Consider the following 223,853-nt stretch of genomic DNA (forward strand, 5'->3'; position numbering starts at 1 on the left):
ATGGCTTCCTTGGCGCGCGGCGGATCCCAGAGATAGCCCTCGAAGAATGTGACCTTCGAGGCCGCGACCTTGTCCTCCTCGATGTCATCGGGGCCAAGCTCGACGCAGGCGCCCAGATAGGTGTTCATGGAGCGCTCGCCGTCCGGCGTGACGAAGATCATGGAACGCGCGGTCGGCGGCGTACCGGCAAGCGGCGCCGTGTCGAAGGCGACGCCCTGAGCGCGAATGTCGTGACGGTAGATGCCGCCCAGGTGATCGTCGGAGACCTTGCCGAAGAAGGCGGCGCTTCCGCCGAGGCTGGCAATGCCCGCCGCCGTGTTGCCGGCCGAGCCGCCGGAGGTTTCGACGGCCGGCCCCATGCGGTCGTAGAGCAGTTCGGCACGCTCGGCGTCGATGAGGTTCATCGCGCCCTTGATGATGCCGTTGTCGTGCAGGAAGTCATCTTCGGCACGCGCGATGATGTCGACAATGGCGTTGCCGATGCACAGGACGTCGAACTCGGACATGGATCCCCCGGAATTGGTGTTTCCGGGCGTTTAACCCGCATGGCCCCGGTTGAGAAGGGCGGGGCGAAGAAAAGCCGCATCTTGCGATTTTCCGAAGAGATCGCCATGTGACCGGCATGATCTACTCGTCCTTCATCCTGGCGCTGCGCTCGCTGACCGATCCGGGCATGCGCCAGACCCTGTGGAAGACGCTGGGACTGACCATCCTGGCACTGATCGGTGCATGGATCGCCATCACGCAGGGCGTCACCCATCTCGCCATTCCCTGGCTCTCCGACCTGCTGCAGCTCGACTACCAGCTGCCCGAATGGACGGGCTGGCTTTCCGTTTTCGCACTGTTCGCCGCCGGTACGGGGCTGGCCGTCGTGCTGGCCTTCCTGATCGGGCCGGTCAGCGCGCTTATCGCCGGCGTGTTCCTCGACGACGCCGCCGAAAGCGTGGAACGGCACTTCTACCCCGACGATCCGCCCGGAAAACCCATGCCGATCGCCGAGGGCATATGGCTGGCCGTGCGGTTCACCGGCGTCGTCATAGCCGGCAACCTGGTGGCGCTGGTCCTGCTGCTGGTGCCGGGGATCAACCTGATCGCCTTCTTCGTCGTCAACGGCTACCTCGTGGGGCGCGAATTCTTCGAGTTCGCCTCGCGGCGCTTCGGGCCCGAGGACTACGCACGCAAGCTGCGATCGAAACACGGCGGAACGATCTTCGTCGCCGGGCTGGTGATCGCCGCCTTCATGGCGGTACCGGTGCTCAACATACTGACCCCGCTGTTCGGCGCGGCGCTGATGGTGCACCTGCACAAGGCGATAGCCGTGCGCGAGGCTGCACGGGCAAGGGCGGCCTAGCCGATCACCTGCGGCGGAAGCTCGACCAGCGGCGCCGGCACGTCGCAGCTCTTGGCCTCGTACCTGCAGAGGTCGGCGATGACGCACGCCTCGCAATCGGGCTTGCGCGCCTTGCAGCAATAGCGGCCGTGCAGGATCAGCCAGTGATGCGCGTGGAACAGGTATTCTTCCGGGATCACCCGCATCAGGTTCTCCTCCACCTCGTCCGGCGTCCTGCCGGGCGCCAGGCCGATGCGATTGGCGATGCGGAAGATGTGGGTATCCACGGCGATGGTCGGGATACCGAAGGCCATGGACATGACCACGTTCGCGGTCTTGCGGCCGACGCCCGGCAGGGTGACGAGTTCCTCGCGGGTGCGCGGCACCTCGCCGCCGAACTCCTCGACCAGCCTGCGCGAGAGCGCGATGACATTCTTCGCCTTGTTGCGCCACAGGCCGATGGTGCGGATGTATTCCCCGACCTTCTCCTCGCCCAGCGCCAGCATCTTCTCCGGCGTGTCGGCAACCCGGAACAGCTCCCTGGTCGCCCTGTTGACGCCGGCATCGGTGGCCTGGGCCGACAGGACCACGGCGACAAGCAGGGTGAAGGCGTTGACATGGGCGAGTTCGCCCTTCGGCTCCGGCCGCTGCACCGAGAAGCGACGGAAGATCTCGCGCAGCTCGTCGGGCGTGTATTTCGAGCGGGCCAGGCGGCGCCGGCGCGGCCGCGACGCGGATTTCGCGGACGACGCTGCGGCGTTTTGGGGCTTTGGCTTTTTCATTCGTCCCCTATAATGGTCCCGTATGGAGCAGACAATGCATGAACACGGCGCCCCCCCGGACCATGCCGACAAGCCGCTTTTCAACGCGCTGCTGACGCCGCACCGCTCGCTCTCGAGGAACGGCTTCACCATATTGATGGTGCTGACTGGCGGCGTGCTGCTGGTCCAGGCGTTCTTCTTCCTCGTCACCGGTGCCTGGCCGATCGCGACCTTTCTCGGCGCCGACCTGCTGGCAATCTACATCGCCTTCCGGCTCAACTACCGCTCGGGCCGGGCGCGCGAGGAAGTGCGCGTCTCGCGCCGGGAACTGCTGATCCGCAAGGTCACGCCGGCCGGAAAGGCCACCGACCACCGCTACAACCCGTTCTGGGCGCGGTTCCTGGTGGACCGGCACGAGGAAATCGGCATCACCGCCATGCGGATCACCGGCGAGGGCCGCACCACGCCGGTCGGCGCCTTCCTCAATCCCGACGACCGGGAAAGTTTCGCCGACGCCTTCAGCAACGCGCTGGCAACGGCAAGGCGCTGACCCGCGGCGTCAAGAAACGGGTGGCGGGCCGTCCCGCTTCGTGGTGAAGTCCGGCGACCGGAAGGACCACGCCATGAACGCCATGACCCAGCCGCAAACCGTACTCACCGACGAGATCACCGCCGGCGCCGACTACGAGATCGTGCGCAAGGTGATCGAGACCATCTCCGAGAACTACCGCGACCAGCCCTCGCTCGAGGAACTGGCGGCCTCCGTCAACATGGAGCCGACGGCGCTGCAGAAGCTGTTCACCCGCTGGGCGGGGCTTTCGCCCAAGGCGTTCCTGCAGGCGGTGACACTGGACCATGCGCGCCGGCTCCTGGCCAGCGACATGCCGCTGCTGGACACCGCCTACGAGGTCGGCCTGTCCGGACCGGGCCGGCTGCACGACCTGTTCGTCACCCACGAGGCGATGTCGCCGGGCGAGTTCAAGGCGAAGGGGGCGGGGCTTGCCATGCGCTACGGCTTCCATGCCTGCCCGTTCGGGCTGGCGCTGGTCATGATCACCGATCGCGGACTGGCGGGACTGGCCTTCTGCGACCCCGGCGGGGAGCGCGAGGCGCTGGCCGACATGCAGTCGCGCTGGCCGAATGCGCGCTACGGCGAGGACGTGGCGGCCACGGCGCCCTATGCGGCGCGGATCTTCGATCCCGCCAACTGGCGGCCCGACCGGCCGCTCAAGGTCGTGTTGATCGGCACGGATTTCCAGGTCTCGGTGTGGAACGCGCTGCTGAAGATCCCGATGGGCAAGGCACTCGCCTATTCCGACATCGCGCGGAAGATCGGCAAGCCGGACGCGCCGCGCGCGGTCGGGGCGGCTGTCGGCGCCAACCCTGTCTCCTTCGTGGTGCCGTGCCACCGCGCCGTCGGCAAGTCGGGCGCGCTGACCGGCTATCACTGGGGCCTGACCCGAAAGCGCGCCATCCTCGGCTGGGAGGCCGGGCAGCTGGCGCAGGTCTAGCCGGGGCTGCGCATTTTCAGTTTGCCGTCCGGTGCGCTCAGTGCGCGCCGGACATGTCGCCGAGGACTTCCTTGGAGGCGACGGTGGAATCGGCATTCAGCCGGTAGACCATCGGCACGCCGGTGGCGAGATTGAGCCTGGTGATCTCGTCCGGCGTCAGGCGGTCGAGGATCATCACCAGCGCGCGCAGGGAGTTGCCGTGGGCGGCAACCAGAACCTTCTCGCCGCGCAGCACGCGGGGCAGGATCTCGGTCATGTAGTAGGGCCAGACGCGGGCGCCAGTGTCCTTCAGGCTCTCGCCCTCGTCGCCGGGCGGCGGAACGTCGTAGGAACGGCGCCAGATGTGAACCTGCTCCTCGCCCCATTTCGCCCGCGCATCGTCCTTGTTGAGCCCGGCAAGGTCTCCGTAATTTCGCTCGTTGAGCGCCTGGTCACGGATCGTCTCCAGATCCGGCTGGCCGATGCCCTCGAGGATGATCCGGCACGTCTTCTGCGCACGCTGGAGAACCGAGGTGAAGGCGATGTCGAAGCTGATGCCGTATTCCTTCAGCGCGGCGGCACCCTGCTCGGCCTCGCGGATGCCCTGCTCGGTGAGATCGGGGTCGCGCCAGCCGGTAAAGAGATTGAGCTTGTTCCACTCGCTCTGGCCGTGGCGGACGAGAACCATGGTTCCTGACATCGAAAACTCCCTCGTTCGGATATGTCGTGCTAGCCGGTCAGTCCCAGCACGTCGTGCATTGAATAAAGGCCGGGCGCGCGGCCCGTGGCCCAGAGCGCGGCCCTGACCGCGCCGCGGGCGAAGATCATCCGGTCCTCTGCATGGTGGGACAGCGTCACCCGCTCGCCGGGACCGGCAAGGATCACCGAATGGTCGCCGACGACGGAGCCGCCGCGCAGTGTGGCGAAACCGATCGTGCCCGGCTCGCGGGCGCCGGTATGGCCGTCGCGCACGCGCACCGAATGGTCCTCCAGGCCGATCTTGCGTCCGCGCGCGGCCGCCTCGCCGAGCAGCAGCGCCGTGCCCGATGGCGCGTCGACCTTGTGGCGGTGGTGCATCTCGAGAACCTCGATGTCCCAGTCGGCGGCCTCGAGCGCGCGGGCGGCCTGCTCGACCAGGACGGACAGCAGGATGACGCCCATGCTCATGTTGCCGGACTTGACGATGGCCGTCTTCCGCGCGGCAGCGGCGACGGCGGCCTCGTCGTCGGCGGACAGGCCGGTGGTGCCGATGACATGGGCGATGCCGGACGTCGCCGCGTATTCGGCCACGGCAACCGTTGCCGCCGGGGCGGTGAAGTCGAGAACGGCATCGGCATCGGCAAAGGCCGCTTCCATGGTGTCGGAGACGGAAATGCCGCTCGGCTCGAGGCCCGCCAGCGTGCCGCAATCCGCGCCGACATGGGGCGAGCCCTCGCGCTCCAGCGCGCCGGAAAGCTCCGCGCCCCCGGTCTCAGAGATGGCGCGGATCAGGTTGCGGCCCATGCGGCCACCGGCGCCGACAACGGCGATGCGTGTCTTTTCCATTTCCCTATCCCGTTTGCTTGGCTTGCGTTTCGCCCGGTCGCGGCGCCTCCAGAAGGTTCGGCGCGCTTTCGCCCTGAAGCCGGTAGAAACGCGCATATACGCCGTCCGGCTTGCCGATCAGGGATGCGTGGTTTCCCTCCTCGACCACCCGGCCGGCCTCCATGACGACGATCTTGTCGGCACCGACAACCGTGGAGAGGCGGTGGGCGATCACGATGGTCGTGCGGCCCCGCATCGCCTTGTCGAGCGCGTCCTGGACCAGCTTCTCAGACTCGTTGTCCAACGCGGAGGTGGCCTCGTCAAGAAGCAGGATCGGCGCGTTGCGCACGAAGGCACGGGCGATCGACAGACGCTGGCGCTGGCCGCCGGACAGCGTGACGCCGTTCTCGCCGACCGGGGTGTCGTAGCCCTGCGGCTGAGAAAGGATGAACTCCTCCGCGTTGGCGAGGCGGGCGGCCTCCTCGATCTCGGCGTCGGTGGCATCCTCGCGGCCGTAGCGGATGTTGTCGCGGATCGTGCCCTCGAAGAGATAGGGCTGCTGCGAGACATAGGCGATGGCACCGCGCAGCGACGCCATGGTCACGGAACCAATGTCCTGGCCGTCGATCGATATGGTGCCGGATTGCGGATCGTAGAAACGCTGCAGCAGGGCAATGACCGTGGATTTTCCTGCACCCGAGGCACCGACGATCGCCGTGGTCTTTCCGGCCTCGGCGACGAAGGACAGGTCGTGCAGGACGGGGCCGCCGGCCGGATAGGCGAAACCGACCCGGTCAAACACGATCCGGCCGTCGGAAACGGCCAGCGAAGCGGCTCCCGCCACATCCTCCTGCCTCACCTCCATGTCGATCAGCTCGTAGATCATGCGCGCATTGACCATGGCGCGCTCCATGTTGACCTGGAGGCGGGCAAGCCGCTTGGCCGGCTCGTAGGCGAGCATCAGCGCGGCAATGAAGGCGAGCGTCGAGCCGGGCGGCTCGTCGACGACAATGGCGCGGTAGCCGCCATAGGCGATGACACCTGCGATCACTATGCCGGCAAGGATGTCGGACATCGGCGTGACGCGCTCGGAAATCCCGGCCAGCCGGTCGGCGCGCTCGCGCGCCTGCTCGATCAGCCGGCCGACGCGGGCGGTCAGCTGCTCCTCCATGGTGAAGGCCTTGACCACGGTAATGCCCTGGGCGACCTCCTGCATGGAGCCGATGACATGGGCGTTGAGCAGCACCGTATCGCGCACGACGCCCCGAATGCGCCGCGACACGTAGGCCACCGCGAGCACCATGGGCGGGCCGATCAGCAAGGAAGCGAGGGAAAGCACCCAGTCCTGCGTCACCATCACGCCGACAAGGCCGACCAGCGACAGCAGGTCACGCGCAAGCGAGGTGACGGTCAGGTTGAGCACGTCGCGGATGGCGGTGATGTTCTGGTTGATGCGGGCGGCCAGTTCGCCGGAGCGGGAATCGGCAAAGAAGTCGACGCCGAGCGCCATCAGCTTGGCGAATACCCGCTTCTGGTAGCGGGCGACGATGTCGTTGCCGACACGCGCGAGGATGACCGCTTGCCCGTAAGTGGCAAGGCCGCGCACCAGAAAGGCGACGAGAACGGCCGCGCAGATCCAGACGATCAGATCCTCGCGGCGATTGTAGAAGATCTCGTTGATGACGTCGCGCAGGATCCACGCCGAAAAGGCGGTCGTGATGGCGACGAGAACGAGGCAGCCCGCGGCAACCGCATAGGCGCCGACATAGTCCCGGCCGTTTTCCGCGACGACACGGCGGAGAAGGGAAAAGACATTCCCCGCCATGTGCAACCTGTTGCCCTGGTCCCCGTTCAACGGCCTGTCCGTATCATCCTGCCTCGAAAATCGCGCGAGCTATACATGAGGCATGCGCGAAATGATACAGGGCAGATCGTCCTATCGCCCGGGGGCCTCCTGCGCGCGCCACCAGCGCCCGGTGGTATCGACGCCGAAACGGGCCGGCATGCGCGCATAGGCGGAAAGGCCCTCCAGCGGCGCCTGGTCGTGGGTGATGACATAGACCGGAATCTGCTCCAGCAGGTTGCGATGCGGCTCCTTGTTGTCGAAGGCGGCGCGGAAGCGGTTGTCGTCGAGGAGGCCCAGCACCTTCCTGGTGATGCCGCCGGTCAGGTAGATGCCGCCGCGCGCCATGAAGACCAGCGCCATGTCGCCCGACACGCGGGCGAGATAGTCGAAGAACAGTTGCACCGTCTCCACCGCCACCGTGTCGGAACCCTCGAAGGCCGCGGCGGTGATCTCCTCGGGCTTCGACAGGACGTCGGGCCGCCCGTCTGCCCGGGCGATGGCGCCGTAGAGATTGACAATACCGCGGCCGCACAAGACCTGCTCGCCCGACACGCGGCCGCCGATGGTCTCCAGATGCGGGAAGATGGCGTAGTCGCGCTCGGTGCGCGGGCCGAGATCGACGTGACCGCCCTCGCCTGCGACCGGAATCCAGGAATTGGCGCCGTGGACGATGCCGGCGACACCGAGCCCGGTGCCGGGGCCGATGACGACACGGTTGGCACTGTCGATGCGCTCGCCGCCGCCGACCTTCTGGAGATGCTCGTCATCGAGCGCAACCACCGCAAGCGCCTGCGCCTCGTAGTCGTTCATCACCAGCACGTCGGAAAAGCCCATCTCGGCGATCAGGCGCTTCGGACGAACCACCCAGTCGCAATTGGTCAGGTCGATCTCGTCGCCATCGGTCGGCCCGGCGACCGCGAGAACAGCCGACTGCGGAATGATCGAGGTCTTGTCGAGGACGACCTGCTGGATCGCCGCGTCGAGCGTCTCGTAATCGGCCGTCTTTATGGACGGAAACCGTTTCGGCTCCGCATTTGCATCGACGATAATGGCAAATCGCGCATTGGTGCCGCCGATATCGGCAATCAGGACCGGAAACGGCAAGCGCATTTCAGTTTCCGAACGGCCATTGGACATAACGCAGCTCTCCTTCCGGCATGGTGACGGGCGGAACGAACGCCCCCGCGCGGCCGCGCGCGACTGGCGTCAATCGACGCCGCCCGCTCCTTCACCCTGCCTGGTTAAATCGTTTGAACCCGATTAATCCAAAAGTCGAAGCGTTGGAAGGGCGAAATCGCGCCCGCATTGCTATTCCGGCCTCCTGGCCGGTACCGGAACGATCGGGGGCAGGCGCGAGGCCGCCACGCGCGGCGGCTCGACCGGCACGGCGGTGGAACGCGCCAGCCGCGGATCGTAACCGGAATCGAAGGTGACCAGCGACTCGTCGGCGGGCGCCGGCTCGCCCAGGACCCTCGCACAGGCGGCGGGCAGGTCGGCGAGCGTGACGACCCGGGGTTTCGCCGGTTTCGCACCCGGCTTCGGCTTTTTCGGTGCCCAGGGCTCGGAGGTGAACCACCAGTCCAGCGACTTGTCGCAGCCATTGCCGGAGCCGGTCGACTGCTGAGGCTTGCAGCCCGGCGATCCCTCCGGGCAGAACAGGCGGATGTGGAAATGATAGTGGTGGCCGTAATAGGGGCGAAGCTTGTTCATCCAGGGATCGTTGGCGCGCTCCTCGCCATAGGTATCGCACATCGCCTTCTTGATGCCGGGATGGATGAAGATGCGCTGGACCTCCGGATAGGAGGCGGCGCGCTTCAGCAGCCGCGCATGGGCGGGCGTCCACTTCCGCGGATCAACATGGAGCGAATCCTTCTTCAGCACGGAAACGGCCGACATGTTGGCGCGCTCGCTGACCGACAGGCGGCGATCCGGCATCGGGGTCAGCCAGACATCGGCATCAAGGCCGACCTGGTGTGAGGCATGCCCCGACAGCATCGGCCCGCCACGCGGCTGCGAGATGTCGCCCACCAGAAGGCCCGGCCAGCCGTCCTGGACGGCCTCGCGCGACAGGCGCTGCAAAAGCGCGATCATCTTCGGATGGCCCCAGCGGCGATTCCGCTCCAGCCGCATGGCCTGCCAGGTCGGTCCGTCGACCGGCATGGCGACAGCGCCCGAAATGCACCCCTTCGAGTAGAAGCCATGCGCCTGCGGCTCGGAGACCGACGGCAACGGAACGCGGCCGAACAGCTCCTTGGCCGCGGTCTGGGCATGGGCGGGCACGGCCAGCGCCGAAATCGCCGCGGCGGCGGCAAGTGTCAGTAAGCTTTTCAACTGCATCGGCATTCGCCTCATCGACTGGTCGGTGGATTCTAGCCCTGTTCGCCGCGCCAAGTCACGGGCGCACGCGATATAACACCAGCGGTTCGCCGACGGTCTGCCTCACCGGTTCCAGCCAGTCCGGCACGGCATCCGACCGCAGGGCGGCCTGCAGGCCACCGGGCGCGGCGCGCATGAAATCCGCCGCATCGGCTGCGCGCATGCAATCGGCCACGATCGTCACCCCCCCGGCGCGCAATATGCCGCGGGCCACGGCCGGCGGCGCCGTCATCGCCTCGATCAGCAAGAGATTGCCGGCGGTGTTGCGATGATAGGGACCGGCAACGGCGCGGTGATTCGTGTGCAGCAGGATCATTGCGCCGATATCCGTGGCACCGAGCACCACCCCCTCCGGCTCGGTGGCGAGCGGCGCGTAGAGATCGGCGGCATAGCAATAGTCGCGCGGCGAGACCGAGGCGGCCTGTTCATGCAATGTCGGCGTGCCGGAAAACAGGTTTGCCGCCTGCGCGCCGGCGATCCACCAGAGGAAGTTGAGCGACACTGCCCACGCGCCGGCAAGGCGCAGTGAATCGGTGGTGCCGCGTTTCTCCGGCATGGAGGCGCGCAGGCGACCGATCCAGAAGCCGAGCGGAAGGACGGCAAAGACCGCGGCGAAGACAAATCCGCGCTGCTGCCAGGCGGTGACCGCAAGCCCCATTGCCAGGAACGCCGCGAACACGACGGACTGGTGCCGCGGCAGCGGCCGGCCCGTCGCCGCCCCGACCAGCGCGACGACGAGAGCAACGCCAGCCATGCCGTAGAGGCCGGGTATGGCGAACGGATCCTCGCGCCAGAGATCGGCGAGCGAGCGCGTCTCGATCACGCCCTCCAGCCAGAATTCGCGCAGCCGCGGATCCAGCGAGGCAAGGGGGTTCGCGAGACAGTGCGGAAACAGAAGCACGACAACGGCCAAGAACGCCGCCGCCAGAAGCATGAGGGACAGCACGCGGCCGGACAGGCGTCGCGGAAGGGCGGTCGCGGCGACAAGGCCGAGACCACCGGCCAGCCCGGTCACGAGATGAAAGGAGGAGAAGCCGTCGCAGGCGTCGTCCGTCCAGCGGGCGGGCGCAACGGTGGCGAGGAAGACCGCGCCGGCGGTAAGGGCGACCGAAACACCGAAGGCGCGGGCCGCGCGCGGCGACACGGCTCCGGCGACATAGCCCAGCGAGACGACCGCGCCGGCCACCGCCACATAGGGAAGGACCTCCATGCCGATGGCCAGCATGAGAACGGCCACCAAGCCGGCCGCCGCATGGGCCGCCACCGGCCGGCTGCCAGGCAGGAGCAGGGCCAGCAGCCACAGCGCCAGCGCCGCCTGGATATTGTGATGGTCGAGCGAACCGGGCGCGAAGACGCCGACGGTCCACATGGCGACGGCGCCGACCACGGCGACGGGCAGGCGCAGGGCCTCGTTTGCGGTGCGCCCGCAGGCCGTCATAAGCGCCATGAGGGCGAGGAACTGCACCAGCGCAGGCCAGAGGACGCGGGCCAGCCATTCCCCGAACGCGGCGTCGCCGGCGATCCGCGTGCCAAGGAAGGCGATGGCGGCGATCGGCGCATCGACAAGGCGCGACCAGTGCATCGGCGTGCCACCGTCGAGGCCGAGCCGGTATTGCGTCAGGTCGAACCAGTCCTGCCCGGCAAGCAGGTCACGCACCTGGACAAGGCGGACGAGATCGTCGGAATTGGGAATGCCCGGTCCATCCATGGAGGGCAGGCCGATCGCCGTGACGAACAGCGTGCCGGCCATCGCAAGCAGGGCCGGATCGAGGCGGCGCAGGGGCTGGGCCGGGCGCATCCCGGTTTCACTCGGCTCTGAAAGGACGGTCATTTCGGGCAATCCGCGGCACTACTGGTCTCGCTAAACCTAAACTTAACCGGATCAAGAAAAGGTAAAGCACAGAAATCGCGAGGCCCGCCCCATGCCGACTGACACGACCCGAAACGCGCCCGACATCGCGGTCATCCTGCCTTGCTACAACGAGGGACTGACCATCGGCGACGTCGTCAGGCGATTCCGCGAGACGCTTCCGGGCGCGCGGATATACGTGTTCGACAACAACTCCAACGACAACACGGCGATCATGGCCCGGCTGGCAGGCGCCACGGTGGTGCGCGAGCGCCGGCAGGGCAAGGGCCACGTGGTGCGGCGCATGTTCGCCGACATCGACGCCGACATCTACATCATGGCCGACGGCGACGGCACCTATGCGCCCGAGGATGCGCCGCAACTGGTGACGACGCTGCTCAGCGAGCGCGTGGACATGGCCGTGGGCATCCGCTCCGGGGTGAAGGACGATGCGGGCCGCACGGGCCATGCCTTCGGCAACCGCGTCTTCAACGGCATCTATCGCTACCTGTTCGGCGCAGACTTTTCGGACATCCTGTCGGGATACCGCGCCTTCACGCGCCGGTTCGTGAAGAGCTTCCCCGCGATCTCGCACGGTTTCGAGATCGAGACGGAGATGTCGGTCCATGCCAGCCAGCTGAAACTGCCCGTGGCCGAGGTGGAACTCGACTATGGCCGCCGGCCCGAGGGATCGACCTCAAAGCTGTCGACCTTCCGCGACGGGCTGAAGATCCTGATGATGTTCGCGCGGCTGATGAAGGAAACCCAGCCGTTCCGCTTCTTCACCGTCATCGCGGGCATGCTGCTCGCGGCGAGCATCTTCTTCATGATTCCGCCAGTCTACGAGTACCTGACCACCGGGCTGGTCGACCGCGTACCGACCTGGGTCGGCGCGATCGGCATACTGATCCTGTCCCTGCTGACCTTCGTGACCGGGCTGATCCTGGATTCAGTGGCCGCCGGACGGGTCGAACAGATGCGCATGGCCTATCTCGCGCAACCGCCGCTGCGCGGCGAATCGCGCGCTTCGGGCACGCCGGCGACCGGTCGACGCGGCGCGCCGAAAGGTGTATCGACCGCGACCAAGACAAAACGGAAGAAGAAGGCCGAGTCGGCCGCCTGATGCCGGCTCCCCGGAAACGAAATGCGCGACATCGTATCAAAACACCGCATCCTGCGGCTGGCCAGCTTCGCCGTCGCGGGGGGCACCGGCTTCATCGTCGACGCCTCGGTGCTGACGCTGCTCATGAAGTTCACGCCGATGGGGCCGTTCTCGGCGCGCGTCTTCGCCATCGCCGCGGCGATGTTCACCACCTGGATGATCAACCGCAACATCACCTTCGGCAAGAGCGGCCGCCACGTGGTCAAGGAGGGCGCGCGCTACGGATTCGTGGCGCTGATGGGCGCCGGGCTCAACTACGCCATCTATTCCGGTCTCCTGCTGGCGGCACCCGGACTGTTCCCGCCGCTGGCGGCACTCGTCATAGCGGTCGCCGTCGTGACCGTGTTCTCCTATCTCGGCTACTCGCGCTTCGTCTTCAACCGCGCCTGACGGCCGCATGACGGGGGACTCCACGACGCGCCGTTCCATACCCATATGGATGGCATGACGATTCCGTTCCTGCATGGCGATCACATCATATTGCGACAGCACAGGGCGCTGAACGCGCTGCACACCTGGCTGCTGTCGGCCGGCAGCATGGCACTGCTCGCCGTCACCGCATGGACCATCGCCGGCGCGACAGGCATCCTCTACGCGGTGGCGATCGGCATCATGACGCTCGTCGCCGCACAGCGCATATCGCCGACGATGGTACTGCGCATGTACAAGGCCGAGCCGGTAACACCCTTCAACTTCCCGGAAGGCTACCGGCTGATCAACGAGCTGGCCGACAGGGCGGGCCTGCCGGCAACACCGAAACTGCATGTCGTGCCGTCGCGGATGCTGAACGCATTCGCGGTCGGCCGACGCGACGATTCCGCGATCGCCGTCACCGACGGGCTGCTGCGCAGCGTCACGCTGCGCGAGCTGGCCGGCGTGCTGGCGCACGAAACGACCCATATCGCCAACGAGGACATAAAGGTGATGGCGCTGGCGGACATGGTATCGCGCATGACCTCGACGCTCTCGACCGTCGGCATGCTGGCGATCCTGTTCAACCTGTCGGGCTTCTTCGGCCACATCCCCTGGCTCGGCGTCCTTGCCATGATCTTCGCGCCGACCATCGGCGGGCTGTTGCAGCTGGCGCTTTCGCGCACGCGCGAATTCGACGCCGACTACGGCGCGGCCCTGCTGACGGGCGACCCCGACGGGCTTGCCTCGGCGCTGATAAAGCTGGAACAGGCGCACGGCCGGCGATGGGAAGGCATGGTGCTGCCCGGCGGCCGCATTCCCGACCCCTCGATCCTGCGCACCCACCCGCCGACCGAGGAACGCATCGCACGGCTGATGGAACTGAAAAGCGCGCTGGGGCCGCAGACGGCGATGAGCCATGCGACGCCGGGCGCACGGCTTCCGCGCGGCCGGTCCCCTGTGCCGCAGATCAGGCTGTCGCGGCGCGAGCGGGATCTCTTCGACCACTGGCTCTCCCTGGCCGGGGAATTGCCGGAGCGCGAGCCGCTGACCGACGATTCGGGATGCAGCGGCCCGGCCTGCGCGGACGGGCTGAATCCGTGGGAACGGCACGGCAAGGGGCCGCGCATCCGCATCCGGCGCGGCGGCGTCTGGTGGTGACCGCCCGTCCGGCCACCCTTCCGCGCGACGCCGAGGGCTAGACGGCCTCCCAGGCGCCCGATTCGCCGGCGCGGAATACCGCGTCTATGAATTTCTGGTTGCGGATCGAATCCTCCAGCCGGAACAGCTCCGCCTTGCCGCCCGTCGCCTTGCGGGCAAAGGCCTCGACCTCGAGGCGATACTGGCGCACGCCCGGGAAACGCCAGACCTGCGCGCCGTCATGGCCGGCATTGTGCAGGGTGACGCGGTCGTGGTCGTAGAGCCCGGCATTGAAGGGCGCGGCGACCTCGATAAAGCCCTTGTCGCCGTGGAAGACCATGAACTGCCGCGCCGCCATCTGGGTGGAGCAGTAGAAGGCCAGCTCGAAACCGTCGAACCTCGCGCGCACATCGGCATAGATGTCGGTGCCGAACACGGGATCGCGCTCGACGGTGGCGGAAACGGAGAGCGGCTCCTTGCCGGTGGCAAAACGGGTCGTCACGGTCGGGTAGACGCCGATGTCGGGCAGGCCGCCGCCGCCCAGTTCCGGCCTGTTGCGCATGTTGTCGGGATCGACATTGTGGTAGGTGAAAGCGCCCTGCACCTGGCGCAGGCGGCCTATGGCACCGTCGGCGATCAATTCGCGCACCTTCAGCCATTGCGGGTGATAGGTGACCATGAAGGCCTCCGAAATGATGACGCCGGTGCGCTTTTCCACTTCGAGCAGCGGCTCGATATCCGCGGCGTTCAGCGCAAGCGGCTTCTCCACCAGAACGTGCTTGCCGGCCTCGGCCGCCTTCGCCGCCCACTCGACATGCTGCGAGGTCGGCAACGGAATGTAGACGCCGTCGACCGCGTCGGAGGCCAGCATGGCCTCGTAGCTGCCGAAGGCATGCGGTGCGCCGAAACGGTCCGCAAGGGCGCGGGCACGCGCCTCGTCGCGACTGGCGATTGCCGACAGCACACCGTTCCCGGCCTCGGCAATCGCCGGAATCACGTGGTCGCGACCGATCTTCGCCGTCGACATCACTCCCCATCGAAACATCGTTATCTCCTCGTGGTCGATCATCTAGGTTAACTCCCGGTCACTCCGGACACTCAAATTCCGCGCCGGAATCCCACCCAATCGAAATTTTCACCCCGCATCCTTGTCCCCGTCAGAAGTCTGTCGAGGGGCACGGCAATGAACCGCTTGCTGACACGTATCGCCGTCATGATGGCGGCATATTTCTTCATGGCGGCGTCCGGCGCGGCGCTGCCCGCAATTCACGCGGCGATGCAGGTCTTCCACATCCCCGCCGCACACGACCTTCCGCGCACGATGTTAGCGCATCCGCCGATCGCGTACGAGATGGAAGCCACCTGCCTGACGGCCGCCCTCTATCACGAGGCGCGCGGCGAACCCCGGGAGGGCCAGCTCGCCGTTGCACGGGTCATTCTCAACCGGATGCGCTCGAAAGCCTATCCGGATACGGTCTGCGGCGTCGTCTACCAGGGCGCGGAAAAACCGTTCCGCTGCCAGTTCTCCTTCGCCTGCGACAGGATTCCCGACTTTCCGCGCGAGGTCGCCTGCTTCCGTGAACTGCACGCCCTGGCGCGCGAAATACTGGAAAATGGCATGCCGGGACGGCTGCTGCCGGGCGATCCGCGCGAATGGCGCGAGGCCGAATTCCACGAGATCACGCATTATCATGCGACATATGTCAGCCCCTACTGGGCCGACAGGATCGGACGGGTCGGCCAGATCGGCCGCCATGTCTTCTATCGCAGCGAGCGGGTGGCGCGAAGCCTGTAGGGGCCGTCAGCCCCGCAGCACGCCGCCCGCCTGCTTCTCGACATTGGCAACGATCCGCGCCGTCAGCGCCTCGAGATCCTCGTCGGTAAGCGTGCGCTCGACCGGCTGGATGGACACCTCCAGCGCCACCGACTTCTTTCCCTCGCCGAGCGAAGCTCCCTCGAAGACGTCGAAGACGTTGACACCCGCGATCAGCTTCCTGTCGGCGCCGGCAACGGCACGGACGAGGGTCTGCGCGGCAACATCCCGGTCGACGACAAAGGCATAGTCGCGGCGCAGCATCTGGAAGGGCGAAAGCTCCAGCTTCGGCTTGGTGCGCGTCGGTTTCCTCTTCGGCTCGGGGATTGCGTCGATGAAGACCTCGAAGCCGCACAGCGCTCCGGACACGTCCAGCGCCTCGAGCGCCTTCGGATGGAACTCGCCGAAATGACCGAGCACGACCTTCGGCCCGAGCTTGATAACGCCGGAACGGCCCGGATGGTACCAGCCGGGCGCACCGGCCTCGACCTGCAGGTTGGCGACAGGGGCGCCGCAGGCCTCCAGAACGGCCAGCGCATCGGCCTTGGCGTCGAAGACACCGACGGGTTCACCGTTGCCCGCCCAGTGGCGGCCGCCGCCGGCAAGGCCGGCCGTGCCGCGGCGGATGCCGCCGGCAACGCGGCGCTGGTCTTCCGGCCGGTCGCCCTCATATGTCGCAGAGACCTCGAACAGGGCAACATCGCCAACGCCCTGGTCGGCATTGCGCTGCGCAGCGGCCAGCAGGCCCGGCAGCAGGGACGGACGCATGTCGCTCATGTCCGCGGCGATCGGGTTCGCAAGCGCAAGCTCCTTCTTCCCGCCGCCGAAGAGCTCGGCATGGGCTGCGGGGATGAAGGACCAGGTGACCGCCTCCATCATGCCGCGCACGGCCAGCGCGCGCTTGGCGAGGCGGGTGCGTATCTGCAGCGTCGTCAGGATCTTCCCGTTGACGGCGCCGTGGCCCGGCAGCGGCTGCGGGGCGATATTGTCCTCGCCGTGAATGCGCATGACCTCCTCGACCAGATCGGCCTTGCCCTCGACATCATGCTTGCGCCAGGACGGCACAGAGACATCGACCTCGACACCGGAGCCGGACACGCCGAAGCCGAGGCGCCCGAGAATTTCCGTCTGCTCGCCGGCCGGTACCTCTATGCCGACGAGGCGCTTGACCTCGGTGAAGGGGAAGCGGATCACCTTCGGTTCATAGGGCCGGTATCCGACGATCTCCGGCGCGGTCGGGGTGCCGCCGCACAGGTCGAGGACCAGCCGCGTCGCCAGCTCCATGCCGGAAACCATGAATTCGGGATCGACGCCGCGCTCGAACCGGTAGCGGGCATCGGTGATGATGCCGAGATCGCGACCGGTGCGCGCGATGTTCATCTCGTTCCACAGGGCCGACTCGATCAGCACGTCGGTCGTGTTCTCGTCGCAGCCCGATTCCTCGCCGCCCATGATGCCCGCGATGGACTCGACGCCGCGTTCGTCGGCGATGACGCACATCTCCGGTGTCAGCCCGTATTCGCGACCGTCGAGCGCCAACACCTTCTCGCCATCGCGCGCGCGGCGAACGACCAGGTTGCCGGCGACCTTTTTCGCGTCGAAGACGTGCAGCGGACGGCCGCGGTCGAAGGTGACATAGTTGGTGATGTCGACCAGCGCGTTGATCGGGCGAAGGCCGATGGCGATCAGGCGGCGCTGCATCCAGGCCGGCGACGGTCCATTCTTCACGCCCTTCACCAGACGCAGCGCGAAGCCGGGGCAAAGCTCCGGCTCCTCGATCGTCACCTTGACCGGACATTCGCCGGAGCCGGGAACCGGCTCGACGGCCGGCGTCTTCAGCCTGCCAAGGCCGGCGGCGGCAAGGTCGCGGGCGATGCCGGCAACGCCGGTGCAGTCCGCGCGGTCGGGAGTGAGCCCGATCTCGATTACCGGATCGTCGAGACCGGCATATTCCGCAAAGGGCGTGCCGACGGGCGCGTCTTCCGGCAGGTCGATGATGCCGGAATGCTCGTCGGACATCTGCAGCTCGCGCTCGGAGCACATCATGCCGTGGCTCTCGACGCCGCGGATCTTGCCGACGGACAGCGTGACGTCGATGCCCGGGACATAGGTGCCGGGCGCCGCGAAGGCGCCGACAAGGCCGGCACGCGCGTTCGGCGCGCCGCAGACGACCTGGACGGGCTTGCCGTCGCCGGTATCGACGCTCAGGACCTTGAGCCGGTCGGCATCCGGATGTTTCTCGGCGGTCAGGACCCTGGCGATGACAAAGGGCTTGTAGACCGACTTGTCATCGACGTCCTCGACCTCGAGGCCGATGGCGGTCAGCCGCTCGACGATCTCGTCGAGCGTGGCGTCCGTTTCCAGGTGATCCTTCAACCAGGAGAGGGTGAATTTCATGGCTCAGTGTTCCGTGTCATCGACTTCGAGGATCTCGACCAGGCGAAACCGCTCGCAAACAAGATTCATGTCCGGCGCAAAGCCCCCGGTGCGCTCGAAAAAGGCGCGATGGCCCTCACGCCATTCCTCCAGGGTGCCAAGGCCCTCGCCCTCGTCGCGGGCGAAGTCCTCGTCGATCTCGTCGAAACGGCGGAAGGTGACTTCCTCGGTCTCGATCACCGCGGCCGGACGGCCGCTTCCGTCCAGGATCACGTCACGTCGGCCGACCACGGGCAACGTCTCCCCGCCGGGGCCGAAATCGCTGGCGCGACCGCAGGTCGCCGTCTTCCGGCCGGCAAGCACCAGCGCCAGCAGCTCGTCCGCCATCTCCGGGCTGTCGCCGAAGGAGAAGGTGACCGAACCGGAGAGGTGATCCGGCAGCTTCGTCACGCGCTCAGCCCCCCGAACAGGGTCGGCATGTCGAGCGGACGGAAGCCGTAGTGGGACAGCCAGCGCACGTCGGCGTCGAAGAAGGCGCGCAGGTCCGGCATGCCATATTTCAGCATGGCCAGCCGGTCGATCCCGATGCCCCAGGCAAAGCCCTGGTACTCGTCGGGATCGAGCCCGCCGGAACGCAGCACGTTGGGATGCACCATGCCGCAGCCCAGGATCTCCATCCAGTCATTGCCCTCGCCGAAGCGGACCTCGCCGGGCCGAGAGCGGTCGCACTGGATGTCGACCTCCATGGACGGCTCGGTGAAGGGGAAGAAGGAGGGCCGGAAACGCATGTTGATGTGCTCGACCTCGAAGAAGGCCTTGCAGAACTCGGTCAGCACCCATTTCAGGTTGGCGACATTGGAATGGCGGTCGATCACCAGCCCCTCGACCTGATGGAACATCGGCGAGTGGGTGGCATCGGAGTCGCAACGATAGGTCTTGCCCGGAATGACGATGCGGATCGGCGGCTTCTGCGCCTCCATGGTGCGAATCTGCACCGGGGAAGTGTGGGTACGAAGAAGCTTGCGCTCGCCGTCACCGTTCTCGTTGAAGAAGAAGGTGTCGTGCATCTCGCGGGCCGGATGGCCCTCGGGGAAGTTGAGCGCCGTGAAATTGTAGTAGTCGGTCTCGATGTCCGGCCCCTCGGCGATCGAGAAGCCCATGTCGGCGAAGATGGCGACCAGCTCGTCCGTGACCTGGGTGATCGGGTGAATGCGGCCGGCCTCGGCAGGGGATGAACGCACGGGCAGGGTGACATCGACGGTTTCGGTGGCCAGCCTCGCCTCGATCGCCGCGTCGCGCAGCTCGGCCTTGCGGGCATTGATCGCCTGCGTGACGCGGTCACGCAGGCCGTTGAGTGCCGGCCCCATGACCTGGCGTTCCTCCGGCGTCATCCTGCCCAGCGTCTTCATCCTCTCGGACACGGAGCCCTTCTTGCCGATGGCCGCGACGCGTACCGCCTCTATGGCCGCCTCGTCCGCGGCGGCAGCGATATCCGCCATCAGGGCCTCTTCAAGACGTTCCAGTTCCTCAAGCATGTTGCATTTCCGGTTAGCGGTTGCGCGCACCTTCTAGCGGTGCGCCTCTGGATTTCAAAGAAAAACCCGCGCCTGGGCCAGCCAGCGCGGGTTTCTCCTGATTCAAGATCGGGAAGGCGCTGACTTAGCGGACAGCGCTTTCAAACGCGTTCGGCGTGGTGTCCTTGAGATAGGACAGCGCGTCCTTGGCCTGGGCAACCAGCTTGCCGAATGCCTCCGGCTGATGGATCGCCATGTCCGACAGGACCTTGCGGTCGAGCTCGATGCCGGCCTTGTTCAGACCGTCGATGAAACGGCCATAGGTCAGGCCGTGCTCGCGCACGGCGGCGTTGATGCGCTGGATCCACAGCGAGCGGAAATTGCGCTTGCGGACCTTTCGGTCGCGATAGGCATACTGCTTGGAACGATCCACCGCCTGCTTGGCGATGCGGATGGTGTTCTTGCGGCGGCCATAAAAGCCGCTGGCCTGCTTGAGGACTTTCTTGTGCTTGGCGTGGGACGTCACGCCGCGTTTCACACGTGCCATGAGTGTTCTCCTGGAATCGGGTCGTGACGGCTCAGTCGCCGTAGGGCATCATCTTCTTGACGATCTTCGCATCCTGATCGGCCAGCACCATGGTGCCGCGCGCATCGCGGATGAACTTGTTGGACCGCTTGATCATGCCGTGACGCTTGCCTGCGGCAGCGACCTTGACCTTGCCAGAGGCCGTGATCTTGAAGCGCTTCTTGACGGAAGCCTTCGTCTTCATCTTGGGCATTTTGCTCTCCATTTCTCGCGCAATCGCCGCCTCGCGGAGAACGGTCAAGTCCGCCTGCCGCATGATTTCATGCGAGGGGGCCGGCCCGTACGATGTGCGCTGTTCCTGCATTCGGAGCGGACACGGCATGCCCTGCCGGCCCGCTCGGGACGCGGCTCTATAGACTCGAAGCGGACCGATTGCAAGCTCCCCGGCAGCGCGGAAACGCTGCAGGGCCGCGCATGACGGGCGCGAAAACAAAAAGCGGGCCCGAAGCCCGCTTTTCTTCCCGAGAATCGACGGTGCCTAGCGCGGAGCCAGCACCATCATCATCTGACGGCCCTCGAGCTTCGGCTCGGCCTCGACCTTTGCGATCTCCTCCGTATCGGACTTGACCTTCTGCAGCAGCTCCATGCCCAGATACTGGTGCGCCATCTCGCGCCCGCGGAAGCGCAGTGTCACCTTGACCTTGTCGCCTTCCTCGAAGAACCGGCGCATCGCCTTCATCTTCACCTCGTAGTCGTGGGTGTCGATGTTGGGGCGCATCTTGATCTCCTTGATCTCGACGGTCTTCTGCCTCTTGCGGGCGGCAGCAGCCTTTTTCTGCTGCTCGTATTTCAGCTTACCCAGATCGAGGATCTTGGCCACGGGCGGCTTGGCATTGGGAACGATCAGGACAAGGTCCAGACCGGCTTCCTCTGCCATCCGAAGGGCTTCCTCCGTATCCGTCGGGCCAAGGTTCTGGCCTTCGGCATCGATAAGCTGGACTTGGGGCTCGCGAATGTCGCGATTGGCGGTAGGACCTGTTTTTTGAGCCGGGGGGGCTCGGAATGGACGGCGAATGGTCGTTGTCTCCTGTGTCGTTTCAGATTCGGCGGATGCCGGAAACCCGCGCACTGTCGGTATTCCGGGCGCGGAGTCAATAGCATGGTCCGGTAAAAAAATCACCATCGGCGCTGCCGAATCCCGCTGCGGGGCTTCACAAGGAGCCGCGACCCGCGCAAAACACCGGTACAAGCGAGAAACGGAACCGAAATGACGCAAGATCCGCAAACATTCACTGTCGGCAACGCGAAAATCGCCGTGCGGCACCGGCCGGGCGGAAATCCCGGGCTGGTCTGGCTCGGCGGATACCGCTCGGACATGCTGGGCACCAAGGCGGAAACCCTCGATACGCTCGCCGGAGAGCTCGGCCTGTCCTGCACCCGGCACGACTATTCGGGCCACGGCGAATCCGGCGGCGAGTTCACCGACGGCACGATCTCGAAATGGCTGGCGGAAAGCGTGGCCGTGTTCGAGCGGTACACGCGGGGGCCGCAGATACTCGTCGGCTCGTCCATGGGCGGATGGATCGCGCTGCGCATGGTGCAGGAACTGAACAGGGGCGGGCAGGACGACCGGATCGCCGGGCTGGTGCTGCTGGCACCGGCGCCTGACTTCACCCACGAACTGATGATGCCCGAGCTCACGGATGCCCAGAAGGCCGATCTCGAGAACAAGGGATATTTCGAGGAACCCAGCGAGTACTCGCCGGAACCGAACATCTTCACCAGGGCGCTGTTCGACGACGGCGAGAAGAACCGCGTGATGACCGGGCCGCTCGACACGCATTGCCCCGTGCACATCCTGCAGGGCATGGCCGATCCCGACGTGCCATGGACGCACGCCCAGAAACTCATGGAGTTCCTGCCGAAGGACGACGTAACGCTGACGCTGGTCAAGGACGGCGACCACCGGCTGTCGCGACCGCAAGACCTGGACCTGCTGAAACGCACGGTAACCGCCATGGCCGGGCGGATGAAGGAAGGCGCCTGAACGCGCACCTTACGCTACGGAACATCTCTCTTTTGCGTCCCCGGACGGCGGATTCCGAAAAAATTTTTGGACGCGTCGTGTGGAGAATTCTCCAGTGAGTCGCCTCCGGAAGCCCGGAAATCCGGGCTTTTCGGCTTGCAAAGGCAATTTGCCGCCACCACCTCCAACGAGGGCAGCGACAAGCGCCGTCCGAACCGGAAAGGGGTAGCGAATGACACACACAGCACTGATACGCCCGGCATGGACGCCGGCGACGATCGCACTGATGGTTCTGGGCTTCATGGTCTTCTGGCCGCTCGGCCTGGCAATGCTCGCCTACATCATCTGGGGCGACCGGCTCGACGAGTTCAAAAGGGAAGTCAACATGAAAACCGACGAGGTCTTCCGCGGTTGCAGCGGCATCGGCCGCAAGCGCGGCCACCGGCACCACCACAGCGCCCGGACCGGCAACGTGGCCTTCGACGAGTGGCGCGAGAAGGAGCTCGAGCGGCTGGCCGAGGAACGCCGCAGGCTCGAGGAAATGCGCGCCGAGTTCGACAGCTATGTGCACGAACTGCGCCGGGCCAAGGACCAGGAAGAGTTCGACCGTTTCATGCGCGAGCGCAAAAATGCCAAAAAGGACAGCCACAATGAAGCCGGACCGTCCGTGCCGAATGTCACGGACATCGACTGAGCGACGAGCCTAAATCCGGTCTGACCTCCAATCGACCTTCCAGGCTCCGCCCGCGGATCGCACGATCCGCGGGCCTTTTTCTTCTCCAACCGCTCGCGAGAATCGGTTAAACCGCGAACCATGTCCTTCGGCTTTTCACGCAGGCGGCCGACCACGCGGCCCGGAGCGGGTGTCCGCCACCTCACCCACGAGGTCGCGGGCCGAACGCTGCCGCTGCGCGTCGCCGAAAACCCGCGCGCGAAGCGGCTGACGCTGCGCATCAAGCCCGGCAACAAGGGGCTTGCCGTCACGACGCCGGTCGGCATCTCCATGCTGGAGGTGGAACGCTTCCTGCACCGCAACCGGGACTGGCTCGAGGAGCGGCTGGAAAAGATACCGGACCGGCCGCAGGTCCGTCCGGGCATCAAGATCCCGATCCGCGGCGTCAACCACGAGATCGTGCACGAACCCGGCCGCGGCGTGACGGAAGCGGTACGGGACGACAACGGCGCCCGGCTGGTGGTGCGCGGCGACCGTGTCCACCTGCCGCGCAAGGTGGCCGACTTCCTGAAGAAGGAGGCGAAGGCAGATATCGGCGCCCTGGTCGAGAAGCACACGGCAACGATCGGCAGGCGCGCGAAGGCGATCCGCTACAAGGACACGGTCAGCCGCTGGGGCTCGTGCTCGTCGGAGGGAAACCTGTCCTTCTCCTGGCGGATCATGATGGCACCGCGACCGGTGATCGACTACCTCGTCGCCCACGAGGTCGCGCACCTGGTGCACATGAACCACGGCAAGGAATTCTGGGCGCTTTGCGAGGACCTTTGCCCGGATACCGAGCGATGCAAGGCATGGCTCAAGAAGAACGGCTCGGCGCTACAGGCGATCCAGTTCTGACCTCCGGCGCTAATTGCTCGACTCTTCGCCGTACGGGCATTATCTCGTTTGCATGACCCTCGACATCAAAATCTGCGGCCTGAAGACGCCGGAAGCCATCGACGCCGCGCTTGACGGCGGGGCGACGCATGTGGGCTTCATCTTCTTCCTGAAAAGCCCGCGCAACGTGGACGTCGAAACCGCCGCGGCACTGGCACGACGCGCCCGCGCGGGCGGGGCGAAGACCGTCGCCGTGACAGTGGATGCCGACGACGCCTTCATCGAATCCATCGTCACGCTGGCAAAGCCCGACATGCTGCAACTGCATGGCGGCGAATCGCGGGATCGGGTGCGCGAAATCAGGGAACGGCACGGCCTGCCGGTGATGAAGGCGCTGGCCATACGCGAAGCGGCCGACCTCGCCAAATGCGTGCCCTACCTGGGCGTGGCGGACCGCTTCCTGTTCGACGCCCGCCCGCCGGACGGTTCCGACCTGCCGGGCGGCAACGGCGTCTCCTTCGACTGGCAACTGCTGGCCACGCTTGACGATGGCATCGATTACATGCTTTCCGGTGGCCTCGATCCCGAAAACGTGGCAGAAGCGCTGGCCGTGACGGGCGCGCGCGGGCTCGACGTGTCGTCAGGGGTCGAAAGCGCCCCCGGCGTAAAGGACATCAACAGGATCGCCGCCTTCCTGAAAGCGGCGCGGGCGGCCGACGCCCGAAACGGGAGCAGGACATGAACAAGCCGGCCGAACCCAATTCCTTTCGTACGGGCCCAGACGAGCAGGGCATGTTCGGCATCTTCGGCGGCCGCTTCGTCGCCGAGACGCTGATGCCGCTCATCCTCGACCTCCAGGAACACTGGGAGGAGGCGAAGAACGACCCCGAATTCCGCGCCGAGCTCGAGCATCTCAACACGCACTATACGGGCCGGCCGTCGCCGCTCTATTTCGCCGAACGGCTGACCGAGCATCTCGGCGGCGCGAAGATCTACTTCAAGCGCGACGAGCTGAACCACACCGGATCGCACAAGATCAACAACTGCCTCGGCCAGATCCTGCTGGCGCGACGGATGGGCAAGACACGCATCATCGCCGAGACGGGCGCTGGCCAGCACGGCGTGGCGTCGGCGACCGTGTCGGCGCGCTTCGGCTTTCCGTGCCATGTCTACATGGGCGCGACCGATGTCGAGCGGCAGGCGCCGAACGTGTTCCGCATGAAGCTGCTCGGCGCCGAGGTGACGCCGGTCAGTTCGGGCCACGGCACGCTTAAGGACGCGATGAACGAGGCGCTGCGCGACTGGGTGACCAATGTCGAGTCGACCTACTACCTGATCGGCACCGCGGCGGGTCCGCATCCCTATCCGGAGATGGTGCGCGAGTTCCAGTCTGTGATCGGCAGGGAGGCGAAGCAGCAACTGATGGAAGTCGAGGGCCGGCTCCCCGACATGATCGTCGCGGCCGTCGGCGGCGGATCCAACGCGATCGGCCTGTTCCACCCGTTCCTCGACGACAAGAACGTGCAGATCGTCGGCGTGGAAGCCGGCGGCAGGGGGCTGGAGGGAGACGAGCACTGCGCCTCGCTGACCGCCGGGTCGCCGGGCGTGCTGCACGGCAACCGCACCTACCTGCTGCAGGACGGCGACGGCCAGATCAAGGACGGCCACTCGATCTCGGCGGGCCTGGACTATCCGGGCATCGGGCCGGAACATTCCTGGCTGAAGGAGACCGGCCGCGTCGAATATGTGCCGATCATGGACACGGAAGCCCTGGAGGCATTCCAGCTGCTGACGCGCCTGGAAGGCATCATCCCCGCACTGGAACCCTCCCACGCACTGGCAGAGGTGATCAAGCGGGCGCCCGAGATGGGCAAGGACCAGATCATCGTGATGAACCTGTGCGGACGCGGCGACAAGGACGTGTTCACCGTCGGCAAGATACTCGGGCACGAGCTATGACCGCCTTCGAGATCTACCAATCGAAACAGAACCCGCTGCACTACGTGGCGATCGAGGAAGGCGACACGCGCGAGAACGCCGAGGGCGTGCGCCGCAGCCAGAACCTGAAATTCCTCACGCGCATTCCCGACGACGGCGAGCCGCGCATCGCCTTCGACCCGAAGGAAGCGGTCTCGCGCATCGCGAAACACGGTTTCTACGCCTTCACGGTGACAATCAGCATCCGGGAGTCCGCCGAAGGATGACGGTGACGATCTATCACAATCCGAAATGCGGCACGTCCCGCAACGTGCTGGCGATGATCCGCGAGAAGGGCATCGAGCCGGAGATCGTGGAATATCTGAAAACGCCGCCGGGCCGGGAAAGGCTGGTCGAGATCCTGCGGGCGACGGGCGAACCGGTGCGCGCGATCCTGCGCGAGAGGGGCACGCCCTATGCCGAACTCGGCCTCGACGATCCGAAATGGTCAGACGACGAACTGATCGACTTCATGGTCGAGTACCCGATCCTGATGAACCGGCCGATCGTGGTGACCGACAAGGGCGCGGCGCTATGCCGGCCGAAGGAAAAGGTGCTGGAGCTGCTTTAGGCCGCCCGCCAGAAGGAACGAATGCAATGACTGCACGCATGGATGCCCGTTTCGCCAAGCTGAGGGAGGAAAACCGGCCGGCGCTGGTGACCTTCGTGATGAGCGGCGATCCCGACTTCGAGACCTCGCTCGCCATCCTGAAACGGCTGCCCGCGGCAGGCGCCGACGTGGTCGAGCTCGGCATGCCGTTCTCCGACCCGATGGCCGACGGCCCGGCGATCCAGGCGGCGGGACTGCGGGCGCTGAAAGCCGGCCAGACACTGGAAAAGACGCTCGACATGGTACGGGCCTTCCGCGAGGAGGACACCGACACCCCGATCGTCCTGATGGGCTACTACAATCCGATATACGTCTACGGCGTCGACCGGTTTCTCGCCGACGCAAAGGCCGCGGGCGTTGACGGGCTGATCATCGTCGACCTGCCGCCGGAGATGGACGAGGAGCTGTGCCTGCCGGCACTCGCAGCCGACATTAACTTCATCCGCCTGGCGACGCCCACGACCGACGACAAGCGGCTTCCCAAGGTGCTCGCGAATACGTCGGGCTTCGTCTACTACGTGTCGATGACCGGGATCACCGGCGGCGCCATCGCGTCGACCTCCGCAGTGGCGGATGCAGTCAACCGCATCAAGCGGCACACCGACCTGCCGGTCTGCGTCGGCTTCGGCGTCAAGACCGCCGAACAGGCCAGGACGATCGGCCGCGATGCCGACGGCGTCGTCGTCGGAACGGCGATCGTGCAGGCGGTCGCCAACACGCTCGACAACGAAAACAGGGCGACGGGCGACACGGTGGAAGCCGTGGCGACGCTGGTCGGCGGACTTGCCGCCGGCGTGCGCGGCGCACGCCTTGAAGCCGCCAAATAGACTCGCCAGATTGACCTGACAGGAACATACGGGGTTCTTCCATGAACTGGATCACCAACTATGTCCGCCCGCGGCTGAACTCGATGCTCGGGCGCCGCGAAATGCCGGAAAACCTCTGGATCAAGTGTCCGGAGACCGGCGAGATGGTGTTTCACCGGGATCTCGAGGAAAACCAGTGGGTGATCCCGTCCTCGGGCTACCACATGAAGATCTCCGCCAAGGAGCGGCTGCGCCACTTCATGGACAGCGGCGTCTACGAGCTCATTCCCAACCCGGAAGTCCCCGTCGACCCGCTCAAGTTCCGCGACCAGAAGAAGTACACGGACCGGTTGCGCGAGAACAAGAACAAGACCGGGCTGGACGATTCCATCGTCAACGCGCTGGGCACGATCGAGGGCCTGCCGATCGTCGCCTGCCTGCACGATTTCAACTTCATGGGCGGCTCGCTCGGCATCGCCGCCGGCGAGGCGATCATCAAGGGTTTCGAGACGGCGATCGAGAAGAAGCGGCCGATGGTTCTGTTCGCCGCCTCCGGCGGCGCGCGCATGCAGGAAGGAATCCTGTCGCTGATGCAGCTGCCGCGGACCACCGTGGCCGTGGAAATGCTCAAGGAAGCAGGCCTTCCCTACATCGTCGTGCTGACCAATCCGACGACCGGCGGCGTGTCCGCGTCATACGCCATGCTGGGTGACATCCACATCGCGGAGCCCGGCGCGGTGATCGGCTTCGCCGGTGCGCGGGTGATCGAGCAGACAATCCGCGAGAAGCTGCCCGAGGGCTTCCAGCGCTCGGAATACCTGCTCGAACACGGCATGGTGGACATGGTTGTGCCGCGCCAGGAGTTGAAGCCGACGATCGCGCGGCTGCTGCGCATGCTGCTGAAACAGCCGGCCGCCACGCCCAAGCTGGCGCCGCCGAAGGAAGAGCCCCAACCCGCGAAGGCGGAGAACACGGAAGAGAAAGCCGAACCCGCGGCGGCCGAGGAAGCGGCGGACGCGGACCAGAAGAAATCCGAGAGCGCCTGATCGGACACTGACTTGACCAAACCGGCCCAACGCCGCCCCGGATCGCCCGCATCCGACAAGCGGGGCGATCTCGCCGAGCGCGAGATCGACGCCCTGATGCAACTGCATCCGAAAGGTTTCGACCTTTCGCTGGACCGCATTTCCGGGCTGCTGGAGAAACTCGGCAATCCGCAGGACCGCATGCCGCCGGTGATCCATGTCGCCGGCACCAACGGCAAGGGATCCTGCGCCGCCTATTGCCGCGCGCTGCTGGAAGCGGCGGGCAAGTCGGTCCACGTGCACACGTCGCCGCACCTCGTGCGCTGGCACGAGCGATTCCGCATCGGGCGGAAAGGCGAGGCCGGCCGCCTCGTCGAGGACGAGGCGCTGGCCGACGCCCTTCGCCGGGTGGCCGCTGCCAATGACGGCGCGCAGATCACGGTGTTCGAGATCCTTACCGCGGTGATGTTCGTGCTGTTCTCGGAACATCCCGCCGATGCGGCGATCGTCGAGGTCGGTCTCGGCGGCCGTTTCGACGCCACCAACGTGATCACCAGCCCCGCGGCCAGCGTCATCATGCCGATCGGACTGGATCACCAGGCCTATCTGGGCGACCGGATCGAGCTGATCGCGGCGGAAAAGGCCGGTATCATGAAACCGGGTGCGCCGGTGGTGATCGGCTACCAGGACAGCGACCTGGTGCGCGAAACTTTGCTCGAGACCGCGGAGCGGCTCGATTGCCCCGTTTCCGTATACGGCCAGGATTTCTATGCCTACGAGGAACACGGACGCATGGTGTTCCAGAGCGTGGCGGGACTGATGGACCTGCCTCTGCCCGGACTGCACGGTCGACACCAGCTGGCCAACGCGGCCACGGCGTTGGCGGCGGTCTCCGCCGCCGGCTACGAAATTTCCCAGGACGAGGCCGAAAGGGCAATGCAGACCGTGACCTGGCCGGCGCGCATGCAACGGCTGCCCGCCGGGCCGTTTTCGGCATTGCTGCCGGACGGCTCCGAACTGTGGCTCGACGGCGGGCACAATCCCCACGCGGCGGCAATGATCGCCGAGACGCTGGCCGGCATGCAGGATCGCGCGGAACGTCCGCTCTTCCTGATCGCCGGCATGATCAACACCAAGGACGCCACCGGCTATTTCCACGCCTTCGAGGGCATGGTGCGGCACGTCTTCACCGTGCCTGTAACCGACAGCGACGCCGGCGTCGATCCGGAAGAACTCGCAGCCGACGCGGTAGCCGCAGGGCTGTCCGCGCAGCCGATGAAGAGCGTGGAGGAAGTGCTTCGTCTGCTCGGCGAGGGCTGGAACCGGATGGAACCGCCGCCGCGGGTGCTGATCGGCGGATCGCTCTATCTCGCCGGCGAGGTGCTGCGCGAGAACGGAACCTTTCCGGAATGAAAAAGCCCGGCGCATGGCCGGGCTCGTGCATGTTCCCGAACCGGGAGCGTCAGCCGGTGGCGCTCTTGATCCAGTCCATCAGGCGGGCCTTGGGCGCCGCGCCGACCATCTGGTCCGCGATCTCGCCGTTCTTGAACATGAGCAGCATCGGAATCGAGCGGACACCGTACTGCACGGCCAGGTCCTGATTCTCGTCGACATTGACCTTGGCGATCTTGACCTTGCCGTCCATCTCTTCGGAGATCTCCTCCAGCGCCGGGGAAATCATCTTGCACGGTCCGCACCATTCGGCCCAGAAATCCACGACCACGGGCTCCGAAGCGCCGAGCACGTCGCTCTGGAAGTTGCTGCTGTCGATCTTGACGGTCGCCATATCGGCTCTCCTTGTTTTCGCAATTCGGGTGACATCTGGGTATCAGAGCAAACGAGTCAAGACCAGAACCCGATTTGCCGCAGATCACGATGGCGCGAGCGAATCCAGCGCCGCGTCGAGCAACTCGCCGGGCAGGGCAATCATGCGCGGCCCGGCGGTGTAGAGCAGGTAGGCGTCAACCGGCCTGTCCGGATAGAGCGGCGCGACGAGCGCGCGATAAAGTGCCATCTGGCGCAGATAGACATCAGGCACCTGCCGCGGCCCCGAAGGCGGATGGGCATTGGTCTTGTAGTCGACAAGCAGCACGCGATCGTCCGTCACGGCTATGCGGTCGATAACGCCGGACACCGCGCGTTCCTCGCCGCCGATCGTCAGGGTGCCCATGACCGGCACCTCCGCGGCCGTGTTGTCGCCGAACAGGGGCGCGTGGGCCGGATCCTCGAGAATGGCAAAGGCCTGGCCGACGATATCGGCGATGTCCTCCGCGTCCCAGCGATGATCGAAACGATGGCAGTATTCGGCCGCCTTGCGCCGCCGCTCGCCGGTCGGAACCGAGGGCAGCATCTGGAGCAGCCGGTGCAGGACGATACCGCGCCGCACGGCGAGCGACGGCGAATCGTCGGCCGCGCCCGCAAGCAGTGACGGGGCACCGGCTGTTTCGGCGGTGTCCCGTTCGCGCTCGACGGCGATCCCGGATGCCCCCGAAGGGGCCAGCGGCCGCGGCAGGGGCGGTTCCGACGGAACCCGTGATCGAAACCATGACGGAAGCGGAACAGTCTGCGCGCTTTCGGTCTTCCTTTCTTCCACGGACAGTGGCGGTGCGGTTGTGACCTGAAAGCGCAGGGCCTCGAAATCCGGATAGGCGACCGGCACGGATTCCGGGGCGAGGGCGCGCTCGACCACGGCATGCCACGTGTTGTCGCCGCCACCATTCACCCCGGCGTAACCGGCAACGATCAGGCGGTCGGCGGCCCGCGTCATGCCGACATAGAGCAGGCGGCGATATTCCTCCTCGGCCTTGCGGGCGATCTCGGCCCTGGCGGCCTCGGAAACCGGGGATTTCAGCTTCGATACGGCGTTCCACAGGATGACCGGCTCGCCGTCCTCGACGGGAATCTCCAGGAATCCGTCTGCGTGACGCGAATTGTGCGGAGCCGAGCCGCGATCGACCAGAAAAACCACCGGTGCCTCGAGCCCCTTGGCTCCATGCACCGTCATGATGCGGACCTGGTTCTGTGACGGATCCATCTCGCGCTTGATGACCGGGCTGGCCGCTTCCAGGACCGAAACGAAGTTCTGCAGAGCCGGCAGGCCGGCGCGTTCCTGCGCCAGTGCATAGCGCATGAACTCGTCGAGCATGTCGGGCGTTTCCGGGCCGAGACGGCCGATAAGCTTCTCCCGGCCGCCCTCGCCGGAAAGGATCGAGGCATAGAACTCGAAGACCGGCAGTGCCGCCGCACGCTCGCGCCAGCGCGACAGCGTGGCATGGATGCCGGCAAGCGCGTCATCGGTTGCCGCCGCCACTTCCAGCGACTCGAACAGGGTCATCGAACCGCGGTCGTGGGCAATCGCGAACAAGGCTTCCTCGGACAGGTCGAAGAGGGGCGAGCGCAGGAGAGCCGCCAGCGACAGATCGTCGGCCGGTTGAAGGACAAAGCGGGCAAGCGCCAGCAGATCGAGCACGGCAATGTGGTCGGTCATCTTCAGCCGGTCCGCGCCGGCGACCTGGACACCGCGATCCTTCAGCGCGCGCGACAGGGTGACAATGAAGCTGTCTCGGCTGCGCACAAGAACCAGTATGTCGCCGGCCGTTACCGGACGGCCGAGCCCCTCGATGATGTCGCCCTCGCGTATCCAGCGTGACACCGTATCGGCAATACGTTCGGCCACGATGACTGCGGGCGGACGCGGCGCGTCCACCGGCGCGGTCCAGTCCTCCGGCTCTTCCTGCCTTTCGGCCTTGACCAACGGCCATATCTCGACCCGCCCCGGCTGGTCCTTTCGCAACGAGACGTGGCGGATCGGGCCAGACGAAAGGGCGACACCGGCACGGTTCGCCTCAAACTCGAACACCTTGTCGACGGCGCTCAGGACGTCCTGGGTGGAGCGGAAAGAGGTTTCCAGCGGCACGTCGCGGAAGCCTTCCTCGCCGAAGACGGCGCGCGCCTTCCGCCGCACCGCCTCTCCGGTCTCGCCGAAACTCACGGGATCGGCACCCTGAAAGGAATAGATCGACTGCTTCTCGTCACCGACGGCGAACAGGGTGCGCCGCGCCTGACGTGCACCTTCGCCGGCAAAGAACTCGTCGGACAGTGCGCGGATGACCTGCCACTGGCGCGGGCTGGTGTCCTGCGCCTCGTCGACGAGAATGTGATCGATGCCCTGGTCGAGCTTGTAGCGCACCCATTCGCCGACATCCGGCCGCGCCAGAAGGTTGGCCGTGCGCTCGATCAGGTCGTCGAAATCGAGATAGCCGCGCCGCCGCTTCAGGCTTTCGTAGCCGGACAGGAGCCGATCAACGATGGTCAGCGCCGCAAGCGTGTTGTCGATCTGGGCAAGCAGCGCGATGCGGTCGCGCGCTTCCTGCATCGCCTCGAAGGCGCTCGCATGGGCGGCCTCGAATCCCGCAACCTGCTGTACCGCCTTGTCCTTCATGAGGGTCCCGGTGGAACGCGGCGCTCCCGCCTTCGTATAGAACAACTCCTCGAAGGCGGCGAAGGCGTCGTCGGCATCAAGCGCGGCGAGAAAGCCCTCGGCGAAGGCGCGACCGGTCTTCGCGGAGACACCGGCGGCGGCATCCAGAACCTCGCGCATGACGGGTGCATTCGCGCGCAGGATCTTCAGCGCCCTAGCGACGATCGTGTCCCGCGAATCGCCCTCGGCAAAGCCGAAAACGGTCCGATAGAAAGCGCGGCGGTCCCTTGCCGGATTCAGGTGACGCAGGAAGGCGACCAGTTTCGAGCGGTTCTGAACCGCCTCGTCGAGCAGGGCATCGAGGCCGTTCTCCCCGGTCAGCTCGATCACGGTCCGAAATGCCTCCGCCACGTCCGCGATCCGGCCCGCGTCGATGCCGGAGAGCATCTCGGTGCGCGCCTCTCCGATCAGCGCAGCGATCATGTCGTCGTCGAGCTGCTCGAAATGACCGGGAACGTTGGCCTCCAGCGGAAAGCGATGCAGAAGCGCGTCGCAGAAGGCGTGGATGGTCTGGATCTTCAGTCCGCCCGGCGTTTCCAGCGCGCGGGCGAAAAGGCAGCGGGCGAAGGCGAGCCTGCCGGAGTCCGGCGTCCTGCCCTCGAGCTTTTCCAGTTCCTCCCGCAGGTCGGCTTCCGGCATGGTCACCCAGGCGCCGAGTCGCTTGAACACGCGATCCTTCATTTCCGCCGCAGCGGTCTTGGTGTAGGTCAGGCAAAGAATGCGCGAAGGGTCCGTGCCGGCCAGCAGAAGGCGGATGACGCGGGTTGCGAGCACATAGGTCTTGCCGGAGCCGGCATTGGCGGACACCCAGACCGAGCGCTCCGGGCTCGCCGCGACGGCCTGGCGCGAAAGCGTGTCGGTGTCGGGCTGTATCTGGCGCCGTTCACTCATCGCCGCCGTCCCCGCCCGAGCGCCATTCGTGCATGCGGGCAAGGTGATCGTAGTCACCGAGCCGGTCACGCAGCTTCTGCGGCATTCTGCCGGCGAGATAGCCGTTCGTTTCGATACCGTAATACGCAAGCATTGCCGCCAGCTTGTCCCATGCGGCATCGCTCAGTTCCACAGGGTCGACCTCTCCCTTGAGCACATCGACCGGCCGGACCTCTCCACGCGCCTCGATCTTCACGTAGAGCATGGCGGCCGGATCGGCGGCGCCCAGATCCCCGAATGCGCCGCGGCGCAGCAGCGCGCCCTCCAGCGGCAATTGCGGCGCAAGCAGCGCCTTGACCATCCTCGCGGACGGCTGGCCGCCGGTCTTGAAATCAATGATGTCGACCGCGCCGCCGGGCAGCAGGTCCATGCGGTCGGCGCGGCCGGTCAGGCGAACGCCGGTCGCCCCGACCTCCACGGGATCGGCGTCGACCTCGGCATACCGGTGCTCGACCGATGCAGCTCGCCCGGCCTCCCAGGCAACGATACCGGCCGCGGCGGCCTCGAGGCGCGGCCACCAGATGGCGCGGATATCCGGCGGCAGGTCTTCCGCATCGAACAGCCGGCGAGCGATTTCCAGCGTTTTGTCGAGCGCGTGATCACCGAGCGGGTCGACGCGCTCCTTGACGACATTCTCGAATATGGCGTGAAACAGCGAACCGCGCTCCGCGGCGCCGGGATCTCGCACCAGTTCCTCGACCGGTCGCAGGCGCAAAACCTTCTTCGCATAGATCGCGTAGGGATCGCGGATCAGGGTCTCGACCTCGGTGACGGAGAGCGATTTCGGACGCGCGGCAAGCGGCGGCGCCGGGTTCGGCCGAGGCGCCGGCCTGGCCGGAATTCCTTCTTCCATGGCGCGGGCGTATTCGAGCCAGCGATTGCCTTCCGCCGTCATCCGTTTCACCGCCTCTTCGCCGGCAAAGGTCGTCAGGCGCTGCCACCAGCGCGACGCGATGGACGGCGCACCCTCGGCGCGTTCCGACCGCGACAGGATCACGCGTTCCTGCCCCATCGCCATCTGGAAATCGTGCGCGGCCAGCCCGATCCGACGCTCCGGCGGCTCGAGACCCAGGCCGGCCTTCATGCCGCGGGTCAGGAACTGGTCGTCACGCGTCTGCGCCGGCCAGACACCCTCGTTCAGGCCGCCCAGAACCACAAGGTCGACGGTTTGCAGGCGAGCCTCCAGCGTGCCCCAGATACTGATTCGGGGATGGCCTCCGGGCGCGGGCTTGACCGCGAGATCGGCCATCAGCGCCTCCACGGCCTGAGGCCACTCCGCTGCCGTCATGAAGAGAGGCACCTCGGCGGCGACAAGACCCGACAGGAAGGAACGGAGCATGGCGCCGGCCTCGCCGTCATAGAGCGCATCATGAAAACCGTTCTCGTCGCGAGCGAGCGCTTCCAGCGTGCGGACGGTCGCGGCAACGAGCGCTTCCAGCGAAACCTCCTCGTCACGGGCCGCAAGCCCTGCCAGCGGCTCAAGCGCCGCCTCGAACCTCTCCGCAAAGGCGATCAGGCGATCGAATCCCGAATCGTCCACCTCCTTCAGCCAGGGCGAGACCCGGATATCGGTGCGCCCGGCTTCCGCCCGGCGGCGACGGACAAGATCAACCAGCGCCCGGGGACCGATACGTCCGGTGCCGCCGCGCAGGATCGCCATCTCGAAAAGCGAGACAATGGCGGCATGATCCCCGGGAGGGGCGGAAAGGCGAACCAGCGGATGCTTGGCGAGCGCCAGCAGCGTCGCCGGATCGCTGGCGCCGAAAACGGTCTGCAGCACCAACGTCAGCAGGCGCCCCTGGGGCGTGGAAGCCGCCGGCGTGCCGCCGGTATCCGCCGCAACGATTCCGTATCGCGCCAGTTCGGCAGCGACGCGGCGGGCGAGTTCGCGGTCCGGCGTGACAAGCGCGGCGGTGGCTTCCGGACGGTGGATCGCCTCCCGCAGCGCGGCTGCAATGGCTGCAGCCTCGAGATGCTCGTTGGGCGCAACCAGAAGGGAGACATTCTCGAAGGCCGAATCGGCAACCGCCCGGCGCGTCGCCGTCCAGCGGTGCGTCACGGCCGAAGGCCGCAGGCTTTCGGCGACCCAGAGGCGGCGCATGCGCATCGCTTCGGACTCCTCGCCACCAAGCGGCGCAACGGCGTCGGGCGCGACGCCGATGCGACCGGCGAGCTTGTGCAGGCCATATTGCGGATGTCCGATCACGGACGACACATCCTCGTCGGAAGCCAGCAGGTCACGCGATTCGGCGTCCATGTCGCGGTCGAAACCGGGCAAGACCACCGCGCCCATGGGGAGGCGCGCGACGGTGGCGATCAGGTCCGCCGTGGCGGGGATCGAGCCGGTCGAGCCGGCGACCACCACCGGACCTTGCGGCGGATTTCGCTTCAGCCTCAGCGCCTCGGCCAGCAGGCGGCGGTTGCGGTGCTCGGCCGGGTCGAGCGCGTTGCGTTCCGCCAGGATGTCCGGCCACTCGCTTCGCATGATCTCGAGAAAGGCGAGCGTCACCTTCCACCATTCCGGCAGCTCGGCGGTATCGAGGCCGGCGATGTCCGTCACCTGGACCTGGCCGGTGGAGAACTGGTCCATCAGGGCGGCGAGGTCGCGCGCCAGCCAGAATGCATCCGCAGCGGAGACCGGCGTACGGATCGACTCCTCGCCATAGAGCCTGCCGACATCGATCTTCAGGTGCTTCGTCCACTGGCGAACCAGCGTTCCCAGGAGCAGCTGGCGCTCGGTTGGGTCCATGGCCGGAGGAATGTCCATGACCGCGGCGTCGTCACCGTCAAAGAAATGGGCATCCTCGTCGAATTCGCCGAGCGGGCGGATGTGCGGTAGCAGGATGGTGCTGCCGCCAAGGTGATCGAGAAAGGCGGAGCGCATCTCGCGAGCCGCGCGCCGCGTCGGCACATAGATGGAAACCGTCGACAACTGGAGGGGATCGCCCCCGTAGCGAAATCCGGGCACTAGTTCGCCATCGCACAAGGCGCGCGTAACCGCCGGCAAAAACGGTACGCCGGGAGCAACGGTATAGACGCGCGGCTGGACGTAACCGACCAAGGAGTGCCTCTTGCTACGGGGTGATTCCCGACCGCAGTTTCCCCTGACGGATTGTGCCGGTCAATTGCCGGATGCGCCCCCGAGCTCCCTCAGCCTCGCCTCGGCCGCCGGCAGGGCTTCCGGCGTACCGACGGTGAACCAGTGACCGTCCTCCATGACGTGGCCGAACAGCCGGCCGGCCTCCTGCGCGCGATCATAGTAAAGATTGAGGGAATGCGGTTCGGCGGCTGCGCCCTCGAAGATGGCCGGGTTATAGATAGAGGCGCCGGCATAGAGGAGGGCATCGGGATCCGACCTGTCGGCCGCCCTCATGAGGCGGCCCGTTTCGTCCACCAGGAAATCGCCGCCGCCAACATGCCCGGTGGTGTCCGACAGCCGGCAAAGCATCAGCATGATGTCCATACGCGCCGGATCGAACGCCTCGATCATGGCGGCAAGGTTCGACCTGCCCATCTCGACCCAGAAGGTATCGGCATTCAGCAGGAGGAAGGGCTCGCCGCCCAGGAGCGGCAAAGCCCTGACCACGCCTCCGCCGGTCTCTAGCAGGCAGTCCGTCTCGTCGCTGATGACGATTTCCGGCCTTTCGCGCCCGCGGCAATGGGCAACGATCCTGTCGGCGAGGTAGTGGACATTGACCACGGCCCGCTCCACACCGGCCGCGACCGCGAGATCAAGGCTGCGGTCGAGCATCGTCCGGCCGCCGACCTCGACCAGCGGCTTCGGGATCGTGTCGGTGATCGGACGCAGCCGGGTGCCGAGTCCGGCCGCCAGGACCATCGCGGTGCTTATGCGTCCGACCACCTAGCGCCGCTCCGGTTTCGCGTCGAGAATGCCGTGCCTGCCGTACCATGCGGCGAGTTCGGCAAGCGCCGGATGGCGCAGGCTCTCGCGCAGATATGCCTGCAGGCGCGGAATGTGAACGAGATAGCCGGGCTTGCCGTCGCGCTCGTCCAGGCGAACGAATATGCCGAGAATCTTGGTGGCCCGCTGGGCGGCGAACACGGCGAATGCGAGACGAAATGCGTCCTCGTCGAAATCGCCGGCGGTGCGGCGCGCGGCGCAGTACCGGTCAAGCAGCCGATGCTGCAGGTCCGGAGGAACATCTGCCCGGGCATCCTGCACCAGGGAAGCGACGTCATAGGCGGGAGAACCGATCATCGCATCCTGGAAATCGATCAAGCCGACACGGTCGGTACCATCGGCCGAATCGTCCCAGATGACATTGGGGGAGTGGAAATCGCGCAGAAGCAGGGTCTTCTCACCGGCATCGACGATATCGAACAGCCGCGTCCAGATCCCGCGATACGTATCCAACTCCGGTTCCGGCAGGGCATGGCCGGCCACGCGCGGCAGGTACCAGTCGGTCAGAAGCTCCACCTCGATCAGGAAGGCCGGAAGGTCGAATTCCGGCACCTGGTGCGTCCGGCCGGCAACGTCGACTAGACGCGGCCAGTCGGCGCCGTGCATGGCAGCAAGGCAATCGACGGCGGCCTCGTAGCGTTCGACAACCGGGTTGCGGGCGGTATCCAGCACGCTCCCATTTCCGAGATGCTCCAGGAGGACAAAGCCGGCATCGAGATCGAAGGCGAATATCTCCGGCGCGCGAAACCCCTTGTCGCGCAATACCTGATCAATCGCGACAAAGGGCAGCACGTCCTCTGCGAGATGGGCGATCCGCGAATAGGGCATGCCGTCGCGCACCGGCGGGCCGTCGGGACGACGCGGCGCGTTCATCAGGATCGCGATTTCGGAGCCACGCCAGACGGTTTCATAGGCCCGGGTCGACGCATCACCGAGCAGGAACTGCCGCTGCGCGTCGCCCCACCCGGCCGTATCGAGGAAGGCCCGTGCGGCGAGGCTGCGATCAAGACGAGCGGCAAACTCAACCGGGGCATCGATCGCGATCTCGCGCGCATCGGGATCGCCTGCCACCTCCGAAATCGAAAGCCGGACTGCGCCATCCGGCAGGTTGCCTGCGGCGCGTTCCGGCCACTCGACCAGCGCCACGCCGGTTTCCAGCATCTCGCCAAGGCCAAGCTCGTCGACTTCCGCCGGGTCGGCTATGCGATAGAGATCGAAATGGGCAACCGGCAGCGGCAGATCGTAGGTCTGCACAAGGGTGAAGGTGGGACTGGGGACTTCCATCCGGCCTTCGCGGTCGCCGGCGAGCGCGCGGATCGCCGCGCGTGCGAAGGTCGACTTGCCTGCCCCGAGATCGCCTTGCAGCAGGAGGCAGTCGCCGGGCCTCAACGCCATCACCATGTCGCAGGCAAAGCGAGCCAAGGCCTGTTCGGAGGATAGGACTCGTTTCACGGCTTTGGCCATGCACCCTATTCGGCGGCAACCCGCACGCCGGGCGGGACCTGCGGAAAGCGAAGAAACACCTCGGTGCCGCGCTCGGGCGACGAATCGATCGAAACCTCGCCGTCGTGCAGGGAAACGAAGCTCTTCACCAGCGAAAGACCGAGGCCGGCGCCACGGCGGCGGCCGGGCTTGCCGGTCTCGAAGGGATTGAAAATCTCCTCCATCGCTTCCGGCGGGATGCCCGGGCCGCGGTCACGCACCTTGAAAACGACGCCGTCCTGCTCGCGCTCGCAGGTGAAGGAGACCGTGGAACCTTCCGGCGCGAAATCGGCCGCGTTGGCCAGCACGTTGAACATGACCTGGCGAAGCCGTGCCGCATCGGCATAGATCGAGCCGGCGTCCGGGGCGACACGCACGACGAGATCGATGCCGTGCTCGGAAAAGCGGGGACCGAGGCCGGCAGCGACCTCGCGCATGACCGGTTCCAGCTCGACCTCGGAAAAATCGAGTTCCATGATGCCGGCGTCGATGGTCGCGAGATCGAGGATGTCGTCAACGATCAGCATCAGGGCGTCGGAGGACGAGGCGATGTGATCGACATAGTCCTTCTGTTTCGGATTGAGCGGCCCCGTCGCGGAATCCTGCAGCAAGGCGGTGAAGCCGGAAATGTTGGTCAGCGGCGTGCGCAGCTCGTAGGAAACGTGCTGGATGAAGCGCGAGCGCAGATGCGCCGTCCGCTCCAGAGCCTCGTTGCGATCACGCAACGCGCGCTCGACCTGATCCGACGCCGTGACATCGACAAAGGTGATCATGGTCTGGCCATTGGGCAGCGGCGCGATCATCCAGGACAGGATGGTATCGCCAATGGCGCAACGGCCGGCTTCGTTGTCGCGGTCGTCTGCGAAACCGGTCACGGCGCCGGCAAAATAGGACCAGGGCTCCGAATCGCCAATGCGGGTCTCACACGCCTGCGCAATCTCCGAAATGTGCATCTCCTTGCCATCCGCCGGCTCCTCCAGCCCCCAGAAGCGGAGAAATGCCGGGTTCGACAACTGCAGGCGACCATCAGCACCGAACACGGCGACACCCTCGGCCAGGTGATCGAGCGTCTCACCCTGAACGCGCATCAGGGTGTTGTAGCGGCTCTCGAGATCGATGCGCTCCGTCAGGTTCTCGAACACCCAGGTCAGGCCGCCCTTGGGATGCGGATTGGCGACAACGCGAATTGTCTGGCCATCGGGCAGGTGCCACCAGTCTTCCTGCGATTCGACCGCGCGGTAGGCAGATAGGATCTCGTCCTTCCAGCGGCGCCATTCGGGCTGCTCGGCCAGCTTGCCCTCGGCACGAAGACGGTCCAGAAAGATCGCATTGTCCGGGCCGGACTCGAGAAAGGCCTGGTCAAGCCCCCACATTTTCTGGAACGCCTGATTGTAGAAGCGCAGCTTGGCGTTCTCGTCGAACATCGCGACGGCCGTCGTCAGCTTGTCGAGCGTTTCCTCGTGGCTGGAGATGGTCTTGTTCAGTTCGGTGCGCATCGCGTCGTATTCGGTCTTGTCGATCGCGAGGCCGGCAGAGCCGAACGGTCCTTCCGCCTCGGCAACATCGAAGACCAACCGGTCGCCGTTGACGACGGTGGAAACGGACGCCTTGTAGCTGCCGTTGTTCTGGCGGCCGACCGCCATGTTGTGCAACGCTTGGCTGCCAAAGAGTTCAGTGCCCTCCTGAACGGCTTCCGCGGAACCCGCATGACCGGTCGCCTCGCAATAGGCGCGATTGACCCAGGCCAGCATTCCGTCAGAGCCGCGCAGCCAGACCGGTGCTTCGAGCGTGTTGAGAAGTTCCTGCAGCGTCTCTAGGGTCTCGACGACGCGATTGTGCTCCAACGCCAGGCGGGCGTGGCTGGCGCGCTCGCCAGACAGGTTGGCGAAACGGACCACGGCGCTCGAGCCATTGGTGCGGCCGACGATCTCGAGCGGGACCCCGTGGCGGGTCTCGATCGTATCGCTGAAAGGTCGGGCCTCGTCGCGCAACTCCGCGACCAGATGATCGACACGCGCGGCCGAACGCGGCTCCAGCCAACGACCGAAGGCCAGGAAATCGGCATGCCCCTCGGGCGCACCTGTCTGTTCATCGAGCTTGCCGACGATGACCGGCTTCTGGTTGCGGTTCTCCCAGATTATGGCGCGCTGGCCCTCGGTGGTCGCCAGCGCCTCGAGCTTGCCGATGCGGGCATTGAGCGTCACCACACGGGCGCGAAGCGTCTCGTTCTGGCGGGCGATGCGCCCGCGCTCGCGAATGAGCCAGAGCGCCGAGGCGAGGGCGGCCGTCATCGCGCCGGCGAACAGGGCAAACTGAACCACCTCGGGTGTTCCCAGAGGCTGGCCGAGCAACTGTTCGAAGACGCTGCCAAGTCCCTGCGCCCGAGCCGGCGCGACACTCCCGAGCAACGCGACCGACGACCAGAGTGCAGCCAGACACCCGACGCGCCCACTGCGTTCCCCCAGACCGACTACCCTCTCCGAATCCGGCATGTTTCGTCCCCTCGCCGCAGGTACGCCAAACCGCCACTTTCATGTGGATTTCACGCAATCATTTCGCGAAATCGGCGCCGCCGAGCGCTTTCGCGAATCACCTCAAGATAACCGCAGGCGGATTCCGCGTGAAGCGCCGGGAGGGGAAAAAAGAAGCCGGAGAATGCCTCGCATCCCCCGGCCACCACATGTTGTGCCGCAACGTAATCCGATCAATACCGGTAGTGGTCCGGCTTGAAGGGACCTTCCGGCGTGACGCCGATATAGGCAGCCTGTTCCTCGGAAAGCTCGGTCAGGCGGGCGCCAAGCTTGTCCAGATGAAGGCGGGCGACCTTCTCGTCGAGATGCTTCGGCAGGACATAGACCTCGTGGCCGTACTCGTCGCCCTTGGAAAAGAGCTCGATCTGGCCCAGCACCTGGTTGGTAAACGACGCGCTCATGACAAAGCTCGGATGACCGGTGGCATTGCCGAGATTGAGCAGGCGGCCTTCCGAAAGCAGAATCATGCGATTGCCGTTCGGGAACTCGATCATGTCGACCTGCGGCTTGATGTTGGTCCACTTCAGATTGCGCAGCGCGGATACCTGGATCTCGTTGTCGAAGTGGCCGATATTGCCGACGATGGCCATGTCCTTCATCTCGCGCATGTGCTCGAGGCGAATGACGTCCTTGTTGCCCGTCGTGGTGATGAAGATGTCGGCGGTTGAGACGACGTCCTCCAGCCGGACGACCTCGAATCCGTCCATCGCTGCCTGCAGGGCACAGATCGGATCGATCTCGGTGACCTTGACGCGGGCACCGGCGCCCCGCAACGACTGGGCCGAACCCTTGCCGACATCGCCATAGCCGCAGACGACCGCCACCTTGCCGGCCATCATAACGTCGGTGGCGCGGCGGATACCGTCTACCAGCGACTCCTTGCAGCCGTACTTGTTGTCGAATTTCGACTTGGTAACGCTGTCATTGACGTTGATCGCCGGGAAAGGCAGCAATCCCTTCTTCTGCAGCTGGTAGAGGCGGTTGACGCCGGTCGTGGTTTCCTCGGTCACACCACGGATGGCATGCCGCTGCTTCACGAACCAGCCCGGGCTGGCCTCCATGCGCTTGCGGATCTGGGCGAAGAGGACCTCCTCTTCCTCCGATCCGGGATTGGAAAGGACGTCCTCGCCTTCCTCGGCGCGGGCGCCAAGGAGGATGTACATCGTTGCGTCGCCGCCGTCGTCCAGGATCATGTTGGACAGGCCGCCATCGGGCCACTGGAAGATCCGGTCGGTGTAGGACCAGTATTCCTCGAGCGTCTCGCCCTTCACCGCAAAGACCGGCGTGCCGGTCGCCGCGATGGCCGCGGCGGCATGGTCCTGGGTGGAAAAGATGTTGCAGGATGCCCAGCGGACCTCGGCGCCAAGCGCCTTGAGGGTCTCGATCAGCACCGCGGTCTGGATCGTCATGTGCAGCGAGCCGGAAATGCGCGCGCCCGCGAGCGGCCGGGATTCGCCGAACTCCTCGCGGCAGGCCATCAGGCCCGGCATCTCGGTTTCGGCAATTTCTATCTCCTTGCGGCCGAAATCGGCCAGCGCGATGTCGGCGATCACGTAGTCGTTCGAATTGGACATGGGAAAACTCCGTTCGTTTGCGGGCTCCGTAGCAGAGAGGACCCACACTGACAATCACTACATAAGGAAATCTTTATATGCTGATCCGACCCCGACGAGAGCGGCGGCCCTCACTCGCCTTCGCCGAACTTGTCGGCGACAAGCGCCGCAACGGCATCGAGCGCCTCCTCGGCGTCGGGACCATCGGCCGTGACCTCGATCTCGCAGCCCGGTCCGGCGGCCAGCAGCATGAGCCCCATGATCGATGTCCCGTGCACCGACAGACCATCCTTCGAGACGGTGACGGTCGAACGGAAACCGTCGACAAGCTTGACGAACTTCGACGAAGCCCGGGCATGAAGCCCGCGCTTGTTCTCGATGACGAAACTGCGGGTCAGCGACACGGTTCCGGAGGACACGGTCAAGTCACTTTCCCGCCAGTATCTGGCTTGCCACGTTTATGTACTTGCGTCCGGCCTCGCAGGCCTGCGACAGCACGTCGTCCATCAGCCGATCCTCACGCAGCCGTGCAAGCTTGATGAGCATGGGCAGGTTCATGCCGGCCAGAACCTCGACATGTCCAGGCTTCATGACGGAGATCGACAGGTTGGACGGCGTTCCGCCGAACATGTCGGTCACGATGATGACCCCGTCCCCGCTGTCGACATCGGAAACACGGGCGAGGATGTCGCGCCGACGCTGCTCCATGTCATCATCCGCGCCGATACAGACGGTCGCGAACTGCACCTGGGATCCGACAACGTGCTCGACCGCGTCCCTGAATTCATCGGCCAGGTTTCCGTGCGTTACCAGCACGACACCAATCATCCCGTCTATTCTCCCGTCCTGCGCCGCTTGTTACGTACCCTTGCCGACCGGGCACGCCGCTCTCAGGCGGCCCGCATCATGATCAGCAAAATCGGCGACTGACAAGACTTTTCAGGGCGAAAACGGCCTAGATTATCCGCTCCGACAGACCAAGCCAGCCGAACACCGCAAAAGCCGCGGATACGGCCGCGCCAGCCGGGAGGGCCAATTCCGGCAATTCCGCACCGCAAATGACGGCGCGGCGGGAGGGATCGGCCACCCGTTCCGCCTCTTCCGGGGGAACCAGCGCCACCGACAGGACCAGCCTCGTGCGGGGAACATGGCGGGCCGGGCCGACCGGGACCACGCCGCATCCGCGCAACTCGATCAGACCGGCTATCCGGTCGGGAACCTCGGCGATGACGGCTTCGCTTTCGCCGTCACGCGACAGGAAGGCGTAATCATCGGCCACGAGCGCAGACGGAATCCCGCAGGCGCGGCTGCGTGACAGCAGTTCGACGGCCAGGGCCGTCTTGCCCGAGCCGGACGGGCCGCGAACGAGCACGCCGCGCCCGTCAATCTCGACGACGGTGCCGTGCTCGAGGGTGCCGCCGCCGGTCATTCGCGCGGCAACCGGACCGTGAAACGGGCGCCGGCCGGACCACCATCCGGACCGCCCGGGATGTTCTCGGCAGTCAGCGTGCCGCCGTGGGCCTCGACGATCTGGCGCGAGATCGAAAGACCGAGACCGGAATTGCGACCGAACTGGTCGGGACCGGGACGGTCGGTGTAGAAGCGCTGGAATATCTTCTCGAAATTGTCGTCCCGGATACCGGGGCCGTTGTCCTCGACCATGACCACCACGCTCGACGGTGTCATCGACAGGCGGATGTCGATCCGTCCGTTCCCGGCGGGCACGAAGGAAAAGGCATTCTGCACGAGATTGGTGACGACCTGGCCGATGCGGGTCTCGTGCCCGGTGACGAAGTATCCCCTCGCATTGGCAGGCGGCGGAGCGACGTGGAGCGTCAGCTCGACATCGCGGCCGCGGGCGGGACTCTGGCCGAGGATACCGGTCAGCTCCCGCAGCAGCTTCACCATGTCGACGCGGGACGCATCCTCGCGGACAAGCTCCGCATCGAGCCGCGAGGCGTCGGAAATGTCGGTAATCAGCCGGTCGAGCCGCTTGACGTCGTGCTGGATGACGTCGGTCAGGCGCTTGCGCATGTCGTCGTTCCTTGCCAGCGGCAACGTCTCGACGGCGCTGCGCAGGGAAGTGAGCGGGTTCTTCAGCTCATGGCTGACGTCAGCGGCGAAGCTCTCGATGGCATCAATGCGCGCATAGAGGGAATTGGTCATGTCGCGGAGCGCCACGGACAGGTTTCCGATCTCGTCCTGTCGGTTGGAGTAGTCCGGAATCTCCTCGCGATGCTTGATCGACCGGCGCACGCGCACCGCGGCGGCCGCGAGGCGGCGCAGCGGATTGGCGATGGTTCCAGCGAGCGCCACCGACAGGATGATATTGACCAGCACGGCGACGGCGAACACCCGCATCATGGCGAAGCGCTCGGCACGGACGATCTTGTCGATATCCCCGCCCTGCGTGGACAGCTGGAGCACGCCAAGCACGGCACGGTAGCGCTGGATCGGCACGGCAACGGAAACGATCATCTCGCCCTGGCTGCTGACACGGACGACCTGCGAGCGGCCACCGGCCAATGCGCTCATGACCTCCGAATAGGCCGTGCCGCTGCCGCCCGGCTGCTCGGTATAGACGGTCAGGTCGCGACGGCGGAATACCCAGGATATGAACTTGTCTATGCGGTCGAGTATTCCCGTCTCGGTCTCCCCGACCGGAGGCAGATCGTAGCGGAGCACCTGACCGCCCGAATAGAGGGCCTTCGAATCCAGGAGGAGATTGGCATCGCGGTCATAGATGCGGGCTCGCGTGCGGGTGGGCGATATCAGCCGCCTCAGGACAGGCGCGACACGTTCCGGATTGATCGGGAAATCGAGATTGTCGAAGCGATCCGGATTGGGAACAATCGACTCGCCCGCCTGCAGTTCGAGCAGCTTGTCGGGATCGATCAGGATGGAATTGGTCTCGACATTGGCCGACGCGGCGATGGCGCCGGCAATGATTTCGCCCTGTGTCATCAGGCTTTCCACGCGGGCGTCGATCAACCCCTCGCGGAACTGGTTGATGTAGAGGATCCCCGACATCAGCACGCCGAGCGCGGCGAGGTTCAGAAACAGGATCCGGTGCGTCAGGGAGGAAAAGATGAAACCGCCGAACAGGCGCCGCAGCGGCTTCAACAGCCCCTGCTTCGGCGCAACCGGGCCGGCGGCGCCCGTCCGCGCGCGCGCGGCATTCGCCCCGCCCGCCGCGGTCCGGTAAGCCATGTGCTCCGTTTCCGCCGTCATCGCGTTCCTTATTTCCGCCGCGCCAGCAGCTTTCCGTCGAACGGTCAGGTTTCCCGGAACCGATAGCCGACGCCATACAAAGTCTCGATCATGTCGAAGCTTTCGTCGACGGCCTTGAACTTCTTGCGCAGACGCTTGATGTGGCTGTCGATCGTGCGATCGTCGACATAGACCTGATCATCATATGCCGCATCCATGAGAGAATCACGGCTTTTCACCACCCCCGGACGCTGGGCCAGCGCATGGAGGATGAGAAACTCGGTGACCGTCAGGGTGACCGGCTGGTCCTTCCAGGTACAGGTGTGGCGCTCCTGGTCGAGCACGAGATTGCCTCGCACGATGGTCTGCGCCTGACCGCCACCATCTCCCTTGACCATGACCTCCCGCGCAGCGGTGCGGCGGAGCACCGCCTTTACCCGCTCGACGAGCAGCCGCTGCGAGAACGGCTTGGTGATGAAATCGTCCGCACCCATCTTGAGACCGAAAAGCTCGTCGATCTCGTCGTCCTTGGACGTCAGGAAGATCACGGGAAGGTCCGATTTCTGGCGCAGGCGACGAAGGAGTTCCATGCCGTCCATGCGGGGCATCTTGATGTCGAGTATGGCCAGGTTGGGCGGCCGGGCGACAAGACCTTCCAGTGCCGATGCGCCATCGGTGAAGGTCTCGACCCGGTACCCCTCCGCCTCCAGGGCGATCGAGACCGATGTCAGAATGTTCCGGTCGTCATCGACCAGCGCAATGGTCTGCATGCTGAAATTCTCCCCAGCCATGGCGTCTTGTCCCTTGCTCGTCCTACCAACCCGAGCCGTTGACGCCGAAACTTGGCGCAAAATGTGGCACAGAACTCATCTGGTGTCATGAAGGCCCGATTTCCATGTCTTTCCCGGATTGCACAAAGGCGGGACAGGGCGCGCCGCAATAGCGGCCGCATCATGCGCACTCCCCGATCCGGTTGAACCGATTTAATCGTTTTTTGAAAGCTTAAATCGATTAATCATTTGAAACGGCAAGCAATTTCTGTTTCAGCCTCTAATCTGTTTAAACGTTGTTTTAAACAGGTTAAACTTCCGGAGCGGATGACCCGCCCCGCAAAGCAACACACGCAGACCATCGGTGAGGACAATGAAGACCAACGGATTGTACAACGCAGCGCACGGATTGGAGAAACAGGGATTTCGGACTCCGGCTGCCGTTTACTACAACCTCACCGAGGCCGAACTCTACGAGGAAGCCATCGACCGGCGCGAGGCCCAGCTGAGCGCGCATGGCGCGCTCGTCGCCAAGACCGGCGTGCACACCGGGCGTTCCGCCAAGGACAAGTTCATCGTCAAGGACGGCGTCGTCGACGAGCACATCTGGTGGGACAACAACAAGGCAATCATGCCCGAGCACTTCGAGCGGCTCTACGAGGACTTCATGTCCCAGGCCCAGGGCATGGAACTGTTCGTTCAGGACCTTCATGCCGGCGCCGACAAGGACCATCAGCTGAAAGTCCGTGTCGTCACGGAAAACGCGTGGCACTCGCTGTTCATACGCAACCTCCTGATCCGCCCGGAACGCGAGGAGCTTGCGTCCTTCGTGCCGGAAATGACGATCATCGACCTGCCGTCCTTCGAGGCCGACCCGGAGCGGCACGGCTGCCGCAGCGGCACGGTGATCGCGGTCGACCTGACGCGGATGATCGTGTTGATCGGCGGCACGTCCTATGCCGGCGAGATCAAGAAGTCGGTGTTCACCGCGCTGAACTACATCCTGCCCACCAAGGGCGTGATGCCGATGCATTGCTCGGCCAATGAAGGCCCTGACGGCGACGTGGCCGTGTTCTTCGGCCTGTCGGGCACCGGCAAGACGACACTTTCGGCCGATCCGAGCCGCACACTGATCGGCGACGACGAACACGGCTGGAGCGAGAACGGCGTGTTCAACTTCGAAGGCGGCTGCTACGCCAAGACGATCCGCCTTTCACGCGAGGCGGAACCGGAAATCTACGCGACGACGGAACGCTTCGGCACGGTGCTGGAAAACGTCGTCCTCGACGACAACAAGATGCCGGACTTCCACGACGCCTCGCTGACGGAAAACACCCGCTGCGCGTACCCGCTGCACTTCATCCCGAATGCCAGCGCCACGGGCACGGGCGGACAGCCGAAGAACATCATCATGCTGACGGCCGATGCCTTCGGCGTAATGCCGCCGATCGCCAAGCTGACACCGGCCCAAGCCATGTATCACTTCCTGTCCGGCTACACGGCCAAGGTCGCCGGTACGGAGAAGGGCGTCACGGAACCCGAGGCGACATTCTCCACGTGCTTCGGCGCACCGTTCATGCCGCGCCACCCGTCGGAATACGGAAACCTGCTGCGCGACCTGATCGCCGAGCACGGCGTCGACTGCTGGCTGGTCAATACCGGCTGGACCGGCGGGGCATACGGCGTCGGCAACCGCATGCCGATCAAGGCGACGCGCACGCTGCTCAAGGCAGCCCTTTCGGGCGAGCTCAACTCCGCCGAGTTCCGCACGGACCCGAATTTCGGTTTCGCGGTGCCGGTGGCGGTCAACGGCGTCGATTCCGCGATCCTCGATCCGCGCTCGACCTGGGCCGATCCGGAAGCCTACGACCGCCAGGCCGAAAAGCTCGCCGGGATGTTCACGACCAATTTCGAGAAATTTGCGGCGCATGTCGATGCCGACGTGATGAACGCCGCACCGCGCTATCTCCAGGCCGCCGAATAGCACCCGTTCACGGGACCGTCATGCGGCGCTTGCCCCGAGGCAGGCGCCGTTTTTCGTGCCGGCGGCCCTTTTTTCGAGGTTTCGCACAGCGTATCGTCCGGTCGCCATGATGACCAGCACCACGCCCGAGGAAATGCCCCGATGAGCACTGCCGACCTGCCGATCCGGCACGGGCTGACATTGCCCGGCTGGTCGATGACGGAGGAGTTCGTGCTGTCGTCCGGACCGGGCGGCCAGAATGTCAACAAGACATCGTCGGCGGTCCAGTTGCGCTTCCATCCGGGTTCCGCGGGCGTCTTTTCGGACCACCAGCTCAAACGGCTCATGCAGGTCGCAGGCAAGAGGGCCGCCAAGGACGGCTCCATCCTGATCCAGGCGAACCGCTTCAGGGCGCAGGAACGCAACCGGGAGGACGCGCGGGAACGACTGAAACAACTGGTGCTGAAGGCGCTGGAGCCGCCACCGCCGCCGCGACGGAAGACCAGGCCCTCGCGCGGAGCGGTCGAAAGACGGCTGAAGGCGAAGGCCGGACGGTCACGGATCAAGAAGATGCGCGGCAATGTGGACACGGACGACTAGGACCGGGTCGGCAGATCGGTCGCCGAAGGAAGCACATCGAATTGTCCATATAAATGGGTACGGGCCCTAGCGCACCCCGCGCGGCGACACTACCTTACATTACTGGCCGCCCGGCGCGGCATCACTTCAACCCTACCCGGAAGGACGCTGCGATGGGATTTTTCGACTTTGTGAAATCGGCCGGCAAGAAGCTCGGCTTCGGCGATGATGACGAGACGAACGCGAAAGAACTGAAGAAGGAGCTCGATTCCTACGGACTCGGCACGGATGCCGTGCAGATCGAGATCAAGGGCGACACGGCGGTCATCAAGGGCGCGGTGGAAGACCAGTCCATCTTCGAGAAGGCCGTCGTCGCTGTCGGCAACACGCTCGGCATTTCCAAGGTCGAGGCCTCGGAACTGAAGGTCGTCGTGCCCGGCAGCGGAATGAAACTCGACGCCGCCGCCGACATGAACGCGCTCATCGCGGCAGCGACGCCGGCGAAGGAACCGAAATTCCACACGGTCGAAAAGGGCGATACGCTCTGGGCGATCGCCGACAAGGCCTATGGAAACGGCTCCAAGTACAACGCGATATTCGAGGCCAACCGGCCGATGCTGACGCATCCGGACAAGATCTATCCGGGCCAGGTGCTGCGCATTCCCGACCTCGACGCGGCCTGACAAAGGATCGCCGGCGGCGGGTGGGAAACCGGCTGCCGGCACGCTACATTCCCGTCCATGCTGGTTCTCCCCAAGGGTGTTCGCCACATACCCGGCTGCCTTTCCCCGGACGCGCAGCGCGCGCTGATCGAGGAGATCCGCGACATCGTCAAGCAGTCTCCCCTCTACACGCCGACAATGCCGCGCACCGGCAAACCGATGAGCGTGCGCATGACAAATTGCGGAACGCTCGGCTGGGTGACGGACAGGGAGCACGGCTATCGCTACCAGGAAACCCATCCGGGCACCGGAAAGCCGTGGCCACCAATACCCCAGGCTCTGCTCGACATCTGGGCGGACCATTCCGGCTACCCGCATCCGCCGGAGGCATGCCTGGTCAACTTCTACGATGACAAGGCGAAGATGGGACTGCACCAGGACCGCGACGAGGAAGATCTGGACGCGCCCGTGCTGTCGGTTTCGCTCGGCGACGAATGCCTGTTCCGCATCGGTGAGACAAAACGATCCGGACGAACCGTCTCGTTCAGGCTTGCCAGCGGCGACGTGCTGGTGCTGGGCGGGGAGGGTCGGCTATGCTTCCACGGCGTCGACCGAATCTATCCGGCAACCTCGACGCTGCTGAAGCATGGCGGGCGGATCAATCTGACGCTGCGCCGGGTGACGAGGCCGTAGCCTGCGCTGCTTTCCACGCCGGCAGGTGGTCACGGCGACCGAACCTCGCACACAACGGATGTCCGGAATACGAACCAGCGAAGGGCGATGAAATTGACGATCGGCACAAGCGTTGCCGTCAGGAGAACGGGAAGAAGTAGCGGAAGCTTCATGATATCGTGCAGGACCAAAGGCAGAAGCGCCGCCAAAGCATAGCCGCCAAGGGTGACGACGATGAATCTGGGCGCCTCTTGGGCATGGTCGCACTCGGACCCGAACGTGAACAGCTTGTGCGCGAAATAGGAGAACAGGCCAGCGATGGCATAGGCGCCGACGGCGCCCGCGGCAGCGGGCCAGCGCGGAAACGAGGCCTCAAAAGCTAGCGCCAAGACCATGTAGAGCATCGTGGCCGCAATGCCGACAATTCCGAACCGCGCGATCCGGGACGATTTCCAAGACCGGGACATGTCAGGCTTCACCAATCGCCACATATTGCGCGCCCAGGGGTACGCGGGCGAGCGCCCTTTCGACCGCCACGGCGACCCGGTTTTCCCACGGCAGGAACAGGAACTGCCGTGTCGAAAGCGCAGAAAACCCCGCACCGGCCAGGAGGCCGCGCGTACGCCGAGGCGACAGAAGCACCGCGTCCTCGTCGAACGGACAGCGTGCAACCGCCAGGCGCGTCAGTGGATTGAACGGATTGTGCTCGATGATACAGGCTATGCCGCCGGGCTTCAGAACGCGCCGCAACTCGGAAAAAAAATCGGGCCAGTCGGAGGGGGGTACGTGATGCACGACGCAGATTGCCGTGAGAACATCGAATTGCCGATCCCCGTAGGGCAGCCGACCGCCATCATAGGCCTGATACGCGACCTCCGGATTTGCCGCCTTCGCCTTTTCAATTGATTCGCCAGAAACATCACAGCCGGAAACTTGGGCGAAACGGCCGGCCACATAGGGGTGGAAGGAGCCAACGCCGCAGCCCACATCAAGATAAGCCAGCGCATCGACTGCGGCCAGACCGGGACGCGTTTCGATCGCCTCGAAGAGGATTCGCGCCTTGGCACGCATGAAGAAGTCATGCTCGAGACCCGAGAAATCGATCGAAGACTGGACGACCTCCCGGTAATTGTCCTTGTAAGTGTCGAAAGTCCGGGTCACGCAAACCTCCGGTCAAGCGACGCGGGTACGTTCCCGGCAATGCGCGCATCCTCGAAACCGATGTATTCGTCGACGATATAGAGGGGCCGGCGTTTAACTTCTGCATGAATGCCGCCGACATAGAGACCGACCACGCCGGTCATGAGAAGGTTCATGCCCGACAGGAACGAAACGATGACCACGGTCGACGTCCAGCCGGTTACCACCTCGTCGCTGAACATCCAGCCCAAAACTGCATAGAGGCCGGTCAGGGCCGATATGCCGGATACCGCAAGGCCCGTCCAAAGCGCGAAACGCAATGGTTTTTCCGAAAAGCTGACGATGCCGTGAACCGCGAGGCGCAGCATCTTCCAGAACGGATATTTCGTTTCCCCGGCGGCGCGCGGAGGACGCGTGTAGGTCACCTCGGTCTGCGAGAAGCCCAGCCAGCCGAACATGCCGCGCACAAACCGGTCACGCTCCGGCATCATGCGGAACGCGTCAAGCGCCTTGCGGCTGACCAGCCGGAAATCCCCGACGTCGCGCGGTATCGAGACATCGGTCATGCGCGAAAGCAAACGGTAGTAGAAAGCGGCCGTCGCCTTCTTGAAGACGGTCTCGCCCTCCCGCCGGACCCGGCGGGCATAGACGATGTCGTAGCCTTCCTTCCATTTCGAAACCAGTTCAAACACAACTTCCGGCGGGTCCTGCAGATCGGCATCCATGACGATGACCGCTTCACCCGCGGCAGCATCCATGCCAGCCGTGATGGCGATCTGGTGACCGAAATTGCGCGAGAAACGGATCAGTTTGAGCCGGGAATCCTGCTTCGCCATCTCCGCCAGATAAACGGCGCCCGCGTCACGACTCCCGTCATCGACAAAGATCACCTCGGCCGGACCGTCGAGTCCGTCCAGCAACGCGCCAATCCGCTGGAGCAGAATCGGCAGCACAGCTGTCTCGTTATAAATCGGTATGACCAGACTGTACCGTATTGGTGCCGCCTCTGGTTTCTTGGAGTCGGTCATGGTCTCACCGCTGCCGGAACCTGATCCCCGCAACCTAGGAGTGCCGGGATAAAAAAGGCTTAATGGGCGCCGGCGGAGCCTACAGCTTCCTCAGCAACACTTCCTCGACCAGGTGGTTCGAGCCCTTCTTGAGGATGAGATCGGCACGCGGGCGCGTCGGCTGGATATTTTCCTTCAGGTTCTTCAGGTTGATGTTGGTCCAAAGCCCCTCGGCCACGGACCTTGCCGCGTCCTCCGAAAGATCCGAGTAACGGTGGAAGAAGCTTCTCGGATCGCGGAAAGCCGTATCGCGCAGGCGCATGAAGCGCGTGACATACCAGTCGTGGATCAGTTCCTCGTCGGCGTCGATATAGATCGAGAAATCGAAATAGTCCGAAACGAAGGGCACCATCTTGCCGTCCTCGGGCAGGTCGCGCACCTGCAGCACATTGATGCCCTCGAAAATCAGGATGTCCGGCCGGTCGATGGTGACGTATTCGCCGGGCAGGACATCGTAGGTCAGGTGCGAGTAGAGCGGCGCGCGCACCGAGTGCTCGCCGGCCTTGATCTGCGACAGGAAGCGCAGGACCGCCCCCACGTCATAGCTCTCCGGAAAGCCCTTGCGCTCCATCAGGCCCTGTTCGCGCAGGACCGCGTTGGGCAGCAGAAAGCCGTCGGTCGTCACGAGATCGACCTTCGGGCTGGACGGCCAGCGCGCCAGCAGCTCCTTCAGGATGCGCGCGGTCGTCGACTTGCCGACAGCGACCGAGCCGGCGATGCCGATGATGAAGGGCGTCTTGGTCGCACCGTCGATATTGAGAAAGCGCTTGCGCTGCCTGAAAAGGCTCTGCGAGGCCTCGACATGAGCGGAAAGCAGGCGCGACAGGGACAGGTAGATGCGCCGGACCTCGTTCAGGTCCACCGGATCATCAAGCGAGCGCAGGCGCTCGACCTCGTCCTCGGTCAGGGTCAGCGGCGTATCGGCGCGGAATTCCGCCCACTTGGCGGCCGAATAGCGACGATAGGGTGAAAGTTCACTGCCGGACAGCTGATCGAAGGCGTCGGGATGCGCGGCAAGGCCGTCGCTACGCTTGACTGACTGATCCATCGAAACGCCCGGGGTCACTCTTCACTGCGGGCGGCCTTTTCCTGCAGCCCTGTCTGCGCGGTACGGCCTTCCAGTTCGGCCAACACGTCATCCAATGCCACGCCGCGCATGTGCAATACTACAAGCAAATGGTATAACAGATCAGCGGATTCCGCCACAACGGCAGCGCGATCCTGGGCCAACGAGGCGATCACCGTCTCGACCGCCTCCTCGCCGAGTTTCTTCGCAGCCTTGCCGATGCCACCGGCCACGAGCTTCGCGGTCCAGGAATTCGCGTCGCCCGATGCGGCACGCCGGGCCACGATCCGTTCGAGTTCGGCAAGTGTGAATTCGGTCATGATCCGTATCCCGGTTCAGGCATCGCGACGAACGGCGATACCGGCAGCGGCCATGTGATCCTTGGCCTGCTGGATTGTATAGGTCCCGAAGTGGAAGATCGAGGCGGCAAGCACCGCCGTGGCATGGCCGTCGCGAATGCCCTCTACCAGGTGATCGAGCGTGCCGACGCCGCCGGAGGCGATCACGGGAACGCGCACGGCATCCGCAACGGCGCGGGTCAGGGGAATGTTGTAGCCGATCTTGGTGCCGTCGCGGTCCATCGAGGTCAGCAGGATCTCGCCGGCGCCGAGTTCGACCACCTTGCGGGCAAACTCCACCGCGTCGATGCCGGTCGGCACGCGGCCGCCATGGGTAAAGATTTCCCAGCGCGGTCCGTCGGGGCCCTCGTCGACGGTCTTGGCATCGATGGCAACGACAATGCACTGGTTGCCGAACTTGTCGGCAGCCTCGGCGACGAGTTCCGGCCGCTTCACCGCAGCGGTGTTGATCGAGACCTTGTCGGCACCGGCCAGCAACAATTTTCGGACATCCTCGACCGCGCGCACACCGCCACCGACGGTCAGCGGCATGAAGCATTGTTCGGCGGTCCGGGCCACGACATCGTAGATCGTGTCGCGGTTCTCCGACGAGGCCGTGATGTCGAGGAAACAGAGCTCGTCGGCACCGGCGGCGTCATAGGCCCGGGCCGCCTCGACCGGATCCCCGGCATCGACCAGATCAACGAAATTCACGCCCTTGACGACGCGGCCGCCGGCAACGTCTAGGCAGGGAATGACGCGGGCCTTGAGGGTCATTTCACGCTCCCATCGCCGCGCAACACAGCCAGCGCCTCGGCCGGATCGATGCGGCCGTCATAGAGCGCGCGACCGGAAATCGCGCCTTCCAGCCTTGCCGCATCCGGCATGGTCATGCGCACGATGTCGGCAATCGACGCAAGACCGCCCGAAGCAATGACGGGGATCGAAACCGCATCTGCCAGTTGAAGCGTCGAATCCCAGTTGATGCCCGTCAGCACGCCGTCGCGGTCGATGTCGGTGTAGATGATCGCGGCGACACCGGCACCCTCGAACTTCCTCGCGAGCTCGATGACGCCTAGCTCGGAGGCCTCCGCCCAGCCCTCGACGGCAACCTTGCCGCCCCTGGCGTCGATTCCGACGGCGACCTTGCCCGGATAGCGCTTGCAGGCTTCCTTCACCAGGTCGGGATCTCGCACGGCAACGGTGCCGAGAATGACGCGAGCCAGGCCCTTGTCGAGCCAGTTCTCGATATGGGCGAGCGTGCGGATGCCGCCGCCGAGCTGCACAGGATTCGTCGTCGCCTTCAGGATCGCCTCGACGGCGGCGCCATTGACCGACCCGCCCTCGAAGGCGCCGTTCAGATCGACAACGTGCAGCCACTCGAAGCCCTGCTCCTCGAAGGCCTTTGCCTGGGCTGCGGGATCGGCGTTGTAGACGGTGGCCCGGTCCATGTCGCCCTTGACGAGGCGCACGCACTGGCCGTCCTTCAGGTCGATGGCGGGAAAGAGGATCTTGTTTGCGGGCATGGCCTTCACGGCGTCCATTTCAGGAAATTGGCGATCAGGGCGAGCCCCAGCTTCTGGCTCTTTTCTGGATGAAACTGGGTGCCGAACATGTTGCCGCGTACAACGGCGGCGGTGACGGGACCGCCATAGTCCGTCCGCGCGACCACGTCCGCCTCGTTCTCCGCGGCAAGATGGTAGGAGTGGACGAAATAGGCGTGCAGCCCGTCCTCTCCCATCCTGATACCATCGAAGAGCGGGTGCGGGCGCACGAGATCCAGCGTGTTCCAGCCGATTTGTGGAATCTTCAGGGACGGATCGGACGGCGTCATCTCGATGACATCACCGGAAATCCAGCCGAGACCCTGCGTGACGGTCTTTTCCAGCCCGCGGGTCGCCATGAGCTGCATGCCGACGCAAATGCCGAAAAAGGGGCGCCCCCTTTCGACAACGGCATCGTTCAAGGCATCCACCATGCCCGGCACGGAATCGAGACCGGAACGGCAGTCGGCATAGGCGCCGACACCGGGAAGGACGATGCGGTCGGCGGTAGCGACCCGCTCGGCCTGCGACGTCAGTTCTATCTCGGCGGCGATGCCCGCCTCGCGCGCCGAACGCTCGAAGGACTTCACCGCGGAACGCAGATTGCCCGAGCCGTAGTCGATGATCGCGACGCGCATGACGCTCACCGGGCCGGCTCTTCGCCGAAGCCGAACAGGACATCGCCCTCCGGCTGGCGCGAGTTGCTTTGCGAACCCGCCAGCCGCCGCGCGGGACCGGCGGCCGGAATGTCGGCGGGCTTTCCGCGACCCGTGAACCAGCGAATCTCGGCGTCGTCCAGGTTGCGCGCGACCACGGTTCCGGCCTCGACGAAGCCATCGCGCCAATGCCTTGCCATTCGCCATGCCGGGCCCTCCAGCGCGACATGGAGGCTGACGGCAATGCCCGCGACGGCCATGGCCAGCCCGGGCGCGACGTACTGGCCCGTGATGCCTATGGCAGCGGATACGAGAAGAAGCATCAGCGCCGCGAACCAGAGCCGGTGCCACAGCAACCAGACGAGCGGAAAGAACAGCGCCAGAAAGGAAAATTCATCGCGCACGAACACCGTATCGGGCCGGCTGCCGGCAACGGGCCTGCGTTCGAGAACAACGTAGCTTGCCATCGTCTTCGCCTAACCGTTCAGCGTACCCTTGGTGGAGGGAATCGCATCCGCCTGGCGCGGATCGATCTCGACCGCCATGCGCAGCACCCTTGCCACTGCCTTGAAACAGGTCTCGGCGATGTGGTGGCTGTTGGCGCCGTAGAAATTCTGCACATGCAGCGTGATGCCCGCATTCTGCGCGAAGGCCTGGAAGAACTCGCGCACCAGCTCGGTGTCGAAGGTACCGACCTTCGCCGTCGGGAATTCGACGTGCCAGACGAGGAACGGGCGGCCCGAGACGTCAATGGCGGCCCGGGTCAGCGCCTCGTCCATGGCAAGGTCGAGGCTGGCATAGCGGGTGACGCCACGGCGGTCGCCCAGCGCCTTCGCCAGCGCCTGGCCGAGCGCGATGCCCGTGTCCTCGACCGTGTGGTGATCGTCGATATGCAGGTCGCCCTCGGCACTGACCGCCATGTCGATCAGCGAATGGCGCGCAAGCTGGTCGAGCATGTGATCGAAGAAGCCGATCCCGGTCTTCATTTCGTGCCTGCCGGTTCCGTCCAGGTTCACGGTGACGGAAATCGCGGTCTCGTTCGTCTTGCGGCTGATTTCGGCCGTGCGCGCGGTCATGGCATAAGCCCTCAAATTTCGGCGACTGCGCCTCTTAACAAGGGTTTAGCGCAATTGCCAGCCTGCCGAAACGCGTTTGCATTTGAACGCCACCCGCTTACATAGCGGGAACGACGAAACGACGCGGGCACAAGGACAGGCCATGAGCGAGAACGACAATCCCTTCGGCACCATGCATGCGACCACGATCATCACCGTACGCAAGGGCGGCAAGGTGATCATCGCCGGCGACGGCCAGGTCAGCCTCGGCCAGACCGTCATAAAGGGCAATGCGCGCAAGGTGCGCCGGATCGGCAAGAACAACGAGGTGATAGCCGGTTTCGCCGGGGCAACGGCCGACGCCTTCACCCTTCTCGACCGGCTGGAGAAGAAGCTTGAACAATATCCGAACCAGCTGATGCGGGCGGCGGTCGAACTTGCCAAGGACTGGCGCACCGACAAGTACCTGCGCAACCTGGAAGCCATGATGCTGGTCGCAGACAAGACGGTTTCGCTGTGCGTTACGGGAAACGGCGACGTGCTGGAACCGGAACACGGCGTGATGGCGATCGGGTCTGGCGGCAACTACGCCCTGGCGGCGGCGCGCGCCCTGGTCGACAGCGACCTCGATGCCGAGGCCATTGCCCGGCGCGCCATGGAGATCGCCGCGGATATCTGCGTCTACACCAACGGCAACATCATCGTCGAAACGCTGGATGCCGAAACGTGACACTCAAAATACGTCAACCGGGAAAGGTTGCCACGGATGCCCAGCGCACTATCCGGCGGGCAGAATAGAACTGATCGCCGGCGACCCCATAGCCGAATATCCGATGGTCAGGTTTCTCGACGGATATGAATGGCAGCCCTGACATAGCCTTCCTGCCGGTAACGCCGGACGACTATCCGATGCTGCGGCGCTGGCTCGAAAAGCCGCACATGCGGGAATGGTGGGGCGAGACGGAAACGGAACTCGGCTTTATCCGCGACATGGTCGAGGGTCGCGATCCGACCCGGCCCTTCATCTTCCATGTCGACGGCAAGCCGCTCGGATACATACAGGCCTGGCGCGTCGGTGACGCCTTGGCGGGTGGTTTCGACGAGGAAGCGCCGTGGCTGCACGATCTTCCGGCGGACGCGGTCGGCGTAGACCTGTCAATCGGCGACCCGGAAAATCTGTCGCGGGGTATCGGGACGGCGGTCCTGCGGAAATTCCTCGCCATTCTGATCGAGGAGGGTCACGAAACCATCGTCATCGATCCCGACGAAGCCAACCGGCGTGCCGTGCGCGCATATGAAAAGGCCGGGTTCGTGGCTTATGATCGCCATGCAGGGGATTCCGGCGTGACGCTCCTGATGGTACTCGACCGGAACAGATTCTTGGAGACAGCCGGATGATTTCCGACGATACGCTCGAGCTGGCGGTCAGGCGCGCCATCATCTCCGCAGAGCAGCGGGACCGCATCGCCGCCCTGGCGGTCGAACCGGCGGGAAACGACACGGACCGCCCTTCAACCGACGAACCGATGCGCCTGGTCGGCGGCGGAAACGACCTGTTCGTCACGGTCGGCATCGTGCTGCTGTTCGCCGGCGCGTTGTTCGCGCTGCAATCGATTTCGGGCGTCACGGTACCGATCACGGCGGCCGCGCTGGGCATTTTCGCCTGGCTGGTCGCGGAGTTCGTCACCCGCCAGCGCCGGATGCGCCTGTCGAGCACGGTGCTCGGGCTCGGATTCATTCTCGCGGTGACCATCCTTCTCGGCCATGTCCTGGAAACCCGCCTCGGCCTCGCCGGAATCGACGATCCGCTGAAGCTGGCCGCGCTCCGGCCGCGGGCGGAAGCCTACGGAATGCTGTTCTTCGGCGGCACGGCGCTGGCGGCGATCAGCCATTTCCTCCGCTTTCGCGTTCCCGTGATGGCGGCGATCCTGGCATTGTGCTTTACGGGCGCGGCCTTTTTCCTGGCGACGCTCCACTTCTATGACGGCGTGACGAGGGGCGAGATGCTCCTGCCGACACTGGAGCAGCTTCCCGATGTGCTCGCGAAGGCGCTTTACGTGCCGCTCGTTTGCGGCTTCGCCGTGTTCGCCGCCGGACTCGCACTCGACCTGCGCGACCGCGAAAGGTTCACGGTGTGGTCGGACTGTGCATTCTGGCTTCACGTGATCTCGGCGCCGCTCCTGGTGCATCCGCTCTTCATTCTCGCGACCGGTCAGGACGTCGTGTTCGGCGAGATCGAGCCGGGCGCATCCGCCTCGGTCATGCTGGCGATCCTGATCATCGCCTTTGTCTATGTGGCACTGGCCATCGACCGCAGGTCCCTGCTGGTACCGACCTTCGCCTATTTCGGCTCGCTCGGTGTCTACTACCTCGTCAATTCTGCCGCGAACACGACAGGAATCCCGCCTTTCGCGTTGATCCTGCTGGTCATCGGGGCAATGATCATCCTGTTCGGCGCAGGATGGCAGCGCATCCGGCGCTTGATTGTCGGAACGACGCTTCCCACATCGCTGCTGACCAAGCTGCCTCCCATGAAACCGTGAGTATCCATGTCTGAATTCTCTCCGCGCGAAACCGTTTCCGAACTCGATCGCTTCATCATCGGCCAGAAGGATGCCAAGCGCGCTGTCGCAATCGCGCTGCGCAACCGCTGGCGGCGCCAGCGCCTCGAGGGCGCGATGCGCGAGGAGGTCATGCCGAAGAACATCCTGATGATTGGCCCGACCGGCGTCGGCAAGACCGAGATCTCACGCCGGCTGGCGAAGCTCGCCGGTGCACCCTTCGTAAAGGTCGAGGCGACCAAGTTCACCGAGGTCGGCTATGTCGGCCGAGATGTCGAGCAGATCATCCGCGACCTGGTCGAGGCGGGCATATCCCTGGTACGGGAGCGGAAGCGCGAGGAGGTCAAGGCCAAGGCGCATATCAACGCCGAACAGCGCGTGCTCGATGCCCTTGTCGGACCCGGCGCAAGCCCGGCGACGAAAGACAGCTTCCGCAAGAAGCTGCGCGACGGCCTGCTCGACGACAAGGAGATCGAAATCGAGGTCGCCGACACCGGCGCCGGCGGCATGCCCGGCCTCGAGATCCCCGGCATGCCCGGCGCCAATATCAGCATGATCAATCTCAACGACATGCTCGGCAAGGCGTTCGGCGGCCCGAAGACCAAGAAAATCAAGACTTCCGTGCGCGAATCGCACGACATCCTGGTCGCAGACGAATCCGACAAGCTGCTCGATCAGGACCAGGTCGTGCAGGAAGCCCTGCGCGCTGCGGAAAACGACGGCATCGTGTTTATCGACGAGATCGACAAGATCGCAGCCTCCGAGGGCCGCTACGGCGCCGGCGTCAGCCGCGAAGGCGTGCAGCGTGACCTGCTGCCGCTGGTGGAAGGCACGACGGTCGCCACCAAGTACGGCCCGATCAAGACCGACCACATCCTGTTCATCGCCTCGGGCGCGTTCCACGTGTCCAAGCCCTCGGACCTGCTGCCCGAGCTTCAGGGCCGCCTGCCGATCCGGGTCGAATTGCGGGCGCTGGATCGCGAGGACTTCCGCCGGATCCTGACCGAGACAGAGGCGAGCCTTATCAAGCAGTACGTGGCGCTGATGAAGACCGAGGACGTGACCGTCACCTTCACCGACGACGCAATCGACGCGATCGCCGACATCGCGGTCGATCTCAATGCTTCAATCGAGAATATCGGGGCACGACGCCTGCAGACCGTGATGGAGAAGGTCCTCGACGAAATTTCCTTCACCGCGCCCGACAAGACCGGAGAGGAATTCGTCATCGACGGCGCCTATGTAAGGTCGCAAATCGGCGACCTCGCGCAGGATCTCGACCTCTCGCGCTACATACTGTGACCGAACGGCAATAGTGGCGATTTCATTGCCCGGGGCCCTCGACAGCGAGGCGGGCATTACGTAAGTGCGGGGCGGGGCGCGCAGGCAGAAAATCGGAAACATGTCGTCAATCCGTTCATTGGCATTCGGGGTGCTGGGGCTCCTGCTGGCAACGACAGCATCCGCGACAACCCTGATCGTCGTCGAGCCGGGAAACCGAAATGCCGAGCAGCCGGCCATTCCCGGCGCCTCGAAAAACCGCACGGCGGCCCTGAAAACCACTTTCGAGCGCAAGTACAACAAGGTGATGGGCCTGCTGGAGCGCGACCGCCGGCTGATTTCCGGCATCAAGCGGACGGCGAAGAAATTCGACATCGATCCGATCCACATGATCGGCGCAATCGTCGGCGAGCATACCTACAACGTGGACGCCTACGACCGCGCGCAGACCTACTACGTGAAGGCGATCTCCTACCTGAAGACATCGATCGACTTCGAATATGACGGCGAGGACATCTCGGACTTCATCGAACGCCCGCAATTCGAACCCTGCAAGGAACTGACCGGCAGCCGGGAGACATGGAGCTGCCGCGAGAAAGTCTGGGAGACGAAATTCCGCGGCAAGACGGTGGACGGCAAGCGCTTTCCGAACGATCGTTTCTCGGCGGTGTTCTTTCAGCCGTTCTACGCCGGGCAGACATTCGGTCTCGGCCAGCTCAACCCGCTGACCGCGCTGATGATGACCGACCGGGTGAGCGAAGTGACCGGCGCGCAGAAACTGTCCCACAAGGACGGCAAGGGGGTCTACAAGGCGATCATGGATCCCGACGAGACATTGCCCTATATCGCGGCAACCCTGGCGACCGCCATCGACGACTATCGCGAAATCGCGGGATTTGACATCTCGCGCAATCCGGGTCTGACGGCGACGCTCTACAACACCGGCGGATCGGCGGAGCGTGCACGCAGGCTCGCCCGACGCAACAGGCAGGCGTCAAGGACGGTTTGGCCGGAAGAAAACTATTACGGCTGGATGATCAACGAAAACGAGGCAGAGCTGCGGGCGCTGCTGGAAGACTGATGTCCCGGATGCTTCAGCGCCGCGGCACCTTGCCGGGCCTGTCCAGCAGGGCGCGCAGGCGCCGACCGAGATGTTCCAGATCCTCTTTCGAGAGCCTGCCTATGGACTGCCCGAGCAGGTTGGCGAGCTCGGTGGCCGCGGGATCCATGCCCGACGTGTCGATGGTCACCTTCGGGGCCGACCGCATGGCAAGCCGCTGCAACTCGTCGGCGTCGTCCCAGATGATGTTGAGGCAGGCTATGATGCGCTGGAGCAGGGGCCAGCTGGGCACGCCCCGGTGGCCGTGCTCGAGTGCCGATAGATAGGCGGCCGATACACCGATCCGGTCCGCCATTTCCTTTTGCGTCATGCCACGTTCCGCGCGCAATTCCCGCAAACGTGCTCCAAATGGCGTCATGGGCGCAAGCTCCCGTCCGGGTGGGAAAGACGGCGCAGGCGGACATAGATCGCGCCCTCGCCGCCGTGATGGCGGCTCGCCTGGGTATAGCCGCTGACCAGTCCCGCGAATCGGGCACTGTTCAGCCAGACCGGGACCATGCGTTTCAGGATCCCCTCGCTCCCGGGCGAACGCCCCTTGCCGGTGACCACAAGGACATGGCGGGCTCCGCGCGATCGCTGGTCGGCCAGAAAGGCGTAGAGCCTGTCATAGGCCACGTCCTGGGTCATTTCATGCAGATCCATACGGGCATCGATGGAGATCCGCCCCTTGGCAAGCTTGCGGGTCGTGGGCCTGTCGATGCCCGGTTCGCGGGACGGTTTCGGCGGCGGCGGCGGCGGCGCATAACGGCGAGCAAGCGGCGATTTCCTATCCCGGGCGGGCGGACCGTCCTGCGGCCCGGCGGTATCCATCGCATCGAGGAATTCGCGCCCGAGATTCTCCGAATCCGGCATCGCGACATCCCGATCGCGCAAGGGCGTGACGGTACGACCGACGCGACGCCAAAGCCTCCTTTCCTCCTCGGTCAGGCTGCGGCGATGCCTCTTTCCGCTCATGGCCCGATCTCCATACCAGCTGGCAGATGCAGGGATTTCGGCACCAGCAAACAAAAATCCGCGGCCGAACGAACGGCGGCGGCACGCGCGCCGGCCTCGTCGCCCGACCCCATGAACAGGTCGCCGCGGGCCGGGCCGACAATCGCCGAACCGGTGTCTTGGGCAATCATCAGCCGTCGCCACGGCCTGCCGTTTACCCGGTCGGCTGTCACGAAGACCGGCGAACCGAAAGTATGCAGGAGACGATCGACCGCAAGAGAGCGGTTCGCCGTCAGCGGCACCTTGGCGGCGGCGACCGGCCCGTCGGCCTCGTCGGCCACCGACGTTTCGCGGAAGAAGATGTAGGAGCGGTTTTCCTGCATGACCTGGCGGGCCTCGCCGGGATGGTCGGCAAGCCATCGGCGGATCGCGGTCATTGAAACCGAAGTGGGATCGATCTCTCCACGATCGACCAGAAGCCTGCCGATGGCGGTGAAAGCATGACCGTTCTTGCCGTCATAGGTCACGCGCGTTTCCCCGCCGTCAACGAATTCGAGCCGCGCGGCTCCCTGGACGTGGGCGAAGAAGACATCCACCGGATCCTCGGCCCAGGCGATCTCGAGACCGCGCCCCTCGAGCCAGCCGGCATCGATCGCCGCCCGGTCGGGATAGTGCAACAGCGTGCCGTCGGCCGCGCGACGCGCAAACCGCCAAGCCTCGTCCCATCCGGAAGGCCGGTTTTCCGACGTGACCGGAACCAGATCGTCCGGACGCCGGTAGAATGGTTCCCGGAAACGCTCCGTTCGCGTGCGAGAGACACCGATCCTGGGCTCGTAGAACGCGGTGACGAAGCCCCGCTCCCTGTCGGAACCGACGAGCGCACAACAGTCGAAATGGGCCTCGAAGAAGCCGCGGGGATCGGCCAACGCCGCAGGTTCGGTGGCGCGCTCAAAGAGCGGTTCCAGGCTTTCAGGCGTTATGCCGATCGTGCCGCAGCGATAGCTTTCTCCCGCCGGCCGATTCGCATGTCGCGAGAAAGTCCGCAGGGCGGCTGCATGGTCGTCCTCCGCCCACCCGGACAATGCATCGAAGGGGAGCGGTCGCAACCTCCACATGAATACGGCATCAGTCCTCGGATTCGGTCGCGACAAGACGCCAGTTCGGATCGCGACTGCGCGTATCACGCGAGAAGGTCCAGACATCCTTGACCTCGACCACGGCATCGGGATCGCCGTCGACGATCGTGCCTTCCCGGTCCCGGGTCACCGAAATGAGCTGGCTGATGAAACGGACGGTGACAAAAGCCTCGGTATCGCGCATCTCGGCTGCTGTCACGTCGGCGTTGTCGATACCGACAAAGCTGGACTGAACGGTCTCGCCTTTCGCCTCCCGTTCATCGAGAGCGGCCGCAAAACCGTCATAGACCTCTTTCGACAGGAGGTTCCTGAGCGTCTTGCGATCGCCGTCGGCAAACGACATGACGATCATCTCGTACGCCATCTTGGCGCCGGAGAGGAAGGATGCGGGGTCGAAATCACCGGAAGCATCCCGGATGGCGCGCAGGCCATCGTTCACTTTCGAACCGAGTGGCGCAAAGCGATCGATCTCGCGATAGGCATCCGCCTTGGCCTCGCCGCGACCGGGCAATGTGATCACATTGTCTGCCTCTGCCGCCTCGGCACCCTTGTCCGCCGGCGATTCCCCGGTGCCGGAATACGGATCGAAAGGCGGCCGTTCGTGACCGGTGCGCTTGCCCAGCACGCTGCGCAGCTGCAGGAACACGAACACCGCGGCGACGACGAAGATCAATGTGACTAGGTTGGAGCCTTCCATAAAACGTCCCGCTAAACAGTCGATTTTCTCAGTTTCATATAACCATGAATGGCGTGCATTCAAATCGCACAATCAATAACTACATTAAGGCAACCAAAACACAGAAAGTCGTCCGCCCCATGCCCTTTACCCTCGTTCCCTTCATGTTGCTGATCATTCCGCTCATGGAAATCGGCGTCTTCATCGCCGTCGGTTCGCAGATCGGCATTTTCACAACGCTGGGAATGATCGTGCTGACGGCGGTAATCGGATCCATCCTGATGCGCGTGCAGGGCTTCGGCCTGCTGACACGCATGCGGTCCGAGATCGACCAGGGCCGAATGCCGGGACGCGACCTGGTGCACGGCGTGATGATACTCGTCGCGGGCATTCTCCTGCTTACGCCCGGATTCGTGACCGATACGCTCGGCTTCCTGCTTTTCGTACCCGCCTTGCGCGATCTTCTCTGGCGGTTCCTGAAGAGCCGGATTCATGTCGTCGCGGAAAGCCAGACCCGCCACGAAACGCACCGAACCTATGATTCGCACACGATAGACCTGTCCGAGGCGGAGTACAGGGAAGAACCCAACCCCCAAAGCCCGTGGTCGAATGACGGCCGAACCTGAACCGCCGGCGTCCTTGTCAGCCATTCGAGGTCATGCTAGCGAGCCGCCAAGGTTTTCACCTATGCGCCGGGTCGCGCATGCAAATCCAAGGACGAGGCTTGACCGATGGCAAATGAAAGCAAGAACAATGGCGGCGCAAAGCCGGCAGAAGCAGGGCAGGACGCGGCGAAACCGCAGCTGTCCGTCCTGACCCAGTATGTGAAGGACCTCTCCTTCGAAAGCCCCGGCGCGCCGCTGTCCCTGCGCCCGCGCGATAAGGCCCCGGCAATCAACATCAACGTGAACGTGCAGGCCAATCCGCTTGCAGAATCCGATTACGACGTGACGCTGACAATGACCGCCAAGGCGGAGGACGGCGGCAATGTCCTGTTCAACGTGGAACTCGTTTATGGCGGCGTTTTCAGGGTGATGAATTTCCCTCAAGAACACATCCTTCCGGTGCTGTTCATCGAGTGCCCGCGCATGCTTTTCCCCTTCGCCCGCCAGATCATAGCAGACTGCACACGCAATGGCGGTTTCCCGCCGCTGATGATCGATCCCGTCGATTTCGCACAGATGTTCCAGCGCCGGATGGCCGAGGAACAGGCGAAAGGCCAGGTCCAGGCCTGACGCCGGGAAGACAAGACTACACGGAAAGGGCGGCTCAGCCGCCCTTTTTCGTACCGGCAAGCCAGAGCGCCTTTTCGCCCAGTCCCTCGACGAGCCGGCGATGCGCCTCGATCTCGCCAGCGGAGATGCGCGGCGGAAGCGGCGACGGGCGGGTACGGAGCACAATCGTCTCGTCGGACGAATCTTCCGTGTCCCCGTTTCCCGACGTGTCGCGCATTTCAAGGCTCAACGCCGCCTGCTTGCCGCCGACAAGCTCGATATAGACCTCGGCAAGTAGCTCGCTGTCGAGCAATGCGCCATGTTTCTCGCGCATCGAATTATCGATGCCGTAGCGCCGACACAGCGCGTCGAGCGAATTCGGTCCCATCGGATGGCGACGGCGCGCCAGGCTCAGACTGTCCACGATGCGGTCGGGATCGATCGGCGGAAAACCGAGGCGGGCGAATTCCGCGTTGAAGAAGCCGACATCGAAACCGGCATTGTGCGCAATAAGGGTCGCACCTTCGGTGAATTCCAGCCAGTCCTGCAGGATCTCGGAGAATTTGGGCTTGTCGGCGAGCTGTTCGTTGGAAATGCCGTGCACGGCAAGCGCGTCAGGATGAACCTCACGCCCCTCCGGATTGATATAGACGTGAAAATTCCGCCCGGTGATGAAACGGTTTTCCAGTTCGACCGCGCCTATCTCGATAATGCGGTCCATCGACGGATCGAGTCCGGTCGTTTCCGTATCGAAAATGATTTCACGCATGGTTTGCTTCTTCCGGAAATGCTTCACCGCCATGATGCAGGTGCGACGGTCCCGGCTCAACTGCGCTCAGGCGTCTTCCCGTGCTTCTTTTTCACGATCCATTGCCGTCAGGACGCGAATGAGGTCCCGCACCTTCGCACGCGCAGCGTCCATGCCCAGAGAAGTGTCGATGATGAAATCCGCACGCCGACGCTTCTCGGCGTCGGGGAGCTGCCGGGCGAGAAGTTCCCGGAACCGCTCTTCCGTCATGCCGGCCCGATCCATCACCCTCTCGCGCTGGACCAAATCCGGCGCCGTGACGACGAGAACATGATCGACCCGGTCAGCGCCGCCCGTCTCGAAGAGCAGCGGAATGTCCAGCACGGCGAGCCGGTGCCCTTCCGCGCGTGCCTTCTCGAGAAAGGCGCTTTCCGCTTCGCGAACCAGCGGATGGACGATGGCCTCGAGCCGTTTCATCGCCTCGGGGTTGCCGAGAACGCGTTTGCCGAGCCTGGCCCGATCGACCACTCCGTCCGTCACCGTGCCTGGAAAGGCTTCCTCAACAAGGGGTGCCGCCTTGCCGGCATAAAGGGCATGGACCGTCGCGTCGGCATCGTGCACGGGTACGCCTTCCTCGACGAACATCCTCGCCGTCGTGGACTTGCCCATACCGATGGAGCCGGTAAGACCGAGTACGATCATGTGCCGGTTTCTCCCGCCATGTCGGCAATGACTATGTCACGCAATTCTTCGTCCACTTCCGGAACGCACCCGAACCAGCGGGCAAAGCCGGGAACGGCCTGATGCAGCAACATGCCGAGACCATCGCAGGTCTTCAGGCCGGCTTCCGCCGCGCGTCGAAGGAACGGCGTTTCAAGCGGAACATAAACGATATCGGTGGCCATCGCATCCGCCCGGGCAGATGCAAAGTCGAGCGCGAGCGGCGGCTGTCCCTTCATGCCGAGCGGTGTCGTATTGACGACCAGATCCGCGGCGCCGACAAGCCTGTCGGCGGCATCCCATCCCCGGGCAGTCACCCTGTCTCCGAAACGCGCCGCGATCCGTTCCGCCCTCTCGACGGTGCGGTTGACCAGGTCGACATGCGAGAATCCGGCCTCGAACAATGCATGGATTATTGCCCGGGACGCCCCACCTGCTCCCAGCACGAGAGCCGTCTCGCCCGACCGCCAGCCAGCCAGCCGTTGATCGAGATTGGCGGCGAAGCCATAGGCATCGGTATTCCCGCCCACCAGCAGGCCGTCTTCAAGCCAAAGCGTGTTTACCGCGCCGATGGCCTCGGCCGCGGCATCCCGACGGTCGACAAGCTGGTAGGCGGTTTCCTTGTGCGGTATGGTGACATTGCCGCCAACCCACCTGCCGGAACGCAGCTCGACAGTGAGCGCGCGAAATTCCTCGGCTGGAACATCCAGGGCAGTGTAGGAACCGTCGATCCCGTGGCGTATGAGCCAGGTTCCGTGAATAAGGGGCGAACGGGAATGCGCGATCGGATGACCCGCCACAAAGGCGCGGGAGGCATCAGCCATCGATTTCTCCCAGTTCGCGAAGCTTGGCAAGCAACGGAAGGATCGGCAGGCCGACGATCGTGTAATAGTCACCGTCGACCCTCTCGAACAATTGTATGCCGAGACCCTCGTACTGGTACGAGCCCACGCTCGCGAGCGCGGCATCCCCGATCCGTGCCAGGTAGCGACCTATGAATTCCGGACTCAACCGGCGCACCTGCATGTTGGCGACCGAAACGTGACGCCAGATGGTTTCACCGTCCCGGACAAGGCTGAGCGCACTCCAGAGCTGATGCGTCTTCCCGGACAAGGTCAGGAGATGATAGCGCGCGTCTTCCATGTCGGCCGGCTTGTGGAAGAGCTTGCCTTCCAGGGAAAGCGTCTGGTCGCCGCCCAGGACCAGCGCCCCCGGATTGCGCTGGGAAACATCCGCCGCCTTGGCCTCGGCAAGAACGGCGGCTACATCCTCCGCGGTTGCATCGGCTTCGAGAAGCGGCGCTTCGACGCTGCGCTCGTCGATCCGTGCGCCTTCGGCACGAAAGTCGATGCCGGCATTTTCCAGAATCGCCGCCCGAAAGGGGCTCGTCGAGGCGAGAACGAGGCTCATGGTCTTCATCCCTGCGATGCGGGCTAGCGGTTAGACCGTCCGGTCCGCCTTGGCAAGCGCGCGGGCGGTCCGCCCTGCCCGACGCTCCGGATTGTGCGCGACTGTGGACAAGTTCCGGCCTGTCGGATGCCGGCGATCGCGGAGCCGGGAAAACAGCGACTTTCTCCACATTTCACCGCCCGGTGCTTTCCGGTTCCCCACAGTGGGGAACAACGTGGATATCTTGGCTGTACTCGCTATGCCAGCTTCTTTCCACAGGGCCCCTGACTGATTCTGGTATAGACCATTGTTTTTATTAAAAAAAAACAATCCACAGTCATCCACAGGACCATGTGATGCTTTTTCCCGCCGGCGTCGCAGGCTGCGGCGGAATGCCAATCTCTGCAAAACCGAGGATACCTGCTATTCACAGACTCCTAGAATCATCAAACAGCTTCGCTGAAATTTATTTAGAAACCGTATGTGGAGCAGAAAGCGGGGACAATGTCGGTCGAACGCAAGATCATGAAAGTTCTGAACGGGGACACGGTAACGCCCCCACCCGTCTGGATCATGCGCCAGGCCGGACGCTACCTGCCGGAATATCGAGCGACACGAAGCAAGGCGAACGGCTTTCTGGATCTGTGCTACACGCCGGATCTGGCGGTTGAAGTAACATTGCAGCCGATACACCGATATGAGCTGGATGCCGCGATCCTGTTCTCGGACATCCTTGTCGTGCCCGACGCGCTGAAGCGGGGTGTACGGTTCGTGGAAGGCGAAGGACCTCGGCTCGATCCGATAGACGCGGATGGCATAGCAAAACTCGATGCGTCGGGAATGCATGACCATCTTGTACCCGTCTACGAAACGGTCCGGCGGTTGCGTGCCGAGCTGCCGGCGGAGACAACCCTGCTCGGCTTTTGCGGCGCACCCTGGACGGTGGCTACCTACATGATCGCCGGAAAGGGAACGCCGGACCAGGCGCCTGCGCGCCTGTTCGGCTACCGGGAACGGGCGGCGATGGAACGGCTGCTCGATATTCTTGCCGACATGTCCGCGGAATATCTCATCCGGCAGCTGGATGAGGGTGCTGACGCGGTCCAGGTCTTCGACTCATGGGCAAGCGTACTCGAGGAAGAGACCTTCGAGGCATTCTGCGTCAGGCCCATGAAGCGGATCGTGGATAAAGTCAGGTCAGCGAAGCCTGATGCAAAGATCATCGGGTTTCCGAAGGGTGCCGGAACGCTTTACCGCGACTACAGGCAGAAGACGGGCGTGGATGCGCTCGGTCTCGACTGGACCGTACCGCTTTCGCTTGCCGCCGAACTGCAAAAGGAAGGGCCCGTGCAGGGAAATCTCGATCCGATGCGGGTCATTGCCGGCAGGGATGCGATCCGGGAAGGTGTGGACAGGATTCTCGACGCACTTGGCAACGGTCCGCTTATCTTCAATCTCGGCCACGGGATCACGCCCCAGGCCGATCCGGAGGACGTGGGATACCTGGTCAACCGCGTCAGGGGCCAGGCATGAGCGAGATATCGGAACAGAGCGGTCGAAAGGCGGCGCGCAGGGCAATCGTCGCGCTCGTCGTCCTGGCAGCATGCACATCGGCGATCTTCTGGCTCAATCCCGCCGATCTGTATCTCTGGATCAAGGCGGTGCATGTCGTTGCCATCATCGCCTGGATGGCGGGCATGCTGTATCTGCCGCGGCTCTTCATCTACCACTGCGACGCCGAGCCCGGCTCGGTGCAGAGCGAGACCTTCAAGGTCATGGAACGCCGGCTGCTTCGGGTTATCATGAATCCCGCCATGACGGTCGCCTGGGCGCTCGGCCTGTGGCTGGCATGGTCCGGCGGCCATTTCTCCAGCGGCTGGTTTCACGGAAAATTTGCCGCGGTGATCGCGCTGTCGGCCGTACACGGCATCTATTCGCGGGCGGTGCGCCTTTTCGCGGAGGACAGGAACGACAGGTCGCCGCGATATTGGCGCGTGATGAACGAGGTGCCGACCTTGCTCATGATCGCCATAGTCATTCTTGTCATCGTGAAGCCGTTCTGACGGCGATTTTGGCGATATGCGCTTTGTGACTTGAAGTAAGTTTCACGAAAGATTATGTGAGAGATAATCCGGCTCGGGATCCCCTCCCCTATAGATGGGCCGCACTTTCCCTTTCGATTTCCAGACATAAGCGTGTTTTCATGCAACAAATGAAGTTACAGGACCTCCAGAACAAGTCCGCCACGGAGCTCGTCGAATTCGCCGAGAGCCTGGAGGTCGAGAACGCCAGCGTGATGCGCAAGCAGGAACTGATGTTTGCCATCCTGAAACGGCTGGCCGCCGACGATGTGGAAATCATAGGCGATGGCGTCGTGGAGATCCTGCAGGACGGTTTCGGCTTCCTGCGTTCGGCGAATGCGAACTACTTGCCGGGACCCGATGATATCTACATCTCCCCGTCCCAGATCCGCCGCTTTTCGCTCAAGACCGGCGACACCGTGCAGGGACCGATCCGCGGCCCGAAAGAAGGCGAGCGCTATTTCGCCCTGCTCAAGGTCAACACGATCAATTTCGAGGATCCGGAAAAGATCCGGCACAAGAGCCATTTCGACAACCTGACTCCGCTCTATCCGGACGAGCGGTTCAAGATGGAAGTCGAGGGCGCTCCGTCGAAGGATCTTTCAGCCCGGGTCATCGACCTGGTCGCGCCGCTCGGCAAGGGTCAGCGCGCGCTGATCGTGGCACCGCCGCGCACCGGCAAGACGGTGCTCCTGCAGAATATCGCGCATTCGATCACCGCGAACCATCCGGAGTGCTACCTGATCGTACTCCTGATTGACGAGCGTCCGGAGGAAGTGACGGATATGCAGCGTTCGGTGAACGGCGAAGTCGTGTCTTCGACCTTCGACGAGCCGGCCGCGCGCCACGTTCAGGTCGCCGAAATGGTGATCGAGAAGGCCAAGCGTCTGGTCGAACACGGTCGCGACGTGGTGATCCTGCTCGATTCCATCACGCGCCTTGGGCGTGCCTACAACACGGTCGTGCCGTCTTCGGGCAAGGTGCTGACCGGCGGAGTGGATGCAAATGCGCTGCAGCGTCCCAAGCGCTTCTTTGGCGCGGCGCGCAATATCGAGGAAGGCGGCTCACTGACGATTATCGCCACGGCGCTGATCGACACCGGAAGCCGCATGGACGAGGTGATCTTCGAGGAATTCAAGGGTACGGGCAACTCGGAAATCGTGCTTGATCGCAAGGTCGCCGACAAACGTACTTTCCCGGCCATCGATGTGCTCAAGTCCGGCACCCGCAAGGAGGACCTGCTCATTCCGCGCCAGGATCTCCAGAAGATATTCGTGCTGCGCCGCATTCTCGCGCCGATGGGTACGACGGATGCGATCGAATTCCTCATAGACAAGCTCAAGCAGACGAAGAACAACGGCGAATTCTTCGATTCCATGAACGCCTGATCGACTCGTTTGCCGGATTCGTGAGCCGGATTCAGAATCCTTCACGCAACAGCCCTTTGAGCTCGTCGTCGGTAGTGGCCGGCGGCGTGCATTGCATTCCGGCACAGAGATAGGCGCCGTCGGCGGGATAGCGCCGGGCATCCGGCCCGTTCGGCAGTCGGACATCAATGCGTCCCGGATGTGGATGGCGGCACGCGGAACGCCACAAGGAGTCCACCTCCGGGCCGGTGCCCACCACAACCAGCTTCCGCGCCGCCAGAACCGTGTCCGTGGCATTGAAGAAGCCGGCCTGGCCGAAACGGGTTTTCAGTATCCGGCTGGCGGCGCTGGCCGTCAGACCGTCCACGAGGGAAGCCAGCGAACTGTCGTCCGTTGCGGTCGCGAGCCGGGACAGGGCGTCGATGGCCTGGGCGGTGGCCGAAGGGCTGGCTTCGTCCAGGTCGTTCCAGGTCAGCATCGGGATATCGTTGCGATCCCGCTCCTGCATCCAGAACCCCGCACACGATTCGCTATCGAAATGATTGCGCCGCAGCTTTTCCGACAGGATGCGTGCGTCTTCCATGTAGTCGGGGCTTCCTGTTGCTTCGTTGAGTGCGAGGGCGGCGCCTATCATGGCGGCGTAGTCGATCGCGAAACCGAAGTCGCTGGCCTTTTCGCCATCGAAGACATGGGCCAGCCGATGCTCGCCGTGCAGAATCGTCATCAGGTGACGGTATTGGTCGGCTGCGAGGGAGGTCCACGATTCGGAACCGAAATAGCGCCCGGCCTCGGCGATGGCGCGGATTGCATAGCCGTTCCAGTCCGCCAGCACCTTGGTGTCGCGGCCGGGCGGAACGCGGGACTGGCGGAACTTCAGCAGTCGGGCGCGGCTTTCGGCGTGCCGGAGCACTTCACTTGCGGCGCGGCCGGGATCTCTCCCGAGCCCTGAAAGGTTGGGTATGTTTCGTCCCTCCCAGTTTCCTTCGGGGGAAATGTCGTAGATGCGGGCAAATTCCGGCGCATCGGTGCCCAGCACGGCTTCGACCTCTTCCCGTGACCAGACGTAGTATTTGCCTTCCTCGCCTTCCGAATCGGCATCAAGGCTCGCGGCAAAACCACCGGTCGGCATGATCATGTCCTCGATCAGCCACGCGATCGTTTCCTCGATTCGCAACCGGAACAAATCAGATCCGGTTTCGGCATGCGCCCAAATGCAGTGCCGGATGAAATGGGCGTTGTCGTATAGCATCTTCTCGAAATGAGGTACGAGCCATTTGCCGTCGACCGCGTACCTGGCCAGCCCGCCGCCGACATGGTCATAAATGCCGCCCAGCGAAATCGCGGTGAGCGTCTCCAGGAAGCGGTCGCGGGCGTCGACGTCCCCGTCGCGCAGCCAGGCGCGCCACAATGTTTCCAGAAACGGCGCATTCGGGAATTTCGGGGCGCCGGCCAAGCCGCCTGCTTCGGGGTCGTACATCTTCGCGACCTGCCTGGAGAAGCCGCGAACCGTGTCCATGGTGATCGCGGCCGGTTCGGTGTCGCCGGCAAGCTGCTCCTTCAGGTGGTTGCGCAGGCGCTGTGCGTTCATCTCGATATCGTTCCGACGCTGTCGGAATGCTGCCTCCACCTGGACGAGCACATTCCTGAAACCGGGACGCCCGTATCGCGGTTCCCTCGGGAAATATGTCCCGCCCCAGAAGGGCTTTCCGTCCGGCGTCAGCACCATTGTCAATGGCCAGCCGCCCTGTTCGCCCATCGCGGTCAATGCGGCCATGCAGTACTGGTCGATGTCGGGGCGCTCCTCCCTGTCCACCTTGATGTTGACGTAGAGCCGGTTCATCAGCGCGGCGACTTCAGCGTCCTCGAAGGATTCGTGGGCCATGACGTGGCACCAGTGACAGGCCGCGTAGCCGACGGAAACCAGGATCGGCATGTCGTATTCGCGTGCCGCGGCTAGCGAAGCCTCGTCCCACGGCTGCCAGTGGACAGGATTGTCTTTGTGTTGCAGTAGGTATGGGCTGGCGGAGGCGGCAAGCCTGTTTTCTGCGATGACGGACAAATGAACATCCCTTTCGATTCGGCCTGGTAACGATATGGACACGATTTTCGCATTGTCGAGCGGCGCCCCGCCATCGGGTGTTGCTGTCATACGGCTGTCCGGACCGCAAGCCGGTGCGGTGATCGAGACCCTGACGGGTGGATTGCCGGAACCACGGGTCGCCTCGCTCCGATCGATTCGTGACCGGAACGGTGCAATCATCGACAGGGGCTTGGTGCTCTGGTTTCCGGGCCCGGGTAGTTTTACCGGCGAGGATTGCGCCGAGATTCACCTGCATGGCGGACGCGCGGTCATAGACCGGCTGCTTTCCGTGCTGTCGGAACTGGAGGGTTTGCGTATTGCCGAAGCGGGCGAGTTTTCCCGGCGTGCATTTGCCAACGGCAAATTCGATCTCACAGGCGCGGAAGGGCTTGCCGACCTGATAGGTGCGGAAACGGAATCCCAGCGTGTACTCGCCATGGCACAGGCCTCGGGCGCGTTGCGGCAACTCTACGAATCCTGGCAAGAGCGCCTGCTGCATGCCCGCGCGATGATCGAGGCGGAAATCGATTTCGCCGATGAAGACGATGTTCCCGGTTCCGTATCGGAGCAGGTATGGGACGACATGGAGCGGCTGGCGGCGGAAATGCGCTCGCATATGGCGGGCGCGAAGCGCGCGGCAGCGGTTCGCGAAGGGTTCCGGATCGTGATCATCGGTCCCCCGAATGCCGGAAAGTCGAGCCTGCTGAACGCCCTTGCGGGAAGCGATGTCGCGATCGTGTCCGATGAGCCTGGGACGACGCGGGACGTGCTGGAAACGCGGCTGTCCCTGAGCGGTCAGCTCGTGATCATCACGGACACCGCGGGAATACGCGAGAATGCCGGCGCGATAGAGGCGGAAGGTATTCGACGCGCACTTGCCCGCGCCTCGGAGGCGGACCTGGTTCTGCATCTTTCGGAAACCGGGAGGTGGGATTTTGTCGGGGACTTTGGCGGCGTACCGGTCTGGAGGGTACTTACAAAGTCGGATCTCGGCAGGACCTGCAGGGAAGATGACGTTCTCACCATATCGTCGAAGACCGAAGAAGGGCTGAAACCGCTATTCGATTCGCTTGAGAAACATTTGAGTGAAACCGTCGGCAGGGATGTCAGCACGCTTCCAACGCGTCAACGGCACCTCGACAACCTGCGGTTGGCGCTTCGGGACATCGAGGCGGCGCTTTCGTTTCGGGGCGACGGGCTCGAACTGCGGGCCGAATCGTTGCGGCGGGCAGCGTTCAGTCTTGGCAGGATCACGGGTCAGCACGGGGTCGAGGATGTCCTCGGTGTCATATTCTCCGAGTTTTGCGTCGGCAAGTGATTCACGTGAAACAGGCCGTTATCGGACTGGCTGAAGAGGGGTCCCGTCGCGATATGTTTCACGTGAAACACCCGGCACCTTGACGCGGGAACGATCCTGCTGCATTTCCGCCGTGACCGGGAAAGCGAAATCCATGAAGCGCAAATTCGATGTTATCGTGATCGGCGGCGGCCATGCCGGCTGCGAGGCCGCTCGTGCGTCGGCGGCGACCGGCGCCAAGACCGCCCTTGTTACGCATTCGTTCTCGACCATCGGCACAATGTCCTGCAATCCGGCGATCGGCGGTTTGGGCAAGGGGCATCTCGTGCGCGAGATCGACGCCCTCGACGGACTGATGGGTCGGGTGGCCGACATGGCGGGAATCCAGTTCCGGATGCTCAACCGACGCAAGGGCCCGGCCGTGCGCGGACCGCGGACCCAGGCCGATCGCAAGCTCTACCGGGATGCGATGCAGGCGGAAATCGGCGCGATTGCAGGCCTCGAGGTCATCGAGGGCGAAGTCGTGGACATATTGCTCGACGACGGGAATGCGGTCCGGGGTGCAGTGCTGGCAGATGGCTCCAAGCTGCAATGCGGAGCTGTCGTTCTGACTACCGGGACATTTCTGCGCGGGATGATCCATATCGGCGACCGGACCATGCCCGCGGGGCGGATGGGTGAGAGGCCAAGCCACGGACTGTCCCGCACCCTGGAGCGGCTCGGTGTTCCGTTGGGCCGGCTGAAGACCGGTACGCCACCGCGGCTTGACGGTCGGACGATCCGCTGGGCGGAGCTGTCGAAGCAGCTTGCGGATGACGAGCCCGTGCCCTTCTCGACCATGACAGAGAGGATCGTCAATCCGCAGATCGAATGCGGTGTCACGAGGACTACACCGGATACGCATCGCATAATCGAGGAAAATCTCGGTCGAAGCGCGATGTATTCGGGCAACATCAAGGGCGTCGGGCCGCGTTATTGCCCCTCGATCGAAGACAAGATCATACGGTTCGGCGAGCGCGACGGACACCAGGTCTTCCTCGAGCCGGAAGGCCTGGACGATGATACCGTCTATCCGAACGGGATTTCCACCTCGTTGCCGGAGGACGTGCAGCTTTGCTTTCTCAAGACAATACCGGGTCTCGAGGATGCCGTGATGCTTCAGCCCGGCTACGCGATCGAGTATGACCACGTCGATCCCCGTGCCCTGGACAGTGTCTTGCAGCTGCGGGGGGTGCACGGGTTCTTTCTGGCGGGCCAGATCAACGGCACGACGGGTTACGAGGAAGCCGGCGCCCAGGGCGTGGTCGCGGGACTCAATGCGGCGCGGCTCGCGGGTGGCCAGGATCGCGTTATCTTCAGCCGGACAGAATCCTATATCGGCGTGATGATCGACGATCTGACCACGCACGGTGTTTCCGAGCCCTATCGCATGTTCACATCGCGAGCCGAATACCGGCTGTCGTTGCGGGTCGACAACGCGGATCTGCGGCTGACACCCAAGGGAGTCGATTTGGGGCTGGTCAGTGAAACCAGAAGGCGCCATTTCGATTCGATGACGGAACGACTTGATCGGGCACGATCCCTCGCACGAAACCGTACGCTGACACCGCAGGAAGCCGGTCGGTTCGGACTCGAAATCAATCAGGACGGCGTCCGCCGATCCGCCTATGACCTTCTGGCCTATCCGAATATCATAATGTCCGATATCCGGGGGATATGGCCGGAATTCGGCGACTTTCCGGCCGACGTTCTCGAGAGGTTGGAAATCGAGGCACAGTATGCCGTCTACATGAAGCGGCAGGCGGCAGACATAGCCGCAGTGCGGAAAGAGGAGCGTACGGCTATACCGGTCGACCTCGATTACGACCGGATTGCCGGGCTTTCCAACGAGCTTAAGCAAAAGCTCAAAATGCGGAAACCTGAAACTCTTGCCGCAGCGCAACGTATCGAGGGAATCACGCCGGCCGCTCTCGGTCTGATTGTGGCGCATATCCAGCAGCGGCGGCGCAAAGCGAGCCGGGTGGCATGACGAACCGAGTCGCTTCCGAAATGGCACCGGGCGACTGGCCCGAAATTCTTGCAAATGTTTCACGTGAAACACGCACCAGGCTGGAAGACTATGCGGCGCTCTACGAAAAGTGGTCTTCACGGATCAACCTGACTGCGCCGTCCACGCAGAAGGACTTCTGGCGCCGCCATGTGGCAGACAGCGCGCAGTTGCTCGAAATTGCGCCGGACGCGCGCCACTGGGTGGACCTGGGTTCCGGTGGCGGTTTTCCCGGCATGGTGATCGCGATCCTGCTGCAGGATGTGCCGGGCGCCCGCGTCGAGCTGGTGGAGAGCAACCGGAAGAAGACGGCGTTCCTGCAGGCGGTGAAGGCCTGCTGCGCGCCCTCCGCAGTCGTCCATTCCGCGCGAATCGAGGATGTCGTATCGCGGATCGCGGCGCCGGAAATCGTTACCGCGCGTGCGCTGGCCGGGCTGCCCAAGTTGTTCGACCTGTCGTCTGACTGGCTTCAGCACGGGTCGCGAGCGCTGTTTCACAAAGGCCGTGGATATGCCGGCGAGATCGAAGAAAGCCGTGCCAAATGGACATTCGATCTGGTAAGACATGGCAGCCGGATCGACCCGGAGTCCGTTATCCTGGATATAACCGGTCTGCGATCACGGCCAGCGTGAAACGTTTCCGATTTCGAGGACTTTCGCATGGCGGACAATTGCCGCGTGATCACGATAGCGAATCAGAAGGGCGGTGTGGGCAAGACGACCACGGCGATCAATCTGGCAACGGCACTGGCAGCAATCGGCGAACAGGTGCTGATCGTCGATCTCGATCCGCAGGGGAACGCATCGACCGGGCTCGGCATTGATCGGGAAGACCGGGAGATCTCGTCCTACGACGTTCTTCTCGGCGAGGTCGATGCCCTCGATGCGGCGATACCGACCGCGGTGCCGAACCTGTCAATCGTGCCGTCGACCATGGATCTTCTTGGCGTCGAGATGGAAATTTCGGGGGCGCAGGACCGGGTGTTCCGCCTCCGCTCCGCGCTCGGCCGTGTCGCGTCGCGTTTTACCTATGTACTCGTGGATTGCCCGCCCTCGCTCAACCTTCTAACCCTCAACGCCATGGCCGCGGCACATTCCATTCTGGTGCCGCTGCAGACCGAGTTCTTTGCGCTTGAAGGCCTGAGCCAGCTCCTCAAGACGGTCGACCAGGTCAAGGGGTCGATCAATCCCAGCCTGAAGATACAGGGCATCGTGCTGACAATGTTCGACAAGCGCAACAATCTCGCGCTCCAGGTGGTCGAGGACGTTCGGGCGCATCTGGGCGACAAGGTCTACCAAACGGTCATACCGAGAAACGTGCGCGTCTCGGAAGCGCCGTCGCATGGAAAGCCGGCTATTCTCTACGATCTCAATTGTGCAGGAAGCCAGGCATATCTCCAGCTTGCCTCGGAGGTCATCCGCCGCGAACGCCAGTTGGCAGCGGCGTAAGTGAAGCGATTGCACACACGAACGGAACAAACGACGGATCAGACATGGCAGACGACGCTTCCCGAAAACGCCTTGGCCGCGGCCTCGCCGCCCTGATCGGGGAAATGGATCAACCCGTCGAGGAAGCACCTGAGCCGCAGGCTTCCGACCGAATCCTGCCGATCGAGTTCGTTGTTCGCAATCCCAACAACCCGCGGCGTGAATTCTCCGAGAACGAGCTGGAAGATCTCGCGGCCTCGATCCGCGAACACGGCATTATCCAGCCCGTCGTCGTGCGCGAGCAGCCCGGGAACGGCGGGGTCTATGAACTCATAGCTGGCGAACGGCGCTGGCGCGCTGCACAAAGGGCCGGATTGACCGAGATTCCGGTCATCATCCGCAACGTGGACGACAAGGTCGCCCTCGAACTGGCAATCATCGAGAACGTCCAGCGCGCCGATCTCAATCCGATCGAGGAGGCGGCCGGATACCAGAAGCTGATAGACGAGTACAGCTATACCCAGGCCGACCTTGGAGACGTGATCGGCAAGAGCCGCAGCCACGTTGCCAACACGTTGCGGTTGCTCAAGCTACCGCGGCAGGTGCAGTCCATGGTCGGCAACGGCGAATTGTCGGCCGGTCATGCCCGCGCCCTCGTGACGGCGCCCGATCCGGAAGGCCTGGCCAGGCGTATCGTTGACGAAGGCCTGTCTGTTCGTCAGGCGGAGACGCTCGCGCAGGGCAATCCGACGCCGGAAGGCGGAAATGAAGCGAAGCGGGCGCCGAAGGAAAAGGACGCGGACACGCTTGCGCTGGAGAAGCTGCTGACCGACCAGCTCGGCCTGCGTGTCGAGATCGCGCATGGCAAGAACGGCGGCGAACTCAAGGTTCGTTACAAGACCCTGGACCAGCTCGACGCGCTTTGCCATCGGCTGCAAGGGGTCTAAACCCTAATTAGTTATCCGGCTAACGACGGCGTGCGCTCTGAATGGTTATAGCCAGCAATGCCGTATGTGCGACCGGCACGGCAAGCGTCGCGTTCATGCGGCTTTCCAGAACGCATTCATGAAGCCGGCGCAACGCCTGGCGTATTCCGCTTGCCGTCCAGCGTGTCAACGCCAGTTCGACAGTCTTGCGGCGGGCGAAGAATACAGGTGGCTTCGCACTCGCGACGACGGCCGAGGCGGGCCGGCCGCTCCTGTCCATTTCCGCTCGCAAGAGGTCCAGCTGCTGGAACTGGCGAATGGCGGCAGAAAGCATCGGTTGCGGATTCGAACCCGCCGATAGAAATGCCTGCATGGATTCGTCGAAATCGGCCAGGCGGCCCGTGATAACCGCGTCAACGATGTCGTCATAGGAAGTGGATGACGCGTCGCCAATACAGGCGCGTGCCATGTCAAGGGTGATTTCCTGCTCGCCGAGGCCATAGAGCACCAGCTTTTCCAGCTCGCCGCGCGAGGCTCGCCTGTCGCCGCCGATATGTTCCTGGATATATCGTCTCGCATCGAGCGTAAGCCGCTGGCCTGACTCTGAAAAGGTGTTGTCTATCAGCGTGTTAAGCGCAGTGGCGTTGTCCGTGTAGCAAGGAAGGGTAATGCCGTTCGGCGATTTCTCCACAACGGCGCGCAAGCCCGTGCCCTTCTTGAGGTCGCCCGCCTCGACAACAAGCCGCACGCCTTCCGGCGGGTCCCGGAGAATTCTCTCGATATTGGCCGTGATTTCCTTGTGGTTGCCGGCATTGCGGAGCCAGATGAGACGGTCACCGCCGAACATGCCTACCGTATAGGCCTCGTCGATCAACCGTACCGGATCGCCGGCGAGCTCGTTTGCATCGACTTTCAGTGTCGAGAAACTGTCGGACAGATCGATACCGGTGGATTTCGCGAGGATTTCCGCGCGTTCGGAAACGAGACCGCGATCCGGTCCGTAGACGAGATAGAGGACCCGCCCCCGATCCGGGTTCTTCAGAAAACGGTCGACTTCGCCGGCTTTCAGCTCGCTCACGGGCGCCTCCCCGGCTGTCAGATCGCTCCGGCGCGTTTCAGATCGGCAGCAATCAAGGCATGCAGCTGTTCGGCGACTTCCCGGGCGGCGCGGTTTTCGGCGTCGCGCTCTGCGCGAATGTTGGCGAACTCCTGGAGAGACACGTCGAACGAAGCGGACGCGGTCGCGTTGCGGCTCGAAACCGTCGAACCGTCGGCGATACGGACAAGATCGTAGCTTGCCGTCACCGTTACCGTGCGCGCCGTCGGCTCGCCATCGGACGTCGACGATTGGGAGAGAAGCGCTCCGGCACTTCGCGCGCTGGCGTCCAGCGTCAACTCGTAGGCGGCATCCGAGGGTTGCCCGGCGCCGCCGCTTAAAAGGAAGATCAAATGGTTGCGCAGTTCCTGGTCGACGCGTTCATTAACCGGCTTAATATCTATCGCTGCAAGCGCCGAACCTTGCCTCGCATCGCTGCGCGGTGCCGGTGCATAGAGGGGCTGTATGGTGCATCCGGCCAGCAGCGAAGCAGCCAGTGCGGCCAGTGCGAGGCGTGCAATTGTTCTCTTCATGCCGTGCCGGTCCCCGATTCCATCAAGCGACAATGTTCACTATGCGGTTCGGAACCACAATGACTTTCTTTGGATTCGTACCGCCCAGATGATGGACGACGAAATCGGCCTCCAGCGCCGATTTCTCGACAACATCCTTGTCCGCATCCTTGGCCACGACGATCTCGCCGCGCTTCTTGCCGTTGATCTGGACCGGCAAGGTCACGGTGTTTTCCTCGACGAGAGACGGATCGAACTGCGGCCACGGCGTTTCCGCAACCATACGTGTATGGCCCAGTGCGTGCCAGCACTCCTCGGCCAAATGCGGCATGACGGGCGCGATGACCTGTACAAGGATCGACAATGCCTCGTGCGCGGCGGCCTTGTCGGCGCTGGAGCCGGAAACCGCCTTGTCGACGGCTGGAGCGATCTCGTTTACCAGTTCGTGAACGCGGGCAATGGCGCGGTTGAAAGCAAGTTTCTCGAAGTCCTCGCCGACCGCCTTGAGCGCCTTGTGTGCCGACCTGCGCATGGCAAGGGCGTCGCCCGAGGCGCCGGCTGCATCGCCGGCAGCAAGGCGGGGTGCAGCTCCGGACACGATACGCCAGATCCGCTGAACGAAGCGGTGGGCACCCTCGGCGCCACGGTCGTTCCACTCGACGTCCCGATCGGGCGGCGAATCTGAGAGCATGAACCAGCGGGCGGTATCGGCACCGTAGCTCTGGGTGATTTCCTCCGGCCCGATCGTGTTCTTCTTGGATTTCGACATCTTCTCGAGGCTGCCGATTTCGACCTCCTCGCCCGTTTCGACCAGGAATGCGCGGCGCGCTCCCCCGGATTCCTCCAATCGTATCTCCGAAGGCGAATGCCATCGGATATCCGAGCCGCTTCCGGTCCTGTAGGTCTCGTGCACGACCATTCCCTGGGTGAACAAGCCCCTGAACGGCTCGGCGAGATCGAGATGGCCGGTTTCGCGCATGGCGCGTGTGAAGAAGCGCGAATAGAGCAGGTGCAGGATCGCGTGCTCGATGCCGCCAATATACTGGTCAACGGGAAGCCAGTCGTTAGCCGCTTCCGGATCCGTCGGGTTGTCCGCGCCGGGCGCCGTGAACCGGGCAAAATACCAGGATGAGTCGACGAAGGTGTCCATCGTATCCGTTTCGCGTCGGGCCGGCTTGCCGCATTTCGGGCAGTCGACATGCCGCCAGGTCGGATGGCGGTCGAGCGGATTGCCCGGCTTCTCGAAATCGATGTCCTCGGGCAGCTTTACCGGCAGGTCCGATCGCGGTACCGGCACGACGCCGCACTCGTCACAGTGAATCACCGGAATCGGACAGCCCCAGTAACGCTGGCGCGAAATGCCCCAGTCGCGCAGGCGGAACTGTACCTTTCGCTCGGCCTGCGGGCGGCCGCCGAGATCGACACTCTCGAGTCTTTTGGCCACTTCCTCGAAAGCCGCCTTCGGGGTCAGGCCATCGAGGAAGCGCGAATTGATCATCACGCCGTCACCGACATAGGCTTCCTCGGTAATCCGGAAGCTTTCCGCATCGGCATCGCCCGGCATGACCACAGGGATGACGGGCAAGCCGTACTTGTTGGCGAAATCGAGGTCGCGCTGGTCGCCCGAGGGGCAGCCGAAAATGGCGCCCGTGCCATAGTCCATCAGCACGAAATTGGCGACATAGACCGGCAGCGTCCATGACGGATCAAAGGGATGGACGACGCGGATACCGGTATCGAAGCCCTTCTTCTCGGCCGTTTCCAGCTCGGCAACCGACGTACCCTGCCGGCGGCATTCGTGACAGAAGGCGGCGAGTTCCGGATTGGCCGCGGCAGCCTTCTTCGCCAGCGGATGGTCGGCGGCGATCGCCATGAAGGATGCGCCGAAGATCGTGTCCGGGCGCGTGGTATAGACCTCGAGCTCGGTCTCGCCGGCCGGTGACGTCTCCGGCACCAGTTCCCAGCGGATCTGCAGGCCCTCGGACCGGCCGATCCAGTTCTTCTGCATCACCCGAACCTTTTCCGGCCATCCGTCGAGCGTGTCCAGCGAATCGAGCAGGTCCTGGCTGAAATCGGTGATCCGGAAAAACCATTGGGTCAGTTCGCGCTGTTCCACCGGGGCGCCCGAGCGCCATCCGCATCCGTCGATGACCTGCTCGTTCGCGAGCACGGTCATGTCCACCGGATCCCAGTTGACCTTGGACTGCTTGCGATAGACGAGACCCTTGTCGAGGAAATCGAGAAACAGCATCTGCTGGCGATGGTAGTAGTCGACGTCGCAGGTGGCGAATTCGCGTGACCAGTCGATCGACAGCCCCATCAGTTTCAGCTGTTCCCGCATGGTTGCGATATTGTCGTAGGTCCACTTGCCCGGATGGACCTTGTTCTGCATGGCCGCGTTCTCGGCGGGCATGCCGAATGCGTCCCAGCCCATCGGGTGCAGGACATTGTAGCCGAGCGCCCGCCGGTGCCGCGCAACCACGTCGCCCATGGTGTAGTTGCGGGTGTGACCGATATGGATGCGTCCCGACGGATAGGGAAACATCTCCAGGACATAGTATTTCGGCCGCGGATCATCGTTGTCGGCCTCGAAAAGCCGGGCCTCGGCCCAAGCCTTCTGCCATTTGGGTTCGACTTCGCGCGGATTGTAACGTTCGGTTGCCATGCTGCCAGAAACTCTTGAATTCTGCGTGGCGGCGTGCAGTTTGCGCCACGATACAAATCAACGGTCTCTTGCCGGTAAATGGGCAAGCCGTCAACACATGGCCGGCCGTGGAGGCCGGCAGGCGAAGCCGGAGACAGCCATGAACGCGGTCGAACGACTGGAAGACGTGAAAACCCGGATCGCGAAGGCGGAGCGCGAAGCAGGGCGTGCGCAGGGCAGCGTCGAGCTGATTGCCGTGTCAAAGACTTTCGATGCCGACGCCATCCGTCCGGTGCTGGAGGCGGGCCACCGGGTGTTCGGCGAAAACCGGGTGCAGGAAGCACAGGGCAAGTGGCCCGGGCTCAGGGACGACTATCCCGGAACCGAATTGCACCTGATCGGACCCTTGCAGTCCAACAAGACCCGGGAAGCGGTCGCGCTGTTCGACGTAATCCAGACGGTCGACCGCGAGAAGATTGCCCGGTCGATCGCGAACGAGCTGGAAAGGCAGGGCAGGACCGTGCGGCTCTATGTCGAGGTGAATACCGGGATGGAACCGCAGAAGGCGGGTATCGCGCCGGATGACTGCGCGGATTTTCTAGGCATGTGCCGCGAGGAGCTCGGCCTGGAGATCGAGGGTCTGATGTGCATACCGCCTTTCGACGAGAATCCCGGACCGCATTTTGCCCTGCTGCGCAAGCTGGCGGAGGATAACGGGATCGAGAGATTGTCGATGGGCATGTCGGGCGACTTCGAGACGGCTATCGGTTTCGGCGCGACCAGCGTGCGTGTCGGAACGGCGATTTTCGGCAAACGCTAGCGGTTTTTTGCAACTGCGAGACTGACACGGCGCCGCAAATCGGGCATGTTCCGGCGGGGCAGCAATGATCGTACGCCTGGAGGAATAGGAATGATATCGAAACTGGCGCGACTGATGCCCTACGTTATTGCCCTGACAATGCTGCACGGTGCTCCCGCCCAGGCTGCCCAGTGCGGGAACAATGCCGGCGGCTTTGACACCTGGAAGCGGCAATTCGCCGCGGAGGCGAAGGCGAAGGGCATCGGCACGAAAGGCCTGAAGGCGCTCGCGGCCACCCGGTATGCGACAAAGACCATAGCCGCGGACAGGAGCCAGAAGAGCTTCAACTATTCCCTCGACAAGTTCATGAAGGTACGTGGCGCAGCCACGATCATTTCACAAGGCCGCCGGCGCAAGGCCGCGAACGAGCGCTTCTTCACCGCGATCGAGCGCGAATACGGCGTGCCGGCCGGGCCGCTGCTTGCCATCCACGGCATGGAAACCGGGTTCGGCCGCTTCATGGGCAACGCGAATGTCGTGTCTGCCATAGCGACGCTGGCCTATGACTGCCGGCGCAGCGACTTCTTCACCGAGCATCTCAATGCAGCGTTGAAGCTCGTCGATCGCGGCGTGATCTCGGCTGGCACCAAGGGAGCGATGCATGGCGAGATCGGCCATACGCAGTTTTTGCCGGCTAACGTACTGAAATATGCCGTCGACGGCGACGGAAATCGGCGGATCGACCTGGCGGGCTCGCAATGGGACGCGTTGGCATCGACGGCGAACTTCCTGAGCGCGCATGGCTGGAGGCGTGGCGCTGGCTATCAGCCCGGACAACCGAATTTTCGCGCCATCCAGGGGTGGAACGCAGCCGGCGTCTATCAGAAAGCCATTGCCATCATGGCCGCGGAGATCGACAAGTAGCCATCCCGAGGCATGACGACGAAAACCCGCGATCCGGAAGGAACGCGGGCCTGGGTTTCCGATTGATCGGATCGAGGAAGGCGGCTCAGCCTTCCTTGGGCGTCAGGACCTGGCGGCCACGATACATGCCCGTTTTCAGGTCAATGTGATGCGGACGGCGCAGTTCGCCGGAATCCTTGTCCTCGACATAGGTCGGGTTTTTCAGCGCGTCTGCTGAACGACGCATGCCACGCTTGGAGCGGGTCACTTTTCGCTTCGGAACAGCCATTCTCGGTCTCCAACTTCGCCAGACGTATCGATCTGTCGGCCTACAGGGCCGACAGGCGCCCGACATGATCATGAAAAGATTGCGCGCCTATACACGGTCGCGGGCCGCTTGACCAGACTCGGCCGTGAAATTTTCCGGTCTGCCGAACCGACGTCAAAACAGGCAGTCGGCATGCCCGCCGAACTTTGCCGCGCGGCGTTCGATGATACCGGCGAGGCGCTGCAGCCCGGCGCCAGGATTTGCCGGATCGCGCGCATGCGGATTCGGCAGACTGACCGTGAGCAGGGCGGCCTGGCGCGCGGTCAGCTCGGAGGCCGGTCGGCCGAATCGAATCCAGCTCGCGGCCTCGATGCCGTAAATGCCGTCGCCCCACTCGGCTATGTTCAGGTAAATCTCCATTATGCGCTTCTTCGGCAGGACAAGATCGATCCACAGTGCCAGCGGGATCTCCAACCCCTTGCGGATGAAGGAACGGCTCGGCCACAGGAACAGGTTCTTGGCCGTCTGCATGGTTATGGTGGAAGCGCCACGCAGGCCCTCGCCATCGAGTGCCTCGTCTATCACCACGTTAATCGCACCCCAGTCGACGCCGTGATGGCGACAAAACCGGCCATCCTCGGACATGACCACGGAGCGGACAAGAACCGGCGCCACGTCTTCCAGCTCCACCCAGTCCCTTTCATATCCCTCCAGCGCTGCCAGGTCGCGCAGCATCAGAGTGGATACGGGGTGGAGGAATTCCAGGCGGTAGACCGCCGCCAGCAGGAACGGCAGGACGACGAGAACGGCCGCCATGATCGCGAGGCGTCTCAGCCACGGCATTGCCGCGGCGCGAAGCCGTTCGGCGAACGAACGACTTCTTTTCGCATTTTTCGCACGAGTACGGACCTTCCGGCCTTTCCGTCCCGCCGATCTGGAAGTCTTATCGCCTGTGGCCAATGCGTCCGCCCTGGAGCTTGCGCGCCGGACCTTCCGCGCGCCGACCGGCGTTTCCTATGCAAAACCGGCCGATGCCGCAACCGGATTGCACCCGGGCACGCCTTCGGGCTTGACCCGGCGGCCGCAAGCGGCCATCGGAAGGCCATGCTTGAAACCGCGTTTTCCCGAGCCTTGTCAGCCCGAGCCGGGCAGGTGGAGGCCTATCTCGACCGGGTTCTCGGCAGCACGGCTCTCGAAGGCGAGATCGTTCGGCCGGAACACCTCATGGCAGCGATCCGTCATGGTGTGCTGAATGGCGGCAAACGGTTCCGGCCTTTTCTCGTCATGGAGACGGCCAGGCTGTTCGGCGCCGACGAGGCGCGATCGCTGCCCGTCGCGGCTGCGCTGGAATGCGTTCATTGCTATTCGCTGATTCACGACGACCTGCCCGCGATGGACGACGACGACATGCGTCGCGGCCTGCCCACGGTGCACAGGGCATTCGACGAGGCGACGGCAATCCTCGCCGGCGACAGCCTGCTGACATTTGCCTTCGACCTCGTTACCGATCCGACCAACGGGCTTGGCGGCGATGTTCGAGCCGACCTTGCCAGGCGGCTGGCGCGAGCCGCCGGCCTCGGCGGAATGGCGGGAGGGCAGGCGCTCGACCTCGCCGCGCCGGGAATGAAACCGGACGAGCGGGGCATCGTGACATTGCAGTCGATGAAAACCGGCGCGCTGATCCGGTTCGCCTGTGAGGCGGGCGCCGTGATCGGCGGTGCCGGACAGGCGGAGCTGGCCCGGATGCGTGACTTCGGCGAAGTGATCGGCCGAGCCTTTCAACTCGCCGACGACCTGCTCGACGTGACACAGACCGCGGATGCAATGGGCAAGGCCACCGGAAAGGACGCAGTCGCGGGCAAGGCGACGCTGGTCAGCCTGCACGGGCAGGATTGGGCACGCGGAGAACTGTCCCGGCTGGTCGGAGAGGCCGATGCGCTGCTCGCCCCGTTCGGATCGGCCGGCGAAACGCTTGTCGCGGCGGCGCATTTTGTCGCCGAGCGCCAATCCTAGTTGCGCGTGACGACGCAGGCTTCGCCTGCGGCACGCATCCGGGCGCAAAAGGCGGCCGCCTCGGCCCGGCTCTCCGCCGGTATCTGCACGACATGGATCCGGTTGCGGCCCAGATGCGAGCGGGCGCCGAAGATGGCCGGTTCCAGCCCGTCGAGCAGACGCGGGTGGCGTTCCTTCAGAAGCGTCCACTGCTTCAGCGCGTTCTCGCGGTTAAAATGGCCGGCGACCTGTGCGCCCCAGGCCGGCCGGTCGGCATCGCTTAGCAGGATTGCGTCGCCCAACCGGGGAATGTCCGGACAGGATTCCGCGAATGTACGACCCTGCTGCAGTGGCGGCACAGCGATTTCCGTACCGGTTCCGCGATAGACGATCGGCAGTTCGCCAAGTACGGCCAAGAGGTAGTCCTCGGTCCGAATGGGGAGGAAACCACCCTTTTCAAGCCAGCGTGTGACCTGTCCTTCGCCGGCGTCCCATGCTGCAGCGGCAAGTCCGATATTGCCGAAGCGGTCGCGCAGTTCCGCTAGGTAGGCCGCGAGCGCCGGAATGGCCTCCGCGGCGTCGAAGGAATCGCGCAATCCCCGCTCGAAGGCGAGACCCGGACCGAACTGGGAAATGCCCCGTTCTCCGGTTCGCGAAACATGACCGGGGTCAAAACGGCTTTCCTTCCAGATCACTCGCGCGAGAAATGCCGGTGGCAGGTTGTTTTCCGTGGCCGCGGCCTCGACCAGTTCGCATATGCGGTTCGTGTCCACGGGCTTTGCACGGTCCGGTGCGATTCGCTCGAAATCGTCGGTCGGTTTCGCATCGAGCTGCAGCGGAAGAACAACGCGAACATCGCGATCCTGCGCGGCGGCCGGGAAGACAATGAGAAGGAGAAGGGCTGCGGCACGGACAAAGCCTGTCGGTCCCCGGCGCATCCGCATTGCCTAGCCGACTTTTCTCTCGGCACCGCTGCCGAAGCGCCGTTCGATGTACTCGGCCAGCATATCCCGGAACTCGGCGGCAATGTCCGGCCCGCGCAGCGTCGCCGCCTTGCGCCCCTCGATGAAGACGGGGGCCGCCGGAGACTCGCCGGTTCCGGGTAACGATATGCCGATGTCGGCATGTTTCGACTCGCCTGGCCCGTTGACGATGCAACCCATCACCGCGACCTTGAGTTCCTCGACTCCGGGGTATTTCTCGCGCCAGACCGGCATCCGTTCGCGAAGGTCATCCTCGATGGCGCGGGCGAGCTCCTGGAACACGGTGGATGTGGTGCGTCCGCATCCCGGGCAGGCTGCGACAACCGGCAGGAACTGGCGGAAGCCCATGGTCTGGAGAAGTTCCTGTGCCACCAGCACTTCGCGGGTACGATCGCCGCCCGGCTCCGGCGTCAGCGAGACGCGGATCGTGTCGCCGATGCCCTGTTGCAGCAAGATGCCCATTGCCGCCGACGAGGCGACGATGCCCTTCGAACCCATGCCGGCCTCGGTCAGTCCGAGATGAAGCGCATGGTCGGATCGGCGGGCGAGTTCCGTATAGACGGCGATCAGGTCCTGTACCTGGCTGACCTTGGCCGACAGGATGATCCTCGAACGCGGCAGTCCCACGTCTTCGGCAAGGTTGGCGGAGAGGAGAGCCGATTGCACGATCGCCTCGCGGGTCACCTCGCGGGCGGTAAGCGGTGCGCCTTTCGCGTGGTTCTCGTCCATCAGCCGCGTGAGCAGCTCCTGGTCGAGCGAGCCCCAGTTGACGCCGATGCGTACCGGCTTGTCGTGTCGGATCGCCATCTCGACAATGTCGGTGAACTGGCGGTCGCGTTTCTCGCGGAAGCCGACATTGCCCGGATTTATGCGGTACTTGGCCAGTGCCTCGGCACAGGCCGGATGATCGGCGAGCAGCTTGTGGCCGATATAGTGGAAGTCGCCGACCAGTGGCACCGAGAGGCCGAGCCGTTCCAGCCTTTCGCGGATCTTCGGCACCGCGGCTGCGCTCTCGTCACGGTCCACGGTTATGCGGACGATCTCTGAGCCCGCGCGATGCAGCGCGGCGACCTGGGCGACGGTGGAATCCACGTCCGCCGTGTCGGTGTTGGTCATTGATTGCACGACAACCGGCGCGTCGCCGCCGACGGTCACGCCGCCGACATCGACGGCGACCGTGCGATGACGGGGAAGAGGTTCGCTCAGATACTGGCTCATGCTTCGCTGGTCCGTGCCGTTGGCGGCTTCCATATCGCGCTTTGGCGTTCAGAGAAAGGCGTTTTCCCAGTCCGCCTGGCGGAAGCCGGTCAGCACCGTTCTGCCGTCCGTTGCCACCGGGCGCTTTATCAGGCGCGGATCGGCTGCCATGGCCGCGATCTTGGCCGCATCGTCGGCGACGATAGCCGCCTGTTCTTCCGCCGGCATTTTCCGGAAGGTCTGCGCCCTGGCGTTGAACACCGCATCGATGCCGGCCGCCTTCACCCAGGCGGCGATTTCTTCCTCAAGGTTCTCGAGAGCGGAGAAATGTGCGTATTGCGGATCGAGACCGCTGGCCTCGGCCCATTCGCGCGCCTTCTTCACAGTGGTGCAGCCCGGATAACCGAAAATTCTGAACGTCATGGGCCTCGTTCTCCTTTTGCGACCTGACAGCCTCGATGCTTCGCTCTATGTTGCAGTGCGGTATTTCAGGACGATGTAGTCATCGAGAGGAAGTGATCAAATGAAAAAAGTCAAAACCGCCGTCATCACGGGATCGAATTCGGGAATCGGGCTCGGTATCGCGCATGCATTGGCGGCGGAGGGGCACAATGTCGTCATCAATTCCTTCACCGAGCGCGACGAGGATCACGCGCTGGCCGAGGAAATCTCGTCGAAACACGGCAACCGGACGGTCTATGTCAAAGCCGACATGTCGAAGGGGGACGAGTGCCGCAGCCTTGTCGAAAAGGCAGCGGAGGAGTTCGGTGCCGTGGACATTCTCGTCAACAATGCCGGTATCCAGCATGTCGCGGCGATAGAGGAATTCCCGGTGGATGCGTGGGACCGCGTCATCGCGATCAACATGAACTCTGCCTTTCACACGACGGCCGTCGCCCTGCTGATCATGCGCGAGAACAATTGGGGACGTGTCGTCAACATCGCCTCGGCGCACGGGCTGACCGCCTCGCCCTACAAGTCTGCATACGTGACCGCCAAGCACGGCGTGGTCGGCATGACCAAGGTCGTCGCCCTGGAGACCGCGGAGGATCCGATCACCTGCAACGCGATATGTCCCGGTTATGTACTGACGCCGCTGGTCGAAGCGCAGATTCCCGACACGATGGAAAAATATGGCATGGACCGCGACACGGTGGTGCGGGAGGTGCTGCTCGAGCGCCAGCCGTCCAAGCAGTTCGCCACCGTCGAGCAGATCGGCGGAACCGTGGTGTTCCTGTGCTCCGATCACGCAGCGCAGATAACCGGCACGACGATTTCCGTCGATGGCGGCTGGACGGCGCTCTAGGAGAGAAGAACCTTGGCAGCACGGACGGGCAAGGCGAAAGCCAAAACGGTCAACCTGGCCCTGCAGGGTGGAGGGTCCCATGGAGCCTTCACCTGGGGGGTGCTCGACGCGCTGCTGGAAGACGGCCGGCTCGAAATCAGCGGCATATCAGGAACCAGCGCGGGCGCCATGAATGCGGTGGCACTGGCCGACGGATGGGTCAGCGACGGCCGTGACGGCGCCCGCGAGGCGTTGCACGACTTTTGGCATGCCGTTGGCAGGACGGGCCGATTCTCGCCCGTCCAGCGTACGCCGTTCGACATGCTCTGGGGCAACTGGAGCCTGGAATTCTCGCCCGCCTACCGGTTTCTCGACCTGCTATCACGGGTCTTTTCGCCCTATGACACCAATCCGCTGGACATCAATCCGTTGCGCGACGTGGTGGAGAACCAGATCGATTTCGAGCGGGTACGGCATTGCTCGGACATCCGCATCTTCGTTTCGGCGACCAATGTGTGGACGGGAAAGCTGCGCGTCTTCGCGCCCGAAGAGTTGACGCCGGACGTGGTGATGGCGTCGGCCTGCCTGCCGACGCTGTTCAAGGCGGTCGAGATCGACGGCGTCCCCTACTGGGATGGCGGATTCGGCGGCAATCCGGCGCTGTTTCCCTTCTTCTACGAGAACGGAACGCAGGATTGCCTGCTGGTCCAGATCAACCCGATCGAGACGCGAAAGACGCCGCGCACCGCGCTGGAGATCCAGGAGCGGATGAACGAGATTACCTTCAATGCCGGGCTGCTGCGCGAGTTCAGGGCCATCGAATTCGTGCGTCGGCTGATCGCGGACGGCAGGCTGGAGGGCACGCGCTACAGGGAGATCCGCATGCACAGGATAGCCGCCGACGCGGTTGTCTCGGAGCTTCCCGCCTCATCCAAGGTCAATGCCGAGTGGGCATTCCTGCAATATCTCAAGGAAATGGGACGGGCGGCGGCGGCCGATTTCCTGGAACAGAATTTCGACGCGATCGGCGAACGGGGAACGCTCGATCTCAGCGCTGAGATCGCGCCGCACATCCTGCCGCAACCGCTGGACAAGCCGGCCGGCCGGCGCATGCGCGAGGCCATGCAGCGGCTGCGTCCCGGGCGCGGTGCGTCCTAGTCTGCCGGTTTGCCGGCGGTCAATGCACCGGCGACGAAAGTCACCATGTTGCGAACGTCGTCGTCTGCCGGTTCGCCGCGCATGCATTTCGCCTTGATGCCTTCCATCGCCTGCATGATGATGGTGGCCGCCGCGCGTGCGTCGACGCCCAGCGGCTCCAGGGCGATTTCGCCGGAGCGCGCGGCGTCCGAGATGCCTTCTGCCAAGGCGTCGACCATCTGATCGCAGTAGCGCATCTTGATGTCGCAGGCTACGTCCTCGTTGACGTCGATCAGTTCGGAACCGTGGGGTGTCTCCAAGATCTGGCGGTGAAGGGCAAGAAAGCTGCGGTCGAGCGAGTCGAACAGGCGTTCCCGAAAGGGTTTATCCGAACGGAATGCCGCCCGTACCTCGTGCACCTTCAGTTCCAGCAGGTTCATGCTGGTGGCGCGGAATATTTCCGTCTTGTTGCGAAAGACCTGATAAAGTGCCGGCCTGGACATTCCGGCCGCGCGGGCAATGTCGTCCATCGACGTCTTGCGAAAGCCATAGTTCAGGAAAACGTCCACGGCGGCAGCCAGGATGATTTCGCGCTTGTCTCGTGTCGCTTGCAAGTTCATGTCTTGACGATATGACATTTTACGTTATTTTGTCAAACCGTCAGGGCGGGCCTCGCGTACGATCGCGCCGGCCCTTGGAAATCTGTCCGAAAGCGGATCATCATGCAGCTCACGATCAACGGCGACACGTTCGATCTCGATGTCGATCCCGAAATGCCGCTTCTTTGGGCATTGCGGGATATCGCCGGCTTGAAGGGAACGAAGTTCGGATGCGGGGTTGCGGCGTGCGGAGCCTGCACTGTCATCATAGACGGGCTGGCAATCCGTTCATGCTCGATACCCGTGGGTGCGGTGACCGGCGAAGTGCGCACAATCGAAGGCCTTGCCGAGGGCGGACGGCTTCACCCGGTCCAGCAGGCATGGATGGACGAGCAGGTGCCGCAATGCGGCTACTGCCAGGCCGGACAGATCATGAATGCCGTCGCCCTGCTCGAGGAAGTCCCGAATCCGACCGATCAGGACATAGACGATGCCATGGCCGGAAACCTGTGTCGCTGTGGCACCTATCCGCGCATTCGCGCGGCAATCAGGCGCGCTGCCGCGATGATGCCCGTGCCCAGCGGAAACGGGTCGTAGTCCGATGGGCAAGATTCTTCGTCGCACATTCCTGATCGGCACCGGCGTGATCGCGGGCGGCCTCGCGGTCGGCTTCTATACCGCCAGCAGGCCGTGGCCCAACCCGCTGGAGGACGACCTCGGCGAGGGCGAGACAACATTCAGTCCCCATGTGAAGGTCGGCGCGGACGGATCGATCACGATCTATACCGGGCGCGCGGAAATGGGCCAGGGCGTGACGGCGACACTCGCCGCACTGGTCGCGGAGGAGCTTGGCGTCTCGCTTGATTCGGTGCTGGTGGAGCACGGGCCGGCATCGGGCGCATACTACAACAGTGCGGTCCTGGAGGACAGCGGACCGTTCCCGCTGTTCGCGGAATCCCTCGTGGCCGAAACGAGCCGCAAGGCATCGAAGCAACTTGGCCGGGTCCTCGGGTTGCAGATCACGGGCGGCTCCACCTCGGTGCGCGATGCCTTCGACAGGATGCGCCATGCCGGCGCAATGGCGCGCCATCTGCTTTTCGCGGCCGCGGCGGAGCGTCTCGGTACCACTCCCGACAGCCTGTCCTTTGATGGGCGCGACATCCTGTCCGCCGAAGGCAGCCGGATCGCCATTGCCGATGTCGCGCCGGCGGCCGCGGCGCTGGAGCCGCCGAGGCAGCTTGCGCTGAAGGATCCGTCCGAGTGGACCATTCTCGGCAGGCCGCAGCCGCGCGTGGACGCGCTGGCCAAGGTCACCGGCGCACCGATCTTCGGAATCGACGTCGAGCTGCCGGACATGGTCTACGGAACGGTAAGGATGAGCCCGCGCTTTGGCGCCGTGATTCGCTCGGCGGATACCTCGGCGGCGGAATCCATGCCGGGCGTCATCAAGGTCGTGCGGTTGGAAACGGACTACGGCACGGGCTTCGGCGTCATCGCCGAGAATACCTGGGCGGCCTTCACGGCGGCAGAGGCGATCGAGGTGGAGTGGGACGACGCTCCCTATCCGCATGACACGGAAGCGATCATGAACGTGTTTCGCACCACGGCTGCGGGCAACTGGCGCGGCTCGTCATGGCGCGATGACGGAGAGGTCGAGACAGCCTTCGCCGATGCGCCCGCCGATTCCGTGCTGACGGCGGAGTACGAGGTTCCATACCTGGCGCATGCCGCAATGGAGCCCATGAACGCGACGGCGCGTTTCTCAGGCGGGAGCCTCGAGATCTGGGCACCGAACCAGGCGCCGACGCTGTTGCAGATGGTGTGCGCCCGGACCGCCGGAATCGACAGCGAGAAGGTAACGGTCAACACCACTTTTCTGGGTGGCGGATTCGGCCGGCGGGCGGAGGCGGATTTCGCCATATACGCGACACTTCTGGCAATGCAGGCCGACGGCCGTCCCGTCAAGGTGACGTGGACCCGCGAGGAAGACATGACGCACGATGTCTACCGCCCGGCTGCGGCGGGGCGGTTCCGGGCCCGAATCGGCAATGACGGCCTGCCGGAAGCAGTCGACATGCGGATCGCGACGCCGTCCATCATGAAAAGCGTCGGCAAGCGGTTGTTCCCCTCGCTGCCCATGGGCGGCCCGGAGCGGCTTCTCACCGAAGGTGCGTTCGACCAGCCCTACAGGATTGCCAACTACCGGGTGACCGGCATCGAGACAGAGATGCCGATACCGGTCGGCTTCTGGCGATCGGTGGGCAATTCCTTCAATGCCTTCTTCCACGAGTGCTTTCTCGACGAAATCGCGGAAAAGGGCGGCCAGGATCCGCTCGACATGAGGCTGAAGCTGATGGCGGACCATCCTCTGGCCGTCGCCGTGATGGAAAGGCTTGCCGAGATATCCGACTGGGGCGCGCCGCTTCCGGCGGGCCGGGCGAAAGGCGTCGCCTTCACGCTGTGTTTCGGTTCCTGGGTCGGAGAGGTCGTGCAGGTCGCCGATTCGCCCGATGGCATCCGAATCGAGAAGGTCTGGGCCGTTGCCGAGATCGGCCGGGCGCTCGATCCGGGTATCGTGACCGCACAGCTCGAGTCGGCCATCGTGTTCGGTCTCTCGTCCGCGGTCGGCCAGGAAATCACCTTCGCCGATGGCATGGTGGAGCAGCAGAACTTCTACGACTACGACGCTTTGCGTATCGGCCAATGCCCCCGGATCGGGGTGGCGATCCTCGAAAACGGCGACAGGCTGGGGGGTGTCGGCGAGATCGGAACGCCGCCTTCGATCCCCGCTCTCGCCAACGCCGTCTTTGCGCTGACCGGAAAGCGGATCCGCAAACTGCCTCTCAACAGGGAGGTCGACTTTGCGTAAGCGGATGTTAATCCGGTTTGTGCATTGCAATATCAGATGTCGACCCGGCAACGGATATCGCAATTCTACCGAATGTGACCAAGAGGTTGGTCGCAACTATTGAACAGTACTGGGCGGGCAGCCACTTGTAGGCCACCTATTGCGCCTGTCCCGACGTCAACCCGTAGAGACGATCATGAAAATCAACCGGTACCTGGCCATTCTTGTATTCCTCGGCTCGGCGGCGTGGATTGCGACAGGAGAGTTTTCCTTTGTCGGCAGCGCCTCGAGCGAAGAGGAAGGGGCGACGGTAGCCGAATCCTCCGAACCGCAGATCGAAGCGGCAACCCAGCTGCAGACCGTCGGTGTCGCTGTTATCCCGCAGATCATGCATGCGCGTTCCGTCAATCTTTCCGGCGTGACGCAAGCGGACAAGGAGACCACGCTGACGGCTCGTGCCGGCGGCGTGATCGGCGAATTGCTGGTCAAGCAGGGCGATCGTGTCACGAAGGGCCAGGTTATTGCCCGCATCGCGCCCGAAGGCAGGGATGCGGCAGTGCGTACGGCGCAACAGGTACTCGAACAGCGCAAGGCCGAGGCCGAAGCGACCCTGAAACTGGTTGAAAGGGGTACGCTGGCAAAGCTGCAGGGTGACGCGGCGATGTCGGCGCTGCGCGCTGCCGAGTCGGAGCTGGAGGCCGCGCAGGCGGAACTCGAAAGGCTCGAGATCATCGCGCCCTATGATGGCGTTATCGACAAGCTTCATGTCGAGGAAGGTGCCGCGACCGACAGCGGGAAACCAGTCGCGGAGCTGATCGCGCTCGACCCGATCATCGGTGTCGGCGAGGTCAACGAAGGCGATCTGGGCGTGGTGCGGCTCGGTGCCGAGGCGGAACTGCGGCTGGTCACGGGTCGGACGGTCAAGGGCACCGTCCGCTACATAAGCCGCGCCGCCCAGGCGGCGACCCGCACCTATACCGTCGAGGTCGAGGTTCCGAACCCGGATTTCTCGATCCCGGCCGGGATGACGACGGAGCTTGTCCTTCGGGGCGAACCGGTGCTGGCCACGCCCGTGCCGCGATCGGTGGTCGCGCTCAACGACAACGGCGAACTCGGCGTGCGTACGGTCGACGATAACAACGTGGTGCGTTTTCACCCGATCGACATCGTGGACGATTCGACCGGGGCGCTCATCCTTGGCGGCATCCCGAAAGGTGCGCGGGTGATCGTCTCGGGCCAGAACTTCGTCGGCGACGGCGTGGAGGTCAACGCGGTCGACGCGGATGCTGCCATGATCGAGAAGCTGATCGCGGAAACGGCAACGGGAGACAGCTGACATGACGGGCTTGCTCGAAATCGCGGTCAAGAACGCGCGACTGACCATCACCGCCCTGCTGTTTTTCCTTGTCGCGGGCGCGATGGCCTATATCAACATTCCCAAGGAAGCCGAGCCCGATGTCCAGATCCCGGTGATCTATGTCAGCCTGCATCTGCAAGGCATTTCGCCGGAGGACGCGGAACGGCTGCTGGTGCGCCCGGTCGAGGCGCAGGTCAAGAATATCAAGGGAATCGACACGATCACCTCCAATGCCTACCAGGGCGGCGGCAACGTGATCATCGAGTTCGAACCCGATGCGGACCTGGCGACGGCACTCGAGGACGTGCGTACCAAGGTCGACAACGCCAAGCGCGAGTTTCCCGCCGGTACGGACGAACCTTCCGTCAACGAGGTCAATATTTCCGAGTTCCCGATTCTTGTCGTGACGCTGTCGGGCAATGCGCCGGAACGCGTCCTCGTCCGGGCGGCCAAGGAGTTGCGCGACCGGTTCGAGGAAGTGTCCGGTGTGCTGGAGGCCAATCTCCAGGGCTCCCGCGACGAGATGGTGGAAGTCATCATCGACCCGGTAAAGCTGTCCTCCTACAACCTGCAACTCGACCAGCTGATCGGCGGGGTCAGCGCCAACAACCAGCTCGTCGCGGCGGGAACGCTGGAGGGCGCCGAGGGAAAATATGCGGTCAAGGTGCCCGCACTGATCGAGACGGTCGAGGACATCGCCAACCTCCCGATCACCGCCAGCGGCAATGCGGTGGTACGGGCACGGGACCTCGCCACGATCCGTTCGACCTTCGAGGACGCAGCATCCATCGCGCGGTTGAACGGCAAGCCGGCGATCGCCATCGAGGTTTCCAAACGCGCCGGCGCAAACCTGATCGAGACGATCGACGCGGTGAAGGAGGCGGCCGAGGAGTTCAGGCCGCTGCTGCCGGCCGGCGTCGACATTTCCTACAGCCAGGACAAGTCGACGGATATCCGCACGATGCTGGAGGATCTCCAGAATTCGGTGCTGACCGCCGTCATCCTGGTCTTCATCGTCATCCTCTACTTCCTCGGGCTCCGGTCCTCGATCCTGATCGGACTGGCCATTCCAACCTCGTTCCTCATGGGCATCCTCGCCCTTTCGGTGGCGGGATTCACGGTCAATATCGTGGTGCTGTTCAGCCTGATACTCGCTGTCGGCATGCTGGTCGACGACGCGATCATCGTGACCGAATATGCCGAGCGCCGAATGACCGAGGGCATGGCCTCGGGACCCGCCTTCGCGGAGGCGGCGCGGCGGATGTTCGGCCCCGTCGTGGTCGCGACGGCGACGCGCATCGCCGCGTTCTCGCCGCTGCTGTTCTGGCCCGGAATCATGGGCGAGTTCATGGGCTACCTGCCGCTCACACTGATCTGCACGCTGACGGCATCGATCCTCTATGCATTGTTCTTCGCGCCGACGCTCGGTTCGATCTTCGGCAAGGCGCATGTAGAGGAACGCAAGCCGGATGGCCTTTACATGATGGTCGTCAAGAAGGCGGTGCGATATCCGCTGGTCACGCTCGGCACGGTGTCGGCACTGATGGTCGTTATCGTCATGGCCTTCGGCAAATACAACAACGGCGTCGAGCTGTTCCCGAATGTCGAGCCGGAATACGGCCTCGTCTATGTGCATGCACGCGGCAACCTGTCGCTCGAGGAGCAGGACAAGGCGGTTCGTCAGGTCGAGGAACGCATGTTGTCCTGGCCGGGTATCGAGACGGTCTATACCCGCGTCGGCGCATCGACCGGCGGCGGCGGGCTCGGCGGCTCGGTCGACGAGGACGTGATCGGAACGATCCAGTACGAGTTCGTCGACTGGCGCGAGCGCAAGCCGGCGAGCGAGATCCTGACCGATCTCCGCGGGGCGCTGCATGGCATGCCGGGCATCGAGGTCGAGGTTTCCGTGCCCGAGGCCGGACCGCCACAGGGCAAGCCGATCCAGGTCGAGCTTTCGGCCGACAATCCCGAAGGGCTCGAGGAGGCCGCGGCGACGGTTGCCGATTACCTGCGCACGATCCCGGAAATCATCGACCTTTCGGATGGCCTGCCGCCGCCGTCGATCGACTGGGAGCTGAAGGTGGATCGCGCCGAGGCGGCCAAGTACGGCATCGGACCGCAATCGGTCGGCACCGTGGTGCAGCTGGTGACGACGGGCCTGAAACTGTCCGACTACCGGCCCGCCGGCGCCGACGATGCCGTCGACATAAGACTGCGTCTGCCCGAGGACCGGCGCACGTTGTCGATGCTCGACCAGCTGCGGGTGGAGACACCTCAGGGTGCGGTGCCGCTGTCGAATTTCGTGACGCGCGAGCCGGCAAGGAGCCTCGGGACGCTCAAGCGCATCGATGCGACGCGGACCATAATCGTGTCGGCGAACCTGGTCGAAGGGGTGCAGGATGCGGAATTCCAGGCGAAGGTCGCCGAGGCGCTGCCGACGCTTGGCCTGCCGGATCACATCCGCTGGAAACTCGGCGGCTCGAACGAGGAAAGCCAGGAAGCCTCGGCCTTCCTCGGTAAGGCTTTCGGTGTGGCGATCTTCCTGATCTTTGCCCTGCTTCTCGCCCAGTTCAACCGGTTCACCTATGTGTTCCTGGTGCTGACGGCGGTTGTCATGTCGACCGTGGGCGTGCTGCTTGGCCTGCTGATCATGCAGATGCCCTTCGTGATCGTCATGACCGCGGTCGGCACGATCGCGCTGGCCGGCGTGGTGGTGAACAACAACATCGTGCTGATCGACACCTATGTCCATCTGCGGTCCGAGGGCTGGGACAAGCTGGAGGCGGTGCTCGAAACCTGCCGCGAGCGTGTGCGCCCGGTCATGCTGACGGCCGTCACCGCCATTCTCGGCGTGTTGCCGATCGCCTTCGGAGTCAATCTGGCGCTTCTCAGTCACGAGGTGACGATCGGTGCGCCGTCGACACAGTGGTGGACCGCGCTTTCGAGCGCCATCGTGTTCGGTCTTGCCTTCTCGACCATACTGACGCTGGTGGTGACGCCGGCGGCGCTGATGGTGTTTACGCGGGACAACGCTTGGAACGCGGACCAGCGCAGCCTGCTCGCCAAGCTGTTCCGCCGACCGCGGAAGGATGCCGTCGCGAATGTGGCTGAAGGAGCCGGGCATGCGGAAACGCGGAATGACGATGCCGGCGAGCAGTTCGAGAATGTTCGCGAGTTCCCGAAGGCGGCCGAGTAGGCGGCGGAACCGGGGCGGATACGGGCCGGCGGTTCGCCCCGCCGGCCTTTTTCATGTCCGGATCAGGTCAGGCGCAGCAGTTCGGCGCGCAGGCGGTCTGGATCGGCGAGAAGACGGTCGATTTCCGCATGCGCTTCGCGCCACGCCGGATAGGCCCGCGCCAGCAGCTCTTTACCTTCCCCCGTCAGCTTCAGGCGGCGGCTGCGCCGGTCGGCAGAGTCGGGCGTGACTTCAACGAGGCCGCGGCGCTCCAGTGGCTTGAGGTTTGCCGTCAGTGTCGTGCGGTCGAGGGCGAGAAGCCTTGCGACATCGCCCATCATCGGCGGTTCTGGCCGGTTGAGCGACATCAGGATGGAGAATTGTCCGTTGGTCAGGCCGAGGGGGCGAAAGGTCTCGTCGAATCGGCGGGCGATCGCGCGGGCGGCGCGCTGCAGGTGAAGGCACAGGCAGGTATCGCGGACCTCGAGCGTCGTTTTATGGGGCAGGGTGCTGGATTCGGACATGAGCCAAACATATTGATATCAACCTACCGGTTCCAGTCCATATCGGGCATTCCTCGCCCGACCATCACGCGGGACGCCCGGCCCGCATGAAACGGGGCCGGACCGCAACCGGCCCGGCCCCGGACGTGCATTCGCCGCCTGGCGGATCAGGCCGCCTGCTTCTTCGGCTGGATCAGGTGGCGATTGACCAGCAGCTCGGCGATCTGGACGGTATTGAGCGCTGCACCCTTGCGCAGATTGTCGGATACGACCCAGATGTTGAGCCCGTTCTCGACCGTCGCGTCCTCGCGGATGCGGCTGATATAGGTGGCATCCTCGCCGGCGCTCTCGTAGGGGGTGATGTATCCGCCGTCCTCATGCTTGTCGATGACGAGACAGCCCGGCGCCTCGCGCAGGATCTCGCGCGCCTCGTCGGCCGTGATCGGCTTCTCGAACTCGATGTTGACGGCTTCGGAATGGCCGATGAAGACCGGTACGCGCACCGCGGTGCAAGTGACCTTGATCTTCGGGTCGAGCATCTTCTTGGTCTCGGCCAGCACCTTCCATTCCTCCTTGGTGTAGCCGTCCTCCATGAAGACGTCGATGTGGGGAATGACGTTGAAGGCAATGCGCTTGGTGAACTTCTTGTTCTCGATCGGGTCGGAGACGAAGACCGCGCGCGTCTGGGTGAACAGCTCGTCCATGCCGTCCTTGCCGGCACCGGACACTGACTGGTAGGTCGAAACCACGATGCGCTTGATGATCGCGGCGTCGTGCAGCGGCTTCAGCGCCACGACCAGCTGGGCCGTCGAGCAGTTCGGATTGGCGATGATGTTCTTCTTCGAGAAGCCCTCGACGGCATCGGCGTTGACTTCCGGCACGATCAGCGGAACGTCCGAGTCGTAGCGCCAGGCCGAGGAGTTGTCGATGACGACGCAGCCCTTGGTCGCAATCTTCGGCGCCCATTCCTTCGACACGCTGCCGCCTGCGGACATGAGGCAGATATCGGCCTCCGCGAAGTCGTAATTTTCCAGCGCCTGGACCTTGAGGGTCTTGTCGCCGAAGCTCACTTCCTGCCCGATGGAACGGCGCGAGGCGAGCGGCACGATCTTGTCGGCCGGGAATCCGCGCTCGGCGAGAATTTCCAGCATCTCCCGACCGACATTGCCGGTCGCTCCTGCGATGGCGATAGTAAAGCCCATGGCCCTTTTCCTGCTCCTCTCTCCCCTTTGCTTCGGCAAGCACCACTCGTCCCGCCCCCGGGAGAGTGTGGGGCGGAGCGGTCAGACGGTCTTCGTGGTTTTCGACACAATGGTGCTCATGGTGGGCGCGTTTTGCGGCAGGTCTGTGATAAAGTCAACATTGCGGGCTGCGAACTTCCTCCAGGCTTCGTGAAAGTCACCTTCACGGAGGAATGTCATGCGCCACTTCGCCAGGCTTGCGGCTGCCATAGCTGTCATTTCCGCTACTGCCGGTGCGGCACAAGCCGAACTGATCCGCTGTCCCCTTGAACAGGCTCGGCGAACGATCACGGATCCGTTGCCGCGGGGATGGTGGACGACGCCGATCGTCAACCGTCTTTCCGACACAAGGGTGCAGAATATCGGCGGCAAGCCGGCGTTGCTCTGCATTTACGGTGCCGCCGGAAGCATCCAGCGCGAAGCACCGCGCGGGCAAAGTTGTCGCGCGGTGTCGGGCGGCTTCGATTGTCGTGCTGCCGCGCCGCGTGCCCGGACCGCTGCGACGGGAAGGCTGGATATCCCCCAAACCTACCAGTTCGACCTCGATCGCGGCGCCGTCACCCGCTCGGGTGCGGATTTCTGGTTCCAGGCGGAAACGGCATCGCTTCTCTACCTGGTGCCGCAGAACGGCGCGCGAATCGGTGTGGGCGACCGCTCCAACCGCGGTGCGGCCGGTTGCGCCACGGCGCGGTACACCGGCAACCGGGTTTCGCTCCGTGACTTGCCGGTCGGCTCCTACATCTGCGCACGGACCAACGAGGGGCGGATCTCGCAGTTCCGCATCAACGGCCTTTCCGGCGGATCGCCGAAGACACTGTCCATCGGCTTCATGACCTGGCGCTAGCCGGGCAGCCGACGCGTTTCCCCGCCGCGGCCCGGCAGGGGAACGCCGTAACGGCTCCGGCCGCTATCCTGCGGCATAGGCCTCGAGTACCGCATCGCCCATTTCGGACGTGGTCACCCTCGTGCAGCCGTCCGACATGATGTCGCCGGTGCGCAGGCCCTTGTCGAGCACGGTCGAGATCGCCTTCTCCAGGCGGTCGGCCTCCGCGATCATGCCGAAGGAATAGCGCAGGCACATGGCGAAGGACGCGATCATGGCGATCGGGTTGGCAATTCCCTGCCCGGCAATGTCGGGCGCGGAGCCGTGCACCGGCTCGTAGAGCGCCTTTCGCTTGCCCGTGACCGGATCCGGCGCGCCGAGCGAGGCGGAGGGCAGCATGCCCAGCGAGCCGGTCAGCATGGCGGCGACATCGGACAGCATGTCGCCGAACAGGTTGTCGGTGACGATGACATCGAACTGCTTCGGCCAGCGCACCAGCTGCATGCCGCCGGCGTCCGCCAGCATGTGGGTCAGCTCGACGTCGGAATATTTCGCCGCGTGGGTCGCCGCAACGACCTCCTTCCAGAGCACGCCCGACTTCATCACGTTGTGCTTTTCCATGGAGCAGACCTTGTTGCCCCGGGTGCGGGCCAGCTCGAAGGCGACGCCGGCGATGCGCTCGATCTCGAAGGTGTCGTAGACCTGCGTGTCGATGCCGCGCTTCTGGCCGTTGCCGAGATCGACGATTTCCTTCGGTTCGCCGAAATAGACACCGCCGGTCAGCTCGCGCACGATCAGGATGTCTAGGCCTTCGACCACTTCCGGCTTCAGCGAGGAGGAGGCGGCGAGCGCCGGATAGCAGATCGCCGGGCGCAGATTGGCGAAGAGCGCCATGTCCTTGCGCAGGCGCAGCAGGCCCGCCTCGGGGCGTACCTCGTAGGGCACGCCGTCCCACTTCGGACCGCCGACCGCGCCGAACAAAACCGCGTCGGCGGCCATCGCCTTGGCCATGTCCTCTTCGGAAATCGCCTGGCCGTGCGCGTCATAGGCGCTGCCGCCGACAAGACCCTCGTCGGTGACGAAGCCTGCGTCTTCCTTCTCGTTTATATGGGCGATCAGCTTGCGGACTTCGGCCATTGCTTCCGGGCCGATGCCGTCGCCGGGAAGCAGGAATAGGGAACGCGTGGTCATGAATGGACTTCCGATCGGTTGAATTGCCGGTCACGGCATAGAACCAGAACGGCGGGAATTCAACCGCGTCCGATCGTCGGATGCGGCTTCAGCCCCTGAATGCCGTCACCTCGATCTCGATCTTCATCTCCGGCCGCATCAGGCCGGCCACCACCATGGTCGCAGCCGGGCGAATTCCGTCGAAGTAGCGGCCGACGACAGGAAACACGATATCGGCATGGGCCGCCTCGGTCACCGTGTACTGCACGCGGACGATGTCGCTGCGGACGAAGCCGGCTTCTGCCAGAGTCCGATCGATGGTGGCGAGCGCGTTCTCCGCCTGCGCGGCAACGTCCTCGGGCATTTCCATCGTCGCGTAGTCATAGCCGGTGGTGCCGGAGACGAAGCACCAGTCGCCCCGGACCACGGCGCGCGAATAGCCCGCGGCCTTCTCGAAGGGCGATCCGGTGGATATCAGGCGACGTCCGGTCATGATTTCTCAACGGCCCGGAAGGCGACCACCGCATTCGCGCCGCCGAAGGCGAAGGCATTCGACAGGGCCACATTCACCTCGCGCCTGCGTGCCTCGTTGGGGGTGACGTCGAGATCGCATTCCGGATCGGGCTCACCGTAATTCACCGTCGGCGGCACAACGCCGTCGCGAATCGCCCCAATGCAGGCGATTGCTTCCAGCGCGCTCGAGGCACCGAGGCAGTGGGCGTGCATGGATTTCGTCGAGGAAACGGAAAGCGCGTCGGCATGGGTCCCGAAGACCGCTCGGATCGCGCGGGTCTCGGTCCGGTCGTTGCCAACCGTGGCCGTGCCGTGGGCATTGACGTAGTCGACATCGGCCGGATCGAGTCCGGCATCGGCAAGGCAGTCGCGCATCGCGGCGGCCGGCCCCTCCACCGTCGGGGCGACGATATCACTCGCGTCCGCCGACAGTCCGGCACCGGCCACTTCGGCGAGGATCGGCGCGCCGCGGCGTTCGGCGCTTTCCATCGTCTCCAGCACCAGCGCTCCGGCTCCGTCGCCGAGAACGAGGCCCTCGCGATCGGCCGAAAAGGGACGGCAGGCGGTCCTGGCGAGAATGCGCATGGCCTCCCAGGCCTTGACCACGCCGTATGTGAGCGGGGCATCCGCGCCGCCGGCCACGATCGCATCGGCGCGGCCCAGCCGCAGCAGGTCGAGCGCGGCGGCGATGGCATGGTTTCCGGATGCGCAGGCGGAGGTGACACCGAACACCGGGCCTGTCAGGCCGTGGACCATGGAAACGTTCACGGCCGGCGATGACGGCATCGCCTTGGGCACGGTGAATATGTCGGCGCGTTTCCGGCCCTCGAGAAACACGTCGCGATAGGCCCGTTCGATGGCATCTCCGCCAAAGACGCCGGCGCCGATGACCGCGCCGATGCGCATGTCCGGCCGCCGATCCGCGGCAAGCCCGGCCTGGCCGAGCGCCTCGCCGGCAGCAAGGGCGGCCAGCAGGCCGAAGCGGCCCATCGCCATGGTCCGGCGCTTGTCGAAACCGTGTTCCGGCAACATGGCGATCTGGCCGGCTATCGCCGTCTTCAGGTCATGCCTGTCGGGGATCGCGAGCGGGCTTATGCCGCAGGTGCCGTCGCGCATGGCGCGCCAGATGTCGGTTGCATTGGTGCCAAGGCAGCACAGGCCGCCGATGCCCGTGATGACGATGCGCCGCCTGGCCATTCAGCCGCCCTTCGCGATCAGGCCGGCCACGGCGTCGATCACGTCACGCACGGTCTTCAGCCTTTCCCACGCGCTGGCGGTGTCCAGCTCGATGTCGATGTCGAACTCGTCCTCGAGGTCGAAAATGACCTCGGCCAGCTCGAGCGACTGGATGTCGAGATCGGCGAGAACTGTGTCCGCCGTCAGGCTCTCCGGCTCCAGCTCCGCCTTGTCGGCGATGATGCGTATGGTCGTGTCCTGGACTGCCGCGGTCATGCGCTGTTCCGATCTCTCTGGGGGCCGGCCATGATGGCCGAGCCCGGTTCCGGCACCAAGTGTGCCGAAGGGAGAGGCCGTGTCAATTCCGCAGCGTCAGGTCCAGTGATGCCGGGCCCGGACGGATTCGGCGTCCGTCAGGCCCAGGGCCGGGTTTCGGCCAGCTTTGCCTCGTAGGAATCGATCTTGGCGGACTTGGCCAGCGTCAGCCCGATGTCGTCGAGACCGTTGAGAAGGCAGTGCTTCTTGAAGGCGTCGATCTCGAACTTCACGACGCCGCCGTCCGGACCGCGGATTTCCTGGGCTTCGAGGTCGACTGTCAGCGTGGCATTGGCGCCACGCTTGGCGTCGTCCATCAGCTTGTCGAGATCCTCCTGGCTGACGACGATCGGCAGAATGCCGTTCTTGAAGCAGTTGTTGTAGAAAATGTCGGCGAAGGAGGTTGAGATCACGCAGCGGATGCCGAAGTCGAGCAGTGCCCAGGGCGCGTGCTCGCGCGAGGAGCCGCAGCCGAAATTGTCACCGGCGACGAGGACCTTCGCATTGCGATAGGCCGGCTTGTTGAGGACGAAGTCCGGGTTCTCGCTGCCATCCTCGTTGTAGCGCATCTCCGCGAACAGGCCCTTGCCGAGGCCGGTGCGCTTGATGGTCTTGAGGTAGTCCTTCGGAATGATCATGTCGGTGTCGACATTGACGATCGGAAGGGGGGCGGCGACGCCCGTGAGCGTGGTGAACTTGTCCATTGTGACCGCTTTCTTGATTGTCCGTGTGCGCAGATAGCAAAGCGCGGGGAAAAAATGAAGCGCCCTCCCGGGAGGAAGCTTCCGAATCGGCGCAATGGCTGGGCCACTTGCGGCCTGCGCCGCGAAAATGGCATAGGCCGCAGCGAGGTAAACAGCCATGACCCGACGACCGCTCCGCCTGCGCCGCTCCGTTCTCTATGTTCCCGCCGCCAACGGGAAGGCGGTCGCCAAGTCGCCGACGCTCGCCTGCGACGCGGTGATCTACGACCTGGAGGATGCCGTCGCGCCCGCCGCGAAGGAAGAGGCGCGCGAAAGGCTGCGCGATCATTTCGCCGCCCATCCTGAAAGCAGGCACGAGCGTGTCATCCGGATCAATGCGCTTTCGAGCGAATACGGGCCGGAGGACCTGCTGGCCGCCCGTGCCTGCCGGCCGGATGCCATCCTGGTTCCGAAGGTCGATGTGCCGGCCGAAGTGGCCGATGTCGCCGACATGCTGGCGGAGACCGATGCCGCCGACGCGATCCGGCTATGGGCGATGATGGAAACGCCCAAGGCGATCCTCAATGTCGCGCGGATCGCCGAATGGGGCGAAACGCCGGGATCGCGGCTCGACTGCCTGGTGGTCGGCGCCAACGACCTTGCCAAGGACCTGCGCCTGCCCGGTCCCGGCCGCGACGCGCTGAAGCCGCTGCTGATGCAGCTGGTGGTGGCGGCGCGGGCGTCCGGCCTCGACGTGATCGACGCGGTGTTCAACGCGTTTCGCGACGAGGGGGGCTTCGCCGCCGAATGCGCCGAGGCTGCCGGGATGGGATTCGACGGAAAGACGCTGATTCATCCGTTGCAGATCGAGCCGGCCAACCGTGCCTTCGCCATTTCGCCGGAACGCGAGGCGGAGGCGGCGTCCATCGTCGCGGCGTTCGACATGCCGGAGAACAGGGAGGTCGGCGTCATCAATCTGGACGGCCGGATGGTTGAGCGCTTGCATCTGGAGGACGCCCGCCGCACGCTGGCGCTCGCCGCCATGCAGCGCGGAACGTGAAAGGGACAGGATCACATGCATCTCTACCGATTGCTGACGGGACCGGACGATTCCAGCTTCTGCCACAAGGTGACCGAGGCGCTGAACAAGGGCTGGCAGCTCCATGGTTCGCCTTCGTATGCCTTCGACGCCGAGACGCATTCGATGCGCTGTGCGCAGGCGGTGGTGAAGATCGTCGAGGGCAAGGATTACGACCCGTCCATGAAGCTCGGCGAGCAGTAGGAGCGGACGGCATAAGGATCCTTGGCGCCATAGCATTCCTTCTTTCCCTGTGTTCGGGCCCGTTGCAGGCGCAGTCGCGTTGCGGCCTCTCGCTTGTCCTGGCGCTGGACGTGTCTTCCAGCGTCGACGACGCGGAATTCCGCCTGCAGATGCGCGGTCTCGCCCGGGCCCTGCGCGATCCGGTGATCCTGGAAGCGGTCACGCAGGCCGGAGGCTTGCAGGCAATGGCCTTCGAGTGGAGCGGGCGCGACCAGGCGGTCGACGTGGTGCCGTGGACGTTTCTGCGGATCGAGACGGATGTCTTCGCCTTTGCGTCGGCCATCGAGAACCACCGGCGCGGCTTCGACGAATTCCCGACCGCGCTCGGCCATGCGCTCGGCCATGCGGCGATCCGGCTTTCGCGCGCACCGCTCCGGTGCGCCCGCGCCGTGGTCGACGTGTCGGGCGATGGCGTGAACAACGAGGGCTACGAGCCGCGACTCGCCTACGAGAATTTCGATTATTCGAACGTGACCGTGAACGGCCTCGTCATAGAGGGGGAAATGCCGGATCCGGTGGAATATTACCGCGATGAGGTTATCCGCGGCCCCGGCGCCTTCGTCGAGGTGGCGCGCGATTTTTCCGATTACGAGGCGGCGATGAAACGCAAGCTCCTGCGCGAGATCAGGGGCGCGGCGCTGAGCTACCTAGCGCAGTGAGACTCGTCCGGGTTCCGCGTCGGGGCGGAACCCGCTTCCTGCATCCGCGGGCTTTTCACCCCGCAGCCTCCTCGATGGCCTCCATGTCGGAATCGCTGAGGCCGAAATGGTGGCCGAGTTCGTGGATCAGCACATGGGTGATGATGTCGCCGAGCGATTCCTCGTTCTCGGCCCAGTAGTCGAGAATGGCACGGCGGTAGAGCGTGATGCGATTCGCCTGTTCGCCTGTGCCTGGGTTCCAGCGTTCGGCGATCCCGCGGCCCTCGAACAGGCCCAGCAGGTCGAACGGCGTCTCCAGGCCGAGATCGTCGCTGATTTCCTCGGTCGGGAAATCCGCGACCACGATCTGCACGTCTGCGGTCAGGTCGCGGAACTCCTTCGGCAGGTGCGCGTAAGCCGTCAGCGCGATCGACTCGATTGTCGCTAGGTCGGGGGAGAGCCTGTCGGCCCAGTCGCCGCTCTGGTCGGTGCGGTCCATGGTCTGCGTCTTCATAGCCGGTCTCTATATAGTGTCTTTGCGCCATGTGCGAGAGGGCAAGAACGGGCGCGGACTTTCAGGAATAAATTCTTTTTCGTCCGCTTGACTCCGGAGCGGTTTGGCGGAATCAATATGAGAACAAATAAAGAACAAGCCGGGCAGGCGCGACCGAATGCGGCCCGGCAGGCCCTGAAACGAATCGGACAGGACGAACGCCATGGCGCCAGAATCCCGCGCCACGGCGCAGGCGGCGCTTTTGTCGCTGCGCCGGCAGATCGCAGCCATCGAGAAGGCCGCCCCGGCAGATGCCAATGCCGCCGCGGGCTGGTCTACCGGGCGCGCCGCTGACCGCGACGCCCTGCTGGTGACGGGCGCCGGTGATTTCGACCGGGACATTGCCGGCGGCATCGCATTGGCCGCGCTGACCGAGATCCACGCATCGCAGGCCCGCGATGCCGGCCTTGCCGCCGGGTTTGCCGCCTGCCTGCTGTCACTGGCCGGTGCGCCCGCCTTTCTCGGGCGCGATCCCGTTCTGTGGATCGGCGCGCCCGGCACCTTCGCCGAGGCCGGGGTGCCGCACGGGCGCGGGCTTGCCGCCTTCGGGCTTGCGCCGGAGCGCCTGCTGATCGTGGAGCCGCGGACGCTCGCCGATGCGCTGTGGATCGCCGAGGAGGCTGCGCGCACGCGCGGCCTGGCCGCCACCGTGCTGGAAATGCGCGGCAATGCCAAGGCCTTCGGCCTGCGCGAGACGCGGCGGCTTGCCCGCCGGGCACAGATCTCCGGGCGGCCGGTGCTGCTGCTGCGCCAGTCGGCGGCGATCGAGGCGAGCGCGGCGTGCCTGCGCCTGGTCGTCGGTCCCGCCCCGTCGGCGCCGGCGCTCGTGCTGGCGGGCACGGCGCATGAACGTGCCGTTCCCGGGGGCATCGGTCCGCCGGGCTTTGCCGTGACGATCGAGAAGAACAAGGCCGGTCCCGCCGGGCGGACCCACATCATGCACTGGAACAGCCATGAACGCTCATTCTTCACCGGACAGGCAGGCAGGGCACGCGCACGGTCCGCTGCAGGAACGGCAGGCGCGGCAAGGGGAACCGTCGTCGGCTTCCCCCGCGGCGCGGCGCATCCTGGCACTGAACTTCCCCTACCTGGCGACGGACCGGATAGCGCGCGGCCGGCACGGAAAGGCATGGCGGCAGACGGCGCCTGACACGCGGCCTCTGGTGACCGCGCAGAAGGAGAAGGGCGCCATGCGCATTGCCGCCCTCGACGAGGCGGCCGAGGCGCTGGGCCTGTGTCGGGGCCAGGGGCTGGCGGATGCCCGTGCCGCCTGCCCGGAACTCGACATCGTTCCCGCCGATCCGGAGGCCGATCGCCGCCTGCTCGCCGCCGTCGCCGACTGGTGCGACCGCTACACGCCGCTGGTGGCGCCGGACGGGGCGGACGGGCTGTTCCTCGACATCTCCGGCTGCGCCCACCTGTTCGGCGGAGAGCAGGGGCTGCTTTCCGACCTGATGGCGAGGCTGCACGAACAGGGGATCGCCGTGCGCGCGGCGCTTGCGCCCACACCCGGCGCGGCCTGGGCAGCGGCCCGCTTCGCGCCCGCGCCGCTCGTGATCGAGAAGGGCGCGGAGGCGCCCGTCCTCGCCCCTTTTCCGCTTGCCGCGCTCAGGCTTGATGCCGAAACGCTGGCCGGGCTCGCCAAGGTCGGCCTGAAGACCGTCGGCCAGCTCGCTGCCGCACCGCGGGCGCCCCTGGCCCGCCGGTTCGGGCGGCAATGCCTGCTGCGCCTCGACCAGGCGCTCGGCGCGGTCGAAGAGGCGATTTCCCCTCGCCTGCCGGTGCCGGCCCTGTCGGCGGAGCGGCGGCTTGCCGAGCCGGTCGGGCGCGTCGAAGATGTCGAACAATTGCTCTTGTCGCTGGCGATGCGGCTGAAGGAGGATCTCGAACGCCGCGGTCTCGGCGCGCGGGCGCTGGAATACACGCTGTTCCGCGTCGACGGCGCGGTCCACCGCCTCTGCGTCGGGGCGTCTCGGCCGGTGCGCGACCCGGAAACCGTCGTCAGGTTGTTCCGCGAGCGGCTGGCCGGCGTCGGTGACGGCTTCGATGCCGGCCACGGTTTCGACGTGGTGCGGCTGAACGTGCTGGCGACGGGCGAGATTTCCTGCCGGCAGGGCGATTTCGCGCAGACCGGCGAGGACGACAATCCCGACCTGGCCCTGCTGCTCGACCGCATCGCCGCCCGGCTCGGCGGCGGTGCGGTGACGGACGGGCGGCACCCGGTGCGCCGGATCGAGCCGGTCGAAAGCCATGTCCCGGAGCGCGCGGAAAGGCGGGTTCCGGTCACGGGCAACCGAAAGGATTCGCCGGCTGGTGAACAAGCCCCGGAGCCCGCCGCGCCGCGTCCGGCGCGGCTGCTTTCCGCTCCCGAGCCGGTCGAGGTCGTCGCCGGCGTGCCGGAGGGGCCGCCGCAGCGTTTTCGCTGGCGGCGCGCACTCTACCGGGTGGCCAGGGCGGAGGGTCCGGAGCGGATCGGCGGCGAATGGTGGACGGCCGACGCGCCGGAGGACCTGGCTCCCGATCCGCGCGACTACTATCGCGTCGAGGACGAGGAGGGCCGGCGCTACTGGCTGTTCCGCAGGGGGCTTTACGGCCCGGCCGGGCGCGGCGCGCAGCCGCAATGGTTCATGCACGGGATGTTCGCGTGACGGATGCCGGTCCCGGCTATGCGGAGCTTGCTGCCGCCTCGAACTTCTCCTTCCTCAGGGGCGCGTCGCATCCGGAGGAACTGGCGGTGACGGCGAAGCGCCTCGGCCTTGCCGGGCTCGGGCTGGCCGACCGGAACACGGTTTCCGGCACGGTGCGCGCCCACATGGCGGCGAAGGAGGCGGAGCTCGAATACCGTCCCGGTGCGCGGCTGGTCTTTTGTGACGGCACGCCGGACGTGCTCGCCTATCCGAAGAACCGGGCAGGATGGGGCCGGCTCTGCCGCATGCTGACAGCGGGAAACATGCGCGGCGAGAAGGGGGCGCCGCTGGTGCAGCGCGGCGACCTGATGGAATGGGGAGCCGGTCTTGCCCTTGCCGTTCTGCCGAAGCCCACAGCGCTTGACGAGAACTGCCTTTCCTTCCTGCAGGACCTGAAATCGGCCTTCGGGCGGTCGGTGCGCCTGGCGCTCGCGCCGTCCTATGACGGGCGCGACCGGGCGACGCTGGAAGCGGCGCGGGCGCTGGCCGGTGCCGCCGGCGTCCGGCTGATGGCCGTCGGCGAGGTGCTCTACCACGAGCGCGCCCGCCGGCCGCTGGGCGACGTGCTGACCGCGATCCGCGAGCATGTTCCGCTCGGCGAGGCCGGTTACCGCCTGCCGGCCAATGCGGAACGGCACATGAAGCCGCCGCACGAAATGGCGCGGCTGTTCCGGGCCGCGCCCGAGGCCGTTGCCGAGACGCTTTCCTTTTTCGGCGAACTGGATTTCTCGCTCGACGAATTGCGCTACCAGTATCCGGAAGAGCCGCATGGCGACAGCGCCTCGCCGCAGGAGGCGCTGGAGCGGCTGGCCTGGGAGGGCGCGCGGACGCGCTACGGAGAGACCGTGCCGGACAAGGTCGCGGCCCAGATCCGGCACGAGCTGAAGCTGATCGCCGAGCTCGACTACGCGCCCTATTTCCTCACCGTGCATGACATCGTGCGATTTGCCCGCTCGCGGAACATCCTGTGCCAGGGACGCGGCTCGGCCGCCAATTCCACCGTCTGCTTCTGCATCGGCATCACCGAGGTCGACCCGGCGCTGACCGACCTCCTGTTCGAGCGCTTCATCTCGCCGGAGCGGCGCGAGCCGCCGGACATCGACGTCGATTTCGAGCACGAGCGGCGCGAGGAGGTGATCCAGTACATCTACGAAAAATACGGCCGAGACCGCGCCGGGCTGGCCGCGACCGTCATCACCTACCGGGCGCGCTCGGCGGCGCGCGAGGTGTCGAAGGCCTTCGGCCTGTCTGAGGATGTCGCCGGGGCGATCTCCGGCTCGGTGTGGGGCTGGTCGAATGCCGATCTCGGCGAGCGCGAGGCGAAGGCCGCGGGCCTCGATCTCGCCGATCGCACGACACGGAACGTGCTGAAACTGTCGAGCGAGATCATGGGCTTTCCGCGGCACCTGTCGCAGCATGTCGGCGGCTTCGTCATCACGCGGGACAGGCTCGACGAGGTGGTGCCGATCACCAGGTCGGCGATGGACGGACGAACCATGGTCGAGTGGGACAAGGATGACCTCGATTCCCTCGGCATTCTCAAGATCGACATTCTCGCGCTCGGCATGCTCACCTGCATCCGCCGCGCCCTGGACCTGCTCGCCCTGCATTACGACCGCAAGCTGACGCTGGCCACCATCCCGAAGGAGGAGAGCGAAGTCTACGACATGATCTGCCGCGCCGACACGCTGGGGGTGTTCCAGATCGAAAGCCGGGCGCAGATGACAATGCTGCCGAGGCTCAGGCCGCGCTGCTTCTACGACCTGGTCATCGAGGTGGCGATCGTGCGGCCCGGACCGATCCAGGGCGACATGGTGCATCCCTATCTGCGGCGCAGGCAGGGCAAGGAGAAGGTCACCTATCCGAGCCGGGAGCTGGAAGAGGTGCTCGGCAAGACGCTCGGCGTGCCGCTGTTCCAGGAACAGGCGATGAAGATCGCCATCGTCGCCGCCGGCTTCTCGCCGGGCGAGGCCGACCGGCTGCGCCGCGCCATGGCGACCTTCCGGCGGGTCGGCACCATCCACACCTTCCAGCAGAAGATGATCGACGGCATGGTGGCGAACGGCTACGAGGCCGAATTCGCCGAGCGCTGCTTCCGCCAGATCGAGGGCTTCGGCGAATACGGATTCCCGGAAAGCCACGCCGCCTCCTTCGCGCTGCTGGTCTATGCCTCGTGCTGGCTGAAGGCGCATTACCCGGACGTGTTCTGCGCGGCGATTCTAAATTCCCAGCCGATGGGCTTCTACGCGCCGGCGCAGCTGGTGCGCGACGCGCGCGAGCACGGCGTGGAGATCCGCCCGGTCGACATCAACGCCTCCCTTTGGGACAGCAGCCTGGAGGACCGTGATGGGGACGAGCCGGAGACGGCGGCGCGGATCGCGCCGCGCCATCGCGAGATGGCGGGCACGATCAAGACGAAAAAGGCGGTGCGGCTCGGCTTCCGGCAGGTCAAGGGCCTGCGCGAGGACGAGATGGCGCGCCTCGTCGAACGGCGCGGTGCGGGCTACGACTCGGTGCGGGATCTCTGGCTGCGTTCCGGCCTCAAACGCGCGCAGATCGAGCGGCTGGCCGACGCCGATGCATTCCGTTCCATCGGGCTCGACCGGCGCGCGGCGCTGTGGGCGGTCAGGGCGCTGGACGACACTTCGGCGGAGGAGCACCTGCCGCTGTTCGAGCGGCCCGACGCGCGCAGCGACCCGGACGAGGCCGGCATCGAGATTCACGGGGAAGCCGAGGTCGCCCTGCCGCCCATGCCGCCCGGCGAGCAGGTGGTGCACGACTACCGATACCTGTCGCTGTCGCTGAAGGCGCATCCGGTCTCCTTCCTGAGAAAACGGCTCGACGCGATGGGCGTGCTCCGGCACGAAAGGCTGGACGCCATGGCAAGCGGCCGGCGCGCCGATGTCGCCGGGCTGGTGCTGGTGCGCCAAAGGCCCGGCTCGGCCAAGGGCGTCATCTTCATGACGCTGGAGGACGAGACCGGGGTCGCCAATGTCATCGTCTGGCCGAAGACCTTCGAGCGCTACCGGGCGCTGGTGCTGGGCTCGCGGCTGGTGCGGGTTTCCGGCAGGCTGCAGAACGAGATGGGCGTGATCCATGTCGTCGCCGACAGGATCGAGGACCTGACGCCGCTGCTGGGCGAGCTGGAGCGCGACGATTCCTGCGACATGGACATCGGCGATGCGGGGCTTGCCAATGCCGACGAGGTGCGCCGTCCGGTGATCGAGATCCGCGACACGCTGAAATCCCGCTCGCGGCTGGCGCGGCTGCTGAGGGACGCGCCGCAGCTGCGCGGCGAGGCCCCGGCCAAGGCGATGCCGAAGGGACGGAACTTTCATTGAGAAAACAAAAAGCCCCGGAGACCGGGGCTTGCATCGAAAGAGAAACTGGAGCGGGCGATGAGATTCGAACTCACGACCCCAACCTTGGCAAGGTTGTGCTCTACCCCTGAGCTACGCCCGCTCGGCTGCCGGAAACCGGCTGGGCCGCTCTATGCCGCAAGCGTCCGGCGAATGCAACACCAAATTTTGCAGGAATGCGATTTCGCGCCGCAGGCCGCCTGCGCGGCTTGCCATGCGGCGGCGCCGGCGCTTAAGCAGGCACCGACAGACCGCCAGAAGAAACGGGTATTTCCATGAGCGCGACCACACCGAAGACCCGCGACGACCTGTTCGCATTCCTCGACGAACTGGGAATCGCGGTGACAACCAGGTACCACCCGCCCGTCTACACGGTGGAGGAATCGAAGGCGCTTCGCGACGAGATCCCCGGCGGGCACACCAAGAACCTGTTCCTGAGAGACAAGAAGGGCCGGCACTTCCTGCTCACCGTCGAAGAGGACGCTGTGGTCGACCTGAAGACGATCCACACGGTGATCGGTGCCAGCGGGCGCGTCTCCTTCGGCAAGCCGGAACGGCTCATGGAATATCTCGGCGTGATTCCCGGCGCGGTCACGGCTTTCGGCGTCATCAACGATACCGGAAATGCCGTCACGCTGATCTTCGACGAGGCACTGATGCGCCACGAGGTCATCAATGCCCACCCGTTGACCAACGACGCCACCACGTCGATCGCCACCGAGGACATGAAGCGGTTCGTCGAGGCGACGGGCCACGCCCTACATATCTTGAAACTTGCATCCGAAGGCGCGACATAGTCGGGCAGCAACGGCACCATGTGCAAAGGAATACGACAATGAGTGCGAAGGATAACCCGTTCGCGAGCGGCCAGGGCGGCTATGGCGCACAGAATGTCCAGTTCGGCGGCGCGGACGCGGGCAACGGCGCCGCGCAACCGGCGACAAGCGGCGCGGCAGGCGGCGACCTGGTCAAGGACACGACGACGGCCGGTTTCCAGCAGGACGTGATCGCCGAATCGCGCAACCAGCCGGTGCTGGTCGACTTCTGGGCCCCGTGGTGCGGTCCGTGCCGTCAGCTGGCGCCGCTCATCGAGGCCGCTGTCCGCAAGGCGGGCGGCAAGGTCAAGCTGGTCAAGATGAATATCGACGAGCATCCGGCAATCGCAGGCCAGATGGGCGTGCAGTCGATTCCAGCGGTCGTGGCCTTCCACAACGGCCAGCCGGTCGACGGCTTCATGGGCGCGGTCCCCGAGACCCAGATCGAGGAATTCATCAAGCGGCTCGTGGCCGGAGCGGGCGGCGATTCGCAGGAGCAGGCCGTCGGGCAGGCGCTGGAGGCGGCCAATGCGGCGCGCGAGGCGGGTGACGTCAACCAGGCCGCGCAGATCTACCAGATGATCCTGCAGCAGGTGCCGGACAACGCGGCAGCCTATGCCGGCCTGGCAGGCATGCTGCTCGATGCGGGCGAGACCGACAAGGCCAGGCAGATGATCGCGCAGGCGCCGGAATCCATCGCGGAATCGGCCGAGCTCGCATCGGTCAGGGCGCGGCTGGAACTGGCGGAGAAGGTCGCCGGACTCGGCGATCCCGCCGAGCTGGAGCGGCGGCTGGCCGGCAATCCGGACGACCACGACGCGCGTTTCGACCTGGCGCAGATCCGCAATGCCACCGGCGACCGCGAGGCCGCGGCGGACCTCCTGCTGGAAATCATGCGCGCCGACCGCGAGTGGCGGGACGACGGCGCGCGCAAGGAATTGCTGAAGTTCTTCGAGGCATGGGGCCCGACCGATCCGGCGACGGTAAAGGCGCGCCGCAAGCTTTCGAGCATGCTGTTTCGCTGACCGGCGGCGCGGGCGGGGCTTGAGTTCCTCGGTCCGTGCACCAGATTCGGAAAGGCGACACAGCCAAGGGAGAACTCGCATCGCACAATGCAGGCCGGAAACGTGACATACCGCACGGCGCGCGACCTCCCGGAAACGGTGCCGGTCTTTCCGCTTGCCGGGGCACTTCTGCTGCCCGGCGGGCAGATGCCGCTCAACGTGTTCGAGCCGCGCTACCTGGAAATGGTCGATGCGGTGCTGCGCGGCAACCGGCTGATCGGCATGATCCAGCCGCAATTCTCGGGCGCGTGCGAGAACCCGGACAAGCCGGAACTCTGCGCGGTCGGCTGCCTGGGGCGCCTCGCCTCCTTCGCCGAGACCGGCGACGGGCGGTATCTCATTTCTCTGCACGGCGTGTGCCGCTTCCGGGTCGCCGAGGAGCTTGCCGTGCGCACGCCCTACCGCCAGTGCCGCATCACGCCCTTCATATCCGATCTCGACGACAGCCCGGACGCTGGCGCATCGGTCGACCGGGAGGAACTCCTGCGCGTGTTCCGCGCCTATCTCGAAGCCAATGACCTCGAGGCCGACTGGGAAAGCGTCCGGCGCGCCGGCAACGACACGCTGGTCAACGCGCTGTCCATGATGTCGCCCTACGGGCCGGCGGAAAAGCAGGCGCTGCTGGAGGCGCCCGACCTGAAATCCCGCGCCGAAACGCTGATCGCGATCACCGAAATGGCGCTGGCGCGCGACAACGACGATCTCGGCAAGACGCTGCAATAGGCGCGAAGGGACGGCGATGACGGAGAAGGACGAGGAGCGCGGCGAGGACATCGATCCGAAACTGCTCGAACTGCTTGTCTGCCCGCTGACGAAGGGACCGCTACGGTTCGACCGCGAGCGGTGCGAACTTGTCTCGGAAAAGCCGAGACTGGCCTACCCGGTTCGCGGCGGCGTGCCGATCCTGCTGCCGTCCGAGGCCCGTTCGCTCGACAATGACTGATCCTGCGCTAGGCTCGGTTCGCAAGCGATTCGGGACAGGCGGCAATTGACGGACGGTTCGAGGCGAAGACGGGGAGAGGCCAGGCGCGAGGCGCTCGTGCTCGCGGCCGCGGAACTGTTCTGGACGCGCGGTTTCGAGGCTTCGAGCCTTGCCGATATCGCCAGGGCGTCGGGCGTGCCGCTCGGCAACGTCTACTACTATTTCAAGACCAAGGCCGAACTCGCCGGGGCAGTGGCCGATCTCTTCGTGCAGCAGACAGAATCCCTGATCGAGGAGGTTCGCGCCGAAACGCCGGAGCCGCGCGAAAGGCTGCGGCTGCTTGTCGCGCGCCTGCAGGCGGCGCAACAGGGCCGGCTTCAGCACGGCTGCCCGATCTCGCGCGCCGTGCGCGATTTCCGGCCCGAGATGCCGGACCAGGCCGCGCGGGCGGCGGAAAGTTTCTCGCTGCTTACCGGCTTTCTGGCGACGGAACTTGGCCGCGCGGGACTGAGGCCCGCGATCGCCCTGTCGCGGGCGCGTGCGGCGATCGCCGACTGGCAGGGATCGATTGCTCTGGCCTATGCGCTGGGCGCGGCGCCGGTGCTGGCGGAATGCTTCAAGCGCATGGAGCGCATGCTGGGTATCGCCGGCGGCTAGGCGTCAGATCGGTTCTCCGCGCAACAGGCGCGGCGCCGGGCCGGAAAGGCCCGCGGCCTGGCCTATGAAGAAGCTCTTCATGCCGGGCATGCGGTCGACGAGGCCCAGTCCAATGTCGCGGATGGTGCGCAGCGGCCCGAAATCGTTGGAGAACAGGCGGTTCAGCACGTCGGTGGTGACGCCCATCTGCCAGGTGTCGAAACGGCGCCAGCGCTCGTAGCGCTGCAGCACGTCGAGCTGGCCGATATCGATTCCGAGCCGGTCCGCCTCGACCACCGTCTCCGCGAGGGCGGCGGCGTCCTTGTAGCCGAGATTGAGCCCCTGGCCGGCAATCGGATGGATGCCGTGCGCCGCATCGCCGACCAGCGCGAAGCGGGGCCTGACGAAATCGCGCGCAAGCGTCAGGCCAAGCGGATAGGCCCGCTTCTGCCCCTCGACGCGGATCTCGCCCAGGTGCAGACCGAAACGCTTTTCCAGTTCGATGTCGAAGGTGAAGTCGTCGGCGGCTAGAAGGCGCTCGGCGTTCTCCCTCGTCTCCGACCACACGATGGAGGACCGGTTTCCCCTCAGCGGCAGGATGGCGAAGGGGCCTGCCGGCAGGAAATGTTCCTCGGCGCGTCCTTCGTGCGGTCGTTCATGCGCGATCGTCGCGACAATGCCCATCTGGCCATAGTCCCAGTGCACGGTGCGAATGCCGGCCATCGCCCGCAGCGCGGAGCGCGCGCCGTCTGCGGCGACGAGCAACCGGGTCTTCACGGTGGAGCCGTCGGAAAGCGTCGCGGTCAGCGGCGCGCCCGGCGTCTCCTCGGAAAAGGCGGACACGGCCACGCCCTGCGAGACGGTCACGCCGCACGCATCGCATTTCTCGCGCAGCGCGCCGTTCATCGTCACGTTGGGCACCATGTGGGCGAAAGGCTCGCCCGGCGCGACCTCGCCGTCGAAGGTGAGGAAGACGGGGCGGACCGGGTCGCCGGTCCGGCTGTCCGTGACGATCATCTCGCGAATCGGCTCGGCCTCGGGCAGCATGTCCTTCCAGCAGCCGAGTTCCTCCAGCATGCGTATGGCGGCGGCGGCGATGGCCGAGGCGCGGGCGTCGTTCTTCCAGACGCCCTCCGGGGCGGGATCGACCACCCGGATCGCCAGATGCGGTGCGGCATGGGCGATCGCGGCCGCCGTTGCCAGGCCGACATAGCCGGCACCGGCGACAAGGACGTCAAGGGTTTCTGGATCCCCGCTTGCGCGTTTCGTCGCGGTCTTGCGTTTCGCGGCTGCAGCCATGGTTGTCTCCGTGCGCGGTACGTTGACGTATCGCTATCTTGACTTGTGCTGGTTCCCCTGTAGCAAAGCCCGGTCACCAGTAAAACCGGACCGTGCCGATGTCATCTGCCGTTGAGGAACTGATTTCCATACTCGACCTCGAGACGCTGGAGCACAACCTGTTTCGCGGTCGCAGCCCGCAATCGGGCTGGCAGCGGGTCTTCGGCGGCCAGGTGATCGGCCAGGCGTTGGTCGCCGCGCAGCGCACCGTGGAGCCGGACCGGCAGGTCCATTCGCTGCATTGCTACTTCATGCGGCCCGGCGACCCGTCCGTGCCGATCATCTACGAGGTCGACCGGATCCGCGATGGCAGAAGCTTCGCGACCCGCCGCGTCGTGGCGATCCAGCATGGCCATGCCATCTTCTCGCTGTCGGCGTCGTTCCAGGTGGACGAGGAAGGGCTGGAGCACATCATCGAGATGCCGGAGGGAATTCCGGCGCCGGAGACGCTGCTGTCGGAAAAGGAGCTGATCGCCCAGTTCATCGACCAGGTGCCGGACGCGGTGCGCAAATACTGGCAGCGCGAACGGCCCATCGAGTTCAAGCCGGTCTCGCTGACGCATTACATGACGCGCGAAAAGCTGCCGCCGAAGCAGAATGTCTGGATCCGCATGACCGGGCCGGTGCCGGACGACCGCGCGCTGCAATCCGCCGTGCTTGCATATCTCTCCGACATGACGCTGCTCGACACCTCGCTGTTTGCGCACGGCCGCTCGATCTTCGACCGCGACCTCCAGGTGGCCAGCCTCGACCATGCCATGTGGTTTCACCGTCCCTTCAGGCTCGATGACTGGTTTCTCTACTCGCAGGACAGCCCCAACTCGTCGGGCGCCCGCGGCCTGACCCGGGGCTCGATCTACTCCCGGGACGGCACGCTGGTCGCCTCCGTGGCCCAGGAAGGGCTGATCCGGCTGCGCCCCGAGTCGAAGTAAGGCCGTCCACCGGGGCCGTTCGGGCTTTCCGGCAGGGCGTGGTCAATTTTCGTGCATTTCTGGCCGACTGCCCAATGATTGTGCACTGGTGCGCCTGACGTTGCATGTCGGGCGTGCCGCATGCCGTCGCTTTCCCTTTTTTTCCGGTCTTTTTCCCGGTTGGCACGCCGCTTGATTGAGAATGCGTGACAGCGTCCGGCAGCTTTTGTCGCGCTGCACCCAGTTCGCCGGTCCCGGCTGGCGGCAGATGTCGAAAAAGGGAAACACAGCGCATGAAAATAGTCATGGCCATCATCAAGCCCTTCAAACTGGATGAGGTGCGCGAAGCCCTCACCGGGCTTGGCGTCCAGGGCCTGACCGTCACCGAGGTGAAGGGGTATGGGCGTCAGAAGGGGCACACGGAAATCTATCGCGGAGCGGAGTACGCCATCAGCTTCCTGCCGAAGCTGAAGGTCGAACTCGCGGTCGATGACGACATGGTCGAGAAGGTGGTCGAAGTCATCTCCGGCGCGGCCAAGACCGGCCAGATCGGCGACGGCAAGATCTTCACCTACACGATCGACCACGCCGTGCGCATCCGCACGGGCGAGACCGATTCCGAAGCGCTCTAGGGCGCGAGACATCTACTCAGGAGTTCACACAACATGAATATGACCAAGGGTATCCGATACGGCCTTGCGGGTCTCGCCGCGGCGGGCGCGCTGACCGCCGGTCCCGCTTTCGGCCAGGAAGCCGAAGCGGCGTCGACCGGGGCTTCGCCTGAAGTGCAATACATCTTCAACACGCTGCTCTTCCTCATCGGCGGCTTCCTCGTGATGTGGATGGCCGCGGGCTTCGCCATGCTCGAGGCGGGCCTCGTGCGTTCCAAGAACGTGTCGATGCAGTCGCTCAAGAACATCGCGCTCTATTCCATCGCCGGCATCATGTACTGGCTGGTCGGCTACAACCTGATGTACTCGGGCGTCGACGGCGGCTTCATCGGCTCGCTCGGCACCTATGCCTTCGATCCGGTGGGCGGCGACGCGCTTGACACCGGCTACTCCACGGCGTCCGACTGGTTCTTCCAGATGGTGTTCGTGGCGACCGCGGCGTCGATCGTCTCGGGCACGGTGGCCGAGCGCATGAAGCTGTGGCCGTTCCTGATCTTCGTGGTGGTGCTGACCGGCTTCATCTATCCGATCGCCGGTTCCTGGCAGTGGGGCGGCGGCTGGCTGTCCGAAATGGGCTTCTCCGATTTCGCCGGCTCGACGCTGGTTCACTCGGTCGGTGGCTGGGCGGCTCTCGCCGGTGCCATCCTGCTCGGCGCGCGCGCCGGCAAGTACGAGGACGGCAAGATCAACCCGATGCCCGGCTCCAGCATCCCGCTGGCCACGCTCGGAACCTTCATCCTGTGGCTCGGCTGGTTCGGCTTCAACGGCGCCTCGCAGCTCGCCATGGGCACGATCTCCGACGTGACGGACATCTCGCGCATCTTCGCCAACACCAACATCGCCGCGGCCGCCGGCGTGGTGACCACCGTCATCCTGCTGCAGATCCTCTACAAGAAGGTCGACGTGACGATGGTGCTCAACGGCGCGCTGGCCGGCCTGGTGTCGATCACCGCCGAGCCGCTGGCACCGGCCGTGTGGCAGGCGATCCTGATCGGTGCCGTGGGCGGCGCGATCGTGGTGTTCACCGTTCCGCTGCTCGACAAGCTTAAGATCGACGACGTCGTCGGCGCCATCCCGGTGCACCTGTTCGCGGGCATCTGGGGCACGCTGATCGTCCCGTTCTCCAATGCGGACACGAGCTACGGCGTCCAGCTGGTCGGCGTCATCGCCTATGGCGTGTTCACGCTGGTCTGCGCCTTCATCGTCTGGTTCATCCTCAAGGCGATCATGGGCATCCGCTGCACGCCCGAAGAGGAATCCATGGGACTCGACAAGGCCGAGATCGGCGTCGAGGCCTATCCCGAATTCTCTCGCGGCTAGTCCGCGCTGAGACAGGGACGGGCGGTACATCCTCCCATCGCCCGTCCCCTTTTCCATCCCGTCGTGATGTTTATCATCACACCAACTGGCCCGGTCATTCGACCGGGCCCTTTTTTTGTCCGGGTCACCGCAGGACCTTCCCCCACCATGGCGCCGGGGGCGCCGATGGTTAATGCCTGTTTAACCAAGCTCCAATAGGCTGCGGCAGGGAAATTGCGCCCGCCGTGCCGGCCGGGCGAACTCGTCAACCGGGGAAAGCAGGGCTGGGCTATGCGGGCCGAACACGCCATTTCGATATCAGGAGACAGGAGACCGGCTCGCGGTCGCGGCGCTGGCCGCCCGCTTTCGGCGGGCATGAGCGCGCTGCTGCGCCGGCAGCTGGAAATCGTTGCCGGATTTGCCCTGTGGACGCTGAGCGCATTCGCCCTGTTCGCGCTGGCGACATGGAACGTGGCCGATCCGAGCTGGAGCTTCGCCACCGACGCGCCGGTCGGCAACGCGATGGGCTACCCCGGCGCGGTGTTCGCCGACCTGATGATGCAGTTCTTCGGCATCGCGGCGCTTCCGGCCCTGGTGCCGCTGGTCTTCTGGGGCCATGCGCGCATCCGGGGGCACTACTGGCCGCATGCATTGCGCCGCCTCGCCGTCTGGCCGCTGGCCGCGGTGCTGACCGCCGCGGCGATCGGCTGCCTGCCCGTGACCGCGCACTGGCCGCTGCCCACCGGGCTCGGCGGCGTCCTCGGCGACATGGTGCTGCGCCTGCCCGGCATGCTGAGCGGCGGCTACCCCGAGGGATGGGTGCGCCTGCTGGCCTTCCTCGTGGCGATGCCGGCGGCTTTCTACGCCATGGCCGTGTCATGCGGTTTCATGTGGCATGAGACGGAGGAAAGCGATGCCGGTGACGATGACGAAGAGGCCGGCGGGCGATTCGTGACGCTCGGTGCCGTGATTCACGGCCTTTACACGCTGCGCTCGGCGCTGCGCCGGGCCGTGTTCGGCTCGCGGCGAAGGCCTTCCGCATCGCGGCGCAGGATCGTGGCGGAGGAACCGGGTTCACGGGTCGAACCGGAATTCGCCGGCGAGGACATGCCGGACGCCGTGGAGGATGACTACCGCGACGACGACGATGACTGGGCGCCCCAGCCGGTGCGCGGCGCCGAACCGGATGCCGCCGCTTCCCCTGTGCGCGTCGCGCCGGCCGCGCCGAAGCCGAAGCCTTCGGTGCGCGTGCAGCGCGAGGCGCAGACGAGCTTCCTTCCGGATGGCGGTTTCGAACTGCCGCCGATCCATCTGCTCGCCGAACCAAAGAACGTCGCCAGGGACGCGAGCCTGTCCGCCGAGGCGCTGGAGGCCAATGCGCGCGTGCTGGAAGGCGTGCTGGAGGATTTCGGCGTGCGCGGCGAGATCATCCAGGTCCGTCCCGGCCCGGTGGTCACGCTCTACGAGCTGGAACCGGCGCCCGGCATCAAGTCGAGCCGCGTGATCGGCCTTGCCGAGGATATCGCCCGCTCCATGAGCGCCGTGGCGGCGCGCGTCGCCGTCGTGCCGGGCCGCAATGCCATCGGCATCGAGCTGCCGAACGCGCGCCGCGAGACGGTGTTCCTGCGCGAGCTGATCTCCTCCCAGGCCTACGATTCCTCCAAGGCCAAGCTGGCGCTCACCCTGGGCAAGACGATCAATGGCGAGGCGGTGATCGCCGATCTCGCCAAGATGCCGCACCTGCTGGTCGCCGGTACCACCGGCTCGGGCAAGTCGGTCGCCATCAACACCATGATCCTGTCGATCCTCTACAAGATGACGCCGGAAGAATGCCGGCTCATCATGATCGACCCGAAAATGCTGGAACTGTCCGTCTATGACGGCATTCCGCACCTGCTGACGCCGGTGGTTACCGATCCGAAGAAGGCCGTCGTGGCGCTGAAATGGACCGTCCGCGAGATGGAGCAGCGCTACAAGAACATGTCGAAGATCGGCGTGCGCAACATAGACGGCTTCAACGCCAAGGTCCGCGAGGCGGCGAAGAAGGGCAAGCCGATCACGCGCACGGTGCAGACCGGGTTCGACCGCGAGACCGGCGAGGCGATCTACGAGACCGAGACCCTGGATCTCGAGCCGATGCCCTACATCATCGTCATCATCGACGAGATGGCGGACCTGATGATGGTTGCCGGCAAGGACATCGAGGGCGCGGTGCAGCGCCTGGCCCAGATGGCACGTGCCGCCGGAATCCACGTCATCATGGCCACGCAACGTCCCTCGGTCGATGTCATCACCGGCACGATCAAGGCGAACTTCCCGACGCGCATCTCCTTCCAGGTGACGTCGAAGATCGACAGCCGCACCATCCTCGGCGAGCAGGGCGCGGAACAGCTGCTCGGCATGGGCGACATGCTCTACATGGCCGGCGGCGGGCGCATACAGCGCGTGCACGGCCCCTTCGTGTCCGACCGCGAGGTCGAGGAAATCGTCGCCCACCTGAAGACGCAGGGCGTGCCGGAATATCTCGAATCGGTGACCGAGGAAGACGAGGAGGACGCCGCCGCCTCCGGCGCCGCCGGCGGAATGGGCGAGTCCGACGATCCCTACGACCAGGCCGTCGCCATCGTGCTGCGCGACAAGAAGGCGTCGACCTCCTACATCCAGCGCCGGCTGGGCATCGGCTACAACCGCGCCGCTTCGCTGATCGAGCGCATGGAGGAGGAGGGAATCATCGGTCCCGCCAACCATGCGGGCAAGCGCGAGATTCTCGTGCCGACGGAAGACGACGAGGTCTAGGAGGGGGCATGTCCGCGATGTGGCAGGTGCCACAGAGAGGACAAACTCGATGCCTAACTGTCGCGGCCAACGAAACCAGAAAGACCGGGATTCGTCCCATGACAAGAATGAGCAAGAACACCGTCGCCCTCTCCCGCCGCCATGTCCTGTCCGGCATCGCTGCCGCCGGCCTTGCGGCCGTGCTTCCCGCCGCGCCCGCCGCCGCGGCCCAGGATGCCGCGCAGCGGATCGCGGACCATTTTTCCAGCGTGCGCACCATGGCCGGCGAGTTCGTCCAGTTCGGCCCGAACGGCGAGCAGACCGGCGGAAAGTTCTACATTGAACGTCCCGGCAAGATGCTGTTCCTCTACGAGGAGCCCTCGCCGATCCGGGTGGTGGCCGACGGCAAGACGCTCGTCGTCAACAACAAGAAGCTGAACACATGGGACATGTACCCGCTCGGCAAGACGCCGCTGAAGGTGCTGCTCGGCGACCGGATCGACCTGACCGAGAAGCGGGTGCGCAAGGTGACGGAAGGCGAAGAGCTGACGACGATCGTCATCGGCGACAAGCAGCTTTTCGGCGACAGCGAGATCACCATGATGTTCGATCCGGCGAGCTACGACCTGCGCCAGTGGACGATTCGCGACGCCCAGGGCAAGGACACCACGGTGATGGTGTTCAATGTCCAGCAGGGCGTGAAGTTCGGCGCCAAGACCTTCGACATCCCCTACGAGCGCATCCGGCGCGAACAGGGCAACTGACGGGTCGCGCGGCGCTTTGCTGTGGGCGGCCGCGGCGAATGTCGCGCCGGCCGCTTGTCTTCGGCGGAAGCGGCTGAAAATGTACCGAGAGCTCTTTCGGGGAATCCCATGACCGTTTCCGTCGCCACCTGGAACATCAATTCGGTCCGCCTGCGGCTGCCGCTGGTCCAGTCGTTCCTGGAATCCTGGCAGCCCGACGTGCTGTGCCTGCAGGAAACGAAGTGCCCGAACGACCAGTTTCCGCTGAAGGCCTTTCACCGGATGGGCTACGAGCATGTCGAGATGCATGGCCAGAAGGGCTATCACGGCGTGGCGACGATCTCGAGATTTCCCCTCGAGGCGGTCGAGGCCCGCGATTTCTGCGGCATCGGCGATACAAGGCACCTCGATTGCGTCGTCCGGACGCCCCGCCGTGCGCTGCGCATCCACAATTTCTACGTTCCCGCGGGCGGGGACGAGCCTGACCCGGAAATCAACCCGAAATTCCGGCACAAGCTGGACTTCCTCGAGGAGATGCGGACCATAACCGCCGATCCCGGCGGGGCCGACTCGGTGCTGCTGGTCGGCGATCTCAACATCGCGCCGCTGGAAACCGACGTCTGGTCGCACAAGCAACTCCTCAAGGTCGTCAGCCACACGCCGGTCGAGACGGAAACGCTGGAGGATGTGCGCAGGGCCGGCGGCTGGTCCGACCTGATCCGCGTCGCCATCCCGCCGGAAGAGAAGATATACACCTGGTGGAGCTACCGTGCGCGCGACTGGGACGTGTCCGACCGCGGACGCCGCCTCGACCATGTATGGGGTTCGCCGGATCTCGAGCCGATGCTGTCCGACATCACGGTGCTGCGCGAGGCGCGCGGCTGGGAAAAGCCGTCCGACCACGTGCCGGTGATCGCGAGGTTCAGGCTGGACGGCTAGAGCGGTTCGCCGTCGAAGCGTCCGTCCAGCGCCGCGATCTGTTTAAGGAAGTCGCTCAGCCGGTCTTTCAGGCGGCCATGCAGTGCTGCGGCGGTTTCCGGATATTCCTCGAGCATGCGGCGGAACAGGCTGCGGTTGATGCGAATGACCTGCGATTCCTCCGACGCCAGCGCGCCGGTGAGCCGCTGCGTCTCGGTGATCAGTGCCAGTTCGCCGAGCAGGTCGCCCGGTTCCGCCTGCCTGACCACCTGGCGGCCGCGCAACGTGTCCCGGAACAGGTCTATGCTGCCCGAGACGACGACGTAGCCGCATTCGGCATTCTGGCCCTCGCGATAGAGTTCGCGGCCCTTCGCGATCCTGATGCGCTCCGCGCCGAAGGCAAGCAGGCGCAGCTGCTCGGAGCTCAGCTCCTCGAACAGCGAAACGCCGGAAAGAATGCGAATATCATCTTCAAGCGACAAATGCGGAGCCCTGTCGGCAAATTCGGTATCTGCCGCTGTTATATGACGGATTCGCGATTGAAAAGCCAAGGCGGACGCTTTTGCCCGCGCCGGCAGGACGGCGGGCTAAGGATTGAGCTTGTATCCGCCGCTTTCCGTGACGAGAATCTGCGCGTTGGACGGATCCTTCTCGATCTTCTGGCGCAGCCGGTAGACGTGGGTTTCCAGCGTGTGGGTCGTCACGCCGGAATTGTAGCCCCAGACTTCCTCGAGAAGGGTGTCGCGGGTCACGACCTTGCGGTCGGCGCGGTAGAGATACTTGATGATCGCCGATTCCTTCTCCGTCAGGCGGATCTTCGAACCGTTGCCGTCGATGAGGAGCTTCTGGCTGGGCTTGAAGGTGTAGGGGCCGACGACGAAGGTGGCGTCCTCGCTCTGCTCGTGCTGGCGCAGCTGGGCGCGGATGCGCGCCAGCAGCACGGCGAACTTGAACGGCTTGGTGACATAGTCGTTGGCGCCCGCCTCGAGGCCGAGAATGGTGTCGGAATCGGTGTCGTGCCCGGTCAGCATGATGACCGGCGCCTTGAAGCCGGACTTGCGCAGGATCTTCACAGCCTCGCGGCCATCCATGTCGGGAAGGCCGACATCGATGATCAGCAGGTCGACCACGCCGCCGCGCGCGGCCTGTATTCCCTTGGTGGCCGTGTCTTCCTCCAGAACCATGAATTCCTCGTAGAGCGCGAGCTGCTCGACCAGCATCTCGCGCAGATCCTCGTCGTCGTCGACCAGAAGAATGGTTCGTGGATTCATTTCAAAGGCCTCGAAATATTCCGTGTCGGATACATTCGCACTATGCACATGTACCTGTCATGAAAAAGTGAACGGCGAAAGCACCTCACGCGTATCGCACCAATATGTGATCGGACAGAAAGTTGAACGAAAAAGGGCGAGGAAAAAACCGGGTCATTTCAACGCTCTGGGTCCGCCGCGCACCGCGCGACCGACGCCGGGGCCTGCTGATCGCCGGCGAAGAGGCGTTTTCCTGTGCGCTGGGGCGCTCCGGAATGCGGGCGCCGAAGCGCGAGGGCGACGGCGCCACGCCGGTCGGCGCGATGCGCGTGGTCGCCGGCTGGTACAGGCCCGACCGGCTCGCCAGGCCCGCGACCTTGGTGCCGCTCACGCCGATCACGGCGCGCGACGGCTGGTGCGACGCGCCGGCGGACCCGAACTACAACCGGCCGGTGCGCCTGCCCTATGCCGCAAGCCATGAAAAGATGCTGCGCGACGACCGGCTCTACGATGTCTGCCTGGTGCTCGACTGGAACCTGCTGCCATTCGGGCGCAGGCGCAACGGCGGCTCGGCGATCTTCCTCCATGTCGCGAAGCCCGGCTTCCCGCCGACCGAGGGCTGTATCGCGGTGGCACCGGAAACGATGCGACGGCTGCTGCCGCGCATCGGTCCGGGAACGGTGGTGAAAACCCTCTTCTAGACGCCGAAGGCGCCGATGATGCCGCCCATCAGGAGCGCCACGACCAGCCAGTGGACGCTGTCGATCAGGGTCAGCTTCCAGCCGAAGCCCTGGTAGCGGTGGTTGACGGTCTGCGTTGTGGCGATGAATCCCAGCCAGAGCAGGAAGCCGGCAAGGAGGCCGGCGCGAATCGTGACCGCGCCGAGATGGCCGATCACGCCGGCCAGCACCCAGGCCATGACAAGTTCGCAGACGAACCCCGTGACCATCAGCGGCAGCGACATCTTCGCCTCTTCCGGCTTTATGCGCGCCGCGTCCAGCCATGTCCTGCCAAGCCAGCCATAGTAGATCGCGCCGGCAAGATAGGCCGCCACGGCCGCGACCAGGATCGCCAGGTAGTTCGCACCGCCGAATGTCATGAATGTCCTCCTCTCGTGTCTCCCGGCAGAAAGGAACACCGTGGCGGCGCAAAACTCAAGCGAATTGCCAGACGCTCGTCCGCTTGGTCTCCGCGTCCTCCAGCGCGCGGGTGACGGCGACGTTGTACTCGGCCAGGCGGGAAAGCCTTCCGCGCGGCAGGTAGGCGCGGCCCGGGTCGCCGACCAGGATCCGGACACCGCTGCCGGCAAGCGATTCGAACCAGGGCACGATGGCGTCGCTCATCTCCCGGTCGAAGAAGACGTCGCCGGCGAGCAGCACCTCCGCGTCGACCGGTCTGCCCACGAGATCGCGTCCCTCATAGGCGATTTCGGCGTCATTCAGGCCGGCATTGAGCGCCACGGCACTTGCGCAGAACGGATCTATGTCGGCGGCGGTCACATGCGCCGCGCCCGCCTTCGCGGCGGCGATGGCCACGAGGCCGGAGCCGGTGGCAAAATCCAGCACGCGGCGGCCCTTCACGCAGTCGGGATTGTCGAGAACGTATCGCGCCAGCCCCTGGCCGCCGGCCCAGGCGAAGGCCCAGAAGGGCGGTTCGAGGCCGATCCGCTGCAACTCCTCCTCGGTCTTGTGCCAGAGGTCGTGGGCCTCGTCGGCCAGGTGCAGGGCGATTTCCGGCACGTGCGGCGGCGCCATCACGGCGGTGTTGGTGCGGATGAATTCCGCCCTGTCGGGATCCATTGCCGTCACATCGGCGGGTTGTCGAGGCCGCCCATGCGGCACACTTCCAGCCACTCGTCCTCGGTGACCGGCTGGACGGACAGGCGCATGGACGTCACCAGCGCCATGTTCTCGAGCTTCGGATTGGCCTTCACCTCTTTCAGCGTCACCGGCTTCGGCATGTCGCAAACGGCGCGTATGTCCACGCATTCCCAGCGCGGGTCGTCCGTGGTCGAATCGGGGTGCACCTCGGCACAGACCTCGGCGATGCCGACGATCTCGAGCCCCTCGTTGGAATGGTAGAAGAAGCCCTTGTCGCCGATCTTCATGGCCCGCATGTTGTTGCGCGCCTGGTAGTTACGCACGCCGTCCCATTCCTCGCCGGCCTCGCCCTTCTCCTTGAGCATTTCCCATGAAAACTTGAAGGGCTCGGACTTGAACAACCAGTAATTCGCCATGAATCATCTCCGGACAGGAATTGTGCCTTCGGCCTTGCTAGCGAAGCGGCGCGCGCGGTCAAGTCTCGGTCTTGAGCGGACGCGACATCAGCGCCGACATCGCCTCGTCTATGGAAATGCGGCCGGCCAGGATCGCGTCGACGGCGAAGACGATCGGCGCGTCGATGCCGTGCTCGCGCGCCATCCGTGCCGCCACGGATGCCGTGTGGACGCCCTCGGCCAGCTTCATGCCGCCGAGGTCGTCCCCGCGTGCAAGGGCCGCGCCATAGGCGAAGTTGCGCGATTTCTCCGATCCGCAGGTGAGAATCAGGTCGCCGAGGCCGGACAGGCCGGAAAGCGTCTCCGGCCGCGCGCCGAGCGCCGAGGCGAATCGCCGCAACTCGGCAAAGCCGCGCGCCGTCAGCGCCGCCAGCGCGCTTGCGCCGAGCGCGCGCCCGTGGACGATGCCGGCGGCGATGGCGAGCACGTTCTTCAGCGCGCCGCCCAGTTCGACGCCAGCCAGGTCGTCGGAGGCGTAGCAGCGCAGGGTGCGGCTCGAGAGCGCCGCGGCGAGTGCCTTGGCCGCCTCGATGTCGTGCGCGGCAACGGTGACCGCGGTCGGCAGGCCGGAAGCCACGTCGGCCGCGAAGCTCGGTCCAGACAGCACGGCCGAGCGATCGCGCCCGGCGATCTCGTCGATGATCTCCGACATGGTCCGGCCGGTCTCGCGGTCGATCCCCTTGGCGACGCAGACGAACACGGCGTCGGGCGGCGTCCTGTCGGCGATGGCGGAAAGGAAACCGCGCATCGTCTGCGCCGGCACGGCGAGGACGACGATGCCGGCCCCGGCGAGAGCCGTGTCGAGGTCGGTCGTGGCCTTCATGCCCTCCGGCAGGGCGATGTCGCCGAGATAGCGCGGATTGCGCCGGCTTTCGACGATGGCGGCCACGGTTTCCGCGTCCCGCCCCCACAGCACGCAATCGAGCCCGGCACGGTGAAACGAGGTGGCGAGCGCCGTGCCCCAGGCACCGGCGCCGAGCACGGCGACGCGATCCGTTCTCATGCCTTGGCTCCCCGCTTGCCGCCGCCGATCAACGCCTCGGCATCCGCGTCGAGCGGCCAGCGCGAGCGCGGCGCGAAATCCAGCCCGCTGGTCTCGCCCCCGTCGAAATGTTCCAGCCCGGCCCAGGCGATCATCACCGCGTTGTCGGAACAGAGGTTCAGCGGCGGCGCGTGCAGGGTGAAGCCGTGCCGCTCGCAGGTTTCGGCCAGCATGGCGCGGATCGCCGCATTGGCGGCGACGCCGCCGGCGACGACGAAATCCGCCGGACCGTCCGCGACCTCGGCGCGGTAGCGGGCAAGGGCGCGCTCCACGCGATCGGCCAGCGTGTCGGTGACGGCGGCCTGGAACGAGGCGCAGAGATCGGCGACATCGCGGTCGGTCAGCGGCGCCAGCGCGGTCGCTTCGCGTCGCACGGCCGTCTTGAGGCCGGAAAAGGAGAAGTCCAGCCTGTCCTCGCCCTTCATCGGGCGCGGCAGGGCGAAGCGCTTCGGATCGCCCTTCGCCGCCTCGCGTTCCACCGCCGGACCGCCCGGATAGGGCAGGGCAAGCAGCTTTGCCGTCTTGTCGAAGGCCTCGCCAAGCGCGTCGTCGATTGTCGTGCCCCAGCGGGCATAGTCGCCGAGCCCCCTCACCAGCACGATCTGGGTGTGGCCGCCGGAAACGAGCAGAAGCAGGTAGGGAAACCCGATGCCGTCGGTCAGGCGTGGCGTCAGGGCATGGCCCTCGAGGTGATTGACGGCGACCAGCGGCAGGCTCTTCGCCGCACAGATCGCCTTGGCGGTCATGACGCCGACCATCAGTCCGCCGATAAGGCCGGGGCCGGCAGTGACGGCGACGGCATCGATGTCGCCGAATGTCGTTCCGGCCTCGGCCAGCGCGCGGGCGATGATGGAATCGAGCGCCTCGACATGGGCGCGCGCGGCGATTTCGGGCACGACGCCGCCATAGGCGGCATGGTCGTCGATCTGGCTGTAGACGACGTTGGACAGGATCTCGCCCGGTGCGCCGGGGCCGGCACGCCGGACGACCGCTGCCGCCGTCTCGTCGCAGCTTGTCTCGATGCCAAGTACGGTGGTCATGGAATTCGGGCCGCTTCCGGGGATGCCGCGTCATCGGGCGCGGTTGCCGATGGGCGGAATTGGGGTTACCTGTCCGGCTTCGGGTAACACGGAACGGCAGGCTTGCAAACAGTGATGGCAGGGCAGGACGCAATCAGGATCGGAACGCGGGGCAGCCCGCTGGCACTGGCACAGGCACACGAGGTGCGCGACCGGCTCGTCGCCGCCCACGGCATGTCCGCGGACCGGATCGAGATCGTCGTCATCTCGACGGCGGGCGACCGGATCCAGGACCGGCCGCTGGCCGAGGTCGGCGGCAAGGGCCTGTTCACGCAGGAAATCGAGGAGCAGCTTCGCGACGGCCGGATCGATCTTGCCGTGCATTCGTCGAAGGACATGCCGACCGTGCTGCCGGACGGGCTGGCGCTGACCGCATTCCTCGAACGCGAGGATCCCCGCGATGCCTTCATTTCTCAGAAGGCGAAATCGCTGAGGGACCTGCGGCGCGGCGCCGTGGTCGGCTCGTCCTCGCTCCGGCGCCAGGCGCTGATCCGTAGGCTGAGGCCGGATATCGAGGTGGTGCAGTTCCGCGGCAACGTGCAGACGCGGCTGCGCAAACTCGCGGAAGGGGTTGCGGACGCGACCCTGCTCGCCAATGCCGGTCTCAGGCGGCTGGGCAAGACCGACATCATCACCGACCTGATGGACACCGGTTTCTTCCCGCCCGCGCCGGGGCAGGGCGCGATCTGCATCGAGGGCCGCGCGGGAGACCCGCGCACGGACGCGCTGGTCGAGCCGCTGAACCACGAAGCCACCGCCACGGCGCTTGCCTGCGAACGCGCCTTCCTCGCCGAGCTCGACGGGTCCTGCCGCACCCCGATCGCCGGACTGGCGACGGTCGCCGACGGGGCGCTGGCCTTTCGCGGCATGATCCTGACGCCGGACGGCACGCAGGCGCACGAGACCGCGCTCGAGGGTGCGCCCGGCGATGCCGCCGCGCTCGGTCGCGAGGCCGGCCGCAAGCTGCGGCAGGCCGCGGGAGACGGTTTCTTCTCGTCGTGGCAATGAGCGGCGCGGCGCGTCCCCTCGTCTGGATCACCCGGCCGCAGCCGGGCGCCGACAGGACCGCGGTGCGCATCGCCGGGATGGGGTTCGAGCCGCTGGTCCTGCCGCTGACGGAGGTCGGCGCTGTCGCGCCGGAGGTCGCCCCGGAGGAAGCGGAGCGAACGGATTTCGTCGCCGCGACCAGCGGCAATGCCTTCCGGCTGGCGCCTGCCTCGCTCGCGAGAACGCTTTCCGCCCGCAAGACTTATGTGGTGGGCGATGCCACCGCCGCCGAGGCGCGGGCACGGGGCTTTCGCGACGTCGTGTCGGCACGGGGCGCCGTCGACGACCTCGTGGCGCTGATTGCGGAAAGCGAGCCGGCGGGCCGGTCCGGGCTCTATTTGTGCGGGCGGCGGCGGACCGGCGACCTTGAGGGAAAACTCGCAGAGAAGGGCATTTCCTGCCGCCTGGCGGAGGTCTACGAGACCGTTTCAGTCAGTTGGCCGACTGAGAAACTTTCCGCCGCGCTTTCCGGCCGCAGGCCGGATGCGGTGCTGCTCCATTCCGCGCTTTCGGCGCAGGCCCTTTCCGGCTCCGCCACGGATGACATTCCCCATATCCTTGAAAACGCACGACTTTTCGTGCTGTCGGAACGGATAGCCGAGGCGCTTCCCGGCTCGCTGCGCGCGCGCGCGGCAGTCGCGGCGGCCCCGAACGAGGAAAATCTCCTTGCGGCTTTGCGCGCCGCCTTTGCGGCCTGACGCCGCGATTCCCTACTCCCGCCCTTTTGCTTTGCGAAAGCCGTGCTAAGACGGCTCAAACCGATTCCGCAGGAGTTTCCGATGACCCAGAAGCCGACTAGCCGGCGCAGCAAGCCGACGCGCAAGCCGGTCACGCTCGACCTGGAGGCAACCGAGGTCAAGGCAGGGAAAAAACCGGCCGAGAACGTGCACGAGGCCGAGCCGGTGGCCCTGGAGTTCGGCCGCAAGACTGCCGCCGAGACGATCGAGGCAACAGCGGAGAAAAAGGCGGCGACGAAATCGCCCGATGCCGACAGCGCCGCGCGTGGGGCGGTGGAGAACGGGCCGGGCGGTGATGCCAAGACGGCGCAGAAGGCGGCATCTGCCGGGAGCAGCGGCGGCGGAAAGGAACCGCCCGCGCAGGGCGGACCCAGGGCGGACGCCGCGACCGGACGCCCGTCGGGCGGCGGGCTGGCCTGGCTCGGCGGCGGCGTGATCGGTGGCGTTGTCGCGCTGCTGCTTGCCGGCGGGCTCCAATGGGCCGGGCTGCTGCCGTCGATGCGCGCCGCGCCGGAACCCGACCTCTCGCCGCTGCAGGCGCAGATCGACGCCCTGGCCGGAAAGATCGCGGAAATCGACGGCGCCGCGCCGGAACTGCCGCAGGATATCGCGACCGGCCTCGAGGCCGCGCGTTCCGCGACCGAGGCCAATGCGCAGGCGCTCGCCGCATTGCAGGAGCGGGTTGGCGCGCTGTCGGAGTCGATCTCGTCGGGTGACGCCGGCGAGGGACCCGGGCTGGAGACGCTGGCGGGACGCGTCGGCGATCTGGAGGCGCAACTGGCAGCCCTGTCCGCTTCCGTCGCGGGCATCGAGACGGCCGCGCCGGGCGCCGATCCGGCCGAGCTGGACGCGATCCGGAGCGAAGCGACGCGGACGGGAGAGGCGGTCGCCGCGCTGCGTGACGACATTGCCGCACTTTCGGGGCGGGTCGCCGCGCTCGAGGGCGAGATCGAGACCGGCGCCGGAAGCCGGGTGGCCACGGCGATCGCGGCCACGGCGCTGAAATCGGCAGCCGATCGCGGCACCGGCTTCATGGCCGAGCTGGAGGCCTATGCCTCGCTGGGGACGGACGAGGAGACCGTGGCGGCGCTGCGCGATTACGCGGCATCCGGCGTTCCGACGGTAGCCGCGCTGGTCGAGCGGTTCCCGGCGGTCGCCAATTCCATCGTCGATGCAACGCAGGGGGTCGACGAGGATGCCGGCATCGCCGAACGACTGATGGCGAGCGCCAGGTCGCTCGTGAAGGTGCGCCCGGTCGGCGAGGTCGAGGGCGAGGAGCCCGGCGCCATCGCCGCACGGATGGAAGTGGCGCTTTCGCGGGGCGATCTCGATGCGGTCGTCGCCGAATGGGAAAAGCTGCCCGAGGGTCCGAAGGCGGCCTCGGCCGATTTCATGGCAGATGTCAGGGCACGACGCGAACTCGACGCGCTTTTGTCGAAGGTGCTTGCGGGCGCGACCGGGCCCGGTGCCCGGGAAACGGACCGGTAGGGAGTGACCGACATGCTGCGCGTATTGTTCTTCATCATCGTCGTCACCGCTCTCGGTTACGGCTTCGCCCGGATCGCCGACACGCCGGGTACCATCATCATGCAGGTCGCCGGCTACGAGATCACCGTCACGCTGATGTTTGCAGCCGTGGCGCTCGCGGCTCTCTTCGTCGCGATCATGGCCACGTGGTGGGTATTCCGCGCCGTTCTCACCTCGCCGCAGCGCGTTCAGCGCTTCTTCCGGGCGCGGCGGCGCGACCGCGGCTACCAGTCGCTGTCCACCGGGATCATTGCCGCCGGCGCCGGCGACAGCGTCACCGCGCGCAGAATGCTGAAACAGGCGGACGGCCTCCTCGACGCGACGACCGAGCCGCTCATACAGCTTCTCGACGCGCAGGCGAGCCTCGTCGAAGGCAGGAACGAGGATGCGCGCGAGAAGTTCGAGGCGATGCTCGACGATCCTGAGCTGCGCAATCTCGGCCTGCGCGGCCTCTACATGGAGGCCAAGCGGCTCGGGGACCGCGAGGCGGCGAGGCACTACGCCGAGAAGGCGGCGCAGCTGGCCCCGCAACTGGCCTGGGCGGCCACGGCGGCACTCGAGCTGAAGACGGCCGCCGGCGACTGGGACGGCGCCATCCGGTTGCTGGAAAGCCAGAAGAAGGCGAAACAGCTCGATCGCGACACCGTCAAGCGCAGGCGTGCCGTGCTGCTGACCGCGCAGGCGATGGACAACCTGGAAAAGGATCCCGCCAGGGCGAAGTCGGCGGCGCTGGAGGCGCACAAGCTCGCGCCCGACTTCGCGCCGGCCGCGGTTGCAGCCGCGCAGGCGCTGTTCCGCCAGAACGACCTGCGCAGGGGGTCGAACATTCTCGAAACCACGTGGCGCAAGGCGCCGCATCCGGAGGTGGCGCTGGCCTATGTCAACGCCCGGCCGGGCGATTCCGCGCATGACCGGCTCAAGCGGGCGAAGCGGCTAGAACAGCTCAAGCCGAACCACGTCGAATCCTTCATGATCGTCGGCCAGATGGCGATGGAGGCCGGCGAGTTCGATACCGCGCGCAAGGCGGTCGCCGCCGTGCTGCGCAACGAGCCGCGCGAGGGCGCGTTCATGCTGATGGCCGACATCGAGGACGCCGAGACCGGCGACCAGGGCAAGGTGCGCGAGTGGCTGGCCCGCGCCGTGCGCGCGCCCCGCGACCCGGCATGGACGGCGGACGGCTACGTGTCGGAGACATGGGCGCCGGTGTCGCCGATCACCGGCCGGCTCGACGCCTTCGAGTGGAAGGTCCCGGTCGAGCGGCTCGGCCCGGTGCTGGAGAACGATCTCGACCCGATGGTTCCGGGCATCGCCGCGGTCGCGGTCGCCGATGCCGCGCCGGATACGGCGGCGCCGGAGACCGTGGCGCCGGAGGAGACCGGCCCGGTGATCGAGGCCGAACCGGTGACGGACGATGTCGAAACCGGAACCGGATCTGGAGCCGAAGCGCTCGCCCCGGCGGGCGAGGCGGAGACCGTGCCCGCGCAGGCCGAACAGGCAGCGGCGACGGAGAAGCCGGAGGACGACGCCGACGACGTGACCGTGATGCCGTCGCCCGCGGCGGAGGAAAGGGCGGCGGCAGCGGCGATGGCGGAACCGCCGGCGGAGGCGGGCGAACCGGTTCCGCCGATCCCCGACGATCCCGGCGTCGATCCCGATGCCCGGCCCGGGGAACCGCCCAGGCGCTTTCGCCTGTTTTGATTGTTGCACTGCCGCCGGCAAACTGACAGTTTCCCGGCGAGGTATAGGGACATGTTCGAACGAATCGCCGCGTTTTTCAGGGAGATCGGAGCCGGGGCAGGCGAGGAAGGGGCCGCGTTCACGCGCGACGACCCGCGCCTTGCCGCCGCCGCGCTGATGTATCACGTCATGGGCGCCGACGGCGTCGTGCACGAATCCGAGAAGGCGCGGCTGGCCGAGGTGCTCGAGGCGACATATTCGCTGGGCAAAGACGAGCTCGAGCGGCTGATCGAGGCGGCGCGCGATGCCGATTCCGAGGCGGTCGATCTCTACCAGTTCACCTCGGTGCTGATGAAGAGCCTGTCGGCGGAAGAGCGCGTCCATTTCATCGAGCTGCTCTGGGAGATCGTCTACGCCGACGGCGTCAACCACGAGCTGGAAGACAATCTCGTCTGGCGGGTGTCCGAGCTGCTCGGCGTGGACGGGCGCGAACGGGTCCTGCTGCGCCAGGCGGTACAGGCACGGACGGGGGAACAGGAGTGACGGTACGCGAGGGGGGCCGCGATCCGGTCCTGATCGTCCTGCACCAGGAAACGTCGACGCCGGGGCGCGTCGGCCAGATGCTGACGCGGATGGGCTTTCCGCTCGACATCCGGCGTCCGCCGCTCGGCGACCCGCTGCCCGCCACGCTGGCGGCCCATTCCGGTGCCGTCGTGTTCGGCGGGCCGATGAGCGCCAATGACGGGGATGACCACGTCCGCACCGAGATCGACTGGATGGGCGTGCCGCTGAAGGAGGACAAGCCGCTGATCGGCATCTGCCTCGGCGCGCAGATGCTGGTCCGCCATCTCGGCGGCACGGTGCAGGGCCGCCCGGACGGGCTTGTCGAGATCGGCTGGTACCCGCTCCGCGCCACGGCGGAAGGCCGGGCGCTGATGGATTGGCCGGAGATGATCTACCAGTTCCACCGCGAGGGCTTCTCGCTGCCCGCCGGCGCGGTGCGGCTGGCGACGGGCGAGACCTACGAGAACCAGGCGTTGCGCTACGGGAACAATGCGTGGGGCGTCCAGTTCCATGCCGAGCTGACGCAGGTGATGATGCAGCGCTGGGTGGTGCGCGGCGCGCACCGCTTCGACCTGCCCGGCGCGCAGCAGGCGCGCGAACACCTGCAGGGCCGCCTGCTCTACGACGCGCCGGTGCGCCGCTGGCTGGAGGAATTCCTCGATCTCGTGTTCCTGCGCGGCGGAAAGGCCTAGCCGCGGCGGTGCAGGTAGCGCGCGTCGCGCAGCTGCGGGAACAGGAAGGCCCAGGCGACGGCGACTCCGACGGCACCGACGCCGCCGAAAACCACCGCCGGCACCACCCCGATGAAGGCGGCCATGAAGCCGGCGCGGAACTCGCCGAGCTCGTTGGAGGCGCCGAGGAAGACCATGTTGACCGCGTTGACGCGCCCGCGCACCTCGTCGGGCGTCCACAGCTGCAGCAGGGTCTCGCGCACATAGACGCTGACCATGTCCGCCGCCCCGACCAGCGCCAGGGCGACGATCGACAGCCAGGCGATGGTCGACAGGCCGAATATCACCGTGAAGAGGCCGAACAGGCCGACGAAGAGCAGAAGGATCCGGCCTGCGCGGTCGGTGATCGGCGAGGCGGCGAGATAGGCGGCCATGACGATGGCGCCGATGCCGGGCGCGGCGCGCAGCATTCCGAGACCCCAGGGGCCGAGATGCAGTATGTCGCGGGCAAATACCGGCAGCAGCGCCACCGCGCCGCCGAGCAGCACGGCGAAGAGATCGAGCGAGATCGCACCCAGGACCACCTTTTCCTTGCGGATGAAGCGCAACCCGTCGAACAGGGACGAGAAGGTCACCTTCTTCACCTTGCCGCGCGCGGGCGGCTTGGGGATCTGCGTGATGAGGACGAGCGAGGCCGCCAGCATCGCCGCCGCGACCGCGTAGGCGACATTGGGACCGATCCCGTAGAGCAGGCCGCCGGCCACCGGCCCGACGATGCTCGCCACCTGCCAGGCCGAGGAATTCCAGGCCACGGCGTTGGCGAAGTCGTGCTCGGGCACGAGGTTGACCACCAGGGACTGCGACGCCGGGCCGTAGAAGGCGCGCGCGATGCCCATGCCGACCAGTGCGACGAAGATCGGCAGCGGGCTTTCCAGGCCGCGCATGGAGAAGAACAGGATCGCGCCCGCGCAGGCCAGTTCCAGCCCGGTCGCCGCACCCATGACGAGGCGGCGGCCATAGCGGTCCGCCACCGTGCCGGTCACCAGGACCAGCAGCAGGAGCGGCAGGAACTGCACCAGGCCGATGATGCCGAGATCCATCGGATCGCGGGTCAGGTCGTAGACCTGCCAGCCGACGGCGACCGCCACGATCTGCACCGCGAAGGTGGTGAAGAAACGCGCCGTCCAGTACCGCAGGAAGGCGGCGTGGGAGAATGCGGCGAAGCGCTTGCCGCCGGTCGATTCGGGAGCATCGGAAGTCATGGCCGTCCACCGATATTGGCTCGGGACCGTTTTGGCAAAGGCGAAATTGCCAACCTGTCAAAAATGGCGTGCCGCCCCATGCGCCGCACCGGCTTGCATGCGGGCGGCCGAATGCCTAAGTGATCGGACGACCGGAAAAGGAGAACGCGCGTGGGCCTGACGATCATTCAAACGCTTCTGTTCGCGATCGGCATCTACAAGTGGATCGTTATCGCGATGGTCATCTTCTCGTGGCTCTATGCCTTCAACATCGTCAACAACTCCAACCGCTTCGTGGCGATGGTGGGCGACTTCCTCTACAAGGCGACCGAGCCGCTGCTCAGGCCGATCCGGCGGGTGATGCCGGATCTCGGCGGCATCGACATCTCCCCGATCGTCCTGTTCGTGGGCATCTTCTTCGTCGAGCGCGCCATCATCAACGTATTGGCGCCGGCCATCATCTGATGGGCCGGCCCGCCTTCTTCCGGGCAGGCGACGGACATGCCGATCTCTTCCTGCGGGTGACGCCGAACGCGTCGCGCAACGCCATCGAGGGTGTCGAGATCCGCGATGACGGCCAGGCGCGGCTGCGCGTGCGCGTTACGGCGCAGCCCGAAAAGGGCAAGGCCAACAAGGCCGTTGTCGCGATCCTGTCGAAGGCGCTCCATCTGCCGAAATCGGCCTTCGCGGTCGTTGCGGGCGACACGGCGCGCGACAAGACCGTGCGCGTCGAGGCAAGCGAAGCCGAGGCGGCGCTTGCCGGCCTGGCGAAAGACCTCGCGGACTGAATGGAACGGCAGGGCAGACGCGGCGACCGAACGGTCGCCGGCCCTGTCTATGCCTTCTTCGCGCGCTCGATCGCCTCGAGGATCAGCGTCCTCGCCGTGCCGGTATCCTGCCAGCCGCCGATCTTCACCCACTTGCCCGGCTCGAGATCCTTGTAGTGCTCGAAGAAATGCTCGATCTGCTTGAGCGTGATTTCGGGCAGGTCCCTGTAGTCCTTCACATTGTCGTAGCGCTTGGTCAGGGCATGGGTCGGAACGGCGATGATCTTCTCGTCTTGGCCCGAATTGTCCTCCATCAGCATGACGCCGATCGGGCGCACATTGATGACGCAGCCGGGGATCAGCGGGCGCGTGTTGCAGACCAGCACGTCGATCGGGTCGCCATCGTCGGACAGCGTGTGCGGCACGAAACCGTAGTTCCCGGGATAGGCCATCGGCGTGTAGAGAAAGCGGTCGACGACGAGAACGCCGGCGTCCTTGTCCATCTCGTACTTGATCGGCTGGCCGCCGACCGGAACCTCGATGATGACGTTGATGTCTTCTGGCGGATTTTCGCCAATCGCGATTGCTTCGATACGCATCCGGTTACTCCTTGAGTCCCGCGGCTGATAACGGGTTTTTATGTGCGGCGCAACAATGCCCGCCCACCGTGGCCGCAGGATGGCGGACCGAGTTGCCGACGGCGCGCGGCGATGGCATCCTGCCGGCGCAAAGGAGACCGGATCCATGAAGCGCGCACTCACCCTTTCCGCCGGACTCGTCCTGGCAGCGTCGGCCGCGACCGCCGCCGAAGACGTCGCCAGCGTCTACACGCGGCTGGACGTGCCGGCGGATTGCGTGGCGCTGTCGGCCGACCCGATGGGCGGCACGTTCTCCTGTCCGGGCCATGGCGGCTACGGCGTCCTGCTGGCGGAGGGCGATCTGCGCCAGAGCGTGTTCTTCGGCCATCTCGGCCCCTGGTACGGGGAGCCCGCCTGGGAGAGTTTCGTCACCTTCAACGGCGCGGGCGACACGGTGGAATGGCGGCTCGACGGGGGCGTGCCCTTCGCCACCATCCTGCGCTGGTTCATCGACGGCATCAATCCCGAGACCGGAAGCCCCGATGCCGGGCATCGCGGCCAGGTGCTCGTCGTCTCGAAGGTCGGCCAGCCCGGCGTGGGCGATGCCTGCGTGGTCGGCTATGTCGATGCGCTGGCCAATGCCGATGCCAATGTGCTGGCGCGCGAGGTCGCCGACACGTTCGCGCGGGATTTCGCCTGTCGCGAGGAGGAGCCGCGCTATCACGGCGAACGCGGGCCGCTGGCCCTCGATCCGGTCAGGGTGTTCGGAAACTAGTCGGACGCCGGCAGTTTACGACCAGACGAAGGCGACCTTGCGCAGCTGGCGTTCCTCGAAGGTCTCGAAGCCCTGCGCGATGTCGCGGCCGCCATGGCCCGCGTAGAAGCGCATCGCCATCTGGTTGTCCTCCAGCGCCCAGACGACGAGGCCGCGGCAGCCATGGTTCTTCAGGCTGCCCTGGGCGGCGTCGAACAGGCATGTGCCGAGGCCGATCCCCTGGTATTCGGGGCGGATGTATAGCTCGTAGATCTCGCCCTCCTGCGGAAGGGCGCGGGCGCGGTTGAGGCCGTAGGTGCAGTAGCCGGAGATCAGCCCGCCCATGTCGACGACCATGACGGAGGTACCGCGGGTGATGGCACGCCGCCACCAGCCGGCATGGCGCCGGGAGATCATGGCCTGGAGCGACTTGTGCGGGATGATGCCGTCATAGGCATTGCGCCAAGAGGCCTCGTGGACCTCGGCGATCTGGTCGGCGTCCCTCCCGGATGCGGGCCTGATATCGATGGTGAGCGACGTCATGATCGCGCACCTTGCTTCAGCGTCAGGTCGGGGGCAAGCGGCTTTGCCCGGTTGTGAACATCAAAACGCATCGAGGACCACGTTTCCCCAAAATATTGTGCCTCGTTATCCACAGAACCCCGATGCGTCGCGGTTCCGGGTGCCGCCCGACGGAAGACTCATTCCCCCGTTTCCGCCCCCCTCAGGCGGGGCAGGATCTCGGTCTCGATTGCCTCCGGTGTCAACGGACCGACATGCTTGTAAAGGACGGTTCCGGCGGAGTCGACAACGAATGATTCGGGAACGCCGTAAACGCCCCATTCTATCGCCGCGCGGCCCGTCCGGTCGGCCCCGGCCTGGGCATAGGGATTGCCCAGGCGGGACAGGAAGCCGATCGCGTTCTCCGTCTTGTCCTTGTAGTTCAGCCCGGCGATGGTGACGCCCTCGCGCTCGGCGAGCGCCATCAGGAAGGGATGCTCCTGTCGGCAGGGCACGCACCAGGACGCCCAGACATTGACCAGGACCGGCCTGCCGGCGAGGGCCGCGAGATCGAGCCCCGGCAGCGGTGCGCCGTCCGGGCCTTCAAGGCCCTCTATCGCCGGCAGGGTGATCGTCGGCGCCGGCTTGCCGAGCAGCATGGAGGGCACCTCGCTGGCGTCGCGACCGGGCCGCGCCATGATGACGGCGAACAGCACGACGAGGGCGAAGAAGGCAAGGCCCGGAATGTAGACGGCGGGATTGACCTTCCGGCGTCCCGGCTTGCGGGCAGTCTCGGTCTCGGTCTCGGTCTCGGTCTCGGTCTCGGTCTCGGTCTCGGTCTCGGTCATGGGCGCGGGCTTCCGTTCTCGGAACGGCGGTGCAGGCCGGCCTCCTCCAGCCGCTTCATCTCGGCCAGCCGGGCGCGGCGATCCAGCCAGAGCCACAGCCCGAGGCCGCCGAGGACGAGTACCGTCAGGGCGTAGGAGGCAAGGACGAACTGTTCGTGGGTCATTGTGTCACTCCGCCAGAACCGGCCGGGTCGCGGCCCGGCGCTCCTGCGCCGAGGCGCGGCGCATGGAGGCGATGCGGCGGCGCCAGATCTCGGTGCGCATGGCGACCATGTGCATGAAGAAGAACAGAGCCGTGAAGCCGAGCGCCATGACGAGCAGCGGCCACAGCAGGCTGGGATGGATGGTCGGGCCGTCGAGCCGGATCACCGCCGCCGGCTGGTGCAGCGTGTTCCACCAGTCGACGGAGAACTTGATGATCGGAATGTTGACCGTGCCGACGAGGACGAGGATCGCCACCGGGCGGGCGGCCTTCACGGGATCGTCCATGGCGCGCTGCAGGGCGATGACGCCGAGATACATCAGGAAAAGCACGAACATGGAGGTCAGCCGCGCGTCCCAGACCCACCAGGTTCCCCACATCGGCTTGCCCCAGAGCGAGCCGGTGGCCAGCGCGAGAAAGGTGAAGGCGGCGCCGATCGGGGCGGCGGCCCGTATCGACACGTCCGCCAGCGGGTGGCGCCAGATCAGCGTGCCGAGCGCCGAGACGGCCATGACCATGTAGCCCATCATGGACAACCAGGCGGACGGGACGTGGACATACATGATGCGCACGGTCTCGCCCTGCTGGTAGTCCTGCGGCGCGGTGAAGGCCATCCACAGGCCCACGGCCAGCAGCAGCGCGCTCAACGCGCCGAGCCACGGCATGATCCTTCCCGAGTAGGAAAGGTACCGCGTCGGGTTGGCGAGTGCGGAAATGCTGAAGCGTCGGGCCTGTGCGGTCGTTTCACTCATGCCACTTCCTTACTTTGTCGGCACCGCCTTCGCAATTGACTCCGGTCAATCCGACGCCGCCTTCAGCGCCGCGCCCGCCGCCAGCGGCCCCAGCGCGGCAAAGAACAGGGTCAGCGCGCAGAGCAGCAGGAAGGGCTGCGTGAAGGGCGCCGGATCCTCGACCGCGCCATAGGCCGCCATCACGCCGAAAATAAGGACGGGAATGACGAAGGGCAGCACCATCACGGAAACGAGAAGGCCGCCGCGCGGCAGGGCGACCGCCAGCGCCGCGCCGGTGGCGCCGATGAAGGTGACGGCCGGCGTTCCGGCGAGCAGCGTGAGCGAGGTGGCCAGGATCGCCGCCGGTTCCATGTTCATCAGCAGGCCAAGCGCCGGAGAGACGACCACCAGCGGCAGGCCGGTGGTCAGCCAGTGGGCGACGCACTTGGCGAAGACCGTCAGCGAAAGCGGCTGGTCGTGCCCGGCCATGACCATGAGGTCGAGCGATCCGTCCTCGCGGTCGGCCTGGAACAGCCGGTCGAGGCCGAGCAGCGAGGCCAGCAGCGCGCCGATCCACAATATGGCCGGGCCGATGCGCGCCAGCAGGTTGAGGTCCGGCCCGACGGCAAACGGCACCACCGCGATCACGGCGAGAAAGAACAATATGCCGATCAGCATGCCGCCGCCGGCGCGCACGCCGATCCGGATGTCGCGGAGGATCAGCGCCGTCATGCCGCCCTCGCCACGGCGAATTCCAGCCGTTTCATGCCGTCGACGGCGATGGGAAGATGGGTCGCGGCGACGACGATGCCGCCGGCGCGCAGGTGGTCGCGGACAAGGCCCGCGAAATGCGCTTCCGACGCCGCGTCGAGGCCGGAGGTCGGCTCGTCCAGCAGCCAGACCGGCCGGAAATTGAGCAGCAGCCGGGCGATGGCGACGCGGCGGCGCTGGCCGGTCGAAAGGTAGGAAAAGGGCAGGTCGCGGGTGTGTCCGAGGCCGACCGTGGCCAGCGCCTCGTCGACCGAAAGTTGCGGGCTGCCGTGGAAGGCCTGCCAGAAGGAAAGGTTCTCGGCCACCGAAAGGGCCGGCTTCATGGCGTTGGCGGGGCCGAGATAGTGCGACGCGGCGGCGACCGTCGGCCAGCGGGCCCCGGCGTCCTCGATCCGGGCGCTGCCCGCGCTCGGGCGCAGCAGGCCGGCGACGGCGCGGATCAGCGTCGACTTGCCGGCGCCGTTCGGTCCGGTGACGAGAAGGCCCTCGCCATCGGCCAGCGAGAAGCCGACGCCGTCGAAGACGATTCCGGCGCCGCGGTCCACGGCAAGATCGGTGACGATCAGTCGCATGGGGGTCCCCCTGTTCCGCAGGGCATCTGGCACGGGTGGCGCCGGCGAGGCAATACCCCGCGACTTTTTGACTTTCGATGGTCTGGAAACGGTCAAAAAACTGCTCTATAGGGGGCGCATCGCACCAGCGGCCGGTGCGCAAACCCATTCAAGCCGACCTGTATGTCGGGCCTCTTCGCGTGGTCTGGCAGGGGCGGACAGCGGAAATGGTCGCACCCGCATCTTCACGAGCGCAAAATCGTTGCGCAATGCGGAAGAGTTCGTCCCTCGCAAGGCCAACCGAACTCGAAAGGTGAATTTCCGTGTCAAAGATCGACAGCTTCAAATGCCGCAAGACGCTCAATGTCGGCGGCAAGGAATACGTCTACTACAGCCTCGCCGAGGCCGAGAAGAACGGCCTCGAGGGCATCTCCCGCCTGCCCTACTCTATGAAGGTGCTGCTGGAGAACCTGCTGCGCAACGAGGACGGCCGTTCCGTTACCAAGGCCGACATCCAGGCCGTCGCCAACTGGCTCAATGACAAGGGCAAGGCCGGCTACGAGATCGCCTACCGCCCCGCGCGCGTGCTCATGCAGGACTTCACCGGCGTCCCGGCGGTCGTCGATCTCGCCGCGATGCGCGACGCGATGGTGGCGCTCGGCGGCGACCCGGAAAAGATCAACCCGCTGGTCCCGGTCGATCTCGTCATCGACCACTCGGTGATCGTGGACGAGTTCGGCACGCCGATGGCCTTTGCCCATAACGTGGAGAAGGAATACGAGCGCAACGGCGAGCGCTACCGCTTCCTCAAGTGGGGCCAGCAGGCGTTCAAGAACTTCCGCGTCGTGCCGCCCGGCACCGGCATCTGCCACCAGGTGAACCTCGAATATCTCGGCCAGGCCGTGTGGACCAAGGAAGAGGACGGCGCGACCGTCGCCTTCCCCGACACCTGCGTCGGCACCGATTCGCACACCACCATGATCAACGGCCTCGGCGTGCTCGGCTGGGGCGTCGGCGGCATCGAGGCCGAGGCCGCCATGCTCGGCCAGCCGATCTCCATGCTGCTGCCGGAAGTCATCGGCTTCAAGCTGACCGGCCGGATGAAGGAAGGCGTCACCGCCACCGACCTCGTGCTCACCGTGGTGCAGATGCTGCGCCAGAAGGGCGTGGTCGGCAAGTTCGTCGAGTTCTACGGCGACGGCCTCGATCACCTGACGCTGGCCGACGCCGCGACCATCGGCAACATGGGCCCGGAATACGGCGCCACCTGCGGCTTCTTCCCGATCGACTCGGAAACGCTGAACTATCTCGACATGACCGGCCGCGACGCCGACCGCATCGCGCTGGTCGAGGCCTATGCGAAGGAACAGGGCATGTTCCGCGAGACCGGCTCCGAGCACCCGGTCTTCACCGACACGCTGGAACTCGATCTCGGCGACGTGGTTCCCTCCATGGCCGGGCCGAAGCGCCCCGAGGGACGCCAGGCGCTGGAGACCGTCGGCGCCAAGTTCCGCGAGGCCTTCGAGAAGGAATACAAGAAGAACCCGGCCGAGCTGGACAAGCGCTATGCCGTCGAGGGCGAGGACTACGATCTCGGCCATGGCGACGTGGCGATCGCCGCCATCACCTCGTGCACCAACACGTCGAACCCGAGCGTGCTGATCGGCGCCGGCCTGCTGGCCAAGAAGGCCAACGAGCTCGGCCTGAAGCAGAAGCCCTGGGTCAAGACCTCGCTGGCGCCCGGCTCGCAGGTGGTCGCCGAGTATCTCGAGAATTCCGGCCTGCAGAAGGAACTCGACAAGCTCGGCTTCAACCTGGTCGGCTTCGGCTGCACCACCTGTATCGGCAACTCCGGCCCGCTCAACGCGCCGATCTCCAAGACGATCAACGACAAGGGCCTGATCGCCGCCGGCGTGCTCTCCGGCAACCGCAACTTCGAGGGCCGCATCTCGCCCGACGTGCAGGCGAACTACCTCGCCTCGCCGCCGCTGGTCGTCGCCTACGCGCTGGCCGGCACGGTCAATATCGACCTGTCGAAGGAGCCGATCGGCCAGGACAAGGACGGCAATGACGTGTTCCTGAAGGACATCTGGCCCTCCAACAAGGAGATCCAGGAATTCATCATGAAATACGTCACGCGCGACATCTTCGAGAAGAAGTATGCCGACGTGTTCAAGGGCGACGAGAACTGGCAGAAGGTGCAGGCGCCGAGCGGCCAGACCTATGCCTGGGACGACAGTTCGACCTATGTCCAGAACCCGCCTTACTTCACCGGCATGAGCAAGACCGCCGGCAAGATCGGCGACATCAGGGATGCCCGCATCCTCGGCCTGTTCGGCGACAAGATCACCACCGACCACATTTCACCGGCCGGCTCGATCAAGGCGCAGTCCCCGGCGGGCGCCTACCTCATGGACCACGGCGTCGGCGTCGCCGACTTCAACCAGTACGGCACCCGGCGCGGCAACCACGAGGTGATGATGCGCGGCACCTTCGCCAATATCCGCATCCGCAACCACATGCTGGGCGAGAACGGGCGCGAGGGCGGCTACACGATCCACTATCCCTCCAAGGAGGAGATGCCGATCTACGACGCCGCCATGAAGTACAAGGAAGAGGGCCGTCCGCTGGTCATCTTCGCCGGCGGCGAATACGGCAACGGCTCGTCGCGCGACTGGGCGGCCAAGGGCACCAACCTGCTCGGTGTCAAGGCGGTGATCGCGCAGTCCTTCGAGCGCATCCACCGCTCAAACCTGGTCGGCATGGGCGTCGTGCCCTTCGTTCTCGAGGAGGGAACGAGCTGGCAGTCGCTGGGGCTCAAGGGCGACGAGACCGTGACCATCGAGGGCCTCGCCGACGTCAAGCCGCGCGACAAGGTGATCGCCAAGGTCACCTATGCCGACGGCACGGTGAAGGAGGTTCCGCTGATCTGCCGCATCGACACGGCCGACGAGCTCGACTACGTCCACAATGGCGGCATCCTGCAATACGTGCTGCGCGACCTCGCCGCGTAGGCGGCAGTCCGCATCGCCGAAAGGACAGGGCCGGGGCGGCAACGCCCCGGCCTTTTTGCTGTCCGATTTTCCGCGCGGAACTGTCTCATTTGCGAGACAGTCCGGCCCTGTCGCCTCCTCGCGGTTTTGACGCCACGGCAGGCGGTGATAGTCTTGCGGACCGCCGTTCGGGGAGGAGGACCCAGTGACGCGAACCAGCCATGCGGACATGGTCATCGAGACCGTCCAGTCGTCATCCGCTGCCGCGGTTTCCAGCCTCGCCGCGTCGTGGCGGCGCTCGCTCGTCAAGCACGGGCTGGACCCGGCCAGCCCGCGCGCGCCGGACCGGGTGGACGCGGCGACGCTCAAGCACCGCCGCGCCGCGCTCGATCGGCTGATGGCCATCGCCCAGCCGCGGCTCGACCAGCTATTCGGTCTGGTCGGCAATTCGGGATGCGGCGTGCTGCTGACCGACGCCGACGGGGTGGTGCTCGACCAGCGCGTCGCCCCGGGCGATGCCGAAACCTTCGAGAGCTGGGGGCTGTGCACCGGCGCGGTGTGGAGCGAGGAGACCGAGGGCACCAACGGCATCGGCACCTGCCTGGTGGAACGCCGGCAGGTGGTCATCCACCGCAGCGAGCACTTCCTCGCCCGCAACACCGCCATGAGCTGCATGGACGCGCCGATCCACGGCGCCGACGGGCGGCTGATCGGCGCGCTCGACGTGTCGTCCTGCCGGGCGGACCAGACCGAGGGCTTCGCGCGGCTAATCGCGGCCACCGTCGCCCAGACCGCGCGCCAGATCGAGAACGACAATTTCCGCGCCGCCTTTCCGGAGGCGCGCATCATCGTCGCCTCCGAGCGCGACGCCAACGACGCCGTGCTGCTGGCGGTGGACGAGGACGACATCGTCATCGGCGCGACCCACGCGGCGCGACGGATCTTCGGCCTCGGTTCCGAAGTCGAACTCCGGCCGCAGCCGGCCTCCGACCTGCTCGGGCGTTCGACCGGGGCCACCGGCTTCGAGCGGGCCGAGCGCGCCGCGCTGAAGCGGGCGCTGGCGCGCGCCGGCGGCAACCACACCCGCGCGGCCCGCGCGCTCGGCATCAGCCGCGCCACGCTCTACCGCCGCCTCAAGCGCCTCGGGGCCGACTGAGCGGCCCGGACTGTCTCGCATCCGAGACAGTCGGCACGCTGCACTCCTCCGCCGGGGCTGACCGCCCGGCCCGTTCCGTCGTAGCGGAATCGGACGCCGGAACGGTCCGGCACAGGAGGAGAAGATCCATGAATGTCATGACCAGGCCCGAGGCGGGCCAGACCGCCTCGCCCTTCAAGACCCGCTACGACAATTTCATCGGCGGCCGGTTCGTCGCGCCGAGCAAGGGACGCTACTTCGAGAACGTCACGCCGGTCACCGGGCAGGTGATCTGCGAGGTCGCGCGCTCGGATGCCGACGACATCGAGATGGCGCTCGACGCCGCCCATGCCGCGAAGGACGCCTGGGGCCGCACGGCGCCGGCCGAACGCGCGCAGGCGCTGCTCAGGATCGCCGACGCGATGGAACGGAACGCCGAGCTGCTCGCCGCCTGCGAGACATGGGACAACGGCAAGCCGATCCGCGAGACCACGGCCGCCGACATTCCGCTGGCGATCGACCATTTCCGCTATTTCGCCTCCGCCGTGCGCGTGCAGGAGGGCACGATGGGCGAGCTCGACGACGACACCGTCGCCTACCACTTCCACGAGCCGCTCGGCGTGGTCGGCCAGATCATCCCGTGGAACTTCCCGCTGCTGATGGCGGCATGGAAGCTGGCGCCCGCGCTCGCCGCCGGCAACTGCGTGGTCCTCAAGCCCGCCGAGCAGACGCCGGCCACGATCATGGTCTTCGCCGAGCTGATCGCCGACATACTGCCCGCCGGCGTGCTCAACATCGTCAACGGCTTCGGGCTGGAGGCCGGCAAGCCGCTGGCCTCGTCGCCGCGCATCGCCAAGGTGGCGTTCACCGGCGAGACCTCGACCGGCCGGCTGATCATGCAGTACGCCGCCGAGAACATCATCCCGGTGACGCTGGAGCTGGGCGGCAAGTCGCCGAACATCTTCTTCCGCGACGTGATGGCCGAGGACGACGCCTTCCTCGACAAGGCCATCGAGGGCTTCGTCATGTTCGCGCTCAACCAGGGCGAGGTCTGCACCTGCCCGTCGCGAGCGCTGATCCACGAGGACATCTACGACGCCTTCATGGAACGCGCCATCGCGCGCACCGAGGCGATCGTGCAGGGCGACCCGCGCGCCATGGAGACGATGATCGGGGCCCAGGCCAGTTCCGAGCAGAAGGAGAAGATCCTCTCCTATTTCGACATCGGGCGGCAGGAAGGCGCGGAGGTGCTGACCGGCGGCGAGGCGGCCGATCTCGGCGGCGAGCTGTCCGGCGGCTACTACATCAAGCCGACCATCCTGAAGGGGCACAACCGGATGCGGGTCTTCCAGGAGGAGATCTTCGGGCCGGTGGTGTCGGTGACGACCTTCCGGGACGAGAACGAGGCGCTGGAGATCGCCAACGACACGCTCTACGGCCTCGGCGCCGGCGTGTGGTCGCGCGACCAGAACACCTGCTACCGCTTCGGCCGCCACATCCAGGCGGGCCGCGTCTGGGTCAACAACTACCATGCCTATCCGGCGCATTCGGCCTTCGGCGGCTACAAGCAGTCGGGCATCGGGCGCGAGACCCACAAGATGATGCTCGATCACTACCAGCAGACCAAGAACATGCTGGTCAGCTACAACCCGAACCGGCTCGGCTTCTTCTGACCGCGTCCTCCCGGGACAGGAGGGGCCCCCGGCACGGGGGCCCCGGCCCGCGACAGCAAGGAGTCCGACCGTGACAGGCAAGCCCAACAGGGTCGAGGCGACCGCCGAAGCGCGCGACCTGATCGCCGAAATCCGGCGCGACCATCCCGACATCATCGTCCACCAGTCCGGCGGCTGCTGCGACGGCTCCTCGCCCATGTGCTTTCCCGCGGCGGATTTCCGCGTCGGCGGCAATGACGTGAAGCTGGGCGAGATCGACGGCGTGCCCGTCTACATCTCCGGCCCGCAATTCGAGGCGTGGAAACACACCCGGCTGATCCTCGACGTGGTGCCGGGGCGCGGCGGCATGTTCTCGCTCGACAACGGCCGCGAAAAGCGATTTCTCGCCCGCGCGCGGGTGTTCACGGCGGAGGAGCTGGCCGAACTCGAAGCCGGCTGACGGCCCGGCGGCGGCATCCCGCAAATCGTGCAGCGTAATCTCGCCGCGCAGGTAGAGGACACGGCGCAAGTGACAGGGCCGGGGCGGCAACGCCCCGGCCCTCTTTCTGACTGAAGTTCGCTTCAAACATTCTAGGAAAGATTTGGAAGGCGCCGAGCGTTCCGGTCTCTATAGATTCACCGAGTACCTCAAGCAGCTAGCGGTTCGCGTGGGCACGACTTTCGAGGAATCTAAGTTTCCGCCGCTATCTTAGGCGGGTAACGAAAAGGCGCGATTCAAAGAATTAGTCAGGTTCGGTATCCTTATCATCCATTGGCAAGCCTTTGGCTGCCCTAACCAACAATGGATGGCCGCGAACAATGGAGGCCGATGGCGACGGTGGAACCTCGTCAAGATTTTTGTTCTGCCTATTCCCTACGAGATTGGCATTGCGCAAACTTGCACCCTCACCAACGCTTAGAAAATCGCCGTCTCCGTGTATGCGATTATCGATCATATGAAGGCCATCAACGTTGCCGCCTGGAGCAATCCTAACAAAAGAAGTTCTTGCGGACGGTACGCTTTGTTCCGGTCTTCTTTTCACGTTTGACATGATTATCAAAACAAGAAATATAATCGCCCCAAGCGCAGTTGCGCTAAGGCCTAGCCAGAATATCCACTCTCCAGATGCAGGATATAACTCTGGTCCATAGGTCATTGCAGCCCCTCCGCCCGTCGCCACAAGGGTCGCTGCAAGGGCAACAACGATCTCACTGGTTCTCATGCGCGAAATATATCATACCCGCATATGTTAGCAAAAATTGCACCGAAACTATTGCGTTAAACCAGCACGATACTTGTTGAAACGCGTCTTTTCTCGTTGCATTATTCAGGCCCCTCCCCCGCCATTTCCGCGAAAAGTTATCCACCTGGCCACGACCTCCTCTACCCTTCTCCGTGGGACTACGGAGAGGGTCATGGCGTTCGACTGGAAACGGGCGGTGGAAAGGAACCTGGACGATCTTCTGCGGATCGTCGCGCGGCTGTTCCTCTTGGCGGGGATCAGGACGGGCCGGTCCCTCGTCTTCCTGCCGCGCGCCTTGCGAAGCCGGGTTCTTTCGATCCTACGCCCCGCCGAGTTCGCCGCCCGGCGACTGATCGTCATGGCCGCCTGCAAGCTGGAACGGGACGTGACGCTTTCACCGGAACGACCCGACCAGCGACGCGGTCCGGATGGCGGCGACCCTTCGGCGCGGCAGACCGGACACGGGACGGAGGAGGAGCACGAACCCGCCGACGCCGAACTGCTCGACCTCTACCGCGACCGCCCGTCCTTCCAGCTCTTCGACCCGTGGAAGCGCTACGCGCCCTTCCTGTTCGACGTGACCGGGCTGGAAGGCCCGTTTGGCCACGTATTCGTGGAATACGACGAGGACGGCGGCGACTGGCCCGGCCCGGATCGCGACCCCGACGAGCTGGTGGACGCCCGCGGACTATCGCGCCGCATCCGCGCGCTGGCCCTTGCGCTGGACGATCTCGACGGACAGGCCGCCCGCCTTGCCCGCTGGAAGGCCCGTTTCAACCGCGCCATCGGGCGCATGCAACTGGCGGACGCGGGCAAAATCGACGGCGTGACGCCGGATACCGTGCGGAGACCGACGCCGTGGCGCTTCCGCCCCTTCCGCCCCGGTCTGCCGCCGGGCTGGCGAAGGCGGCCGCGAACGGAAATCGAGGAGGTGCTGAAGGAATGCCACATGCTGGCGCTGGACGCATGGAACACGTCGTGAGCGCGGCGGCCGGCGGCATCGGCGCCTTCGTCGCGGCCGGGCCCGAAAGAAATGTGCATCGCGTACTAGACGACCGGTCTATTAGTGACTAGTTGAGGCCCATGACCGCGACGAAGAAATCCGAAATCACCCGCCGGCGCATCCTCGATACCGGCCGCGAACTCGTGCTGAAGCGCGGCTTCGGCGGCGTCGGGCTGAAGGCGTTGCTGGAGACCAGCGGCGTGCCCAAGGGCTCGTTCTACTACTATTTCGATTCCAAGGAGGCCTTCGGCTGTGCCCTGCTGCGGGACTATGTCGATGGCTATCTCGAGCGCGTCGATGCCATCTTCGCCGGGCCGGGCAGCGCCGGCGAGAGGCTGATGGCATTCTGGTCGGCCTGGCTCGGCGGCGATGCCGCCGGCTCGATCGCGGACCGCTGCCTCGTCGTCAAGCTCGCGTCGGAAGTCTCCGACCTGTCGGAGGAGATGCGCCGCATCCTCGACGGCGGCGTGGACGAGCTCGCCGGCCGCATTGCGACGCTGCTGCGCGAAGGCGCGGCCGACGGCTCGCTGCGCCCGCGGGACGATCCGGAAACCGCGGCGCGGCTACTCTACGCCCAGTGGCTCGGCGCGGCGATCCTGGCGAAGCTTTCGAAAGACAGGGCGCCGCTTGCCGCGTCGCTCGAAGACACGCGCCGCAGGCTCGTTGCCTGACGGCATTTCCCCTTCACCGCATTTGCATTTCAAGGAGCATTCCATGCGCAGCATCATTCACGAAACCTTCGGCGATCCGGCAACGGTCCTGAAACCCGGCGAGAGCCCGGACCCGGTTGCCGGCAAGGGCGAGGTGCTGGTCCGCACCATCCTGTCGCCGATCCACAATCACGACCTGTGGACCGTGCGCGGCAGCTATGGCTACAAGCCCGAACTCCCGGCCATCGGCGGCTCGGAGGCGGTCGGCATCGTCGAATCCGTCGGCGACGGGGTCGATGCGGGCCTGGTCGGCAAGCGCGTCGCCGCCGCCGGCATCCGCGGCAGCTGGGCGGAGAAATTCACCGTGCCCGTCGGCGCGGCGGTGCCGCTGCCGGACGCGATTTCCGACGAGCTCGGCGCGCAGCTGATCGCCATGCCGTTCAGCGCCATCTCGCTGCTGGAGTTCCTGGAGGTCGAAAAGGGCGACCGGGTCATCCAGACCGCCGCCAACGGCGCGGTCGGCAAGATCCTTGCCGTGCTGGCGAAGTCGCGCGGCATAGAGACGCTCAACCTCGTGCGCCGCGATGAGGCGGTGGGCGAACTGGAAGCGCTCGGCATGGAGAACGTGATCTCCACCGCCTCGGACGGCTGGAAGGAGCGGGCGAAGGCGATCCTCGGCGAGAACGGCGCGCGCGCGGCGGTGGACTCGGTCGGCGGCGCAATCGCGTCCGACCTCGCCGACCTGCTCGGCAATGACGGGCTGCTCGTCACCTTCGGCACGGCCACAGGCGCGCCGCTGGAACTCAATTCCGGGACGCTGATCTTCAAGCATCTCACGGTGAAGGGCTTCTGGGGCGCCAGGGTCAGCGCCGAGATGGCGCCGCAGGACAGGGCGCGGCTGGTCGGCGAACTGGTGGGCCTCGCCGCAAGCGGCAAGCTCGATCTCGCGACCGGCGGCATCTACGGCTTCGACGACGCGGCCGCCGCCATGAAGGCGGCGCAGACGCCCGGCCGCAAGGGAAAGATCCTGCTGCGGCCGTGAGCGGCCCCGCCGCCCGGCGATGCGACGGTCACGGCGTCTCCGGCTTGTCGCCCATCAGGTAACGCGGTCCGGCTCCCCTGCCGGCCGCGCGGTCCTGCGGGTTGTAGAGCGTGCAGTCGGAAAGCGACAGGCAGCCGCAGCCGATGCACTTGTCGAGCCGCTTGCGCAGCTCGGTCAGCGTCTCGATCTTGCGGTCGAGCTCGGTGCGGAAGGTTTCGCCGATCCGCGTCCAGTCGGCCTTGGTCGGGGTGCGACCGTCCGGCAGCTGAGCCAGCACCTCGCGGATCTGCGGCAGGGTGAAACCGAACTGCTGGGCGATCAGGATGAAGGAGAGACGGCGGATGTCGGAACGCAGGAAGCGGCGCTGGCCGCCGGCATTGCGCTCCGAGGCGATCAGCCCCTGCTCCTCGTAGTAGCGGATCGCGGAGACGGCGATGCCGGTGCGCTGCGCGAGTTCGCCGATCGGCAGCCGGTCTGTGGCTTTCAGGACCATGAAGACTCTCCGGAAAAATTCCCTTGACCTCAAGTTAGCTTGAGGTCGTAGGGAGCGCAAATCCCAACCTTGCGATGGAGAAAATCATGGCAGTTGCCGCCCTCGAACACGTCAACATCACCGTCACCGACCCGGAACGAACCGCCAGGCGCCTGTGCGAGCTGTTCGACTGGAAGATCCGCTGGAAGGGCCGGGCCAAGTATGACGGTTTCACTGTCCATGTCGGCTCCGACGATTCCTACCTGGCGATCTACAGCAAGGGCACGCCGTCCGACCCGGCGGCGGAGAGCTATTTCACGCGCGGCGGGCTAAACCATATCGGCGTCACCGTGGACGATCTCGACACGGTCGAGGCCAAGGTGGAGGCGATGGGCTACACGCCGCACAGCCATGCCGACTACGAGCCCGGCCGCCGCTTCTACTTCCACAACGAGGACGGCATCGAGTTCGAGGTGGTGAGCTACGCCTAGACTAGGCCGTCGAGATCGAGACGGCCGCGCGGGCGCCAGCCCAGGGCCTTCAGCCGTCCGCAGTCCATGGCGTTGAAACCGGCGGCGTCGGCGCGGTCGGGAAGCGGCCGGTCGCAGCCGGTCGCCCGCGCATGGTCCGCCAGCAGGTCGCGACGGTCGAGCAGGATGTCGGAGACGTTGAAGACGAGTTCTCGCGAGGCCGCCCGGATCGTCTCCGCATCCGTTTCGAGCACCAGCCGGACAGCCTCGGCCATGTCCCCGCCGTGGACCTCGGTGCCGACGCGCGATGCGATCGGTTTGCCGGATTCGAAATCGGCGAACAGCCCGGCCCACTTGTGCGCCCGGCCCGGCCCCGCAGGGCCGTAGATTCCGGTGACGCGCAGCGAGACGGGCAGGAAATCCTCGCCCGCCATCGCGGCGATGCCGCGCTCGACCTCCAGCTTCACCTCGCCGTAGAGCGTGTCGGGATGCGGTTCCGTGTCCTCGGAAAGCATCGCGCCGGGGGCCTGCCTGCCGTAGACGGCCCTGCTGGACAGGAATGCGGCGCGCCTCACCCCGGCCCGCTTCGCCGCCGCGAACAGCGCCAGCGATCCGTCTACATTGAGCCGGCGAAAGGTATCCGGGTCGTCGCCCTCGCCGCCGCGGTATTTCCCGGGCGTATGGTGAAAGGCGGCGTGGACGAATCCCTCCGTACCGGCGAACAGGGCGGGCGCCGCGGTCTCCGGGTCCAGGTCGCCGCGAACGAAATCCACCCGCCTGGAAAAGAATCCGTCGCCGGGCGCGGTCCGGCCCATGACCGTCACGCCATGGCCCGCGGCGAGCAGGGATTCGACGATGAAACGCCCGGCATAGCCGGTGCCGCCGGTGACGAGGATGTTCATTCGGGAACCGCCGGGTTGGGCAGGCTGTCGATGTCCGGGATGTTCTCGCCGCTGCGGAATGCCTGCCAGAGATCGATCAGCGGCTGCAGCTGCGCCCGCTTCGGGTGGTCTGCCTGCCAGGGCTTCTCGTACTGGTAGTGAACGACACGGACCGACTTCCAGTCCCACAGCCCGGGCAGGTTGAACCAGACATATTGCAGCATGTTGTCGAAGACCGGCAGGCCGTGCCATTCCGGAAAGAAGTCCTGCAGGAAGGTCTGGTCCGTGCGCCGCCAGAAGACGCCCGGCCTGTCGAGACGCTCCATCATCGCCGCGAAGGTCTTGCGCGAAGGCTTGGCGGTGAAGACGCCGGAATTGAGCCGGTGGAAATCGGCAAGGCTCTCGTAGACATTCGGCGCGGCGGAGAATTCCGGGTAGTCGAACAGCCGGTCGATGTTGCGGATCACGATGGCGTCGGCGTCGATGAAGACGACGTTCCCGTATTCCTCCAGCTCCCAGAGCCGCAGCTTGGCGAAATTGTCGAGAGGGGTATGGAAGGCCGGCTTGTTGCCCTTGGTGAAGGGCGCGTCAGCATGCAGCCGGTCGCGCTGGTGCCGGGCGTTGAATTCCGGAGAGGTATCCAGCAGCCCAGCCTCGACGCAGCGGGCGCCAAGCGCCTTGAGGGGGGCAAGCGCCGCGGATTCGACCGCGCCGGTATGCATGACGACGATGTCGGCCGTCGTGCCCGTCAGCCTGAGCGATCGGACCAGCGCGATGGCGGCATCGGCATAGTCGCGGTTGGTGACGAGGGTGACATAGGCATTGGCGGTCATGGTATTGCTGCTGGCCTCGATTTGGACTTGCCGGCCGCGGGGGCGGCCGCACGGGAGACGTTTCAGTGCATGTGATCGACAATATCAAGACCGTACACGACGGCTGGGGCCGGTTTCACCTCGTCACCTTGAGAAGCCCGGACGGCTCGGAACATTTGCGCCAGGTGGAGGATCACGGCGAGGCGGCCTGCGTGCTGCCCTACGATCCGGTGCGCCACGTCGTCACGCTGGTGCGCCAGCCGCGCGTCGGCCCGCTGTTCGCGGGCGACGGCGGGGTGTTGCTCGAGGCGCCGGCCGGACTCACCGACGGCGAGGCCCCGCTGGAAGCCGCGCGGCGCGAGGCGATGGAAGAGACGGGGCTCAGGCTTTCGGACCTGGATTCGGTCGGCGCGTTCTGGACGATGCCCGGCTGCGCGACGGAGCGTGTGCACCTCTTCCTTGCCGCCTATGGCGAGGCCGACCGCGTCGGCGCCGGCGGCGGGGTGCCGCAGGAGGGCGAGGAGATCGAGGTTGTCGAGATGCCGGTCGCCGTGGCTGCCCGCCAGGTCGCCAGTGGCGGGATTTGCGACATGAAGACGGTGCTTCTGCTGCAGGCGCTGCAAATTCGCCACCCGGCGTTGTTCTGAGCGCCTGCGCGCCGGCGTCAGCCGACGCTCTTCAGGCGCTTGCCTTCCGGATCGCGCTCGACGGTCTTGGCGATGTCCTTCGTCCAGGCGGAAACCGCGGGGACGCGGCTGCGGTCGACGCGGTAGGCGTATTTGCGCGCCACCTCGACCACCTCTTCCAGCAGGCCTTCCTGCAACGTGGTCGGGTTAAGGCCCAGCTGGAGGAACTGGTCGTTCTTCACGATCAGGTCGTTTTCGGCAGCTTCCTTGCGCGGGTTGGGGAGGTAGGCGACCCTGGCGCCGGTCATTTTCGAGATCATCTCGGCCAGGTCGCGGACCCGGTGGGTCTCGGTCATCTGGTTGAAGATCTTGACCTTCTCACCGGCTTCCGGCGGGTTGTTCAGCGCGATCTCGATGCAGCGAACGGAATCCTGGATGTGAATGAAGGCGCGGGTCTGGCCGCCGGTGCCGTGCACCGTGAGCGGGTAATCGATGGCCGCCTGGATCAGGAAGCGGTTGAGAACCGTTCCGTAGTCGCCGTCATAGTCGAAGCGGTTGATCAGCTGCTCGTGCCTGCGCGTCTGCTCGGTGTGGGTACCCCAGACGATGCCCTGGTGCAGGTCGGTGATGCGCAGTCCGTCATTCTTGGCGTAGAACTGGAACAGCAACTGATCGAGGCACTTGGTCATGTGGTAGATCGAACCCGGATTGGCCGGGTACAGGATCTCCTGGACCGCAGTGTCGCCGTCCAGGGTCTCGATGCCCACCGGCAGGTAGCCTTCCGGGATCGCGGCGCCGACGGTCGAGTAGCCGTAGACCCCCATCGTGCCGAGATGGACGAGGTGCGCGTGGACGCCGGTTTCGACCATGGCGTTCAGCACGTTGTGGGTGGCGTTGACGTTGTTGTTGACCGTGTAGTTCTTGTGACGATCCGACTTCATCGAGTACGGCGCGGCGCGCTGCTCGGCGAAGTGGATGATGGCGTCCGGCTGATGCTCGGCCAGCCATTGCTTGAAGACCTCGTAATCCTTCGCAAGATCGATCAGGTGGAAGTGAATGCGCCGCCCGGTCTCCGCGTGCCAGACGCGGGTGCGCTCCTGGATCGAATCCATCGGCGTCAGCGACTGGACGCCGAGTTCGGTGTCGATCCAGCGACGCGACAGGTTGTCGATGATGTGAACCTCGTGGCCCTTGTCGCTCAGGTGAAGCGAAGTCGGCCAACCGACGAAACCATCACCACCGAGAACTGCGATTTTCATGCGGGTCTTCCTGATTCCTGGGGATATGGCAGCCTGATAGAAGCGTTTTGTGACAGAAATGAAATGCTGCCGCCACATTTTCACATTGTGCGCGGTTTTTCCACCCGCCGACCAATCCCCCCTCACCCGAAAGTTACTTTGCGTTGATGGGGCCTGTCCCTAGTTTGACGCTGGCAAACCCGGGCGAAACCGATGCATTTCAAACCCTTTTTCTTCATGGCGGTGCTTGCTGCCGGCTCCATCACAGGCACCGCTTTGCGCGCCGACAGCGGCAATCCGGCGCAGGTCAACCTGCTCGGCGTGGTCGAACTGTTCACCAGCCAGGGATGCAATTCCTGTCCGCCCGCAGATGCCGCGCTGGAGAAGCTCGCCAAGCGCGGCGACGTCGTGGCGCTGGGATATCATGTCGATTACTGGGATTATCTCGGCTGGGCGGACACGCTTGGTTCGAAGGCGAACACAGAGCGACAATATGCCTATGCCCGCGGCCTCGGCCAACGCGGCGTATATACGCCACAGGCGGTCCTGAACGGCCGCACGCATACCAATGGCGGCCATCTGGATGAAATCGTCGCCACTCTCGAAAGCGAGGTCGCGGCGGGTCGCGGTCTTTCCGTCAGCCTGACGCTGAACGATCTTGGCGACCGCATGCGTGTGAAGGTCGAGGGCGGCTCGCTTGCCGCGACGGAAAAGGTGCACTTGGTGCTGATCTATTTCAGGGAACGTTCCGATGTAGCGATCGCGCGCGGGGAGAATGCCGGAAGGAGCATGTCATACGTCAATGCCGTCCTGGATTATCAAACGATCGGAATGTGGGAAGGAACACCGATGACCGTGGACATTCCGCATTCGGAACTCATGGCCAAGAATGCCGATGGCTGCGCCGTGCTTCTGCAGAAGGTCTCCGAAGGGGGCCATCCGGGGGAAATCATTGGCGCAGCCATCCTTCCCCGCCAAACCAGCTAGATCGCGCTCGCGCACGATCATTTCGTTCCGGTCGCAAGGTGCGGATCGGCACGGTTCGGTATCGGGGGGCTGGGGGGCTAGAGGTTTCCGACAGCCGCACCGCACCGATCCTCGAATGGCTGAGCCAAGCGCCGTGAGCCGGCCACCATTCCACCCTGCTTATTGCGCTCCCCAGAAATTGTGGCGGAACACAATCGGCAACAAGGGAAGGTTCTTCTTGAAACGAGGCCCGGATGTGTCTCAACTTGGGCAAAAACGTGACGCAAGGTCACTGATCGGAACACAGTGTTCCAAATCGTGAGCGCAAACATTCCTGGTTCAGGGACATGCAGCATTCGTGAGATAGAGCTTTTTCATGTCCCGGCCTTGAATTTGGGGAAGAAAAAAGGACAATCCTTCCACAAGCGTAACTGGAGCATGAATGTCCGAGGACGATTCGCACAAGCAATCCCGCCGGGAGCCGGGTGATGGCACGGGCCGGTCCGACACGGTCGTATCGCTTCCCTCGCGCGGGCACTCCTTCGAAATGGTACGGTTCGACCGTCGCGAGCTCGATCAGATCCTGCGCATCTACAGCCTGATGGTCGGGGCCGGAGAGTGGCGCGACTATGCCATCGACCACCTGAAGGACAGGGCGGTATTCTCGGTATTCCGCCGGTCGTCGGAAATTCCGTTATACCGGATCGAGAAGAATCCCAAACTGGCGCGGCGCCAAGGGGCATACAGCGTCATAGCGGCGTCCGGCATGGTGCTGAAGCGCGGTCACGAACTATCGAACGTGCTGAAGGTGTTCGACAAGCCGTTGCGCATTGTCGCCTCGAACTGATTAGCAGCCCGTCTTTTCGTTCGGCGCATAAAGCGTGCCGGGAAAAGCGTTTTCGTCGGGCAGTGTCGCATCGCCGCCGTTCAGGGCCTTCTGCATCAGAACGGTATCGAGCCACCGGCCGAACTTGAAACCTGATCCCTTGAATATCCCGATCATTTCGAATCCGAGGCCTTCGTGCAGGCGGATCGACGCCTTGTGATCCGCCCCGCCGATGACCGCGATCACCTGGCGAAAGCCCTTGCTCTCGCAGCGGCCGAGCAATTCCGCCATCAGCGCCCTGCCTATGCCTCTGCCCTGCATTGCGGGATCGACATAGACCGAATTCTCCACCGACCAGCGGTAGGCGGGGCGAGTGCGGAAAGCATTGGCATAGGCGTAGCCGGCGATGGAGCCTTCGTCTCCCTGGGCCACGATATAGGGGTAGCCCGGATCCAGCACGGCCCGCATTCTCCGCTGCATCTCTGCCTCGTCCGGCGGATCGAGTTCGAAGCTTGCCGTGCCGTGCAGGACAGCGTGTCGGTAGATGGCCGTGATTTGGGGAATGTCGGCGGGTATAGCGGTGCGAATCGTGAATTTGGACATGCGTAAGACCTGAAATCGAAACGATGCCAATGAAGCGTCTTTGTTCGTGCCGCACAAACGAAAAAGGCGACCCGAAGGTCGCCTTCCGCGAAAAATACCTGGTTCCCGCCTACTCGCGATTGCCGAGGAAGTGCAGCAGGAACATGAACAGGTTGATGAAGTCGAGATAGAGGTTCAGCGCCCCCATGATGGCCTTGCGGCCAGCCACGGCGCTGCCGTCACCCGCGTAATACATCTCCTTGATCTTCTGCGTGTCGTAGGCGGTCAGGCCGGCGAATACGAGCACGCCGATCACCGAAATCGCGAACTGCAGCGCAGACGAACCCAGGAACAGGTTCACGATGGAGGCGATGATGAGGCCGATCAGGCCCATGAACAGGAACGAGCCCATCCCGGTCAGGTCGCGCTTGGTCGTGTAGCCCCACAGCGACAGCGAGCCGAAGGCGGTCGCGGAAATGAAGAAGGTCTGCACGATGCTGGCCGACGTGTAGACGAGGAAAATCGATGACAACGAAATTCCCATCAGGGCCGCGAAAATCCAGAAGGTCGTCTGAGCGCTCGAAACGCTCATGTTCTGAATTCGGGCTCCGAGAAAGAATACCATGCCGAGCGGAGCAAGCATGACCACCCAGCGCAGCGGCGAGCCGTAAAGTGCGGTGCCGACGCTGGTCAGCATCTTGCCATTGCCGAGCTGTGCGACAGCGGCCGACGGATCGGTCGTGGTCGCGACCATCATCGTCGCAAGGGCCGCGAGGCCTGTGATCGCAAGGCCGGCGGCCATCAGGTTGTAAACGCGGATCATGTAGGCGCGCAGGCCTGCATCGATGCTCGCGTCATATGTACGGGCCTGGGCGGCGCGTGCATTCATGTTTCGAAGGTCAGCCATTTGTACCTCTGTTTGCTCACAAATCCCGTCGGGTGTCCGGTCGTGTTGGCAACCGACCGAGGCGCCGCTGGCGGGACTCCAGCATGCCTGCGCACAATATGATGTTCCAATACGGCGCAGACAAGGCCAAACGTCACCAAAAAGTCGTGCAAGCGCCGCAGGATCCCCGCGGGTTTCACGCGGCGCCCGGCATGGTTAATGTTCTGCAAAGAAATCCGCTAAAGGTTTCGCAAAACGGGTGCCGCCTTTTGCCCGAGTATGCGCCAGGTTCCGGCGAGGCCGAAGCCCACGGTCAGCACGAGCGCCGTTATCAGCGTTCCGGCAGCGACGCCTGGTAGCAGCTGCCACGGAAGGTTCATGATCCGCGCCACGACAAACCAGGCCGCCACGCCGCCGGCAAGGAGGGCGAACAGTGCCGTGGCCGCGCCGAGCATCAGGTATTCGAGCGTGAATGCCGTGATCAGCGTGCGGCGCGTCGCCCCAAGCATCTTCAGAACCACCGCGTCGTGCACCCGTGCGCGGTTGCCGGCAGCCAGCGCGCCGCCCAACACCAGTACCGATGCGACCAGGGCAATGGCGGCGGCGGCGCGAATCGCGGTTGCCAGCTGGCCGATCAACCGGTTCACGAGGTCGATGGCATCCTTGACGCGCACCGAGGTCACCGTCGGGAAGGCACGGGTGACGGCGCGAAGGATATCCGCCTCCGTTGCACTGTCGGCGCCGGGTACGGTCAGCGTGGCAAGCCAGGCATGGGGCGCGCCGGCGAAGGTGTTCGGGGAAAACACCATCACGAAATTGATCGCGAGCGATTCCCACTGAACCTGCCGCAAATTGGCTATGCGTGCCGTGATGTTGCGGCCGAGCACGTTGACCGTGATCGTGTCGCCGATACCGAGGCCTATCTCGCCCGCTTCCTCCGCGGAGAAGGACACCAGAGGCTCCCCGTCATAGTCTTCCGGCCACCATTCGCCTTCCACGAGGGTGGAATTCTCCGGCACGTCCGCTGAATAGGTGACGCCGCGGTCGCCGCGCAACACCCAGCCGCCTTCCGGCGGCAGCTCCATGGTGGCGACATCCTGTCCGTTCAGCTCGACGATGCGCCCCCGCAGCATGGGGACGCGGACCAGTTGGCCTTCCGTACCCGCATCCGCGGTCACCAGATCCGAGAAATCCTCTATGACGTCGTTCTGGATGTCGACAAAGAAGAAATTGGGTGCGTGTTCGGGAAGGTTCCCGGAGATCTGCTGGCGCAGGTTGCCGTCGATCAGTGCCAATGCGACGAGAAGCGTCAGGCCGAGTCCCAGCGAGAGGACGACCGACTGTGTCAGTGCTCCGGGGCGGTGAATATTGCCGATGGCGAGCCTGAGCGGCGTAGAGCGGACACGCGGCGCGCGGCGTGCCACGGCCTGTACCGCGAGTGAGACGATTCGCAACACGCCGAAGGAGAAGGCGATCCCGCCGAGAAACAGGGTGGCGAGGTCACGGCTGAAGGAAGTTCCGACGGCCAGAACGGCGAGCAGCGCAATCAGGACGATCGCGGCGAGGAGATAGGCCGGGCGCGGACGGTGTTCTCCGTCGAAGGACTGGTCGCGGAACAGGTCCGTTGCCGGTATGTCGCGGGCGCGCCCGAGCGGGAGGATGGCGAAGGCCAGGGTGGTCACAAGGGCGAATATCGTGGCTAGCGCCAGCGCGCCGGGGAAAAATCCCCGGCTGGCCGGGAGCGGAACGACACCGGCAAGGCCCCATGCGGCCAGCCATGGCATGAACGATGCCAGAACCAGTCCGATCACTATGCCGACGGCGGCAATGGCGAGTATCTGGATCAGGTAAACCAGCGTGACGAAACCGCCGGGCGCGCCAAGGCACTTGAAGGTGGCGATGACGTTGCGCTTGGATTCCAGGAAGGCGCGCACCGCGTTGGCGACACCGACGCCGCCGGTGACCAGCGCGGTCAGTCCGACGAGTGTCAGGAACTGGGCGAAACGCTCGATATTGGACGAAAGGGCCGGCGCGGCATTGGCGCGGTTGCGGATCGACCAGCCGGCGGCGGGGTGTTCCTCCCGGGCGCGTTCGGCCATGGCCTGCAGTTCCTCTTCCGTGGCATCTGTGATGCGGATCTTGTAGTGATACTCGACCAGCGAACCCGGCTGGACGAGGCCGGCTGCCTCCAGCCCGTCAAGCGAGGTGAGCACCCTCGGCGCGAAGGCGAAACCGTCGGAAGCGGCGTCCGGCTCGCTCAGGATCAGCGCGCGGATCTCGAAGTCTGCGTTGCCCAGCAGGATCGTGTCGCCGATGGCGAGGCCGAGACGATCGAGCAGGATCTGTTGCACGGCGGCGCCATGGCGGCCGTCGCGTCGGCCGAACAGGATTTCGTGATCGAGCGCGGGTTCCGTTTCAAGGGTGCCATAAAGCGGGTAGCGTTCGTCGACGGCTTTCAGCTCGACAAGTGACTGGTCGGACTGGTCCTCGAGGCGCGCCATGGAACGCATGCTGGCACTAACGGCAACCTCGCCAAGGCTGTCGAGGAAGGCCCGCTCCCCGGCCGATGCGGTGCGATGATTGAGCTCGAAGCGGAGATCGCCGCCGAGGATGACCTGCCCCTGTTCGTCGATCCCCTGCGTGATCGATTGCGACACCGCGTTGACGCCCCCGATCGCGGCCGTCCCGAGCGCGATGCATGCGAGGAAGACATAGAAACCGGAAAGCCCCCCGCGCAGCTCGCGCAGCGCGAACCGGAAGGCGAGCGGTATGGCGCGCGCCGGCGACATGGTGTTCATTCCGCGGCCTCTCCGAGCGGATCGTGTTCGCGCACATGGCCGGAATCGACGGCGAGGCGGCGGTCGCATTCGCGCGCGAGGCCGAGGTCATGGGTCACCAGCACGAACGTCATGCCGCGTTCGCGCTGCTTCGCGAACAGGAGATCGGATATATGTTGCCCGGTCGTGCCGTCGAGATTTCCGGTCGGCTCGTCCGCGATCAGTATCTTCGGGTCAGGTGCGAGCGCGCGGGCGATTGCGACGCGCTGCTGCTCGCCGCCTGACAGCTGCCCGGGATAATGGGACATTCGCTCCTTCAGCCCCACCGAGGCCAGCTCCGCTTCTGCCTTTTCGAATGCCGCGCGGTCACCGGCCAGTTCCAGCGGCACGGCGACATTCTCGAGTGCGGTCATGTTGGGAATGAGATGGAAGGACTGGAAGACGATACCGATATTGCGTCCGCGAAACGCGGCGATCGCGTCTTCGCTCATCGTGTCGAGCCGCGCTCCGGCGATATTGATCTCGCCCCGGTCCGCGCGTTCCAGCCCCGACAGCACCATGAGAAGCGTGGTCTTGCCCGAGCCGGAAGGACCGACGACGCCGACCGACTCCCCGGGAGCGATCGACAGGCTGACCTCGCGCAGCACGTGAACGGCATTGGCGCCGCTGCCCAGTCTCAGATCGACACCGGAAAGGGAAATGAGTGGTTCTGTCACGGAATTTCGATCCTATATGTGCGGTACCGCACGTACATGGTATCGGAGTCCGCAATGGTCAAAGTCTGGATACGCATTTTCCTGGGCATGGCACTGGCGCTGGGGCTGGGGGGCGCCGCGCTATCGGAGCCCATAGCCGGCGTCGGACTGGGCGACAGCCTGATGGCCGGCTACCAGCTCGGGCCGGGGGAGGCATTTCCCGAAAAGCTGGAAGCGGCGCTGCGAGCGGAAGGGTTCGACGTAACAATCGCCAATGCGGGCGTGTCCGGTGACACCACTGCCGGCGGGCTGGCGCGTCTCGACTGGTCGGTACCGGAGGGAACCGATTTCGTCATTCTGGAGCTCGGGGCCAATGATGCGCTGCGCGGCATCACGCCGGAGCTCACGCGCGAAAACCTGGACAGGATGATCGAGCGGCTGAAGGCGCGCGATATCGATGTCATCCTGGCCGGCATGCTGGCGCCGCCGAACATGGGCGGCGACTATGCCGAGCGGTTCAACCCGATCTATGCCGACCTGGCCGCGGATCACGATCTCCCGCTCCATGGCTTCTTCCTCGATGGCGCGATCGCCGATCCGGCGTTGATGCTGGACGACGGCATGCATCCGAATGCGGCGGGTGTCGACCGGATGGTTGAAGGGTTCTTGCCGTTGATGCGGGACTATCTCGCCGCACGCGAAAATTGATTCCTTCTCGAAACGATACTCGTACTGGAAGGAACGGGGCGGGAATATTTGACTTGCGCCTGCAATCCGTCCGTGATTCGATTCGACCGGGGCGGCGGTGATTTGCCTGTCATGCCCCGCTGCAGGAGGGAAAGCCATGCCTCGTCTGTTTGCTGCCCTGGAGATTCCGCATAGCGCGGCGATGTCCCTGTCCTTCCTCCGCGGCGGCCTTCCCGGAGCCCGCTGGATCGATACCGAGAACTACCATCTGACCTTGCGCTTCATAGGCGATGTCGAACATCACGTGGCCGACGAGATAGCGGATGCGCTCGGAAGGGTGCGTCGCTTCGAGTTTCGCCTCGGGCTCAGCGGCCTCGGGGTGTTTGGCGGCAAGAAACCGCATTCGCTTTTCGCCGTTCCGACCGCTTCGCCCGATCTTGCCGAACTGCAGGCCGAGATCGAGCGCATCTGCCAGAGGCTCCGCTTGCCGCCGGACCCACGCAAGTTCACGCCGCATGTCACCATCGCGCGATTGCGCAACGTGTCGCCGGACGCGGCGGCGCGCTATCTTTCTGGCCGAGGCGATTTCCAGGTGCCTCCCTTTGCAGTGAACCGCTTCGTGCTGATGTCTTCGAAGGAATCGGTCGGCGGCGGACCCTACCTCGTCGAGGAAAGCTACGAACTGACGCCGCGCACCGCGATCGCGGCGACGGCGGAATACGCACCGCTGGCGGCGCGGGGGGCGCGATGACGTCCGGAAGGCTGGATGATGCCGCCGTCGCGGCAGCGCTGGAGGCGCTGGACGGCTGGGCCGTTTCGCAGGACGGAACGGCCATTCGCAAGACCTTTCGATTCGGATCGTTCCGCAAGGCGTTCGCCTTCATGACCGAAATCGCGATGGTCGCGGAAAAAATGAATCATCATCCGGAATGGTTCAACGTCTACAGCCGCGTGGACGTGACCCTGACGACCCATGACGCGGGCGGCGTAACGGAACGCGACATCGCGCTGGCCGAGGCGATGAACAGGGCGGCGGCTTGAAGGCGCACCGGCCCCTTCCCACATCTCCTGCATGGGCGAGAAACACGACATTCCCGACGACGTGCTGATCGGAGAGATCCTCGAACCCGGCTCGCAACGCGAGCAGAGCCGGCGCGAGAAGAGGGTGCGCGGGAAATTCTGGGCAACGGCCAGGAAGGCCGCACGTGCCATACCCTTCATGGACGAGGTGGTGGCCGGTTACTTCTGCGCGCTCGATCCCGAGACTCCACCGCGCGTGCGCGGCATCCTGCTGGCGGCGCTCGCCTATTTCGTGCTGCCGCTCGATTTCATACCGGATTTCATTCTGGGGGTCGGTTTCGGCGACGATCTCGCGGTGCTGATGACGGCGATCGGCGCAGTGCGGTCCAACATCACCGAAGCGCATCGTGCGGCGGCTCGCCGCGCATTGGCCGACCACGACCTCGAAACCGAAGAGGACGGTGCGCCGGTGATCGACGGCTGAGGGCGGCATCCACACCGGTCGGCCGGCGATTTTCGCGCGTCTGTCCGCGGATGGAAAGTCAAACTCTTGCCGCTTTCGCGCTTCACAGAGCGCCTGTTGGGACAATCGCGTTGCGCTGCTGGCGGCTGGATGGGCAAAAGACTGAATTCATTGGCGTGCCGTTCACAATTTGGTAACCCTGTCTCCGCCAGATTGGTTAACCAAATCCTCATCATTCATGCGTGACCGACAGGAACCGGTAGGAAAAATGCTCACAAGAAAAAGAGTTTTTGCGGGAATGCTGGCGGCGGGGCTTCTGGCTGGCGCCACGGCGGGTGCCGCAGCCCAGACGCCGACGCGCATCGGCGAGTTCAAGGACTGGGGTGCCTTCAGCTACGATTCCGGCAACGGCAAGGTCTGTTACGCACTTTCGGTGCCGACATCGAAGCAACCGGCCAATGTCAATCACGGGGACAATTTCTTTCTCGTGACCCAGCGCACCAGGCAGAACGTGACCTACGAGCCGCAGTTCATGGCCGGCTACAATCTGCGCGAAGGCTCCAAGGTGACAGTCAGCGTCGACGGCCAGGAGTTCGTATTCTTCACCAAGGACAATTCCGCCTGGGTTGAGAACGCGGCGCAGGAGCCGGCGCTGGTCGCCGCGATGAAGGCGGGCACGAAGATGACCGTCAAGGCAACATCTCGGCGCGGCACCAACACGACCTATGAATATTCGCTGTCAGGCGTGACGGCCGCGCTCAACGCCATTCAGGATTGCAAGTAGCCGCCAGCGACTGCTGCGAACCGCAGGCCGGGCGGAAGCCGGGCGCGTTGGCGTGTCGGTGACGAGGTGACGGCGCACGCAAGCTGTGATACAGCGCTGCCTTCGCAGACCAAATGGAACGAAAATGGCGGTTTCCCTGGACCTGACCGACAATTCGGCGCGTGAGGCGCTCGCTGCATCGGCGCGCGCGAACACGGTCGAGATGCCGACATTGATCGGCCTTACACGTCCTCAGCTCGCCGAGACGCTGAAACAGGCCGGCGTGCCCGAACGGCAGGTCAGGATGCGGGTGCAGCAGCTGTGGCACTGGCTCTATGTGCGCGGCGTATCCGATTTCGACGACATGACGAACGTGTCGAAAGACCTGCGCGCCATGCTGAAGGAGAACTTCTCCATTGCACGGCCGGAGATCGTCGAGGAACAGGTTTCCGCCGACGGCACCCGCAAGTGGCTGCTGCGCTTTCCGTCGCGCGGCGCCGGCAGGCCGGTCGAGGTCGAGACCGTCTACATCCCGGAAGAGGGGCGCGGCACGCTGTGCGTTTCCAGCCAGGTCGGTTGCACGTTGACCTGCACCTTCTGTCATACCGGCACGCAGCGCCTGGTGCGCAACCTGACCTCGGAGGAGATCGTCTCGCAGCTCCTGCTCGCGCGCGACCGGCTTGGCGACTTCCCGGACCGGGACACGCCGCAGGGCGCCATCGTGCCGTCGGAAGGGCGGAAGGTCTCCAATGTCGTGATGATGGGCATGGGCGAACCGCTCTACAACTACGACAATGTCCGCGATGCCCTGCTGGTTTTCGCCGATGGTGACGGGCTGTCGCTTTCGAAACGCCGGATCACGCTATCGACCTCCGGTGTCGTGCCCGGCATCGTCAGGATCGGCGAGGAGACCGGCGTCATGCTGGCGATCTCGCTGCACGCGACAAACGACGCGTTGCGCGACGAACTGGTGCCAATCAACAAGAAGTACCCGCTGAAGGAACTGCTGGACGCCTGTCGTGCCTATCCCGGCCTGTCGAACGCGCGGCGCATCACCTTCGAATATGTCATGCTCAAGGGCGTCAATGACAGCCTTGCCGACGCGAAGGAGCTGGTTCGCCTGCTGAAGGGCATTCCCGCCAAGATCAACCTGATCCCGTTCAACAAGTGGCCGGGCTCCGCCTATGAGTGTTCCGACTGGGAGCAGATCGAGAAATTCGCCGACTTCATCAACGCCAATGGCTATGCGTCGCCGATCCGGACGCCGCGCGGCCAGGACATCCTGGCCGCCTGCGGGCAGCTGAAGTCGGCCTCCGAGCGAATGAAGAAGACCGAGCGGCTTGCCTACGAGGCGATGATGATCGCCGGGCACGGCGACTGACCGGTATCAGCGCCCCTCCGTCAGCAGGATCTTGACCGCGAATGCCGAGAAGACGCCGGCCATCAGCCAGTCGATGGTCCGGGTGACGACCGGCCTCTTCCGCAGCGTTTCCGACATCCAGCCGGCTGCCAGCACCATGGCCGAGGTGATCGGGATGGCGATGACGATAAACATCGCGCCGAGGAAGAAGAACTTGCCCGCGGCGGCCGGATCGCCGGTCGCGACGAATTGCGGCAGGAAGGTCATGAAGAACAGGATGATCTTCGGATTGAGCAGGTTGATGCCGATGCCGGTGAGGAAACTCGCGCCGACATGCGGGGCCTGCCGCTTCTCGGTCTCAACGGTCAGCGAGGAGCCGCGGCGAATCGCGTCGACTGCCAGCCAGACAAGATAGGCGGCGCCGGCCACCTTCAGCGCGGTGAAGGCGGCGGGCGCGGCGACGATCAGGGCCGACAGGCCAAGCGCGACCATCGAGGTGTGGATGGCGACGCCGGCATAGGCGCCGAACATGCAGGCGAAGCCTGCGGCGCGGCCCTGGCTCAGCGTGCGCGAGACGAAAAGCGTCATGTCGGGGCCGGGGGTGATCGCAAGGACGATGGCGGCGGCGGAGAATGCGGCCAGTGTCGGCCAGTCGGGAATGAAGGCGGGCATGTTCGTGAACGTGTTTCGCGAGGTGTGGTGCCCCGCACTTGCGGGCCGCGGCGCACCATGCCACAGGGAAAACCGAAACGACAAGGACCAAGACATCTTGCCCGCCGAACGTCCCAGAAATCCATTCGGACCGTTTTCCGATCCGCTTGTCGCAACCGCCGCGCTGGCGATCTGGTTCGTGCTGCTCCTGCGATTCCAGTCGGCGCCGGAACTCGATCTTGCAGCCGCGCGGTGGTTTTTCGACGCGGCGGCATGTGCTGCAAGCGAGCGGGCTGGCGGACAGTATTGCGAAGGCTTCACGCTGGGTGCCCATCCGCTTCTTTCCCTCGTTCGCGAAGCGCTCCATCCGCTGCCGGTGGCGCTCGGCATCGTGATGCTGGTCGCAATCCTGGTCCAGTTGGGAATGGGCAAGCGGTGGCGCGACGCCGGCATAAGGGTGCAGACGGTCCTGGTTTCCACCCTCGTCCTGGGCCCCGGCCTCGTTGTCAACGGCATCCTGAAAGCCCACTGGGGGCGGCCGCGGCCCTGGATGACCGAGGATTTCGGCGGATGGCTTTCCTTCGTCGAGGCTGGCGTCAAGACCGACCTGTGCTCGTCAAACTGTTCCTTTGTCTCCGGCGAGGCGGCCACGGCCGGCTGGCTGATGTGCCTGGCGCTGGTGCTTGCGGTACGGCGCTATGCATGGCCGGCGCTGGCCATCGGCACGGTCTCGGTCTTCATGGCAGGGTTGCGGGTGGCATTCGGCGCGCATTATCTCTCTGACGCGGTTCTCGGCTATACGATGACCGTCGCGATCTTTGTCGTGCTGGCCGCCATTGCCGAATGGAGCGTGTCGCGACGGGACCGAAATCCGGATTCCGCTTGCGCCATCGAAGAAACGCAATATGGTGCGCGCGATTTTCCCGCTTCCAACCGACCTGGAAACACATCGAAATGAGTGCCGCATACAAAGACGTCAAAAAGGTCGTTCTCGCCTATTCGGGCGGACTCGACACCTCCATCATCCTGAAATGGCTGCAGACCGAACTGGGCGCGGAGGTCGTCACCTTCACGGCCGATCTCGGCCAGGGCGACGAACTGGAACCCGCGCGCAAGAAGGCCGAGATGCTCGGCATCAGGGAAATATACATCGAGGACCTGCGGGAAGAGTTCATCCGCGACTTCGTCTTTCCGATGTTCCGCGCCAATGCCGTCTATGAGGGCATCTATCTGCTCGGAACCTCCATCGCCCGGCCGCTGATCTCCAAGCGCCTCGTCGAAATCGCCGAGGAAACCGGTGCCGACGCCATTGCCCACGGCGCGACCGGCAAGGGCAACGACCAGGTCCGCTTCGAACTGTCGGCCTACGCGCTCAATCCGGACATCAAGGTGATCGCGCCGTGGCGCGACTGGTCCTTCAAGTCGCGCACCGACCTGCTGAACTTCGCCCGCGACCACCAGATCCCGGTGCCGAAGGACAAGCAGGGCGAAGCGCCGTTCTCCGTCGACGCGAACATGTTGCACTCCTCCTCGGAGGGCAAGGTGCTCGAAGACCCGTGGGAGGAGGCGCCAGAATATGTCCACATGCGTACCGTCTCGCCGATGGACGCGCCGGACGAGGCGACCGAGATCGAGATCGAGTTCAAGGGCGGCGACGCCGTGGCGCTGAACGGCAAGGCGATGAGTCCGGCTACGCTGTTCGCCACGCTCAACGATCTCGGCCGGGACAACGGCATCGGCCGCATCGACCTGGTGGAGAACCGCTTCGTTGGCATGAAGTCCCGCGGCGTCTACGAAACGCCGGGCGGCACCATCCTGCTCCACGCCCATCGCGCGATGGAATCGATCACGCTCGACCGCGGCGCGATGCATCTGAAGGACGAGCTGATGCCGCGCTACGCGGAGCTGATCTACAACGGCTTCTGGTTCTCGCCGGAACGGGAGATGCTCCAGGCGGCCATCGATCACAGCCAGAAGGACGTCGAGGGCACGGTCAGGCTGAAGCTCTACAAGGGCAACGTCATCACCACGGGTCGCAAGTCGCCGAAATCGCTCTACTCGGAGGAACTCGTGACGTTCGAGGACGATCACGGTGCCTACGACCAGAAGGACGCTGCCGGCTTCATCCGCCTCAACGCGCTCCGGCTGCGCACGCTCGCCAAGCGCCGCCGCGACAGCTAGCGGTCACGCCGCCGGTGCCGGATCGACCGGCACCGGTTCGTTCGCGTCCGACTCCTCGCGTTCGGCTCTTGCAGCGGCGCGCCTGTAGAACAGGTAGGCCGAGACCGCGATCACACCCATTGCCGGGATTATGGTGGCGACGGACAGCACGGGGTCACCGATCCATGCGCCGATCGTGCCGGCAACCAGCCCCGTTCCGATCTGGAAGAAACCGGTCATCGCCGAAGCCTGCCCCGCAATATGGGGAAAGGGACGCATGCCGGCCATCATCATGAAGGGCATCATCAGGGCGACGCCGAAGGAATAGAGGGAGACCGGCAGCATCACGGTCAGGAGCGATGTGCCGAGCAGGTATGGCGCGGCAGCGAGGCAGAGGCTGCCCGTGAATATGAGAACGAGGCCGGGCATGACCGCCTGGCGCGGCGTGATCCAGCGCATCAACACACGGAAGGTCACCGATCCGGCCAGGAACATGCCCGACTGGAACAGCATGGAGAATCCGAACTGCGTCGGCGTCAGTCCGACCGTGTCGATGAGCACGAAGGGCAGCATGGTGGCGAGCGCGTAGAAGACGCCGATACCGCAGGCAATGACCACGGAAGCCGTCAGGAACTCGGCATTGGCAAGCAGGGTCGCATAGGCGCGCACGATTCGCACCGGCCGGAAGGCGGACCGGTCGGGCACGATCGTTTCGCGCAGCGCGAACAGCGATACCGCGCCTACACCGAGACCGAACAACACCATCAGCACGAAAACCGCGTGCCAGCCGGCCAGGCCGACGGTCATGCCGCCGATGGCCGGTGACATGGCCGGCGCGATGGCCAGTATGATCCCGACCATGTTCATGATGCGTGCGCCCCGGTCGCCGGGATAGAGATCGCGCACGATGGCGCGCGAGACGGTCACGCCGATGGCCGCGCCGATGCCCTGCACGAGCCGCGCGGCCGTCAGGATCTCGACGGAGGGGGCGAAGACGGCGGCGAGGCTGCCGAGAATGTAGACGGCCATGAAGACAAGCGTGGAACCGCGTCGCCCGAAGGCGTCGGCAACCGGTCCCGCCAGAAGCTGCGAGAATGCGAAGCCGGCAAAATAGGCGGTCAGCGTGGTCTTCACCACCGCCGGGGTCGTGGCGAAAGCCTCGACCAGTTGCGGCATGGCCGGCGTATAGAGCGCCATGGAGGTCGGCCCCAGCGCCACCAGGGCGGAGGCGACAAGCGTTGTGCGCCGGACGCTCATGATCGGTGCGGTCATGGCGTCTCTGCCTCGCCGGCCTGTTGCGACGTCAGTACCTGCAGGTTGCCCCGCACCTGCCGAAGTGCCTTCATGACGATGTCGCGATCGGTCGCGGAAAGACCGGCAAGGATCTGTTCGCGCAGTACGGCGGTCTCGGTGATGAGGGCGTCGACCAGAGGCTTCGCGGCATCGGTGGTGACGACCTGCTTTGCGCGGCGGTCCTGCGGGTCCGGAAGCCGGGCGATAAGTCCCCGCTTCTCGAGCTTGTCGACATAGGCACAGGCGGTCATCGGTTCGATGCCCATGCGCTCTGCTATGCGCGCCTGGCGCTCGCCTTCCTGCGCGGCGATGTAGAGCAGCGCACGCGCCTCGCCGGGCGTAATGCCGAGGCCCGCCGCGGCGAAGCGACGCTCCAGCATTGCGCGCGACATGCGGGCGATGTCGCTGGTCAGGAAACCGAAGGTTTCGGAATCGATCAAGGCTAGGGCTTTCGTAAGGTCGACAGATAGTAAGCACGACTTACTATGTCTCCCATGCCAGTCAAGCGGGAATCGTTCGGTGCGCATCTTGGCAAGGGCGGCCGGACGGCCTAGCTGATTGGTCAGTCCCGCCCAATCCGAAGGAATACCAATGACCGACATCGCATCTCCGCTGACCGAATGGACCGGACCTCACGGCCTGCCGGACTTTTCCGCCATCAGGGACGAGGATTTCGAGCCGGTCATTCGCGCCGCCTTCGATGCCCACCTGGAGGAGGTCGACGCGATCGCGAACGATCCGGCAGATCCGACCTTCGAGAACACGATCGAGGCGCTGGAAAGGGCCGGCAAGGCGCTGTCGCGGGTCTCGGCGATCTTCTTCAACCGGGCCGGCTCGCACACCAATGATCTGATCCGGGAGGTCGAGCGCACGGTGTCGCCGCTCTATGCGCGCCATCGCACGGCCATCGCGATGAACCGGAAACTATTCGAGCGCGTCGATGCGCTGTGGCGGAAACGCGACGAATCCCGACTGACGACCGAGCAGCTACGAGTCCTGGAACGGCGCTGGAAGGGATTCGTCCGGTCCGGCGCCGCGCTCGAGGGCGAGGCCAAGCGTCGTTTCGCGGAAATCACCGAGCGGCTTGCCACCCTCGGCACGCAATTCGGCCAGAACGTGCTCAAGGACGAGGCCGACTGGATGCTGCTGCTCGAGGACGAGTCCGACCTCGCCGGCCTGCCGGCCTGGCTGGTCGATGCCCTGGCCTCGGTCGCCGAGGAACGCGGCCATCCCGGCAAGCACGCCGTATCGCTTTCCCGCTCGATCGCCGACCCGTTCCTGACATGGTCGACGCGGCGCGACCTGCGCGAGAAGGTGCACAAGGCATGGCTGGCGCGCGGCGAGAACGGCGGGGAGACCGACAATGGTGCGGTGATCGCCGAAACGCTCGCATTGCGGCAGGAGCTGGCGTCGCTTCTCGGATACGAGAGTTTCGCCGCCTACAAGCTCGACGACACGATGGCCAAGACACCGGACAATGTCAGCCGGCTCCTGGAGACGGTGTGGGAAAAGGGCGTGGCCCGGGCCAACGAGGAGGCCGCCGACATCGCAGAACTGATCGCCGCAGAGGGCGGCAACTTCAAGCCGGAGAAGTGGGACTGGCGCCACTACGCGGAAAAGATCCGCCAGCAACGCTTCGATTTCTCCGACGATGACGTCAAGCCATACATGCAGCTGGACAAGATGATCGAGGCCGCATTCGCCGTGGCGACCAGGCTGTTCGGCATCACCTTCGAGGAAATCAGGGGTGTTCCGCTCTATCATCCGGATGCGCGGCTGTGGCGGGTGAAGAACCCGGACGGTTCGCACAGGGCGCTGTTCATCGGCGATTATTTCGCGCGGCCGTCGAAACGGTCGGGCGCGTGGATGAGCGCGCTTCAGTCGCAGTCGAAGCTCCTGGGCGAGACGCCGATCGTGCTCAACACGATGAATTTCGCCAAGCCGCCGGCGGGCAAGCCGGCGTTCCTGTCCTTCGACGATGCGCGCACCCTGTTTCACGAGTTCGGGCACGCCTTGCACGGCATGCTGTCGGAGGTGACATATCCCTCGGTGTCCGGCACCAGCGTGTCGCGCGATTTCGTGGAACTGCCGTCGCAGCTGTACGAGCACTGGCTGACCGTGCCGGAGGTGCTGAACACCTACGCATTGCACGCGGAAACAGGCAAGCCGATGCCGAAGGAACTGCTCGACAAGGTGCTGGCTGCCCAGACCTTCAATGCCGGGTTCGAGACGGTCGAGTACACCGCATCGGCACTGGTCGACATGGCCTACCACGCCCGCAAGGATGCGCCGGAAAAGCCGCTCGAATTCGAGGCGAAGGTGCTGTCGGACATCCGCATTCCCGACGCCATCGCGATGCGGCATCGCTCGCCGCATTTCCAGCATATCTTTTCCGGCGACGGATACGCGGCCGGCTACTATTCCTACATGTGGTCGGAAGTGATGGACGCCGATGCATTCGCCGCGTTCGAGGAAGCCGGCGACCCGTTCAACGCGGAAATCGCGGAAAAGCTCAAGACGCACATCTACTCGTCTGGCGGCACCATCGATCCCGAGGACGCCTACAAGGCGTTCCGCGGTCGCCTGCCGACGCCGGATGCAATGTTCAGGAAACGCGGCCTGGAATAGGCCGCGCCGCTCGTGTCTCAGAACATGCCGTTGTCGTTGGCGCTGGTTTCGGGAAGCTCCTGCAACACGTCCCAATGCTCGACGATCCGGCCGGACTCGTCCAACCGGAAGATGTCCATGCCGGCATATTCGAGCCCGCCGGGCCAAACCTGGTGGCAGTGCAGGATGACGTGATCCCCCTCGGCAAAGGCGCGCTTCACGTCGACATGCTTGCCCGGGTATTCGCGCGCCATGCGCTCGAAATACTCGATGAAGCCGTCCTTGCCGGTCCGGACATGGGGATTGTGCTGGATGTAGTCGTCCCCGGCATAGGCCTCGATGGCGTCGCGGGGGCGGCAGTTGTTGAACATCAGCTCATAGAAAGCGACGACATTGCGCTTGTTCTGTTCCGGTGACGGCATGGATCGACTCCTCGGGGCCGGTTCGGGCGGGTGAACGTTCTGCGGGATCAGATCTCGGTCAGAATGTCCCTGTAGGCCAGGCGCGATTTAGGCAGGGCCGCATTGTAGTCGGTCGCCGGATCGGAATAGCCGATCGGGACCACGATCTGGCTTGCATACCCTTTCTCGCGAAGGCCGAATTCCTCGTCAAGCACTGCGGTGTCGATGCCTTCCATCGGTGTCGCGTCGATGCCCAGCGCTGCGACGCCCAAGAGAAACTGGCCGAGATTCAGATAGAGCTGGCGCGCCATCCATTCCTGCCCGTCACCGCGTTCCTTCTGATGGATGTCGACGAACATTGACCGGCCCTTGTGCATGGCCGGCTTGAACTCGTCCGGATTGCCGGCGAAGCGGCCATCGACCTCTTCCTGCTCAAGAACGCGCTGCAGATATGCCTCGTCGGCCTCGATCAGGTTCGCAAACACGACGACATGCGAGGCATTCATGATCGACGAGACATTGAAGGGAAACTTTTCCCGCGCAGCCTTGGCGATGCGTGCCTTGCCTTTCTCGGTGGCGGCAATGATGAAATGCCACGGCTGAAGATTGGTCGAGGACGGGCTGAAGCGCAGCAGCGCGCGCACCTTCTCCATGTCCTCGTCCGAAATGCGGCGATCCGGCACATAGGCCTTGGCGGTGTGACGCTTCTTGGCAAGGTCGGTGATGTGGATGGTCATGATTTCTTCCTTTCGGGGTGCATGGGGCCAGACCGGCACACGGATGCCGGGGTTTCGGGATCGCGGCGGGCATGCAACCCGTGGGCGGTCTCCCGTTTTCCGGTGACCCGCATCTAGCCATCTGCTATCCCCGGAAAAACGGGACCGGACGAAAAATACAATTCGGAGACTCCGAACAATGCTCCTCGACAATATCAGGCTGTTCCTGCTGATCGTGGAAAAGGGCAGCCTGACCGCGGCGGGGCGCGAGGCAGGGCTTTCTCCGGCAACGGTGTCGGAGCGACTGGCGGCGCTGGAGGCGCATTACGGAACCGTGCTACTGAGCAGGACGACACGGTCGACAAGCCTCACCGAGGAAGGGCGTACGCTGGTCGAGGGCGCGCGACGGGTGCTCGATGAAGTGGACGAACTCGGTGCTCGCATCCGTCATGGCGCCGGCAGGCTGTCCGGGCCGATCCGCGTCAGCGCGCCGGTCGATGTCGGTCGCAACATCGTCGTTCCGGCGATCGATCGTTTCATCGCCGAAAATCCGGCCATATCGGTGGAAATCGTGTTTTCCGACGGCAATCTCGACATTGTCGGCCAAGGCATCGACCTCGCGGTCCGATTCGGAAACATCACGGACAGCACCCTGAGAATCCGGCGGCTACGCCTCCAGCGGCGGGTGGTCTGCGCAGCCCCTTCCTATCTCGCCCGCCGCGGGACCCCGCGAACGCCGGCCGAGCTGAAGGAACACAACTGCCTGCTGATGCGTTTCGGGATGAATCTCGACAATGTCTGGCAACTCGGAGAGGGCCGGGCGGTGCAGTCGGTGACGGTGCAAGGGGACCGCGTTGCCAATGATGGTGCGGTGGTGCGCCAATGGGCGCTTGCCGGGCATGGCATCGTGTTCAAGTCCGATCTCGATGTCGGGCCGGACATCGCAAAAGGCCGCCTCGTCGAATTGCTCGAGGACTATGCCCAGCCGCCCACGCCCATCCAGCTGCTTCTTGCGCCGGGGCGCGCGCAGCCGCGGCGGGTGAAGGCCCTCGCCGATTCCCTGTCCGCGGCCTTCGATGCCTTCGGTGACTGACCGGGATCGATCAGGCGATCACGGCTCCATTGATGTCGCGGGCTCCTTGCCGGTTTGACGCAGAGACACCAATTATCGAGAAACAACGCCAAGACCGGCCTTTCTCCCGCGGAAAGAGCATGTCGGGGCACAATCCGGGAGTCATGCCAGATGCAATGGTCCTTTCCGATCGCCAGGGTCGCGGGCAGCGAGATCCGCATTCACCTGACCTTCTTCCTGCTGCTGCTGTGGATCGGCATCGCCCAGTTTCAGCAGGGCGGCGGCGCGGCGGCGGCAGAGGGCGTGCTGTTCATCGTGGCAGTCTTTGCCTGTGTCGTGCTGCACGAGCTCGGCCATGCCGTTGCGGCCCGGCGCTACGGCATCCGCACGCCCCGGATCACGCTGCTGCCGATCGGCGGATTGGCGGAACTGGAGCGGATGCCGGAGAAACCGCTGGAGGAGATCGTCGTCGCCATTGCCGGACCGCTGGTCAATGTGGCCATCGCGTTGATGCTGGTGCTGATTCTCGGGGCTTTCCCTGACCTGACGACCGTCGCCAGCATCGAGAATCCGCAACCGGGCTTCCTGGTCCGGCTCGCCGTGGTCAATATCGTGCTGGTGTTGTTCAATCTGATACCCGCCTTCCCGATGGATGGCGGGCGGGTGCTCAGGGCGCTTCTCGCGACGCGATACCCGCGGGTGCGCGCAACAGAGATTGCGGCGACGGTCGGACAGATCACCTCGTTCGTCTTCGGCTTTCTCGGACTCCTGTCCGGCAACGTGCTGCTGATCTTCGTCGCGATTTTCGTCTACATGGCCGCTACGTCGGAGGCCCAGGCAACCAGTCTGCAGGCCGTCGCCTCGAAGGTTTCCGTGCGCGAGGGCATGATCACCCATTACGATGCGCTCGGCCCGGGATCGACGCTTGGCGATGCGGCAGATGCGCTGCTGCGCACCACGCAGCACGAGTTTCCCGTGGTCGATGGCAGCGGCAGCCTGCGCGGCGTGCTGACGCGGGCCGGCATGGTCGCTGCCTTGCAGGAGCGCGGGCGCGCGACGCCGGTGCACGAGGTGATGGTGCGCGACATACCTGTCGTGCCGGAAACCGCGATGCTGGATGCCGCGTTCAGGCTGCTCCAGTCGGGCGGGGTGCCGGCGGTGGGCGTTGCCGACCGGGAAGGACGGCTGGTCGGCTACGTGACGACGGAAAATGTCGGCGAACTCATGCTTGTCGGCGGGGCCGCGACCCGCCGCTGACTATCGCGGGTAGCAGGAAACGGGAATGTCCGGCCAGACCGCGTCCTCGCAGCCGGCCCTGTCGCGTTCGGCCCTGAACTTGCCGCTTACCGGCCCGGTCACGATCGGATCGACGCCGTAGGGCGCGTCGGAGAAGGCGAGTTCCGCCGCAGTCGGTGCACGCTCGGCCGGGGCGGGCGCGAAGGCGCCGCCGGTGACGGCAACGGCAAGAACGAATGCGGCGGTGTTCACGATTTGCAGGATGGCCATTGAATTTCTCTCCGAAGATCCGCAAATTGAACGAAGCGGGTTAAGATTCCGTTAGGACTCCGTTTTCAGGCATTCCCGAGGCCCATGTATCGAGGCCGGGCGGGGATGCCCTTTCGCATTTGCGAAAAAACGGCTATGACGCGGCAACGCAATGCCGGGCCGCGAGCCCGGCCTTTCATTTCCGGACACACAAAATGGCACTTCGCAATATCGCGATCATCGCGCATGTCGACCACGGCAAGACCACACTGGTCGACGAACTCCTTAAACAATCCGGTGTCTACCGCGAAAACGAGCGCGTCCAGGAACGCGCGATGGATTCGGGCGACATCGAGAAGGAACGTGGCATCACCATCCTCGCCAAGGCAACCTCGGTCGAGTGGAAGGGAACGCGCATCAACATCGTCGACACACCCGGCCACGCCGATTTCGGCGGCGAGGTCGAGCGCATCCTGTCGATGGTGGACGGTGCCATCGTGCTGGTCGATGCCGCGGAAGGCCCGATGCCGCAGACCAAGTTCGTCGTCGGCAAGGCGCTGAAGGTCGGCCTCAGGCCCATCGTCGCGGTCAACAAGATCGACCGGGCCGACGCCCGCCCCGACGAGGTGATCAACGAGGTGTTCGACCTGTTCGCGGCACTGGATGCCACCGACGAGCAGCTCGACTTTCCGATCCTCTACGGTTCCGGCCGGGACGGCTGGATGGCCGAGGGCCACGAGAAGCCGGACGACGCATCACTGGCGCCGCTGTTCGACCTGATCGTTAAACACGTGCCCGAACCCACGGTCGCCGACGGCCCGTTCCGCATGATCGGCACCATTCTAGAGGCCAATCCGTTTCTCGGCCGCATCATCACCGGCCGCATCCATTCCGGCTCCCTGAAGCCGAACCAGGCTGTGAAGGTGCTCTCTGCCGACGGCAGGCAGATCGAGAGCGGCCGCGTGTCCAAGATCCTCGCGTTCCGCGGGCTGGAGCGCCAGCCGGTCGACGAGGCGCATGCCGGTGACATCGTCGCCATTGCCGGCCTGTCCAAGGGCACGGTTGCCGACACGTTCTGCGATCCGTCGGTGAGCGAGCCGCTGGAAGCCCAGCCGATCGATCCACCCACGGTGACCATGAGCTTCATGGTCAACGATTCGCCGCTCGCCGGCACCGAGGGCGACAAGGTGACCAGCCGCGTGATCCGCGACCGCCTGTTGCGCGAGGCGGAGGGCAATGTGGCGCTCAGGATCGAGGAATCCGATGCCAAGGACTCGTTCAACGTCTCGGGTCGCGGCGAACTGCAGCTTGCCGTTCTCATCGAGACGATGCGTCGCGAGGGCTTCGAACTGGCCGTGTCGCGGCCGCGTGTCGTCATGCACAGGGACGAGGACGGCAACCTGCTGGAGCCGGTCGAGGAAGTCGTCATCGACGTCGACGAGGAGCATTCGGGCGTCGTCGTCCAGAAGATGTCCGAGCGCAAGGCCGAGATGGCCGAGCTCCGTCCGTCGGGCGGCAATCGCGTACGCCTGGTCTTCTACGCGCCGACGCGCGGCCTGATCGGCTACCAGTCGGAGCTGCTGACCGATACAAAGGGCACGGCGATCATGAACCGCCTGTTCCATGAGTATCAGCCCTACAAGGGAGAAATCACCGGGCGTGTCCAGGGTGTTCTGCTGTCCAACCAGGCCGGCGAGGCCGTCGCCTATGCGATGTTCAACCTGGAAGACCGCGGTCCGATGATCATCGAACCCGGCGCCAAGGTCTACCAGGGCATGATCATAGGCATCCACACCCGGGACAACGATCTCGAGGTCAACGTGCTGAAGGGCAAGCAGCTCACCAACATCCGCTCCGCCGGCAAGGACGAGGCCGTCAAGCTGACACCGCCGGTAAGGATGACGCTCGATCGGGCGCTGTCCTGGATACAGGACGACGAACTGGTGGAAGTCACGCCCAAGAACATTCGCCTGCGCAAGCTCTATCTCGATCCCAACGAGCGCAAGCGGTTCGAGAAGCAGCGCGCGGCGGGATAGCGGCCCGGGCCACTGCGGCGTGCCGCCCGCCGGCGTCCATGGGCGACGGCGCGCGGGGCTTCGGCTAACGCCCTTCCGTCTCTTCGAGCGAATGACGGGCGATCAGCGGCATCTGCGACATGGTGAAGATGATCGCCAGCGGGGTGAAGCCCCAGACCTTGAAGGCGACCCAGAAGTCCGTCGAGAAGTTGCGCCAGACGATCTCGTTCACCACCGCCATGGCGAGGAAATAGACGCCCCAGCGCAATGTCAGCTTGTTCCAGCCTTCCTCGTCGATGTTGAACGCCGAGTCGAAGACGTAGCGCAGCAGCGACTTGCGGAAGAAGAGCAGTCCGCTAAGCAGCAGTACGCCGAACAGCGTGTTGATGATGGTCGGCTTCAACTTGATGAACAGCTCGTCCTGCAGCCACAGGGTCAGTCCGCCGAAGACAACGACGACAACGCCGGAAACCAGCGGCATGACCGGCAGGGTGCGCGTCATGGCCCAGGACACCGCGAGTGCGACTACCGTCGCGGCCATGAACAGGGCGGTGGCGATGAAGATCGGTCCGCCGATATCGGCCAGCGCCGGAAAATGCCCGGCCAGCCACTCGCCGCGCGAATTGCCGAAAAAGAATACGACCAGCGGCCCCAGCTCGAGCGCAAGCTTCATCAGCGGATTGATCTTCTGGCGGTCGGGGTCGGAAGGGTCGCGTTCGAAAACCGGCTTGGTCATGGGATCTTTCGCTGGGTTCTTTCGCATTGCTGTTCAACTAGGCGATCGCGGCGTCAAATACCAGAGCGGAGAACATACCGGCGCGCTATCGCGGCGCCTGCGGGCGACCGGGAGCCCATGGTTAAGATTTCGTCAAGGAATCGGGCACACACTCGACGTCGGCATAATACCAAAGTAGGATGCCGGACAGACGGGAGGACAGGTTCGGCGCGAAGCCGCCTCCTGCGCGCTTCGCACCGATGAAAGGAGCGCGCCATGCCCCGATCGACAATTCCCCCGCTGCTCGCCGCGATATTCGCCCTGTTGCTTTCACCTGCGGAGGCCTGCACCTTCCTGCTCGAGGACGACAGCGGGCCGCGGATCGCGCGGCTCGGCGACATCCGGCCCGGAACGACCCGGGGCGTCCTGTCCTGCGGGGCAAGGCGGCATGCCGTCCTTTTCTGGACTCTCGCGGTCGACGCGGACAAGGCGGAAATCGGCGTGCGCGACGGCAAGCTGTTCGACACGCGGTTTACCGGCCCGCTGACCGAGCTGATGTCGGCGCGGATCGAGAATCACGTGCGGGTCAGCGTGCATGAGCGCACCGAGACTACGGGGATGCCGCGCTCGCCGATGCCGGCGGGCCGGCACAGCTTCCGTCGTTTCGTGACATTCTGCGATCTCGGCAACGATGCCGACCCGCTGGATTGCTCGGTCGGTTCCGCGCGGATCAAGGCCCGCGCCACTGCCACCGATTCCGATCGCGACGGCCATCCGGACTTCTCGCTCCACGAGATCAGTCTCTACGACGGCACGTCGCGGCTGCACGTGATGAGTTTCACGGCGCCTTTCGCGGATAGCATAACGGCGGAAATCGGAACGTCCATCGAGGCCATCAACGCGGTGAGCGACGTGCTGCGGGCGCGCGAGGTCGCGTCCGCCGACTAGGCCGAAACGCCCGCGATGGCATTGGCGAAGTCGCGGGCCCGGAACGGTTCGAGATCGTCGACGCCCTCTCCGACGCCAATGAAGTACACCGGCAGCTTGAATTTCGCGGAGATGGCGACGAGGATGCCGCCGCGCGCAGTGCCGTCCAGCTTGGTCATGACCAGCCCGTTGACGCCGGCGACATTGCGGAAAATCTCCACCTGGTTGAGCGCGTTCTGGCCGGTCGTCGCATCCAGCGTCTGCAGCACCGTGTGCGGTGCCTCGGGATCGTGCTTCTGCAGCACGCGAACGATCTTGGCCAGCTCGTCCATCAGCTCCGCCTTGTTCTGCAGCCTTCCTGCGGTGTCGATGATCACAACGTCGGAACCGTTGTCCCGCGCCGTCTGGAAGGCGTCCCAGGCGAGCCCGGCAGCATCGGCACCGAGCTTCGTGCCGACGAAGGTCGAGCCGGTGCGGTCGGCCCAGATCTTGAGCTGCTCGATGGCCGCGGCGCGGAAGGTGTCGCCCGCGCCGAGCGTGACCTTTAGGCCGGCATCGCGCAACTTGGCGGCGAGCTTGCCGATTGTCGTCGTCTTGCCGGTGCCGTTGACGCCGACGACAAGCACGACATGCGGCTTGTGCGAGAGGTCGAGTTCGAGCGGCCGCGCGACGGGTTCCAGAACCTTGGCGATTTCCTCGGCCATGACGCCGCGCACTTCCTCGCCGGATACCTCCTTGCCATAGCGGCCGGAGGCCAGCGTGTCGGTGATGCGCATGGCTGTCTCGACGCCGAGGTCGGCCTGGAGAAGAATGTCTTCCAGTTCCTCCAGCGTGTCCTCGTCCAGCTTGCGCCGGGTGAAGACCGCAGCGATGTTTTCCGTCAGCTGCCGTGACGAGCGTGAAAGGCCGCCGGTCAGCCGGGCGATCCAGTTGCGCCGCTCGGGTTGCATCGGCTCCGGTTCCGGTGCGGCGGGCGCCGCGTCCGCGTCGCCGATCAGGACCCGGTCCGCCGGACGAGGCGGGGTCTCGACCTCGGGGGCAGGTTCGGGCGTGGCGGTTGCTTCGTGTTCCGGCGCCTTCGCCTCGGCAGAAGCGAATTCCGCCGGGGTATTGCCCGGCGGAACCTCGGTCGGCGTGTAGGACGGAACCTCGTTCGGTTCCGGCGGAACCTCGGCCGGCGGCTCGGGGGCAGGCTCGCGAACCGGCGGCTCCTCCTCGGGCACGGAAGGGGGGACGTCGGGCGCGTGCACCGGTTCCGGTGCATCGGGAGCGGGCGGCAGTTCCTGCGGCGTCTCGTCGGGGGAGGGCTCCTCGGATGGCGGCGTTTCCGGCGGGGATGCCGGGGCCGGTTCCTCGGAAGGTTGCGGCGGCTCCGGCTCTTCGGGCGGCGGCGGGATGTCCGGCTCGCCGCCTGCCGCGGTCACCGTCTCGGCTTCCGGCAGGGTGTTTTCGGCCTCGTCGGCCGGGATCTCCTCGACGGATTTTCTGCCGAAGGAGAAGATTTTCTTGACGAATCCAAGTGCCATGGCGGGGACTATACTTACTCGGCGGCCAGCGCGAAAGCCGGTTTCGCGGTCAGCTTCGTCCCGTCATGCCCCGCGATCACGGCCTGCACGATATCGCCCGGGCGGGCATCGGTTCCGGCGATCTCCACCAGGGAGAAATCCGGCGCGCGGCCCAATGCGTCGCGCTCGATCAGCACGTCTTGGCGGGTGCCGACAAGGCTCTCCATGTGGCGCAGCCAGGCGGATTCCGCGGCCTCGCGCAGGCGTTTCGCACGTTCCCTGACGACCTCGCGGGGCAATTGAGGCATGCGCGCCGCCGGCGTTCCGTCCCGCGGCGAGAACGGGAAGACATGGATATGGGCGAGGCCGCATTCCTCCACGATCCTCAGCGAGTTGGCGAAATGTTCCTCGGTCTCGGTCGGGAAACCGGCGATGATGTCGGCGCCAAATGCGGCGTCGGGGCGCAGGCGGCGCACCTCCTCGCAGAAGCGGATCGAATCCTCCCGGGCATGGCGCCGCTTCATGCGCTTCAGGATCAGGTTGTCGCCATGCTGCAGCGAGAGATGGAAATGCGGCATCAGCCGCTTCTCGTCGGCGATTGCCTCCGTCAGGTCGTCATCGGCCTCGATGGAATCGATGGAGGAAAGGCGCAGCCGGTCGAGTTCCGGTACCTCGCGCAGGATCGTGCGCACGAGCCTGCCGAGGGTCGGCTTGCCCGGAAGGTCCGGCCCGTAGCTGGTCAGGTCCACGCCGGTCAGCACGACCTCGCGATAGCCGTTCGCCGCCAGCCGCCTGACCTGGTCGACGGCGGCGCCCATCGGCACGGAGCGCGAATTGCCGCGACCATAGGGAATGATGCAGAAGGTGCAGCGATGGTCGCAGCCGTTCTGCACCTGGACGAAGGCGCGCGCGCGGCCCTCGATGGCATCGACCATGTGGGACGCGGTCTCGGTCACCTCGAAAATGTCGTTGACCCGCACCTTCTCGAAATCGTTCACTCCGAAATCGGGGAGCGCGCGATAGCTCTGCGCCTTGAGCTTGTCGTCATTGCCGATGACGAGATCCACCTCGTCCATGGCGCCGAAGGAGCCGGGCTCGGTCTGCGCCGCGCAGCCGGTGACGATGATGCGCGCGTCCGGGTTCTCGCGGCGTGCCTTGCGGATCGCCTGCTTCGCCTGGCGCACCGCCTCGCCAGTCACCGCGCAGGTGTTGAAGACGATGGCCCCGCCCTCGATCTCGCCGAGGCCGGCGGCTGCCGCCTCGCGGCGCATGACCTCCGACTCGTAGGTGTTGAGCCGGCACCCGAAGGTGACGATGTCGACGCCCATCACACGGCTCCCTGCGTTTCGGGGCTCTCGTCGCGCTCCCAGTCGCCGGTCGCGGGATCGAGCGTTCCGGAAAACTCCCATTCCGCCGGGCCGGTCATGATGACGCGGTTGTCGTCCCGCCATTCGATGCGCAGGTCGCCGCCCGGAAGCGTCACCGTCGCCTTGCGCCCGGTCCTGGCGGTGCGCGCCGCACTGACCAGCGCCGCGCAGGCGGCGGAGCCGCAGGCCTGCGTCAGGCCGGCGCCGCGTTCCCATGTGCGGATGACGATGTGTTCCGGCGAGACCACCCTGGCAACGGAAATGTTCGCCTTCTGCGGAAAGATCGGATGGTTCTCCAGCAGAGGACCGAAACGCTCGAGGTCGTATGACCAGACATCGCCGTCCACCCAGAAGACGGCGTGCGGATTGCCGATATTGGCAACCGAGGGCGTGTGCAGCACGGGATCGTCGATCGGGCCGATTTGCAGCTCGATGCCGGTGGTGTCATGAAATTCCTCGGCCAGCGGGATCTCGTCCCAGCGAAAGCGCGGTCGCCCCATGTCGACGGAGATCAGGCCGTCGGAAAGCTCCTCGGCATTGAGGATGCCGGCCTTCGTCTGGAAGGTGAAGGCCTGCCTGCCGGTTTCCGCCGACAGCGCCTGGACGACGCAGCGCGTGCCGTTGCCGCAGGCCTCTGCCCGCGTGCCGTCGGAATTGACGATGTCGACGAAGTAGTCCGTGCCATCGACGCGCGGATCGTGGATCGCCATGATCTGGTCGAAGCGGGTAGCCGGGTCCGCATTGAGCGCGACGGCCGCCGCAGGCGCGATCGCGTCCGCGCGGCCGCGCATGTCGGCCACGATGATCAGGTTTCCAAGCCCGTTCATTTTCGCAAACGGAACGTCGAGCGCCATCTGTCCGGTTTCCCTTTCCTGTCGCCGCTATATGGCGGATCGCGGACGGAATTGCCAGTCTCGGCGGTACCGGCGCGGCGGCTTGCCATCGGCATGGTTTCCGTTCCAGTGTTCGCCGGAACCCAAGGACAATCCGAATCCATGCCCGCCACGATTCCCAACCGGACCGCGCGACGCGCCTTCCTCGCCCTGCAGGGTCTTTGCGAGGCGCCGCATCGCGGCCAGTCGAAGGAGGATCTGAGCGAGGCGATCCGCCGGCTCGGTTTCGTGCAGATCGACTCCATAAACACGGTCGCCCGCGCGCACCACCAGATCCTGTTCTCGCGCAACGCGACCTATCGGGAGCATCGGCTGAAGGCGCTGGTCGAAAAGGATCGCGCCCTGTTCGAGCACTGGACGCACGATGCCTCGATCATACCCTCGGAACTGTACTGCTACTGGAAGCACCGATTCGCCCGCGAGGAAAGACGGCTGCAGGAACGCTACGAGGCATGGCAGGGCTCGCCCTTCCTGCACGAATGCGACGGCATCCTCGAGAGAATCGCGCGCGACGGCCCGGTCATGGCGCGCGATTTCGGGGGCACCAAGCCGTCGACCGGCTGGTGGGACTGGCACCCGTCCAAGACAGCGCTGGAATATCTCTGGCGCACGGGCAAGCTGGCGATCGCCCGGCGCGAGGGGTTCCAGAAGGTCTACGATCTCGCCGAGCGCGTGATACCGGCCGATTGCCACGGCGCGGAGGTCGAGCATCACGAGTTCGTGGACTGGGCCTGCCGGTCGGCGCTGGAACGGCTCGGCTTCGCCACGCGGGGCGAGATCGCCGGTTTCTGGGACCTGCTGAAGCCCGCGGAGGTGGAGGCGTGGATCGCGGAGAACGAGAGCGGGCTGGAAACGGTGATGATCGAGTGCGCCGACGGCTCGAAGCCGCGCGCCGCGCTGCGGTTCAGGGATTCCCCGGAACTGCTCGACAACCCGCCGGAGCCGCCCGATCGCGTGCGCGTGCTGAGCCCGTTCGATCCGGTGCTGCGTGACCGCAAGCGGGCCGAGCGGCTGTTCGGATTTTCCTACCGGATCGAGATCTTCGTGCCGGAGGAAAGACGGGTCTACGGCTACTACGTCTTCCCGGTCCTGCGTGGCGACCGCATGGTCGGACGCATCGACATGAAGGCCGACCGCAATCGCGACGTGCTGGCTGTCAGGAGGTTCTGGCCGGAAAAGGGTACGAGGATGTCGAAGGCGTTTCTCGCCGATCTCGACGCGGAGCTGGACCGCATAAGGCGGTTCTCCGGCGTCGCCGGCATCGAACATGCCGGCGACTGGCTCGGGGCCGGATAGGCTAGGCGGCGGCAGTGGCCGCCGTTCCGCGGCGGTATTCGCGGAACGAGATCATGCGGTGCTGCGCCTCGTCCCAGAGGGCGAGCGGGATGGTCTTCAGGCTGTCGAGCAGCGTCATCCGGTTCATGTCGCGCAATTCCGGGTGATCGCGCAGCACGCGAGACAGCCGGTAGAAGGGAATGCGTGCCGACAGGTGATGGACGTGGTGCACGCCGATATTGCCGGTCATCCAGCGCAACGGGGCCGGAAGGTCGTAGTGCGACGAGCCGTGGAGCGCGGCCTCCTGGCGCTTCCACTCCGGAAGCCTTTCCCAGGAGGTTTCCTCGAACTGGTGCTGGACGAAGAACAGCCAGACGCCGATCGTGGCCGCAAGGATGGTGATCGGAAGCTGGATGGCCAGGAACACCTTCAGCCCGACCAGCCAGACCAGCGGCGCAACGACGGCCGCGATGGCGAGGTTGGTGCCCATGGTGGACAGCCAGGGCTGCCAACCCTTGCGCATCATTCCGGTGGGCAGGCGGTGGTCGACGATGAAGAGAAAGGCCGGACCGACGCCGAACAGCACCAGCGGATGGCGATAGAGGCGATACTTGAAGCGCTCCCAGCCCGGCAGGGCGCGATATTCCTCGACGGTCAGCGTCGCGATCTCGCCGAAGCCGCGGCGGTCGAGGCAGCCCGAACCCGCGTGGTGAATGGCGTGGGTGCGCTTCCACAGGCTGTAGGGCGTGAGCGTCAGCACCCCGATGGCGCGTCCTGTCCAGTCATTGGCCAGCGAATTGCCGAAGAAGGCGCCATGGCCGCAGTCATGCTGTATCATGAAGAGGCGCAGCAGGAAGCCCGCGGCGGGGACGACCAGAAGCAGGGCCATCCAGTAACCGTTGAGGAGCGCGAAGGCCATGGCGGCCCAGAGCGCGACGAAGGGCAGGAAGGAGAGGGCGAATTCGAGGATCGCCCGCGCGCTGTTCGGCTTGTTGTAGTCGGCAAGCGTCTTTGCCCATGCGCGCGCGTCCTTCGGGGGCGCGGCGGTAATATCGGTGTGTGTCAAGAAGCTGAGCTTTCGTAGTTCGGAGAAACGGGACTGGCCAAGTGCTTTTGTGCGGCCGTTTCATTTGAGATGGGGTCTTGCGAGGCATATTACCAGCCTTTGGCCGAAATGCTTCGATATACTTTGGTTCCTGGTCCCGATACGCCAAACGGAGGGGTGTGCTTGACTCGTTCACCCTTTTCCGCCATAGCCCGCCCGACTAGCGACGAGTTGAGAACTCCGAGCCACCGACTGGGACCCGTCAAGGTATAAAGAGATCCCGGAGGTCAACACCCGGCAGCGCGATGCGCCCCCGGGTGCTTTTCGGCTTTGGGCTTTCGGCCGGCGCTTCCCGTGCCTACCTTTCGGCATCTGGCCGAAAGTGGAGAAAGACATGTTTGAATCGCTTCAGGACCGCCTCGGTTCGATCCTGAGTAACCTGACCGGACGCGGCGCGCTGTCGGAGAAAGACGTCTCCGCGGCACTGCGCGAAGTGCGCCGTGCGCTCATCGAGGCGGACGTGGCGCTGGAAGTCGTGCGCGGCTTCACCGAGCGGGTGCGCGAGAAGGCCGTCGGCGCGGAAGTGCTGAGGAGCGTCAAGCCCGGCCAGATGGTCGTCAAGATCGTCCATGACGAACTTGTCGAGATGCTGGGTTCCGAGGGCGAGACCATCGACCTGAACGCGCCCGCGCCCGTCGTCATCATGATGGCCGGCCTGCAGGGGTCGGGCAAGACCACCACAACCGGCAAGATCGCCAAGCGGCTCACCGAGAAACAGGGCAAGAAGGTCCTGATGGCCTCGCTCGACACGCGCCGCCCGGCCGCCCAGGAGCAGTTGCGCCAGCTTGGCGAGCAGACCGGCATCGCGACGCTGCCGATCGTCGAGGGCCAGTCTCCGGTCGAGATCGCCGAGCGCGCGGTGCAGGCGGGCAGGCTCGGCGGCCACGACGTGGTCATACTCGATACCGCCGGGCGGACCCATATCGACGAGCCCCTGATGGTCGAGATGGCGGATATCGCCAGGGCGTCCAACCCGCACGAGACGCTGCTCGTCGCCGACTCGCTGACCGGCCAGGACGCCGTCAATCTCGCGAAGAGCTTCAACGAGCGCATCCCCGTCACCGGCATCGTGCTGACCCGCATGGATGGCGACGGTCGCGGCGGTGCGGCGCTTTCCATGCGCGCGGTCACGGGCAAGCCGATCAAGCTGATCGGTACCGGCGAGAAGATGGATGCGCTGGAGGAGTTCCATCCCAAGCGCATCGCGGACCGCATCCTCGGCATGGGCGACATCGTCTCCCTCGTCGAGAAGGCCGCCGAGAACATCGACGCGGAAAAGGCCGCGGCGATGGCGAAGAAGATGCAGGAAGGCAAGTTCGACCTGAACGACCTTGCCGACCAGATCCGCCAGATGCAGAAGATGGGCGGCATGGGCGGCATCATGGGCATGATGCCGGGCATGGGGAAGATGAAGGATCAGATGGCTGCCGCCGGCCTCGACGATTCCATCTTCAAGCGCCAGCTCGCCATCATCTCCTCGATGACGCCGCATGAGCGCGCGCATCCCGAAATCCTCAAGCACAGCCGCAAGAAGCGCATTGCCGCCGGCTCGGGCACCAATGCCGCGGAAATCAACAAGCTGCTCAAGATGCATCGCCAGATGGCCGACATGATGAAGGCCATGAAGGGCAAGAAGGGCGGCGGCCTGATGGGCAAGATGATGGGCGGGCTTGCCGGCAAGATGGGCATGCCGGGCGGCATGGGCGGCATGCCGGACCTGTCGAAGATGAGCCCGAAGGAACTCGAGGCGCTGCGCAAGCAGGCCGAGGCCGCCGGCCTCGGCGGCGGCGCCGGAATGCCGAAACTGCCGGGCCTCGGCGGACCGTCGCTGCCGGGACTGGGCGGAGGGCCGGGACTGCCCGGCCTGCCGAAGAAGAAGTGAGGCGGCGATGGACACGGTAAACACGGCCGAACGGGCCCAGGCGATCCTGAACGACCTGCGACGCTCGATCGACAATTTCGACGCGATCCTGATCCACACGCTGGCCGAGCGGTTCCGCTGCACCCAGCGGGTCGGCAAGCTGAAGGCGAAGCACGGCCTGCCGCCGGCCGATCCCGACCGCGAGGCGCGGCAGATCGAACGGCTGCGCCGGCTGGCCGACGAGGCCGGCATGGATCCGGATTTCGCCGAGACATTCCTCAATTTCATCATCCGCGAGGTGATCCGTCATCACGAGGCGATCGCGGCGAAGAACGAGGACAATGCCGGTCGCTAGCCGGCACATGAAACCCGAAGACGAACGAACAGGCTGTTACAGGAGTAAACCATGGCACTGAAAATCCGTCTGGCCCGCGCGGGCTCCAAGAAGCGTCCCTATTACCACATCGTCGTTGCCGACGTGCGCTCGCCGCGCGACGGCCGCTTCATCGAACAGGTCGGATCCTGGAATCCGGTCCTGCCCAAGGACGCCGACCGCGTCACGCTGAAGGAAGACCGCATCAAGCATTGGCTGGAAGTCGGCGCGCAGCCGACCGATCGCGTGCTGCGCTTCCTCGACGCCGCGGGCCTTGCCAAGCGCCCGGCGCGCAACAACCCGAAGAAGGCGCTGCCCGGCAAGAAGGCGCAGGAGCGCCTCGAGGAACAGAAGATGAAGGAAGAGGAAGCCAAGGCTGCTGCCGAAGCCGCGGCCGCGGAAGCGGCGGAAGCTCCCGCCGAGGCTCCGGCGGAAGAGGAAGCGGCGTCCGCGGAATAATCCCGGCCGGCATTTCGATCTTGAAAGGCGAGCCCCCGAGCTCGCCTTTCTTGCAGATACCGTCAGGAATCCGCCTTCAGTGCTTCGGTCGCCGCGCCTCGTTCCCGGTTCTGCGGCGGCGGCGGAAAGGCTGGCCATCCGGGCCGCCTTTGCCGTTGCGCATCGCCGGTCGCGGGATTTCGGGAGTTGTGTCGGCGGCAAGGGGAGCGTAAACGCCCGCCATCGCTTCGATTCGGGAACAAGCGGCCGGACTTTGTTAAGGTTGTGTTTTCCTTATTTCGCCATTTTATTGGTCGACTGAAGGGCGCATCGGCCCGGAACCCGATTCCGGGCAAACAGGAGACTTACATGCAGAAAACTGCGTTTGCAGCGGGCATCTGTCTTGCCGCGGCGGTTGCTGTCAGCGGATGCACGACCTCGCGTTTCGGCACATACCCGACCTACCAGCAGCCGGCGCCTCTCAATCCGGCCCCGTCGGGCCAGGTGACTGCGGGCCAGTTGCCGCCGCCGGTGCAACCCGGCGTCGCTCCGGCAACGCAGGGCACATTCCCGGTCGCGCCGGGCATGGAAGGCGCGACGGCCACCGATCCCAACGCCGCCGGCGGAAGCGTCCAGAACCTGGCGACGGCCAAGCCGGTGACGCGCGAGGGAATGGTCGGCGCATGGAAGGTGGCGACCGGCGGTTCGAGCTGCCAGATATTCTTCTCGACCACCCAGTGGACCGGCGGATTCCGCGCGGCGACGCGCGGCTGCCCGGGCGATGCCGCGAATGTCTCCGCCTGGGACGTTTCGGGCCAGCAGGTTGTCCTGAAGGATTCCAACGACAACAAGGTGGGAACGCTGTTCCCGACCGGTTCCGGTTCGTTCAGCGGGCAGACGGTCGGCGGCATGGCGATCACCCTGACGCGGTAACCCAACGTCCTGCGGGGGCGGCATTGGTCGACATCATTCATCCGGGCGACAAGGTCCGGGCGCGCTACGATGCGCTGGTCTCCGAAGGCAGGCTCGACCCCGACCCCGCGCAGGAGGCACTTGCCAGCCGCCTGGACGTGCTGAACGAGGAAATCGGGTCGCTGCGACTCGCCGCGAAATCCTCCTCCCTCGGCTGGCTGTTCGCCAGGCGCGCACCGAAGGCGAATGCGGTGCGCGGTCTCTATGTCCACGGGGAGGTAGGGCGCGGCAAGACCATGCTGATGGATCTCTTCTTCGCCGCATGTCCGGCGAAGCGGAAGCGGCGCGCCCATTTCCACGACTTCATGGCCGACGTGCATGACCGCATCGCCGCCCATCGCAGGGCGCTGAAGCAGGGCACGGTCAAGGGCGATGACCCGATTCCGCCGGTGGCGAAAGCGCTGGCCGACGAGTCGCGCGTGCTCTGTTTCGACGAGTTCTCCGTCACGGACATTGCCGACGCAATGATCCTGTCGCGGCTGTTCAGCGCGCTGTTCTCGCACGGCGTCGTCCTCGTTGCCACCTCGAACGTGGCGCCGGACGATCTCTATCGCGACGGCCTCAATCGCGGGCTTTTCACGCCGTTCATCGACGTCCTGAAGGCGCATGCCGATGTCGTCAGCCTCGATGCCGACCGCGACTACCGGCTCGACCGGCTGTCCCGGACGCCGCTCTATGTCTCGCCGCTCGGCGAGACGGCCGACCGCGCGATTGACGAGGTCTGGCAGCGGCTGACCGGCGGGGTGCCCGCACACCGGGAACTGATCGAGGTGAAGGGGCGCGAGATCGTCGTGCCGGCCGCGGCCATGGGCGCGGCGCGGTTCGATTTTCCGGACCTGTGCGAGCAGCCGCTCGGTGCACGCGACTACCTGGCGATCGCGCGCAACTATCACACCGTCTTCGTCGAGCGGGTACCGGTGTTGCACGACAGCCGCCGAAACGAGGCAAAGCGCTTCATCAACCTGGTCGACGCGCTCTACGACAACCGAATCCGCCTTGTCGTTTCCGCCGAGGCCGAGCCCCGGGACCTCTACCGGGGAAAGACAGGCAACGAGGTGTTCGAGTTCGAACGCACGGCCTCGCGGCTGATCGAGATGCGCTCGGAGGCCTGGGTGGCCCGGGCCGGGAGCGCGGCATGAGCCCGTGCCGGGAGATGGCGGGCGGTGCCGGAACAGTGCGCATGCGGACAAAAACTTTGACGTTTACGTAAGTCCACAAATATCTAACCGTTTGAATTCATTGATGACATAATTTTCAGTTGATTTTTTGCCCATAGTGAGTCACGTCCCTTTGCGGCAACTGGCCTGTGCGACCATGGGTCGCGCCCAGCTTTTCAATTCGGCACACCAACGGAAACATCCCAAAATGGCACGCAACAAGATTGCTCTCATCGGTTCCGGCATGATCGGCGGAACGCTCGCTCACATGATCGGCCTGAAGGAACTCGGCGACGTCGTTCTGTTCGACATCGCGGAAGGCATTCCGCAGGGCAAGGGCCTCGACATCGCGGAATCGTCACCGGTCGACGGCTTCGACGCAACGTTCACCGGCGCCAATTCCTACGAGGCGATCAAGGGCGCGGATGTCTGCATCGTGACGGCCGGCGTGCCGCGCAAGCCCGGCATGAGCCGAGACGACCTGCTGGGCATCAACCTCAAGGTGATGGAGCAGGTCGGCGCCGGCATCAAGAAATACGCCCCGGACGCCTTCGTGATCTGCATCACCAATCCGCTCGACGCCATGGTCTGGGCCCTGCAGCAGTTCTCCGGCCTGCCGAAGAACAAGGTCGTCGGCATGGCCGGCGTGCTCGATTCCGCCCGCTTCCGCTACTTCCTGGCCGAGGAGTTCAAGGTTTCGGTCGAGGACGTCACCGCCTTCGTGCTTGGCGGCCACGGCGATTCCATGGTCCCGCTGGCGCGCTACTCCACGGTCGCCGGCATCCCGCTGCCCGACCTGATCAAGATGGGCTGGACCTCCAAGGAGCGCCTGGAGGAGATCATCCAGCGCACACGCGACGGCGGTGCCGAGATCGTCGGCCTGCTGAAAACCGGCTCGGCCTATTACGCGCCGGCTTCCTCGGCCATCTCCATGGCGGAGGCCTATCTGAAGGACAAGAAGCGCGTGCTGCCCTGCGCCGCGCCGCTCGACGGCCAGTACGGCGTCAAGGACATGTATGTCGGCGTGCCGACCATCATCGGTGCCGGCGGCGTGGAGCGCGTCATCGAGATCGAGCTCAACAAGACCGAGCAGAAGATGTTCGACAAGTCCGTCGAGGCGGTCGCCGGACTCTGCGAGGCCTGCCGCAATATCGCTCCGAACCTGAAATAGGGCTGAACCCACTCTCCCTGCATCGAGGCACGAAGGAATTCTCATGAACATTCACGAGTACCAGGCCAAGCGCCTGCTGCACGAATACGGCGCACCGGTCGCCGGCGGCGTGGCGGTCTACTCCGTCGAGCAGGCGGAGGAATGGGCGAAGAAGCTGCCCGGACCGCTCTATGTGGTGAAGAGCCAGATCCATGCCGGCGGACGCGGCAAGGGCAAGTTCAAGGAACTGCCCGAGGATGCCAAGGGCGGCGTGCGGCTTGCGAAATCCGTCGAGGAAGTCGTCGAGAACGCCAAGGAAATGCTGGGCAAGACGCTGGTGACCAAGCAGACCGGCCCCGCCGGCAAGCAGGTCAACCGCCTCTATATCGAGGACGGCGCCGACATCGACCGCGAGCTCTATCTCTCGATCCTGATCGACCGCACGGTCGGCCGTCCGGCCTTCGTCGTCTCCACCGAGGGCGGCATGGACATCGAGACGGTGGCCGCCGAGACGCCGGAAAAGATCCTGACGCTGGCGATCGACCCGGAAAAGGGTGTCACCGAGGCCGACGCCAAGAAGCTCAACCGGGCGCTCAAGCTGACCAAGGATGCCGCCAAGGACGGGCTCAAGCTGTTCCCGATCCTTTACCAGGCGTTTGTCGAGAAGGACATGAGCCTGCTCGAGATCAACCCGCTGATCGTCATGAAGGACGGCCACCTGCGCGTGCTCGACGCAAAGGTGTCCTTCGACAACAACGCGCTGTTCCGCCACGAGGACATCCTGGCGCTGCGCGACAAGTCGGAAGAGGACGAGAAGGAGATCGAGGCCTCCAAGCACGATCTCGCCTATGTCGCCCTCGACGGCAATATCGGCTGCATGGTCAACGGCGCCGGCCTTGCCATGGCGACCATGGACATCATCAAGCTCTATGGCGCAGAGCCGGCGAACTTCCTCGATGTCGGCGGCGGCGCGTCGAAGGAGAAGGTCACCGCGGCCTTCAAGATCATCACCGCCGACCCGAACGTGAAGGGCATTCTCGTCAACATCTTCGGCGGCATCATGCGCTGCGACATCATCGCCGAGGGCGTGGTCGAGGCAGTCAAGGAAGTCGGCCTGAAGGTTCCGCTGGTCGTGCGCCTGGAAGGCACCAATGTCGAGAAGGGCAAGCAGATCATCAACGAGAGCGGCCTTAACGTGATCGCCGCCGACGATCTCGACGACGCGGCGAAGAAGATCGTGAAAGCGGTCGAAGAAGCCTGATGCACGTCCTCCGGACATTCGCTGTTGCCGCGGCGCTGATGCCGGCGTTCCTGACGCCGGCCTTGGCGCACGAGCCGGACGGCGCGACCTTCGCGGCCGCGTTCCGCGAGGCGTGCGTGCCGCAGCGCATGTCCTATGAAGGCATCCTGGGGCTGGCCGGTTCCCTCGGCTGGAAACCGGTCGTTCCGGGTTCCAGCCAGGAACTCTCCGCCATCTTCGGCCTGGCCGACGCCGCGCTGGCGGAGGAAGGCGACGCGGACTGGTCGTTCGACCGTTCCGCCTTCGACCGCATCGTGGCCGGCAAACTGCATCACCTGGTCGTCACGCGCGTGCAGGCCCCCGGGGTCGCCCCGGTGGTGAGCTGCGCGCTGTACGATCTCGGCGCAACCGGCGGGATCGATCCCGCCCCGGTCGCCGGCCTCGTCGGCGCGCCGGAAGAGCGCTACTTCGTCAATAGCGGCCTGCATGCCCACAGTTGGGGCGAGACGCCGGCCCTGCCGGGCACGTTCCAGACCGTTCTCACCTTCGTCGCCGAGGACAGCCCGCATGTCGAAAAGACGGGCTTTTCCGGCCTCGTCCTGAAAATCGATTCCACCGAGCCCGGCGCGGATGCGGCGGGAACGGCCGCCACGGATTAAGGGAGCTGCAAAGCACATGTCCATTCTCGTCAACAAAGACACCAGGGTTCTCGTCCAGGGCCTGACCGGCAAGACCGGAACCTTCCACACCGAGCAGGCGCTCGCCTATTACGGCACCCAGATGGTCGCCGGCATCCATCCCAAGAAGGGCGGCGAGACCTGGATCGCCGGCGAGGGCGCGGGCGAGAAAGCCGGCGCCGAACTGCCGATCTTCGCCACCGTCGGCGAGGCGAAGGAGGCGACCGGCGCCAACGCTTCCGTGATCTACGTGCCGCCGGCAGGCGCCGCGGCAGCCATCATCGAGGCGATCGAGGCCGAGATCCCGCTCATCGTCTGCATCACCGAGGGCATCCCGGTGATGGACATGGTCAATGTCAAGGCAAAGCTCGACAAGTCGAAGTCGCGCCTGATCGGCCCGAACTGCCCGGGCGTGCTGACGCCCGAGGAATGCAAGATCGGCATCATGCCCGGTTCGATCTTCAAGAAGGGCAATGTCGGTATCCTGTCGCGCTCGGGAACGCTCACCTACGAGGCAGTGTTCCAGACCACCAACGAGGGTCTCGGCCAGACGACGGCCGTCGGCATCGGCGGCGACCCGGTCAAGGGCACCGAATTCATCGACGTCCTCGAGATGTTCCTCGCCGACGACGAGACCGAGTCGATCATCATGATCGGCGAGATCGGCGGTTCGGCCGAGGAAGAGGCCGCGCAGTTCCTCAAGGACGAGGCCAAGAAGGGCCGGAGCAAGCCGATGGTCGGCTTCATCGCCGGCCGCACGGCGCCTCCCGGACGCACCATGGGCCATGCCGGCGCGGTGATCTCCGGCGGCAAGGGCGGCGCGGAAGATAAGATCGCGGCGATGGAGGAGGCGGGCATCCGCGTCTCGCCGTCGCCGGCGCAGCTCGGCAAGACGCTTGTCGAGGTGCTGAAGGGCTAGAACAAGCGGGCGGGGCGGCGCGTCCGCCCCGCACACCGCCTGACCGGCGGTTACCGGGGAGGCAGGACGGCGCAAGACCGCCGAAGGTAACCGAAGCGCAACGCGCGTATTGTAACCCAGAAAGGGCGCAACCTGCCCGAAAAGGTGAAGCACATGGCACGCACCGACAAACTGAACGACATTTTCGCCTCCACTTCGTTCCTCTATGGCGGCAATGCCCATTATATCGAGGAACTCTACGCCCAGTATCAGGACAACCCTGCTTCAGTTCCGGTCGAGTGGCAGGCCTTTTTCGGCGACCTCCAGGACCGGCCCGAGGACGTGCGCAAGAACGCGCAGGGCGCCTCCTGGGAGCGCGACAACTGGCCGATCACCCCGAATGGCGAACTGACATCGGCGCTCGACGGCAACTGGGCCGAGGTCGAGGCGCACATGGGCGCGAAGCTGAAGGAGAAGGCGGAAGCCGCCGGCGCGACAACCGCCGAGGCCGACATCATGCAGGCGACGCGCGATTCCGTGCGCGCGATCATGATGATCCGCGCCTACCGCATGCGCGGCCACCTGCACGCCAACCTGGACCCGCTCGGCCTCGCAGAGCCGAAGGAGGACTACAACGAGCTCGACCCGTCGTCCTACGGCTTCACGGAGGCGGACTACGACCGCAAGATCTTCATCGACAACGTTCTCGGGCTGGAATACGCCACCATCCCCGAGATGCTCGACATCCTGAAGCGGACCTACTGCTCGACCATCGGCGTGGAGTTCATGCACATCTCCAATCCGGAGGAGAAGGCATGGATCCAGCAGCGCATCGAGGGGCCCGACAAGGGCGTGACGTTCACGCCGAACGGCAAGAAGGCGATCCTGCAGAAGCTGGTCGAGGCGGAGGGCTTCGAGCAGTTCATCGACGTCAAGTACAAGGGTACCAAGCGCTTCGGCCTCGACGGCGGCGAGTCGCTGATTCCCGCACTTGAACAGATCATCAAGCGCGGCGGCGCGATGGGGCTGAAGGACATCGTCCTCGGCATGGCCCACCGCGGCCGCCTCAACGTGCTCTCCCAGGTCATGGGCAAGCCGCACCGCGCCATCTTCCACGAGTTCAAGGGCGGCTCCTATCAGCCGGACGATGTCGAGGGGTCCGGCGACGTGAAGTACCACCTCGGTGCCTCGTCGGACCGCGAGTTCGACGGCAACAAGGTGCACCTCTCGCTGACGGCCAACCCGTCGCACCTGGAAATTGTCGATCCCGTGGTCATGGGCAAGGCGCGCGCCAAGCAGGACCAGCACGCCGGCGGCGCGCAGCGTCCCGAGGTCGTGGGGCTGGAGGAACGCTCCAAGGTGCTGCCGCTGCTCATCCACGGCGATGCGGCATTCGCAGGCCAGGGCGTGGTCGCGGAATGCCTCGGCCTGTCGGCGCTGCGCGGCCACCGCGTCGCCGGGACGGTGCATTTCATCATCAACAACCAGATCGGCTTCACCACCAATCCGCGCTTCTCGCGTTCCTCGCCCTACCCGTCCGACGTGGCGAAGATGATCGAGGCGCCGATCTTCCACGTGAACGGCGACGATCCGGAAGCCGTGGTCTATGCGGCCAAGGTGGCCACCGAGTTCCGCATGCTGTTCCACAAGCCGGTCGTCATCGACATGTTCTGCTACCGGCGGTTCGGTCACAACGAGGGCGATGAGCCCGCGTTCACCCAGCCGCTGATGTACAAGAAGATCCGCACCCACAAGACGACCGCGCAGCTCTATGCCGAGCAGCTGATCGCCGAGGGGCTGATCACCGTCGACGAATACGAGAAGATGAAGTCGGACTGGCGCGAGCATCTGGAAGCCGAGTTCCAGGCCGGCGACTCCTTCAAGCCGAACAAGGCCGACTGGCTTGACGGCAAGTGGTCGGGCCTGTCCAAGGCCGACAATGAGGACGAGCGTCGGCGCGGCAAGACGGCCGTGCCGATGAAGACCCTCAAGGAGATCGGGAAGAAGCTGACCCAGGTTCCCGAGGGCTTCAACGTCCACCGCACCATCAAGCGGTTCATGGACAACCGTGCCAAGATGATCGAGACCGGCGAGGGCATCGACTGGGCGACGGCGGAGGCGCTGGCCTTCGGCTCGCTGTGCCACGAGGGCTACGGCGTGCGCCTGTCGGGGCAGGACTGCGAGCGCGGCACCTTCTCGCAGCGCCACTCGGTCCTCTACGACCAGGAGACCGAGAGCCGCTACGTGCCGCTGAACAGCATCTCGCCGGCCCAGGGGCGCTACGAGGTCATCAACTCGATGCTGTCGGAAGAGGCGGTCCTCGGCTTCGAATACGGCTACTCGCTGGCCGAGCCCAACGGGCTGACGCTGTGGGAGGCGCAGTTCGGCGACTTCGCCAACGGTGCACAGGTTGTCTTCGACCAGTTCATCTCGTCGGGCGAGCGCAAGTGGCTGCGCATGACCGGCCTCGTCTGCCTGCTGCCGCACGGCTACGAGGGCCAGGGGCCGGAACACTCGTCGGCACGCCTCGAGCGCTTCCTGCAGATGTGCGCCGAGGACAACATGCAGGTCGCGAACTGCACCACGCCGGCCAACTACTTCCACATCCTGCGCCGGCAGCTGAAGCGCGACTTCCGCAAGCCGCTCATCCTGATGACGCCGAAATCGCTGCTGCGTCACAAGCGGGCCGTCTCGTCGCTTTCCGAGATGTCCGGCGAGAGCGCGTTCCACCGGCTGCTGTGGGACGATGCGGAATACCGCAAGGATTCCAAGACCAAGCTGGTGACGGATTCGAAGATCCGCCGCGTCGTGATGTGTACCGGCAAGGTCTATTACGACCTTTACGAGGAGCGCGAGGCGCGCGGCATCGACGACATCTATCTCCTGCGCCTGGAACAGCTCTATCCGTTCCCGGCCAAGGCGCTGATCACCGAACTGTCGCGCTTCAAGAACGCCGACATGGTCTGGTGCCAGGAAGAGCCGAAGAACATGGGCGCATGGTCGTTCATCGATCCGTATCTCGAATGGGTGCTTGCCCACATCAATGCCAAGCACCAGCGCGTGCGCTATACGGGCCGCCCCGCCGCGGCCTCGCCGGCGACGGGCCTGATGTCGAAACACAAGGAACAGCTTGCCGCCTTCCTCGAGGACGCCCTCGGAGAATGACGGCACGACCGGAACCCCGACTTTGACCTGGAAAGACTGAACAATGGCAACAGAAATCCGCGTACCCACCTTGGGCGAATCCGTGACCGAGGCGACGATCGGCAAGTGGTTCAAGAATGTCGGCGATGCCGTCGCCGACGGCGAGACGCTCGTCGAGCTGGAAACCGACAAGGTGACGCTGGAAGTGCCGTCGCCGGCCGCCGGCACGTTGGGCGAGATCGTCGCCAAGGAAGGCGACACGGTCGAGGTCGACGCGCTGCTCGGCATGCTGAACGAGGGCGCGGGCGCGCCAGCGGCAGCTCCGGCGAAAAAGGAAGAGGCGGCCCCGGCGAAGGCCGAGGAAAAGCCGGCCGCCCCGGCCGCGGAAGGGACCGGCGACATGCCGCCTTCTCCTGCCGCCGCCAAGATGATGGCCGACAAGGGCATCGCCGCGGAACAGGTCTCCGGCACCGGCAAGCGCGGCCAGGTCCTCAAGGGCGACGTGATCGATGCCATCGCATCGGGCGCGACCGCGCCCCAGCCGGCGGAAGCGCCGAAAAGCGCCCGCGGGCCGTCGCCGGAGGCTGACGCCGCGCGCGAGGAGCGCGTGCGCATGACCAAGCTGCGCCAGACCATCGCGCGCCGCCTCAAGGACGCACAGAACACGGCCGCCATGCTGACCACCTACAACGAGGTGGACATGACGGCGGTGATGGAGTTGCGCAAGAAGTACAAGGAGCTGTTCGAGAAGAAGCATGGCGTGAAGCTTGGCTTCATGGGCTTCTTCACCAAGGCGGTGACGCACGCCCTGCAGGAGATTCCGGCGGTCAATGCCGAGATCGACGGCACCGACATCATCTACAAGCACTTCTGCCACATCGGCGTGGCAGTCGGCACCGACAAGGGCCTCGTGGTGCCGGTGGTGCGCGATGCCGACCAGATGTCGATCGCGGAAATCGAGAAGGAGATCGGCCGGCTCGGCAAGGCGGCGCGCGACGGCACGCTGTCGATGGCCGACATGCAGGGTGGCACCTTCACCATCTCCAACGGCGGCGTCTACGGCTCGCTGATGTCCTCGCCGATCCTGAACGCACCGCAGTCGGGTATCCTCGGCATGCACAAGATCCAGGAGCGCCCGGTGGCCCTCAACGGCCAGGTCGTGATCCGGCCGATGATGTACCTCGCGCTGTCCTACGACCACCGCATCGTCGACGGCAAGGAGGCCGTGACCTTCCTGGTGCGGGTCAAGGAGAGCCTCGAGGATCCGGAACGTCTCGTTCTCGATCTTTGATCCCGCCGTCGCGGACAGGGACAGAACTCAATCGACCGTCAGGCGCGAAACGCGCGGAAAGGACAAGAAATGGCCTATGACGTTGTGGTGATCGGATCGGGACCGGGCGGCTATGTATGCGCCATCAAGTGCGCGCAGCTCGGCCTGAAGACCGCGATCGTGGAAAAACGCGACACGCTGGGCGGCACCTGCCTGAACATCGGCTGCATCCCGTCCAAGGCACTGCTGCAGGCGTCGGAGCAATTCGTCGCGGCCGAACACACGCTGCCGAAGATGGGCGTGAAGGTGGGCAAGCCGAAACTCGACCTGAAGGCGATGATGGCGCACAAGGACGCCACCGTGAAGGCCAATGTCGACGGCGTCGCCTTCCTGATGAAGAAGAACAAGGTCGACGTGCTGCGGGGCACCGGCAAGGTGCTCGGCGAGGGCAAGATCTCCGTGACCGGGGACGACGGCAAGGCCAAGGACATCGAGGCGAAAAACATCGTCATCGCCACCGGCTCCGATGTCGCCGGCATTCCCGGCGTCGATGTCGAATTCGACGAGAAGGTGATCGTGTCGTCCACCGGCGCGCTGGCGCTTGAAAAGGTGCCGGGCCGCCTGGTGGTCGTCGGCGGCGGCGTGATCGGCCTTGAGCTCGGCTCGGTATGGAAGCGCCTCGGCGCGGAAGTCACCGTGGTCGAGTATCTCGACACGATTCTCGGCGGCATGGACGGCGAGGTGTCTAAGCAGTTCCAGCGGATGCTGGAAAAACAGGGCATGACGTTCAATCTCGGTGCGAAGGTCACCGCGGTCAACAAGACGGCCAAGGGCGCGGAAGTCACTTTCGAACCGGCCAAGGGCGGCGACGCGCAGACCGTGGCCGCGGATGTCGTGCTGGTCGCGACGGGGCGCAAGCCCTACACGGAGGGCCTCGGACTGGAGAAGGCGGGGGTCGTGCTGGACGAGCGCGGCCGCGTCCAGGTCAACGAGCACTGGCAGACCTCAATCACCGGCGTCTATGCCATCGGCGACGTGGTCGCCGGCCCGATGCTGGCGCACAAGGCCGAGGACGAAGGCATGGCGGTGGCCGAGGTCATTGCCGGCCAGCACGGGCACGTGAACTATGACGTGATTCCCGGCGTGGTCTATACCGAGCCGGAAGTCGCCTCCGTCGGCAAGACCGAGGAAGAGCTGAAGAAGGCCGGCATCGAGTATGTCTCCGGCAAGTTCCCGTTCACCGCCAATGGCCGCGCGCGCGCCATGCTGGCGACAGACGGCTTCGTCAAGATCCTCGCCGACAAGAAGACGGACCGCGTGCTCGGCGTGCACATGGTCGGTCACGGCGTCGGCGAGATGATCCACGAGGCGGCGGTGCTGATGGAGTTCGGCGGATCGTCGGAAGACCTGGCACGGACCTGCCATGCGCATCCGACCCTGTCCGAAGCCGTGCGGGAGTCGGCGCTGGCGACCGCTTTCGGCAAGCCGATCCACATGTGACGGCCATCCGAAAAAGTAAACAAGACTTAACGGTTTTGTTGCAGATTGTAGAAAGACGGTGAGCGCATCGTGCGCTCACCGTCTTTTTCACGAGGATACGGGATCTTGTTCACTCCATGCCGACGGGCCGGCCAGCCGGCGACAACACTGCTTGCCGCCTTCCTCCTGGCCGGCGTCGCGCCTTCCATGGCCGGCGACATGCCGCCGGGCATCGAGTTCGAGCTTGGCGGCGGGGGCGCTGTCGCGCCGCGCTACGAAAGCTCGTCGGAATATCTGGTCAGCCCGTTTCCCACCTTCCGGCTGAAGCGTCTGACCTTCTCCAACGGCTTCCAGATCGGGGGCGGTGACGGCATGGGTCTGTCGCCATATCCGTCCTTCAATTTTCGCGGCGCGCGCAAGGCCGCCGACACGCCGGCCCTGGCCGGCCTCGCCGACGTCGATGCAGCGGTCGAGCTGGGTCTCGGACTGTCCTATGCGACACCTGGCTTCCGGGTGTTCGGCGAGGTGCGCCGGGGCGTCACCGGGCATGACGGCATGGTCGGCGAAATCGGCGCGGATCTCGTGGCCCGTCCGGGCGACCGGCTGACACTGGCCGCCGGGCCGCGCGCCTCGTTCGCAGACGCGGAATACATGGATACCTATTTCGGCGTCACGGCAGCCGAGGCGATTGCATCGGGCATGCCGCAATTCGATGCGCGGTCCGGTTTCAAGTCCTACGGACTGGCGGCCTCGGCGCGCTTCGACCTGTCGGAGAACTGGGCGCTGGAAGGGAGCGCGCGCTATGACCGGCTGACGGGCGATGCCGCCAATTCCCCGGTAACCGGCGCCGGTTCCCGGAACCAGTTCGGTTTCCGCCTCGGCCTCACGCGCAGCTTCCGGATCGATTTCTAGAGACAGGCGGATCCTGCCGGCCGCCGCGACGGCAAGAAAAGGCCCGACGTTTCGGTGAAACGCCGGGTTGGAGTTTTCTGGAGATCAGCCGACGTTCAGGCTTTCTGCCATGCGTCGAGATATTTGATCAGCCACGCATCGACCGGAATTTCCGCTGTCTGCACCTTCTTCAGTGCATGCAGGTCGACAGGTGTCTGGTTTTTCGCGACGGTCTCGTGCATCGGACAGGCAACCGCGCTGCCGGCAACGAAGAGAACGGTCGCAAGTCCAAGGCCCAGTGCTTTGATAGACATGCGCTGCTCCTTTTCCCGGCCCGGAACAATTCGGGCTCCCCACAGGTTAACGCAAGGTGAGGTTTTCGCCAAGGGTGGAGCCGATCACGAATTCGCGCGTCACCCGGCCGGTATTGCCGGAATGTCTCCGGCCGCATTTCGGCCGTTGCGGCTGCGGGGACGGCGTCAGTAGACCGGCGTGACCGTGTAGCCGGCCTCTTCGAGCAGGGCGGCGATGCCCTTCTCGCCGGGCAGGTGCAGCGCGCCGACGGCGACGAAGGCGCCGCCCGCATCGAACAGCGGTCGCGCGCGCTTCACCATGGTCTCGTTGCGGACATGGACCATGGTTTCCTCGAATTCCGCATAGCCGGCGTCGGTGTCCCCGCCGGAAACGTCCGCCGTCACCCAGCGCAGCATCGGCCACACGGCGCCGGTCCGCCCCTCGGCGTAAAGCGCGATCATGGTCTCGATGACGTCGTCCACCCGGTCACCGAGCCGGAGCGAGTCGACGAGGCCGCTGACGTGGAACTCCATGGGCAGCGAGGCCATGGCCTCGAACTGCTCGACGATCGTCTCCAGGCCGACCAGGTCCTTGCCCTCGCGCTCGGCGTCCTGGGCGAGCCTGATGTCGAGGAAGGGCTGGCCTTCCTTCTTGCGTTCCATCTCGCATTCCGGCAGCGCCACCATGGCGGTGATCAGCCAGGGCTTCATGCGTTCGACCAGCGCCAGCTGCACGCCGCGCTCGGCCAGTCCCTGCTCGAGGATCGCGCGCTGCCCCTCGTCGAGATAGTCCGACAGGCCCTTACCGTCGGTGAACATGGTCAGTTCCGGCTTGGAGAACAGCGCCATCTGCGCCTTGGCCGGATCGAGGATCTCGGTCGATTCGATGGCGACCGCGCGCGCTTTCGCGAAGGCGGCCTCGGCCGCCGGCGGCATGGCGGTCACGCGCGGATCCGTCAGGTGCATGGTGCCGAACAGCCAGGACGGCTCCACGCCGTCCTTCTCGACGCGGAACAGGAGCGTGTCGCCGTTGACCGTCCTTGCCGCCTCCTCCAGGAGCGCCGCATAGGCGTCCGGGTCATCGTGCTGCATCTCGATGAGCAGGTTCTCCCCGCCGCACGCCTCGGCGGACGCCGCCGGCAGGGCCTGGGCGGCGACAAACAGGACCACGAGAAAGCTCGCGACGAAGAGCGCGTTGGCAAGGCCAAGCGCGGCGAGAATCGGTCCGGACAGGCGGTCCAGGTAAGCGGTGATGCCATTCATGGGCGGGACGCTAGCCGAAAATGCCGACGAATCCGTTAAGACGGCTCCGTGAATGCAGGGTTTCAGGCGCGCGGATGAGCCTTGCGGTAGATGTCCAGCAGTCGCGCCGTGTCGACGCCGGTATAGACCTGCGTGGTCGAGAGGCTGGCATGGCCGAGAAGTTCCTGGATCGTGCGCAGGTCTCCGCCGTTGCCGAGCAGGTGCGTGGCGAAGGAGTGGCGCAGCGCATGCGGCGTGGCGGTCTCGGGCAGGCCGAGCGCGCTCCTGAGCCTGCGCATGTCGCGCTGCAGGACGGCTGCCCGCAGCGGCCCTCCGCGGGCGCCCCGGAATAGCGGCTCGCCGGCCGCCAGATCCCAGGGACAAAGCCGGCGATAGAGTTCCGTGGCGTCGAAGACCACCGGCAGCAGCGGTACCATGCGCGTCTTGTTTCCCTTGCCGGTGACGCGAAGCGCGCGCTCGCGACGGTCGCAAAGGGCTTCGCCGGTCAGCGACAACGCCTCCCCGATACGCAGGCCGCAACCGTAAAGCAGCGTCAGGACGGCGGCATTGCGGGCGGCGATCCACGGTTCCTCGTTGAGCTGTTCCGAGGCGTCGACCACGCGCAGCGCGTCGGAGGCGGTCAGCGGCTTGGGCAGGGACTTCGGCTGGCGCGGCGCGCGCATGGACGTGACGGCGGCGGCGTTGGCCAGCCCCTCGCGCTCGAGATAGCGCATGAAGGAACGTATGCCGGCAAGACCGCGTCCCAGCGTGCGGGCACCCGCGCCGCCGGCGCGGCGGCGGGTCAGGAAGGCGCGGAAATCGAGCGATTTCAGCCCGGCGACGTCGGCCAGTCCCGGGGGAGCGCCCAGGTGCTCCGTCAGGAAGGCGAGGAACTGGCGCGTGTCGCGCTCATAGGCCTCGATCGTCTTGTCGGCCAGCCGCCGCTCCGACGCAAGGCGGTCCAGCCAGGTCTTGCGCGCAGCCGCGAGATCCGGCCTGGCATTGACGAGAAGTGCATCGGTTTCGGTCATGTCCGCATATTGCCCGGCAATGGTTACCGGGCGATTGCAGCGCTTGGCGCGAAACCCAAAAGGCTGTATCGCGTGCGCGGCAGACACGGAGTGACGAATGGGAAAGCCGGACAATCCCGTCCTGATGGGGGTCATCGGCGCGCCGCACGGCGTGCGCGGCGAGCTGCGCGTGAAATCCTACACCGCGGATCCGCTGGCGCTCGGCGATTACGGCACGCTCTACGATGCGCAGGGACGCGCCTTCGACGTCACCGACATTCGCCCGGCAAAGACCGTTGTCGTCGTCCGCTTCGCGCAGGTGACCGACCGCGCCCAGGCCGAGGCGCTGAACGGCGTCGAGCTCTATATCGACCGCGACCAGCTTCCCGACGAGGCGCTGGACGAGGACGAGTTCTTCGTCGCCGACCTGGTCGGCCTGGACGCGCTGGACGAGAATGGCGCGAGGATCGGGGAGGTGATCGCCGTGCACAATTTCGGCGCCGGCGACCTGCTGGAGATCGCACCGTCCACCGCATCGGGAGGGATCGCGCGCAAGCGCGCCTTCCTGGTTGAGTTCTCGCGCGAGACCGTGCCCACGATCGACTTCGAGGCCGGCACGCTGACGCTGATCCGCCCCGGGGAGATCGAGGCGCGGGGGCCCGGGAACGGCGAAGGGGACGAAGGGGCATGAGTTTCCGCGCGACCGTTCTCACCCTCTATCCGGACATGTTCCCGGGCACGCTGGGCCAGGCGCTGGCCGGCCGGGCGCTTTCGCAGGGCACATGGGACCTGCAAACGGTGCAGATCCGCGACTACGCCACCGACAGGCATCGCAGCGTCGACGACACGCCGGCCGGCGGCGGAGCGGGCATGGTGATGCGCGCCGACGTTCTTGCCGCCGCTCTCGACGCCAATGCCGGGCCCGACGATCCGCGCCCGCGCCTGCTGATGAGCCCGCGCGGAAAGCCGCTGACCCAGAAGCGCGTGCGCGCGCTGGCCGAGGGCCCCGGCGTCGTCATCGTCTGCGGCCGCTTCGAGGGCGTCGACCAGCGCGTCATCGACGGGCGCGACCTCGAGGAAGTCTCGATCGGCGACTACGTGCTGTCGGGCGGCGAGGTGGCGGCGCAGGTCGTCCTCGACGCGGTGATCCGCCTGCTGCCGGGCGTGATGGGGAATGCCGAATCGGGCGAGACGGAGAGCTTCGAGGACGGCTTGCTGGAACACCCGCACTATACCCGCCCGGCGGAGTGGGAAGGCCGGACCATCCCGGAAGTGCTGACCTCCGGCAACCATGCGAAGATCGGGAAATGGCGCCGGGAGCGGGCGGAGGAACTGACGCGGGAAAGGCGGCCGGACCTTCTTGCGCCCCGAAAGGATGACGAGGGGGCGTGACAAATGCCTCGTTCTCCTGTATGGACGCGCGGAATTCGGGCGGCATGTCCCGATCTCAACAGCAATTACGAGCTCGTGAAAACGCTCCGGCCCTCGGGCCAGGCATGACGGTCTTCGCACTTTCTGCCCATTGTGAGCGCTCTGGCGGTTCAAAAGAACAAGAGGAATGGAACAATGACGGACATCATCCGCCAGCTCGAGGCCGAACAGGCCGCCAAGATTCTCGAAAAGCGCAAGCTCCCGGAGTTCTCCCCGGGCGATACCGTTCGCGTGCAGGTGCGCGTCACGGAAGGCAAGCGCACCCGTCTGCAGGCCTATGAGGGCGTGTGCATCGCGCGTTCCGGCGCCGGCTTCAACGAGAACTTCACTGTGCGCAAGATTTCCTATGGCGAGGGCGTGGAGCGCGTGTTCCCGGTCTACTCGCCGCTGGTCGAGGCCGTCGAGGTGGTGCGTCGAGGCAAGGTGCGCCGGGCCAAGCTCTATTACATGCGCGGCCTGACGGGCAAGAAGGCCCGCATCAGCGAGAACACCAATGCCCGTTCCCGCAAGCTGAACGAGGAAGAGCGCCAGAAGATGCTCGACGAGAAGGCGCGTCTCGAGGCCGAGAAGATCGCCGCTGCGGAAGCGCTGGCCGCCGAAAAGGCTGCCGAGGAGGCCGCGAAGGCCGCCGAGGCCGAGGCTCCGGCAGAAGAGAACAACGCGTAAGGATTTTCTGCGTCCTGCAGGTTAGTCAAGGCGGGCTTTCAGCCCGCCTTTTCTTTGCGATTCGCGCGCCGGCGCTTGATCCCGCAGGGTTTTTCTTGCCAGTGTCTCGCCCGGGGCCGGACGCGCATCCGCGCCCGGCATGAATGGAGGCTGTCATGATTTCCCGTCGTTTCGTACTCGGCGCTTGCGCCGCCCTCGCACTTCTTCCCGCCGCGGCGACCGCGCAGGAGCTGCCGGATCTCGGCGGACGCACCATCGTCGTCGTCACCGAGAACGCCTATCCGCCGTTGCAGTTCATCGATCCGAAATCGGGCGCCGCGATCGGCTGGGAATATGACGCCATGGCCGAGGTCGAGAAGCGGCTGAACGTCACGGTCGAGTACCAGAACACCTCCTGGGATGCGATGATCCAGGCCGTCTCGGACGGCCAGTACGACATGGGCATGACCGGCATCACGATCCGCGACGACCGCAAGGAAAAGGTCGATTTCTCGGATCCCTACATGCATTCGGAAATGCGCATGCTGGTGCGCGCGGACGAGGATCGCTTCTCCGACGAGAAGGAATTCGCGGAGCAGGACGGGCTGCTGATCGCCGCCCAGCCGGGCACGACACCGTTCTACGTCTCCGTCTACGACATCCTCGACGGCGACGAGCAGAATCCGCGCATCAAGCTGTTCGAGACCTTCGGCGCCACCGTGCAGGCGTTGCGGGCCGGCGATGTCGATCTCGTGCTCACCGACGGCGTGGCGGCGAACGGCTATGTCGAATCGTCGGGCGGCAAGCTGAAGGTGATCGGCGGACCGCTGGGTTCCGAGGATTTCGGCTTCATCTTTCCGAAGGGCTCCGATCTCGTCGCGCCGATCAATGCCGCGATCGCGGCCATGAGGGCCGACGGAACGCTCGACGCGCTCAACAAGAAGTGGTTCCTCGACTACAAGCTCGGCGAATAGGGGCCGATGCGAAGGGGAATGCGCGCCAGGCGGCGGGAGGCAGGCGGTGCGCGCTGACGGGAACGGCAGCAAGGACTTTCCGTGGTGGCTGGTCGCGCTCGGCGCGATCGGCTTGGTGCTGGCGGTGGTCATCGCGGCCAGCGACATCTACAGCCAGGTCTTCTCCACGGTCGTCAGGGGCGCCCGGATCACGGTCTTCGTAACGCTGGTCGGCTTCGCGCTCGCCTCGCTGCTCGGCCTTGTGATCGCGCTAATGGGCCTGTCCGGATCGCTGGCGCTGCGGCAGATCGCCCGCTTCTATGTCGAGGTGATCCGCGGTGTGCCGATCCTCGTGCTGCTGTTCTACATCGCCTTCGTGGGCGCGCCCGGCCTCGTCTGGCTCATCAACGCCGTCACCGCTCCGCTGCAGCAGGCGGGCCTGATGGAAGAGATCCTGGTGCGCGACCTATCGCTTCTCTGGCGCGCGGTGCTGGCGCTCATGATCGGCTATTCCGCCTTCATCGCCGAGGTGTTCCGCGCCGGCATCCTTGCCGTCGACGAGGGCCAGATCGAGGCGGCGGAAGCGCTCGGGCTCAACCGCTGGCAGCGATTCCGGCTGATCGTGTTCCCGCAGGCCATCCGCACCATCCTGCCGCCGCTTGGCAACGATTTCGTCGCCATGGTCAAGGACTCCTCGCTGGTCTCGGTGCTCGGCGTGGCCGACATCACCCAGATGGGCAAGGTCTATGCGGCCGGCTCCTTCCGCTTCTTCGAGACCTATTCCATCGTCGCCTACATCTATCTCGTCCTCACCGTCGGCCTGTCGCTGCTGCTGAGGAGGCTGGAAAGGCGGATGCGGCGTGCCGGCGGGGACGCGTCCTGAGCGGCGCGGACCTTGTCGCGGCCACCGGCGAGGACCAGATTGCCGTGAGCGGGGAAAGTTGATAGATACGCCGCCATGGAAGAGCTGTTCGGACATCCCGGCTTCAAGGGCTTCACGCTGCAGGACCGCAAGCGCCTGCCGTCGCGCTTCTTTGCGCGCGTTGCGCTGATGCAGCTCGCACGGCTCGGCTGAGCCCTACCGACGCTCCCGGCAACATGCCGGCTTTCGCTTTCTTCACGGCCCTGAATGGATGACGCAACAATGACCGCACCGCGCACACTTTACGACAAGATCTGGGACGACCACCTGGTCGACACGGCCGAGGACGGCACCTCGCTGCTCTATATCGACCGCCACCTCGTGCACGAGGTGACCAGCCCGCAGGCCTTCGAGGGACTGCGCATGGCCGGCCGCACGGTGCACGCGCCCTCCAAGACGCTTGCCGTCGTCGACCACAACGTTCCGACCACGCCGGACCGGGTCGAGGGCATCAAGAACGAGGAAAGCCGCATCCAGGTCGAGGCGCTGGCGAAGAATGCCGCGGACTTCGGCGTCGAATACTATTCCGAGAAGGACAAGCGGCAGGGCATCGTCCACATCGTCGGGCCGGAACAGGGCTTCACCCTGCCGGGCATGACCATCGTGTGCGGCGACAGCCACACCTCCACCCACGGCGCCTTCGGTGCGCTGGCGCACGGCATCGGCACCTCCGAGGTCGAGCACGTGCTCGCCACCCAGACGCTCATCCAGCGCAAGGCGAAGAACATGCTGGTCCGCGTGGACGGCAAGATTCCCGAGGGCGTGACGGCCAAGGACATCATCCTCGCCATCATCGGCCATATCGGCACCGCCGGCGGCACCGGCTACGTGATCGAATATGCCGGCGAGGCGATCCGCTCGCTGTCCATGGAAGGCCGCATGACGGTCTGCAACATGAGCATCGAGGGCGGCGCGCGCGCCGGGCTGATCGCGCCGGACGAGACGACCTTCGAATATATCAAGGACAAGCCGCGCGCGCCCAAGGGCAAGGCCTGGGACATGGCGCTGGAATACTGGAAGACGCTGAAGAGCGACGAGGGCGCCCATTTCGACAAGGTGGTCGAGCTGGATGCGGCCGACCTGCCGCCCATCGTCACCTGGGGCTCGTCGCCCGAGGACGTTGTCTCCATCGAGGGCGTGGTGCCGAATCCCGACGAGATCGAGGACGCCAACAAGCGCGCATCGAAATGGCGCGCGCTCGACTACATGGGCCTGAAGCCGGGCACGAAGATGACCGACATCGCCATCGACCGGGTCTTCCTCGGTTCCTGCACCAACGGACGCATCGAGGACCTGCGGGCCGCGGCGAAGGTCGTGGAAGGCAAGAAGGTCGCCGACAGCGTCAGCGCGATGGTCGTGCCGGGTTCCGGCCTCGTCAAGGAACAGGCCGAGGCCGAGGGCCTCGACAGGATCTTCATCGAGGCCGGCTTCGAGTGGCGCGAGCCGGGATGCTCCATGTGCCTTGCCATGAATGACGACCGGCTGAAGCCGGGCGAGCGCTGCGCGTCGACCTCCAACCGGAACTTCGAGGGCCGCCAGGGCTTCAAGGGCCGCACCCATCTGGTGTCGCCCGCCATGGCCGCCGCAGCCGCTATCGCCGGCCACTTCGTGGACGTGCGCAAGCTTTGAGGCCGTTGCGGTACGTCCGCAGGCTTGTCCTTCTCGTGGCAGCGCTGGCTGCGCTGCCGCTTCTCGTCATCGCGGGCCATTCCGTCGCCGGGGCAATCGCCCCGGCTTCGCCGCCGGCACCGGACGGCGCCTTTCGCGTTGCCAGCTTCAATATCGGCTATATCCGCGACCCGTCCGGCCTGCCGCGCTGGCAGCGCAGGCGCGGCGCGGTGACGGAGGTCCTGAAGCGGATCGGCGCCGACGTCATTGCCTTCCAGGAGATGGAAACCTTCGCAGGTGGCAAGTTCAACCGCGTCAACCGGCAGCTCGACTGGATCCTCGAAACCGTGCCCGGCTACGCAGTTGCAGCCTTCGGCGATCCGGAGACCTATCCCTCGACCCAGCCGGTGCTCTACCGGCCGGATGTCTTCGAGGCGGTCGACCAGGGCTTCTTCTACTACTCCGATACGCCGGACGTGATCTATTCGCGCTCCTTCGACGGCGGCTTCGACTACTACGCCTCGACGGCAACGCTCCGGCACCGCGCCAGCGGGCGGCTGATCACCTTCTTCAACGTTCACACGGACATCCGCTCGCCGGGCAACCGGCTGCGCGCGGCGGAGATGATTGCAGAGCGCGCAGCGGCGATGCGCGCGGCCGGCCGGGCGGTCATCGTGCTTGGCGACTTCAATGCCCATCGCGGCGCGCCGGTCCTCGAGATCATCCGGAGCGCCGGGCTCGAGGGCGGCCGGCTGCTGGCGCCGACCTTCCACCTCGGCATAGGGCTGCCCTTCCGGCTCGCCATCGACCACATCCTGCATGGTCCGGACCTGGTCATGATCCACGGGCCGACCATTCACAGGGCCCGGCCCGTCGGCCGCTATCCGTCGGACCATTATCCGATTTCCGCCGTGTTCGACCTTTCCGGCTCCTGACCGCCGGCGGGCGGCCCGCTCTTGGCGGAAAGGAAATCCACGAATCGCTGGATCCAGCGCCTCGCCCGATCGTGGCGAAGGTTAACCTCGCGTCAAGCGGTGTGGGCTAGTCCTTGCCCACAATGTCCTGGCTTTCGGGCCGGGGGGTATTTTCGCAGGTAGGGCGGTGCAGGGGCAGGCTTTCTTCGAATTGATCGGTCCGCTGGTGTTTCTGGCTTTCGCGTTCGGGTTCCTCGAGATCCGGCGCCACATGCCGCAATTCGCGTCCGCCGGCCTGCTCGCGCTTTCCTACCTCCTGCGCGCCTGCGGCTATGGCGCGGACTATTTCCGGGCGGAAATGCCGGCGGATTTCGCCATCTTCGCCGCGATCGTGCCGTTCCTCGGCGCGGGCGTGGCCTTCGGCGCCGGCATTCTTCGCCTCTACAGGGTGCCCGTGCCGTGGGCGGTATACGGCATCTGCGTGGCGGTGATCCTGGCCGCGGTGAGCTGGTTCCGGTTCGTCGACGACAGCGTCGTGGCCCGCGTGATCGTGATGAACGGCGCGGCGGCCGCCGCCCTCGCCTATCTCGCCGTGGCCATCCGGTCCGGAATCAGGCGGCGCATAGACCGGTTCCTCCAGATCCTGTTCATCGTCAATGCCGGCCAGTTCGTCCTGCGCACGGCGGCGATGCTCTGGCTGGAAGGCCACCTGCTGACCGAGGCGAACTATGCGGGCTCGCTGACCGGCTCCTCGCTGCGTTTCTCGATCGTCGTCGCGACGGTGGCCATCGTGGCGACGCTGTTCGCGATCTACGGAATGGAAATCGTCGCCACGCTGACGCGCAACAGCCATACCGATCCCCTGACGGGCGTCCTGAACCGGCGCGGCTTCGACGCCGCCGTGTCAAGGTTGCAGGCAAGGCATCGTCCGGGCGCGTCCGGGCATGGCTTCGTCCTCGCCGACATCGACGGTTTCAAGTCGATCAACGACCGGTTCGGCCACGATGTCGGGGACACGGTCATCGCCCGGGTCGCGCGCATCCTCCAGGGCGCGGCGCGGGAGAACGACATCGTGGCGCGCTGGGGCGGCGAGGAATTCGCCATACTGGTCGCGGATGGCGGGGAGGGCATGGCGCGCCTATACGCGGAATCGGTGCGGGTCGTCGTCGAGGACCTCGAACTCGAGTGCCTGCAGGGCGCATCGGTCACGATCAGTTTCGGCGTCGCCGGATGGCGGCATGGCGAAACGCTGCGCGAAGTCGGAAAGCGCGCCGACGACGCGCTCTACGACGCGAAGACCTCGGGCAGGAACCGGGTGTGCGTCGCCACGGAACGGTCACCGCAGGCTTCGGGTGCCGTCGCATGAGGGACCGGCCGGTTCAGCCCGGCACCGCGAGGTTCAGCAGGTAGAGCCAGACGGTCACGGTCAGTACCGAAAGGGTGGTGGCCAGCAGGAAGGCCGAGGCCGCGAGATTGACCGCGCGGTCGTACATCACCGCGAAGAGATAGATGTTCATGCCCGGCGGCATGGCGGCCAGCGTCACCGCCGCGAGCACCGCGTCCGCCGGCAGGTGGAAGACATAATGCGACAGGCCGAAGGCGATCGCCGGGTGCAACAGCAGCGAAAGGACTGTCACCATGCCCGCCTCCGCCAGGTCGGCGCGCAGGCGATAGCGCGTCATTGCCGCGCCGATGCCGACCAGCGCCACCGGAATCGCCGCGCTCGCGATCATGTCGACGGCGGCCATCACCGGTTCCGGCAGCCAGTGACCGGTCACGTTGACGATCGCGCCGGCCAGGATGCCGATCATCAGCGTATTGGCGATGATCGAGCGACCGGCGACGGCAAGGGTCTCCGTCAGCGTGCGGCCGCCGCGCCGCATCAGTTCCATCGTCAACATACCGACGGCGTAGAGCAGCGGCGCGTGCAGCGCGATGATGCCGAAGGCGGGTGTCAGCGGCCCGGCGCCGTGCGAGCGCTCGATGATCGCCAGGCCGAGCAGAACGGAATTTGAAAATGTCGCCGAGAAACCGACGGCGACCGATTCGCCGGGGCGGCGGCCGAAGACCCTGCGTGCAAGCACGATGCCGACGGCGAAGCAGGTGAAGGCGCCCGCATAGAAGCTCAGCAGCAGCGGCGGCGAGAAGGCGGCGGAGAAATCCAGCCGCTCCAGCGCGCGGAACAGCAGCACCGGCACCGCGATCTTCACCGCGAAGCCGTTCAACGCGTCCGCAAGCCCGCCCGGAAGGTAGCCGCTCTTCACCGCCCCCCAGCCGGTGGCGATGAGCAGGAAGACGGGGGCGACGGTCACGAGAATGGTCAGCATGGTTCCGCATTAGACCGGATCGCCGGGGCTTGGAAGGGGCCGGCCTGTTTCGATCCCGTTAACCATGCGCCGAATCCATGCCGTCCTGCTGCGCTGCCCCGGTCGATTGATGCGGCGCCTTAACACATCCTAAAGTTGCAATGTACATTGTTCCGGCGAATTCCGCTTCGGCCTCGCGGCCGGGGAAAACCGGAGCCCTGCCTTGCACGCGCATTCCTATTTCCAGCTGACCGGCACGCTTGTCTTTGCCGTTTTCGCTGTCGCGTTCGTCTTGATCTGGCGCCACGTACGCGACACGATGCCGGTCCGGCATTTCGCGCTTGCCTTCTTCCTCGGCGCCTGCGCCACCTTCGCCGACTTCATGCGTGCCTCCATGCCTCCGGTCGTGGCGCTGCACGTCCTGAACCTGCTCTACCTGGCCATGGAGATCGTCTTCGTTTCCGCGGTCTACCGGCTCTACGACAGCGCCGTGCCATGCCGGTTTCTCGCGTTCCTGTCCGTGTTCGGCGCGGCCGGGCTCTCATGGTTCATACTGGTCGACGACAACATCGCCGCGCGCCTGGTCATCATGAATGGCGGGGGCGCGCTCGCCACGATCCTTCCCGCGTTCGCGCTGCGCCAACGGATGGTCCGGCCGATCGACCGCGTCCTGCAGGCCGCCCTGGTCGTCATCGGCCTGTGCATCGGCGCGCGCGCGGGCATCGTTCTCCTTGCCGGTCCGGGCGGCATGACGAACGAGAACTACGCGCAGTCGATGACCGCCCTTTCGCTGCACTTCATCCTGGTGCTGAGCGCGCTCACGATCGCCATCATCCTGTTCGTCATGACCGGCATGCAGATCGTCAAGCGTCTCACCCGGGCCAGCGAGACCGACCCGCTGACCGGCGTTCTCAACCGGCGCGGCCTCGAGACGCGCCTTCCGGCGCTGGCGGAATCACGGGCCGGCCATGCCGTGGTCATGGCCGATATAGACCACTTCAAGCATATCAACGACCGGTTCGGCCACGAGGCCGGCGACGCCGTCATCCGGCTGTTCGCGCGCATCCTCGCCGGCACGCTGCGCGAGAGCGACGTGGTCGTGCGATGGGGCGGCGAGGAGTTCCTCGTCGTCCTTCGCGATGCCGATGTCCCGACGGCCAGGCGCTTCGCCGAGGCCGTGCGCATCGTGTTCGGGGAAGAGGCGCCGGCCATCGTCGGAGGCCGGGAAGTCACGGCAAGCTTCGGCATAGCGGCGTGGGACGGCAGGCAGGCGATCTCCACCATCAGCCATCTTGCCGACAAGGCGCTCTACCGGGCCAAGCGCGGCGGCCGGAACCGGGTCTGCCAGCATGCGCCGGGCGCGGCGGAGGAAAATGCCCGCGCTGCCGCCGCGTGACGGCTTGCCGGGGGGAACCGTCCGGCGTATCACCCGTCCATGATTCGCTCACGTCTTCCCGTCGCGCTCGTCCCGCTCTGCCTCCTCGCCGCCTGCGAGACGTCGGGACCGGCTTCCGGTTCCTCCGGCGGATACGCCGCGCTTCCGCCGCGTGCGGCAACCTATCGCTGCAACGACGGGGTGACCCTGGAAGTCCGGCGCGCCGGAACCGGCGTGACCGTGTCCGACAGCCGCGGCATCGAGGCCACAGTGCAGGCCAGTCCGCCCGGCCAGTCGACGCGCTACGCGGAAGGGATTCACGCGCTCATCCTGGAGGGAACCAGCGCCACGTGGTTCGTCTCCGGTCAGGTGCCCGCGGTCTGCCGCCGCTAGTGCCGGCCGGCGGTTTCGTGATCGAAAACAGGCATTTGGGCCGCGACCCGTTCGAGAAGACGCGAAATCGCGTTTCCAATCGATTGAAAAGGCCCGGCGGTGTTGCATTGCATCAAATTCCGGCTAAGGGATGATGCCGAACCGGCCGCCACGCTTTGACGCGGCGCGGCTGCCGCCGTATTAACGGGTGCACCCGGTCCGTGCACCGACCCGATTCACATTCGAGGAGCAGCCTGTCGTGAGCGCTTCCAGTCCTGCAAAGAGCGAGCGTCCGCTTTCGCCGCATCTTCAAGTCTACAAACTGATCCCGACCATGGCGATGTCGATCGTCCACCGCATCACCGGCGGTGCGCTCTATGTCGGCACGCTGCTGTTTGCATGGTGGCTGATCGCCGCCGCCAGCGGCCCGGACTATTTCGCGACCGTCAACGGCTTCCTCGGCTCGTGGTTCGGCCTGCTCGTCCTGTTCGGCTTCACCTGGGCGCTGATCCACCACATGCTGGGCGGCCTGCGCCACTTCGTGTGGGATCTCGGTTACCTGTTCGAAAAGCACACGGCGACGAAGCTCGCCTGGGCGACGCTCGCCGGCTCGATCACCCTGACCCTGGTGATCTGGATCGCCGGCGCGGCCCTGCAATAGAGGAGGAAGCCATGTCGATTCTCACTTCCTACAAGCGCGCACACGGGCTGGGCTCGGCGAAGGACGGCACGGAGCATTTCTGGCGCCAGCGCGTCACCGCGGTCGCCAACGTGCCGCTGATGATCGCCTTCGTGTGGATCGTCGCAAGCTGCATGGGCCAGCCATACGAGGCGGTGCGCGCCACGCTCGGACAGCCCCTCGTCGCGGTCATCCTGCTGCTCGTCGTCGTCAGCGGGCTCTATCATGCCAAGCTCGGCATGCAGGTGATCATCGAGGACTATGTCCACGGCGAAAAGACGAAGTTCGCCGCGCTGCTGGCGAATGTCTTCTTCACCTTCGCCGTCGGCGCGCTTGCCGTCTTCTCAATCCTGAAACTGGCATTTGCGGGCTGACGCCCGGAATTCCTGACAGCGGCTCCAGGGAACGATACGGATGAACACTGACGCTTCCAACAACGGAAAGGCCGGCGCGGCCTACAGATACGAGGACCACAAGTTCGACGTGGTCGTCGTCGGCGCCGGCGGGGCGGGCCTGCGTGCGACGCTCGGCATGGCCGAGCAGGGCCTGCGCACGGCCTGCATCACCAAGGTATTTCCGACCCGCTCGCACACGGTCGCGGCGCAGGGCGGCATCGCGGCCTCGCTGACCAACATGACGCCGGACTGCTGGCAGTGGCACCTCTACGACACCGTCAAGGGATCGGACTGGCTCGGCGACGTGGATGCCATGCAGTATCTCGCCATGGAGGCGCCCAAGGCGGTCTACGAGCTCGAACATTACGGCGTGCCGTTCAGCCGCACCGAGGACGGCAAGATCTACCAGCGTCCCTTCGGCGGCCACATGCAGAACTACGGCGAGGGGCCGCCCGTGCAGCGCACCTGCGCGGCCGCCGACCGCACCGGCCACGCCATCCTGCACACGCTCTACGGCCAGTCCGTGAAGCACAAGGCGCAGTTCTTCATCGAGTATTTCGCGCTCGACCTGATCATGGACGATGACGGCCGCTGCACCGGCGTCGTCGCGTGGAACCTCGACGACGGCACGATCCACCGCTTCTCGGCCAAGATGGTCGTGCTGGCCACCGGCGGCTACGGCCGGGCCTATTTCTCCTGCACCTCCGCGCATACCTGCACGGGCGACGGCAACGGCATGATCGCGCGTGCCGGCCTGCCGCTGCAGGACATGGAGTTCGTGCAGTTCCACCCGACCGGCATCTACGGCGCGGGCTGCCTGATCACCGAGGGCGCGCGCGGCGAGGGCGGCTACCTCGTCAATTCCGAGGGCGAGCGCTTCATGGAACGCTACGCGCCGAGCGCCAAGGACCTGGCCTCGCGCGACGTCGTCTCGCGCTGCATGACGATCGAGATCCGCGAGGGCCGCGGCGTCGGCAAGAACAAGGATCACATCTTCCTGCATCTCGACCATCTCGATCCGGCCGTGCTGGCCGAGCGCCTGCCCGGCATCTCCGAATCGGCGAAGATCTTCGCCGGCGTCGACGTGACCAAGGAGCCGATCCCGGTGCTGCCGACCGTCCACTACAACATGGGCGGCATCCCGACGAACTACTGGGGCGAGGTGCTCAACCCGACCAGGGACGATCCGGACGCGGTCGCGCCCGGCCTGATGGCGGTCGGGGAGGCGGCCTGCGCCTCGGTGCACGGCGCCAACCGGCTCGGCTCCAACTCGCTGATCGACCTCGTGGTGTTCGGCCGCGCGGCGGCGATC

227 protein-coding genes and 1 tRNA gene (2 of these 228 cut by a window edge) are annotated in these 223,853 nt (G+C 65.2%); 124 read left to right on the forward strand and 104 right to left on the reverse strand.

Annotation, left to right across the window (positions count from 1 at the left end; genetic code table 11):
- On the reverse strand, positions 1-506 hold the 5' portion of the coding sequence (locus tag HTY61_RS15560; RefSeq protein ID WP_175277659.1) for an adenosine kinase. It extends 493 nt beyond the left edge of the window; the window shows 506 of its 999 coding nt (coding positions 1-506); the start codon lies at positions 504-506; its stop codon lies off the left edge, out of view.
- 116 nt (positions 507-622) lie between these two features.
- On the opposite strand from HTY61_RS15560, the gene HTY61_RS15565 reads away from it, so the two are divergent.
- Positions 623-1,351, forward strand: coding sequence for a sulfate transporter family protein (locus tag HTY61_RS15565; RefSeq protein ID WP_175278587.1), 729 nt, complete (start codon positions 623-625; stop codon positions 1,349-1,351).
- On the opposite strand, the gene nth is transcribed toward HTY61_RS15565, so the two are convergent.
- Positions 1,348-2,112: an endonuclease III gene (nth, locus tag HTY61_RS15570; protein WP_175277660.1), complete on the reverse strand. Its 765-nt coding sequence runs from the start codon at positions 2,110-2,112 to the stop codon at positions 1,348-1,350. The two genes, HTY61_RS15565 and nth, sit on opposite strands and share 4 nt — an antisense overlap.
- Positions 2,113-2,146: 34 nt before the next feature.
- Between nth and HTY61_RS15575 the strand changes: the two genes are divergently transcribed.
- The gene (locus tag HTY61_RS15575) at positions 2,147-2,641 is read left to right on the forward strand and encodes a DUF2244 domain-containing protein (RefSeq protein WP_175277661.1); all 495 of its coding nucleotides are present in this window, start codon (positions 2,147-2,149) and stop codon (positions 2,639-2,641) included.
- Positions 2,642-2,714: 73 nt separating this feature from the next.
- The gene (locus HTY61_RS15580) at positions 2,715-3,602 is read left to right on the forward strand and encodes a methylated-DNA--[protein]-cysteine S-methyltransferase (protein WP_175277662.1); all 888 of its coding nucleotides are present in this window, start codon (positions 2,715-2,717) and stop codon (positions 3,600-3,602) included.
- 37 nt (positions 3,603-3,639) lie between these two features.
- On the opposite strand, the gene HTY61_RS15585 is transcribed toward HTY61_RS15580, so the two are convergent.
- The 6 genes from HTY61_RS15585 to HTY61_RS15610 all read right to left on the reverse strand — a co-directional run bounded on the left by HTY61_RS15585 (position 3,640) and on the right by HTY61_RS15610 (position 11,158).
- Complete coding sequence (locus HTY61_RS15585) at positions 3,640-4,281, reverse strand: 2,3-bisphosphoglycerate-dependent phosphoglycerate mutase (protein WP_175277663.1); 642 nt, start codon at positions 4,279-4,281, stop codon at positions 3,640-3,642.
- A 29-nt stretch (positions 4,282-4,310) separates the two neighbouring features.
- Complete coding sequence (gene dapB / locus HTY61_RS15590; protein ID WP_175277664.1) at positions 4,311-5,126, reverse strand: 4-hydroxy-tetrahydrodipicolinate reductase; 816 nt, start codon at positions 5,124-5,126, stop codon at positions 4,311-4,313.
- Between the two features lie 4 nt (positions 5,127-5,130).
- Entirely contained in the window at positions 5,131-6,930 is a 1,800-nt protein-coding gene (locus HTY61_RS15595; RefSeq protein ID WP_175278588.1) for an ABC transporter ATP-binding protein, read from the reverse strand.
- Positions 6,931-7,041: 111 nt separating this feature from the next.
- Positions 7,042-8,061, reverse strand: coding sequence for a glucokinase (locus tag HTY61_RS15600; RefSeq protein ID WP_246272827.1), 1,020 nt, complete (start codon positions 8,059-8,061; stop codon positions 7,042-7,044).
- Between the two features lie 198 nt (positions 8,062-8,259).
- Positions 8,260-9,288, reverse strand: a complete 1,029-nt coding sequence (mepA, locus tag HTY61_RS15605) for a penicillin-insensitive murein endopeptidase (protein WP_175277666.1) — start codon at positions 9,286-9,288, stop codon at positions 8,260-8,262.
- 55 nt (positions 9,289-9,343) lie between these two features.
- Positions 9,344-11,158, reverse strand: a complete 1,815-nt coding sequence (locus HTY61_RS15610) for a GtrA family protein (RefSeq protein WP_175277667.1) — start codon at positions 11,156-11,158, stop codon at positions 9,344-9,346.
- Between the two features lie 91 nt (positions 11,159-11,249).
- Here HTY61_RS15610 and HTY61_RS15615 point away from each other — a divergent pair, with 91 nt between their 5' ends.
- From HTY61_RS15615 to HTY61_RS15625, 3 genes are read left to right on the forward strand one after another with little or no spacing between them, the layout of a single operon-like run.
- Positions 11,250-12,299, forward strand: a complete 1,050-nt coding sequence (locus tag HTY61_RS15615; protein ID WP_175277668.1) for a glycosyltransferase — start codon at positions 11,250-11,252, stop codon at positions 12,297-12,299.
- A 21-nt stretch (positions 12,300-12,320) separates the two neighbouring features.
- The gene (locus HTY61_RS15620) at positions 12,321-12,728 is read left to right on the forward strand and encodes a GtrA family protein (RefSeq protein WP_428978267.1); all 408 of its coding nucleotides are present in this window, start codon (positions 12,321-12,323) and stop codon (positions 12,726-12,728) included.
- 54 nt (positions 12,729-12,782) lie between these two features.
- Positions 12,783-13,910 carry a zinc metalloprotease HtpX gene (locus tag HTY61_RS15625; protein ID WP_175277669.1) on the forward strand — a complete coding sequence of 376 codons (1,128 nt, stop codon included), beginning with the start codon at positions 12,783-12,785 and terminating at the stop codon, positions 13,908-13,910.
- A 37-nt stretch (positions 13,911-13,947) separates the two neighbouring features.
- Here the strand turns inward: HTY61_RS15625 and HTY61_RS15630 are convergent, their stop codons facing one another.
- Positions 13,948-14,934, reverse strand: coding sequence for a Gfo/Idh/MocA family protein (locus HTY61_RS15630; RefSeq protein WP_175277670.1), 987 nt, complete (start codon positions 14,932-14,934; stop codon positions 13,948-13,950).
- A 138-nt stretch (positions 14,935-15,072) separates the two neighbouring features.
- Here HTY61_RS15630 and HTY61_RS15635 point away from each other — a divergent pair, with 138 nt between their 5' ends.
- A complete protein-coding gene (locus HTY61_RS15635) occupies positions 15,073-15,684 on the forward strand; it encodes a cell wall hydrolase (RefSeq protein WP_175277671.1) in 612 nt (203 codons plus the stop codon).
- 6 nt (positions 15,685-15,690) lie between these two features.
- On the opposite strand, the gene pheT is transcribed toward HTY61_RS15635, so the two are convergent.
- The 6 genes from pheT to infC all read right to left on the reverse strand — a co-directional run bounded on the left by pheT (position 15,691) and on the right by infC (position 21,193).
- Complete coding sequence (gene pheT / locus HTY61_RS15640; RefSeq protein ID WP_175277672.1) at positions 15,691-18,099, reverse strand: phenylalanine--tRNA ligase subunit beta; 2,409 nt, start codon at positions 18,097-18,099, stop codon at positions 15,691-15,693.
- Between the two features lie 3 nt (positions 18,100-18,102).
- Complete coding sequence (locus tag HTY61_RS15645) at positions 18,103-18,528, reverse strand: ASCH domain-containing protein (RefSeq protein WP_197945326.1); 426 nt, start codon at positions 18,526-18,528, stop codon at positions 18,103-18,105.
- Positions 18,525-19,613: a phenylalanine--tRNA ligase subunit alpha gene (gene pheS / locus HTY61_RS15650; protein ID WP_175277673.1), complete on the reverse strand. Its 1,089-nt coding sequence runs from the start codon at positions 19,611-19,613 to the stop codon at positions 18,525-18,527. Before pheS ends, HTY61_RS15645 begins: the two co-directional genes overlap by 4 nt.
- Before the next feature lie 124 nt (positions 19,614-19,737).
- Positions 19,738-20,139 carry a 50S ribosomal protein L20 gene (gene rplT / locus HTY61_RS15655; RefSeq protein WP_175277674.1) on the reverse strand — a complete coding sequence of 134 codons (402 nt, stop codon included), beginning with the start codon at positions 20,137-20,139 and terminating at the stop codon, positions 19,738-19,740.
- A gap of 31 nt (positions 20,140-20,170) precedes the next feature.
- Positions 20,171-20,371: a 50S ribosomal protein L35 gene (gene rpmI / locus HTY61_RS15660; protein ID WP_175277675.1), complete on the reverse strand. Its 201-nt coding sequence runs from the start codon at positions 20,369-20,371 to the stop codon at positions 20,171-20,173.
- A 285-nt stretch (positions 20,372-20,656) separates the two neighbouring features.
- Positions 20,657-21,193, reverse strand: a complete 537-nt coding sequence (gene infC, locus HTY61_RS15665; RefSeq protein WP_175278591.1) for a translation initiation factor IF-3 — start codon at positions 21,191-21,193, stop codon at positions 20,657-20,659.
- Between the two features lie 192 nt (positions 21,194-21,385).
- Between infC and HTY61_RS15670 the strand changes: the two genes are divergently transcribed.
- The 10 genes from HTY61_RS15670 (at position 21,386) to HTY61_RS15715 (ending at position 29,524) form a co-directional block, all read left to right on the forward strand.
- Positions 21,386-22,165 (forward strand): alpha/beta hydrolase, encoded by a 780-nt coding sequence (locus HTY61_RS15670; protein ID WP_175277676.1) that lies wholly within the window; start codon positions 21,386-21,388, stop codon positions 22,163-22,165.
- 211 nt (positions 22,166-22,376) lie between these two features.
- Complete coding sequence (locus tag HTY61_RS15675) at positions 22,377-22,838, forward strand: DUF2852 domain-containing protein (protein ID WP_175277677.1); 462 nt, start codon at positions 22,377-22,379, stop codon at positions 22,836-22,838.
- A gap of 120 nt (positions 22,839-22,958) precedes the next feature.
- Complete coding sequence (locus tag HTY61_RS15680; RefSeq protein ID WP_175277678.1) at positions 22,959-23,714, forward strand: M48 family metallopeptidase; 756 nt, start codon at positions 22,959-22,961, stop codon at positions 23,712-23,714.
- 52 nt (positions 23,715-23,766) lie between these two features.
- Complete coding sequence (locus HTY61_RS15685) at positions 23,767-24,435, forward strand: phosphoribosylanthranilate isomerase (RefSeq protein ID WP_175277679.1); 669 nt, start codon at positions 23,767-23,769, stop codon at positions 24,433-24,435.
- Entirely contained in the window at positions 24,432-25,652 is a 1,221-nt protein-coding gene (trpB, locus tag HTY61_RS15690; RefSeq protein WP_175277680.1) for a tryptophan synthase subunit beta, read from the forward strand. The genes HTY61_RS15685 and trpB overlap by 4 nt, the downstream gene beginning before the upstream one ends.
- The gene (locus HTY61_RS15695; RefSeq protein ID WP_175277681.1) at positions 25,649-25,897 is read left to right on the forward strand and encodes a hypothetical protein; all 249 of its coding nucleotides are present in this window, start codon (positions 25,649-25,651) and stop codon (positions 25,895-25,897) included. The genes trpB and HTY61_RS15695 overlap by 4 nt, the downstream gene beginning before the upstream one ends.
- On the forward strand, positions 25,894-26,241 hold the full coding sequence (arsC, locus tag HTY61_RS15700; RefSeq protein WP_175277682.1) for an arsenate reductase (glutaredoxin): 348 nt from the start codon (positions 25,894-25,896) through the stop codon (positions 26,239-26,241). Before HTY61_RS15695 ends, arsC begins: the two co-directional genes overlap by 4 nt.
- Before the next feature lie 26 nt (positions 26,242-26,267).
- The gene (gene trpA / locus HTY61_RS15705; protein ID WP_175277683.1) at positions 26,268-27,107 is read left to right on the forward strand and encodes a tryptophan synthase subunit alpha; all 840 of its coding nucleotides are present in this window, start codon (positions 26,268-26,270) and stop codon (positions 27,105-27,107) included.
- Positions 27,108-27,148: 41 nt separating this feature from the next.
- Entirely contained in the window at positions 27,149-28,132 is a 984-nt protein-coding gene (gene accD / locus HTY61_RS15710) for an acetyl-CoA carboxylase, carboxyltransferase subunit beta (protein WP_175277684.1), read from the forward strand.
- 96 nt (positions 28,133-28,228) lie between these two features.
- Positions 28,229-29,524 carry a bifunctional folylpolyglutamate synthase/dihydrofolate synthase gene (locus HTY61_RS15715; protein WP_175278592.1) on the forward strand — a complete coding sequence of 432 codons (1,296 nt, stop codon included), beginning with the start codon at positions 28,229-28,231 and terminating at the stop codon, positions 29,522-29,524.
- 49 nt (positions 29,525-29,573) lie between these two features.
- Here the strand turns inward: HTY61_RS15715 and trxA (HTY61_RS15720) are convergent, their stop codons facing one another.
- The 12 genes from trxA (HTY61_RS15720) to HTY61_RS15775 form a co-directional block, all read right to left on the reverse strand.
- Positions 29,574-29,897 carry a thioredoxin gene (gene trxA, locus HTY61_RS15720; protein ID WP_175277685.1) on the reverse strand — a complete coding sequence of 108 codons (324 nt, stop codon included), beginning with the start codon at positions 29,895-29,897 and terminating at the stop codon, positions 29,574-29,576.
- A gap of 84 nt (positions 29,898-29,981) precedes the next feature.
- Positions 29,982-33,482 (reverse strand): double-strand break repair helicase AddA, encoded by a 3,501-nt coding sequence (addA, locus tag HTY61_RS15725; protein WP_175277686.1) that lies wholly within the window; start codon positions 33,480-33,482, stop codon positions 29,982-29,984.
- Positions 33,475-36,582, reverse strand: coding sequence for a double-strand break repair protein AddB (addB, locus tag HTY61_RS15730; RefSeq protein WP_175277687.1), 3,108 nt, complete (start codon positions 36,580-36,582; stop codon positions 33,475-33,477). Before addB ends, addA begins: the two co-directional genes overlap by 8 nt.
- Before the next feature lie 60 nt (positions 36,583-36,642).
- The gene (locus HTY61_RS15735) at positions 36,643-37,383 is read right to left on the reverse strand and encodes a nucleotidyltransferase family protein (protein ID WP_246272828.1); all 741 of its coding nucleotides are present in this window, start codon (positions 37,381-37,383) and stop codon (positions 36,643-36,645) included.
- Positions 37,384-38,895, reverse strand: a complete 1,512-nt coding sequence (gene tsaE / locus HTY61_RS15740) for a tRNA (adenosine(37)-N6)-threonylcarbamoyltransferase complex ATPase subunit type 1 TsaE (protein WP_343045196.1) — start codon at positions 38,893-38,895, stop codon at positions 37,384-37,386.
- Between the two features lie 17 nt (positions 38,896-38,912).
- Positions 38,913-41,417 (reverse strand): sensor histidine kinase, encoded by a 2,505-nt coding sequence (locus HTY61_RS15745; RefSeq protein ID WP_175277689.1) that lies wholly within the window; start codon positions 41,415-41,417, stop codon positions 38,913-38,915.
- 212 nt (positions 41,418-41,629) lie between these two features.
- Complete coding sequence (gene ahcY, locus HTY61_RS15750; RefSeq protein WP_175277690.1) at positions 41,630-43,030, reverse strand: adenosylhomocysteinase; 1,401 nt, start codon at positions 43,028-43,030, stop codon at positions 41,630-41,632.
- A gap of 110 nt (positions 43,031-43,140) precedes the next feature.
- On the reverse strand, positions 43,141-43,434 hold the full coding sequence (locus HTY61_RS15755; RefSeq protein ID WP_175277691.1) for an HPr family phosphocarrier protein: 294 nt from the start codon (positions 43,432-43,434) through the stop codon (positions 43,141-43,143).
- 1 nt (position 43,435) lies between these two features.
- The gene (locus HTY61_RS15760) at positions 43,436-43,837 is read right to left on the reverse strand and encodes a PTS sugar transporter subunit IIA (RefSeq protein WP_175277692.1); all 402 of its coding nucleotides are present in this window, start codon (positions 43,835-43,837) and stop codon (positions 43,436-43,438) included.
- 127 nt (positions 43,838-43,964) lie between these two features.
- Positions 43,965-44,438, reverse strand: coding sequence for an HPr kinase/phosphorylase (locus HTY61_RS15765; protein WP_175277693.1), 474 nt, complete (start codon positions 44,436-44,438; stop codon positions 43,965-43,967).
- Complete coding sequence (locus HTY61_RS15770; RefSeq protein ID WP_246272829.1) at positions 44,435-46,219, reverse strand: sensor histidine kinase; 1,785 nt, start codon at positions 46,217-46,219, stop codon at positions 44,435-44,437. The genes HTY61_RS15765 and HTY61_RS15770 overlap by 4 nt, the downstream gene beginning before the upstream one ends.
- A 65-nt stretch (positions 46,220-46,284) precedes the next feature.
- On the reverse strand, positions 46,285-46,989 hold the full coding sequence (locus HTY61_RS15775; RefSeq protein ID WP_175277695.1) for a response regulator transcription factor: 705 nt from the start codon (positions 46,987-46,989) through the stop codon (positions 46,285-46,287).
- A gap of 373 nt (positions 46,990-47,362) precedes the next feature.
- Here HTY61_RS15775 and HTY61_RS15780 point away from each other — a divergent pair, with 373 nt between their 5' ends.
- The 4 genes from HTY61_RS15780 (at position 47,363) to HTY61_RS15795 (ending at position 50,886) form a co-directional block, all read left to right on the forward strand.
- Complete coding sequence (locus HTY61_RS15780) at positions 47,363-48,973, forward strand: phosphoenolpyruvate carboxykinase (protein WP_175277696.1); 1,611 nt, start codon at positions 47,363-47,365, stop codon at positions 48,971-48,973.
- Positions 48,974-49,168: 195 nt separating this feature from the next.
- Entirely contained in the window at positions 49,169-49,552 is a 384-nt protein-coding gene (gene arfB / locus HTY61_RS15785) for an alternative ribosome rescue aminoacyl-tRNA hydrolase ArfB (protein WP_428978294.1), read from the forward strand.
- Positions 49,553-49,704: 152 nt separating this feature from the next.
- Positions 49,705-50,214, forward strand: a complete 510-nt coding sequence (gene lysM / locus HTY61_RS15790) for a peptidoglycan-binding protein LysM (RefSeq protein ID WP_175277698.1) — start codon at positions 49,705-49,707, stop codon at positions 50,212-50,214.
- 57 nt (positions 50,215-50,271) lie between these two features.
- Positions 50,272-50,886, forward strand: a complete 615-nt coding sequence (locus tag HTY61_RS15795) for an alpha-ketoglutarate-dependent dioxygenase AlkB family protein (RefSeq protein ID WP_175277699.1) — start codon at positions 50,272-50,274, stop codon at positions 50,884-50,886.
- Between the two features lie 29 nt (positions 50,887-50,915).
- Here HTY61_RS15795 and HTY61_RS15800 read toward each other — a convergent pair whose 3' ends face one another.
- From HTY61_RS15800 to hisB, 10 genes are all read right to left on the reverse strand, one after another.
- Positions 50,916-51,332, reverse strand: coding sequence for a GtrA family protein (locus tag HTY61_RS15800; protein ID WP_175277700.1), 417 nt, complete (start codon positions 51,330-51,332; stop codon positions 50,916-50,918).
- Position 51,333: 1 nt separating this feature from the next.
- Positions 51,334-52,026 carry a class I SAM-dependent methyltransferase gene (locus HTY61_RS15805; protein ID WP_246272830.1) on the reverse strand — a complete coding sequence of 231 codons (693 nt, stop codon included), beginning with the start codon at positions 52,024-52,026 and terminating at the stop codon, positions 51,334-51,336.
- The gene (locus tag HTY61_RS15810; protein WP_175277701.1) at positions 52,023-53,033 is read right to left on the reverse strand and encodes a glycosyltransferase family 2 protein; all 1,011 of its coding nucleotides are present in this window, start codon (positions 53,031-53,033) and stop codon (positions 52,023-52,025) included. Before HTY61_RS15810 ends, HTY61_RS15805 begins: the two co-directional genes overlap by 4 nt.
- Before the next feature lie 79 nt (positions 53,034-53,112).
- Complete coding sequence (gene coaA / locus HTY61_RS15815; RefSeq protein WP_175277702.1) at positions 53,113-54,120, reverse strand: type I pantothenate kinase; 1,008 nt, start codon at positions 54,118-54,120, stop codon at positions 53,113-53,115.
- 14 nt (positions 54,121-54,134) lie between these two features.
- Complete coding sequence (locus HTY61_RS15820) at positions 54,135-54,458, reverse strand: phosphoribosyl-ATP diphosphatase (RefSeq protein WP_175277703.1); 324 nt, start codon at positions 54,456-54,458, stop codon at positions 54,135-54,137.
- A gap of 15 nt (positions 54,459-54,473) precedes the next feature.
- Positions 54,474-55,253: an imidazole glycerol phosphate synthase subunit HisF gene (gene hisF / locus HTY61_RS15825; protein ID WP_175277704.1), complete on the reverse strand. Its 780-nt coding sequence runs from the start codon at positions 55,251-55,253 to the stop codon at positions 54,474-54,476.
- Positions 55,250-56,002 (reverse strand): 1-(5-phosphoribosyl)-5-[(5-phosphoribosylamino)methylideneamino]imidazole-4-carboxamide isomerase, encoded by a 753-nt coding sequence (hisA, locus tag HTY61_RS15830; protein WP_175277705.1) that lies wholly within the window; start codon positions 56,000-56,002, stop codon positions 55,250-55,252. Before hisA ends, hisF begins: the two co-directional genes overlap by 4 nt.
- Positions 56,003-56,007: 5 nt before the next feature.
- The gene (gene hisH / locus HTY61_RS15835; protein WP_175277706.1) at positions 56,008-56,658 is read right to left on the reverse strand and encodes an imidazole glycerol phosphate synthase subunit HisH; all 651 of its coding nucleotides are present in this window, start codon (positions 56,656-56,658) and stop codon (positions 56,008-56,010) included.
- A 5-nt stretch (positions 56,659-56,663) separates the two neighbouring features.
- Positions 56,664-57,143 (reverse strand): DUF2628 domain-containing protein, encoded by a 480-nt coding sequence (locus HTY61_RS15840; RefSeq protein WP_175277707.1) that lies wholly within the window; start codon positions 57,141-57,143, stop codon positions 56,664-56,666.
- Positions 57,144-57,152: 9 nt separating this feature from the next.
- Positions 57,153-57,752, reverse strand: a complete 600-nt coding sequence (gene hisB, locus HTY61_RS15845; RefSeq protein ID WP_175277708.1) for an imidazoleglycerol-phosphate dehydratase HisB — start codon at positions 57,750-57,752, stop codon at positions 57,153-57,155.
- 142 nt (positions 57,753-57,894) lie between these two features.
- On the opposite strand from hisB, the gene hslV reads away from it, so the two are divergent.
- The 5 genes from hslV to HTY61_RS15870 all read left to right on the forward strand — a co-directional run bounded on the left by hslV (position 57,895) and on the right by HTY61_RS15870 (position 62,654).
- Positions 57,895-58,461 (forward strand): ATP-dependent protease subunit HslV, encoded by a 567-nt coding sequence (gene hslV, locus HTY61_RS15850; RefSeq protein ID WP_175277709.1) that lies wholly within the window; start codon positions 57,895-57,897, stop codon positions 58,459-58,461.
- A gap of 125 nt (positions 58,462-58,586) precedes the next feature.
- Positions 58,587-59,129, forward strand: coding sequence for a GNAT family N-acetyltransferase (locus tag HTY61_RS15855; RefSeq protein WP_175277710.1), 543 nt, complete (start codon positions 58,587-58,589; stop codon positions 59,127-59,129).
- A complete protein-coding gene (locus HTY61_RS15860) occupies positions 59,126-60,274 on the forward strand; it encodes a hypothetical protein (RefSeq protein ID WP_175277711.1) in 1,149 nt (382 codons plus the stop codon). Before HTY61_RS15855 ends, HTY61_RS15860 begins: the two co-directional genes overlap by 4 nt.
- Positions 60,275-60,280: 6 nt before the next feature.
- Positions 60,281-61,594, forward strand: coding sequence for an ATP-dependent protease ATPase subunit HslU (gene hslU / locus HTY61_RS15865; RefSeq protein ID WP_175277712.1), 1,314 nt, complete (start codon positions 60,281-60,283; stop codon positions 61,592-61,594).
- 100 nt (positions 61,595-61,694) lie between these two features.
- Entirely contained in the window at positions 61,695-62,654 is a 960-nt protein-coding gene (locus HTY61_RS15870; protein WP_175277713.1) for a DUF1402 family protein, read from the forward strand.
- Between the two features lie 13 nt (positions 62,655-62,667).
- On the opposite strand, the gene HTY61_RS15875 is transcribed toward HTY61_RS15870, so the two are convergent.
- Genes HTY61_RS15875 through HTY61_RS15890 form a run of 4 tightly spaced genes read right to left on the reverse strand, consistent with a single transcriptional unit; the run spans position 62,668 to position 65,459 of the window.
- The gene (locus HTY61_RS15875) at positions 62,668-63,051 is read right to left on the reverse strand and encodes a helix-turn-helix domain-containing protein (RefSeq protein ID WP_175277714.1); all 384 of its coding nucleotides are present in this window, start codon (positions 63,049-63,051) and stop codon (positions 62,668-62,670) included.
- Positions 63,048-63,647, reverse strand: a complete 600-nt coding sequence (locus HTY61_RS15880; RefSeq protein WP_175277715.1) for a Smr/MutS family protein — start codon at positions 63,645-63,647, stop codon at positions 63,048-63,050. Before HTY61_RS15880 ends, HTY61_RS15875 begins: the two co-directional genes overlap by 4 nt.
- A complete protein-coding gene (gene mltA, locus HTY61_RS15885; RefSeq protein WP_246272831.1) occupies positions 63,644-64,741 on the reverse strand; it encodes a murein transglycosylase A in 1,098 nt (365 codons plus the stop codon). The genes HTY61_RS15880 and mltA overlap by 4 nt, the downstream gene beginning before the upstream one ends.
- A 10-nt stretch (positions 64,742-64,751) precedes the next feature.
- Positions 64,752-65,459 (reverse strand): Tim44/TimA family putative adaptor protein, encoded by a 708-nt coding sequence (locus HTY61_RS15890; RefSeq protein WP_175278595.1) that lies wholly within the window; start codon positions 65,457-65,459, stop codon positions 64,752-64,754.
- Between the two features lie 119 nt (positions 65,460-65,578).
- On the opposite strand from HTY61_RS15890, the gene HTY61_RS15895 reads away from it, so the two are divergent.
- Both HTY61_RS15895 and secB read left to right on the forward strand, forming a co-directional pair.
- Positions 65,579-66,064, forward strand: a complete 486-nt coding sequence (locus HTY61_RS15895) for an FxsA family protein (protein WP_175277717.1) — start codon at positions 65,579-65,581, stop codon at positions 66,062-66,064.
- 105 nt (positions 66,065-66,169) lie between these two features.
- Complete coding sequence (gene secB / locus HTY61_RS15900) at positions 66,170-66,673, forward strand: protein-export chaperone SecB (RefSeq protein WP_175277718.1); 504 nt, start codon at positions 66,170-66,172, stop codon at positions 66,671-66,673.
- 34 nt (positions 66,674-66,707) lie between these two features.
- Here the strand turns inward: secB and dnaQ are convergent, their stop codons facing one another.
- From dnaQ to HTY61_RS15920, 4 genes are all read right to left on the reverse strand, one after another.
- Entirely contained in the window at positions 66,708-67,421 is a 714-nt protein-coding gene (gene dnaQ / locus HTY61_RS15905; RefSeq protein ID WP_175277719.1) for a DNA polymerase III subunit epsilon, read from the reverse strand.
- A gap of 66 nt (positions 67,422-67,487) precedes the next feature.
- Positions 67,488-68,102 carry a dephospho-CoA kinase gene (coaE, locus tag HTY61_RS15910; protein WP_175277720.1) on the reverse strand — a complete coding sequence of 205 codons (615 nt, stop codon included), beginning with the start codon at positions 68,100-68,102 and terminating at the stop codon, positions 67,488-67,490.
- Positions 68,099-68,944, reverse strand: a complete 846-nt coding sequence (locus tag HTY61_RS15915) for a shikimate dehydrogenase (RefSeq protein WP_175277721.1) — start codon at positions 68,942-68,944, stop codon at positions 68,099-68,101. Before HTY61_RS15915 ends, coaE begins: the two co-directional genes overlap by 4 nt.
- Entirely contained in the window at positions 68,937-69,539 is a 603-nt protein-coding gene (locus HTY61_RS15920) for a Maf-like protein (RefSeq protein WP_175277722.1), read from the reverse strand. Before HTY61_RS15920 ends, HTY61_RS15915 begins: the two co-directional genes overlap by 8 nt.
- A 474-nt stretch (positions 69,540-70,013) precedes the next feature.
- Here HTY61_RS15920 and hemE point away from each other — a divergent pair, with 474 nt between their 5' ends.
- The 3 genes from hemE to rho all read left to right on the forward strand — a co-directional run bounded on the left by hemE (position 70,014) and on the right by rho (position 72,978).
- On the forward strand, positions 70,014-71,042 hold the full coding sequence (gene hemE, locus HTY61_RS15925) for a uroporphyrinogen decarboxylase (RefSeq protein ID WP_175277723.1): 1,029 nt from the start codon (positions 70,014-70,016) through the stop codon (positions 71,040-71,042).
- The gene (gene hemJ, locus HTY61_RS15930; protein WP_175277724.1) at positions 71,039-71,572 is read left to right on the forward strand and encodes a protoporphyrinogen oxidase HemJ; all 534 of its coding nucleotides are present in this window, start codon (positions 71,039-71,041) and stop codon (positions 71,570-71,572) included. The genes hemE and hemJ overlap by 4 nt, the downstream gene beginning before the upstream one ends.
- A 140-nt stretch (positions 71,573-71,712) precedes the next feature.
- Positions 71,713-72,978 (forward strand): transcription termination factor Rho, encoded by a 1,266-nt coding sequence (rho, locus tag HTY61_RS15935; protein ID WP_175277725.1) that lies wholly within the window; start codon positions 71,713-71,715, stop codon positions 72,976-72,978.
- A 31-nt stretch (positions 72,979-73,009) separates the two neighbouring features.
- Here rho and HTY61_RS15940 read toward each other — a convergent pair whose 3' ends face one another.
- A complete protein-coding gene (locus tag HTY61_RS15940) occupies positions 73,010-75,016 on the reverse strand; it encodes a thioredoxin domain-containing protein (RefSeq protein WP_246272832.1) in 2,007 nt (668 codons plus the stop codon).
- 34 nt (positions 75,017-75,050) lie between these two features.
- On the opposite strand from HTY61_RS15940, the gene mnmE reads away from it, so the two are divergent.
- From mnmE to HTY61_RS15965, 5 genes are all read left to right on the forward strand, one after another.
- Positions 75,051-76,355 carry a tRNA uridine-5-carboxymethylaminomethyl(34) synthesis GTPase MnmE gene (gene mnmE, locus HTY61_RS15945; RefSeq protein ID WP_175277727.1) on the forward strand — a complete coding sequence of 435 codons (1,305 nt, stop codon included), beginning with the start codon at positions 75,051-75,053 and terminating at the stop codon, positions 76,353-76,355.
- Positions 76,356-76,488: 133 nt separating this feature from the next.
- Positions 76,489-78,363: a tRNA uridine-5-carboxymethylaminomethyl(34) synthesis enzyme MnmG gene (mnmG, locus tag HTY61_RS15950; protein WP_175277728.1), complete on the forward strand. Its 1,875-nt coding sequence runs from the start codon at positions 76,489-76,491 to the stop codon at positions 78,361-78,363.
- On the forward strand, positions 78,360-79,013 hold the full coding sequence (gene rsmG / locus HTY61_RS15955) for a 16S rRNA (guanine(527)-N(7))-methyltransferase RsmG (RefSeq protein ID WP_246272833.1): 654 nt from the start codon (positions 78,360-78,362) through the stop codon (positions 79,011-79,013). The genes mnmG and rsmG overlap by 4 nt, the downstream gene beginning before the upstream one ends.
- 27 nt (positions 79,014-79,040) lie before the next feature.
- Positions 79,041-79,829, forward strand: coding sequence for a ParA family protein (locus tag HTY61_RS15960; protein WP_175277729.1), 789 nt, complete (start codon positions 79,041-79,043; stop codon positions 79,827-79,829).
- 44 nt (positions 79,830-79,873) lie between these two features.
- Positions 79,874-80,755: a ParB/RepB/Spo0J family partition protein gene (locus HTY61_RS15965; protein WP_175277730.1), complete on the forward strand. Its 882-nt coding sequence runs from the start codon at positions 79,874-79,876 to the stop codon at positions 80,753-80,755.
- Positions 80,756-80,774: 19 nt separating this feature from the next.
- Here the strand turns inward: HTY61_RS15965 and holA are convergent, their stop codons facing one another.
- The 3 genes from holA to leuS are packed head-to-tail and all read right to left on the reverse strand — an operon-like array spanning position 80,775 to position 85,007.
- The gene (gene holA, locus HTY61_RS15970; protein ID WP_175277731.1) at positions 80,775-81,812 is read right to left on the reverse strand and encodes a DNA polymerase III subunit delta; all 1,038 of its coding nucleotides are present in this window, start codon (positions 81,810-81,812) and stop codon (positions 80,775-80,777) included.
- A 17-nt stretch (positions 81,813-81,829) separates the two neighbouring features.
- On the reverse strand, positions 81,830-82,363 hold the full coding sequence (gene lptE, locus HTY61_RS15975; RefSeq protein ID WP_175277732.1) for an LPS assembly lipoprotein LptE: 534 nt from the start codon (positions 82,361-82,363) through the stop codon (positions 81,830-81,832).
- A 22-nt stretch (positions 82,364-82,385) separates the two neighbouring features.
- Positions 82,386-85,007: a leucine--tRNA ligase gene (gene leuS, locus HTY61_RS15980; protein WP_175277733.1), complete on the reverse strand. Its 2,622-nt coding sequence runs from the start codon at positions 85,005-85,007 to the stop codon at positions 82,386-82,388.
- 139 nt (positions 85,008-85,146) lie between these two features.
- Between leuS and HTY61_RS15985 the strand changes: the two genes are divergently transcribed.
- Together HTY61_RS15985 and HTY61_RS15990 are read left to right on the forward strand one after the other, a co-directional pair.
- The gene (locus HTY61_RS15985) at positions 85,147-85,806 is read left to right on the forward strand and encodes a YggS family pyridoxal phosphate-dependent enzyme (protein ID WP_175277734.1); all 660 of its coding nucleotides are present in this window, start codon (positions 85,147-85,149) and stop codon (positions 85,804-85,806) included.
- Between the two features lie 90 nt (positions 85,807-85,896).
- Complete coding sequence (locus HTY61_RS15990; protein ID WP_175277735.1) at positions 85,897-86,709, forward strand: lytic murein transglycosylase; 813 nt, start codon at positions 85,897-85,899, stop codon at positions 86,707-86,709.
- Between the two features lie 85 nt (positions 86,710-86,794).
- Here the strand turns inward: HTY61_RS15990 and rpmF are convergent, their stop codons facing one another.
- Together rpmF and mtgA are read right to left on the reverse strand one after the other, a co-directional pair.
- Positions 86,795-86,977 carry a 50S ribosomal protein L32 gene (gene rpmF, locus HTY61_RS15995; protein WP_175277736.1) on the reverse strand — a complete coding sequence of 61 codons (183 nt, stop codon included), beginning with the start codon at positions 86,975-86,977 and terminating at the stop codon, positions 86,795-86,797.
- 153 nt (positions 86,978-87,130) lie between these two features.
- On the reverse strand, positions 87,131-87,799 hold the full coding sequence (mtgA, locus tag HTY61_RS16000) for a monofunctional biosynthetic peptidoglycan transglycosylase (protein WP_175277737.1): 669 nt from the start codon (positions 87,797-87,799) through the stop codon (positions 87,131-87,133).
- Positions 87,800-88,060: 261 nt separating this feature from the next.
- Here mtgA and HTY61_RS16005 point away from each other — a divergent pair, with 261 nt between their 5' ends.
- Complete coding sequence (locus HTY61_RS16005) at positions 88,061-88,969, forward strand: polyprenyl synthetase family protein (RefSeq protein WP_175277738.1); 909 nt, start codon at positions 88,061-88,063, stop codon at positions 88,967-88,969.
- Here HTY61_RS16005 and HTY61_RS16010 read toward each other — a convergent pair.
- The 3 genes from HTY61_RS16010 to HTY61_RS16020 are packed head-to-tail and all read right to left on the reverse strand — an operon-like array spanning position 88,966 to position 91,551.
- The gene (locus HTY61_RS16010; RefSeq protein WP_175277739.1) at positions 88,966-89,886 is read right to left on the reverse strand and encodes a lytic transglycosylase domain-containing protein; all 921 of its coding nucleotides are present in this window, start codon (positions 89,884-89,886) and stop codon (positions 88,966-88,968) included. The genes HTY61_RS16005 and HTY61_RS16010 overlap by 4 nt on opposite strands.
- 9 nt (positions 89,887-89,895) lie before the next feature.
- Positions 89,896-91,149 carry a flavodoxin-dependent (E)-4-hydroxy-3-methylbut-2-enyl-diphosphate synthase gene (gene ispG, locus HTY61_RS16015; RefSeq protein ID WP_175277740.1) on the reverse strand — a complete coding sequence of 418 codons (1,254 nt, stop codon included), beginning with the start codon at positions 91,147-91,149 and terminating at the stop codon, positions 89,896-89,898.
- 48 nt (positions 91,150-91,197) lie between these two features.
- Entirely contained in the window at positions 91,198-91,551 is a 354-nt protein-coding gene (locus HTY61_RS16020) for an arsenate reductase family protein (RefSeq protein ID WP_175277741.1), read from the reverse strand.
- 100 nt (positions 91,552-91,651) lie between these two features.
- Between HTY61_RS16020 and HTY61_RS16025 the strand changes: the two genes are divergently transcribed.
- Together HTY61_RS16025 and HTY61_RS16030 are read left to right on the forward strand one after the other, a co-directional pair.
- The gene (locus HTY61_RS16025) at positions 91,652-92,434 is read left to right on the forward strand and encodes a 3-hydroxybutyrate dehydrogenase (RefSeq protein WP_175277742.1); all 783 of its coding nucleotides are present in this window, start codon (positions 91,652-91,654) and stop codon (positions 92,432-92,434) included.
- A gap of 12 nt (positions 92,435-92,446) precedes the next feature.
- The gene (locus HTY61_RS16030; protein WP_175277743.1) at positions 92,447-93,571 is read left to right on the forward strand and encodes a patatin-like phospholipase family protein; all 1,125 of its coding nucleotides are present in this window, start codon (positions 92,447-92,449) and stop codon (positions 93,569-93,571) included.
- On the opposite strand, the gene HTY61_RS16035 is transcribed toward HTY61_RS16030, so the two are convergent.
- Positions 93,568-94,164 carry a TetR/AcrR family transcriptional regulator gene (locus HTY61_RS16035; RefSeq protein ID WP_175277744.1) on the reverse strand — a complete coding sequence of 199 codons (597 nt, stop codon included), beginning with the start codon at positions 94,162-94,164 and terminating at the stop codon, positions 93,568-93,570. The two genes, HTY61_RS16030 and HTY61_RS16035, sit on opposite strands and share 4 nt — an antisense overlap.
- A gap of 108 nt (positions 94,165-94,272) precedes the next feature.
- Here HTY61_RS16035 and HTY61_RS16040 point away from each other — a divergent pair, with 108 nt between their 5' ends.
- The 4 genes from HTY61_RS16040 (at position 94,273) to HTY61_RS16055 (ending at position 101,550) form a co-directional block, all read left to right on the forward strand.
- Positions 94,273-94,746: a (2Fe-2S)-binding protein gene (locus HTY61_RS16040; RefSeq protein ID WP_281367561.1), complete on the forward strand. Its 474-nt coding sequence runs from the start codon at positions 94,273-94,275 to the stop codon at positions 94,744-94,746.
- Positions 94,747-94,750: 4 nt separating this feature from the next.
- Positions 94,751-97,018 carry a xanthine dehydrogenase family protein molybdopterin-binding subunit gene (locus tag HTY61_RS16045; protein ID WP_175277745.1) on the forward strand — a complete coding sequence of 756 codons (2,268 nt, stop codon included), beginning with the start codon at positions 94,751-94,753 and terminating at the stop codon, positions 97,016-97,018.
- Between the two features lie 175 nt (positions 97,019-97,193).
- Positions 97,194-98,333 carry an efflux RND transporter periplasmic adaptor subunit gene (locus tag HTY61_RS16050; protein ID WP_175277746.1) on the forward strand — a complete coding sequence of 380 codons (1,140 nt, stop codon included), beginning with the start codon at positions 97,194-97,196 and terminating at the stop codon, positions 98,331-98,333.
- A gap of 1 nt (position 98,334) precedes the next feature.
- Positions 98,335-101,550, forward strand: a complete 3,216-nt coding sequence (locus tag HTY61_RS16055) for an efflux RND transporter permease subunit (RefSeq protein ID WP_175277747.1) — start codon at positions 98,335-98,337, stop codon at positions 101,548-101,550.
- 62 nt (positions 101,551-101,612) lie between these two features.
- Here the strand turns inward: HTY61_RS16055 and HTY61_RS16060 are convergent, their stop codons facing one another.
- Both HTY61_RS16060 and HTY61_RS16065 read right to left on the reverse strand, forming a co-directional pair.
- Entirely contained in the window at positions 101,613-102,053 is a 441-nt protein-coding gene (locus HTY61_RS16060) for a MarR family winged helix-turn-helix transcriptional regulator (RefSeq protein WP_175277748.1), read from the reverse strand.
- Between the two features lie 146 nt (positions 102,054-102,199).
- Positions 102,200-103,234, reverse strand: a complete 1,035-nt coding sequence (locus tag HTY61_RS16065) for an aspartate-semialdehyde dehydrogenase (RefSeq protein ID WP_175277749.1) — start codon at positions 103,232-103,234, stop codon at positions 102,200-102,202.
- A gap of 217 nt (positions 103,235-103,451) precedes the next feature.
- Here HTY61_RS16065 and HTY61_RS16070 point away from each other — a divergent pair, with 217 nt between their 5' ends.
- A complete protein-coding gene (locus HTY61_RS16070) occupies positions 103,452-104,117 on the forward strand; it encodes a hypothetical protein (protein WP_175277750.1) in 666 nt (221 codons plus the stop codon).
- Positions 104,118-104,180: 63 nt separating this feature from the next.
- Here the strand turns inward: HTY61_RS16070 and leuB are convergent, their stop codons facing one another.
- From leuB to leuD, 5 genes are all read right to left on the reverse strand, one after another.
- Positions 104,181-105,287 carry a 3-isopropylmalate dehydrogenase gene (gene leuB / locus HTY61_RS16075; RefSeq protein ID WP_175277751.1) on the reverse strand — a complete coding sequence of 369 codons (1,107 nt, stop codon included), beginning with the start codon at positions 105,285-105,287 and terminating at the stop codon, positions 104,181-104,183.
- Between the two features lie 88 nt (positions 105,288-105,375).
- A complete protein-coding gene (locus HTY61_RS16080; protein WP_175277752.1) occupies positions 105,376-105,759 on the reverse strand; it encodes a RidA family protein in 384 nt (127 codons plus the stop codon).
- The gene (locus HTY61_RS16085; RefSeq protein WP_175277753.1) at positions 105,756-106,976 is read right to left on the reverse strand and encodes a beta-ketoacyl-[acyl-carrier-protein] synthase family protein; all 1,221 of its coding nucleotides are present in this window, start codon (positions 106,974-106,976) and stop codon (positions 105,756-105,758) included. The genes HTY61_RS16080 and HTY61_RS16085 overlap by 4 nt, the downstream gene beginning before the upstream one ends.
- A complete protein-coding gene (locus HTY61_RS16090) occupies positions 106,977-107,231 on the reverse strand; it encodes a phosphopantetheine-binding protein (protein ID WP_175277754.1) in 255 nt (84 codons plus the stop codon).
- 137 nt (positions 107,232-107,368) lie between these two features.
- Positions 107,369-107,974, reverse strand: a complete 606-nt coding sequence (gene leuD / locus HTY61_RS16095) for a 3-isopropylmalate dehydratase small subunit (RefSeq protein ID WP_175277755.1) — start codon at positions 107,972-107,974, stop codon at positions 107,369-107,371.
- Between the two features lie 157 nt (positions 107,975-108,131).
- On the opposite strand from leuD, the gene HTY61_RS16100 reads away from it, so the two are divergent.
- The 3 genes from HTY61_RS16100 to HTY61_RS16110 all read left to right on the forward strand — a co-directional run bounded on the left by HTY61_RS16100 (position 108,132) and on the right by HTY61_RS16110 (position 109,933).
- Positions 108,132-109,013 carry an HpcH/HpaI aldolase/citrate lyase family protein gene (locus HTY61_RS16100; protein ID WP_175277756.1) on the forward strand — a complete coding sequence of 294 codons (882 nt, stop codon included), beginning with the start codon at positions 108,132-108,134 and terminating at the stop codon, positions 109,011-109,013.
- 15 nt (positions 109,014-109,028) lie between these two features.
- A complete protein-coding gene (locus HTY61_RS16105) occupies positions 109,029-109,235 on the forward strand; it encodes a DUF1737 domain-containing protein (RefSeq protein ID WP_175278598.1) in 207 nt (68 codons plus the stop codon).
- Positions 109,236-109,345: 110 nt separating this feature from the next.
- Positions 109,346-109,933, forward strand: coding sequence for a DUF1194 domain-containing protein (locus tag HTY61_RS16110; RefSeq protein ID WP_246272834.1), 588 nt, complete (start codon positions 109,346-109,348; stop codon positions 109,931-109,933).
- 55 nt (positions 109,934-109,988) lie between these two features.
- On the opposite strand, the gene HTY61_RS16115 is transcribed toward HTY61_RS16110, so the two are convergent.
- Complete coding sequence (locus tag HTY61_RS16115; protein WP_175278600.1) at positions 109,989-110,411, reverse strand: metallopeptidase family protein; 423 nt, start codon at positions 110,409-110,411, stop codon at positions 109,989-109,991.
- A 217-nt stretch (positions 110,412-110,628) separates the two neighbouring features.
- On the opposite strand from HTY61_RS16115, the gene HTY61_RS19555 reads away from it, so the two are divergent.
- From HTY61_RS19555 to HTY61_RS16125, 3 genes are read left to right on the forward strand one after another with little or no spacing between them, the layout of a single operon-like run.
- A complete protein-coding gene (locus HTY61_RS19555; RefSeq protein WP_246272835.1) occupies positions 110,629-111,615 on the forward strand; it encodes an ImuA family protein in 987 nt (328 codons plus the stop codon).
- Positions 111,616-111,655: 40 nt separating this feature from the next.
- Positions 111,656-113,113 carry a Y-family DNA polymerase gene (locus tag HTY61_RS16120; RefSeq protein ID WP_246272836.1) on the forward strand — a complete coding sequence of 486 codons (1,458 nt, stop codon included), beginning with the start codon at positions 111,656-111,658 and terminating at the stop codon, positions 113,111-113,113.
- The gene (locus HTY61_RS16125; protein ID WP_246272837.1) at positions 113,110-116,493 is read left to right on the forward strand and encodes an error-prone DNA polymerase; all 3,384 of its coding nucleotides are present in this window, start codon (positions 113,110-113,112) and stop codon (positions 116,491-116,493) included. The genes HTY61_RS16120 and HTY61_RS16125 overlap by 4 nt, the downstream gene beginning before the upstream one ends.
- Before the next feature lie 46 nt (positions 116,494-116,539).
- On the opposite strand, the gene HTY61_RS16130 is transcribed toward HTY61_RS16125, so the two are convergent.
- Positions 116,540-116,614: transfer RNA gene (locus HTY61_RS16130), tRNA-Gly, on the reverse strand.
- Positions 116,615-116,786: 172 nt separating this feature from the next.
- Here HTY61_RS16130 and HTY61_RS16135 point away from each other — a divergent pair.
- From HTY61_RS16135 to HTY61_RS16155, 5 genes are all read left to right on the forward strand, one after another.
- Positions 116,787-117,308: a prolyl-tRNA synthetase associated domain-containing protein gene (locus tag HTY61_RS16135; protein ID WP_175277759.1), complete on the forward strand. Its 522-nt coding sequence runs from the start codon at positions 116,787-116,789 to the stop codon at positions 117,306-117,308.
- 38 nt (positions 117,309-117,346) lie between these two features.
- The gene (trxA, locus tag HTY61_RS16140) at positions 117,347-118,351 is read left to right on the forward strand and encodes a thioredoxin (protein WP_175277760.1); all 1,005 of its coding nucleotides are present in this window, start codon (positions 117,347-117,349) and stop codon (positions 118,349-118,351) included.
- Positions 118,352-118,438: 87 nt separating this feature from the next.
- On the forward strand, positions 118,439-119,113 hold the full coding sequence (locus HTY61_RS16145; protein ID WP_175277761.1) for an LON peptidase substrate-binding domain-containing protein: 675 nt from the start codon (positions 118,439-118,441) through the stop codon (positions 119,111-119,113).
- Between the two features lie 16 nt (positions 119,114-119,129).
- Complete coding sequence (locus tag HTY61_RS16150; RefSeq protein ID WP_175277762.1) at positions 119,130-119,333, forward strand: Trm112 family protein; 204 nt, start codon at positions 119,130-119,132, stop codon at positions 119,331-119,333.
- Between the two features lie 45 nt (positions 119,334-119,378).
- Positions 119,379-119,969, forward strand: a complete 591-nt coding sequence (locus tag HTY61_RS16155) for a TetR/AcrR family transcriptional regulator (RefSeq protein ID WP_175277763.1) — start codon at positions 119,379-119,381, stop codon at positions 119,967-119,969.
- 3 nt (positions 119,970-119,972) lie between these two features.
- Here HTY61_RS16155 and HTY61_RS16160 read toward each other — a convergent pair whose 3' ends face one another.
- Positions 119,973-121,247, reverse strand: coding sequence for a ubiquinone biosynthesis hydroxylase (locus HTY61_RS16160; RefSeq protein ID WP_175277764.1), 1,275 nt, complete (start codon positions 121,245-121,247; stop codon positions 119,973-119,975).
- Positions 121,248-121,345: 98 nt separating this feature from the next.
- Here HTY61_RS16160 and tesB point away from each other — a divergent pair, with 98 nt between their 5' ends.
- The 6 genes from tesB (at position 121,346) to HTY61_RS16190 (ending at position 128,624) form a co-directional block, all read left to right on the forward strand.
- Complete coding sequence (gene tesB, locus HTY61_RS16165; protein ID WP_175277765.1) at positions 121,346-122,218, forward strand: acyl-CoA thioesterase II; 873 nt, start codon at positions 121,346-121,348, stop codon at positions 122,216-122,218.
- A gap of 272 nt (positions 122,219-122,490) precedes the next feature.
- Positions 122,491-122,829, forward strand: coding sequence for a P-II family nitrogen regulator (locus tag HTY61_RS16170; protein WP_175277766.1), 339 nt, complete (start codon positions 122,491-122,493; stop codon positions 122,827-122,829).
- A gap of 39 nt (positions 122,830-122,868) precedes the next feature.
- Positions 122,869-124,188 carry an ammonium transporter gene (locus HTY61_RS16175; RefSeq protein WP_428978295.1) on the forward strand — a complete coding sequence of 440 codons (1,320 nt, stop codon included), beginning with the start codon at positions 122,869-122,871 and terminating at the stop codon, positions 124,186-124,188.
- 354 nt (positions 124,189-124,542) lie between these two features.
- Complete coding sequence (locus tag HTY61_RS16180) at positions 124,543-126,963, forward strand: DNA translocase FtsK (RefSeq protein ID WP_175277768.1); 2,421 nt, start codon at positions 124,543-124,545, stop codon at positions 126,961-126,963.
- Between the two features lie 107 nt (positions 126,964-127,070).
- Positions 127,071-127,706: an outer membrane lipoprotein carrier protein LolA gene (locus HTY61_RS16185; protein ID WP_175278601.1), complete on the forward strand. Its 636-nt coding sequence runs from the start codon at positions 127,071-127,073 to the stop codon at positions 127,704-127,706.
- Positions 127,707-127,814: 108 nt separating this feature from the next.
- Positions 127,815-128,624 (forward strand): exodeoxyribonuclease III, encoded by an 810-nt coding sequence (locus HTY61_RS16190; RefSeq protein WP_175277769.1) that lies wholly within the window; start codon positions 127,815-127,817, stop codon positions 128,622-128,624.
- Here the strand turns inward: HTY61_RS16190 and HTY61_RS16195 are convergent.
- Together HTY61_RS16195 and HTY61_RS16200 are read right to left on the reverse strand one after the other, a co-directional pair.
- Positions 128,621-129,085, reverse strand: coding sequence for a cyclic nucleotide-binding domain-containing protein (locus HTY61_RS16195; protein ID WP_175277770.1), 465 nt, complete (start codon positions 129,083-129,085; stop codon positions 128,621-128,623). The two genes, HTY61_RS16190 and HTY61_RS16195, sit on opposite strands and share 4 nt — an antisense overlap.
- Positions 129,086-129,190: 105 nt before the next feature.
- On the reverse strand, positions 129,191-129,874 hold the full coding sequence (locus HTY61_RS16200; protein ID WP_175277771.1) for a response regulator transcription factor: 684 nt from the start codon (positions 129,872-129,874) through the stop codon (positions 129,191-129,193).
- A gap of 122 nt (positions 129,875-129,996) precedes the next feature.
- On the opposite strand from HTY61_RS16200, the gene HTY61_RS16205 reads away from it, so the two are divergent.
- A complete protein-coding gene (locus HTY61_RS16205; RefSeq protein ID WP_175277772.1) occupies positions 129,997-130,554 on the forward strand; it encodes a L,D-transpeptidase family protein in 558 nt (185 codons plus the stop codon).
- Here HTY61_RS16205 and HTY61_RS16210 read toward each other — a convergent pair.
- Genes HTY61_RS16210 through tsaD form a run of 5 tightly spaced genes read right to left on the reverse strand, consistent with a single transcriptional unit; the run spans position 130,551 to position 134,210 of the window.
- Positions 130,551-130,952: a DUF1761 domain-containing protein gene (locus HTY61_RS16210; RefSeq protein ID WP_175277773.1), complete on the reverse strand. Its 402-nt coding sequence runs from the start codon at positions 130,950-130,952 to the stop codon at positions 130,551-130,553. The genes HTY61_RS16205 and HTY61_RS16210 overlap by 4 nt on opposite strands.
- A 55-nt stretch (positions 130,953-131,007) precedes the next feature.
- Positions 131,008-131,652: a class I SAM-dependent methyltransferase gene (locus HTY61_RS16215; RefSeq protein ID WP_175277774.1), complete on the reverse strand. Its 645-nt coding sequence runs from the start codon at positions 131,650-131,652 to the stop codon at positions 131,008-131,010.
- A gap of 5 nt (positions 131,653-131,657) precedes the next feature.
- Positions 131,658-132,089, reverse strand: coding sequence for an EVE domain-containing protein (locus HTY61_RS16220; RefSeq protein ID WP_175277775.1), 432 nt, complete (start codon positions 132,087-132,089; stop codon positions 131,658-131,660).
- A gap of 58 nt (positions 132,090-132,147) precedes the next feature.
- A complete protein-coding gene (locus tag HTY61_RS16225) occupies positions 132,148-133,131 on the reverse strand; it encodes an NAD(P)H-dependent glycerol-3-phosphate dehydrogenase (RefSeq protein WP_175277776.1) in 984 nt (327 codons plus the stop codon).
- A complete protein-coding gene (tsaD, locus tag HTY61_RS16230; protein ID WP_175277777.1) occupies positions 133,128-134,210 on the reverse strand; it encodes a tRNA (adenosine(37)-N6)-threonylcarbamoyltransferase complex transferase subunit TsaD in 1,083 nt (360 codons plus the stop codon). The genes HTY61_RS16225 and tsaD overlap by 4 nt, the downstream gene beginning before the upstream one ends.
- Before the next feature lie 102 nt (positions 134,211-134,312).
- On the opposite strand from tsaD, the gene hemC reads away from it, so the two are divergent.
- From hemC to HTY61_RS16260, 6 genes are all read left to right on the forward strand, one after another.
- Complete coding sequence (gene hemC / locus HTY61_RS16235) at positions 134,313-135,257, forward strand: hydroxymethylbilane synthase (RefSeq protein ID WP_428978268.1); 945 nt, start codon at positions 134,313-134,315, stop codon at positions 135,255-135,257.
- Entirely contained in the window at positions 135,254-135,994 is a 741-nt protein-coding gene (locus HTY61_RS16240; protein ID WP_246273065.1) for a uroporphyrinogen-III synthase, read from the forward strand. Before hemC ends, HTY61_RS16240 begins: the two co-directional genes overlap by 4 nt.
- Positions 135,995-136,075: 81 nt before the next feature.
- Positions 136,076-137,521, forward strand: coding sequence for a COG4223 family protein (locus HTY61_RS16245; protein ID WP_175277780.1), 1,446 nt, complete (start codon positions 136,076-136,078; stop codon positions 137,519-137,521).
- A gap of 12 nt (positions 137,522-137,533) precedes the next feature.
- Positions 137,534-139,258 carry a heme biosynthesis protein HemY gene (locus HTY61_RS16250; protein ID WP_175277781.1) on the forward strand — a complete coding sequence of 575 codons (1,725 nt, stop codon included), beginning with the start codon at positions 137,534-137,536 and terminating at the stop codon, positions 139,256-139,258.
- A 51-nt stretch (positions 139,259-139,309) separates the two neighbouring features.
- Positions 139,310-139,780, forward strand: a complete 471-nt coding sequence (locus HTY61_RS16255; RefSeq protein ID WP_175277782.1) for a tellurite resistance TerB family protein — start codon at positions 139,310-139,312, stop codon at positions 139,778-139,780.
- Positions 139,777-140,493: a glutamine amidotransferase gene (locus HTY61_RS16260; RefSeq protein WP_175277783.1), complete on the forward strand. Its 717-nt coding sequence runs from the start codon at positions 139,777-139,779 to the stop codon at positions 140,491-140,493. Before HTY61_RS16255 ends, HTY61_RS16260 begins: the two co-directional genes overlap by 4 nt.
- On the opposite strand, the gene HTY61_RS16265 is transcribed toward HTY61_RS16260, so the two are convergent.
- Complete coding sequence (locus HTY61_RS16265) at positions 140,490-141,734, reverse strand: MFS transporter (RefSeq protein ID WP_175277784.1); 1,245 nt, start codon at positions 141,732-141,734, stop codon at positions 140,490-140,492. The genes HTY61_RS16260 and HTY61_RS16265 overlap by 4 nt on opposite strands.
- Positions 141,735-141,884: 150 nt before the next feature.
- Between HTY61_RS16265 and HTY61_RS16270 the strand changes: the two genes are divergently transcribed.
- Together HTY61_RS16270 and HTY61_RS16275 are read left to right on the forward strand one after the other, a co-directional pair.
- Positions 141,885-142,178 carry a YggT family protein gene (locus HTY61_RS16270; protein WP_175277785.1) on the forward strand — a complete coding sequence of 98 codons (294 nt, stop codon included), beginning with the start codon at positions 141,885-141,887 and terminating at the stop codon, positions 142,176-142,178.
- A complete protein-coding gene (locus tag HTY61_RS16275) occupies positions 142,178-142,501 on the forward strand; it encodes a DUF167 family protein (RefSeq protein ID WP_175277786.1) in 324 nt (107 codons plus the stop codon). The genes HTY61_RS16270 and HTY61_RS16275 overlap by 1 nt, the downstream gene beginning before the upstream one ends.
- Positions 142,502-142,548: 47 nt before the next feature.
- Here the strand turns inward: HTY61_RS16275 and ppa are convergent, their stop codons facing one another.
- Entirely contained in the window at positions 142,549-143,079 is a 531-nt protein-coding gene (gene ppa, locus HTY61_RS16280) for an inorganic diphosphatase (RefSeq protein ID WP_175277787.1), read from the reverse strand.
- A gap of 145 nt (positions 143,080-143,224) precedes the next feature.
- On the opposite strand from ppa, the gene HTY61_RS16285 reads away from it, so the two are divergent.
- Entirely contained in the window at positions 143,225-143,833 is a 609-nt protein-coding gene (locus HTY61_RS16285) for a hypothetical protein (RefSeq protein ID WP_175277788.1), read from the forward strand.
- A gap of 15 nt (positions 143,834-143,848) precedes the next feature.
- Here the strand turns inward: HTY61_RS16285 and HTY61_RS16290 are convergent, their stop codons facing one another.
- The 6 genes from HTY61_RS16290 to ccmA form a co-directional block, all read right to left on the reverse strand.
- The gene (locus HTY61_RS16290) at positions 143,849-144,355 is read right to left on the reverse strand and encodes a GNAT family N-acetyltransferase (protein WP_175277789.1); all 507 of its coding nucleotides are present in this window, start codon (positions 144,353-144,355) and stop codon (positions 143,849-143,851) included.
- A 158-nt stretch (positions 144,356-144,513) separates the two neighbouring features.
- On the reverse strand, positions 144,514-145,161 hold the full coding sequence (locus tag HTY61_RS16295) for a DsbE family thiol:disulfide interchange protein (RefSeq protein WP_175277790.1): 648 nt from the start codon (positions 145,159-145,161) through the stop codon (positions 144,514-144,516).
- On the reverse strand, positions 145,158-145,325 hold the full coding sequence (ccmD, locus tag HTY61_RS16300) for a heme exporter protein CcmD (RefSeq protein ID WP_175277791.1): 168 nt from the start codon (positions 145,323-145,325) through the stop codon (positions 145,158-145,160). Before ccmD ends, HTY61_RS16295 begins: the two co-directional genes overlap by 4 nt.
- Before the next feature lie 4 nt (positions 145,326-145,329).
- Positions 145,330-146,115, reverse strand: a complete 786-nt coding sequence (locus tag HTY61_RS16305; RefSeq protein ID WP_175277792.1) for a heme ABC transporter permease — start codon at positions 146,113-146,115, stop codon at positions 145,330-145,332.
- Between the two features lie 45 nt (positions 146,116-146,160).
- Complete coding sequence (gene ccmB / locus HTY61_RS16310) at positions 146,161-146,826, reverse strand: heme exporter protein CcmB (protein ID WP_175277793.1); 666 nt, start codon at positions 146,824-146,826, stop codon at positions 146,161-146,163.
- A complete protein-coding gene (gene ccmA, locus HTY61_RS16315; protein ID WP_175277794.1) occupies positions 146,823-147,437 on the reverse strand; it encodes a heme ABC exporter ATP-binding protein CcmA in 615 nt (204 codons plus the stop codon). The genes ccmB and ccmA overlap by 4 nt, the downstream gene beginning before the upstream one ends.
- A gap of 302 nt (positions 147,438-147,739) precedes the next feature.
- On the opposite strand from ccmA, the gene acnA reads away from it, so the two are divergent.
- The 4 genes from acnA (at position 147,740) to HTY61_RS16335 (ending at position 153,656) form a co-directional block, all read left to right on the forward strand.
- Complete coding sequence (gene acnA, locus HTY61_RS16320) at positions 147,740-150,430, forward strand: aconitate hydratase AcnA (protein ID WP_175277795.1); 2,691 nt, start codon at positions 147,740-147,742, stop codon at positions 150,428-150,430.
- A 208-nt stretch (positions 150,431-150,638) separates the two neighbouring features.
- Positions 150,639-151,565: a GAF domain-containing protein gene (locus HTY61_RS16325; RefSeq protein WP_175278602.1), complete on the forward strand. Its 927-nt coding sequence runs from the start codon at positions 150,639-150,641 to the stop codon at positions 151,563-151,565.
- Positions 151,566-151,702: 137 nt separating this feature from the next.
- Positions 151,703-153,217 carry an aldehyde dehydrogenase gene (gene adh / locus HTY61_RS16330; RefSeq protein ID WP_197945439.1) on the forward strand — a complete coding sequence of 505 codons (1,515 nt, stop codon included), beginning with the start codon at positions 151,703-151,705 and terminating at the stop codon, positions 153,215-153,217.
- A gap of 70 nt (positions 153,218-153,287) precedes the next feature.
- The gene (locus HTY61_RS16335; RefSeq protein WP_175277797.1) at positions 153,288-153,656 is read left to right on the forward strand and encodes a DUF779 domain-containing protein; all 369 of its coding nucleotides are present in this window, start codon (positions 153,288-153,290) and stop codon (positions 153,654-153,656) included.
- 283 nt (positions 153,657-153,939) lie between these two features.
- On the opposite strand, the gene HTY61_RS16340 is transcribed toward HTY61_RS16335, so the two are convergent.
- A complete protein-coding gene (locus HTY61_RS16340) occupies positions 153,940-154,353 on the reverse strand; it encodes a hypothetical protein (RefSeq protein WP_175277798.1) in 414 nt (137 codons plus the stop codon).
- A 259-nt stretch (positions 154,354-154,612) separates the two neighbouring features.
- Here HTY61_RS16340 and HTY61_RS16345 point away from each other — a divergent pair, with 259 nt between their 5' ends.
- From HTY61_RS16345 to HTY61_RS16355, 3 genes are all read left to right on the forward strand, one after another.
- Positions 154,613-155,422, forward strand: a complete 810-nt coding sequence (locus tag HTY61_RS16345; RefSeq protein WP_175277799.1) for a hypothetical protein — start codon at positions 154,613-154,615, stop codon at positions 155,420-155,422.
- Positions 155,423-155,523: 101 nt separating this feature from the next.
- Complete coding sequence (locus tag HTY61_RS16350; RefSeq protein ID WP_175277800.1) at positions 155,524-156,114, forward strand: TetR/AcrR family transcriptional regulator; 591 nt, start codon at positions 155,524-155,526, stop codon at positions 156,112-156,114.
- A gap of 43 nt (positions 156,115-156,157) precedes the next feature.
- Positions 156,158-157,135, forward strand: a complete 978-nt coding sequence (locus HTY61_RS16355) for a zinc-binding dehydrogenase (protein WP_175277801.1) — start codon at positions 156,158-156,160, stop codon at positions 157,133-157,135.
- Between the two features lie 28 nt (positions 157,136-157,163).
- On the opposite strand, the gene soxR is transcribed toward HTY61_RS16355, so the two are convergent.
- Positions 157,164-157,628, reverse strand: coding sequence for a redox-sensitive transcriptional activator SoxR (gene soxR, locus HTY61_RS16360; protein WP_175277802.1), 465 nt, complete (start codon positions 157,626-157,628; stop codon positions 157,164-157,166).
- Between the two features lie 86 nt (positions 157,629-157,714).
- Here soxR and HTY61_RS16365 point away from each other — a divergent pair, with 86 nt between their 5' ends.
- Positions 157,715-158,098 carry a VOC family protein gene (locus HTY61_RS16365; protein WP_175277803.1) on the forward strand — a complete coding sequence of 128 codons (384 nt, stop codon included), beginning with the start codon at positions 157,715-157,717 and terminating at the stop codon, positions 158,096-158,098.
- Here the strand turns inward: HTY61_RS16365 and HTY61_RS16370 are convergent.
- Complete coding sequence (locus HTY61_RS16370; protein ID WP_175277804.1) at positions 158,095-158,979, reverse strand: NAD-dependent epimerase/dehydratase family protein; 885 nt, start codon at positions 158,977-158,979, stop codon at positions 158,095-158,097. The two genes, HTY61_RS16365 and HTY61_RS16370, sit on opposite strands and share 4 nt — an antisense overlap.
- Positions 158,976-159,791, reverse strand: coding sequence for a glycosyltransferase (locus HTY61_RS16375; RefSeq protein WP_175277805.1), 816 nt, complete (start codon positions 159,789-159,791; stop codon positions 158,976-158,978). The genes HTY61_RS16370 and HTY61_RS16375 overlap by 4 nt, the downstream gene beginning before the upstream one ends.
- Positions 159,792-159,856: 65 nt before the next feature.
- Between HTY61_RS16375 and HTY61_RS16380 the strand changes: the two genes are divergently transcribed.
- Entirely contained in the window at positions 159,857-160,417 is a 561-nt protein-coding gene (locus HTY61_RS16380) for an NUDIX domain-containing protein (RefSeq protein ID WP_175277806.1), read from the forward strand.
- 17 nt (positions 160,418-160,434) lie between these two features.
- On the opposite strand, the gene HTY61_RS16385 is transcribed toward HTY61_RS16380, so the two are convergent.
- Positions 160,435-161,655: an NAD-dependent epimerase/dehydratase family protein gene (locus HTY61_RS16385; protein ID WP_175277807.1), complete on the reverse strand. Its 1,221-nt coding sequence runs from the start codon at positions 161,653-161,655 to the stop codon at positions 160,435-160,437.
- 192 nt (positions 161,656-161,847) lie between these two features.
- Here HTY61_RS16385 and HTY61_RS16390 point away from each other — a divergent pair, with 192 nt between their 5' ends.
- Positions 161,848-162,621, forward strand: coding sequence for a DUF1223 domain-containing protein (locus HTY61_RS16390; protein WP_175277808.1), 774 nt, complete (start codon positions 161,848-161,850; stop codon positions 162,619-162,621).
- A gap of 526 nt (positions 162,622-163,147) precedes the next feature.
- Positions 163,148-163,447: a DUF2794 domain-containing protein gene (locus tag HTY61_RS16395; RefSeq protein ID WP_246273069.1), complete on the forward strand. Its 300-nt coding sequence runs from the start codon at positions 163,148-163,150 to the stop codon at positions 163,445-163,447.
- On the opposite strand, the gene HTY61_RS16400 is transcribed toward HTY61_RS16395, so the two are convergent.
- The 4 genes from HTY61_RS16400 to HTY61_RS16415 all read right to left on the reverse strand — a co-directional run bounded on the left by HTY61_RS16400 (position 163,448) and on the right by HTY61_RS16415 (position 168,387).
- Positions 163,448-164,029 carry a GNAT family N-acetyltransferase gene (locus HTY61_RS16400; RefSeq protein WP_175277810.1) on the reverse strand — a complete coding sequence of 194 codons (582 nt, stop codon included), beginning with the start codon at positions 164,027-164,029 and terminating at the stop codon, positions 163,448-163,450.
- Between the two features lie 109 nt (positions 164,030-164,138).
- Positions 164,139-164,915, reverse strand: a complete 777-nt coding sequence (locus HTY61_RS16405; RefSeq protein WP_175277811.1) for a Bax inhibitor-1/YccA family protein — start codon at positions 164,913-164,915, stop codon at positions 164,139-164,141.
- Between the two features lie 218 nt (positions 164,916-165,133).
- On the reverse strand, positions 165,134-167,683 hold the full coding sequence (locus HTY61_RS16410; RefSeq protein ID WP_175278603.1) for an ABC transporter permease: 2,550 nt from the start codon (positions 167,681-167,683) through the stop codon (positions 165,134-165,136).
- 5 nt (positions 167,684-167,688) lie between these two features.
- Entirely contained in the window at positions 167,689-168,387 is a 699-nt protein-coding gene (locus tag HTY61_RS16415; protein WP_175277812.1) for an ABC transporter ATP-binding protein, read from the reverse strand.
- 87 nt (positions 168,388-168,474) lie between these two features.
- Here HTY61_RS16415 and HTY61_RS16420 point away from each other — a divergent pair, with 87 nt between their 5' ends.
- The 6 genes from HTY61_RS16420 to rlmN all read left to right on the forward strand — a co-directional run bounded on the left by HTY61_RS16420 (position 168,475) and on the right by rlmN (position 172,680).
- A complete protein-coding gene (locus tag HTY61_RS16420) occupies positions 168,475-169,074 on the forward strand; it encodes an arylesterase (protein WP_428978296.1) in 600 nt (199 codons plus the stop codon).
- Between the two features lie 136 nt (positions 169,075-169,210).
- Positions 169,211-169,804: an RNA 2',3'-cyclic phosphodiesterase gene (gene thpR / locus HTY61_RS16425; protein WP_175277814.1), complete on the forward strand. Its 594-nt coding sequence runs from the start codon at positions 169,211-169,213 to the stop codon at positions 169,802-169,804.
- Positions 169,801-170,094: a 4a-hydroxytetrahydrobiopterin dehydratase gene (locus HTY61_RS16430; RefSeq protein ID WP_175277815.1), complete on the forward strand. Its 294-nt coding sequence runs from the start codon at positions 169,801-169,803 to the stop codon at positions 170,092-170,094. Before thpR ends, HTY61_RS16430 begins: the two co-directional genes overlap by 4 nt.
- Positions 170,095-170,125: 31 nt before the next feature.
- A complete protein-coding gene (locus tag HTY61_RS16435; protein ID WP_175277816.1) occupies positions 170,126-170,557 on the forward strand; it encodes a YkvA family protein in 432 nt (143 codons plus the stop codon).
- A 247-nt stretch (positions 170,558-170,804) separates the two neighbouring features.
- Positions 170,805-171,320, forward strand: a complete 516-nt coding sequence (locus HTY61_RS16440) for an invasion associated locus B family protein (protein ID WP_428978269.1) — start codon at positions 170,805-170,807, stop codon at positions 171,318-171,320.
- Between the two features lie 124 nt (positions 171,321-171,444).
- Positions 171,445-172,680, forward strand: a complete 1,236-nt coding sequence (gene rlmN / locus HTY61_RS16445) for a dual-specificity RNA methyltransferase RlmN (RefSeq protein WP_175277817.1) — start codon at positions 171,445-171,447, stop codon at positions 172,678-172,680.
- Between the two features lie 6 nt (positions 172,681-172,686).
- On the opposite strand, the gene HTY61_RS16450 is transcribed toward rlmN, so the two are convergent.
- Positions 172,687-173,331, reverse strand: coding sequence for a LysE family translocator (locus HTY61_RS16450; protein ID WP_175277818.1), 645 nt, complete (start codon positions 173,329-173,331; stop codon positions 172,687-172,689).
- A 97-nt stretch (positions 173,332-173,428) separates the two neighbouring features.
- Here HTY61_RS16450 and HTY61_RS16455 point away from each other — a divergent pair, with 97 nt between their 5' ends.
- On the forward strand, positions 173,429-174,268 hold the full coding sequence (locus HTY61_RS16455) for a phosphatase PAP2 family protein (protein WP_175277819.1): 840 nt from the start codon (positions 173,429-173,431) through the stop codon (positions 174,266-174,268).
- Positions 174,265-175,491, forward strand: coding sequence for an argininosuccinate synthase (locus HTY61_RS16460; RefSeq protein WP_175277820.1), 1,227 nt, complete (start codon positions 174,265-174,267; stop codon positions 175,489-175,491). The genes HTY61_RS16455 and HTY61_RS16460 overlap by 4 nt, the downstream gene beginning before the upstream one ends.
- 3 nt (positions 175,492-175,494) lie before the next feature.
- On the opposite strand, the gene HTY61_RS16465 is transcribed toward HTY61_RS16460, so the two are convergent.
- A complete protein-coding gene (locus tag HTY61_RS16465; protein WP_175277821.1) occupies positions 175,495-176,742 on the reverse strand; it encodes a multidrug effflux MFS transporter in 1,248 nt (415 codons plus the stop codon).
- Entirely contained in the window at positions 176,739-177,203 is a 465-nt protein-coding gene (locus HTY61_RS16470; RefSeq protein ID WP_175277822.1) for a MarR family winged helix-turn-helix transcriptional regulator, read from the reverse strand. Before HTY61_RS16470 ends, HTY61_RS16465 begins: the two co-directional genes overlap by 4 nt.
- Before the next feature lie 151 nt (positions 177,204-177,354).
- Here HTY61_RS16470 and HTY61_RS16475 point away from each other — a divergent pair, with 151 nt between their 5' ends.
- Positions 177,355-179,391 carry a M3 family metallopeptidase gene (locus HTY61_RS16475; protein WP_175277823.1) on the forward strand — a complete coding sequence of 679 codons (2,037 nt, stop codon included), beginning with the start codon at positions 177,355-177,357 and terminating at the stop codon, positions 179,389-179,391.
- A gap of 17 nt (positions 179,392-179,408) precedes the next feature.
- Here HTY61_RS16475 and HTY61_RS16480 read toward each other — a convergent pair whose 3' ends face one another.
- Both HTY61_RS16480 and nfsB read right to left on the reverse strand, forming a co-directional pair.
- Positions 179,409-179,792: a nuclear transport factor 2 family protein gene (locus HTY61_RS16480; protein ID WP_175277824.1), complete on the reverse strand. Its 384-nt coding sequence runs from the start codon at positions 179,790-179,792 to the stop codon at positions 179,409-179,411.
- A 47-nt stretch (positions 179,793-179,839) separates the two neighbouring features.
- Positions 179,840-180,508: an oxygen-insensitive NAD(P)H nitroreductase gene (gene nfsB, locus HTY61_RS16485; RefSeq protein ID WP_210268616.1), complete on the reverse strand. Its 669-nt coding sequence runs from the start codon at positions 180,506-180,508 to the stop codon at positions 179,840-179,842.
- A 178-nt stretch (positions 180,509-180,686) separates the two neighbouring features.
- Between nfsB and HTY61_RS16490 the strand changes: the two genes are divergently transcribed.
- Entirely contained in the window at positions 180,687-181,580 is an 894-nt protein-coding gene (locus HTY61_RS16490; protein ID WP_175277825.1) for a LysR family transcriptional regulator, read from the forward strand.
- Positions 181,581-181,730: 150 nt separating this feature from the next.
- A complete protein-coding gene (locus HTY61_RS16495) occupies positions 181,731-182,816 on the forward strand; it encodes a site-2 protease family protein (RefSeq protein WP_175277826.1) in 1,086 nt (361 codons plus the stop codon).
- Here the strand turns inward: HTY61_RS16495 and HTY61_RS16500 are convergent, their stop codons facing one another.
- Positions 182,817-183,065: a hypothetical protein gene (locus HTY61_RS16500; protein WP_175277827.1), complete on the reverse strand. Its 249-nt coding sequence runs from the start codon at positions 183,063-183,065 to the stop codon at positions 182,817-182,819. It lies immediately after the preceding gene.
- Positions 183,066-183,259: 194 nt separating this feature from the next.
- Here HTY61_RS16500 and typA point away from each other — a divergent pair, with 194 nt between their 5' ends.
- A complete protein-coding gene (gene typA / locus HTY61_RS16505) occupies positions 183,260-185,080 on the forward strand; it encodes a translational GTPase TypA (RefSeq protein ID WP_175277828.1) in 1,821 nt (606 codons plus the stop codon).
- A 64-nt stretch (positions 185,081-185,144) separates the two neighbouring features.
- On the opposite strand, the gene HTY61_RS16510 is transcribed toward typA, so the two are convergent.
- Positions 185,145-185,795 (reverse strand): septation protein A, encoded by a 651-nt coding sequence (locus tag HTY61_RS16510; protein ID WP_175277829.1) that lies wholly within the window; start codon positions 185,793-185,795, stop codon positions 185,145-185,147.
- A 255-nt stretch (positions 185,796-186,050) separates the two neighbouring features.
- On the opposite strand from HTY61_RS16510, the gene HTY61_RS16515 reads away from it, so the two are divergent.
- Entirely contained in the window at positions 186,051-186,722 is a 672-nt protein-coding gene (locus tag HTY61_RS16515) for a hypothetical protein (RefSeq protein WP_175277830.1), read from the forward strand.
- Here the strand turns inward: HTY61_RS16515 and ftsY are convergent.
- Genes ftsY through dapF form a run of 3 tightly spaced genes read right to left on the reverse strand, consistent with a single transcriptional unit; the run spans position 186,719 to position 190,427 of the window.
- Entirely contained in the window at positions 186,719-188,227 is a 1,509-nt protein-coding gene (ftsY, locus tag HTY61_RS16520; RefSeq protein WP_175277831.1) for a signal recognition particle-docking protein FtsY, read from the reverse strand. The two genes, HTY61_RS16515 and ftsY, sit on opposite strands and share 4 nt — an antisense overlap.
- Before the next feature lie 14 nt (positions 188,228-188,241).
- Entirely contained in the window at positions 188,242-189,534 is a 1,293-nt protein-coding gene (mtaB, locus tag HTY61_RS16525; RefSeq protein ID WP_175277832.1) for a tRNA (N(6)-L-threonylcarbamoyladenosine(37)-C(2))-methylthiotransferase MtaB, read from the reverse strand.
- Positions 189,534-190,427, reverse strand: coding sequence for a diaminopimelate epimerase (dapF, locus tag HTY61_RS16530; protein ID WP_175277833.1), 894 nt, complete (start codon positions 190,425-190,427; stop codon positions 189,534-189,536). The genes mtaB and dapF overlap by 1 nt, the downstream gene beginning before the upstream one ends.
- Before the next feature lie 141 nt (positions 190,428-190,568).
- Between dapF and HTY61_RS16535 the strand changes: the two genes are divergently transcribed.
- Entirely contained in the window at positions 190,569-191,762 is a 1,194-nt protein-coding gene (locus HTY61_RS16535; protein WP_175277834.1) for a winged helix-turn-helix domain-containing protein, read from the forward strand.
- Position 191,763: 1 nt separating this feature from the next.
- On the opposite strand, the gene HTY61_RS16540 is transcribed toward HTY61_RS16535, so the two are convergent.
- Positions 191,764-192,807, reverse strand: coding sequence for a fatty acid desaturase (locus HTY61_RS16540; RefSeq protein ID WP_175277835.1), 1,044 nt, complete (start codon positions 192,805-192,807; stop codon positions 191,764-191,766).
- 373 nt (positions 192,808-193,180) lie between these two features.
- On the opposite strand from HTY61_RS16540, the gene ffh reads away from it, so the two are divergent.
- The 13 genes from ffh (at position 193,181) to HTY61_RS16605 (ending at position 208,417) form a co-directional block, all read left to right on the forward strand.
- Positions 193,181-194,728 carry a signal recognition particle protein gene (gene ffh, locus HTY61_RS16545; RefSeq protein ID WP_175277836.1) on the forward strand — a complete coding sequence of 516 codons (1,548 nt, stop codon included), beginning with the start codon at positions 193,181-193,183 and terminating at the stop codon, positions 194,726-194,728.
- Positions 194,729-194,735: 7 nt separating this feature from the next.
- Positions 194,736-195,062, forward strand: coding sequence for a chorismate mutase (locus tag HTY61_RS16550; protein ID WP_175277837.1), 327 nt, complete (start codon positions 194,736-194,738; stop codon positions 195,060-195,062).
- Between the two features lie 51 nt (positions 195,063-195,113).
- Positions 195,114-195,539: a 30S ribosomal protein S16 gene (gene rpsP / locus HTY61_RS16555; protein ID WP_175277838.1), complete on the forward strand. Its 426-nt coding sequence runs from the start codon at positions 195,114-195,116 to the stop codon at positions 195,537-195,539.
- 348 nt (positions 195,540-195,887) lie between these two features.
- Positions 195,888-196,451 (forward strand): protease inhibitor Inh/omp19 family protein, encoded by a 564-nt coding sequence (locus HTY61_RS16560; RefSeq protein ID WP_175277839.1) that lies wholly within the window; start codon positions 195,888-195,890, stop codon positions 196,449-196,451.
- Positions 196,452-196,474: 23 nt separating this feature from the next.
- Positions 196,475-197,629 (forward strand): cell division protein ZapE, encoded by a 1,155-nt coding sequence (gene zapE / locus HTY61_RS16565; protein ID WP_175277840.1) that lies wholly within the window; start codon positions 196,475-196,477, stop codon positions 197,627-197,629.
- 226 nt (positions 197,630-197,855) lie between these two features.
- Positions 197,856-198,818, forward strand: a complete 963-nt coding sequence (mdh, locus tag HTY61_RS16570; RefSeq protein ID WP_175277841.1) for a malate dehydrogenase — start codon at positions 197,856-197,858, stop codon at positions 198,816-198,818.
- Between the two features lie 43 nt (positions 198,819-198,861).
- Positions 198,862-200,058, forward strand: a complete 1,197-nt coding sequence (sucC, locus tag HTY61_RS16575; protein WP_175277842.1) for an ADP-forming succinate--CoA ligase subunit beta — start codon at positions 198,862-198,864, stop codon at positions 200,056-200,058.
- Entirely contained in the window at positions 200,058-200,696 is a 639-nt protein-coding gene (locus HTY61_RS16580) for a hypothetical protein (protein WP_175277843.1), read from the forward strand. Before sucC ends, HTY61_RS16580 begins: the two co-directional genes overlap by 1 nt.
- Positions 200,697-200,712: 16 nt before the next feature.
- Entirely contained in the window at positions 200,713-201,633 is a 921-nt protein-coding gene (gene sucD / locus HTY61_RS16585) for a succinate--CoA ligase subunit alpha (protein WP_175277844.1), read from the forward strand.
- A gap of 153 nt (positions 201,634-201,786) precedes the next feature.
- Positions 201,787-204,777 carry a 2-oxoglutarate dehydrogenase E1 component gene (locus HTY61_RS16590; protein WP_175277845.1) on the forward strand — a complete coding sequence of 997 codons (2,991 nt, stop codon included), beginning with the start codon at positions 201,787-201,789 and terminating at the stop codon, positions 204,775-204,777.
- Between the two features lie 43 nt (positions 204,778-204,820).
- Complete coding sequence (gene odhB, locus HTY61_RS16595; RefSeq protein WP_175277846.1) at positions 204,821-206,047, forward strand: 2-oxoglutarate dehydrogenase complex dihydrolipoyllysine-residue succinyltransferase; 1,227 nt, start codon at positions 204,821-204,823, stop codon at positions 206,045-206,047.
- Between the two features lie 69 nt (positions 206,048-206,116).
- Complete coding sequence (gene lpdA, locus HTY61_RS16600) at positions 206,117-207,526, forward strand: dihydrolipoyl dehydrogenase (RefSeq protein ID WP_175277847.1); 1,410 nt, start codon at positions 206,117-206,119, stop codon at positions 207,524-207,526.
- Between the two features lie 105 nt (positions 207,527-207,631).
- A complete protein-coding gene (locus tag HTY61_RS16605) occupies positions 207,632-208,417 on the forward strand; it encodes a MipA/OmpV family protein (RefSeq protein WP_175277848.1) in 786 nt (261 codons plus the stop codon).
- 95 nt (positions 208,418-208,512) lie between these two features.
- Here HTY61_RS16605 and HTY61_RS16610 read toward each other — a convergent pair whose 3' ends face one another.
- From HTY61_RS16610 to HTY61_RS16620, 3 genes are all read right to left on the reverse strand, one after another.
- The gene (locus HTY61_RS16610; RefSeq protein WP_175277849.1) at positions 208,513-208,710 is read right to left on the reverse strand and encodes a hypothetical protein; all 198 of its coding nucleotides are present in this window, start codon (positions 208,708-208,710) and stop codon (positions 208,513-208,515) included.
- Positions 208,711-208,875: 165 nt separating this feature from the next.
- Complete coding sequence (locus HTY61_RS16615) at positions 208,876-209,952, reverse strand: TraB/GumN family protein (RefSeq protein WP_175277850.1); 1,077 nt, start codon at positions 209,950-209,952, stop codon at positions 208,876-208,878.
- Between the two features lie 62 nt (positions 209,953-210,014).
- On the reverse strand, positions 210,015-210,962 hold the full coding sequence (locus HTY61_RS16620; protein ID WP_175277851.1) for a tyrosine recombinase XerC: 948 nt from the start codon (positions 210,960-210,962) through the stop codon (positions 210,015-210,017).
- Between the two features lie 97 nt (positions 210,963-211,059).
- Between HTY61_RS16620 and rimM the strand changes: the two genes are divergently transcribed.
- From rimM to HTY61_RS16660, 8 genes are all read left to right on the forward strand, one after another.
- The gene (rimM, locus tag HTY61_RS16625; RefSeq protein ID WP_175277852.1) at positions 211,060-211,632 is read left to right on the forward strand and encodes a ribosome maturation factor RimM; all 573 of its coding nucleotides are present in this window, start codon (positions 211,060-211,062) and stop codon (positions 211,630-211,632) included.
- Entirely contained in the window at positions 211,629-212,333 is a 705-nt protein-coding gene (gene trmD, locus HTY61_RS16630; protein ID WP_175277853.1) for a tRNA (guanosine(37)-N1)-methyltransferase TrmD, read from the forward strand. Before rimM ends, trmD begins: the two co-directional genes overlap by 4 nt.
- Positions 212,334-212,507: 174 nt before the next feature.
- Positions 212,508-213,038 carry a 50S ribosomal protein L19 gene (gene rplS / locus HTY61_RS16635; protein WP_175277854.1) on the forward strand — a complete coding sequence of 177 codons (531 nt, stop codon included), beginning with the start codon at positions 212,508-212,510 and terminating at the stop codon, positions 213,036-213,038.
- A 155-nt stretch (positions 213,039-213,193) separates the two neighbouring features.
- Entirely contained in the window at positions 213,194-213,991 is a 798-nt protein-coding gene (locus HTY61_RS16640) for a transporter substrate-binding domain-containing protein (protein WP_175277855.1), read from the forward strand.
- Between the two features lie 46 nt (positions 213,992-214,037).
- Positions 214,038-214,853 carry an amino acid ABC transporter permease gene (locus HTY61_RS16645; protein WP_175277856.1) on the forward strand — a complete coding sequence of 272 codons (816 nt, stop codon included), beginning with the start codon at positions 214,038-214,040 and terminating at the stop codon, positions 214,851-214,853.
- Positions 214,854-215,114: 261 nt separating this feature from the next.
- On the forward strand, positions 215,115-216,521 hold the full coding sequence (gene leuC / locus HTY61_RS16650) for a 3-isopropylmalate dehydratase large subunit (RefSeq protein ID WP_175277857.1): 1,407 nt from the start codon (positions 215,115-215,117) through the stop codon (positions 216,519-216,521).
- Positions 216,522-216,556: 35 nt separating this feature from the next.
- Complete coding sequence (locus HTY61_RS16655) at positions 216,557-217,435, forward strand: endonuclease/exonuclease/phosphatase family protein (RefSeq protein WP_175277858.1); 879 nt, start codon at positions 216,557-216,559, stop codon at positions 217,433-217,435.
- 166 nt (positions 217,436-217,601) lie between these two features.
- Positions 217,602-218,780, forward strand: coding sequence for a GGDEF domain-containing protein (locus HTY61_RS16660; protein WP_175277859.1), 1,179 nt, complete (start codon positions 217,602-217,604; stop codon positions 218,778-218,780).
- Positions 218,781-218,793: 13 nt separating this feature from the next.
- On the opposite strand, the gene HTY61_RS16665 is transcribed toward HTY61_RS16660, so the two are convergent.
- Entirely contained in the window at positions 218,794-219,741 is a 948-nt protein-coding gene (locus tag HTY61_RS16665; RefSeq protein WP_175277860.1) for an AEC family transporter, read from the reverse strand.
- A gap of 202 nt (positions 219,742-219,943) precedes the next feature.
- Here HTY61_RS16665 and HTY61_RS16670 point away from each other — a divergent pair, with 202 nt between their 5' ends.
- The 5 genes from HTY61_RS16670 to sdhA form a co-directional block, all read left to right on the forward strand.
- Complete coding sequence (locus tag HTY61_RS16670; RefSeq protein ID WP_175277861.1) at positions 219,944-221,116, forward strand: GGDEF domain-containing protein; 1,173 nt, start codon at positions 219,944-219,946, stop codon at positions 221,114-221,116.
- A gap of 39 nt (positions 221,117-221,155) precedes the next feature.
- Positions 221,156-221,488 carry a hypothetical protein gene (locus tag HTY61_RS16675; protein WP_175277862.1) on the forward strand — a complete coding sequence of 111 codons (333 nt, stop codon included), beginning with the start codon at positions 221,156-221,158 and terminating at the stop codon, positions 221,486-221,488.
- 238 nt (positions 221,489-221,726) lie between these two features.
- A complete protein-coding gene (sdhC, locus tag HTY61_RS16680) occupies positions 221,727-222,128 on the forward strand; it encodes a succinate dehydrogenase, cytochrome b556 subunit (protein WP_175277863.1) in 402 nt (133 codons plus the stop codon).
- A gap of 11 nt (positions 222,129-222,139) precedes the next feature.
- Complete coding sequence (sdhD, locus tag HTY61_RS16685; protein ID WP_175277864.1) at positions 222,140-222,520, forward strand: succinate dehydrogenase, hydrophobic membrane anchor protein; 381 nt, start codon at positions 222,140-222,142, stop codon at positions 222,518-222,520.
- A gap of 40 nt (positions 222,521-222,560) precedes the next feature.
- Positions 222,561-223,853 carry the 5' portion of a succinate dehydrogenase flavoprotein subunit gene (gene sdhA, locus HTY61_RS16690; RefSeq protein WP_175277865.1) on the forward strand. The gene runs 552 nt beyond the window's last position, so the window shows 1,293 of its 1,845 coding nt (coding positions 1-1,293); the start codon lies at positions 222,561-222,563; the stop codon falls past the right edge of the window.

The organism is Oricola thermophila (genome assembly GCF_013358405.1).
In the GTDB taxonomy this organism is placed as follows: Bacteria; Pseudomonadota; Alphaproteobacteria; order Rhizobiales; family Rhizobiaceae; genus Oricola; species Oricola thermophila.

Excerpts from the sequence above, each read along its gene's own strand:
- HTY61_RS15565 (WP_175278587.1), top strand. The coding sequence starts at position 623 with ATGATCTACTCGTCCTTCATCCTGGCGCTGCGCTCGCTGACCGATCCG.
- nth (WP_175277660.1), bottom strand. The coding sequence starts at position 2,112 with ATGAAAAAGCCAAAGCCCCAAAACGCCGCAGCGTCGTCCGCGAAATCC.
- HTY61_RS15575 (WP_175277661.1), top strand. The coding sequence starts at position 2,147 with ATGCATGAACACGGCGCCCCCCCGGACCATGCCGACAAGCCGCTTTTC.
- HTY61_RS15580 (WP_175277662.1), top strand. The coding sequence starts at position 2,715 with ATGAACGCCATGACCCAGCCGCAAACCGTACTCACCGACGAGATCACC.
- HTY61_RS15585 (WP_175277663.1), bottom strand. The coding sequence starts at position 4,281 with ATGTCAGGAACCATGGTTCTCGTCCGCCACGGCCAGAGCGAGTGGAAC.
- dapB (WP_175277664.1), bottom strand. The coding sequence starts at position 5,126 with ATGGAAAAGACACGCATCGCCGTTGTCGGCGCCGGTGGCCGCATGGGC.
- HTY61_RS15595 (WP_175278588.1), bottom strand. The coding sequence starts at position 6,930 with ATGGCGGGGAATGTCTTTTCCCTTCTCCGCCGTGTCGTCGCGGAAAAC.
- HTY61_RS15600 (WP_246272827.1), bottom strand. The coding sequence starts at position 8,061 with ATGCGCTTGCCGTTTCCGGTCCTGATTGCCGATATCGGCGGCACCAAT.
- mepA (WP_175277666.1), bottom strand. The coding sequence starts at position 9,288 with ATGCAGTTGAAAAGCTTACTGACACTTGCCGCCGCCGCGGCGATTTCG.
- HTY61_RS15610 (WP_175277667.1), bottom strand. The coding sequence starts at position 11,158 with ATGACCGTCCTTTCAGAGCCGAGTGAAACCGGGATGCGCCCGGCCCAG.
- HTY61_RS15615 (WP_175277668.1), top strand. The coding sequence starts at position 11,250 with ATGCCGACTGACACGACCCGAAACGCGCCCGACATCGCGGTCATCCTG.
- HTY61_RS15620 (WP_428978267.1), top strand. The coding sequence starts at position 12,321 with ATGCGCGACATCGTATCAAAACACCGCATCCTGCGGCTGGCCAGCTTC.
- HTY61_RS15625 (WP_175277669.1), top strand. The coding sequence starts at position 12,783 with ATGACGATTCCGTTCCTGCATGGCGATCACATCATATTGCGACAGCAC.
- HTY61_RS15630 (WP_175277670.1), bottom strand. The coding sequence starts at position 14,934 with ATGTTTCGATGGGGAGTGATGTCGACGGCGAAGATCGGTCGCGACCAC.
- HTY61_RS15635 (WP_175277671.1), top strand. The coding sequence starts at position 15,073 with ATGAACCGCTTGCTGACACGTATCGCCGTCATGATGGCGGCATATTTC.
- pheT (WP_175277672.1), bottom strand. The coding sequence starts at position 18,099 with ATGAAATTCACCCTCTCCTGGTTGAAGGATCACCTGGAAACGGACGCC.
- pheS (WP_175277673.1), bottom strand. The coding sequence starts at position 19,613 with ATGCTTGAGGAACTGGAACGTCTTGAAGAGGCCCTGATGGCGGATATC.
- rplT (WP_175277674.1), bottom strand. The coding sequence starts at position 20,139 with ATGGCACGTGTGAAACGCGGCGTGACGTCCCACGCCAAGCACAAGAAA.
- rpmI (WP_175277675.1), bottom strand. The coding sequence starts at position 20,371 with ATGCCCAAGATGAAGACGAAGGCTTCCGTCAAGAAGCGCTTCAAGATC.
- HTY61_RS15670 (WP_175277676.1), top strand. The coding sequence starts at position 21,386 with ATGACGCAAGATCCGCAAACATTCACTGTCGGCAACGCGAAAATCGCC.
- HTY61_RS15675 (WP_175277677.1), top strand. The coding sequence starts at position 22,377 with ATGACACACACAGCACTGATACGCCCGGCATGGACGCCGGCGACGATC.
- HTY61_RS15680 (WP_175277678.1), top strand. The coding sequence starts at position 22,959 with ATGTCCTTCGGCTTTTCACGCAGGCGGCCGACCACGCGGCCCGGAGCG.
- HTY61_RS15685 (WP_175277679.1), top strand. The coding sequence starts at position 23,767 with ATGACCCTCGACATCAAAATCTGCGGCCTGAAGACGCCGGAAGCCATC.
- trpB (WP_175277680.1), top strand. The coding sequence starts at position 24,432 with ATGAACAAGCCGGCCGAACCCAATTCCTTTCGTACGGGCCCAGACGAG.
- HTY61_RS15695 (WP_175277681.1), top strand. The coding sequence starts at position 25,649 with ATGACCGCCTTCGAGATCTACCAATCGAAACAGAACCCGCTGCACTAC.
- arsC (WP_175277682.1), top strand. The coding sequence starts at position 25,894 with ATGACGGTGACGATCTATCACAATCCGAAATGCGGCACGTCCCGCAAC.
- trpA (WP_175277683.1), top strand. The coding sequence starts at position 26,268 with ATGACTGCACGCATGGATGCCCGTTTCGCCAAGCTGAGGGAGGAAAAC.
- accD (WP_175277684.1), top strand. The coding sequence starts at position 27,149 with ATGAACTGGATCACCAACTATGTCCGCCCGCGGCTGAACTCGATGCTC.
- HTY61_RS15715 (WP_175278592.1), top strand. The coding sequence starts at position 28,229 with ATGCAACTGCATCCGAAAGGTTTCGACCTTTCGCTGGACCGCATTTCC.
- trxA (WP_175277685.1), bottom strand. The coding sequence starts at position 29,897 with ATGGCGACCGTCAAGATCGACAGCAGCAACTTCCAGAGCGACGTGCTC.
- addA (WP_175277686.1), bottom strand. The coding sequence starts at position 33,482 with ATGAGTGAACGGCGCCAGATACAGCCCGACACCGACACGCTTTCGCGC.
- HTY61_RS15745 (WP_175277689.1), bottom strand. The coding sequence starts at position 41,417 with ATGCCGGATTCGGAGAGGGTAGTCGGTCTGGGGGAACGCAGTGGGCGC.
- ahcY (WP_175277690.1), bottom strand. The coding sequence starts at position 43,030 with ATGTCCAATTCGAACGACTACGTGATCGCCGACATCGCGCTGGCCGAT.
- HTY61_RS15760 (WP_175277692.1), bottom strand. The coding sequence starts at position 43,837 with ATGATTGGTGTCGTGCTGGTAACGCACGGAAACCTGGCCGATGAATTC.
- HTY61_RS15765 (WP_175277693.1), bottom strand. The coding sequence starts at position 44,438 with ATGACCGGCGGCGGCACCCTCGAGCACGGCACCGTCGTCGAGATTGAC.
- HTY61_RS15770 (WP_246272829.1), bottom strand. The coding sequence starts at position 46,219 with ATGGCTTACCGGACCGCGGCGGGCGGGGCGAATGCCGCGCGCGCGCGG.
- HTY61_RS15775 (WP_175277695.1), bottom strand. The coding sequence starts at position 46,989 with ATGCAGACCATTGCGCTGGTCGATGACGACCGGAACATTCTGACATCG.
- HTY61_RS15780 (WP_175277696.1), top strand. The coding sequence starts at position 47,363 with ATGAAGACCAACGGATTGTACAACGCAGCGCACGGATTGGAGAAACAG.
- arfB (WP_428978294.1), top strand. The coding sequence starts at position 49,169 with ATGACGGAGGAGTTCGTGCTGTCGTCCGGACCGGGCGGCCAGAATGTC.
- lysM (WP_175277698.1), top strand. The coding sequence starts at position 49,705 with ATGGGATTTTTCGACTTTGTGAAATCGGCCGGCAAGAAGCTCGGCTTC.
- HTY61_RS15795 (WP_175277699.1), top strand. The coding sequence starts at position 50,272 with ATGCTGGTTCTCCCCAAGGGTGTTCGCCACATACCCGGCTGCCTTTCC.
- HTY61_RS15800 (WP_175277700.1), bottom strand. The coding sequence starts at position 51,332 with ATGTCCCGGTCTTGGAAATCGTCCCGGATCGCGCGGTTCGGAATTGTC.
- HTY61_RS15810 (WP_175277701.1), bottom strand. The coding sequence starts at position 53,033 with ATGACCGACTCCAAGAAACCAGAGGCGGCACCAATACGGTACAGTCTG.
- coaA (WP_175277702.1), bottom strand. The coding sequence starts at position 54,120 with ATGGATCAGTCAGTCAAGCGTAGCGACGGCCTTGCCGCGCATCCCGAC.
- HTY61_RS15820 (WP_175277703.1), bottom strand. The coding sequence starts at position 54,458 with ATGACCGAATTCACACTTGCCGAACTCGAACGGATCGTGGCCCGGCGT.
- hisF (WP_175277704.1), bottom strand. The coding sequence starts at position 55,253 with ATGACCCTCAAGGCCCGCGTCATTCCCTGCCTAGACGTTGCCGGCGGC.
- hisA (WP_175277705.1), bottom strand. The coding sequence starts at position 56,002 with ATGCCCGCAAACAAGATCCTCTTTCCCGCCATCGACCTGAAGGACGGC.
- hisH (WP_175277706.1), bottom strand. The coding sequence starts at position 56,658 with ATGCGCGTCGCGATCATCGACTACGGCTCGGGCAATCTGCGTTCCGCG.
- HTY61_RS15840 (WP_175277707.1), bottom strand. The coding sequence starts at position 57,143 with ATGGCAAGCTACGTTGTTCTCGAACGCAGGCCCGTTGCCGGCAGCCGG.
- hisB (WP_175277708.1), bottom strand. The coding sequence starts at position 57,752 with ATGACCGCGCGCACGGCCGAAATCAGCCGCAAGACGAACGAGACCGCG.
- hslV (WP_175277709.1), top strand. The coding sequence starts at position 57,895 with ATGAGCGAGAACGACAATCCCTTCGGCACCATGCATGCGACCACGATC.
- HTY61_RS15855 (WP_175277710.1), top strand. The coding sequence starts at position 58,587 with ATGAATGGCAGCCCTGACATAGCCTTCCTGCCGGTAACGCCGGACGAC.
- HTY61_RS15860 (WP_175277711.1), top strand. The coding sequence starts at position 59,126 with ATGATTTCCGACGATACGCTCGAGCTGGCGGTCAGGCGCGCCATCATC.
- hslU (WP_175277712.1), top strand. The coding sequence starts at position 60,281 with ATGTCTGAATTCTCTCCGCGCGAAACCGTTTCCGAACTCGATCGCTTC.
- HTY61_RS15870 (WP_175277713.1), top strand. The coding sequence starts at position 61,695 with ATGTCGTCAATCCGTTCATTGGCATTCGGGGTGCTGGGGCTCCTGCTG.
- HTY61_RS15875 (WP_175277714.1), bottom strand. The coding sequence starts at position 63,051 with ATGACGCCATTTGGAGCACGTTTGCGGGAATTGCGCGCGGAACGTGGC.
- HTY61_RS15880 (WP_175277715.1), bottom strand. The coding sequence starts at position 63,647 with ATGAGCGGAAAGAGGCATCGCCGCAGCCTGACCGAGGAGGAAAGGAGG.
- mltA (WP_246272831.1), bottom strand. The coding sequence starts at position 64,741 with ATGTGGAGGTTGCGACCGCTCCCCTTCGATGCATTGTCCGGGTGGGCG.
- HTY61_RS15890 (WP_175278595.1), bottom strand. The coding sequence starts at position 65,459 with ATGGAAGGCTCCAACCTAGTCACATTGATCTTCGTCGTCGCCGCGGTG.
- HTY61_RS15895 (WP_175277717.1), top strand. The coding sequence starts at position 65,579 with ATGCCCTTTACCCTCGTTCCCTTCATGTTGCTGATCATTCCGCTCATG.
- secB (WP_175277718.1), top strand. The coding sequence starts at position 66,170 with ATGGCAAATGAAAGCAAGAACAATGGCGGCGCAAAGCCGGCAGAAGCA.
- dnaQ (WP_175277719.1), bottom strand. The coding sequence starts at position 67,421 with ATGCGTGAAATCATTTTCGATACGGAAACGACCGGACTCGATCCGTCG.
- coaE (WP_175277720.1), bottom strand. The coding sequence starts at position 68,102 with ATGATCGTACTCGGTCTTACCGGCTCCATCGGTATGGGCAAGTCCACG.
- HTY61_RS15915 (WP_175277721.1), bottom strand. The coding sequence starts at position 68,944 with ATGGCTGATGCCTCCCGCGCCTTTGTGGCGGGTCATCCGATCGCGCAT.
- HTY61_RS15920 (WP_175277722.1), bottom strand. The coding sequence starts at position 69,539 with ATGAAGACCATGAGCCTCGTTCTCGCCTCGACGAGCCCCTTTCGGGCG.
- hemE (WP_175277723.1), top strand. The coding sequence starts at position 70,014 with ATGTCGGTCGAACGCAAGATCATGAAAGTTCTGAACGGGGACACGGTA.
- hemJ (WP_175277724.1), top strand. The coding sequence starts at position 71,039 with ATGAGCGAGATATCGGAACAGAGCGGTCGAAAGGCGGCGCGCAGGGCA.
- rho (WP_175277725.1), top strand. The coding sequence starts at position 71,713 with ATGCAACAAATGAAGTTACAGGACCTCCAGAACAAGTCCGCCACGGAG.
- mnmE (WP_175277727.1), top strand. The coding sequence starts at position 75,051 with ATGGACACGATTTTCGCATTGTCGAGCGGCGCCCCGCCATCGGGTGTT.
- mnmG (WP_175277728.1), top strand. The coding sequence starts at position 76,489 with ATGAAGCGCAAATTCGATGTTATCGTGATCGGCGGCGGCCATGCCGGC.
- rsmG (WP_246272833.1), top strand. The coding sequence starts at position 78,360 with ATGACGAACCGAGTCGCTTCCGAAATGGCACCGGGCGACTGGCCCGAA.
- HTY61_RS15960 (WP_175277729.1), top strand. The coding sequence starts at position 79,041 with ATGGCGGACAATTGCCGCGTGATCACGATAGCGAATCAGAAGGGCGGT.
- HTY61_RS15965 (WP_175277730.1), top strand. The coding sequence starts at position 79,874 with ATGGCAGACGACGCTTCCCGAAAACGCCTTGGCCGCGGCCTCGCCGCC.
- lptE (WP_175277732.1), bottom strand. The coding sequence starts at position 82,363 with ATGAAGAGAACAATTGCACGCCTCGCACTGGCCGCACTGGCTGCTTCG.
- leuS (WP_175277733.1), bottom strand. The coding sequence starts at position 85,007 with ATGGCAACCGAACGTTACAATCCGCGCGAAGTCGAACCCAAATGGCAG.
- HTY61_RS15985 (WP_175277734.1), top strand. The coding sequence starts at position 85,147 with ATGAACGCGGTCGAACGACTGGAAGACGTGAAAACCCGGATCGCGAAG.
- HTY61_RS15990 (WP_175277735.1), top strand. The coding sequence starts at position 85,897 with ATGATATCGAAACTGGCGCGACTGATGCCCTACGTTATTGCCCTGACA.
- rpmF (WP_175277736.1), bottom strand. The coding sequence starts at position 86,977 with ATGGCTGTTCCGAAGCGAAAAGTGACCCGCTCCAAGCGTGGCATGCGT.
- mtgA (WP_175277737.1), bottom strand. The coding sequence starts at position 87,799 with ATGCCGTGGCTGAGACGCCTCGCGATCATGGCGGCCGTTCTCGTCGTC.
- HTY61_RS16005 (WP_175277738.1), top strand. The coding sequence starts at position 88,061 with ATGCTTGAAACCGCGTTTTCCCGAGCCTTGTCAGCCCGAGCCGGGCAG.
- HTY61_RS16010 (WP_175277739.1), bottom strand. The coding sequence starts at position 89,886 with ATGCGCCGGGGACCGACAGGCTTTGTCCGTGCCGCAGCCCTTCTCCTT.
- ispG (WP_175277740.1), bottom strand. The coding sequence starts at position 91,149 with ATGAGCCAGTATCTGAGCGAACCTCTTCCCCGTCATCGCACGGTCGCC.
- HTY61_RS16020 (WP_175277741.1), bottom strand. The coding sequence starts at position 91,551 with ATGACGTTCAGAATTTTCGGTTATCCGGGCTGCACCACTGTGAAGAAG.
- HTY61_RS16025 (WP_175277742.1), top strand. The coding sequence starts at position 91,652 with ATGAAAAAAGTCAAAACCGCCGTCATCACGGGATCGAATTCGGGAATC.
- HTY61_RS16040 (WP_281367561.1), top strand. The coding sequence starts at position 94,273 with ATGCAGCTCACGATCAACGGCGACACGTTCGATCTCGATGTCGATCCC.
- HTY61_RS16045 (WP_175277745.1), top strand. The coding sequence starts at position 94,751 with ATGGGCAAGATTCTTCGTCGCACATTCCTGATCGGCACCGGCGTGATC.
- HTY61_RS16050 (WP_175277746.1), top strand. The coding sequence starts at position 97,194 with ATGAAAATCAACCGGTACCTGGCCATTCTTGTATTCCTCGGCTCGGCG.
- HTY61_RS16055 (WP_175277747.1), top strand. The coding sequence starts at position 98,335 with ATGACGGGCTTGCTCGAAATCGCGGTCAAGAACGCGCGACTGACCATC.
- HTY61_RS16060 (WP_175277748.1), bottom strand. The coding sequence starts at position 102,053 with ATGTCCGAATCCAGCACCCTGCCCCATAAAACGACGCTCGAGGTCCGC.
- HTY61_RS16065 (WP_175277749.1), bottom strand. The coding sequence starts at position 103,234 with ATGGGCTTTACTATCGCCATCGCAGGAGCGACCGGCAATGTCGGTCGG.
- HTY61_RS16070 (WP_175277750.1), top strand. The coding sequence starts at position 103,452 with ATGCGCCACTTCGCCAGGCTTGCGGCTGCCATAGCTGTCATTTCCGCT.
- leuB (WP_175277751.1), bottom strand. The coding sequence starts at position 105,287 with ATGACCACGCGTTCCCTATTCCTGCTTCCCGGCGACGGCATCGGCCCG.
- HTY61_RS16080 (WP_175277752.1), bottom strand. The coding sequence starts at position 105,759 with ATGACCGGACGTCGCCTGATATCCACCGGATCGCCCTTCGAGAAGGCC.
- HTY61_RS16085 (WP_175277753.1), bottom strand. The coding sequence starts at position 106,976 with ATGGCCAGGCGGCGCATCGTCATCACGGGCATCGGCGGCCTGTGCTGC.
- HTY61_RS16090 (WP_175277754.1), bottom strand. The coding sequence starts at position 107,231 with ATGACCGCGGCAGTCCAGGACACGACCATACGCATCATCGCCGACAAG.
- leuD (WP_175277755.1), bottom strand. The coding sequence starts at position 107,974 with ATGGACAAGTTCACCACGCTCACGGGCGTCGCCGCCCCCCTTCCGATC.
- HTY61_RS16100 (WP_175277756.1), top strand. The coding sequence starts at position 108,132 with ATGACCCGACGACCGCTCCGCCTGCGCCGCTCCGTTCTCTATGTTCCC.
- HTY61_RS16105 (WP_175278598.1), top strand. The coding sequence starts at position 109,029 with ATGCATCTCTACCGATTGCTGACGGGACCGGACGATTCCAGCTTCTGC.
- HTY61_RS16115 (WP_175278600.1), bottom strand. The coding sequence starts at position 110,411 with ATGGACCGCACCGACCAGAGCGGCGACTGGGCCGACAGGCTCTCCCCC.
- HTY61_RS19555 (WP_246272835.1), top strand. The coding sequence starts at position 110,629 with ATGGCGCCAGAATCCCGCGCCACGGCGCAGGCGGCGCTTTTGTCGCTG.
- HTY61_RS16120 (WP_246272836.1), top strand. The coding sequence starts at position 111,656 with ATGCGCATTGCCGCCCTCGACGAGGCGGCCGAGGCGCTGGGCCTGTGT.
- HTY61_RS16135 (WP_175277759.1), top strand. The coding sequence starts at position 116,787 with ATGAGCGCGACCACACCGAAGACCCGCGACGACCTGTTCGCATTCCTC.
- trxA (WP_175277760.1), top strand. The coding sequence starts at position 117,347 with ATGAGTGCGAAGGATAACCCGTTCGCGAGCGGCCAGGGCGGCTATGGC.
- HTY61_RS16145 (WP_175277761.1), top strand. The coding sequence starts at position 118,439 with ATGCAGGCCGGAAACGTGACATACCGCACGGCGCGCGACCTCCCGGAA.
- HTY61_RS16150 (WP_175277762.1), top strand. The coding sequence starts at position 119,130 with ATGACGGAGAAGGACGAGGAGCGCGGCGAGGACATCGATCCGAAACTG.
- HTY61_RS16160 (WP_175277764.1), bottom strand. The coding sequence starts at position 121,247 with ATGGCTGCAGCCGCGAAACGCAAGACCGCGACGAAACGCGCAAGCGGG.
- tesB (WP_175277765.1), top strand. The coding sequence starts at position 121,346 with ATGTCATCTGCCGTTGAGGAACTGATTTCCATACTCGACCTCGAGACG.
- HTY61_RS16170 (WP_175277766.1), top strand. The coding sequence starts at position 122,491 with ATGAAAATAGTCATGGCCATCATCAAGCCCTTCAAACTGGATGAGGTG.
- HTY61_RS16175 (WP_428978295.1), top strand. The coding sequence starts at position 122,869 with ATGACCAAGGGTATCCGATACGGCCTTGCGGGTCTCGCCGCGGCGGGC.
- HTY61_RS16180 (WP_175277768.1), top strand. The coding sequence starts at position 124,543 with ATGAGCGCGCTGCTGCGCCGGCAGCTGGAAATCGTTGCCGGATTTGCC.
- HTY61_RS16185 (WP_175278601.1), top strand. The coding sequence starts at position 127,071 with ATGAGCAAGAACACCGTCGCCCTCTCCCGCCGCCATGTCCTGTCCGGC.
- HTY61_RS16190 (WP_175277769.1), top strand. The coding sequence starts at position 127,815 with ATGACCGTTTCCGTCGCCACCTGGAACATCAATTCGGTCCGCCTGCGG.
- HTY61_RS16200 (WP_175277771.1), bottom strand. The coding sequence starts at position 129,874 with ATGAATCCACGAACCATTCTTCTGGTCGACGACGACGAGGATCTGCGC.
- HTY61_RS16210 (WP_175277773.1), bottom strand. The coding sequence starts at position 130,952 with ATGACATTCGGCGGTGCGAACTACCTGGCGATCCTGGTCGCGGCCGTG.
- HTY61_RS16215 (WP_175277774.1), bottom strand. The coding sequence starts at position 131,652 with ATGGATCCCGACAGGGCGGAATTCATCCGCACCAACACCGCCGTGATG.
- HTY61_RS16220 (WP_175277775.1), bottom strand. The coding sequence starts at position 132,089 with ATGGCGAATTACTGGTTGTTCAAGTCCGAGCCCTTCAAGTTTTCATGG.
- HTY61_RS16225 (WP_175277776.1), bottom strand. The coding sequence starts at position 133,131 with ATGAGAACGGATCGCGTCGCCGTGCTCGGCGCCGGTGCCTGGGGCACG.
- tsaD (WP_175277777.1), bottom strand. The coding sequence starts at position 134,210 with ATGACCACCGTACTTGGCATCGAGACAAGCTGCGACGAGACGGCGGCA.
- HTY61_RS16240 (WP_246273065.1), top strand. The coding sequence starts at position 135,254 with ATGAGCGGCGCGGCGCGTCCCCTCGTCTGGATCACCCGGCCGCAGCCG.
- HTY61_RS16245 (WP_175277780.1), top strand. The coding sequence starts at position 136,076 with ATGACCCAGAAGCCGACTAGCCGGCGCAGCAAGCCGACGCGCAAGCCG.
- HTY61_RS16250 (WP_175277781.1), top strand. The coding sequence starts at position 137,534 with ATGCTGCGCGTATTGTTCTTCATCATCGTCGTCACCGCTCTCGGTTAC.
- HTY61_RS16255 (WP_175277782.1), top strand. The coding sequence starts at position 139,310 with ATGTTCGAACGAATCGCCGCGTTTTTCAGGGAGATCGGAGCCGGGGCA.
- HTY61_RS16265 (WP_175277784.1), bottom strand. The coding sequence starts at position 141,734 with ATGACTTCCGATGCTCCCGAATCGACCGGCGGCAAGCGCTTCGCCGCA.
- HTY61_RS16275 (WP_175277786.1), top strand. The coding sequence starts at position 142,178 with ATGGGCCGGCCCGCCTTCTTCCGGGCAGGCGACGGACATGCCGATCTC.
- ppa (WP_175277787.1), bottom strand. The coding sequence starts at position 143,079 with ATGCGTATCGAAGCAATCGCGATTGGCGAAAATCCGCCAGAAGACATC.
- HTY61_RS16285 (WP_175277788.1), top strand. The coding sequence starts at position 143,225 with ATGAAGCGCGCACTCACCCTTTCCGCCGGACTCGTCCTGGCAGCGTCG.
- HTY61_RS16290 (WP_175277789.1), bottom strand. The coding sequence starts at position 144,355 with ATGACGTCGCTCACCATCGATATCAGGCCCGCATCCGGGAGGGACGCC.
- HTY61_RS16295 (WP_175277790.1), bottom strand. The coding sequence starts at position 145,161 with ATGACCGAGACCGAGACCGAGACCGAGACCGAGACCGAGACCGAGACC.
- ccmD (WP_175277791.1), bottom strand. The coding sequence starts at position 145,325 with ATGACCCACGAACAGTTCGTCCTTGCCTCCTACGCCCTGACGGTACTC.
- HTY61_RS16305 (WP_175277792.1), bottom strand. The coding sequence starts at position 146,115 with ATGAGTGAAACGACCGCACAGGCCCGACGCTTCAGCATTTCCGCACTC.
- ccmB (WP_175277793.1), bottom strand. The coding sequence starts at position 146,826 with ATGACGGCGCTGATCCTCCGCGACATCCGGATCGGCGTGCGCGCCGGC.
- ccmA (WP_175277794.1), bottom strand. The coding sequence starts at position 147,437 with ATGCGACTGATCGTCACCGATCTTGCCGTGGACCGCGGCGCCGGAATC.
- HTY61_RS16325 (WP_175278602.1), top strand. The coding sequence starts at position 150,639 with ATGGTCATCGAGACCGTCCAGTCGTCATCCGCTGCCGCGGTTTCCAGC.
- adh (WP_197945439.1), top strand. The coding sequence starts at position 151,703 with ATGACCAGGCCCGAGGCGGGCCAGACCGCCTCGCCCTTCAAGACCCGC.
- HTY61_RS16340 (WP_175277798.1), bottom strand. The coding sequence starts at position 154,353 with ATGACCTATGGACCAGAGTTATATCCTGCATCTGGAGAGTGGATATTC.
- HTY61_RS16345 (WP_175277799.1), top strand. The coding sequence starts at position 154,613 with ATGGCGTTCGACTGGAAACGGGCGGTGGAAAGGAACCTGGACGATCTT.
- HTY61_RS16350 (WP_175277800.1), top strand. The coding sequence starts at position 155,524 with ATGACCGCGACGAAGAAATCCGAAATCACCCGCCGGCGCATCCTCGAT.
- HTY61_RS16355 (WP_175277801.1), top strand. The coding sequence starts at position 156,158 with ATGCGCAGCATCATTCACGAAACCTTCGGCGATCCGGCAACGGTCCTG.
- soxR (WP_175277802.1), bottom strand. The coding sequence starts at position 157,628 with ATGGTCCTGAAAGCCACAGACCGGCTGCCGATCGGCGAACTCGCGCAG.
- HTY61_RS16365 (WP_175277803.1), top strand. The coding sequence starts at position 157,715 with ATGGCAGTTGCCGCCCTCGAACACGTCAACATCACCGTCACCGACCCG.
- HTY61_RS16370 (WP_175277804.1), bottom strand. The coding sequence starts at position 158,979 with ATGAACATCCTCGTCACCGGCGGCACCGGCTATGCCGGGCGTTTCATC.
- HTY61_RS16375 (WP_175277805.1), bottom strand. The coding sequence starts at position 159,791 with ATGACCGCCAATGCCTATGTCACCCTCGTCACCAACCGCGACTATGCC.
- HTY61_RS16385 (WP_175277807.1), bottom strand. The coding sequence starts at position 161,655 with ATGAAAATCGCAGTTCTCGGTGGTGATGGTTTCGTCGGTTGGCCGACT.
- HTY61_RS16390 (WP_175277808.1), top strand. The coding sequence starts at position 161,848 with ATGCATTTCAAACCCTTTTTCTTCATGGCGGTGCTTGCTGCCGGCTCC.
- HTY61_RS16395 (WP_246273069.1), top strand. The coding sequence starts at position 163,148 with ATGGTACGGTTCGACCGTCGCGAGCTCGATCAGATCCTGCGCATCTAC.
- HTY61_RS16400 (WP_175277810.1), bottom strand. The coding sequence starts at position 164,029 with ATGTCCAAATTCACGATTCGCACCGCTATACCCGCCGACATTCCCCAA.
- HTY61_RS16405 (WP_175277811.1), bottom strand. The coding sequence starts at position 164,915 with ATGGCTGACCTTCGAAACATGAATGCACGCGCCGCCCAGGCCCGTACA.
- HTY61_RS16410 (WP_175278603.1), bottom strand. The coding sequence starts at position 167,683 with ATGTCGCCGGCGCGCGCCATACCGCTCGCCTTCCGGTTCGCGCTGCGC.
- HTY61_RS16420 (WP_428978296.1), top strand. The coding sequence starts at position 168,475 with ATGGCACTGGCGCTGGGGCTGGGGGGCGCCGCGCTATCGGAGCCCATA.
- thpR (WP_175277814.1), top strand. The coding sequence starts at position 169,211 with ATGCCTCGTCTGTTTGCTGCCCTGGAGATTCCGCATAGCGCGGCGATG.
- HTY61_RS16430 (WP_175277815.1), top strand. The coding sequence starts at position 169,801 with ATGACGTCCGGAAGGCTGGATGATGCCGCCGTCGCGGCAGCGCTGGAG.
- HTY61_RS16435 (WP_175277816.1), top strand. The coding sequence starts at position 170,126 with ATGGGCGAGAAACACGACATTCCCGACGACGTGCTGATCGGAGAGATC.
- HTY61_RS16440 (WP_428978269.1), top strand. The coding sequence starts at position 170,805 with ATGCTCACAAGAAAAAGAGTTTTTGCGGGAATGCTGGCGGCGGGGCTT.
- rlmN (WP_175277817.1), top strand. The coding sequence starts at position 171,445 with ATGGCGGTTTCCCTGGACCTGACCGACAATTCGGCGCGTGAGGCGCTC.
- HTY61_RS16450 (WP_175277818.1), bottom strand. The coding sequence starts at position 173,331 with ATGCCCGCCTTCATTCCCGACTGGCCGACACTGGCCGCATTCTCCGCC.
- HTY61_RS16460 (WP_175277820.1), top strand. The coding sequence starts at position 174,265 with ATGAGTGCCGCATACAAAGACGTCAAAAAGGTCGTTCTCGCCTATTCG.
- HTY61_RS16465 (WP_175277821.1), bottom strand. The coding sequence starts at position 176,742 with ATGACCGCACCGATCATGAGCGTCCGGCGCACAACGCTTGTCGCCTCC.
- HTY61_RS16475 (WP_175277823.1), top strand. The coding sequence starts at position 177,355 with ATGACCGACATCGCATCTCCGCTGACCGAATGGACCGGACCTCACGGC.
- HTY61_RS16480 (WP_175277824.1), bottom strand. The coding sequence starts at position 179,792 with ATGCCGTCACCGGAACAGAACAAGCGCAATGTCGTCGCTTTCTATGAG.
- nfsB (WP_210268616.1), bottom strand. The coding sequence starts at position 180,508 with ATGACCATCCACATCACCGACCTTGCCAAGAAGCGTCACACCGCCAAG.
- HTY61_RS16490 (WP_175277825.1), top strand. The coding sequence starts at position 180,687 with ATGCTCCTCGACAATATCAGGCTGTTCCTGCTGATCGTGGAAAAGGGC.
- HTY61_RS16495 (WP_175277826.1), top strand. The coding sequence starts at position 181,731 with ATGCAATGGTCCTTTCCGATCGCCAGGGTCGCGGGCAGCGAGATCCGC.
- HTY61_RS16500 (WP_175277827.1), bottom strand. The coding sequence starts at position 183,065 with ATGGCCATCCTGCAAATCGTGAACACCGCCGCATTCGTTCTTGCCGTT.
- typA (WP_175277828.1), top strand. The coding sequence starts at position 183,260 with ATGGCACTTCGCAATATCGCGATCATCGCGCATGTCGACCACGGCAAG.
- HTY61_RS16510 (WP_175277829.1), bottom strand. The coding sequence starts at position 185,795 with ATGACCAAGCCGGTTTTCGAACGCGACCCTTCCGACCCCGACCGCCAG.
- HTY61_RS16515 (WP_175277830.1), top strand. The coding sequence starts at position 186,051 with ATGCCCCGATCGACAATTCCCCCGCTGCTCGCCGCGATATTCGCCCTG.
- ftsY (WP_175277831.1), bottom strand. The coding sequence starts at position 188,227 with ATGGCACTTGGATTCGTCAAGAAAATCTTCTCCTTCGGCAGAAAATCC.
- mtaB (WP_175277832.1), bottom strand. The coding sequence starts at position 189,534 with ATGGGCGTCGACATCGTCACCTTCGGGTGCCGGCTCAACACCTACGAG.
- dapF (WP_175277833.1), bottom strand. The coding sequence starts at position 190,427 with ATGGCGCTCGACGTTCCGTTTGCGAAAATGAACGGGCTTGGAAACCTG.
- HTY61_RS16535 (WP_175277834.1), top strand. The coding sequence starts at position 190,569 with ATGCCCGCCACGATTCCCAACCGGACCGCGCGACGCGCCTTCCTCGCC.
- ffh (WP_175277836.1), top strand. The coding sequence starts at position 193,181 with ATGTTTGAATCGCTTCAGGACCGCCTCGGTTCGATCCTGAGTAACCTG.
- HTY61_RS16550 (WP_175277837.1), top strand. The coding sequence starts at position 194,736 with ATGGACACGGTAAACACGGCCGAACGGGCCCAGGCGATCCTGAACGAC.
- rpsP (WP_175277838.1), top strand. The coding sequence starts at position 195,114 with ATGGCACTGAAAATCCGTCTGGCCCGCGCGGGCTCCAAGAAGCGTCCC.
- HTY61_RS16560 (WP_175277839.1), top strand. The coding sequence starts at position 195,888 with ATGCAGAAAACTGCGTTTGCAGCGGGCATCTGTCTTGCCGCGGCGGTT.
- mdh (WP_175277841.1), top strand. The coding sequence starts at position 197,856 with ATGGCACGCAACAAGATTGCTCTCATCGGTTCCGGCATGATCGGCGGA.
- sucC (WP_175277842.1), top strand. The coding sequence starts at position 198,862 with ATGAACATTCACGAGTACCAGGCCAAGCGCCTGCTGCACGAATACGGC.
- HTY61_RS16580 (WP_175277843.1), top strand. The coding sequence starts at position 200,058 with ATGCACGTCCTCCGGACATTCGCTGTTGCCGCGGCGCTGATGCCGGCG.
- sucD (WP_175277844.1), top strand. The coding sequence starts at position 200,713 with ATGTCCATTCTCGTCAACAAAGACACCAGGGTTCTCGTCCAGGGCCTG.
- HTY61_RS16590 (WP_175277845.1), top strand. The coding sequence starts at position 201,787 with ATGGCACGCACCGACAAACTGAACGACATTTTCGCCTCCACTTCGTTC.
- odhB (WP_175277846.1), top strand. The coding sequence starts at position 204,821 with ATGGCAACAGAAATCCGCGTACCCACCTTGGGCGAATCCGTGACCGAG.
- lpdA (WP_175277847.1), top strand. The coding sequence starts at position 206,117 with ATGGCCTATGACGTTGTGGTGATCGGATCGGGACCGGGCGGCTATGTA.
- HTY61_RS16610 (WP_175277849.1), bottom strand. The coding sequence starts at position 208,710 with ATGTCTATCAAAGCACTGGGCCTTGGACTTGCGACCGTTCTCTTCGTT.
- HTY61_RS16615 (WP_175277850.1), bottom strand. The coding sequence starts at position 209,952 with ATGAATGGCATCACCGCTTACCTGGACCGCCTGTCCGGACCGATTCTC.
- HTY61_RS16620 (WP_175277851.1), bottom strand. The coding sequence starts at position 210,962 with ATGACCGAAACCGATGCACTTCTCGTCAATGCCAGGCCGGATCTCGCG.
- rimM (WP_175277852.1), top strand. The coding sequence starts at position 211,060 with ATGGGAAAGCCGGACAATCCCGTCCTGATGGGGGTCATCGGCGCGCCG.
- trmD (WP_175277853.1), top strand. The coding sequence starts at position 211,629 with ATGAGTTTCCGCGCGACCGTTCTCACCCTCTATCCGGACATGTTCCCG.
- rplS (WP_175277854.1), top strand. The coding sequence starts at position 212,508 with ATGACGGACATCATCCGCCAGCTCGAGGCCGAACAGGCCGCCAAGATT.
- HTY61_RS16640 (WP_175277855.1), top strand. The coding sequence starts at position 213,194 with ATGATTTCCCGTCGTTTCGTACTCGGCGCTTGCGCCGCCCTCGCACTT.
- leuC (WP_175277857.1), top strand. The coding sequence starts at position 215,115 with ATGACCGCACCGCGCACACTTTACGACAAGATCTGGGACGACCACCTG.
- HTY61_RS16665 (WP_175277860.1), bottom strand. The coding sequence starts at position 219,741 with ATGCTGACCATTCTCGTGACCGTCGCCCCCGTCTTCCTGCTCATCGCC.
- HTY61_RS16675 (WP_175277862.1), top strand. The coding sequence starts at position 221,156 with ATGATTCGCTCACGTCTTCCCGTCGCGCTCGTCCCGCTCTGCCTCCTC.
- sdhD (WP_175277864.1), top strand. The coding sequence starts at position 222,140 with ATGTCGATTCTCACTTCCTACAAGCGCGCACACGGGCTGGGCTCGGCG.